This window comes from Methylobacterium sp. XJLW, from assembly GCF_003254375.1.
GTDB classification, from domain to species: Bacteria; Pseudomonadota; Alphaproteobacteria; order Rhizobiales; family Beijerinckiaceae; genus Methylobacterium; species Methylobacterium fujisawaense.
This window is the reverse complement of sequence record NZ_CP016429.1, coordinates 57672-288357: the sequence shown is the minus strand read 5'-3', so window position 1 is coordinate 288357 and position 230686 is coordinate 57672. Positions and strand designations below refer to the sequence as shown.

Below are 230686 nucleotides of genomic sequence, written 5' to 3'. Positions count from 1 at the left end.
CGATGCCGGCATCGAGAAGCTCCTCGACATCCTGGTACCGTTTCGGGTGGCGCGAGCCCGGGGCATTGGTGTGGGCCAGCTCGTCGACCAGCGCCAGCGCCGGCCGGCGGGCGAGGAGGGCGTCGAGGTCCATCTCCTGAAGGACGGTGCCGTGATACGGCACCGACCGGCGGGGGATCGTCTCGAAGCCGTCGAGCAGGGCCTCGGTCTCGGCCCGGCCGTGCGTCTCGACCACGCCGATCACGACGTCGATCCCAGCCTTCAGCCGGGCCCGGCCGATGGTCAGCATCTCGTAGGTCTTGCCGACCCCCGGGGCGGCCCCGAGAAACACCTTGAGCCGCCCGCGCGTCCGCTCCTCCCGGCGCGCCGCTTCGAGCAGGGCGTCGGGCGAGGGGCGGGTCGGGTCGCGGGTGGTCTCGGGCATGAACCTCGTCTCAGGAGCAGTCTGTCTCGGGCCATCCGGTCCTCGCCCTCAGCCGGTGGCCTCGCGGTGCTCCGGCCGGATGCGCGATCCCCGGCCATCCCCGTCGGGGCCGCTGACGCGGCTCTTCAGGATGCGGGCGGGGATCGGACGTGTCCATCACCGACGGGCGAGATCGTCGACGGCGAGGTTCAGCGCCAGGACGTTGACGCGCGGCTCACCCAGGATGCCCAGGGTGCGCCCCTCGATTCGGGCGGTCACGAGGTCGCGCAGCTTGTCCTCCGGGATGTTGCGCGCCTTTGCGACGCGGGGAACCTGGAAGTAGGCGGCCTCGGGCGAGATGTCCGGATCGAGGCCGGAGCCGCTTGTCGTCACGAGATCGACGGGCACCGGGACGCTCGGATTCTCGGCCTTCAGCGCGTCGACATCGGTCTTCACCCGCTCCGCCAGCGCCGCGCTGGTCGGGCCGAGATTCGAGCCCGAGGAATTGGCCGCGTTGTAGGGCGCCGGCACCGTCTTGGAGGCGTCGGCGGGGTCCGGCGCCGTCGTTGCGGAGGGCCGGCCGTGGAAGTAGCTGGCGCCGGTGAAGGTCTGGCCGATCAGGCTGGATCCGATGACGGTGCCGTCGCGCTCGATCAGGCTGCCGGCGGCCTTGGCGGGGAAGATGGCGCCGGCGAGGCCGGTCATCGCGAGGGGGTAGGCGAGGCCGGTGATCGCGGTCAGGGCGGTGAGCAGGACCAGGGCGGGGCGAAGCTGTTTCAGCATGGCGGGTCTCCGAAGGACCGGTTCAGACGAGGTGGAGGGCGCTGACGGCGAGGTCGATGGCCTTGATGCCGACGAAGGGCACGAGGACGCCGCCGAGCCCGTAGATCAGGAGGTTCCGGCGCAGCAGAGCGGCCGCGCCGACGGCCCGGTAGGTGACGCCGCGCAGGGCCAGCGGGATCAGCGCCACGATGATCAGCGCGTTGAAGATGATCGCCGACAGGATCGCGCTCTGCGGCGAGGCGAGGCCCATGATGTTGAGCGCCTGGAGCTGCGGATAGAGGCCCAGGAACATCGCCGGGATGATGGCGAAGTACTTGGCGACGTCGTTGGCGATCGAGAAGGTCGTCAGCGCGCCGCGGGTCATCAGCAATTGCTTGCCGATGCCGACGATCTCGATGAGCTTGGTCGGGTCGCTGTCGAGATCGACCATGTTGCCGGCCTCGCGGGCCGCCACGGTCCCGGTGTTCATCGCGACGCCGACATCGGCCTGGGCGAGGGCGGGGGCGTCGTTGGTGCCGTCGCCGCACATGGCGACGAGCTTGCCGTCCGCCTGCTCCTTGCGGATCAGCGCGAGTTTGTCCTCCGGGGTGGCTTGGGCGAGGAAATCGTCGACGCCGGCCTCCGCCGCGATGGCGGCCGCAGTCATCGGGTTGTCGCCGGTGATCATCACCGTGCGGATGCCCATCTGGCGCAGCTCCGCGAAGCGCTCGCGAATGCCGCCCTTCACAATGTCCTTCAGGTAGACGACGCCGAGCAGCCGCCCGTCCTGCGCGACCGCGAGGGGCGTGCCGCCGGCCTTGGCGATCTCCTCCGCGATGGCGCGGATCTCCTTGACGGCACCCGTCTCCGGAGCCGGCTGGAAGGCGAGGGCGGCGTTCGAGCCCCGGCTCGCCACGGGCTGGCCGGACAGGGACGCGATCACGGCGTCGACCGCGCCCTTGCGGATCGAGGCGCTCTCCAGATCGACGCCCGACATGCGCGACTGCGCGGTGAACGGCACGAAGGTGGCGTTGAGACCCGCCATGTCGCGGGCGCGGATACCGTACTTCTCCTTGGCCAGCACGACGATCGAGCGGCCCTCCGGCGTCTCGTCCGCCAGGGAGGCGAGCTGCGCCGCGTCGGCGAGCTCCTGCGCGCTCACGCCGGAGACCGGGCGGAACTCGGTGGCCTGCCGGTTGCCGAGCGTGATCGTGCCGGTCTTGTCGAGGAGCAGGGTGTCGACGTCGCCCGCCGCCTCGACGGCGCGGCCCGACATGGCGAGGACGTTGAAGCGCACCAGCCGGTCCATGCCGGCGATGCCGATCGCCGAGAGCAGCGCGCCGATCGTCGTGGGGATCAGCGTGACGAACAGGGCGACGAGGACGATCACGGGGATCGAACCGCCCGCGTAGCTCGCGAAGCTCGGGATCGAGGCCACCGCGAAGACGAACACGATGGTGAGCCCGGCGAGCAAGATGTTCAGGGCGATCTCGTTCGGCGTCTTCTGCCGCGAGGCGCCCTCCACCAGGGCGATCATCCGGTCGACGAAGGTCGAGCCGGCCGCCGCGGTGATGCGGACCTTGATCTCGTCCGAGAGAACCTGCGTGCCGCCGGTCACCGCCGAGCGGTCGCCGCCGGATTCGCGGATCACCGGGGCGGATTCGCCCGTGATGGCGGCCTCGTTCACGGAGGCGACGCCCTCGATCACCTCGCCGTCGGAGGGGATCAGGTCGCCTGCCTCGACCAGGACGACGTCGCCGACCTTGAGAGCGGTGCCCGGCACCGTCTCGTAGGCCCGGCCCGCCCCCTTGAGGCGCTTGGCCGTCATCTCGGTGCGGGTGCGCCGCAGGCTGTCGGCCTGGGCCTTGCCGCGCCCCTCCGCGAGGGCCTCGGCGAAGTTGGCGAAGATCAGGGTGAACCACAGCCAGAGGATGATCTGGCCGGAGAAGGCCAGGTCGTTGCCGCCGGTGACGAGGTCGCGGGCGAACAGGACCGTGGTGAGCGCCGCCACGACCTCGACCACGAACATGACCGGGTTGCGGATCATGGCGCGGGGATCGAGCTTCCTGACGGAGCCGATGAGGGCCGGCCCGATCAGGGCGGCACTGAACAGGGATGATGTCTGACGCGACATGGAAGATGTCCGGAAGGGGTGGGGAGCCCGGCGCGGCGCGCCGGGCGCTTTTGGGATCAGAGGGCCAGCCTGCCGGCCGTCAGTGCGTAGGCGGCCAGGAGGGCGAAGCCGCCGAGCAGGACGACGCCGAGGAGCGCCAGGACGAGGTCCGACGTCCGCAGGGGCGGGGCACCGGCGCGATCGCGCCGGTGGGGCTGCCGGTGCAGCACGAGGTGGTGGCGCGCGACGCGCCGGGCGGGGAGGGCGCGGGGCATCTCAGCCCCCCGTCGCGAAGGTCTGGCCGGCCGCGCCCGCGAGGTGCTCGACCACGGGGCCGAGGGCCAGCGAGGGGAAGAAGGTCAGGCCGCCGATGATCAGGATCACGCCGACCAGCAGCCCGACGAACAGGCCGCCATGGGTCGGGAACGTGCCCGCCGAGGCCGGGACCGTCTTCTTGGCGGCGAGCGAGCCCGCGATGGCCAGGACCGGGATCTTCACGAAGAACCGGCCGACCAGCATGCCGATGGCCAGGGTGCTGTTGTAGAACAGCGTGTTGGCCGTCAGCCCGCCGAAGGCCGAGCCGTTGTTGGCCGCCGCCGACGTGTAGGCGTAGAGGATCTCCGAGAAGCCGTGCGGACCGGCATTGGCCGGGCCGGCGAGGCCCGCCGGCACCACCGTCGCCAGGGCGGTGAAGCCCAGCATCATCAGCGGCAGGCAGAGGATGCCGAGCATGGCCATCTTCACCTCCTTCGCCTCGATCTTCTTGCCGAGGTATTCGGGGGTGCGGCCGACCATCAGGCCCGCCACGAAGATCGCCACGATCACGAAGATCAGCATGCCGTAGAGGCCGGCGCCGACGCCGCCGATGATGATCTCGCCGAGCTGCATGTTGAGCAGCGGGATCAGGCCGCCAAGCGCCGTGAACGAGTCGTGCATGGCGTTGACGGCGCCGCAGGAGGCCGCCGTGGTGATCACCGCGAACAGCGCCGAGGCGGCGATGCCGAAGCGGGTCTCCTTGCCCTCCATGTTGCCGCCGGTCAGCCCGAAGCTGTTCAGGACGGCGCTGCCGTGGGCCTCGGCCCAATAGGTGACGAGGACGCCCGCGAGGAACAGGATCCCCATGGCGCCGAGGATCGCCCAGCCCTGGCGCTCGTCGCCGACCATGCGGCCGAAGACGTTGGTCAGCGCGGCGCCGATCACGAAGATCGAGACCATCTGGACGAAGTTCGACAGGGCGGTGGGGTTCTCGAACGGGTGCGCGGCGTTGGCGTTGAAGAAGCCGCCGCCATTGGTCCCGAGCATCTTGATCGCCACCTGGCTCGCCACCGGTCCGAGCGCGAGGGTCTGGTGCGCGCCCTCCAGGGTCGTGGCGTCGACGTAGGCGCCGAGCGTCTGCGGCATGCCCTGCCAGACGAGGAACAGCGTGTAGGGCACGCAGATCGGCAGAAGCACGTAGAGGGTGGCGCGGGTCACATCGACCCAGAACGAGCCGATCGTGCCCGACGAGGCGCGGGCGAACCCGCGGATCAGCGCCACCGCCACCGCGATGCCGGTCGCCGCCGACAGGAAGTTCTGGTGCGTCAGCCCCAGCATCTGGGAGAGGTACGAGAGCGTGGTCTCGCCGCCGTAGGACTGCCAGTTGGTGTTGGTGATGAAGCTGGTCGACGTGTTGAACGCGAGATCCGGCGCCACCGCGGTCTGATCGGCCGGATTGAGCGGCAGCACCGCCTGCAGCCGCAGGATCGCGTACAGCACCGCAAAGCCCAGCACGTGGAACAGGATGACCGCGCCCGTATAGGCCAGCCAGTGCTGCTCCTGGCGGGCATCGATGCCGGACACGCGGTAGAGCCCGCGCTCGACGGGGCCGAGCACGGGTGAGAGGAGGGTGCGCTCTCCGGTGAAGACCCGGGTCATGTACGATCCGAGGGGCTTCACGAGCGCCAGAACGACCGCGCAGTAGAGCGCGATCTGGATCCAGCCGTTGAGGTTCATGGGGGGAGATCCGTCAGGGCCGCTCAGAACCGCTCGGGGCGGACGAGGGCGTAGGTGAGGTAGACGAGGAGGCCGGCGGTCACGCAGGCGCCGAGGGCGAGGTCGAGGGTCATGGCGGACTCTCTCAGAGCCGATCGCAGGCGGCCGCGTAGCCGGCGGCGGCGGCGAAGAAGGCGAGCGCTCCGGCGAGGAAGACGATGTCGAGCATGGGGGTCAGGTCCGGTTCGGCGGACCGGCCGCGGAGGTTCCGCACCCGGCCTTGGCCGACCATCAGTGTCGCCTCGAACCGCGTTAGGGTTCGAGCGAGGACCGGGGCGGAACTTATAAGGGTCGCGTTAGGATCGTGCGCGTCCGACGAAGCTCGCACGCAACGCGCCGCAGGCTGCCGGCATCGTCAGCCGCGCGGCGCCGGGGCAAAGCGCACGCCACAGCGCCCGATCCAGCCGGATCACGCCCGCGGCCTCGCCGCGAATGCCGCCATAGATCAACCCACAAGCGTGGCAGCGCCCGGCGACGGGCACGATGGGGCAGGCGCAGGGCGCGGCCAAGCCAATCTGCGGCGACCGCCCGGGTGCGGGACAGGACGGCGCTCCGGAGGGCCGGTCGTCCGAACCGAGCGCCGTAACCGAGGCGCTCATCGAGCGGTGAAGGGTTCGGGGATGTTCAGAGCCAGCAGCAGGACCGAGATGGCCGACCAAGCGCCGAGCGTGACGATCATCAGCGCGAAGACACGGTCGGCCCGACATTCGGCGAGGATATGGCGGAGGATCTGCATGGGGGGGCTCCATCCGGGCATGTGCCCGGTGGCGCGATCACGTCCCCGTCGGCCGTGAGGATCCAAGACGGCTGCAGAGCATCCGACGTAGGGATGTCATCAGGATCGCGAGCGACTGCGAGGTCAGGCGTCCCGTCGTCGGCGGCCGTGGTCTGCGGCTGTACCGCCGGCGCCGTGGCAAGACCGAGGAAGCTCGGATCGAATTCGTGCAGGAAGCAGGGCGGCGAGCTGTACGCGCCGACTTCCAGGTCGGCGCATGCGGAAGACGTAACCGTCGGCCCCTGTGGCCGGGATGCGTCTGAAGCCATGATTCGGCCCTTCCCGGTGCGGCTCGTCCGCGCCCGCGGCCGGACATCCGCATCGAAGCGGATGCCGACCTCTGCATCGTCCGTCTCGCGACCGGCCCTATGCCGGTTCGGTCTCGGGCTGCTCGGTCGAGCTGAACACGACGTCGCCGGTCCGCTCGCAGATCACGCTCACCGACGTCGCACCCTTCTCCCGATGCTGGATGGGCAGCTGCGCCAGCGCGTAGGCCGTCGCTGCCTCAAGGTCGCACGGCCAGAGCTTGGTAAAGCTCTCGCGCTTTCCCTTACGAAAAGTGATCTTGTAGGCCATTATTTCCTCCGTTTTCACGGAAGATACACTGTACCTGACGCGACGCGACGCCTCGCCCAGACATGGCACCGATGCGTCCGGGGCGGGCACGGATGATCGGCGGCCGTGACGGACCGGCTGAAATCGACGGTCTGTTTCGAGTTGCCACACCTGTGGGCACATCGTTCACCGCAACGCGACAGCAGTTCTGACGCCGCTTGATCCGACAATTGGACCATGTAACGGTGTCGAATAATGAATAGCCAGGCTTCGGACAACGCGTGTGTCCGGCCTCACGCGGCAAGCCGCGGCGCCCTCGAAGCGTCGTCGTCAGGGTGGTCCGAGCCATGTCTCACACGCCGGCCGGGTCCCCGTTCGAGACGTCTGCGGATGCGCTGGGGGCCGCGATCCGGACCGCCGGATCGCCCGAGGACGGCGTCGCCAGGCACAAGCTCATCGAGGCCATCGAGAGCAGCTCCGAGGGGTTCGCGCTGTTCGATTCGGACGACCGCCTCGTCTTCTGCAACCGGCACTTCCAGGATTTCCATCCCGGCCTGTCGGCGATCATCGTCCCGGGCGTGACGTTCGTGGCCATCGCCCGAGCCGTCGCCGAGACCTGCATCGTGCGCGCAGACGGCACGACGGTCGAGGCGTGGCTGGCGGAGCGGATCGCCCGTTATCGCGCACCGCGCGGGCCGCTCCTCCAGCAGCGCGTCGACGGCCGCTGGGTCCAGGTCAGCGAGCGCAAGATCAACGACGGCGGCGTCGTTGCCGTCTATACCGACGTGACCGAGATCAAGCGTGCCGAGCAGGTGCTCCGGGCGACCCAGGGCCGGCTGACCTACCTGCTGACCGCGTCCCCGTCGATGATCTGCAGTTTCGAGGTGGGCGGTCGCAACGCGCCGACCTTCATCAGCGAGAATGTACGCGATCTTCTCGGCTACGAGCCCGGCGATTATCTGGCCGGACCGGAATTCTGGCTGGAGCGGCTGCACCCCGAAGACCGGGAGCGCGTCCTCGGCGAATTCCCGCATCTGCTCGATCAGGGTCACAACGTCATCGAATACCGGTTCCTGCACGCGAACGGCACCTATCGCTGGGTCCGGGACGAGCAGCGCCTCCTGCGCGATCCGAACGGTCGGCCCGTCGAGGTGGTCGAGTCGTGGAGCGACATCACGGAGCGCAAGGAAGCCGAGCTGGCGCTTCAGAAGCAGACCGCCTTCGTCGAGCTGCTCCAGGCGGCGGCCGCAGCCGCCAACGAGGCGCCGACGGTGGCGGAGGCCCTGCGCTTCTGTCTGGAACGCGTCGCCCACCATGCCGGCTGGCCCCTCGGCCACGCCTACACCCGCGCCGATGACGGAAGCCGGGCCCTCCTGCCGACGGGGATCTGGCATTGCGACACGCCAGAAGGGTTCGCCCAGTTGCGCGCGGCGACGGCCGGGACGCCGCTCGGTCCGGGAACGGGCCTCGCCGGTCGCGTCTTGCTCTCCGGGGCTCCCGAATGGACCCTCGGCGATCCGACGCTGGCCGGAGATCCCCGCGCCCCGGCGGCCGCGCAGGACGGGGTCCGGGCGGGCTTCGGCTTTCCCGTGACGGTCGGGCGCGAGGTGGTGGCGGTGCTGGAATTCTTCGCCCGCGATGCATCGCCGCCGGACGCGTCGCTGCTGCGGGTGATGAGCAATATCGGCGCGCAGCTGGGGCGGGTGATCGAGCGCAAGCAGGCCGAGGAACGTCTGCGGCAGGCCAAGGAGGCGGCCGAGGAAGCCAGCCGCGCCAAGAGCAGCTTCCTGGCCAATATGAGCCACGAATTGCGCACGCCGCTCAATGCGATCATCGGCTTCACCCGGCTGGTGATGCGCCGGGCGAAGGACGCCCTGCCGGTGAAGCAGTTCGAGAATCTCGAGAAGATCCTGGCGAGTTCAGAGCACCTTCTCTCGCTGATCAACAGCATCCTCGATCTCGCCAAGGTCGAAGCGGGACGGATGGAGGTGAAACCGTCCGACTTCACGCTGGAGCCGGTCCTCGACCTCTGCCTCAGGACGGTCGAGCCCCTCGTCAAGAACGAGGGCGTGCAGCTCGTTCGGGATGTCCGGGATACGCCCGCGACCCTCCGGACCGACGAGGAGAAGCTGCGGCAGATCCTCATCAACCTGCTCAGCAACGCCATCAAGTTCACCGAGGCCGGATCGGTGACGCTGCGCGTCCGTCCGGTTGGCGAGAGTGTCGAATTCGCCGTGATCGACACCGGCATCGGCATTCCCGCCGACGCGCTGAATGCGATCTTCGAGGAGTTCCATCAGGTCGACAACAGCGCCACGCGCTCCCACAGCGGCACAGGCCTCGGTCTGGCGATCAGCCACCGGCTCGCCCGGCTGCTCGGCGGAAAGATCGGCGTCGAGAGCCGGGAAGGGGCGGGGTCGACCTTCACCCTCAGCATCCCGATGCGGATCGCCGGCGCCGCCGAGGGACCGCCGAGTCCGAGGCCGGCGCTCCCGGTAACGCCGGTGTCCCGGTCGGGCGCCAAGCTCGTGCTCGCGATCGACGACGATCCCAACGTCGTCTACCTGCTGCAGGAGAACCTCGCCGATGCCGGCTACACGGTCATCGGCGCGTCGAGCGGCCAGGACGGGTTGCTCAAGGCGCGGGAGCTGCAACCGCGCGCCATCACCCTCGACATCATGATGCCCGGCACCGACGGCTGGCAGGTGCTGCACGCGCTGAAGACCGATCCGCTGACGCGGGACATCCCGGTCGTGCTGATCTCGATCGTCGACCAGAAGGAGCTGGGCTTCCGCCTCGGAGCGACCGACTACATCGTGAAGCCGTTCGAGCGGGAAGCCCTGATCGGCGCCCTCGCGCGGATCGCCCCCGACAATGAGCGCATCCTCGTGATCGACGACGATCCCAACGTTCCCGACCTCGTGCGCCAGCTGCTCAACGCGGAGCAATGCACCGTCGATTGGGTAGCGGACGGGGCGGCCGGCCTGGAGCGTATCACTCAGGCCCGCCCGAGCGTCATCCTGCTCGACCTGCTGATGCCGCGGATGGACGGCCTCGCCTTCCTGGACGCCCTCCAGGCCGATCCGGTCGGCCGGACGATCCCCGTCGTGGTCCTGACGGCCGCATCCCTGGATACGGCCGAGCGCGACATGCTGCGGGAGCGGGTGCTCGGGCTGATCGACAAGAGCGGTCTCGACCGCGCCGCCCTGGTCCGCGAGGTGCGGCGCGTGCTGCCGGTCCTGGAGCTCGAGGCGGCCGACGGTGACCGATGAGCCGTCGGCTACGCCCTGCGCGCCGGTCCGCTCCCTCGGGGATCAACGCATGAAGCGAATACTTATCGTCGAGGATGTCGAACTCAATCGTGATCTGCTGACTCAGTTGCTCGAGGACACGTACGAGCTTGTCATCGCGGTCGACGGCGCTGCCGGGGTCGAGATGGCGATCGCCCACCGGCCCGACATCATCCTCATGGATCTGTCGCTGCCGCTCGTCGACGGCTGGGAGGCGACACGCCGCATCAAGGCCAACACGTCCACCGCCGCCATCCCCGTGGTGGCGATCACCGCCAACGCGATGACGGGCGACGAGGATCGGGCGCGAGCGGCCGGCTGCGACGACTTCATGACCAAGCCCGTCGACGAAGACCTGTTGTTCGCCAAGTTGCGGCACTGGCTCGATTGAGCCCGGCCGATCCGGCCGCAGTCTCGCGCCGGAGGGAGAAGAACCTGTGGAGCCAGCCCGCATCCTCATCGTCGACGATGAGCCCTTCAACCTCGACCTGCTGGAACAGGAACTGGAAATCCTGGGCCACACGAGCGTCCGTGCGGCCAACGGACGAGCCGCCCTCGACCGACTGAGCGAGGAGCCGTTCGACCTCGTCCTCCTCGACGTGATGATGCCGGCTCTCGACGGCTATGCCGTGCTCGAACGGATGAAGGCCCACGAGGCATGGCGCCACACGCCGGTGGTGATGATCTCCGCGCTGATGGAGATCGGCAGCATCGTCCGATGCATCGAACTCGGCGCCTTCGACTACCTCCCGAAGCCCTTCGAGCCGGTGATCCTGGAAGCTCGCATCCGCTCGTGCCTGGAGCGGAAGCGCGCCCATGATCGCGAGATTGCACACCTGCGAACGATCGAGCGTGAGCGCAAGCGGGCCGACGAACTGCTTCATGCCATCCTGCCGGTCTCGGCCGTGTCGGAACTGATGGAGACCGGACAGGTCAAGCCGCGCCTGTTCGGCGACGTCGCCGTCCTGTTCGTCGACCTCGTCGGTTTCACGACCTGGTGCCATGGTCAGACACCGGACGTCGTCGTCGCGGAGATCCAGCGCCTGGCCGAAGCGTTCGAGGTCGTCGCGCAGGCGCGGGGTCTCGAGAACATCAAGACCATCGGCGATGCCTTCATGGCAACGGCGAACCTGCTGCGGGAACATGCCGATCCGGTCACGGCCGCGATCCGATGTGCCGCCGACATGGTGGCGGTCGCGGCGGCCGGAGAGCCCGGCTGGCGGATCCGCGGTGGACTCCATATCGGGCCGGTGGTCGGTGGGATCGTGGGCCGGACGAAGTTCACGTTCGATCTCTGGGGCGACACGGTCAACGTCGCGGCGCGCCTGTCGGGCCTCGGCGAGGGAACCGCGCTGCATCTGTCGCACGCGGCGTTTCTGCGCCTGCCCGACCGGCGGAGCGTCCGGCCGATCGGCGCGGTGACGCTCAAGGGCAAGGGCGCGGTCGAAGTCTATCGCCACGCGCTCGACGCGGGCGATCCGGATCCCGCCTGAAGCGCGCGCGGATGCCCGCGTCGCCGTCTGGCACACGGGCCTTCACCGATCGTCCCCACGGGACCTGCTCGGCGGACCTGATTGCACAGCAAGAAGCGGGATGCGGCACCTCTGCGACGCGCCGTACGGCAGGTGGCGGAGGAAGAGAGATGACCAGGTTTCGATGTGTTCCGATCGAGACGGCGACGGCGGACCGCTTCCGTCGCACGGGCTTCGATGACCGGGGCAACCCGATCCGGCGGATCATGGCGACGGCGAGCGGTCAATTTCCCTGCCGACATTGTCTCAAACTTGCAAAAGCCGGTGAGAGCATGCTGCTGGGATCCTACGATCTCCTGCAGCCGCTCGGCATCTACTGGACCCCGAGCCCGATCTTCCTGCATGAGAGGGAGTGCCCGTATACGGAAACGGTCGACGCGGTCGCGCCCATCGTTCGTGCGAATCCGCTCGTCTCCGTTCGGGCCTACGACGCCGGTCACCTCTGTCTGTACGATCTCGGACAGGTCTGCCCAGGCGGCGATGTCGCGGAGCCGCTTCGACGCGCCCTCGACGACCCGCGGACACTCTTCGTCAACATCCACACCGCCCGGCCCGGCTGTCTGCTGTCGCGGGTGGAACGGGTGACGGACTGAGCCGGAGCGGGCCATATCGCCCCGTTGCGCGCGCGAACCGCCCGAGCGCTGAGGGCCGTCAGACACAGGGCGCCTTCAGGCCGCGGCGTTCAACGCGTTCTGCGTGTTGATGAAGTCGGGTACGTCGGCCGCCGGGATCGGCCGGCTCAGCAGATAGCCCTGAACCTCCGAGAATCCGCTCGCCCGCAGCCGGGCCAGCTGTTCCGGCGTCTCGACGCCCTCGGCCGTCGTGGTGATCTTCAGGCTGCGACCGAGTTCGGCAACGACGTGGACGATGGCAGCCGCCTCGTCCTTCTCCAAGAGATTCCGGACGAACGACTGATCCAGCTTGATCTTGTCGAAGCGGAAGGTGTTCAGCGAGCTCAGGGATGAGTAGCCGGTCCCGAAATCGTCCATCGAGAATCGCACGCCCAGGCGACGCAGGCGGGTCAGCATATCGAAGCTCGCCTGATCCTGGCTCAGGATCACGGATTCGGTGATCTCGAGTTCGAGCCGCTGGCTCGGCAGTCGGGTCGTGCGCAGAACCTCCTCGACGAACCGGTCGAGATTGCCTTCGCGGAACTGGATCGGCGAGATGTTGACGGCGACACGCTGCTTGCCCGGCCACCCCATCGCGTCCGCGCAGGCCTTTTGCAGGACGTAAGCGCCGAGGGCGTCGATCAGCCCGGTCGCCTCGGCGACCGGAATGAACTCCCCGGGCGAGATCATGCCCCGCTCCGGGTGATGCCAGCGGGCCAGAGCCTCGAAACTGGTCACCGCGTTCGTCGCCAGATCGAACAGCGGCTGATAATGCAGCGCGATCTGGTCGGTCCCGATCGCCAGCCGCAACTCCCGTTCGAGCCAGCGTCGCTGATTCTGGCGTTCCTCCATTTCCGGCTCGAAGACGCGGACGCGCCGGCCACCGTCGGCCTTGGCGGCATAGAGGGCAACGTCGGCGCGACGCAGGAGATCGTCGCCGTCGGCATCGTCCGCCGCGGAGACCGCGAGCCCGAGACTCGCATCGACGGACACGAACTGTCCGGCGAGGATGAACGGCCGCCTGAGCTGGGTGAGGACCTCATCCGCCAGCGCGAGAACGCCGGCCGGTAAATCCGCCTCCGAGAGGACCATGGCGAATTCGTCACCGCCGAGCCGCGCAACGGTGCCGCCGGGCGGGCAGAGCACGGTTAGGCGTCGACCGACCTGCCGGAGCAACTCGTCGCCTGCCGGGTGGCCCAGGGTGTCGTTGATCCCCTTGAAGTCGTCGAGGTCGAGGCAGATCACGGTCACCGCCCGGCCGTCATGCGCATGGCCTGCCAAGGCCGCGGCCAAGCGATCCGCAAGCAGGGCCCGGTTGGAGAGACCCGTCAGGGCGTCGTGGGTCGCGAGATGGGCGATCCGGGCTTGGGCCGTCACGCTCGCGGTGACGTCCTCATGCGTTTCCACCCAGCCGCCATCCGCCATGGGCTCGACGGTGATCTCGACGCATCGCTCGTCCGCGAGCGTCCTGGTCAGAGACCGCCGGTGCGGGCGGCTCTCCGGACCCGACCAATCCGCAAGACCGGCCAGCTGGCGGACATCCGCATGCGTCGGTTCGGCTTCGAGCGCATCCGGAGCGATATTGTAGATCCGGCAGAACTGCGCGTTGAACACTTTGAGGCGACCATGGGCGCCGAACATGCACAGGCCCTGGGACATGTTGTTCAGGGCCGCATCGAATCGCTCGTTCTGCTCCTGCAGCTGCCGCTCGCGCTCCGTCAGGATCGTGTTCTGCCGGAAGACGTCGTCGCGCAGCTGATCCCGCTCCGACAGGGAATGTTCGAGCACGACGACGGCGCGGGCGATGTCGCCGACCTCGTCCGCGCGGTCGATATCGGGCACGCTGACGTGCCAGTTCCCGCGCGCCACCTCGGACACCGTCTGCGTGATGCGCACCAGCGGACGGGTGATCCGGCTGGACAGGATGAGCAGGACCAGGGCGACAAGGCATAGGGTCAGGCCCGCGACGACGCTGAGCGTCCTGAGGAGCGAGCGGGAACTCTCCTCGCCGATGCCGACGACCTTTCCGGTGAGCTGCTGCAACTCACGCAGCGGCGCCGCGACGCAGAGACGGAGATCCGGAGGCTGAGGAAGGCAGCGCGCGACCTTCTCGGCCCCGACGACGGCGTGCAGATCCGCGCCCGAGATGTCGCCGAGCCGCGCGTCGGCGACGTCGGCACCGGCCGAGGAGAGGAGGCTTTGCCCCGACAGGATCAGCACGTCGCGTCCGCTCAGCGATGCGAAGGCGGTCAGGGTCGGCTCGTGCGGTCGCAGGACGCGATAACCGACCAGTCCGCCGATCACGTCGCCGAACTCGTCGAACAGCGGCTGGCCGAAGACATCGGCGACCGCACCGGACTCTTCGGCGGCGAGCGCCTTCGCGAGGCCCTCGTCCCAGCGCAGGGTCAGCACAAACCCATTTGCGTGCTCCCGGTCGTTCCCGGCGATCACGGCGCGCAACGCGGTGGCGACGGCCGTCGTCCCGAAGGCCGCATTGGCGGCGAGGAGATCCGCATCGACGCGGTCGGCGGTGAGGGCGCGCAGGTTGACGTCGAAGGCGATCGCCCCGTCGACATCCGCCAGGGCGAGGGCGGGCCGCATGAGCTCCGACGCCGCCACCGTGTTGCCGGAGAACACAGCCTTCACCACATCCCAGCGCTTTGCCATGGTGGCGAAGCGGCGCTCGACATCCTCGCGCTGCATCGCGAGCCGGGCCGCGGCGAGCTTGGCATCGCTCAGGAGGCGATCGGAGAGCTGGGTTTCGGACCAGGTCGTGACTTCCTGCGCCTGTTCGCGCAACGTCTGCTCGGAGCGGAGAACCACGAGGAAAACGAGAGCCGCGAGTGCGATCGCGGCCGTCGAGAGCGTCGCACCGACGAGGCGCGCGCGCAGGGATCGCGAGAAGACGGTGCCCGTCACGGCTTGAGCGGGGCGCCGCCCCGCTCCGCCATCAGCTGCCCGGCGCGATCCGACGTGGCGAAGGCGAGGAACGCCGACGCCTCCGCGTCTTTCGTGGCGGTCTTGTAGATGAGCGCCAAGGTCACCGCGCTGGGATAGCCCGGGTCACGCGGCGCCCTGCCGTCGATCGACAGAACCGTGAAATCGCTTGCCAGATTCGGAGAGAAAGGGCCGAATCCGATGGCGCCGGGCGTATCCCGAACGGTCGCGATCGCGTCCTGCGTGGTGGTCGCGGTCTTCGAGCGGCTGGTCAGGACGAGATCACGCCAGCCCGGCATGGTCGCCCGGAGCACCGACAGCGTGCTGTCGGTCTCCTCGCGGCGGACCACCCGGATCTTCAGATCGGGCCCGCCGAGGGCACTCCAGTTGTCGATCCCGCCCGAGAAGACCGCGGCCACCTGCGCGCTCGTCAACGTCGCCACGCCGACACCGCGATGAACGAAGATGGCCGACGGAATTCGGATGAGCGGCACCTCCACGAGGCCCTGCGCCTTCTCCGTCTCGGTGAGCGGACGCGCGACCCGCCCGAGCTTCTGGCGCTCACCGCCCACGCTCGCCACGGCCCCCCCGGAGCCAATGCTCGGGGGAACCGAGACGCGGGCTTGGCCATGCTCCGCATTGTAGGAATCGGCGACGGCCTGGAGCATCTCGATCCCGTCGCCCGTACCCACGATCGGGAGATCCTCCGCCCGGACGCCGGTCGACGCGGTCAGGAGGAGAATGGCGAGCGCGGTAGCGCTTCGAACGTTCGCGAATATGGGGCCCATTGCCGCAGAATGCGTCTCGAATGCTTAACCTCGAGTCACCAACTAGGTTGCTTTGAAGATGTGGTTGACGATCCGCTAGGCGACCGGATCCGTTTTAGCGGTCCGATTACCTGCCACGCGCTGGAGAAAACGCTGGAAGAAGTTCGTGTCGGACGGCGGGCTCCGGTCCGGCTTGTGTGTCGCGGCGTAGAACGGATCAGCGTAGCAGGTCGCACCGGTCGCGGCCGCCAGGAACTGCACCGCCGCGACCATCTCGGGGGCGCCGGCGGCCAGAACCGTGTCGTCCCGTGTGAGCCTCGGCAGATGGAGGGTCGGCCGCCCGGCTCGGGCGTCGGAGGGGGGGTTGCGACCGCTGCACGTCAAGATCGTCGCCGCCCCCCGGTCGCGCAGCCATTCCAGGGCCGGACGCATGTAGAGATTCTGCGGCTCGCGCGTGCCGGCCACGACGAGCAGGTCGCGCTCCGGCTCACGCAGGCGGCTCGCCCGGGCGACGGCCCAAGCGGGCGCAAAGCCGACGCCGGACGAAACGACGACGAGACGGCCGCGCCCCAACCTGTGAAACGCGGTTCCGAACGGACCCTCGACCTTCACGGCGGTTCCCCGTCCGATCCGTCCGCCGAGCTGCGGCGACACCACGCCGTCGGGCTGCCGGCGGATCTGGAAGATCAATTCGTTCAGTTCGCCGGATCCGTCCACGCGCAGGGTCGGGCTGTAGTCGCGGGCGGGCAGGCCGGCGAAGGAGACGCGAAGGTACTGTCCCGGGAGATAGATCAGCCGCTTGCGCAACGCGACCGTGACCTCGACGATCTCGGCAGTGAGCTCGACCACGCTGTCCACGATGCCGGCCCGCCGCACGACGTCGGGAACCTCGTCGAATTCGATGGCGATGTCCGCGGTCAGGCGCGCCCGGCATGCCAGGACGGTGTCGCCGATGCGGGTCCCGGCATCGTCCACCGAGCCGGAATGGATCCGGACCCGGCAGGTGTCGCACTGGCCGGTGGCGCAATCGTGCGGGATCGCTTGGCCGGATGCCAGACCCGCGTCGAGGAGGGTCTGTCCGGCGCCGGCACTGATGGGCCGGCCATTGACGACGAGGGAGACGCGATCGGTCATGCTGCGATCCCGCGTCAGCGCAGCAGGACTTCGACCGGCCGCATGTGCCGCGTGTGGCGGGTCTGCGTGTGATCGAAGGCCGAGACGTAGAGGAAGAACTTGCTGCCGGGCAGGAAATCGACATCGTACTTGCTGCCGGTCGCGATCTTGCGCGAGGCCACCAGGGTCCAATGGTCGTCAGCCCAGTCGGCCGCCGCCGAGATTCCGGCCCGATCGCCCGAATAGCCGTCGGTCATGAGTACACCCGGCATGACGGTCCCGACCGGTATCTCTGCGTCGCCGGCCGCCGAGTAGGCAACCGTCTCGGTCTTCTCGACCATCCACCACGCCGAGCCCGGCGCGGTACTGGCATCGAGGCCTAGATCGATCGTCCCGAGCCTGGCCACGGTGGCACGCCAGTCCTTGGGCAGCCGCAGCGGCTCGACGGCGCCTTCGTAGCCACCGGGGCCCTCGAAGCGGAAATTGTAGCGGTACGTGCTTGTGCCGGGATCGCCCCAGTAGCCCGCCTGGTAGCGGCCCTTCACAGCCCGCTCCGCGGCGGTCGGCTCGGTGGGCGGCCCGATATGCATGTCCTCGACGACGCCCAGCATGCCGCCCCGGGCCGCCTTCCACTGCCACATGTCGATGTAGCTGCCGTCGGTGGTGTAGTGGTAGCCGCGGCCGTTCAGAGGCGCGGGGGCGTCCGGCAGGGGGCGGGCACCGAGATGGGTCGAGCCGCCGCTGCCGAAGGCATCGGAGCGCGAGAAGATCACGGCGAGCTTGTCTTCGTAGTATCCGGTCACGTCCGCCTTGGCGGCGTCCGCGTCGAGGAGATGCCAGCCGTCGGCCTTCTTGATCATCGGGACGCGCTTCAGCGAGCGCGAGGGGTCCCACCACCGAAAAGCGAAGTAGACGTTCGCCCCGTCGCGCACCGCGCGGATCTCCACGGTGGTCTCGCCGGTGCCGCCGAAATTGGCGCCTTGCATCGTCCGGACCGAAACCGGTCGGGCGGTGCGCCAGACGGGATCGTCGAGGAGCTTCGACAGGTCGGGCCCGACCGAAACCTTGTCGACCACGAGGGTGGAGCGACCCGTCAGATCTGCCCAGGCCAGCAAACCCACCACGGGCAGGCCGACGATTGCGGCCGCCAGCAAGGGCCGACGGCGGCGGGTCGCCCCGTCCGCCAGGGGCGCGGGGCGGAAGAGCCGCAGGAGCTGCCACAGCCCGCCATACATGAAATGCGCGAGGGTGTGGATGGCGATGTAGGCCAGCGCGCCCAGGGCGCAGGTGGCGTGCAGCCAGACGACCCAGCCGCCATAGCCGAGATAGAGCGCGATGCCGGTGCCGGTCAGGACGAGGGTGACGGCATAGATCAGCCAGTGCAGGGCGACGTTGACGCCACCCCACCGCGCCTTCCGCGCCGCCTTGCTCCGGCCGCTGACGCGGAGCGCGCGGAGCCGGGACAGGCCATTGCGATCCGTGAGACGTCCGCGCACAAGGTAGACGAGATAGGCTGTGATCCCGAAGAACAGGGTGAGACCAGCCACGAAGTGCACGGTCCAGACTTCGCCCTGCGGCAGAAACGGGGCCAGGAATTTCGCGGTGCGCGCCACAGGAGCGTCGGCCGAGATGCGCAGGCCCGTGAGCAGGCTCGCAACCATCGCGCCGGCGACGATCCAATGGATGACGATCGTGCCGGTATCGGAGCGGGGATGCCGGTCGAGGCGCACGCCCGATTCGGACGGTGCCGCGGCGCCACGAGGCGGATGGGGCGCGAGGGTCAGCGGTTCCGACATTCGATCCTCCGCTCAATCGGCGCAATTTATCCGACCTGCGTTAGGACTTTGTAAATCATAGAACACACCCGGCGATATGGCCGAGCTTTCAAATCCCAGATTCCTCGCGGATATGCTTAACGGCGCCGTCCTGAGCGATCGACGGAATCGCCCGTGGCGAAACGGTCCAGCCATCGCGGTTCGGCGACCGATCGCATCGGCTGCGCCATCGTTTCCATTCGGGGTCCGCTGATGCCCGCGGGCAATGGCCGGCGGATCCATGTCGCATCCTGCCGGCCTGCTCCGTCCGGCTTGTAGGGCGGGCCGGCCATCGAGCGACATCGGCACGGCATTCGGTCCAATGCACGCTTAGGAGCGTCAGCGCCTCCCTCGAGAGCATGACCGCAGAGGCTTTCGGTCTCCCCGGACCGATGGGGCCGCCGGCGGGAACGCGGGGCGCGGACGGCGATCCGTTTCGATGGTTGCGCGTGACATCGCGACGACGGACAGGCGCCGTGGCGCCGCCGCTCACCCGGACGATCGGCGATCCCGTCCGCGGCTTCCCCCTGAGTAGGACCTTGCCTGGCCGCGGAAACCTCGCAACCGCAAAACCCCGCGCTTCGTCGTCGTTTCAAGATTCAGATACAAAAACAAATTTAAGGAACCGAATTGTAGTTGAAAAATACAAGTCTAATTTATTTGTAAAATCATTACTGGATAGATACGGTCAAGCTGCCGATCGATAGGCCGGCCAAATCTCCAAAACACCGCGACGTTGCATCGTGCCGGTCATCCCGCACGCGCGTGAACGCGGATCATTGGGTTGACGCTGGCACCTCCATGGCCACGGCGTCGGATGCGGGGACACCATGACCAAAATCAAGGCGCTGTTACTGGGCTCTTCAGCTCTGATGCTTCCGATTGCAGGCGCACAAGCCGCAGATTTGCCGACCCTGAAGTCAGCGCCAGTCGAATTCGTGCGCGTTTGCAACGCGTACGGAGCGGGCTTTTTCTATATTCCCGGCACTGATACCTGCCTCCGCATATCCGGCAGGGCGCGGTATGACTTCCTGTATCAGACCAGCAAAGTCCGCACCGGCGGTGGTGGCGACCTGACCGGATATCTGGGCCTGATGCGGATCAATCTCGATGCGCGGACCCAGACCGATTATGGAACCCTGAGAGCCTTCCTGCGGGTCGACGTCGCCAACCGCAGCGGCCCGTTCCTGACCTCCGGATCCCGGCAGCGCGAGAGCTTGGCGATCGCCGGACTCGGCGCCGACGCGTTCGGGCGCACGCAAACCTACATCAACGCCGACAAGGCGTTCATTCAGTTCGCCGGCCTGACCGCGGGCCGCGCCTCCTCGTTCTTCGACTTCTATGCCCACGACTTCGAGCTGATCGGCGGAACGGCCGGATCCGACACGTTCAGCACGAACCTGCTCGCCTATTCGGCGACGCTCGGGAACGGCGTCACCCTGACGGCCTCTATGGAAGACCCGGTCTATCGCCGCTTCCCGATCTTCGGCACTGGGGCCGCTGTCGGCGCCTTCACGGCGGGCGGCGGGTTCGCGGGCTACAGCAACGCCTTCAACCCGTTCACGCCCGCGACCTTCCTCGCGCCGATCGTGGTTGGTCCCGGCAACGTGGCTTTCGTCGATGTGACCCAGAAAAGCCGGATGCCCGACTTCATCGGCGTGGCACGCATCGATCAGGCCTGGGGATCCGCCCAGGTGTCGGCCGCCGTCCACGAGATCAATGCGGGCGATGCCGGAAGCACGGTGGGGGGCATCACCACGGCCACCACCGGTCTCGGCATATCGCCCACGGGACGCGCGTCGAACGCCTATGGATGGGCGGTTCAGGGCGGCCTGAAGGTCAATCTGCCGTTCATCGCGACGGGCGATACGCTGTACCTTCAGGGCGCCTACGGGCAGGGTGCCATCGCCTATACGGGCATCTCGAACTACACGGCTCCGTACGATGCCCTCGGCGCAGCGCCCGTGGGTGGCGGCTCGTTCGCCCAATACTACGCCGATGCGGTCCTCAACCCCACCACGGGCCGTCTCGAGCTGTCGACGTCATTTTCGGCCGTCGCGTCGATGCTTCACTACTGGTCACCGGCCTGGCGGTCGGCGTTCTTCGGAAGCTACGCTCAGATCGATTACAATTCGAAGGGCCGCAATGCCCTCGGCCTCCTGGGCTTCGGCTTCGCGCCGGCCGGCGCCAGCGCCTCCAATGCCCTGGCCTTCGCCACAAGCCCTGTCTTGAGAGGAAACAACCAGATCATCACCGGCGCGAGCCTGATCTGGACTCCGGTGAAGGACCTGGATATCGGGGTCGAGGGTGAGTACATCCGCACCGCCCTCAACAATGGTGTGACGCCCGACATCTCGAAGAACGCGCTGCGCTACGTGAGTTCTCAGGATGCGGCCCAGTTCCGCTTCCGTGTGCAGCGGGACTTCTGAGCGCCAGCGACGCGCGCAACCACTCACAACAAGAAATTTTGAGCCCAGCCATTCGGCTGGGCTTTTGTTTGACCGGAAGACGATTGGGAATTTTCGGTTTTGTTCGGCAAATAAAACTTCTTTTAATTGATACTGACGCGGAATGAGCTACAACTAATACAGCTCTTCGGCGGCTCGCTTCGCCTCCGGTCGAGCAGATGCTACGGTTTCAGATCGGCGGGCCCGGGTACCAGGGCAGGGCCGACCTGATCCAAAGCTTCAGACCCAAAGACTCTGCCGACCGGGTAACCGGTCGGCTTTTTCATGTTCGACGCCGGCCGGCATCCAGATGAGCGATCTCCTGCACCATCTCCCGGGTCAAAGACCGGGTTTTGCAGGCCGTCGAGCGCTACCCCGCACGGCCCTTCATTCCGTCCAGACCTGTTGCGCGACCGTCGGGGGGGGGGGCGGCCCGAACAGCCGTCGACTCGTCCACCGACCCACATGCCAGCGAAATCCGTGCATAGGGTCGCGTCCGCGATCCCGGCGCGGCGGGCTCGAACGCCGTTCGCGCTGCACTCCGCCTTCGCCAAGGTCAAAAATTCAAAAATCCTTTCAAGATTGAAGCCGAAACAAAGAGCGAAAGAATTATTCTGCAATAAAATATAGCATTTAAACCGTCTGTGCTGCATGTATTACTCACGTCGCCGGTTCGCGACAGACCAAAGACGGGAGATTATCATGAAGAGCATTGTCCTGGCCTGTTCCATGGGCGCCATGCTGATCGCGGCTCCGGCGTTCGCGCAGGATGGAGGTCCGTCGATCGATCCGAGCCTCATCATCCGGACAAACGGCAGCGGTCTCGACGCGTGGTCCGCCTCCGAGGGCAACGACAAAGCCGGCGGCATGTGGGAAGGCGCGACTGGCTACAGCGCGGCCGTTCAGCGGCCCGCCTCGATCGGGACGGTCCCGGCCAATCCTCAGTGGAGCCGCTACAACACCCGCGAGCGTCGACACGGGCGGTCGTCCTACTGAGACGCCGCATCGGAGGCTCCGCGCGCCCGGCGCTCCTCATGACGGGAGAGGCCGGGCGCGGCGGCGCTACAGGGCGGGGGCGGGGACAAGGTCGATGGACGGCGTGTTCGCGACCGTGCGGGCCCATCGGAAGGTGACGCAGCAGCCGGCGCCGTCGCTGGCGATGTCGAAGGTGGCACTGTGGAGCCGCGCGATGGAATCGACCAAGCTCAGGCCGATCCCGAAGCCGCTCTTGTCGGTCTTCAAGGCACCGCGACGGTACCGCGCCCGCACCGCGCTGAGTTCGTCCGCCGGGATGCCGCAGCCGGTATCGACGACGCGGATGCCCGCCGGATGCTGGAGCAGCGTGACCGCGACCTCTCCGCCGGCCGGGGTGAACTTCAAGGCGTTGTCGATCAAGTTGCTCGCCGCCTCGAAGATCAGGCTGCGATCACCCTCCACGAGGCAGGGCCCGTCCGGCCGCTCCCAGCGCATCCGGATGCCGCGCTCCACGGCCAGCGGCTCGTAATACTCGACGGCGTCCTCGAGCAAACGCCCGAGATCGACCTCGGTGAAGCCCGATCGGCGCAGCCGGTCCTCCATCTCCGAAATCCGCAGCAGCGCCGAGAAGCGCACGACGATCGACTTGACCTCGGCAAGCACGTCCTCGTTGCAGGCCCGGAAGGCCTCGACGCTGTCGGCCTTGCGCAGCGACCGTTCCAGCGTGCCGACCACCCGGGTCAGCGGAGTCCGCAGGTCGTGGGCGATGTTCTCGTTGACACCCTTGATCTCCAGCATCAGCCGCTGAAGCTGATCCAGCATGTCGTTGACCACACGCGTGAGGTGCGCGAGGTCGGCCGAGACGCCGCGCGTCGGCAGACGCTCGCTCAGATCGCCCCGCATGATGCGCTCCACCGCCTTGGTGATCGCATCGTTCTGCCGCAGGGAGCCGGCCCCGAAGACCACGGCGCCGATCAGACCGATGACGATGGTGGCGATCATGCCCCAGACGAAGGTCTCGACCAGCGCCTTTTCCAGGGTCTCCAGATCCTTGGCAGACCGGCTGACGAGGACATACTCGCCGCTCGGCAGCTCCGTGAGTTGGCTGAACAGCGCGCGGGTGCCGTGATCCGTCGGCTGTGACAGGATGAACGGCCGGCCAACCGGCGCCGTGACCGGGAAGGGGATCGGTGCGCCGGCCCGGCGCGTCTGATCGGGCCCGAACAGCACCAGCGGGCGGCCGCCTTCGGCGAAATCTTCGGAGGCGTCGATCCGTTCGCGCAGCGCGCGCGGGGACAGCCCCAGAAGATGCTTCGACTCCCATCCCACCCATTCGAACGCGGCCTTGCGGCCGTAGCTGCGCGTGTCGACGTACAGGAAGGCCGACAGCGCGAGCGACGCGGTTCCGAAGGTCGCGAAGAACAGGCAGGCGACCCGGAAGCCGCTCGTGCGCCGGACTTCAAGCAGGCGCACGGAGGATGAAGCCTGTGTTGCGCACGGTATGGATGCGGGGGTTGAGCCCGTCGGGATCGAGTTTCTTCCGGATCTTGCCGATATGGACGTCGATGACGCTCGACTGGTGATTGAAGCTGTAGCCCCAGACGGATTCGAAGATCATTTTCCGGCTGACGAGGGTGCCGGCGTTCTGCATCAGGAACTCGATGATCGCGAACTCCTTGGGCAGGAGTTCGATCTCGCGCTCGGCGCAGTAGAGGACGCGGTCGATCAGATCGAGGCGGAGGTCGCCGACGACGAGTTCGTTGACCGCCTCGGCGGCCATCTTGCGGCGGGCCAGCGCGTCGACGCGGGCGGTGAGTTCGATGAACTCGAACGGCTTGGCGAGGTAGTCGTCGCCGCCGGCGCGCAGGCCGTCGACGCGCTCGTTGACGGCCGAGAGGGCGCTGAGGATCAGGACCGGCGTCGACACCTTGGCGGCGCGCAGCTTGGTCAGCAGCGACAGGCCGTCAATCTCCGGAAGCATCCGGTCCAGAACGATCACGTCAAATTTACCGTCGAGGGCCTTGCGTAATCCGATACTGCCGCTTGGGGCCTCGTCAACCTGAAATCCGTATTCCGCGAGTGCCGATCCGATCTCGGCCGCGACCCGCCGGTCGTCCTCTACCACCAATACGCTGGCCATCCGTTTTTCCTTCTTATTTTGTATTCGTCGGCTCTGCTTGGTCTCCTGCAGCTCGGAGGAGGTGCCGGAAATATCCTCTTCGGTTCCGGAGTCAAATGGGGACGGCTCGGGGCTATCGCTCTGCATCATCGGTTCGGCAAAGCTTACAGGTGAGCGCGGGATCTGAACCATGCGCCTCACTCCGCGCTCGCCTGCTCGGAGAGCTTGGCTGTGGGGATGCGGGAAGCGGTGGGGCCTTTCGGAACGACCCGGCCGCCTTCCCGCAGGTCGGCAGGCGGATTGAGGACGACCATTTCACCGCTGCTGAGGCCGCTGCGCAGCTCGAGGCGGGTGCCGAGATCCCGCGCGATCGTGATCGGCCGGAGATGCACAATGTCGTCCGTGCCGACCACGGCGACCTGCGTTCCGCCTGCGTCGAAGATGAGCGCCTCGGACGGGATGACCACGCGCGGGTGCATGCGCGGGACCTCGAAGGTCACGGCGACGTAGAGGCCCGGTCGCAACGTTCCCTCCGGATTGGCGACGTCCACCTCGGTGTCGAGCGTCCGGACCGAAGATTGGAGGGCGACCGAGCTGCGCGACACCGTGCCCGCGAAGGTGCGATCCGGCATCTGCGCAACCTGAACGCGCGCCTTCACGCCATCATGGATGCCCACCGCCGCCGATTGCGGCACCTGCACGGTCACGCGCAGGACATCGATGCTGTCGATCGAAAAGAGCGGCGTCCCGCTGCCGGCATCGCCCTGGACGAGGTCGCCGACGTCGACCTTGCGGGCGACGATGATGCCGTCGAAGGGCGCGACCACGTTCTCGAAGGTCGTCAGGGTGCGGAGCCGTTCGACGGTGGCCTGCTGCGCGGTGATGTTGGCCTCCGCGACCTTCACCTTCGCCTGCGCGGCGGCAAGGGAGGCCGTGGCCGTCAGCATGCCGGCGCGGGTCTGGTCGGCATTCTGCTTGGACGCCCAGCCCTGACCGGCCAGGGTCGCGGTGCGCGCGTCGGTGACGTTGGCGAGCGTCACGTTGGCTTTGGCCTGCTCCACGTCCGCCTGCGCCACCGCCAGTTGGGCCTTGAACTGACCGAGCTGGGCTTCCGCCTGCCGGGCCTGCTGATCCAGGTCCGGTGCGGCGATGCGGACGAGCAGATCGCCCTTCTTCACCCGCGAGCCGATATCGACCTTGCGTTCGGCGATGTAGCCGGTGGCACGGGCGAAGATATCGGCATGGTCGAACGCCTCGGTCTGCCCCGGCAGTGTCAGCCGCATGGGCCCGTCATCCACGGTCGCTGGGCCGGTGCGGACCGTAGGCACGAAGTCCACGGCCTCGGCCTGGGTCTCCAGCGACGCCTGATAGACGTCCCAATGGTGCCACGCGCCGAGCCCGAGGGCGCTGCCGAGGGCGAGGAACGCCACCAGGAAGGGCCGCTTGCGCGGCGGCGGTGGCGCGGCCTGGGCCAGGGTCTCCCCGGCCTCGTCCCGCCGCAGCGGATCGACCTCGAGCGCGTGCTGGTGCGCCCGCGCGGCAGGCTCGGCGCCGGCTTCGGGAGGGTCGGTGAAAGCGGTCATCAATAATCCTCGAGGGGCTTGATCGGCTGACGCCGGAGCAGGGTGTAGAGGAGGGGGACGAACAGCAGCGTCGACACGGTTCCCATCCCGATCCCGCCCATCACCGCGCGGGCGAGGGCGGCGTTCTGCTCGGCGCCTTCGCCGGCGCCGATCGCCATGGGGATCAGGCCCAGGAACATGGCGGACGCTGTCATCAGCACAGGCCGCAGGCGGGTATGCCCGGCCATGAGGGCGGCCTCGCGGGCCGAGCAGCCGGTGGCTTCCCGATGCTCCTTGGCGAAGGTGACGAGCAGGATCGAGTTCGCGCTCGCGACGCCGACCGACATGATCGCCCCGAACAGGGCCGGGATCGAGAACGCCGTGCTGGTGATGAACAGGCTCATCACGATGCCGCAGAAGGCGAGCGGCAGCGCCGCGATGACCACAAAGGGATCGACCCAGGTCTGGTAGTTCAGGACGAGCAGCAGGTAGACCGCCACAAGGGCGATGCCGAGCCCGAGCTCGATCCGCGAGAACGCGCTCTCCATGCTCTCGATCTGGCCGCGGACCAGGATCCTGTCCGGCGCCGGGAGCTGAGCCTGTTCGTCAGCGACGATCCGGTCGACGGCGTTGCGCACGCTGCCGAGATCGGCGTTCTGGACGTTGGCGAGGATGTCGAGGGTCGGCTGCTGGTTGACGTGGTTGATGACCGTCTGCTCCGGTTGCCGCTGCATCGTGGCGATGTTCGACAGCAGGATCGGAATGCCCGGCTTGTCCTGCCCGTTCGCATGGACGGAGACCGGCGTATTCATCAGCTGATGAATATCGGCGTTGCGCCATTCCGGCGTCTGGACCCACAGCTGATAGGGCATCCCGGACTTCGGATCGGCCCAGAAGTTCGGGCTGACCTGGAATGAGCCGGAGAGCGAGACGTTCAGATTCTGAGCGATGGATTGTTCGCTGACGCCCATTTCGGAAGCGAGCCTCCGGTCGACATTCACGTACATCTGCGGCGCGTCGACGATCTGGTGCAGGTGGACATCGACCGCGCCTCGGACCGCCGCGATGCGGCGGACGAGATCCCGCGCCACGGCCAAGTCCTTGTCGTCGTGACGTCCGGACACTTGAACGTCGATCTGGGCGACGGTTCCGAAGTTCAGGATCTGCGTGATGATGTCGGAGGGCTGGAAGTAGAAGATGTCGTCCGGGAAGGCCTCGTGCAGAACCTTGCGCAGGCGCTTTTCATAGAAGGAAATCGGCTTGTGCTCGCCCTTCAAGTTGATCAGCATCTGCCCGTCGTTGTAGGCGACGAAGGAGGCGTCCATGAACGCGAAATTGTAGTTCGATGCCGGTAGGCCGATATTGTCGAGGATGAGTCCGAGTTCGTCCTTCGGGACGACCTGCCTGACGACGTCCTCGACCTGCGCGAAGGTCTTTTCCGCCTGCTCGATCCGCTCGCCGGGCCGCGTGCGGATGTGCAGCGTCATCTGGCTGGATTCGATCTGCGGGAAATAATCCTGCCCGACGAAGGGAAAGATCGCCGCGGTCACCGCGAAGACGGCCATCACGCCGACCAGGGAGCGGGCCGGGTGGCTGATCACGGCGGAGAGCAGTCCGACATAGCCGGCGTGGAACCGCGCGAAGCCCCGCTCGAAGGCCGCCCGGAAGGCGAGGGCGCCGCGCACCGGATACCGCAACGCCCAGACGAGCGGTCGCACCGCGAAGCCGAGCACGCGCCTGATGACCGAGCGGCGCCGGGGCGCCGCGAGCTCTTCGGTTCCCGGCTCCGACCCGCCGTGATGCTGCGCGTATTCCGGTGCGACGAGGACGTCGATCAGGATTGCCACCAGCGTCCGAGACAGCAGGTACGAGGTCAGCATCGCGAAGACCACCGCTTCGGCCTGCGGGACGAAGAGGTAGCGGGGCGCATCGGTGAGGAAGAAGACCGCCGAGAAGGCCGAGCAGATGGCCAGCGTAGAGATCAGGGCCGGCTTGGCGATGCCGGCGACGCCCTCGACCACGGAGCGCCTGAACGAGAAGCCCTCCTCGAACATCCGGTAGGTGTTCTCGATCGCCACGGTGGCATCGTCCACCAGGATGCCCACCGCCAGGGCGAGGCCGCCCAGGGTCATCACGTTGATGGTCTGGCCCAGGGCGACCAGGATCGACAGAGAGGTGAGGATGCAGAGGGGGATCGAGACGAGCACCACGATGGTCGAGCGCCACGACCCCAGGAACAGCAGGATCGCGAGGCCTGTGAGGCCGGCCGCGATCACCGCTTCGCGCACCACGTCGGAGATGGCGTCCGAGACGAAGACCGACTGATCGAACAGCGGCGTGATCGTCATGCCCTTCGGCGCGGCCGCGTGGATGTCGGGCAGGGCGCCCTTGACGGCATTCACGACGTCCAGGGTCGAGGCCGCGCCGTTCTTGAGGACCTGCAGCAGGACCGAATGGTGCCCATCCGCGCGGACGATGTTGATCTGCGGCGGCGAACCGTCCCGGACATGGGCGACATCGCGCAGCAGAACCGGCTGGTTGTTCTCGACCTTGATGGGAATACGGTTGAGCTGATCGACCAGCTGCGGACTCGAATTCAGGCGCACGGTGTATTGCTGCGTCCCGATCTTCGCGAGCCCGGAGGGCACCACAAGGTTCTGCTTGAGGACCGCGTTCAGGACATCGAGCGGCGTCATGCCGATCGCGCGCAGCTTGGCGGGATCGAGATCGACCATGACCTGACGCGGCGCGCCGCCATAGGGCGACGGCAGCGTGGAGCCCGGCACCTCGGCGAGCCGCCGGCGGGTCCGGTACTGCGCGTAGTCGAAGACCTTGGTGAGCGGCAGCTTGGATGACGACAGCGCCATCTGGATGACCGGCACCGAGGAGGCGGAGAAGCGCATGATGACCGGGGGCTGCACGCCCGGCGGCATGCGCGAGCGGATCGCGTTCATGGCCGAGTCGACCTGGGTCATTGCCAGATCGATGCTGACCGCCGAATCGAAGTAGATCCGCTCGGTCACGGTGCCCTGGATCGAGGTCGATTCGATCCGCCTGATGTTGTTCACGTTACTCGACAGCGAAAACTCGCTGTAATTCGTGATCCGCTGGACCATGTCGGTGGCATCGAGGCCGTTGTAGGTCCACACCACGACCACAACCGGTATGTCGACGGCGGGCAGGACGTCCTTGGGGGCCACGGCAATGGAGCCGACGCCGGCGAGGAACATCAGGACGGCAAGAACATAGAAGCTCTTGCGAAACTTCAGGGCGAACCGGACGAGTTCCATGTGACCTGTCGGATCTTCCATCACGATCCGGCTCGCGTCCCGGGCGGCCGGGCCGCGGGAACATCGAGCAGATCATGCCTCGTTTTCAGAGAGAACACAGGGCGAATGCCCGGCGCGGAAAAGATATAGCTATCGCCGAAACACTCTTCGAATGAATTCGACACGACAATCTAAAGCGGATTTCAAGAAATTAAAAACGCCCGAGCTCTCTTAAGGATCGCCGGGCTCCATACCGGCGATGTGCTGCGGCACCGGACGCCGATGGCGGCGCGCCGGTCGAAAATTAAAAGGTATTTTGGAAAAAAATTGAATTTTTACTGCCAGAAGACTTATTTAATTGCGTCTCTTGCACATCCTGCACGATCATTCTGGCGCCGCTCCGACCGATCCGGTGCCATTGCCGCGTATCGCGGGGCTGCCCGTGCCACGCGACCCGGGGTGCCGGGGTGGCTCCGATGTCTCGCGTGATCGAACCGCAGAACCTCGTTTCGGCCGGGTTGCGGCCTGTGCGCTCACCCCGTGCCATGGCGGCGAGCGAATCTCTCGGACACCTGAGCGGCCCCCGTCACCGCCGCTCCGGGGCGGGATGAAGACGCCGATCGATCGGCGTCTGTGCTGATGATGTCAGGCTCGACGAGGAGTTAAGCCGGTGGTCGGACGATACCTGGGGCTCCTCATCCTGGCCTTGACGCTGCTGCGCTTGGTCGGGTCCGCGCGTGCGGAGAGCGAGATGGCGGCAGGGGGCGCGTTCATGAGCAGCTACACGTCGGATCCCTATTTCGATCCGCGGTCGCGATATTCTCAAGTGCATTCAGCCGGAGACATCCGCGGTCAGCCGATGTTGGCGGAACCCGGCGATGCGCCGGCGCCGTGCAGGCTCTTCGACAAGGCCTGCGCGGATGCCTTCGAACGCGCACGCCGGCACGCCTATCCTTAGACCTCTGCGTGCGTGAGGTCGGCGGCGGGCCGCAGCCGTCATGGCAGGCCCATTCCGGCAATTCGAATGAATCCGTGAAGACCTTTTTGAGCCCTCGCCACTAGCTTGACCCTGTTTGGGGTCGAGCTGTCATGATCGAAGAGCGAAGCGCCCGGCGCGTATCAGTCAACTTGCACGGACGCATCGCGGTCGCGGGTCACCCGACGATACCCTGTGTGGTCCATGACATGTCCCGCTGGGGCGTGCGCCTTCGGCTGGTCGGCACGGAGCGGGTTCCCGCTGAATTCCAGCTGACGATCGACGCCACCGAGAAGGTGATCGGTTGCGAGACGGTCTGGAAGAATGCCGACGAGATCGGGGCCCTGACCGATCTGATGGAATGATCGTCGCGTCTCGGGAGCGCGGCGAGGCGGCGGACCGCGTCAGAGTGGTGGACGCCGTCTACCTCGCGGCACCCTGGTCGGGGACGCAGAGCGTATCCACCCGGCACTGATCGTCGAGCCCTATTCGAAGGGGCGCGCGACGTCGGCATCCGCCCCGAGAAAGGCCCCTCAGCCGCGGGCGAGCGCCGCCTCGAACTCCTCGGCCGGGAGATGCGCACCACCGGTCGTCCAGATGACGTGGGTTGCGGCGGCGCGCGTCTCCGCCGGGATGGTCTGTGCAAAACGTCCCGCCGCCGCGAAGCCGGCCGCCGCGGAAGGCTCCAGGCGGATACCCGCCTCCGTCCAGAGGATCTTGAGCCAACGATACAACGCATCGTCGGGGACCGTGACCACGGCCCGGACAAGCTTCTCGAGGGTGCGAGCGACCAGCATGGACGCGGAGGCGACCGCCAGCCCGTCGGCGGCGGTGCGATTGTCGAGACCGACATCGTAGACGCTCACCGGCCGTTCGAGGCCCGCCGCGAGCTGAACCAGCATGCAGGGCGACGCCACGGGCTCGACGAAGACCGGATGCACGGAATCACCGAACAGCAGCTTGAGGCCGAAGGCGACACCACCCGGCGCGCCTCCGACGCCACAGGGCAGATGGACGAACAGGGGATGGGCCGGTCCAACCGGGATCCCGGCTGCAGCGAGCTGGCGCTCCAGGTCGAGGGCCGCGGCCGCATAGCCCAGGAACAGCTCGACCGAATCCTCGTCGTCGACGAAATGCGCGTTGCCGCGTCCGGAATAGGCGTTGCGCGCCGCCGCGACCGCCGCACCGTAATCGCCGCGATGCTCGACCACGCGGGCGCCGAGTTCCCGCAGGCGTTCCTTCTTCCAGGCCTTGGCATCGTGCGACATATGGACTTCCACCGCGAATCCGAGCGCCCGTCCCATCAGTCCGACACTGAAGCCGAGATTGCCGGTGCTGCCGACCGCGATGATGTGACGGCCAAACAGGTCGCGAAATTCCGGGTCCGCGAAGGCCGCATAGGATCGGCCCTCGGCGAGAAGTCCGGCCTGCGCGGCCAGCGCCTCGGCGTAGGCCAGGACCTCGTAGACGCCGCCGCGTGCCTTGATGCAGCCCGTCACCGGCAATGCATGGTCCGCCTTGACCAGTACACGGCCCCCCGCTCCACACAGGATGGTGTCGGACAAGCCGGCCGCCAGCGGGATCAGCGGTGAATCGATCCGGCCTGACACCTCCTCCGGGAAGAGGCGCGTCAGCAACGGTGCGAAGCGCTGCCAGCGTGCCACCGCACCGTCGACGTCGGCTTTGCCCAGCGCCAGATCCGGGAGGACGGACGCACTGTCGGCCACCGCCGGGTTGATCCAGATCGTCGGACAGGCCTGCTTGACCGCGACGGGGATGCGGTCGACCCGGGGGCTGTTCTGCATCTCGACGATCCCTGCCATGGCGTTTTGGATCCCGCTCGCTTCGGGCCGGTCCGACCTGCGCGAGGGTCGGTGACGCGGCCGCGTGTCTCCGCCCGGACTGCTTATCAGAGCCACCTGCCGTTCGGCATGCCCATCGGGCGCATGGTGGGTCTGGCCGGCGATCCGTCCTTGCGCCCTCGTCGGGGCTGGCGCTGTCGCGGTGGCGGACATCCCGTGAAGGTCACCCAGACGCCGTCGCAGGGGGAGGCTTGTGTAAGAGGGAGACGATCTCGACGGACGGGAACGCCACGCCGGCCCTCTGAACCGTGCCGTCGATGCCGTCGGCGATCGTTCCGGCCCCGCGACGCTCCCGACGGGACTGCCGCTCCCCTGAGCCGCGCGACGGTCACGCGATCCGTTTTCAGGTGTGCGGGAGCACTTCGGCCCGCAAAGCTTGAGCTTACATCGGGATCACACCGCGAAGACAGTCGCGGATCCGATGGAGACTTCCAATGACCCTCACTGCGCGTCTCACCGTTGCCGCCGCCGCCGCCCTCGCCACCATCGCGGTCCTGGCCGGAACCTACGTCGAAGTCCTCGATCGTGCCCTGCCGATGCACTTCGTCTGAGCATGCAGATGCGAACCGAATGAGCGCCGCATCCCGGGTCGACGCCGGTGAGCGGCGTCGTCCCGGGATGCGGCGGGAGGAGACCGATGCGCCAGATCCTGTGGTCCGTATTCGACGGCGCGCTTTTGGCTGCCGATACGCTCGATGACATCCTCGTCCAAGCCGCCCTGAGCTTCGGCGCAGTCGCCCCTTTCGTGGCTGAGCCTTCCGGCGATCCTACCTTAACCACGGCCTCCGGCCCGGAGGGCTCCGCGGCCACATCGGACCGGGCATGACCGCAGATGTCTCGGACCGTCCATCGATCGGCCCCGTTACGATCGCGGGCTGCCGGCGCGCGTCCGCGCCGCCGCAATGAACGCCGGTTCGGCGCAAGAGGCGCCTTAGGACGAAGGCTTTGAGCCGCTCCTGATCGCGAGGCGATCGGGAACGGTTCTAGCGCTTCGGCGGGTTCGGTGCGGATTGATCGGTCTGCGGTTCCATCTTCGTGGTGTCGGGCTTCGTCGGTGTATTGTTCTGCGCCTGCTTGTCGTCGCAGGCCGCGAGGCCGATCAGCATGAATCCTACCAGCGAGAGACGACTGATCGACGGCATGGAACTTCCTTCTTGCAATTGGATGGAATGGGACCGACAGCGCTCGGCTTCAGTGCTGAGGACCGCTGGCCCGAAGCCTGCGTCGCTCGGAACTTTGCTCCCGCCGCTTTGCTACGGCGACGTCTTCCGCGGCCAAAGCGGGGGGTAGCATCCGCAGACGATGCAATCCGGGGGACGATCATCAGTTCCGAGTCGATCTCCCTCAGACGCCAGACGGTGCCGCCGGCAGCCCAGGTGGCGGGAAGGGCACCCTGACCGGCGAAGGCCAAGCCCGGCAGCCGGGACCTCACTCTTCAGCTTTCCGTCCACTCTGGGCGGCGGATCGCGGCGTTGCCGTTCAGCGGCACGGAGATGGCGGAAGCGGATCACAACGCGACCCGTTTGCCCCCGGCCTCAGCGCCCTGTGTATCCCACCACCGCCGCAGCCGACTTCAGACGTGCGAAGGCGTCGGCGTAGCGCTCGCGCAGGAAGGCGGCATCGGGCGGTATCCGGGAGGGACGAAGATTGTCCTCCGTATCGGACATCTTGATCAGCAGTGCCGCGAGATCACCCGATGCGATCAGGGCCGCAATCCGTTCCGAATAGGCGATCCGGCTGGCGGGCTTCGTGAGAAGCGTGACCGTTCTGATAATATCCGCCTCGAAACCGGCCGCCTGAAGATCTGTCGTCGTGCGTGACGTGTCCTCCAGCACATCGTGCAGGAGCGCCGCCTGCATCACTCGCATCGGGTCAATGTCGAGTCCGTCGCTGAGTCGGGCGTGACCGGCTCGGGCCAGGGCCGCGTTCGCAACGCGCTCCAGGTGCCGCATGCAGGGCTCGCCACACTTGTCGAGCTGACCGGCATGCGCGGTAAGGGCGAAGGTATGGGCATCGAAGATCGTCGGCACGCTGCCCTCTTGCGGCATCCACCGGACCGGATTGCCGTCGCTCCGGCTCCCAGCTCCGTGAAGTCCTCAACGCGCTGGGGTGTTCCCGACCGGCCCGGGTCAAAGAAGGCCGTGTCTTACCCGGGCCGTCGAAGCCGAGACGGTGCGGGTCCGGAAAATATCACGGATGCGCAGTCTTCGCGCGTCGGCCGAAAGTTATGACCGTTTGGACTATTGCCCAGCTCCTCGGAACTCGCCATCTCTTGTCTCTGTTCGGACAAGCGGCGAGTCGCACTTCAGGATTGAGCCCATGGCGTCCGTGACACTGGAGAAGCCGCTCGATGTCGGTGGGCCGCTCAGCCGGCGCGCCGCGGCCCTGGCCAACGTCCGATGGTTCCGTGCCCTGGCATGGCGGGCCCTTCGCGATGGAGGCCCGCGCGCCGAGTTGCGCGCCGCCAACGCACGGGCCGCCGCCCGGATCGTGCTTCGTCAGGCCAAACGCGACGCTTTGGTCGCCTGCTTGGCGCGTCAGGCTCTGGAAAGCCCCGGTGGACCGCTTCACCGAGCGCCTGATCGCCCCTCCCAGGGCGACACCGTCGCACCGTTGCGATAGCCTGTCATTCCGCCTCGTGCGGTCGGGACAGACAGCACTGTCGTCGATCGTGTCATGGCGGCCCGGCGCTGCGTTATGCCTCGGCCGCCACGACGGGTCCCGCGATCGTTCCACCGCGAGACCCGAATGGTCGGCCGGGCGCTCTGCCCGGCCTCGTCTGAGATCTGGTTCTCAGCGCTTGAACTTGCCGTCGTACTTGAATTCCGGCGCAGCCTTGAGCTGATCCTTGGAGGCTCCGATGACGGCCTTCCACTTCTTCGCGTCGGCGTCGTAGCCGATGGCGATCGAGCTCGGCGAAACCGCCACGTAGTGCTCGCCCATGCCGAGGAAGCCGCCCACCGAGACGATGTAGCCGACAAGCTTGTCGTGATTGATGGCCAGATCCTTGATCTCGCCCACCGTGTTGTTCTGCGCGTCGGTGACGTTGAGACCGATCAGATTGTAGCTGAGCACGGCGTCCTGCGGGACAGCCTCGAATTTCGGCGCCACCGTCGCGGGCGCCTCGTTGGCGGCGAAGGCGGGACCGGCGAGGGTGGCGGCGGCGAGGGCTGTAAGGACGAGGCGGCGCATGAATAACTCCAGTGTCCCGGTATGGGTGGCTGGAAATGGACGATGACGCCGCATCGTTCCGCCCCCGCACGGAAATGTTAATGCGCGGAACATGGAGCCCTCGCGAGGTGCCCGCGCGGTCCGCGGGCACCTGGTCATGAGTCGCCCGTCGAACCCCTTGCGCAACTGTACTGACGCGTGACCGGGACAGAATGCCCCGCGGCGGCGGGATCGTTCCTGGCCCACCGGTGCCCGTCGCGGCAAGCGAAGGCCAACGTGAGTTTGCGGGAGACATGCATGGCAGACGCCTCGCTCGATCGGGCGCGGAGGTCGGCACCAAGCGCCTGGATGGATGGTCTTGTCGGGATCACCATCTTCAGCGCCTCGCTGGTCGCGACCCGGCTCGCCCTGACCGGCATGGACGCCCTGTTCCTCAGTGCGGCACGGGCGGCGCTCGCCGGCCTCGCCGGTGCGGCGGCCCTTCTGGCCCTGCGCCAAGCGCGCCCGCGCCGGGCTGACGTTCCGGCGCTCGCCATCGTGGCCGCGGGGGTCGTGGTCGGGTTTCCGCTGCTTACCGCCCTGGCCTTGCAGACCGTCGGTGCCGCGCATGGAACGGTGTTCCTCGGCCTGCTGCCCCTGGTCACCGCGCTGTTCGGTGCGCTGCGCTCGGGCGAACGGCCATCGCCCGTCTTCTGGTTGTTTTCGCTCACCGGTGCGCTCGTCACGGTCGCCTTCGCCGCGCGCGGCCTCGATGGACCGCCCGGTCCCGGGGATGCCTTCATGCTCGCGGCGATCGTGCTCTGCGGGCTCGGCTACGCCGAAGGCGGCGTCCTGGCGCGCCGGCTCGGCGGATGGCAGGTGATCGCCTGGGCCACGGTCCTGTCCTTGCCGGTCAGCGTGCCGCTGGCCCTGGCGCTCTGTCCGGCCGAGCCCGGCACGATCCCGCTGCCAGCCTGGGCGGGCCTCGCCTACGTGGCGCTGTTCAGCATGCTGATCGGCTTCGTGTTCTGGTATCGGGCCCTGGCGCGCGGCGGCATCGCGGCGGTCGGCCAGCTCCAGTTGCTGCAGCCGTTCCTGGGCCTCGGCGTCGCCGCGCTGGTCCTCGGCGAGCGGATCGAGCCCGCCATGATCGGCGCCGCTCTGGCCGTGGCCGCCTGCGTAGCCCTGGCCCGGCGCTTCACCTGAAAGCCGATCCGGCGCTCTCAGCCCGACTTGGCCACGACCTCGATGTCGCGGTCGAGGCCGCTCTCGACCTTGAATTCCCGCGTGTAGACCTGCCCGTCATGGCGCGCGATCAGGACGTAATCGCCCTCGGCGAGGGTCACCTGCGGGAACGCCCCGATGGCCTCGCGGATCGTGTCGCCGCCGGGGGTGAGAACCGAGAAGGCGGTGCCCGCGAAGGCCTCGGCCCCGGGAGCGGCCACGAGTTTCAGCGTGACGGTGGCGGCGCGGTGGTTGAGGGTCGCCTCCGTCACCTTGCCGTTCTCGACCCGGAGGTCTGCGCGCTGAATCGCATTCGACTCCCCATAGGTCGAGACCACGTGATACGTGCCCTCGGGCAGGCGCAGCAATTCGCCGGTCTTGATCCCGGAGCGGACGAGGCGGCCCTCGGAATTGGTCCCCACCGGCACGAAGACCGAGAACATCACTTGGCCGGGCGGGATCTTCTGGTCACCCACGGCGCCCGCAAGCTTCAGGGCGCCGGCTGCCACCCGCAGCGTATCGGTGGTCGGCTGGCCACCCATCACGAGCCGCTTCGAGGCGCTGGCGAAACCGTAGGTCACGGTCGCCACATAGGTGCCCGGGGCGAGGTTGAAATGCGGCTCCGCCTCGTTGGAACGGGCGACGATCGCGGGGCGGGTGCCGTCGCCCCGGTCCTCGTAGATGCGCCATGCCAGCCCCTGGCGCAGGGGTGTGCCCGGCCCGGACAGAAGCGCCGACAGGGACAGCTGCGCCTCCGGCTCGGCGGCCGGCAGGGATGGCGGCAGGTTCGGCGTGGTGATCGACGGCGAGGGGAGGGCGCCGCCGAGCCGGTTCTGGAACGGGTCCTGCTGGGCGGATGCGGGCAGCAGGCCGGCAGCGAGAATCGCCAGCGCCGTCGCGGCAAGCCTCATGCGCATCGGTCGGCCTCTCTCAACCCTTTGCCCCAGCTCGGACGCCGGATCGTCCGGGGCTGCCTGTGCCTCCGGACCATGGCGGTGGCAAGGCCGCACTTCCACCGGAGGCCCGCGCATGCCACATCCCCCACGGGACGCGATACCGGGACGGAGCGCATGACCGCCACCCTCGATCTCCTGAAGACCCGACGTTCGGTGCCGCCGCCGCTGCTGGACGAGCCGGGCCCGGATCGCGCGCAGCTGGAGGCAATCCTGACCGCGGCCTCCCGCGTGCCCGACCACGGCAAGCTCGCGCCCTGGCGCTTCATCGTGATCGGCGGGGAGGCGCGGTCGCGGGCGGGCGAGATCATTGCGTCGACCTTCGCGGCGGACAATCCGGACGCCTCGCCGGAGCGGCTCGCGCAGGAGCGGGCGCGCCTGACCCACGCGCCGGTGGTCGTCGCGGTGGTCTCGCGAGCCGGGCCGCATGTGAAGATCCCGGAATGGGAGCAGGTGCTCTCCGCCGGTGCCGCCACCATGAACCTCGTGATCGCGGCGAATGCCGCCGGTTTCGCGACCTCCTGGCTGACGGAATGGTTCGCCTACGACCGTCGCGTCCTCGACGCACTGGGCTTGGCGCCGGCCGAGAAACTGGCGGGCTTCGTCCATATCGGCCGGGCGCGCGAGGTGCCCTCCGACCGGTTGCGGCCGGCGCTCGACGACATCGTCACCTATCTCTGAAGGGACCGGCCGTGCATTACGATCTCGCGCTGCCTCGGGAGGCGCGCGCCCTCCCGCACAATCCGCTGAAGGCGATCGTCGCGCCCCGCCCGATCGGCTGGATCAGCGCCATGAACCGTGCGGGCGCGGTGAACCTCGCGCCCTACTCGTTCTTCAACGCCGTGGCCGACAACATGGTCGCGTTCTCCTCCACGGGCCGCAAGGACGCGATGACCTTCGCCGAGGAGGGGCAGGAATTCGTCTGCAGTCTCGCGACCTGGGATCTGCGCGACGGGATGAACGATTCCTCGGCGCCGCTGCCGCGCGGAACGAGCGAGTTCGCCTTCGCCAAGCTGGAGACCGCGCCCTCGCATAAGGTTCACCCACCGCGGGTGGCCGCCTCGCCGGCGGCGTTGGAATGCCGCTGGTTGCAGACCGTGCCGCTGGTCCCCCTCGAGGGCGGCGAGGCCGAGAATTTCCTTGTGATCGGCCAAGTCGTGTCGATCTATATCGATCCACGCTACGTGGTCGACGGCATGGTCGATACGGCAGCGATGCATCCGATCATGCGTGGCGGATACTTCGACTACTTTCACGTCACGGCCGACACCCGGTTCCAGATGCGCCGGCCGAAGGGCGCCGGGGAGTTCACCGGGTCCTGAAACAGGATCGGGACGCGCACCGTCGATTGAGGACTTGTTTACCATAGCGGGCGCAGGTTCGGACGGTCCCCACTCCCGTGCGCGCCCGGATGTTCCTGTTCACCACGCCGTCGAGCCCACCGGAGAGCCCGCCGCCCCAGGCGCGGTCCCTGCCGGCCGCGCCCGCCTCGGGGCCGGTCGTCCAGGCGATCCGTGACGGAGCGACGGCGAGCGGCGTCGGCTTCGACTATCTCCTCGCCACGGCGCGGCGTGAATCGGCCCTCGACCCCGCCGCCAAGGCGGGGACCTCCTCCGCCACCGGGCTGTTCCAGTTCATCGAGCAGACCTGGCTCGGCGTGATGAAGAATGCCGGGCCGCGGCTCGGTCTGCAGGCCCAGGCCGAAGCCATCACCCGACAGTCGGACGGGACCTATACGGTCCCCGACGCGAGCCAGCGGCAGGCGATCCTCGACCTGCGCCGCGATCCCAAGATCTCCGCCACGCTGGCCGGCGCCCTGACTCAGCAGAATGCGGACGCCCTGACGAGCGCCCTCGGCCGGGAGCCGACCGCGGGCGACCTCTATGCGGCGCATGTGCTGGGCGCGAAGGGTGCCGCGGCCCTGATCTCGACGGCCCGCGCCTTCCCGGAGCGCGCCGCCGCCCTCGACCTGCCGGAGGCGGCCGCCGCGAACCGGGCTCTGTTCTACGACCGCGCCGGACGGCCGCGCAGCGCTGCCGAACTGTATGCCAGCCTCTCGGCGGCCGCACAGGGCGCGGCCGCCACCGACCTGACCGGCCTGCGCCAGGATAACGCCGGCGCGCCGCAGGCCGTGTCGGCCTATGCCAGTGCAGCGACCGCGTTCGGCGGGAGCTCGGATCTGCGCAGCCTGTTCCAGACGGACCAGCGCGGTGCGGCGTCGGATGCCGCGGCGCGGCTCTGGCAGTCCCGCAACACCGCCGCGCCGACGCAGCACCCGGCGCCGACCTACTTCCCGCGCTCCGATTCGGAGCTGCCGTCGCGCGTCGCCGACGCGGAGCCTGCCGTCACGGGCGCACTTCCCGAACCGGCGGCGACGCCCGCGGGCGCACCTCTTCTCAATCCGCCGCTGCCGCCCCGCCGACCCGCGGAACTTGCGGTCGCAGTGCCCATGCCCGGCGACAGGACCAGCCTGTTCGCCCCCCGGAGCGGTCGATGATCATCCGCGACTTCCTGGCCTGGACGCAGAATGCTTCGGCCGGAGGCCGGGCCGAGGCGACCGCGTCTCTGGCGCGGGCCTATCTGTACGGGGATCTCAACGCCGACGAGGCCTGGGAGGCCAAGACGGCGCTGCTCGCGCTCTTGGACGATCCATCGCCGCTGGTACGCCGGGCGCTCGCCGAGACCTGCGCGGCCTCGGCACGGGCCCCGCGTCCCCTCGTGGTCGCCCTCTCCTGCGATGTGCCGGAGGTGGCGCGGCTGGTCCTGGCCCGATCCCCGGTCCTCACCGATGCCGATCTCGTGGACGCCGCGGCCCTCGGCGATGAGGCGACCCGCGCGGTGATCGCCGCCCGGCACCACCTGTCGCACGCGGTCTCGGGCGCCCTGGCCGAGATCGGCGAGACGGACACGCTGGTCGTTCTGGCGGCCAATCCGACGGCGAAGATCACCGCCGGCCGGTTGCTGCGCATGATCGAGCGGCGGGGAGACGAGGCGTCCCTGCGCGAGGCACTGCTTGTCCGGGCCGACCTGCCCCCCGAGGTGCGCCATGCCCTCGGGATCGCGGTGGCACAGGCCCTCTCCGGGTTCGTCACGGACCGGGGCTGGCTCAGCGCCGAGCGTTGCGGCCGGATGAGCCGCGAGGCCGGCGAGCGCGTGGCCCTCGAAGCCTGCGAAGGACGGGGTGCGGCTGCGGTGTCGCGCCTCGTGACCCATCTGCGCACGACCCGGCAGCTGACGGCAGGGCTCGTTCTCCGAGCCGTGCTCTCCGGCCGGATCGACTTCGCCCTGGCCGCCCTGGCCGACCTCTCGGGTCAGGATCATGCCGCGATCGTCCGGGCCATGCGCGACCCGCGCCAGTTCGCGGACCTGCATGCCAGAGCCGGCCTTCCCGAACCGCTCCTGCCGGCGATGCAGGCGGCGCTCTCCGCCTGGCAGGACCTCGCCGGCCGGGCGCTCCCCGCCCGGGGAACCGGTCTGTCGCGGCGGATCATCGAATGCGCCATCGAGGCCTGCGGCGATCTCTCGGATCCGCACATGCATCCGGTCATCACCCTGCTGACCCGCTACGAGGCCGAGGCCGCCCGGGACGAGGCCCGCGAGGCGGCCCGCACCATTGCCGCACAGGCGCTCGCCCGGGAAACGGCCCGCCGGGAGACCGAAGCCGCCGACGCCGCGTGGCGTGCTGCCTTGGAAAGCCAGCGCCGGACCGCCTTCGTGGCCGAGGCCGGTCCTGACGAAACCGTCATCGTCACAGCCGTTGCCAACGTGCCGGCTGTGGCCGAGCCGCTCAATCCCGTGGGGGCGATCCTCGACGCGTTGCCGGAGCAGATCCTGGCTTGGTATCGCACCGAGGAACTGGACCCGGCCACGCAGGCCGCGACCGATCGGGTGCTCGACGGCCTCGGTGACAGCCTCCTCGACCATTTCCGCGCCAGCCAGGGTCGCGCCGAGCCGGATTCGGAGGAGGCGACCAGCGATCAGGCTGCGCGCATCGCCGCCTGATCGGACGACAGGGCCCGGCCTGGCCGTCGCCGCCTCGTCCTGGGCGAGCGCAGCGGCGGGCGGCACCGCTGCGCCTGGATCGCTCCGCACGGGAAGAGCTTCAGGACACGGCCGGGATCGCCGGCTTCCGGGGCCGGTCAGGCACGAGTCCGCAGTCAGGGCACGATCTCGGGCGGCATTCCGCCCGGGATGCCCAGCGGCTCGTTGGCCGGCGGCACGTCGTCCGGCTCCGAGTCGGGGATGCCCAGGGGCTCCGGCAGCGGGGTTTGCTGCGGCTCCGGTGTCCGCGCGGGAGATGGCGGCGGGAAGCCGGTGTCAGGATCGCCAGGGTTGCCCGGGTTCGCCATCGGCGCACCTCCCGTCAGTGGCTCATCAGGCTGCAGACCGACGCGTCGGCCAGGAGGTCACGGGTCACGCCGCCGAAGAACCATTCTCGCAGACGGCTGTAGCCGTAGGCCCCGGTCACGATCAGGTCCGCATCGGCCTCGACCGCTGCCCTCTGCAGTTCCTCGGCCGCCGTCCAGCCCGATGCCACGACTCGGCGCGGCACCGCCTTCACGTCGTGGAGGGCCAAGTACCGGGCGACATCCTCGATCTCTGACGCGTCCTCGCCATCGTTGACCCGCACCACCTCGACCGTCTCCGCACGCCTGAGCAACGGCATCGCGTCCCATACGGCCCTGCGGGTTTGCGGAGAGCTCTTCCACCCGACGACGATGCGCTTCGCCTCCATTCGCTCGACGCCGGGCGGTACGACCAGAACCGGACGGCCCAGCTCCATCAGAACGTCCCCGAGGTCGACCGCAGCCCCGAGGGACACTCCCTCGTTCTGCGCGTAGCGACCGACGACGACGAGGTCTGCGGCCCGCGCCTGTTGCTCCAGAAAGCGGACGGGATGGTCGAGATCCGAGCGCCACTCGACGCGGTCGCTGCGGCAGGCGGCCTCCCGGAAGATCTGTTCGAAGCCTGCGAGTCTCGTAAGGGCGGCTTGGCGGATGTCCTCGATGGCCGAGCCCATGGGCACGGCGGTCTCGCCATAGCCCCGCGGATAATCCGGCACGCATGCGGCCACGCCGACGAGGCGCGTGCCCAGGCGATGCGCGAGATCCGCAGCGAGTCGTATGCGTTGCGCGGCGTGCAGCCCGTCATCGACCGCGACCATGAGGCTAGCGTACGACATGCGGATATCCTGCGACCGGGAACGGAATACCCACCCACAATGCGGTCGCGGTTTCCGCAGAGCCTTGATCCATCTCAAGACCCGGACGACCCAGCATCTTGCGCTGGATCAAGGCGACCACGCGCCTTCTGGGCCACCCGTCGTGTCTCGCTTTCGGCACGGGAAGGGGCGCCATGGGCTACGCGAATATCCTCGTCGCCCTCGACCTCAGCGAGGACGCTCCGGACCGGGTCAGCCTCGCCGCCGGATTGGCGCGGCGCTTCGAAGCGATCCTCACGGGTGCAGCCGCGCAGACGGTGCCTGTTCCCATCCTGGTGCGGGACCTCTGCGAGGCGGCCGACGACGTCGAGCAGAATGCGACCCGGGTCCGCGGGATCCTGCAACGGGCGCGCGACGTGTTCGAACACAGCGCCGGCAGCGAGCTGCGCACGCTCTGGCACGCGGGCTTCGCGGATCCGCTGACGCATCTCGTCGAACAGGCGAGCACCGCCGACCTCGTCGTCGTGAGCCGGCAGGGGCCGGATGATCCGGACCCGGGTCCGCTCGGCGTGTCGCCGGGGCCCGTCCTGATGCAAGCCGGCCGGCCCGTCCTCATCGTGCCGCCGCGGATCGTCCATCTGAAGGCCGCCCGCATCGTCCTCGCCTGGAAGGACGGTCCTGAAGCGCGCCGAGCGATGTCGGCGGCGCTGCCCTTCTTCCGCGCGGCGGATCAGGTGCTCGTAGCGACCCGCGGCGAGGACGTGCGCGTCGGCAACGCCGAGGATCTGGCGGTTCACCTCGCCCGGCACGGCGTGAGCGCCACCGCCCACCACCTCCACGCCGCCGGCCCGGATGCCGACGCGATCATGCGGTTCGCCCTGGAGCAGGACGCCGATCTGGTCGTCATGGGGGCCTACGGCCATTCCCGCTTGCGGGAATGGATCTTCGGCGGCGTCACGCGCGATGTCCTCGACCGCGCACCCATCTGCAGCCTGATGTGTCACTGATGCGTTGGCGGCTGCTCTCCGTCGGTGTCGCCCTCGGCCTGGATCTGCTCTGCACCGGAGCGATCGGGGCGGAGGAATCCTCGGCGCCGCAGGGGCGGAAGTTTGCGCATGCGCATTGCGCAGGCTGCCACGCCATCGCCCTCGGGGGCGCGAGCCCGATGCGGGCGGCCCCGACCTTCCGCATGCTGGCCGAGCGCTTTCCCGTCGACGACCTCGCCGACGTCCTGATCGAGGGCGTCGAGCGGCGGCATCCGGCGATGCCGGACTTCCGGCTCGAACCGGATGATGCCGCCGACCTCACGGCTTACCTCAAGACGCTGAAACCGTGACGGCCGGTCGACGAATGCACGACCGTGCATCCCGGTCACTGCAGTGCGGATCGGATCGCGGCCGGGTTCAGAAGGCGTAATAGTCGGTGCAATGCGCCGGCGGAAGGAGACCGGCGTAACCCCAGATGCAATCGTCGTAGCGCCTCCAGCGCTGGAATCCGTCTGCCGTGCCCATCACCGGAACAGGGGCGCCCGTGTCGAATCGGCCGCCGGCCAAGGTCCGGCTTCGCACGCCGCCTTGGGAGGCCGCGCGATCGCGGTAGACCGACGCCCGGTCCCTGAAGCGGGGCGATCTTCGCACGGGGCCGCACGCGCAAGTCGATGTCCGACGCGCCTCGACATGCGCGAAGGGCAGGGCGCCGCTTCCGGGCCGCGCGAGCGCCGCGGTCGATCCGACCAGGGTGGCGATGACGAGGACAGAGCGGAACATGACGCCTTCTTCCGGTCATCGGATGACGGCGCGGATCATAGACCCGCACCCCGACCGCGCGTTTGACGCGTGTCAACGGACCCTCATCCGGTGAAGGTCTCGCTGCGTGCGCGATCCGAGGACGCGCCGCCTCGGCAGGCCAAGCTCGTCGGTTCACGTGCGAAGACAGCATTTCCCGTGGTCGATCGCTGCATAAGCCTATCCGATACGACGTTCCCGTGTTGATGAAGATCAAGACGCGGCGGCGGGACACGGCTTATCTGAATTGCGGATGCGGCTTGGAGCCCGGTCATTTTGCCGGCATCCCGGAGTCCTTCGTGGAGAACGTCGCGCGCCTGCCGAGCGAGCGGTTCGATCCGGTCGCGCAGCCCACCGGAGCCGCTGTCCTGGACATGGTCCGGTCGCTCCTGCTCGAACTGCACCCGGAGCGGGGGGCGACGATCGCGGTCGACCTCGACAGCGATCTCGAACGGGAGTTCGGCCTCGACAGCCTGGGGCGCGCGGAGCTGATCCTGAGGCTGTCGCGCAGCTTCCGGGTGTCGCTGCCGGAGAGGCTGATCGGCGAGGCAGCGACGCCGGCCGCGTTGCTGGCCGCGATCCAGGCTGCGGGCGCCGCGCGCGAGCCCTCGGCGGCGTCTCCGCCACCAGCCGCGCTGCCGACGGCGGCCGAGCCGCACCGGGCCACCACGTGGGCGGACGTGCTCGATTTCCACGTCCGCAATCACCCGGACCGCCCCCATCTTCGATTGCAACAGGAGGACGGGACCGAGACCGTTCTGACCTACGCGGCGCTCGACCGGCGTTCGCGTCATGTCGCGGCCGGCCTCCTGAAGCTCGATCTCGCCTTCGGCGACCGGGTCGCCCTCATGCTGCCCACCGGGCCCGACTTCTTCCCGGCCTTCCTCGGCACGATCCTGGCGGGTGGGGTCCCGGTCCCGCTCTACCCGCCGTTCCGGCGCGCCCAGATCCAGGATCACCTGCAGCGTCAAGTCGGTATCCTGGCGAACGCCGCGCCGCAGATCCTGATCACCGATGCGGCGATCAAACCCTTCGCCTGGCTGCTGCGCGACGGCGTCGAGAGTTTGCGGGTCCTGACGACCACCGCGGATCTCGTGACGGAAGACGCTCTGGCGGCGGCCGTCCCGGCCACGGGGGCGGACCTTGCGCTGATCCAATACACCTCCGGCAGCACAGGCGATCCGAAGGGCGTGATGCTGACCCACGCCAACCTGCTCGCCAATGTCCGCGCCATGGGCGAAGCGGTGGCGGCCTCGTCGGCGGACGTTGTCGTGAGCTGGCTCCCTCTCTACCACGATATGGGATTGATCGGCTGCTGGCTGGGCAGCCTCTATTACGGTGCGCCGGCGGCAATCCTTTCACCCCTGGCCTTCCTGGCCGATCCGGGGCGCTGGCTCAGGACAATCCATCGCCAGCGCGGCACGATCTCGGCCGCCCCGAACTTCGCCTACGAGCTGTGTCTCAAGACCCTGCGGGACGAGGATCTCGCGGGGCTCGATCTCAGCTCGCTGCGCGTCCTGACCAACGGGGCCGAACCGGTCAGCCCGGACACGCTGGCCCGGTTCACTGAGCGCTTCGCGGCCTTCGGCCTCCGGCCGTCGGCCGTCACACCCGTCTACGGGCTCGCCGAATGCGCGGTCGGCCTCACCTTTCCGCCCCTCGGCCGGGGCCCGCGCATCGACTGGATCGACCGCGCAACGCTGTCGCGGAGCGGCGAGGCCCTGCCGGCCGAGCCTGGCGCTCCGGGGGCCGTCGCCTTCGCCGCCTGCGGGCATCCGTTGCGCGGCCATCAGATCCGGATCGTGGACGAGGCCGGGCGCGAGGTGCCGGAGCGCCGGGAGGGGCGGCTGAAGTTCAACGGTCCCTCCGCGACGACCGGCTACTTCCGGCGTCCGGAGATCACGCGCGCCCTGTTCGACGGAGCTTGGCTCGAGAGCGGCGACCTCGCCTATTTGGCGAGCGGCGACGTCTTCGTGACGGGGCGTACCAAGGACATCATCATCCGGGCCGGTCGGAAGATCCATCCGCACGAGCTGGAAGAGGTGGCGGGTGCGGTCGACGGCGTCCGAAAGGGCTGTGTCGCGGCCTTCGCGAGCCCCGACCCGAGAACCGGGACGGAGCGGCTGATCCTCGCCGCCGAGACGCGCCTCACCGACGCCGCGGCCCTTGAGGAGCTGCGCCGCACCCTGGCCCGGGAAGCGATGGGCGTGATCGAGCAGCCGCCCGACGTGATCGTCCTGTGTCCGCCCCGCACATTGCCGAAGACGTCGAGCGGGAAGATCCGTCGCGCGGCGACGCGGTCGCTCTACGCGGCAGGCGAACTCGGCCGGCCGGAAGCCGCCCTGCGGACGCAGCTGGTCCGGCTCGCCGTCGCGGGGGCCGCGGCGCGGCTGCGCCGTATCGGGCGGCTCTGGTCGGAGGCAGCCTACGCGGCGTCCTGGTGGGGAGTCCTCGTCGTCATCGGTGCCATCCTATGGCCGCTGGTGCTCGTCCTGCCGAAGCGCGCTTGGCGCTTCGGCGCCCTCCGGACGGGCCTGCGGCTCTTCTTCTGGGTCACGCGGACGCCGTTGACCGTATCGGGCGAGCCCGTCAGCCGCGGCGCCGTCATCGTCGCCAACCATGCGAGCTATCTTGACGGCGCCGTGCTGGCGGCCGTGCTGCCCGGGGCGCCGGTCTTCCTCGCCAAGCAGGAGCTGGCCCGTCAGCGCATCGCCGGGCCGTTCCTGCGGCGGCTGGGAACCGCCTTCGTCCACCGGGGTACCGTGGCGGGTATCGCCGACGCGGCGGCGATCGTCGGGCGCATTCGCGATGGCGAGCAGGTGGTCGCGTTCCCGGAGGGCACCTTTACCCGGACCCCGGGCCTCCTCGGCTTCCATCCCGGTGCGTTTCTAGATGCCTGCCGCGCGGGTGCCCCGATCGTGCCGGTCGCGATCACGGGCACGCGGTCGGCGCTGCGGGCCGATCAGTGGTTCCCCCGGCGGAGCGGGATCCACGTCCATATCGGAGCGCCGATCGCCCCGGACGGCGAGGATTTCCACGCGGCGATCCGCCTGCGCAATCGGACGCGCGCGGCGATTCTCGCCGGCTGCAACGAGCCGGACCTCTCCCGGGAAGCGGTGCCGCCGCCCGTCGAGCCGGCTCCGGAATGATCATGTCGGGCCGCTCCGAGACACGGATCTGCGCAAAGCCGCCCGCGGACGCCTCGACGGGCACGATCCCCAGCCTTCTGCGAGCCCAGGCAACCCGCCGGCCGACGGCGGTGGCCTACGTGGCGCACGATCCTGCCGAGGGACGTTTTTCTGCGATCACATGGGCCGAGATGGCCGAGCGGGTCGCCGAACGGGCGGCCGCCCTGGCCAGCGAGGCGCTCGAACCGGGCGCACGGGTCGCGCTCTGGCTGCCGAACGGGATCGAGTGGGTGGCCTTCGATCATGCGGCGCTCTCGCTCGGCCTCGTGGTGGTGCCGCTGTTTCCCGATGACGCTCCCGCCAACGCCGTCGACATCCTGGTGGATTCCGGCGCCCGCATCGTCGTCGTCCGCACGGCGGCGCAATGGGACAGCCTCGGCGATCGCGCCCAGCTGCGCACAGGAGTTCAGCGCGTGATCGCGCTCGAGGAGCCGCGAGGAACCCGACCTTCCGATCCGCGCCTGCAGAGCCTGCGGTTCTGGCTCGCAGGGGCGCGTGGATCCGTGCTCAATCCTGCCGGGCGCGACCCCGATGCCCTCGCGACGATCGTCTACACGTCGGGGACCACCGGTCGCCCGAAGGGCGTGATGCTCTCGCACCGCAATCTGCTGGCGGTCGCGCAGGCTGTTCTCGACCGCAATCCCGGTTCGGATCGGGACGTGTTCCTGTCCTATCTGCCCCTCGCCCACATCTTCGAGCGTGTGGTCGGGTGCTATCTGCCGCTGATCCTCGGAGCGCCCGTCGTGTTCGCACGATCGGTGGCGCATCTCCAGGAGGACCTCCTGTTCGCACGCCCGACCATCCTGCTGGTGGTCCCAAGCGTGCTGGAACGTCTGCGCCACAGCGTGACGGAACGGGCGGAGCGGACGCCGCCGACGCGCTGGCTGCTGCGCGCAGCCCTGGCCCGAGGCTGGGCGCTCTTCGCGGCCCGGCGGGACGGACGGCGGCTCGGCCTTGCCCAGGCCGCCATCGGCCTCCTGCTGCGCAGCATCGTGGGGCGCCCCATCCGCCGCGCGTTCGGCGGTCGTTTGCGGCTCGCGGTCTCTGGAGGCGCCGTGCTTCCGGAGGATACCGCCCGGTTCTGCCTCAGCCTCGGTCTGCCCCTGGTCGAGGGATACGGCCTGACCGAGGCGGCCTCGGCGGTCACGGGATTCCGGCTCGGCGCCACGCGCCCGGGCCGGGTCGGCCCCGCACTCCCCGGAATGGAGATCCGCCTCGCGGCATCGGGGGAAATCTTCGTGCGCTCGCCAGGCGTGATGCTCGGGTACTGGCGCCGTCCGAACCTCACGGGCGAGGTCCTGCGTGACGGATGGCTGTATACGGGCGATCTCGGCACGCTGCAGGACGGCGATCTGTGCATCACCGGCCGGCTGAAGCAGATGATGGTCCTGTCGACCGGCGAGAAGATCTCGCCCGAGGCCGTGGAGGCCGCGATCTTGCGCGATCCCCTGTTCCGTCAGGCCATGGTCCTGGGCGAGGGCGAAGCGCGGCTGTCGGTCCTGGCGGTGGTCGATGCGGCGATGTGGACGCAGCTTGCGCAGGATCTGGGTCTCGATCCCGCGGCGGAGGACGCCCTCGATGACGCGCGCGCCCGACGGGCCGCGCTCGATCGGGTCGCCGCGGCGCTGCATGACGGACCCCGCGCTGCCAGGGTCCGGGCGGTGCGTCTGCTGCGGACGCCCTGGACTGTCGAGGACGGCCTCCTGACCCCCACGCTGAAGCTGCGCCGCGCCGTCCTCCTTGACCGGTTCGCCGGAACGGTGGCGGCCCTGCGCGGCGAGCCCGAACCGCCGCGCGCCTGAGCAAGTCTGGGTTCGCCGACACGGTCCACCCCTGATGCGGCTCCGGTCCGCCGCTCAGTACTTGTCCGTCAGAACCGCCTCGATCCCGTAACGCACCAGACGATCGCGCGATCTGACGCCCGATCGGATGCGGTGGGCAACTTCGAAGGCGATATGATTCTCGACAAGATATCGCGGAATCATAGGAAACTCGGACAAGAATCCGGTCAATGCGTCGAGGGCCTCTCTGTGGGCTTCGACAGCGAGTCGAATATCCGATGGCGACATCGCGATCCTCCTCCTGGCTTGAGAGTTTGATGCCGGAGGCGGATGCGGCAGCGTTGATCCTGATCAATGTGTGCCGCGGTCGACTGCTTCACCGCTTCGACAGACGAAGAGCGCTGCCAGCGCCACGATGGACAGGCTCTCGGTGTCGCGCGAACCGGAATGCTGAACACGATGGCAACGTTGAAAAAGGCCCGCGGAATCGATCAGCCCGAACGCCGGGCCACGGCGATCGCGAATGCCAACTGGTTCCGGGCCCGTGCCCGCCAGGCGCTCCGCGAGGGCCATCCGGACAGCAGGCTGCGCGCCGGCCGAGCCCGGGTGGCCGCACGGCTCGTGCTCGAGCGAGCGCGAGGCGAGGGCCTTCTGATGGATCAGGCGGCCGGCGCCGCCTGACCGGGAGCCGCGCGGCCCGCGCCGCCTCAGGAGGAACGCCATGACCGACAAGGATTTGCGCCGGGCGGTGCTCGACGAACTCGACTTCGACCCCAGCCTGGACGCCGGGGATATCGGCGTCGCCGTCTCCGAAGGGGTGGTGACGCTCACTGGCCATGTCGGCAGCTACGCCGAGAAGGTGGAGGCGGAGCGCGCCGTGCGCCGCGTCCGGGGTGTGCGCGCCATCGCGCAGGAGATCGCGGTCCGTTACGCCGACGCGAAGAAGGTGGCCGACGACCAGATCGCCGCCCGGGCGCTGGCGATCATCGACTGGTCTGTGCATCTCCCGAAGGACGCCATCCAGGTCACGGTGAGCGGCGGCTGGATCACCCTGACGGGCGCCGTGCCCTGGCGCTACCAGTCGAGATCCGCCGAGGCCGTCGTGCGGCAGCTCTCAGGGGTGCTTGGCGTCACCAACCGGATCGCGATCGAACCGCGCGTTCCACCTGGGGCGGTCAAGGACAAGATCCTGGAGGCGTTTCGGCGAAGCGCGCTGTTCGAAGCCGACGCGATCAAGGTCACCGTCTCGGGCGACCGGGTCATTCTGGAGGGTGCCGTGACGGCCCGGGCGGAGCGCGATGCGGCCGAGCGTGCCGCATGGTCGGTGCCGGGCGTGCGCGCCGTCGAGGACCGCATCGTAGCCATGGCCAGAGCGGACAAGATGAGATGCACCGCGGCGCGGATTCGAGATCGATCCTCGATCCCGGAGACGAACGCGCGCGGCACCGATCCGTCTGGCGGACGGAAAGACACGAAGTGTTCGGACCGGGGGGCCTGTCCCGTCGCGTGACAGATCGCGAGCCGCTGAGGCGCGGTTCCCGGTGTCCGATCAAGGATCGCGCCGGCCTTCGATTCGACTGGCGAAGGCCGGCGCAGGGAGGAACATCCCGGGTCGTCCGGCCAAGTCACGTTCGGCGCATCGCGATGACGCGCCGCGCGCAAAGATCGCCGTCGCGAAGAGAGACAGTGAATATAGATTTTCAGCAAAGTTCTTGAATGATCCCTCGGCGAGCGGTTCGTGCTCTCACTCTGCCGGGGCCGGGGGAGAGATGCCGGTCACCTGGACGGAGGGCTCCTCACTCAGCCAGCGATACAGAATCCCGCCGAGAACCCCACCGAAGATCGGGGCGACCCAAAAAAGCCAGAGCTGGGTCAGGGCCCATCCGCCGACGAAGACCGCCGGTCCCGTGCTGCGCGCCGGGTTCACCGAGAGATTCGTGACCGGGATGCCGACGAGGTGGACGAGGGTCAGGCACAGCCCGATGGCCAGCGGAGCAAAGCCGACCGGGGCCTTGCCGTGCGTCGCGCCCATGATGACGAAGACGAACATCATCGTGAGCACGACCTCGGTCAGGAGGCAGGCGGTCAGCGCGTATTGCCCCGGCGAATGCGCGCCATAGCCGTTGGCGGCGAAGCCCTTCTCGACGGAGAAGGCCGGCGCGCCGCTGGCGATGGTGTAGAGCACAGCCGCGGCGACGAGGCCGCCGACGACCTGGGCGATGACGTAGGCCGGGATGTCGTGGGCCGGAAACCGGCCTCCGGCCGCGAGTCCGCAGGTCACCGCCGGATTGAGGTGGCAGCCCGAAATGTGCCCAATGGCATAGGCCATGGTGACGACAGTCAGGCCGAAGGCGAGCGCGACGCCGAGGAGGCCGATTCCGACCTGCGGAAACGCGGCCGCGATGACGGCGCTCCCGCAGCCCGCGAAGGTGAGCCAGAACGTGCCAATGGCCTCGGCCGCGCACTTGCGGATATCCATGGAACCTCCTGCGGTCAGGCGAGGCGACATTTCCGTGGCCCGCCCGACCGAGCGGATCGGATTATCCAGGGCCGGACCGCATCCTGCCGCGAAGGGAGGGGCCTCGATTTGAGCTAGATCAATTCCGCATCGCGGGTCTGGTCGCCGGCACCGGTCTCTTCGGCGCGGCGCCTCGGTCGATCCGCCAGTCTCTCCCGTGCTGCGCAGGCCATGCCGAGCCGTCGATCGACGCCCGGGCCGTCGAGAACGGGGACCCGCGCCTTTGATTTGAATCAACGCCGTTCCGACCGAACGGGCGATTCAATCGGAAGTGATCGGACGGAATGGGGACAGCCTCCTCATCCACGGGTCCGACGGGAGGTGTCGTATGGGCGGAACGGTCACCTTTGGAACGCTGCAGACCGGAGCGGGGCGTGCCCGCGGATGGCTTCTCGCGGTCGGCAGCCTGCTGCTGATCCTCGGCATCGTGGGCCTCTTCATGGTGGTCAGCCTCACGATCGTCAGCACGCTCTGGTACGGCGTCCTCCTGATCGCGGCCGGGATCGCCGAGATCGCCGAGGCGCTCGCCAAGCCGTCGGAAGTCGAAGCGTGGCGATCCCGCGTCGTTCGGTTCTTCGCGGGCCTGCTCTACCTCGTCGGCGGTCTTTGGGCCGTCTTCCGCCCCCTCGAAGCGTCGCTCGCCCTCACGCTCGTCCTCGGGCTCACCCTGATCGCCTCCGGCGTGGCGCGCGCGCTCTGGGCCATCGTCCACACGACGCAGCTGTCGCGCGCCACGGTGATCCTGTTTGCCCTGCTCTCGATGCTCCTAGGCGCCGCCATCATCGCGCAATGGCCCTATTCGGGCCTGTGGGCGATCGGCCTCTTCGTGTCCTGCGACCTGATCGCCGCGGGACTGTCATGGGCGTGGATCGGCCTCTTCGGCCCGCCGCCGGTCGCGCCGGCGCTCGCATCGCCCGGAAGCGGGTCGGCGACCCGTTGAGCCGCATAGGCGAACGCCGATCTCCGTCGGCCGCGATGGGATCGGGTGGCGGAGCCAGGGACATCAGACCACGAGCCGGAGGATGGCAATGGAACCGATGCATCGTCGTGCCGTGCTGGGCAACCTGTCGTCCGCCGCCCTGGCGGCTGCGGGCCTGCTCATGGTGCCGGGTGCCGTCTACGCCGCGCCCCTGAGAATCGAGCCCCTCGACGATCCGAGCGGCGGCCCTGTCGAGAAAGCACAGGCCGTCGTCGTCGTCCCGCGGCGGCGGCGCCGCAGGGTCTGCTGGTGGCGACGCGGACGCCGGGTCTGCGCCTGGCGCTGACCGGTGCGCCGATGACCGGATCCGGCCGCCGCCGCCCGGCGACCCGGTCGTCCCACGGCAAGCCACCGCGTCCGGGATGGAGCAGACCGATGTCGACGCGCCGCGCCTTCATCAAGACTCTTCCCGCTGTCGGAGCCGCCTTCTCCGCAGCCGGATGCCTCCTGGCGGAAGCGCGTGCCGCGGGCGACGGGGAATCCCCGGCGGCATCCGCCGGTCCGGAGCACTTCCACCCGAAAGGCAAACCGCCGTCGTCGTTCACCCGCGCCGTGCTCCGGCAGGCCCGGACGCGCCTGCCGTTCGCGGACGACACGGATTTCGAGGAGCAGCGACGCGGGCTGATCGCCCCCATGGCCGACCGGATCATCCGGGCCGACGATGGTCACGTGGCCTGGGACATGCAGCAATTCCAGTTCTTGGAGCGGCAGGACGAATTTGACAGTATCCATCCGTCTCTGCTGCGCATCTCGCGTCTCAACAACAATTACGGGCTCTACGAGGTCGTCCCCGGCATCTATCAGGTCCGGGGGTTCGATCTCTCGGACCTCACCATCGTGCGGGGGCGGACGGGTTGGATCGTGTTCGACCCCCTCGTCAGCCAGGAGACCGCACGCGCCGCCTGGGCGCTGTTCCAGGCGCATGCGGGCGAGGGGCGGCCGATCTCGGCCGTGATCTACTCGCATACGCATGGCGATCATTGGGGCGGCGTGCGCGGGATCCTCAAGGAAGAAGACGTGCGGTCCGGCGCCGTGCCGGTGATCGCGCCGGCCGATTTCCTCGTCCATACGGTGGCGGAGAACGTCTACGCCGGCAACGCCATGAACCGGCGGCTGTTCTACCAGTACGGGCTGCTCCTGCCGGCGGCGCCGCACGGCTATGTCGGGCAGGGCCTGGGACAGCGCGTCTCGGCCGGCACCACAGGCCTGATCGCCCCGACGCGCTACGTGGAGAAGCTGATCGAGACCTTCGAGGTCGACGGCATCCCGATGGTCTTCCAGAATACGCCGAACACGGAAGCGCCGCGGGAGATGAACACCTACATCCCGGACCGGAAGGCGCTCTGGATGGCGGAGAACGTCATCGCGTCCCTGCACAACATCTACACCCTGCGCGGCGCCCCGGTGCGCGATCCGCTCAACTGGTCGAAATACATCAACGCGGCGCTGTACCGGTTCGGCCGGGAGGCCGAGGTAATGTTCGCCTCCCACCACTGGCCCCGCTGGGGCAATGCGCGGATCCAGGCGGTTCTGCGGGCGCAGCGCGACCTCTACGCCCACATGAACAATCAGGTGCTCCACCTCGCCAACCAGGGCGTGACGATCAACGAGATCCACAAGGTCTACGCGCTGCCGCAGAGCCTACAGCAGACGTGGCATTGTCGCGGCTATCACGGGTCGCCGGAGCACAACAGCCGGGGCGTGATCCAGCGCTATCTCGGATTCTGGGATTGCAACCCGGCGACGCTGATTCCGCTCGCCCCGTCGGAGAGCGCCCCCCTCTACGTCGACATGATGGGCGGTGCGGAGACGATCCTCGCCCGGGGAAAGCGGCTGCACGACGCGGGCCAGTATCTGCTGGCCCAGGAGATCGTGAACAAGCTCGTCCAGGCCGAGCCGCAGAACCAGGCCGCCAAGGACCTCCTCGCCGACATCTTCGAGCAGATCGGCTACCAGCAGGAGAATCCCGGCCTGCGCAACTGCTTCCTGGCTGGCGCCTACGAGCTGCGCTCCGGCATTCCGGAAGGCGCGACGGCCAGTTCGAGCAGCCCCGACGTGGTGCGGGCGATGCCGACCGAGCTCTTCCTGAACTTTCTCGGCATCCGCATGGACAGCCGCAAGGCGGAGGGGATGCGCTTCACCATCAACCTGATCACGCCGGACAACGGCGAGCGGTTCATCGTCGAATTGGAAAACGCGACGCTGACCAACATCGCGGGGTTCCAGGCCGAGAAGCCCGATCTCACCCTGACCATCAACCGGTCGGATCTCGAGCAGACGATGATCGGCGCCAAGACCCTGGAGGCGCAGATCGCCGACGGGACCGCGCAGGTCGAGGGCGACGCCGGCATCCTGAGCCGGCTGGCCGCCACGATGGTGACGTTCGACCCGCGATTCGAGATCTTGCCCGGCACCAAGGTGCGCGGTGCCGCCAATCGCGTGCAGTCCGACCCGTACCGGGCCGATTCCGGAGAGGTGGTCGCCGAGTAGCCGGCGAAAGCCGCTCTTGCTCCGCAGCCGATCGCGGTCCGGGATGGCGGCAGGACGACGGAAGAGGTGCTCACGGGATGAGGGTATCGGTCCCATGTCGGATGAGGCGATCACGGCGGGCAGGCGGGGGCGGGATCCGATCCTGATCGATCTGGCCCTGCAGGGCGGCGGCGCGCACGGCGCCTTCACATGGGGGGTCCTCGATCGCCTGCTCGAGGAGCCCTGGCTGAGCATCGACGGCATTTCCGGGACGTCGGCCGGTGCCATGAACGCGGCCGTCCTCATCGAGGGCTACGAGCGGGACGGGGCCACCGGTGCGCGCGCGGCACTCCAGACCTTCTGGGACGCCGTCTCGCGCGCGGCCCGGTTCAGCCCGCTGCAGCGCAGCCCGCTCGACGTGATACTGGGCCGCTGAACGCTCGATTCCGCGCCTCTGTATCTGGCCGCGGACCTGATGGCGCGGGTCTTCTCCCCGTATGACCTCAATCCGCACGACTTCAACCCGCTCAGACAGATCCTGGACTCGCGGCTGGATTTCGAGCGTATCGCACGGAGCCGGATCAAGCTCTTCGTCACCGCGACGGATGTTCATACGGGCCGGGGCCGGGTGTTCCGCAACGCCGAGGTCACTGCCGACGTGCTCCTCGCCTCGGCATGCCTGCCGACCCTGTTCCAGGCGGTGCGGATCGACGGTGCCTCTTACTGGGATGGAGGCTATTCCGGAAACCCGACGATCACCCCCCTGGTCCGCGAATGCGAGTCGCGCGATACGATCATCGTGCAGGTCAATCCGGTCGAGCGCAGACAAGCGCCGACCTCGGCCCGGGAGATCCTCAACCGGCTCAACGAGATCTCCTTCAACGCGGTCCTGCTCAAGGAACTGCGGATGATGGCCTTGCTGCGGCAGGTCGCGCCCACGGACAATTCCGAGTGCGCCCGATGGGCGGCCATGCGCATGCACCGCATCGCCAGCGACGTTGTCGCCGAGCTGGGCTCGTCCTCGAAGCTCAATGCGGAATGGGCATTCCTGACGATGCTTCGGGACGAGGGACGCCGGAGCGCCGCGACGTTCCTGACCGATCATGGGCCGGATCTGGGCCGGCGTCCGTCTTTCGACCTCGACCGACTGCTCGAAGGCGTCTGACGCAGCCGGAACGCCCCGTCGCGCATGACAGAGCTTGCTGAACTTGATAAAGATCAAGGTGCATATATTGATTTATGATTTATGTTTATTCGGTATAGATGCAGCATGTATTCCATTTATCAGTCTTGCGCGTCGCAGATCGACGATATCTTGTCAGACTAAATGGGTCTCTGCCCAAGCCTCTTCACACCGGTTCACGCGCATGATCGGCGCGGCACTTCGCAGTCGGACCGGCTCGATTCCGGGGGAGCACCTTCACACCGAAGACCGCTCGTCGCATCCGGCCGGCCCCGGAAACGGCCCGGCGCCCACAGACAGAGGAGTGAACGCTTATGCACACGATCCGGGCTCTTCGCGCGGCGCTGGCCGCCTTACCCCTGTTGACCTTCGCGACGTTCGCGGACGCGACGGCCGCTGGTCCCGCACTGGGCAAGGCGCTGGCCGGACCGACGGTGTCGGAAGCCAGGGTCACCATCGGCCGTCACAAGGCACTTCCGAAGAAGAAGCGTATCCATCGCGAGCGGAAGATGTAGGGGCGATCGAGCGACCGCAAATGCACGACTGACTTGACCGGCTGGCTTAGAACCGAACCGATCGAGAGCATCTGCCCGGTGCAAAGCCAGCCGGTCAGGGTATCGGGTTCGCGCCGAAGGAGAAGTTTTGGCACGGGGCCACCGCGACTACGGCGATGAGGCATGCCGCGATCCAAGGCTGGACGGCAAGGCCGGCCCTGAGATGGAGCGGGTCACCGAAGGACCGTATGCCGGGTCATGAGCTCGGGCCGCGCGTTCGGCAATCAGCAACACGATGCCAAGAGCGTTCCATCGGATTTCCATTCAGCTGAGACGCTCGGCGCCCAGCGGCGCATGAAACAAGGCGTCGATGACCGCTCGTCCGTTCGGTTCAGCATAGCGCATATCCAGCCGCCATCGGCCCGCCGATCTCATTCGGACCCGCGTCGTCCGAGCCCAATCCGGTCCATCACCGCAACGTGAGAGCGGTGCATTCCATCGGGGATCGGACTGTGTCCATAGCGCCACACGTAACGTAACACTGTTACAAAGTTTGTCAGGCCCGTTGACCGGATGCGCGCCGGTGGCGAATATCGTCCAGCCAAGGTTCTTCGGGTCCCGGCCCGGAGCTAAGACGGGAATTCGGTGCGCTTTTCGGAGCGAATCCGAAGCTGCCCCCGCAACTGTGAGCGGCGAGCGCCTGCCACCGATGACCACTGGTGCTTGCACTGGGAAGGTCCGGCGGGCGCTTTGACCCGTGAGCCAGGAGACCTGCCTTCGGCACGATGACGTCCCTCGGGCGGGGTGCCCCGGCGGAGCGCGCGGTGTCGCCGTCTCGTGGGCGACGCTGCCCGTATCCCCGTGGCCTCCACCCGGCAACAGCGAGTGTGTGGTGGCGACCTCCGAACGTCCGTCTCTCGGCGAGCCTGCGCGGTTTTCAGCGCCATCAGCGCGTCGTCCGCGGACTCCGCATCGCGGTCGGCGGCTGGCGCTCGCCGCTGTCCTCTCGGCCGGGCTTCCGATCGAGGACGTGCGGGCGCAGGAGAGCGTGACGTTGGAGGAACTCTCGGTCGAGCAGGTCGGGGAGGGTGCCGGCCGCACGACGGCCTCCGGGCGCGGCACCATCGGCCTGATCGGCCCGACGCCGGGATACGGAGCGGGCACGGCCGTCAGCGCCACGCGCACAGCCACTCCGCAGATCGACGTGCCGGTGGCCGTCTCCGTGGCGCCGCGGGAGACGATCACCGACCTCGCCGCCACCCGCGTAGACCGGGCGTTCAACTATCTGCCCGGCGTCGCCCAGCAGAACAATTTCGGGGGGCTTTCGATCTTCAGTTACGCCATCCGTGGTGTGACGACCTCGGAGATCTACAAGAACGGTTTCCCCCTCAATCGCGGGACCCCGCCTCCGCCCGACGCGCAGAACATCGAACGCATCGAGGTGCTCAAGGGACCGGGGGCGGCCCTGTTCGGACGCAGCGATCCCGGCGGGCTCGTCAACCTCATCACCAAGCAACCCACCGCCGAACGGTTCGTCGAGTTCGGCAATCAGGTCGATTCGTTCGGTCTGACCCGCGGTACCATCGATGCCGGCGGTGCCCTGAACGCGGACGGGACGGTCCTCTATCGCTTCAATCTCGCCGCACAGGGGGCCGGCAGCTTCCGCGACTTCGTGGACAGCGACCGGCTGCTCGTGGCTCCAGTGGTGAGTTGGCAGGTCACGCCGGACACACGCGTTACGGTCGAGACCGAGTTCGTGAAGAACCGCATCGTCTTCGACCGGGGCGTGATCGCGCTCAATCGCCAGCTCGGCTTCCTGCCGCTCTCGCGGTTCCTCGGCGAGCCCGGTCAGAGCACCTACCAGAACAACAATTCGCTGCAGGTCCGCGTCGATCATCGCTTCGATGAGAACTGGCAGATGCGGCTCGCCGCTTACTTCAACACCGGCGATCTGGAAGGGGAATCGGCGGAGATCCGCGGAATCGCCGCCAACAACCGCACCGTCTTTCGCGACCGCAACGTGCGCGACTATCGCTGGGACGTGGCGGTCGGTCAGGCCGACCTGATCGGGCGGTTCGATACGGGCGGCATCGGCCACACGCTCCTCCTCGGCATGGACCGGGAGAGCACCGACAGCCGGACGGTCTATCTGCGCTCGAACTTCCGCACGAGCCCCTTCGCCCTCGACATCTATTCGCCGGTCTACGGACAGGCGCTGCCGCCGATCACCATCCCACGCAACAATATCGAGCGCATCACCAATACCGGCCTCTATGCGCAGGACGAGATCGTCCTGAGCCCGGAATGGCGGGCGCTGATCGGCCTTCGGCTCGACATCTTCGAGCAGAGCTTCCGCGAGCGCGTGGTGCGCAGCCAAGTGGACCAGTCGCGGGTCGCGGCCTCGCCCCGGGCGGGCCTGGTCTACCGGCCGATCCCGGAACTCGCCTTCTACACCAATGTCGGCACGAGCTTCCGGCCGAATATCGGCACCGACGCCGCCGCCGTCACGCGCGGCACGGCGCTGCCGCCCGAGACCGGCCTCGGCTACGAGGTCGGCGCCAAGTCCGAATTATTCGGCGGCAATTTGCTCCTCACCGCCGCCGCCTTCCGCGTGGAGCGGGAGAACGTGCTCACGCCCGACCCGGCGAATACCGGCTTCTCCCTCGCGGCCGGCGCCGTGCGCAGCCAGGGCTTTGAGCTGACGGCTCAAGGACAGATCACGCCGGAACTGAAGCTCCTGGCCGGCTACGTCTATGCCGATGCCCGCGTTACCAAGGACAACGTGCTTCCGGTCGGCGCCCCCCTGGTCAACGTGCCCCGCCACTCCGGCAGCCTGCTCGCGGTCTACGAGCCAGCAGGCGCGTGGCGCGGCTTCGGGATCGGCGGCGGCGTGCGCGGCGTGGGCGAGCGGGCGGGCGACGCGGCGGGGTCCGGCTTCACCCTGCCGGGCTTCATCGCGGTCGATGCGCTGGCCTATTACAAATTCGGCAACGCCCGCGTGGCGCTCAACATCGAGAATATATTCGACACCGATTACTATGAGAGTTCACTGAACGTATTCCGCGTCTATCCGGGCTCGCCCCGTCGCATCACGGGCTCCGTGACGGTGCGGTTCTGATGGCGGTTGAGCCGGTGTTGGCGCTCGGCCGCGTCGTCAAGCAGTTCGGAGGCAGGACCGCCCTCAGCGGTCTCGACCTCACCCTGCGCGCGGGTGAGGTCTATGCCCTGCTCGGTCCCAACGGTGCCGGAAAGACCACCACGATCAACCTCATCCTCGGCTTCCTGAAGGCCGATGCGGGGGAGGTCCGGGTCTGCGGGATCGATGCAGGGACGGATCCCATCGCTGCCCGGGCGCGCACCGCCTACATCCCGGAGCAGGTGGCCCTTTATCCGGGGCAATCGGGATTGGAGAATCTCCGTTACTTCGCGACCCTCGCCGGTCTCGCGATCGATCGGGCGGAGGCCGAGACGCATCTCGCGGCGGCCGGCCTGGCGCCCGAGGCCTGGTCGCGGCCCGCCTCCGGCTATTCGAAGGGGATGCGCCAGAAGGTCGGCATCGCCATCGCGCTCGCGCGAAAGACCCGGCTGCTGCTGCTCGACGAGCCGACATCCGGCCTCGACCCATCGGCGGCGGCGGCCTTCTCCGGGACGGTGCGGGCGGCGGCGGAGCGCGGCACGGCGGTGCTGATGGCGACCCACGACCTCTACCGCGTGCGCGAGATGGCCGACCGGGTCGGCGTGCTGGCGGGCGGGCGCGTCGCCGAGGAGATCGATCCGAGGCGCTACGCGCACACCGATCTGGAACGCCTCTACATCGCGCGCCTGTCGGGGGCGGTCACGTGAGGCGCGTCCGCGCGGAGTTGGCGCTGCTGTGGCGGGACGCGCGCGTCCGCTGGATCGGCGGCCTGCTCGTCCTGCTCCTGATGGTCACGGGCCTCGGCGCCTGGCAATCCGCCCGCGATTACGGTGCCGAGGTCGCGCGGGTCACGGCCGCAGAGCGGGCCCGCTGGCTCGGGCAGGATGCCAAGAACCCGCATTCCGCCGATCATTACGGCCTGTGGGTGTTTCGCCCCTCGTCGCCCCTCTCAATCCTCGATCCCGGCACCGAGCCCTATACGGGCCGGATGGTGCGGATCGAGGCGCACCTGTTCAACGATGCGGTCTACCGCGCCGTGCAGGATGCCGGCCCCTTCGACCGGGCCGGCCTCTCCGATGTCTCCGATGTCGTCGGCCTCGTTGTTCCCCTGGTGGCGCTTCTCCTCGGCTTTGCCGCCTTCGCGGCGGATCGCGAGCGCGGTACCCTGCGCCTCGCCCTCGGCAACGGCGCGCCGCCCGGCCCACTCTTTGCCGCCCGCTTCGCCGCCCTGAACCTCGTCCTTGCGGTCCTGGTCTGCCTGCCCCTCCTCACGCTCGGCGGCGTGGCCATTGCGAGCCTCGGCACCGCGGGTTGGCAGGCTTGGCCGCGCCTCCTCGTCTGGGTCGCGGTGCAGGCCCTCTACGGTGCCGTCTTCCTGCTCATCGCGATGATCGCCTCGCTGCTGGCCCGCACGGCGCGAGGAGCCTTGACGATCTCCCTCGCGATCTGGATCGCGCTGTGCCTCGTCGCGCCACGGCTCGCGACTGCAGGCATGGAGATGGTCTCGCCCGCCCCGTCCTATCGCGAGACCCGGCTGCGGATCGACGGGGACCTGCGTCCCCATAAATCCGCCGAAGCCAGCGATGCGCGAGCGCAGGCGACGCTCGCCCGCTACGGCGTGAGCGATCAGCAGGAACTCCCTGTGGATCTGCGTGGCCTCATCATGGTGGAGAACGACCACCATGCCTTCGCGGTCTACGACCGGGAACTCGGGGCCTTCTTCGCGGCCCTGGCTGCGCGGGATGCCGCGTTCGGCTGGGCGGGCCTGCTCTCGCCGCGCGTCGCCCTCCAGCGTGTGTCGGAAGGCCTTGCGGGGACCGATTTCGTTCAGCACGCCCATTTCGTCTGGTCTGCCGAGGCTTACCGGCGGGCGATCTCGGAGCGCATGAATGCCGAGATCCGCGACAACCCACAGCGCGACGGGCGCGCCATGCTGGCGGGGCCGGAATTGTGGCGCGAAATTCCGCCCTTTGCCTTTGCGCCCCTGCCGCTGTCGCGGTCCCTCGCCGAGATCCGGGTCCCGGCCCTCCTGCTCGGTCTGTGGCTGGCGCTGCTCGCCGCCGGGAGCATCCCCCTGATCCGCAGGCTGGCCCCGTGAGCCAATCGCGCTTTCTCCCACTGCTGAGGACCGAACTGCGCCTGATTCTTCGCGAGCGGCTGACCTGGGCGATCCTCGCCGCGCTCCAGGTGGCCCTCTGCCTCGGGGGCCATACCGGTGCCCAGCGTGTGGCGGGCGAACGGGCCGCGATCGCGCAAGCCTCGGACGATGCCGCGCGCTCCCTTCGAGACGCTAAGGAGGCCGCCGCCCGCTACGCCGTGCCGCGTGCGATGACGGTCAATTACTGGCAGGATCCGACCCACGCCTTCGGCTACATGCACTACTTCCTCGCCGCCTACGCCGTGAAGCCGCCGACGCCCCTGGCCGTGCTCTCTGCGGGGCAGAGCGAGATCCAGCCCGCCGTCATGAAGACGAGCTTCGGCTTCAGCACCGTCTTCGAGGACACGGCCTACGAACTGGGATCCTCCGCCGCGCTGAGGCTCGGGCCCTTCGACCTCGCCTTCGTCCTCATCTACCTCGTTCCCCTGGCGGTGATCGCCATCGCGGGAACGCGCCTCGCCGCCGAGCAGGATGCCGGGATCCTCCGCCTCATCGCGGCCCAGCCCGTACACCCCCGGATCGTCGCGGGCGCGAAGTTCGGCGCGGCAGCGCTCATCCTCGTCGCCGCCGTGATCGGGGGGACGGCGTTGGCCCTGGCGCTGGCGGGATGGCGGGACCTCCCTCCGGGCTGGGCCACGACCCTCGCCCTGTTGGCCGCCGCGCTCTGCGCCTATGTCGTGCTCTGGGTCGCCGCCTGTGCCCTCGCCGCCAGCCTATGGCGCGGGGCTGTGGCGTCGCTGACGATCCTCGTGCTGACCTGGGCCTGCGTGACCGTTGTCCTGCCGGCCCTCCTCGGTCTCGCGGTGGACAAACTGGCGCCGCCCCCCTCGCGGATCGCCGCCATCGACGCCAGCCGCCAAGTTCAGGATGCCTTCTACCGGGGCGACGAGGCGGCGAAAGTCACGGCCGCATGGCTGACGGCGCGGTTGCCCGGCACCACGGACCGACCCGACTTGCGCGAGACGCCGCAAATCAAGCGGCTGGCCCGGGATGCGTTCTACGAGACGACGCTCGCCCCCTACCGCGCAGGGATGCAGGCCCGCGCCGAGGGCGCCGCGGCCTGGAGCGCACGCCTGGCTCTTCTGTCTCCGGCGACGACGCTCGCCCTCGCGCTCGACACGGCGGCGGGCACCGACGCCGCCCGCCACGCCGCCTTTCTCGCTGCAGCCTCCGAGTACCGCCGGAGCCTGCGCGCCTTCTTCGAACCGCGCATCCTGGCGCAGGAGCTGCGGCCGGCGGCCGTCTGCGCAGGCTGCCCGGCGCGCCTCGATTTCGACGCCTACGATGCCGTGCCGCGCTTTCCGACTGTGATCGCGGCAGACGCAGCGCGATGGCAGGCCGCGCTCAGTGCGCTCACCCTGTGGGGCGTGGCATTGGCTCTGGCCGGGCTGGCCTTCCGCCGCTTCGCGATATGGTCCGTATGAGCGCTGTCGCGACGTCGGCTGCCCGCCCGGATTTTGAGACGCGGCCCGGCGATGCAGAACGTCGAGCCGCGTCGCTCCGCGCGCATTGGTCCAGGCACGCGTCGAAGCGGCGACTGGCGGCTCTCGTGCGCGAGCGGCCGTACACCCCGGTGGGATTTGCCGGCGGATTGAGCCGTCGCGGCTTCTGCATGCTCCGCGGGGGCACCGTCTGGACCCCGGCCGCGCGCCCAAATCTGCTTTGCCGTCTTGAGGACCAGTCGTGACGACCACGGACGTGAAGCGCCCGCCGCGCATCCTCTCGATCGACGCCTTGCGCGGGCTGGTGATGCTCCTGATGCTCGTCGACCACGTGCGGGAGTTCTTCTACCTTCATGCGCAGGTCCGAGACCCCATGGATCTCGCCGCGACGCCGCCGGACCTGTTCCTGACGCGGGCGTCCTCGCACCTCTGCGCGCCGCTCTTCATCCTGCTCACCGGCCTTTCGGCCAGCCTCTATGGGCAGAAGCACGGTCCGCGAGCGACCGCCGCCTTCCTGCTCAAGCGCGGGCTGCTCCTGATCCTGCTGGAAGTGACGCTCGTCAATGTCGCCTGGGCCGGCAGCTTCTGGCCGCCGATCCTTTATCTGCAGGTGATCTGGGTGATCGGCCTGTGCATGGTGGCACTGGCCGCGTTGCTCTGGCTGCCGCGGGTTCTCCTCGTGACCGGAGCCCTGGCGCTCATGCTCGGTCATAACCTGCTCGACGGGCTTGTGCTTCAAGTGGGCGAGCCGGGCTACGTGCTCTGGTCCATCCTGCACCAGCGCGGGATGATCGCGTTGCCCTGGGGCGGCGTGGCCCGGACTTCGTACCCGCTCCTGCCCTGGATCGGCGTGATCGCGGCAGGCTACGCGCTCGGGCCGCTTTTCACGGGAGCGGTCAACGAAACGCGCCGTCGCGCCTGGCTCGCCGGGCTCGGGGCGGCCGCCCTCGTCGCCTTCCTCGTCCTGCGCGCGCTCAACGGTTACGGCGAACCGGTGCCGTGGCAGCCCGGCCGCACGCCCCTCGCCACCGCGCTGTCCTTCGTCAATCTGACCAAGTACCCGCCGTCCGCCGATTTCCTGCTGCTGACGCTCGGGCTGGGCCTCTGCCTGCTGACGCTGTTCGAGGTGGTTCCGGCGCGGCTCGTCGGCTGGCTGTGCGTCTTCGGCGGCGCGCCGCTGTTCTTCTACCTGCTCCACCTTGCGCTCCTGCGTCTCCTGTATGATGGAGCCGCGACGGTCGGTCTGGTTGGGGCTTCAGGACGGGTCGAGGCTGGCTCACCGGCGGCGCTCTGGCTCATCGCCGCCGCTGTCAGCATTCCCCTCTGGGTGGCCTGCCGTTCGATGGTACGGCTGAAACGATCCGGGAGATGGCCGGCTTTGAGCTATCTCTGAGAGCACGAAGATCGCCCCAGTTAGAGCAGAGAGCGGGACAACGGACGTCCCATTGGTGACGGATAACCCAACAGATGCGGGGGAGGGGCTTGACGGCATCGTCCGACGGCGCAGGGTCTGCACCGCGGGTCGCGATCCGGCGGCGGCCGCGTCTGCCAGTCCGGCCGAGGGTCGCAAGACGTGGGCAACCGCGACACCGAGCGCCTCGCCGAGACGGGGATCGGCCTGGTCGAGACCGAGGTGAACCATCGACGCGGGCCGTGGCGGATGCTGCTCTCGGCTGCCAGCGCGACAATCTCGGTCTTCACCACGCCCGACTTCGCGGATCGAACGCGATCCGTTACTTAATTGAGGAATGTTCTTAAGACAAGAATCCGGCCGAAGCTGCGCGGTGTCTTGTGCGGGAATCGTCGAAGCACTGGTAGAATCGATCCTCGTGCCCACGCCGAGCGCGGAGGAGCGCACATGAAGGACTTCGGTTCGACGCCACATCCAGTCCGGAAAGACGCGCCAAGGGAGATTCGGCTCGACGTGGTGGCAGGCCTTACGGCTGCGGCCGTCGTCCTGCCCAAGGCGATGGCTTTCGCCACCGTGGCTGGACTGCCGGTGGCGGTCGGTCTCTATACGGCTTTCGTTCCCGCGCTCATCTACGGTCTCCTGGGCTCGTCCCGCGTGCTCAGCGTCAGCTCGACGACGACACTGGCCATCTTGACCGCGGCAGAACTCGGCAGCGTGGTCCCTGACGGCGATCCGGCGAAGCTCGCCACCGCGACGGCGACGCTGACGGCCCTGGTCGGAATTCTGCTCCTCGCCGCCAGACTGCTGAAGCTGGGTTTCGTCGCCAGCTTCATCTCCCTGCCGGTGCTCACGGGCTTCAAGGCCGGCATCGGAGTCGTCATCCTGCTGGACCAAGCTCCCAAGCTCCTCGGGCTGCACGTTGCGAAACAGTCCTTCCTTGCGGACGTGGTGAGCCTCGTTCAGCACCTGCCCGCAACCTCCCTGCCGACCCTGGCCGTCGCAGGGACCACGTTGACCGTGCTGGTCGGGATGGAATGGCTCAAGCCGCACGCGCCAGCCCCTCTGGTCACGGTGGCGGCTGCCCTCATTGCCTCATGGCTGCTGGATCTCGGCGCCGCGGGCGTGTCGACCGTCGGGACAATCCCGCAGGGCCTGCCCTCTTTCAGCTTGCCCGACCCAGCGCTCGCTCAAGCACTCCTGCCGGGCGCGATGGGCATCGCCCTGATGAGCTTCACGGAGAGCATCGCCGCGGCACGGGCGTTCGTGAGGCCCGGCGATCCGCCGCTGGATGCCAATCGCGAACTGGTCGCCACGGGCTTGGCGAACCTGGGGGGAGCCCTGCTCGGGGGCATGCCGGCCGGCGGCGGAACGTCTCAGACCGGTGTCGTCCGAGCCGCTGGCGGCAGGACACAAGTGGCCTCGCTCGTGACGGCCGGGGCGGCTCTCGCCACGATGCTGTTCCTGGCTCCGATCCTCAGTCTCCTGCCGCAGGCGACCCTCGCGGCGATCGTCATCGTCTACTCAGCCAGCCTCATTCAGCCGGAGGAGTTCCGGGCCATCTACCACGTACGGCACATGGAATTCCGCTGGGCGATTGTGGCGGCACTCGGTGTGCTCGTCTTTGGAACACTCCAGGGCATTGTCGTGGCGATCGTGCTCTCGCTCCTCGGCCTTGCCCTCCAGACCGCCCATCCGCGGGTCTCGATCATTGCCCGCAAGCGGGGGGCCGATGTCCTGCGCCCCCTGTCTCCCGAGCACCCCGACGACGAGACGTTCGAGGGCCTTCTGATCCTGCGTCCCGAAGGCCGCCTCTATTTCGCCAACGCGCAGAACGTGGCCGATCGGATCCGGGCGCTGGTCGCCGACCGTGCGCCGCGCGTCGTCGCCCTCGACCTCAGCCGTGTGCCAGACATCGAGTATTCGGCGTTGAAGATGCTGCAGGAGGGCGTACGGCGGACTGACGTGACGGTCTGGCTCGTGGACCTCAATCCGAGCGTCCTCGACATGGTGCGGCGCGCTGGCCTGGATCAGGAACTCGGTCTGGATCGCCTGCTGTTCAACACGCGGGCAGCCATCGCGCGATACAGGGAGCTTCATCCGCGTTCGGCGCCGGACTAGCGCTTCATCGGATCTGACCGGATCGTCAGAGTCGGAGCCTGCTGCCGCGGGAAAGTTGCGGCACTCGGCCGTGGAGAAGCGCCCGAGGACGGGCGTGTGGTGGTGTCCCAGGAGGCGCTGATTCTGCGGGCTGCCTCGGCGCGTGGTCTGGCCGTGAGCGGGGCGAAGACGAGTCCGATCGGATTGAAGCCGAAAGAGTCGGCCGGTCGGTAGAGCAACCGTCCGCCGGCCGCCTCGATAGGCGCGCGGAGACCGCCGACCTTGCGCGCGGGCCGATTGCCGAGGACCACCGGATCACCATGCTTGAGCGCGTGGGCGGCGAACAGCAGACGCTCCGTCTCGACGGCCGCCTGCACGCCGTAGCCGACCATCCCCGTGCCCCTGCGAGTCGAGGTAAAGCTTCGGTAGCGTCGCGGGATGAATGTCGCGCAGGCCCGTCGCAGCCGGCGTCATGTCGGCGAGACCACGGACCGCGCGATCGCGCTCATCCGCGAACACATCCACGAGGCGAATTGGATTGGCCTCGGCCACTAGGCCCGGCTCGATCGCAGGCGTGCGACCTCGCGAGGCCCAATCTCAAGGTAGAAGCGGATCGCATCGTCGACCAGAGCGTCGGGCGTGACGCCCGCCGCCTTTGCGGCGCGCGTGATCTGGAGACCCAGCGCAAGATCGACGCGCAGGTCCGCACCCTGGCTCGGCGAAGCCGATGCGGGGGTCGCGGCAGGTATGGGCGCAGCATGGGTCCGCGATTCGAGTTTGCCGAGCTTCGCTTCGCGGCGGCCTCGGTGGACGAGAGCGTCGGCGCGCTCATTCAGACGGTCGCCGGCATGCCCCCGGACCCAGGTCCATTTCACGTCGCGCGCCGCGTTCAGTTCGTCGAGGCGCTTCATGAGGTCGACGTTCTTCACGTCACCCGTCGTCGTGCGCCAGCCTTTCGCCTTCCACCCGCGCATCCACTCGGTCACGGATTTGACGACGTACTGGCTGTCGCACCGCATCTCGATCGCGGCTCCGGCCGGGAAATGCTCGAGACCCTTGATCGCGGCCGTCAGCTCCATGCGGTTGTTGGTCGTCGTACCGGGTTCTCCGCCGCACAGCTCGACCGTGCCGTCCGGGGCCGCAACGACGACCCCCCAACCACCTGGCCCGGGGTTAGGGTCGCAACCGCCATCGGCATAAACGATCGTTCGCATCGTGGCGTCAGCCCTTCCGTTTGGTGTGGTCGATGGGAGGCCGCCATCCATGCCCGAAATCGGCTGACGGACGGTATACCACCCCAGGCCGGTCCCGCTGGAGAGCTGCGAGCCGGGCAGCACACCTGTCGCCCCGGCCACGCCGCAGGCCGGGCCTGCGTGGCGCCCGTCAGCACGATCGCGGGGCTCGCAAATCCGCTGCTCCTCACGGAGCGGCCACCCTGCAGCGCTTAGATCAAAACCCAATGGGTTGGGCAATGCGAGGAGCCGCCTGCGACCCGAGCACGACCTGGCGAACGACGCGCACCGCATCGAATGCGGTCACTCCGAGAGCCCTCCGCCCATCGGAGTCGATCGGTGGGCGCGGAGACGGTGAGGTCGTGGTCACCGGCATGCAGGACGGCTCTGCTTACCGAAGACGTCGCGGTCCACGGGGCGACCGCACCGGTCCCCCGATGGGTCTCCGACGGACGCCGCGACCTGCGATGCGAAGTCGCGATAGGAGCGGCTTTCCAATCAGGCCCTGCTGCCGGGCGGCGACGATGAGGCCGAACTTTTGGTAGCCGATCCGGAATTCCCTGGGCGCATTCTGGGCGCGGACGCCGGCGCCGAGGCAGAGGCCGGACTGCCCCCGCACCGAACCTCCGTCGTCCCGCAACCGTGGTCGGTCATGAATTCCGGACGGGGATCACGGAGCCGCGGTAGCGGCTGCGGATGAACGCCGCGACTTCGGCCGAGGTCAGCAGCGTTGCAAGACGCTGGATGCGCGGATCCTTCGCCAAACCCTCGGTCGTGACGAGGACGTTCGCATACGGATTGCCCTCGGCGCGTTCGAGGGCCAGCGCGTCCCGTGCGGGCTCCAGCCCCGCTTCCAGCGCGTAATTGCCGTTGATGACCGCGATCGCCACGTCATCGAGGGAGCGCGGCAATTGCGGCGGCGCGATCTCGACGAAACGGAAGTTTTTCGGATTCTCAAGGACGTCGTCCAAGGTCGCGTTCACGCCCGCGTCCTTCGCCCGCAGACGGATCAGGCCGTTGGCCTGAAGCAGCGACAAGCCTCGGCTGGTGTTGGACACGCTGTTCGACAGGGCGACGGTCCCGCCGGCCGGCACGTCCGCGAGCGACTTGGCCCGGCGGCTGTACAATCCCAGCGGCTCGATATGCACCGCCGCGACGACGGCGAAGCGCACCCCCATCGCGGCTTCCTCCGAACGGAGGAAGGGCACGTGCTGGAAGAAATTGGCGTCGGCGTCGCCGTCACGCAGCAGGGCGTTCGGGCGGAGATCGCCCGAGATCTCGATGGTCTTGAGCGGCAGGTCGGGGGCGAGCTTGTCGGCGACGAATTCGAGGATCTCCGCATGCGGTACGGACGAGGCCACGACACGCAGGGGAGCCGTCGCGGCGCGCGCCGGCGCCATGCTCAGGGCCAGCGCGCCGGACAGGAAAAGACGACGGGAGTATTGGGGCACGGCGCACGCTTCTCGAAGGAAATTCTTGAACGATAATGCTTATATTCTTATCGCTCGGTGCTCCGTGGCATCAAGAGTAACGACTGTCGAACTTTCGCATGTTGGTAGGTCTTGCTTCTCGTGTCGTCGGGAAGATCGAGAGCGGAATTCTCTCAGCCTGATGCTGCTGCACTTGATCATGCCGAAGCCGCGGCGTCCGTGGCGGCGAAGCGGCTCGCCGGCCGTGGCAGGCCGAGATGGTCGCGCAGGGTCGCGCCGGTATAGTCGCGGCGGAACAGCCCGCGCCGTTGGAGGATCGGCACGACCGCGTCTACGAAAGTCTCCAGACCATCCGGCAGCACGTCAGGCATCAGGTTGAAGCCGTCTGCCGCGCCCGCGCGGAACCAGGCCTCGATGTCGTCGGCGATCGCCTCCGGCGTGCCCACGACGATGCGGTGGCCGACGCCGCCGCCCAGCGCCCGCAGGAGTTGGCGGACCGTCAGCCGGTCCCGGCGGGCGAGGGCGAGCGTGCCGAGGAACATCGTGTGGTTGGCGTCGGGCGGCAGGGGAAGCGGTTCCGGCAGGGGCTTGTCGAGTTCGAGCCGCGACGGGTCGAGGCGCAACGTCCCGGCGAGGCGGGCGAGACTGTATTCCACCGGCACGAGGTCCCAGAGTTCGTCCTGGCGGCGGCGTGCCTCGGCCTCCGTCGCGCCGATCACCGTGGCGAGGCCCGGCAGGATAACGAGCGCGTCCGGTCGGCGTCCGTATCGCGCGGCCCGCGCCCGCAGGTCCCGGGCGTAGGCGGTGCCGTCCTCGATGGTCTGCGCCAGGGAGAACACCGCGTCCGCGGTGGCGGCGGCGAGTTCACGCCCGTCTTCCGATCCGCCGGCCTGAAAGGTCACCGGGCGCCCCTGCGCGCTCCGCGGCACCGTCAGCGGCCCGGCAACGGCGTAATGCGCGCCGCGGTGCTCGACGGCATGGACCTTCGCCGTGTCGATGAACCGGCCGCTCGCCTTGTCGCCGACGAACGCATCGTCCTCCCAGCTGTCCCACAGCGCGTGGACGAGATCGGTGAATTCCCGCGCCCGGGCGTAGCGTGCCCCGTGCTCCGAAGCGCCGGCGAAGCCGAAATTGCGGCCGGCGGCGGCATCGGCCGTCGTCACCACGTTCCAGCCCGCCCGGCCCCGGCTGACGAGGTCCAGGCTTGCGAAGCGGCGGGCAAGGTTGAACGGCTCGTTGTAGGTCGTCGAGGCGGTGGCCACGAGGCCGACATGGCGCGTCGCGGTGGCCAGCGCGGCGAGCAAGACGGTCGGCTCCAGGGCGTTGAAGGGCCGGTGGTCGATCCGGTCGTTGATGGCGGGCGTGTCCGCCAGGAAGACCGCGTCGAGCTTGCCCCGCTCCGCGACGCGGGCGACGCGCACGAAGTGGTCGAGGTCGAGGAAGGCATCCGGCTGGCTCTGCGGCAGCCGCCACGCGGAGGGGTAGACGCCCGCATGCAGCACATTGACGTTGAGGTGCAATTGACGGCCGCTCATCGACTCTCTCCGGATCAGCGGACGCGCGGCAGGATCTGTTCGGCGAAGCGGCGCATTTCGGCCTCGAAGGGCTGGAACTGCAGCATGAACAGGTCGATGCCGGCAGCGTGGAAGTCGCGGAGACGGCGGGCCACAGTCTCGTAGCTGCCCACCAGCCCGGCGGCGGTGCCGCCATTGGTGCCGACATGCCGGGAGGCGGCCGCATCGGTCTTGGCGAACATGACGCTCGCGGCATCGGTGCGGGCCCGGGTGTCGGCGCGCAGGGCCGCGTCGCGCTGGGCGAGGTCGAGGAGACGGTCCTGCTCGGCCTGCGCCTCCGCATCGGTCTCGCGGGCGATCACGAAGGCCGAGAGGCCGTAGCGCAGGGGGCCATTGGGGGCAGGGCGGCGGGCGACGTCTTCGATCAGCGCCGCGACCTCAGCGAGCGGCTGGCCGTTGATGAACCAGACATCGGCATGGTCGGCGGCGAGCGCCCGGGCGGGCTCGGATTCGCCGCCGAGATAGATCCTCGGCCGCGCCCGGAAGGTCCCGGCCGGGCGGAGCTGGTACTCCTCCACTTGGAAGTGCTGGCCCTGGAGGGTCACGCGCTCGCCGCGCATCAGCCGGTCCACGAGGCCGATCCACTCGCGGCCGTAGGCGTAGCGCTCGTCATGGGCCGGGAAGGGCAGCCCGGCTCGCTCGAACTCGGCCTTGTTCCAGGCATTCACGAGGTTCAGGGCGAAGCGGCCGCCGCTGATATGCTCGATCTGCAGCGCCATCTTGGCGAGCACCACGGGGTGGTAAAGCCCGGGCTTGATCGCCGCGATGATCTCGATGCGCCGGGTCAGGGCCGCCAGCGCCGCCGCTCCTGTCCAGGCCTCCAGCTGATCGCGCTGCGGATCGTAGGGGTTCATCGTGTGCTGCGCGACCAGCACCGCGTCGAAGCCCAGCGCCTCCGCCTCCAGCACCAAGGCCCGGTTGCGCTCCCAGCTGGCATCGTCCGGCTCGTCGGGATCATGGTGGGCGGCGCGGGAGCCGTGGACGGCGGCCCAGATGCCGAACCGGGGTGAACCCGTCATGGCGTCAGCCCCGGCCGGGAGGAATCGCGAAGATCGGCACGGCGGTGGCGTCGATCCGGCGGGGGATGAGTTTCGCCTCGTAGAACACGTCGGCGATGGCCTGCTGCTCGCCGAGCTGCGCCCGCTCCACCGGCTCGACGGCATAGGTGCGGCGGCTGTTGGCGGCGGCCACGACGGCGGGCGGCAGGTCGCCCCAGATCGGAGCCAGCAGCGCCACGGCCTCCACCGGGTTCGCCTTCATCCACGCTCCGGCCTCGGCGAGCGCGCGGTAGACGGTCGCCACCACCTCCGGCTGCGCGGCGGCGAAGGTATCGTTGACGAGGTAGTACCGGTGATAGCTCGTGAGCCCGCTGCCGTCGGCGATGACCCGCACCGGGCGCTTCGCCGCCGCGAAGGCCAGGAACGGATCCCAGATCGACCATGCATCGAGGCGGCCCTGCTCGAAGGCCACGGCCCCTTCCGGCGCCTGAAGATAGGCGGGCGTGATATCGCCGAGCGTGAGGCCGTCGCGCTTCAGCGCGGCGGCGAGCACGTAATGGCTGCCCGAGCCGCGCGAGACGCCGACCGTCTTGCCCTTCAGATCGGCGATGGTGCGGATCGGCGACTCATCCGGCACGATGATCGCCTCGGCCGAAGGCGCCCCCCGCTCCCGGGCGTAGAAGGTGAGGGGCGCCTTGGCCGATTGGGTGAAGATCGGCACCGCATCGGCCACGTCGGCATGGATATCGACCGCGCCGGCATTCATCGGCTCGATCACGCTGGTGAACAGGTGCCAGGTCGGCGTGAAGCCCAGCGGAGCGAGCCGCTCGGCCAGCGTGCCCTTCACCTTGAGCACGGTGAACAGCACCGACGAGCGCTGCATGCTGATCTTCACCTCGCGCGGCGCCGCGTGCACGGCAGGGGCACCGAGCGCGACGGCGGCCGCGCCGCCGAGTCCGGTGCGCAGGAGCGAGCGGCGGGAGGGCGCGATCCGCCAGAGGGTCTCGTCGGTCATCGAAGGCTCACAACGCGGCAGGGAAAGAAGAGGCCGGCCCCGTATTGAAAGACGCCTGGGGGCGCCGGATCAATGAAACGCGTTTTCGATTTGCCGTTGCAGCATGGCAGACCGTTCCTCGACGGGCGCTCGGAAAAGTATTCTTTCACTGTCGACGCCCGACAGTTCGGAATCCGGCGCCGACAGTCGATATTTGTCGGATCATCCACGAATCATGGACCCGAAGAGGCAGCCTTTTCTCTCTGGGACGTTGAAGAAAATGAAAATCTCCGAAGCGTCTTTCTTGCAAGACTGAGTTTCCAAAAACAGATAATGCCAGATCATTCGGCTTGAGATCCGGGAACAACTCACCGATTCCAGGGGCATCGCTGTCGGGCCGTCGGCCGGAATCGGGAAGTCGTGTTCATGTCTCAGACGGAAGCGGGCTGGGGTGCGGGGCCGAGCGGGCGCTACGAGGAACTCGCGGACCGGTTTCGGCCGGTCTTTGCCGAGATCCGCGCCACGGCGGTCGAGCGGGATCGGTCCCGCCGACTGCCCCATGCCGAGATCGGTTGGCTGCGGGAGGCCAACTTCACCACGCTGCGCCTCGCGCCGTCCGAGGGCGGCCATGGCGCCAGCCTGTCGGAACTGTTCGCTCTGCTGATCGAGCTGTCGAGCGCCGATTCCAACGTCACCAATGCGCTGCGGGCGCATTTCGGCTTCACCGAGGATGCGCTCTGCTCGTCCTCGCCCGAATGGCGCGCGGCCTGGATCGGCCGGATCGGCGCGGGCGAGACGATCGGCAGCGGCGTCTCGGAGACGAGCCCCGCCAAGGTCGGCGCATTCGACACGGTGGTGCGCCAGCGTGACGGTGCCCGCGTGGTCGACGGCCGGAAGTTCTACACGACCGGCTCGCTGTTCGCGGACTACATCCACCTCTCGGCGGATGACGAGGCGGGCGGCCCGGTGACGGCGGCGGTGCCGGTGCGCGCGCCGGGGGTGACCATCGTCGACGATTGGGACGGGTTCGGGCAGTCGCTCACAGCCAGCGGCACCGCGACCTTCGAAGGCGTGGTGCTCGCCCCCGACCTGATCAAACCCGATCCGGCCCGCTTTCCCTATGCGATGGCGTTCTTCCAGCTGGTTCATCTCGCGACGCTCGCCGGGATCGGCCGGGCGGCGGCTGACGACGTGGCACGGCTCGTGGCCGAGCGGACCCGCGTCTACAGCCACGGCAATGCCGGGCGGACGGCTGACGACCCGCAGATCCAGGCGGTGGTGGGGCGCGTGCGTGCCAGCGCCTATGCGGCGGGTGCGATCGTCCTGAAGGTGGCGGAGGCCCTCCAGAGGGTCCACGACGCGCACCGGGCCGGATCGCCGGACGTGGAGCGTCAGGCGACGCTCGCCGATGTCGAGGTCAACCAAGCGGTCAGCGTGGTGACCGACCTGATCTTGAGCGCGACGACGAGCCTGTTCGACGCGCTGGGCGCCTCGGCGGTGAAGGTCGGGAACGGGCTCGATCGCTACTGGCGCAACGCCCGCACCATCGCCTCCCACAACCCGCGGATCTACCGGGACCGCTCCGTCGGCGCCTTCGCGATCTCCGGGGAGGCGCCGCCCCGGCAATACCGGGTCGGCTCGGCGTGAGGGGGCGACGGGCATGGCACGCCGCGACCGCATGCGCCTGGGCGCGTTCCTGTATCCCGGCGGCCACCACGTCGCCGCGTGGCGGCATCCGTCGTCCCAGGCCGATGCCGGGATCAACGCCGCCCATTACCGGCAGATCGCCCGGACCGCGGAGGCCGCGAAGTTCGATCTGCTCTTCCTCGCGGACGGCGTCAGCATTCGCGGGGACGATCTCGACGCCCTGAGCCGCACGGCGATCCGCTATGTCGGCCAGTTCGAGCCCCTGACGCTGCTGTCCCACCTGTCGGCGGTCACCGAGCGCATCGGGCTCGTGGCGACCGCCTCCACGACCTACAACGAGCCGTTCCATGTCGCGCGGAAGTTTGCCTCGCTCGATCACCTGAGCGGCGGCCGGGCGGGCTGGAACCTCGTCACCTCCGCCGATCCGCGCGAGGCCTGGAACTTCAGCCGGGAGAGCCATCTCGCCCACGCCAACCGCTACGCCCGAGCGGAGGAATTCGTGGACGTCGTCCGCGGCCTCTGGGATTCCTACGCGGACGACGCCTTCGTGCGCGACCGCGAGACCGGCCGCTTCTTCGATCCGGACAAGCTCGGCCTGCTCGCGCACGTGGGCGCGCATTTCTCGGTGAGGGGGCCGCTCAACGTCCCCCGACCGCCGCAGGGGCATCCCGTGGTGGTTCAGGCCGGCTCTTCGGAGGCGGGCAAAGCCCTCGCCGCCCGCACCGCCGAAGTGATCTTCACCGCCCAGCAGACCTTGGAGGACGCGGTGGATTTCTACGGCGACGTGAAGCATCGGATGGCACGCCACGGCCGCAACCCCGACCACCTCAAGATCATGCCGGGCGCCTTCCCCGTCGTGGGCCGGACGGAGGCCGAGGCGCAGGACAAATTCGCGTCCCTGCAGGAGCTGATTCATCCGGTGGTCGGCCGCGCGCTCTTGCAGCAGCTCATCGGCGCCGATCTCTCCGCCTACCCGGACGATGCCCTCGTGCCGGATCTTCCGGAGACCGACGGCGGCAAGAGCCGTCAGGATCTCTTCCTCCGTCTCGCCCGCCGCGAAGGGCTGACGATCCGCGCATTGTACCTGCGGGCCGCCAGCGCCCGTGGACATTGGACGATCGTCGGTACGCCGACGCAGATCGCGGACGCCCTGCAGGAGCGCTTCGAGGCTTATGGCGCGGATGGCTTCAACATCATGCCGCCGACCCTGCCCGGAGGCCTCGACGATTTCGTTTCCCTGGTGATCCCCGAACTGCGCCGAAGAGGCCTATTCCGGGAGGCATACGAGGGGACGACCCTGCGGGAGAATCTCGGCCTGCCGCGTCCCGCCGACCGGTTCTCCACGCCGCACGCTGCGTCCGACCGGGGAGCGGCATGACTGTGCCCCGGCCGCAAGCGCCTTCGACTTCGGATCGCACGGCCATGACCGACGACGACACGGATATCCCCGCCCGGCGGCGCTTTCTGAAGGGCGGTGTCGCCGCCGTTGCCGGTTTGGTGGCCGGACACCCGATTGAGCAGGGCGACCGTTGGGTTCGCAACGACGAGGTCCCGAGATGTCCGGGCGCGCCGCCGGGATCCTGTCCTGACAGACGTCGCGCCAGTCGGTCGGCCTGGTTCCGGTCCGGTACGTGAAGCGGATCGATCTCGCCCCGGAACCGTGCCGGCTTCGGGGGACGTTTCTGCCCCTCGCCGTTCAGCCGAATGGAGCTCAAACCCGGATGCCCGGTCTTGCGGGCTTCGGCGATCCGGCGTGCGTTGGTCTGGCCGGAAGTCAAACGTCCGCCTTGCAGAGGGCGCGCTGCACAAGCGGACGAGCTCCAACCGATCCATGTCGGGCATGCGGAAAACCGCCTGGGTTTCCCGAAAGCGGGGGAATCGAGCCTCCGCGGGCGCCCAGGACGGCATCTTCCACCCGAGGTCGGGAAGCATCGCTTCCCGACTGCGCCGATGGTGCTAACAAACTTACTTCAGGCGCGCGGCAGCCCAGGCGATGTGGTCGGCCATGAAGGTCGAGATGAAGTAGTAGGAGTGGTCGTAGCCCTCGCGCATGTTGAGCGTCAGCGCGATGCCGGCCTTCTTGCAGGCCTCCTCAAGCAGCCAGGGGCGCAGACCGTCCTGAAGGAAGCTGTCGGCGGTGCCCTGATCCACCAGGATCTCGGGGAAGCGCTTGCCGTCCTCGATCAGCGCGGTGGCGTCGTGGGCGCGCCAGGCGGCCGGGTCGGACCCGAGGTACTTCTCGAAGGCAGGCTTCGACCAGCCGGCCGTGGACGGCTGTGCGATCGGCGCGAATGCGGAGCAGGACTTGAAGCGTTCCGGGTAGGTCAGCGCGATGGTGAGCGCCCCGTGGCCGCCCATGGAATGGCCGAAGATGCCCTGGCGCGACAGATCGGCGGGGAATTCCTGCGCGATCAGGGCCGGCAACTCCTCAGTCACGTAGCTCCACATCTTGTAGTTCTTCGCATAGGGCGCCTCGGTGGCGTCCAGATAGAAACCGGCACCGGAGCCGAACTGCCAGTTGCCCTCTTCGTCCGGGATCCCGGGACCGCGCGGGCTGGTATCCGGAGCCACGACGATCACACCATGATCGGCTGCCGCCTTGCGATACTCACCCTTGTCCATGACGTTGGCGTGCGTGCAGGTCAGCCCGGACAGGTACCACAGCACCGGGACTGGTCCCTTCTCGGCCTGGGGCGGCACGAACACCGCGAAGGTCATCGGGCATCCGGTGGTCTGCGCGTCGTGCTTGTAGACGCCCTGCGTGCCGCCGTGGGCGCGGGCCTTCGAGACGGTTTCCATCAGCTGTGATCTCCTGCTCGGGCGCCGAGAGCCCCGCTCAGGGGCCGGATCGCGGGCACCGGGGCTCCGGGAATGCGGGGGCGTGCGTGGGGCTCACCGACCTCGTAGGCGGGGGAGCCCCGGATCTGTCTTCCTTAGTAGACGACCACGGAGCGGATCGACTTGCCCTCGTGCATGAGGTCGAAGCCGTGGTTGATCTCCTCCAGCGGCATGGTGTGGGTGATCAGATCGTCGATGTTGATCTTACCCTCCATGTACCAGTCGACGATCTTCGGCACGTCCGTGCGTCCGCGCGCGCCGCCGAACGCCGAACCCTTCCAGACGCGGCCGGTGACGAGCTGGAACGGACGGGTCGAGATCTCGCGGCCGGCTTCCGCCACGCCGATGACGATCGACTCGCCCCAGCCGCGATGGCAGCACTCGAGGGCCTGGCGCATCACGTGGACGTTGCCGGTGCAGTCGAAGGAGAAATCGGCGCCGCCGCCGGTGAGATCGACGATGGCCTGAACCACCTTGTCGGTTCCGACCTCGTTCGGATTGATGAAGTCGGTCATGCCGAATTTGCGGGCCATGGCCTGCTTCTCCGGGTTGATGTCGACGCCGATGATCTTGTCGGCACCGACCATCCGGGCGGCCTGGAGCACGTTGAGGCCGATGCCGCCGAGACCGAACACCACCACGTTGGCGCCCGGCCAGACCTTGGCGGTGTAGATCACTGCTCCGATCCCGGTGGTCACGCCGCAGCCGATGTAGCAGATCTTGTCGAAGGGGGCGTCTTCGCGGATCTTGGCCAGCGCGATGGCGGGCAGGACCGTGAAGTTCGAGAAGGTCGAGCAGCCCATGTAGTGGAACACGGTGCTCGAACCGCCCGGGCTGCCGCCGGTGGAGACGCAGGAGAAGCGGCTCGTGCCGTCCGGCATCACGCCCTGGCCCTGGGTCGCCCGGATCGCGGTGCACAGGTTGGTGCGCTGGGACAGGCAGGACTTACAGTTGCGGCATTCCGGCGTGTAGAGCGGGATGACATGGTCGCCGGGCTTCAGCGTGGTGACGCCGGCGCCGACCTCGCGGACGATGCCCGCGCCCTCATGGCCGAGGATCGCCGGGAACTTGCCCTCGGAATCCAGGCCCGACAGCGTGTAGGCATCGGTGTGGCAGATCCCGGTGGCCATCAGCTCGACGAGAACCTCGCCGGCCTTGGGCCCCTCGATGTCGATGGTCTCGATCGTGAGAGGCTTCTTGGCCTCCCACGCGACAGCCGCGCGCGTCTTCATCACAAGTTCCTGTTGTCTGGACGATCACGGACGGCGCCGAACTGCCGACTCTTCGGTGCGCCTCGCTCATGGGCGGCGCACCGAACGGTCCGGAAATCTGGTGCGTGTGTGATGCTTCTGGCGCTCGGATGCAACGTCTGCGTCCGCATTTTGACCCTGGCGTCGCGGTTCCGGCAGATCCGGGGAATGGGTCCCATCCGCATCCTGCATGGCGCGCGCCGACTGCGACGGTTGCACCAGGTCCGACGCCGACGGGACCAGACGGCTTGGCCGAAATCGACCCGTGGCTGTCCCCGACTCCGCTCGGCCATGCCCACGGTGCTGACGGGATCCGGACGCGCGCTGATCGGCGATCCTGCCCTGGGACGATATGGGCACGACCGTCGCCCGGAGTCGCACGCGCCACGCGCTGCGTGAATCTTTCGTCCGCGTCGGTGCATGAGGGGTGCCCGTCACGGTCCGCCAGCGTGGGCGGGCCCAGCTACATGCGTGAGCCGACCCCGATCTCTCATCCCCGGAATGGGATTCGGGCTCGCGGGAGGCCTGAGCTGACCTCTTTACCGCGGTCGTCGCGCGACAATGCCACGCTATCGGCGTCCCGCGCGGGCGGATACCGAAGCCAAACGCATCGGTGAGTGGACACGCTCCGTCGCCGCCCGCAGATTCGTCCGTCCTCCCGAGCGCCCGACGCCCGACCTCTCCCTGATCGATCCTCGTATGATCCATACCGGCTACAGCCCGGCCCTTGTGGCGCTCTCCATCGTGATCGCGGTGTTCGCATCCTATGCGGCGCTCGACCTCGGAGCGCGCATCCGCCAGCCCGATTCCGGTCCGCGCTGGGCCTGGGCCGCAGCCGCCGCGTTCGCCATGGGCGGTGGCATCTGGGCCATGCATTTCGTCGGGATGCTTGCCTTCGAGATGGGCATGCCGGCGCGGTACGACCTCGGCACGACCGTCCTGTCGCTGTTGATCGCTGTGGGCAGCACGGCCGCGGCCTTTGCCTGGGTGGCGCGGGAAGGCATCGCCACCGCTCCGCTGCTCGTCGCGGGCTCGGCGATGGGCCTGGGCGTGGCGGCCATGCACTATACCGGCATGGCCGCGATGCGGGTCCCGGGGAACCTGGCCTACGACCCGCGCATCGTCGCGGCGTCGGTCGCCATCGCCGTCACCGCATCGACCGCCGCCCTGTGGCTCACCTTCCGGCGCAACCGCCCCTGGCAGAGGCTCATGGCCGCCGGCGTCATGGGGCTGGCGGTCGCCGGCATGCACTACACCGGCATGGCCGCCGCGACCTTCACAGCCGAGGAGGCGGGTGCTCACCCGGCCCACGCGGCCGTCCTGTCCACTGGCCAGCAGGATCTCGCCCTGGCGGTGGCCGGTATCACCTTCGTCGTCCTGTTCCTGGCGATGATGGCGGGTTCGTTCGACCAGCGGCGCACCCAGCGGCGCCTACACGTCAGCGAAGCGCGCTTCCGCTCCGCGGTCCGGGCCGTCGATGGCGTGATGTGGACGACGAACGCTGCAGGCGACTTCATCGAGGAGCAGCCGGGCTGGGAGCAGATCACGGGCCATACCTTCGCTGAGTATCGCGGTCGCGGCTGGGCGAAAGCGATCCACCCGGAGGATTTCCCCGAGACGAACCGGATCTGGCAGGAGGCGTCCCGGACGGGCGGCGCCTACGCCGTGGAACACCGCGTCCGCGCATCGAATGGCAGCTGGCGGCACTACGCGGTGCGCGCCGTGCCCGTGCGGGATGCGGACGGGGCGATCCGCGAATGGGTCGGCGTCCACGCGGATGTCAGCGCCCGTCACGCCCACGAGGCCGCCTTGCGGGATGCCCGGGATGCGGCCGAAGCCGCCAACCGCGCCAAGAGCGCGTTCCTCGCCAACATGAGCCACGAGCTGCGCACGCCGCTCTCGGCGGTCATCGGCTACGCCGAGATGCTTCAGGAGGAGGCGGAGGATCTCGGGCAGGACACGTTCCAGGCCGATCTCGGAAAGATCCGCTCGAACGCCCAGCACCTTCTCGGGCTGATCAACGACGTCCTCGACCTCTCGAAGGTCGAGGCCGAGAAGATGGACGTCCTGGCCGAGGACGTCGCCGTCGAGGCCTTCGTGCGAGACGCCGCCGCGACCGTCGAGGGTCTCGTGGCCAAGAAGGGCAACCGCCTCGTCCTCGACCTTGCTCCGGACCTCGGCCATGCACAGACCGACGCGGTGAAACTGCGCCAGTGCCTGTTCAATCTGCTCGGCAACGCCGCCAAGTTCACCGAGGGTGGGACCGTGACGTTGCGGGTCCGGCGCGAGCCCGGACCCCACGGTGACCGGCTGACCTTCGCCGTGTCGGATACCGGCATCGGCATGACGCCCGAGCAGCTCGCCGGGCTGTTCCAGAGGTTCGTGCAGGCCGACGAATCGACGACGCGCAAATACGGCGGCACGGGACTGGGCTTGGCCCTGACCAAGGCCTTCGCCAATCTGATGGGCGGCGACGTCTCCGCGGACAGCGCCGAAGGTCGGGGCACGACCTTCACCCTCACACTGCCGGCGACCATGCCCGGGCCCGAGATCGCGGATGGGCATCCTCCGGCCCTTCACGGTGGCACGGCGGACGGCACGCGCGGTCTGGTTCTGGTCGTCGACGACGAGTCCAGCCAGCGCGAGCTGATGATCCGCTTCCTGGCCCGCCAGGGCTTTTCGGCCCAGGCTGCGGTCGACGGACGGTCGGGTCTCGAACTCGCACGCCAGTTGCAGCCCGTCGCGGTGCTGCTCGACGTGATGATGCCGGAGATGGACGGCTGGGCCGTGCTCGCCGCGCTGAAGCGCGACGAGGCCACCCGGGACATCCCGGTGATCATGGTCAGCTTCGTGGCCGATGCCGCACTCGGGGCCGCGCTCGGGGCGGCCGGTTCGCTTCCGAAGCCGGTGGACTGGAGCCGCCTGAAGGGGGTGCTCGACCGGATCGGCGCCGGCGCGGGCGACGTGCTGGTGGTGGATGACGACGCCGAGATGCGGCGCCGGCTCCGCACCGTGCTGGGGCGCCAGGGGTTCGCGGTTCGGGAGGCCGGCGACGGGGCCGAGGCCCTGGCCAGCGTGCGCGCGGCGCGCCCGGGGCTCGTGCTCCTCGACCTGACCATGCCGGTGATGGACGGCTTCGCATTCCTGCGCGCCCTGCGGGCAATGCCAGGCGGCGACGAAGTTCCGGTGGTCGTCCTGAGTGCCCGCGACGTCTCGGAGGAAGAGCGTCATGATCTGTCTGCCGCCGACCGGATCTTGCGCAAGGGTGACGCCAGCTTGCAGGACGTTGCCGCGGAAGTCGGCCGGCTCGGCCGACTGAACCCGTCCATCCCGGTGCGTGCGACGGACGGCTGATCGACAGGCCGCGCGTCCATCCCTCGACAACCGGCGTCGCCCGGGTGACGTTCGCACGCACCGTCTTGGGGCACCGCTGGCCGTCTTACCGGGAACCCGAACGCCGGCAGCCCTGTGCCGATACGCGGGGACGGCGGATCTCCACAGATCCCGGGGATCTCTGCCGGGCAAAATCGCCGCGCCTGTCTGCGATCGGCACGCGTTCCGCTGTCGATTCTCTCGGGCGCGATCGAGAAAGCTTCACCCCCGCGCGTTGCCAAGCAGCTCCCGCAGGTTGTCAATCAAGTCGTCCGCACGGAATGGTTTCTGCAGCAAGGGGAAGTCATTGGCATCCTGACCTTCCCGAAGGTAACCGGAGGCCAGCAGGATCTGCATGTGTGGCCATTGCTGCCGGATGATGTGTCCGAGCTCGATGCCGTTCATCGTGCCGGGCATGTTCACGTCGCTGAAAACGAGGCAGATATTCGCCTCCCTCCGCAGAACGCGCAGAGCCTCGCTGGCATCATGCGCACTGAGCACCTCGAACGCGAGGGCCTCGAGGGTCGAGACAACGGTCGAGCGAACATCGGCGTCGTCCTCGACGACAAGCACGGCCCTACCCGCACCATTCATCGGATTCGGCGGCTCGTTCGTCGCACCCGCAGCGCATTCTTCCGATCTGGGACTTCCTTCAGCGAGCACGGGCATCGTGACGAGGAAACGGGTGCCTTGATGCGGCGTGCTGTCGACAACGATGGTCCCGCCGCTCTGCTGCACGAAGCCGTAGACCATGCTCAGACCGAGGCCCGTGCCTTTGCCGACCTCCTTCGTCGTGAAGAAGGGTTCGAAGACGCGCGCCAGAACATCAGGTGACATCCCCGTGCCCGAGTCGGCGACCGTGATCTCTATGAAACGCACGTCCTCGACCCCCTCCGGCCCAGTGGGGTCCCGGCGCCTGATGCGGATGTCCAATGTCCCTCCATTCGGCATCGCGTCCCGGGCATTCACCGCGAGGTTGATGAGAGCGGCCTCGAACTGAGCGTGATCGACACAGACTTCCGGCAGTCCCGCCTCCAGATCCGCGGAGATCGTGATCCGCTCGCCGAGCGTGCGCTCCAGAAGCTTGATCAGGCCAGGAATGAAGTTCGCGAAGGTCAGCGCCTTCGGCTGGAGAGGGGAGCGTCGTGAGAAGGCCAGCAGCCGGCTGGTGAGTTCGGCGCAGCGATGGGCCCCCTCGATGGCGCTCTCGATGCGGCGGTGCGCCTTCTCGTTGCCCAGCAACGCGCCCTTGACCAAGTCGAGATTGCCGATGACGATGCTCAACATGTTGTTGAAATCGTGCGCGATCCCGCCGGTTAGGCGGCCCACTGCCTCGAGCTTCGAAGCGTGCTGCAAATTGAGCTCAAGTTCCTTGCGCTCCGTCACGTCGAACCACATCCCGAAGAGTTCGACCGCCGTGCCGCTCTCATCACGGTTCACCGCGATCTGGTCGAGGATGTGCCGCTCCATGCCATCCGCGTTGCGCCAGCGATATTCCAGAGCCACCTCGCCGGTCTCGAGGACCGCGCAAAGCGCCGCCGACACCCGCTCACGGTCGTCTGCTTCGAGGCGGGAGCTCCAGAGGCCGGAGGTGGCGAAGGTCTCGCGCGAGAAGCCGGTGATGCGCGCGATGCTGTCGTTGGTGAAGTAGAGGCGTCGGTCGGCGACGCCGATCGGTGAGGTGTAGAGGGCGATGGGAAGGCCGCGCAGGACAGCGGCCTGATGCTCTTCCCGCCTGCGCAGCGCCTGCTCGGCTTCCAGTTTCTCACCGCGTACGCGAAGGTTCTCCAGGAGCAGACGCTTCTCGGCAGTCGCGTTGCGCTTGATCTCTTCGGTCTTGCGGTAAAGATCGACGAAGACATCGACCTTCGACTTCAGCACCAAAGGCTGGATCGGCTTGAACACATAATCGACCGCGCCGGCGGAGTAACCGCGGAAGATGTGGATATCGTCCTTGTTGTGGGCCGTGAGGAACAGGATCGGGACACGGGATGTGCGCGAGCGGCTGCGGATGAGGGCGGCCACCTCGTAGCCGTCCATGCGCGGCATCTGTACGTCGAGCAGAATGAGGGCGAAGTCCTCCCGGAGGGCCCGGCGTAGGGCTTCTTCCGGCGAGTTCGCCAGAATCAAGTCGGTCTCGGGATCGGCTAGAATCTCAGAGGCGGCAAGCAGATTACGCTGGTCGTCATCGACGATCAGGATCTTGGCTCGGACCGGGGCCAGCTCGGTGGGTAAGCCGAGCTGTCCCGCGGTATCGTCCGGACCAGCCGGATGGGGATCCAGTCGGCGGCTCATCGGGGTTGCCGCTCGAAGTCTCTCGCTCCCGCGCGCAGCGGCGTCACACCGTCGGCGATCTCGCCCCGTCGTGCCAACTGCACCCGCAGCACGGCCAGCAGCTCGTCCATGTCGATCGGCTTCGAGACATAATCCGACGCGCCCGCCTCGAGGCACTTCTCGCGGTCGCCCTTCATGGCCTTCGCGGTCACGGCGATCAGCGGCAGGCTTCGGAAGGCGCCCTGCACCCGGATCGCGCGCATCGTCTCGTAGCCGTCCATTCCTGGCATCATGATGTCGATCAACATCGCGTCGATGTTCGGATGGGATTCGAGCAGCGCGATGCCGTCATGCCCGTTCTCCGCGAACAGAACCTCAAGCCCGTGCTGCTCCAGGGCGCTCGTGAGCGAGAAGATGTTACGCAGGTCGTCGTCGATCAGGATGACCCGGCAGCCCTGGAGAGACACCCCGTCACTGCGATCGCCGAGACCCTGCTCGTCGGCCGGGGCGCTGGCGATGGCCCGATGCAGGAACAGGGCGGTCTCGTCGAGGAGTCGCTCGGACGAGCGCGTGTCCTTGATGATGATCGTCGAGGCGGTCTGCCTCAGCTGCTGCTCTTCGGCGGGCGTGAGCGCCCGACCGGTATAGACGATGATCGGCAGTTCCTCCCCGTCCTGCGAGGCGCGGATCTGCTCGATCAGCTCGGAACCACCGATATCGGGCAAGCCGAGATCGATGATCGCACAGTCGAACCGGCCGCCGGTCAGGGCTTCCAGTGCGGCCGACGCCGTGCCGACCCCGAAAATCTTGACGTCCTCCTCGCTCAGGAGCGCCGTGATGCTGGCGCGCTGGTTCTCGTCGTCCTCGACGAGCAGAAGGTTGCGGACGGGCCGCGTGATGAAATCCTTCGAGAGCTCCAGGGCCCGCAGCAGGCCCTCGCGCTCCACGGGCTTCTCCAGAAAGCCGAACGCGCCGGCGCGCAGGCCGCGCTTCTTCTCGTCGTTGACGGAGATGACGTGGATCGGGATGTGGCGGGTGCGGGAGTTGTTCTTCAGGAGGTCGAGCAGGGCCCAGCCGTCCATGTCGGGCAGGCCGATATCGAGGGTGATGGCGTGCGGCTTGAAGCGGTGGGCGAGGCTCAGCGCGCCGGCACCGTCTTGCGCGATCAAGCCTTTGAAGCCGCGTTCGCGCGCAAGTTCCAGCAGCACCGAGGCGAACATCGCGTCGTCCTCGACGATGAGCACGATATGATCCCCCGGGTGGATGGCATGGCGGTCGTCCGCGGCGGCCGAAAGGGCCATCGCGGCGTTCGGCTGGCGGCCGGTCAGCGCGGCATTTCCGGTCCCCGCGGCCGTCTCCCATGCGCGGCCCGTGACTGCCTGAACGGGCGGTTCGAAGGGCAGGAACAGGGTGAAGGTGCTGCCCGAACCGATGCGGCTCTCGACCACGATCTCGCCGCCCAGCAGGCGGGCGATCTCGCGGCTGATGGCGAGGCCGAGGCCGGTGCCGCCATACTTGCGGCTCGTGGTCCCGTCGGCCTGCTGAAACGCCTCGAAGATGATCCGCTGCTTATCCTCAGCGATGCCGATACCGGTATCGGTTACGGAAAGGGCCATCCACTGGCTCCCGGCGCGCAGCGGCGACCCCTCGGCCGAGCCGATCTTGAGCGAAACGCTGCCCGTCTCGGTGAATTTGAAGGCGTTGGAGAGAAGGTTGCGGAGAACCTGCTGCAGGCGCTTGGAATCCGTGCGTACCGACCGCGGCAGGCCGGGCTCGACATCGATCACGAAGGCAAGGTGGCGGTCCTCGGCCAGCTGGCGGAAGGTCCTTTCGAGGTTCTCGACGAGATCTTGCAGCGCGACATCGCCGACTTCGAGCGACACCGTCCCGGACTCGATCTTGGAGAGATCGAGGATGTCGTTGATGAGCGACAGGAGGTCGGTCCCGGCTGCGTTGATCGTCTTGGCAAACTCCCGCTGCTTGTCCGTAAGGTTCCCGTCGCGGTTCTCGGAGAGAAGCTTCGAGAGGATCAACAGGCTGTTGAGCGGCGTGCGCAGCTCGTGGCTCATGTTGGCCAGGAACTGCGACTTGTAGCGCGAGGTCAGGCTCAGCTGCTCGGCCTTCTCCTCCAGCGCCGTCTTGGCAACGGAGACCTCGCGGTTCTTGCCTTCGACCTCGCGCTTCTGGATTTCGAGCAGCCGCGCCTTCTCCTCCAGCTCCTCGTTGGTCTGCTGCAGGCGCTCGCGCTGGCTCTTCAGCAGATCCTCGGATTGCTGCAGGGAGGCCGCCTGAAGTTCAAGGCGGTCGTTCGTCTTCTTCAGCTCCTCTTGCCGGCTCTGTAATTCGCCGGTCAGGAGCTGCGACTGCTTGAGGAGACCTTCGGTCCGCATGTTGGCGGCAATCGTGTTGAGCACGATCCCGATGGATTCGGTCAGTTGGTCAAGGAAGGACTGATGGGTCTCACTGAAACGGTTGAACGACGCCAGCTCGATGACTGCCCGAACTTCCTGCTCGAACAGGACTGGCAGGACGATGATGTTGAGGGGTGGTGCCTCGCCGAGAGCCGAGCCGATGGTGATGTAGTCGCCGGGCACGTTGGTGAGGGTGATGCGCTTTTTCTCGAAGGCGCATTGGCCCACGAGACCCTGACGGAGGCGATACCGGTTCGACAGGTTCTTGCGCTCCGTGAAGGCATAGCTCGCCATCAGATCCAGAACCGGCTCTCCGCCATCGTCCTCCACCATGAAGAACACGCCGCGCTGGGCATTCACGAGCGACGCGATCTCGGACAGGATCAGATTTGAGACGGTGGCGAGGTCGCGCTCGCCCTGCAGCATGCGCGTGAACTTGGCGAGGTTCGTCTTCAGCCAGTCCTGCTCGGCGTTCTTGAGGGTCGTGTCCCGCAGATTGCGGATCATCTCGTTGATGTTGTCCTTCAACGAGGCGACTTCGCCGGAAGCCTCGACCGAGATCGAGCGTGCGAGGTCGCCCTTCGTCACCGCCGTCGCCACTTCGGCGATGGCGCGCACCTGGGTCGTCAGGTTTGCCGCGAGCTGGTTCACGTTGTCGGTGAGATCGCGCCACAGCCCGGCGGCACCCGGCACCCGGGCCTGACCGCCGAGCTTCCCTTCGACGCCCACCTCGCGGGCCACGTTGGTGACTTGGTCGGCAAAGGTGGCGAGCGTCTCGATCATCTCGTTGACGGTGTCGGCCAGGGCGGCGATCTCGCCCTTGGCATCGACCGAGAGTTTCCGCGTGAGGTCGCCCTGGGCCACCGCCGTGACGACATCCGCGATGCCGCGGACCTGACCGGTCAGGTTGGCCGCCATCATGTTCACGTTGTCGGTGAGGTCCTTCCAGGTTCCGCCGACGCCGCGGACCTGTGCCTGTCCGCCGAGCTTGCCCTCCGAGCCGACCTCACGGGCAACGCGGGTCACCTCCGAGGCGAAGGAGTTGAGCTGATCCACCATCGTGTTGATGGTCGATTTCAGCTCCAGGATCTCACCCTTCACGTCGACGGTGATCTTCTTGGACAGATCGCCGTTGGCCACCGCAGTCGTGACGTCGGCGATGTTGCGCACCTGACCGGTGAGGTTCGCGGCCATCATGTTGACGTTGTCGGTGAGATCCTTCCAGGTTCCGCCGACGCCGCGGACCTGTGCCTGTCCGCCGAGCTTGCCCTCGATGCCAACCTCGCGGGCGACGCGGACCACCTCCGAGGCGAAGGAGTTGAGCTGATCCACCATCGTGTTGATGGTCGACTTCAATTCCAGGATCTCGCCTTCGACGGCCACGGTGATCTTCTTGGAGAGATCGCCGTTGGCCACCGCGGTTGTGACCTCGGCGATGTTGCGCACCTGGCCCGTCAGATTGGCCGCCATCATGTTCACGTTGTCGGTCAAGCCTTTCCATACGCCGCCGACGCCCTTGACCTGCGCCTGCCCGCCGAGCTTGCCTTCCGTGCCGACTTCGCGGGCGACGCGGGTCACCTCCGAGGCGAAGGAGTTGAGTTGATCCACCATCGTGTTGATGGTCGATTTCAGCTCCAGGATCTCGCCCTTCACGTCGACGGTGATCTTCTTGGACAGGTCGCCATTGGCCACCGCGGTGGTCACGTCGGCGATGTTGCGCACCTGACCGGTCAGGTTGGCGGCCATGAGGTTCACGTTGTCGGTGAGATCGGCCCAGGTTCCTGCCACGCCTTCGACGCGGGCCTGCCCGCCGAGTTTCCCCTCCGAGCCGACCTCCTTGGCGACGCGGGTTACCTCCGAGGCGAAGGAATTGAGCTGATCCACCATCGTGTTGATGGTGTTCTTCAGCTCCAGAATTTCGCCGCGCACGTCCACGGTGATCTTCTTGGACAGATCGCCGTTGGCCACCGCGGTGGTCACGTCGGCGATGTTGCGCACCTGGCCGGTGAGGTTGGCGGCCATCAGGTTCACGTTGTCGGTGAGATCGGCCCAGGTACCGGCGACCCCAGGAACTTGGGCCTGCCCGCCGAGCTTCCCCTCCGAGCCGACCTCGCGCGCGACGCGGGTCACCTCTGAGGCGAAGGAATTAAGCTGATCCACCATCGTGTTGATGGTGTTCTTCAGCTCTAGGATCTCACCGCGCACGTCCACGGTGATCTTCTTGGACAGGTCGCCATTGGCCACCGCAGTCGTGACGTCGGCGATGTTGCGCACCTGGCCGGTGAGGTTGGCCGCCATCATGTTCACGTTGTCGGTGAGGTCCTTCCAGGTCCCACCGACGCCTTCCACCTGGGCCTGACCGCCGAGCTTGCCCTCCGTGCCGACCTCGCGGGCGACACGTGTCACCTCGGAGGCGAAGGAGTTGAGCTGGTCCACCATCGTGTTGATGGTCAGCTTCAGCGCCAGGATCTCGCCTTTGACGTCGACGGTGATCTTCTTGGAGAGGTCGCCACGCGCGACCGCGGTCGTGACTTCGGCGATGTTACGTACTTGGCCCGTCAGATTCTCGGCCATCATGTTGACGTTGTCGGTCAAGTCCTTCCAGACACCACCGACGCCCTTGACCTGAGCCTGGCCTCCAAGCTTGCCTTCCGAACCCACCTCCTTGGCAACGCGCGTGACCTCCGAGGCGAAGGAATTGAGCTGATCGACCATTGTGTTGATGGTCGATTTCAGGTCGAGGATCTCACCTTTCACATCGACAGTGATCTTCTTGGACAGATCGCCATTGGCCACGGCAGTGGTGACCTCCGCGATATTGCGGACTTGGCCTGTCAGATTGGCCGCCATCAGGTTCACGTTGTCGGTGAGGTCCTTCCAGGTTCCGCCGACGCCCTTGACCTTGGCCTGTCCGCCGAGCTTGCCCTCCGAGCCAACCTCCCGGGCCACGCGGGTCACCTCCGAGGCAAAGGAGTTCAGCTGGTCGACCATCGTGTTGACCACTTTGCCGATGCGGAGGAACTCGCCCCTCAACGGGCGGCCCTCGATCTCGATCTGCATGGTCTGACCGAGGTCGCCTTTCGCGACCGCCCCGATGACGCGGGCCACTTCGGTGGTCGGTTGAACGAGATCTCCGATCATCGTGTTGACCGAGTCGACACAGTCGTTCCATCCGCCGGTCGCGGCCGGAAGCTTGCCACGCTCGCCGATGCGCCCGTCCTTGCCCACGGCACGAGCAACCCGGTCGAGTTCCCGGGCGAGACCCTGATTGAGTTCGAGAATGTCGTTGAACGCGTCCGCGATCTCGCCATCGATGCCCGTGAGATCCAGCGGCAGCCGGATCGAGAAGTCACCTTTCCGAAAGGCGCGGAGGCTCTTCAGGAGGAGCTTCGGCTCCAACTGCGACGTAGTCGGCGTCATGCGGAAACAACCTCAGGGTAGATCCGCATGGCTAAGCGTGTCAGCCATCCGAATCGTCAGCGACTACGAGTGACCACCACCGAAGTGGCACGGCAATTGAGCTCAGCCCAGCGGGTTGCTCAATCGTTTGGAACTCGGGATTAAGCCGAATCGCGAGCCTCGTCCTGTGTAAAACTAGTTTCGGAGCAGATCTGACAGAAACGAATACGCTCACACTGGCATGGCCGTGTCAGGCCGGTTCGGTGCCTCCGGACAGGTCAGCATGGATGCCCGCGCAAGTTGAGGTGCTCCTCGCCGGCAGGATTCGCAACGCCCCAGGCCCGGGCGCGGCGCGCCCGGCTTTTCACAGGACCGGTTTGACAGCCCATCACTTCGGCGGCCGCCTCATAGGTTAAGTCTCGCGCGCTCACGAGCAGCAGACCCCCGCGCCACATCTCAGGCAGCTGACCGATGGGCGACCGGACGGTCGGCAGATCGGAGCGGTGCTCGTGGGCCGCGGGCGCGGCGCGCTGAGTCGTAACGGAGCCGTCCACATTTCCGATCACGCGCCTGCGCTCGCGGCACGCCGCATGAAACGGATTGTGGCTGATGGTGCAGAGCCGCGCCTCCAAGTTCGAGCTTGGCGTGACGTCATCCTGGCGCGTCCAGGCCCGCTGCACCGTCTCCAGCACCCCGTCGTCGGCGCACGCGTCGTCGGCCATGAGCGAAAAGGCGTTTACGCGCCGTCCAGCGGGTTTTGCTCAGGAAGACGCGTCTCCAAACGCTTACTTCTGATAGGCCCAGCTCCTCACCAGCATAGCGGTGCTGGCCAGCGGCTTTGACGTCACCCGGACCCTGCCATCTGTTCAGCATTGGATGCCACCGTGAAGCCCTCGCGGTCGAACACGTTGTAGAGGACACAGGAAGGATCGAGCCCGAGCCCCGCTATGTGGGTGACAGCGGCTTCCTTGGCTTCGGCCAGCGTGCTGAAGGGGTCGGGCAACTGGTACAGCCTTGCTGGCCGTTCCTCGCCGTCGACCTGCGCCGCGAGCGTTGTGATCTCGACTGTGTAGGGCATGATGCTGGCCCACCGGCGCTCAGTGGAGCACGCCTAAGAACCACAACAGCAGGATAATTGGCAGCGGGATCCCCAGCAACCACAGCATTCCACCGCGCAGCATTCGCGCCTCCTTCATGTCAGAAATCGTACCGGAATACCGGTTCGCTTGTTAATAGAACGCGGCAACATGGGAAAGCGATGCAAAATATCTGCGTCGGTGTTCACGGAGCGGAAGCATAATTACTTCAAGTAGCGCCCGCATCGCGTTCCGCCTGTAAGGACGACGTCGGCGAAACCTCAGTGGCCCTGGAGCCGGCAAGCGGATTGGGGATCGGCGCGGCCGAGTTTTTCAGCTGGAATACGGTGAGGACGCCGCAGAATCGCGCCGGGATCAGAAGCAATCCGACCGATTTGGCTGCCTATGGAGTGTGTCCGTTGACCAAATCGCGATGACTTGGCGAGCCTGTGCGCCGTCCGTAAATTAGCCTGTAGCCGGTTCGACAGATAACATCTTAAGCAAATCGAGCATGGTACTGGAATTCGACAGGTTCGAGACAGCCCAAGGTCGAGAGCCGCCTTGTCGGGCTATAGAAGCGCTCGATGTCATCGAACACATCCGCGGGCGCCTCGTGCCGCGTGCAGTCGGTCCTCGGGGCCGTGCGCGCGATCGTCAGCGACGAGAAACGGCCTTCCTTGGTCGCGCGGTCCCACGCATCGCCCGACCGGCGCATGAAGCAGTCCATGCCGCGCTCGGCCATCAGGTGCCGGAAGGATTCACTCGCGCATTGCGGTCCCTGATCCGAACAGGCACCAATAGATCTGGTTTTCCCTTGCCCCAGAATGACGTTCTGCTCGCCGTCCAGCCTCCGTCCAAGAACGTATGGTCAATGCAGCGGACCTATCGCCTCGATGGCGCTGAGCAGGTCCTCGACGAAGGCCTTTTCGACCAGCGGCAAGCCAGCCTGCCGCACCTTCTCGCGGATCGCGGCGCTCGGATGGCCTGTGATGATGATCACCGGAGCGGTCCCGCCCGAAGACCGCACGCGTTCATAGGCATCCAGCCCCGTCATGTCCGGCAGCACGTAGTCGATCACGATGCAGCACGGTTTCGCCTGCGGAAATGCGGCGATCAGCTTGCTGCCCGACTCGAACGTGGCGACCGTGTAACCTTCGCCCTCCAGCATGAACCGTGCTGAACTTAAAATGGCGGCATCGTCGTCCACGATGAAGATCGGCATGACGCTATCCTGGAAGACAGGGTCCGTTCGCCTACCAACTCGACTGGCACCATAGAGCGGGAAATGACGCTGCCACTTCCGCGGTTCCGTCGAATTGCGGAGGATCAAACCCACCGGAGACCGCTCAGCATCCACCAACGCACCAGCTTCTGTCGGTGGGCCGCCTGCGTTTTGGTGATGCGCTTCGCCCGATCAATCCCGACCAGGCGCGGGCTGAAGTCGAGCACGCGACCGATTTCCTGGTTGGTGTCCCCGCCGACCAAGTGGTCCAGAACGTGTCGCTCGCACTCGGCGATCCGGCGGATGTGCACTCGCCGCGTGTTCGACCCCGTCTCGGTCACGCAGCCGCGTTCCAGGGTGGCGCGCAAAAGTCGTATAAGGGCTCTCTCGTCGAACGGTTTCTCGCTGAAGTCGCAGGCCCCGAGCTTCATCGCCTCGACCGCGCGCGACGGATCTTCCTGCCCCGTCACCATGACGACAGGCCGCATAGGATCGGTCGCGATCCGGCTCCGGCAGCACCAGACTGATCTTCCGACCCACGATCTCGGCCGACCGGTAGCCGAAGATGCGCTCGGCAGCAGGGTTGAACGAAGGGATGATGCCGCGTTCGTCGACGACGATCATGCCTTCAGTCATCGTGTCGGGGATGGCGTACAGGCGCGCCTCGCGCGTCCGCACTTGCGCCTCGACCGTCTTCTGCTCCTCTTCGGCGCGCTTGTACGCGTCGATGTCGAAAACCACGCCGCGGTGCCGGACCGGCTGGCCCTCCTCGTCTACCTGCACGCGCCCGCGCGAGCGCAACCGGCGGATCTGCCCGCCGGGATGAACGATCCTGTAATCCACGCCGTAGATCCCGCCGGAGCAGCGAACACGCGCGATGGTGTCGGCCCGAGCAAGTCGGTTGTTAGAATACAGCAGAGCTTCGAACGCGGCGAGATCGGTCGAATGCGCGCGCCGAACCCCGAACATGACAGGCTCAGAGTCTGATGCCTATACTCCCGGCGCAGAGTGTATCTCCCTCGCGCTCTTCATTGTGCAAAGCCTCTAACAAACCAGATCGTCCTCGGTGTCGCGTCAACGTCCCTCTCCCCCCAGGACCAGGCGCAGCGAGCGGGCGAGCTCGTCGCGGCGGTAGGGCTTGTTCAGGACCGGCATCTCGCCTCGACCGATGACCTGACCCTCGTCGAGGTTTGCGACGTAGCCTGATGTGAGCAGGACCTTGACACTTGGCCGAAGCTTCTGTGCCTCGACCGCCAGCTGTGATCCGTTCATCCCGCCCGGCATCACGACGTCGGAAAACAGAATGTCGATCCGCTCCACGCCGCGAAGGTGCTCAAGAGCCTCGACGGCGTTTCGAGCGATGATGACCCGGTAGCGCAGCTCCTCCAGGCTCTCGACAGCCATCCCGAGCACCTGCTCGTCGTCCTCGACCAACAGAACCGTCTCGCCCTCGCCGGCGCGGCGCAGCGGGATCGAGCTCGCCGAAGCGGCGCCCGTCTCATCGCCGGCCGGGTCGGTCGAACGCGGAAAGTACAGGTTGACCGTTGTGCCCGAGCCGATCTCGGACTCGATCTGAGCAAAGCCCTTGGCGCTGCGCGTGAAGCCGTAGACCTGGGACAGGCCGAGCCCCGTTCCCTTGCCGACCTCCTTGGTGGTGAAGAACGGCTCGAATACACGCTGGAGCGCGTCGGGTGGAATGCCGCTGCCGGTGTCGCTGACCGATACGACCACGTAGGGCCCTGGGGGCACCCCCTGGTCGGCGACGGCCGCGGTGCCAAGGTGGACGTTGCGGCTCACGACCGCGATGCGGGCGTGGCCGTCGCGGCCCTCAATGGCGTCGCGGGCGTTCACGATCAGGTTCAGCACCGCCGCCTCGAATTGTGCCGGATCGATGCGGATCGGATCGAGCGCCGGGTCGAGGTTGAACACCAGCTCGACGGCACCCGTGGCCGCCCGTTCGGCCAGCGGTCTGAAGTCGAGCAGCAGGCGGTTCGGGTTGAGCGTCTGTGGCCGCAGCATCTGCCGGCGGGAGAAGGCCAGGAGCTGCTGCGTGAGCTGCTCGCCGCGCCGGGCTGCGCTCATCGCCGCCTCGGCCAGCCGCTTCACGCGGTCGGTCTGCTCGGGCCGGCGAAGCATCATGTCGAGGCCGCCGACGATGACGGTGAGGAGGTTGTTGAAGTCGTGGGCCACGCCGCCGGTCAGCTGACCGATGGCTTCCATCTTCTGTGCCTGGCGCAGCGCGTCCTCGGTGATGCGCTGGTCGGTTCGATCCACCAAGATCCCGGCAATGCGGGTCGGTACGCCGGACGCGTCGTATGTGACCTGCCCTTTCGCCGCGACCCAGCGCCCGGCGCCGTCCTGGCGCGTGATGCGGCATTCCAGGTCGATCCGGCCGGTCTCCGGGATGGCCGAGAACGCCTGCTCGACCGCGGGACGGTCCTCCTCGACGACATGGGCGAGAAACGTGCCTCGGGTCCACGATGGACACGGGTCAGAATACCCGAAGATGGCATCGAAGCGCGGGGAATGACGGGAGGTTCCGTTCGCGAGATCGAGGTCCCACGAGCCCATGCCGGCCGCTTCGAGGGCGAAGGCCAGGGTCTCCCGGGCGGCCTCGACCTCGCGGGTCCGCTCGGCAACCCGCCGTTCGAGACCCTCGTTGAGGAGGCGCAAGTGCTCCTGCGTCCGTTCACGACCGGCCAGGAGGCTGCGCACCTGATACTGGCGCCGGCGCGCCCGCAGCGCCGATTCGGCGGCACTGATCAGGGTCTCGGCATTAATCGGGCGTTCCAGCAGGACGACGTTTCCGATCCGCGCGAGGATGCCGGCGGCGGATTCCGACCGGCGGCCTGTCTGCCGCGTCGCCAGGACGATGAACGGGAAGTCGGACCAAGCGGGCTGCGCGTCGAGCCAGGCGAATAAGGCTCCCGTATCCGCCCCGGCGAGCACCTCCTCGGTGACCAAAGCGGCTCCGGCCCCCGCCTTCAGGCCCGTCACGCAATCCGACACGTCGGCACAGACCTCGGTCGGCGTGCCGACGCGGTCGAGCACCTGCGCGATCACCGCCGCGTCACGCCCGCGCGGCGCCAGGACGAGGACGCGCCCTTCGTGATCCGGCGGCTGAGGCATCAAGCTTGGCTTCCGAGGGGAGCGTCGTCCGGCAACAGCGCGACTCTCCCTCGGTAAGAGGGCAGCCCCGTGAGCACACCTTGGAAGTCGTCCAGGGCCGAGCCGACCCGCAGCCCCTGACTCGTGAGCTTCAACTCACGGATCGTGCGCTCATGCGCATTCACCCGGCTCTTCACCACAGAAACGGCGGTGCGGACCTCTCCCTTCGCCTCGAAGAACCGGAACAGCAGGATGCCGTCACTGAGATAGCTGAGGTCGACGTCGGTCTGGACATCACCGATGATGCCGTGCTGTCCGAGAACCAGCAGCGTCGTGACGCCCTGCTGATTCAGGTAGTTCAGAAGCTCGTGCATCTGCAGGATGAGGAATTCCTCGCCCGGCATCGCGTGCAGGTAGGCGTTCAGACTGTCGATGACGACGAACCTGGAGCGGCGCTTCTCCACCGCATGCCGAACATGGGTGGCGAACTCACCCGGAGCGAGTTCCGCCGGGTCAATTTGGGTGATCGTCAGCCGGCCCGCCTCTATGTGCGGGGACAGGTTCATGTTGAGCATCGCGGAACGGGCGAGCAGGGTGGCGAGCCCCTCGTCGAACAGGAAGTAGGTCGCCGACTCACCCCGCTCCAAGGCGGCCAGCATGCACCCGAGCGCCGTCGTGGTCTTCCCGACTCCCGACGGGCCGATCAGCAGGGTATTGGTGCCGGGCACCAAGCCGCCGCCGAGCAGCAGATCGAGCTCGTTGGACCCGGTCGAGGCGGCGGTCGGATCGAACGTCGCGTGGTGCTCGGCGGCGACGAGGCGAGGAAAGACCGTCAGACCGCCGGTGTCGAGGGCGAAGTCATGATAGCCGCCGCGGAACTTGATGCCGCGCATCTTGACGATGCGCAGCCGACGGCGCTCGGAGCCGAACTCGCGCGGTGCCTGCTCCAGCGAGATCACCCCGTGGGCGATGCTGTGAAGTTGCTGGTCACCCGGCTCCGACGTGCGGTCGTCGAGCATGAGAACGGTGCAGCTGCGTCGGGCGAAATATTGTTTGAGGGCCAGGATCTGACGACGATAGCGCAGCGGATTCTGGGCCAGCAGGCGCAGCTCGGACAGGCTGTCGAAGACGACCCGCGCCGGCTTCAAATCGTCGACGCGAGCAATGACGTCCCTGACGGTCTCGCCCAGCTCGATCTCCGACGGGTGCAGGATCGACTGCTCGCTGTCGGGATCGAGGCCGAACTCGTTGACGAGTTCGTAGATCTCGATGCCGTCGAGCGACCAGCCGTGCGAGGCGGCTGCAGCACACAGCTCATCTTTGTTCTCGGATAGTGTGACGTAGAGGCCGCGCTCACCACGCGCGGCGCCGTCGAGCAGGAACTGCAGTGAGAGTGTAGTCTTGCCGGTGCCCGGTGTGCCCTCGAGCAAGTATAGTCGATCCTGCGTGAGGCCACCGCACAGGACCTCGTCGAGGCCGGGAACGCCGGTGGATATGCGCCCGTGAACGCCGCGCGGTGTGGCGGAGCCGGAACTGTCTTCTGCCATGATACTGATGCGTCGCGCCTATCCAGATTATTGCTTCAACGTTTTCCCACGCAGAACGCTCCTGGTCGCGCAACGGCTCCCGGCGCGCCGCCTCTGCGCACCCTGTCGGGGGTCGTTCAAGCGGCTCGGGACCGCTCGGCGGACTCGACGAGACAGCGCTCGATAACCGCGCGGAGATGGGTTCGGTCGAAGGGCTTTCCGACGTGATCGTTTGCGCCCGCCGTAAGGAGCGCGCGAACCTGCTCCGGCAGGACATGCGCCGTCATCGCGATGATTGGCACGGCGCGCACCACACCCTCGAGCCCCCGTATGAGCCGCATCGCCGTGATGCCGTCCATGACCGGCATCTCCACATCCATCAGCACGAGATCGTAGGCCTGCTCCTGCACCCGTTTCACGGCTTCCGAGCCGTCGCAGGCGATGGACACGCGATAGCCCATGGCCTCCAGAACCATCTGGGCGATCTCGCGGTTGATCGCGCCGTCCTCGACGAGGAGCAGATGCGCCTGCCGCGACGTGTCGTCTTCGACCGGTCTGGGCAGAGCCGCGGCAACCGGTCGTTCGGGCGACCGCTCGCCAGTCGGCACACGCGGAAGCACGAGTCTGAACCAGAAGGTCGAGCCGACGCCGTCGCGGCTCTCAAGGCCGATGGCGCCGCCCATCGCTTCGATCAGCCCTTTCGATATGGCCAGCCCTAATCCTGTACCTCCGAACCGTCGCGTGGTGCTGCTGTCGGCCTGCACGAAGCGGGTGAAGAGCCGCGCCTGCGCCTCGGCGGGAATGCCGATGCCCGTATCGCAGACGGCGACGCGCAGAGCGATGCCATCCGGCGTTGCCGCTTGTTCCAAAGAGACGGTCACAGAGCCCTGCGGCGTGAACTTGACCGCGTTATTGACGAGATTGAGCAGCACCTGTCTCAAGCGGGTCTTGTCGCCGATGAGGAAATGCTCGTCGCCTGCGCCGACGTCCAACCGAAGGTCGAGACCCTGGCGCTCGGCGGTGCCGGCGACGAGGGCGACGGTCTCCTCCATCAGCCCTCGCGGCGAGAACGGGGCAGCTTCGAGTACGACGCCATGGGCTTCGATGCGTGCGTAGTCGAGGATGTCGTTGACGACCGTCGTCAGGACTTCGCAACCGACGCGCATCTGATCGATGCAGCGCATCTGGTGCGGGGTGAGGTTGATTTCATCACGGAGTAGGTCACCGAAGCCCACGATAGCGTTCAGGGGCGTGCGGACCTCATGGCTCATCGTCGCCAGGAAGTCGCCCTTGGCACGTTCGCCGGCTTCGGCGCGCGCTTGCGCCCTCTCGGCGCGATGGCACGCTTCGGCCAGTTCCACAGTCCGCTCTGCGACCCGGCCTTCCAGATCGGTGTTGGCCTGCGCCAGGGCTCGATCACGCTCGCCGAGCCGGGCCAGCAATTTTGTCAGGGCATCCGTCAGTTCTGCGATCTCCCGGTAGCCGTGCGGCTTGGGTAGCTGCGCGTTCGTCGAGGAATGGCCGATGCCGCCAGCGGCGCCCGCCAAGGCGCGAAGCGGCTCGGCCAAGCGCTCGGCCGCCCACCAGCCGAGCAGCGCGAACAGAAGCGTGAAAGCCGCGCCGCCGAGTACCAGTTGATTGACGATGGGATCGGAGATCGCCTTCGCGACCTCGACCGGCTGGCGGACCAGGACTGTCCAGGGCAGCGTCGGCCTGTCAGCCACGGGTCGGGCGCGGCTCGCGCCGGTGAAGTAATCGCCCCCATCGGGCCATGTCCCGCGGGCGCTCGCGAGCTCGGCACCGGCCGTCAGCGCCGGAAGCGCGGGCAGATCGACATCGATCCGTCGACCGGCCTGATCGCCGGGACCGAGGATCACGGTTCCGTCCCCAGCGAGGATCAGCACCTCGACGCTCGGCTCACGCTTCAGGGCGGTGGCGATGGCCGCTCGGCTCATCTCACGCATCCAACTGACACTGAGATGGCCGCCGACGACGCCGACGACGGCGCCGGAAGGGTCGCGGAAGGGCATCGCCACGTCGACGAACCGCCGCGGCTCGCCGTAGGGCAGCGACGGCAAGCGTTTGGCCAGCAGCTTCGCTTCGTGGATGTCGATGACGGCCAAGGCCTCGATGCCGCGCTTGAACCACGGACGCGCCGCAACGCTCTCGCCCTCCAGCATGCCGTCGGTGCTGGCGAGGACGATACCGGTCCGGTCCGCGAAGCCGATCCAGGCATAGGCGGGAAAGCTCTCGCGCAAGGCGTCGACCCAAGCACGCCGCGCTTCCGGCGTGGTGGCGTTCGTCCGGGCGACCGAGGACAGCACGGCCATGTCGCCGAGCCGCTCGCTGATGTTGGCGTCGATGATCTGGCGCAGATGCTCCGCCAGGTCAGCCGTGTGGGCCTCCGCGCGGATCTGCACCCGCGCCGCGATGAATTGGGAGACGACGATCGTGGCGGCGAAGGTGAGGAGCAGCGCCCCGGCCGCGAAAGTGAGGGCGAGGAGCGTGCGCAACCGCATGATGACGTCCGACACTGAGACGTCCCATCATGGCCCCGAGCGGTTAATTTCGAAGCCCGCTCGGTCCTGACGATTCGGCGAGCGGATCGACGTTCGGCCTTCTCGGTCCAGCGCGACAACTCAGGGATCCAGAGCCGTCTCGCACACGTAAAGCGCTCTATTCGGTCGGCCCATGATTGTCGCAAGAGGCCATATATTCATGTTTTGTTCTGCTTAATGTTCCAGGCCGCCGAAAGGCGGCCTGGAAGGAGATCGAGCGATTCGGATTTTGAGTGCTGCCGTCGTCGTTAAACAAAGGCAAACGCTGCCGTCACCCAAATCTCCACTGTGCCGACGCAGGTAGTTTGTCGGCGCGAATCCCGCTAAGTCGTTGCCCCGACATAACCACCACCGGTGGCTTGGCACCAGCTTTGTCGGCCTGGAACCGCGAAGTTTGTCGGCTGTTGCGACGCTCGCTCGCCACGGGCATCGAACGTCCGACACCGGTGCTGGCGTGGGGCCGCGGGATGCACAGGCGGCAATGAAACCCGGACTTACCTCACGGGCTGGGCCGGGAGGGGTATGGGTTGGGCGTCAGGCCCGTACATCCTCAGGACACGATCCACCATCCCGTCGGCGTCGATGGCACCGGAGACGTAGTCCTCGAATACGGCCAGGGTCTCCTGGCTCGGGATCACCCCGGCCAGGTGAGCCGAGGCGACGGCCGAACGGACGGCCTCGGCTCGGGCCCCGCGGAGCCCGACATCACGGCGTGGGATCCGCTCGTCGTCTCCGCGGGGCGGGAAGGGTTCGGGCGACCTCACCACTTGGGGGAACCGATATGGCTCACGTCATGCGCGTCAGACGTCCACTCCCGCACGTGGACGGAACCGTCGGCCAACACCTCGACGACATGGTTGACGAGGTCGCCTTCCAGTTCACCCACCTTATCGAGGGCGACATTGAACAGGCGGATCTGCTCGTCTCTCGGTGCATCGGGCACGACGATGATCAACCCGTTATGGACGTCGTACTTCATGTACTCCTTGAGAAAATCCTTTCGGTTCTTCGTGACGACGACGTAGTCATTCTCAAGGGCGTAGGGGACGATATTCCAATCTTTTTTGGACAACAGGCCGATGAATGGCCCGTAGTCCGCGACGTAGCCGCGAGCCTTGGCCGCGGCTACGAGCCGGCTGCTGAGGCACTCATCGATCAAGAGACGGTCACTCACCGGCCCGCCGCCGGGCTCTGGATCGGATCGAGCCAGCCTGTTCCATACTCGCGCTCCGCCCAACGCCTGACAGCATCGATCGCCCCAGGCTGGAGGGTCGGATAGTCCTCGTAGATATCCTGATCGGTGTGGCCAGCGCGCAGGTAGGCGACGATCGTCTCGGCGGGGACCCGCGTTCCCGAGACCACCGGGTCACCGCTCATCACCTCGGGATCGCTCACGACCTCAACATCCAGATCCACCTTTCGGAGGGCCGAACCCATGACCTAGCTCCTAGCGTTTCCTGGCATATCCTGGGTCGTAGACGATACCACACCGTCTAAGATCGCTGAACCGGTATCTAGGCATACCTCCGACCGTCTGTAGAACGTAGCCACCTTCCCCTCTCCGGGTAAGGCGGGCACGACGCCCCGACGGTCGAGGTTGGCCTTCAGAGCCACGTGATGCAGCCCTGTCTCCTCCGCCAAGTCGAACAGCTTGACGTAGGTCGCCTGGAACCGTGCGAACGCCTCCCACAAGACGACCTGGATCGGGTAGCGTTTCACCGGGTGGATGCGGCTCACGGTCGGCAGCAACCCGGCCGCGATGAGGGCGTTCACGGCATCGTTGGTGACCCCGAGCATCTTCTGCACCTCGGAGGGAACGTACCCGTCGAGGTCCGCCCCCCGGCACAGGGCCTTGGCGTCGGCGAGATCGACGAAGATCCCCTGGAGGCCGGGGGCCGTCCTCGACCAGCCCGCACAGGGGAGGCGGCCTTCCAGGATGTGGCGGAGGAGGTCGCCAATCGGTGTGTTGGCTTGCCGCGAGGCCTTCACGGTGGGTACGCATCCAGGCGGGGGCGAATTGATCTCGGACGCGCCCCCCCGGAGCCGGCGGAGCAGGTCCTCGGCGTCCTCCCGCGCGTAGCGCGGCCGCCCGGCCGTGGCCTTCGGCCCCGCCAGCAGGGGCGCGATGAGGCCGGCGTCGAGGAAGGCCGCCGTCTGGCCGCGGCCGAGGCCGAGGAAGGCGATCAGGTCGCGCTGGACGAGGGACCCCTGGAGCTTCCGCAGGAAGCCTTCCGCCGGGGCCGCCGCGACCTTCAACTTGGCGGGTGATCCGACGGGTTCTGCGGCCATGAGGCCGGCGCCGGTCAGCACCCGCCTGACGGTGGCGGTATGCAGGCCGGTGTCCTTGTGCACGGTCCGGACGGATCGGAGGGCGGGCCGCTCGACCTCCTGCCCAAGGACGCGCTCGCCCCGGCGCATCGGCCTGGCGCCGGCCACAGCGCGCACGACGACGTGTCGGACAGGTGCGAGCTCATCATCGAGCAGCGTGTCGCGCAGCCAGTCGTGCAAGTCGCCGAACCAGGTCTTGGGCCCGTCGTCGCGGCCGGTCGCGGACCTGCGTAGGTCCGAGAGAAACACCTCGAAAGCGTCCGGCCCGCCGCGCAGCACATCGAATCCGGCCGCGCCGGCACGATGGCGCTCGACCTCCCCGAGGGACCTTCTGCCGGACCGGCGGCCGAAGGCAGAGACACTACCGACCATCTCACAGGCCCGGGCGGCGACGTGGAAGGGCATCGCGTCGAGCCACGGGGACGCGGTCGGCGCCCCGTCGAGCCGCGCGATAAGGTACGCCTCGTAGGGTGACGGTACGAGGATGGCCGCGGTTTCTACCAGAGCGTCAAGGCGATCCAGGTGACCCTGCAGAAGGACGGAGAAGTCGCGGGCAGCGCGTGCGACGCCGGCCCGCGGGAGCTCGACCAGGCCGACTGCGTGGACGGGGCATGCCCGGACGTGGGCGATGTGCCAGAGCGTCCGAAAGTACGGTGATAGGGTGGGCGGGAGCGCCGAGGTCTGCTGGTCCTCCTGGAGGCATGCGGGACACACGCGGCGCGCCTCCCGGAAAAGGCTGGAGGCGGCGAGGGACTGGCCCCGGAGGGTCCATCGGTCCCCGTCGCGGATGCATGCCTGGCGGTGGAGGGGGGCGGGGTCCATGCCGACGAGTTCGGCCACGCGGGCGAGCGCTTCCGGCCTGCCGCCGAGGACGCCGTTGTAGCTGACGCCGAGGTCGGAGCAGAGGCGCGCCGCGCCGGCGATGCGGTTGAGGCGCGCGAGGCGCGAGACGAACCCGTCCGGCGTCTCGCCCGGCATGAACGGGACGACCGGGTCGAGCCTCACGCCACCTCCCTGGCGATCCGCACGGCCTCGGCCTCGTCCCGATTCTGCTTCAGGACCAGACGGCAATCGATCTTGAGCCAGTCCGCGGCGTGGAAGGGGTTCATCTCGTCCCCGCACGCGGTCCGCATCCTGTAGGCGAGCTTGAACTGCTTCGCCGTAAGCAGCTTCGCCCGGGGGGACGCCTCGTGGCCGAGGGCGATGGCCTCCTGGGCGATCTGTAGCGACGTGCCCAGCTCGTAGAGACTGGCGTGGATGAGGCGGGGGATGAGTGCGTGCACGGCGTCGGCTTGCAACGACATGCCGGCGACGCCAGCCATGTCGGCGACGGCCACGGTCACCATCTCGGGGTCGCTGGCCTTCTTGGCCGCGGGGCCGTTCCCGGCTTCGGTCACCCTCCTGGCGTCCTTCGGCAGAGTGAGGGAGGGCAGGTGCACGAACAGGCACCGGCGGCGGAGCTCGCCCTTCGTATCCGGCTTCGGCCTGTCGTCGTCGTCGAGTTCGGTGGGCCCTTCGAGGAAGGGGATGACCTCGGTGAGGCCCGACAGCAGCAAGGCTACCGGCCAGTCCGGCGAGGCCAGGAAGGTCTTCAGCATCATGCGGAGCTGGGTGAGCTCCTTCTCGTTGGCGGTGGCCAGGACGCTGTGGATCTCGTCGAGGTGGAGGACGGCGATGCCGTGCAGTTCCATGCGGTCCCGCGCCGTCGCCCAGACGTAGGGGAGGGACCGTTCGGCGGTAAGCGGGTAACCGAGCCGGCGGCAGAGCTCCAGGCCGAGGGCCTTCGGGTTGCAGGGGGCCGGGGTGAGCACGCTGATCGCCGGGCAGCCCGATTTCGGCACGCCGAACCCCTCGAAGCCGGGAACGGCGGATATCGTCCGGCTCAAGAGCGAGCTCTTTCCGGCACCCGTATTGCCGGTCAGGACGAGGGCCCGCACCTCGGATCTGTTGCCCGGGCCGAGCGGGCGCGCGAGGTCGATCCTGGTGACGAGCTCGCGGCGCTGCGTGGCGAACGCGGCCTCGACCGCGCCATCGCGAGCCTTGGTCCGCATCACGCGCGCCTTGACGCGTTCCACGACGTCGAGGGTCTCACGCTCGGTCGGGGACATGGCGGCGAGGAGGCCGCGCAGGACGTCGCCGCTCCGGGAGTTCGCATCGCTCATGACTTGCCCTCGTTGCGGTCGCCCATGCGCCAGTCCTCGGCCGGCTCATCGTTCGGAAGGTCCTCGGGGATCGGCACGTGCTCAGAGACCGCCCCGACCGGGATGACCCCGTCGAGGAGGTCACCTCCGGCGTCTTCCTCGTCCCACTCCGGCAGGCGGAAGCCGAGGCCGAGCCGCTCACGGGCGGCCCTGAGCGCCTCCGGGGTGTCGAGGGCATCGACGATGCCCGCCTTCCGCTTGTACTCCGCGGCGACGTCGTCGATAGCCCTGAGGGTCCCCAGGACGATGGGCCGGGATAGGGCGGCCCGTTCCTTGAAGCGGGCGTTGAGCTCGTCCGCGGTCTCGATCCAGGTCCTTAGCGGCACCCCGCGAAACTCGCGCTGCCGGCACGGGACGGTCACCCAGTCCTCGCCCAGCTTGACGGAGGCGAACCCGACGTCCTCGGGGTCGACGCGGACGAGCACGTCGCACACGCCCTTGCGGGTGAAGAACTCGAACAGCTCCTTGTTCTGGTACTTCAACCCCAGCATCTCGACGCCCGAGTTGTCGAGGGCGCAGGTCTCTTCGATGCCGAAGACGGCGCGAAGGGTGTTCGTGTCGTGGATGGGGATACGGCCCGTCCGCTTCATGATCTGGCAGTAGGCGTCGTACGGGGTCGCGCCGCCGAGCCCCTGGTGGGGCCGCCGGTGATAGTCATCGACGACGTGACGGACGAGGAGCCTCGCGAGCACGTCGAGCGGCAGGTCCGCGTTCGCCTGGGCGTCGTAGTCGCCCTTCTGCACGACGTTCGAGAAGGTCCGGCCGACGAAGTGCGGCATGAACCTGGTTTCGAGCGTGCCGAACATGCGCTCGACGGTCCCGCGCATCCCCGGATTGCCGGCAGCCGGGTGCGTGTAGGTGCCCCCCAGGGAGCGCACGACCCGCCGCGTCTCCTCCGCCCGGAAAGCGGACCCCCAGTCCGTCACCACCGTGCCCAGGCCGGTGTGCATGAACCATCCCGAGATGGCACCTGCCGCATCGGCGAGGGCGGACTTGTCCTGCAGGATCATGCGGATGGTGGCCACGGCCTCGGCCGCGCACGGCCGCTCGACCAGGCGCATCGCGAGGATGACGCGGCTGGCCCGGTCGATGGCGGCGTACAACCACCAACGCGCCCGCTTCACCGCCTTGCGGGTCTCGGGCGAGAGATGGTCCCAGGCACCGGAACGGATCAGCAGCTTCTGCAGGCTGACCTGCCACTCGTCCATCTCGATGCGCTCGCCGATCCGGGTCGCCATCGGGCCATCGTCGACCCCGGCGAACTTGCGGGCGGCCGCTTCCGGCGTGTGCCGGCGCGCGTACACCCAGAAGGCGTCCAGGTTGCCGATCTCGGCGTAGAACCGGCGCTTGCTCGGGAGCGTGAGCGCCTCCAGGCCGGTCAGGGCGCGCTGGTCATTGAGTTCCTTAATCGCGTTTTCCAGCCGGTCATACTGCTTCTCCTTCGAGGGGCGCTCCTGGGCGGCGTAGCCGCGCGCCTTCTCGACCATGACCACGTGGGCCTCCGGCTCGATCTGCGGGGTGCGGTCACCACAATGACGGTAGCCGTCGCGCAGCGCCTCGATGCACCAGTTGGAATCTTCGAGGATGGCGAGCCAGCGCTGAAGGGTTCGATAGGATGGCGGCTCGCGAAGCTGGATCACGGTGCCGGACCGGACCTTTCGCGGCTTGCCGTCCTTGTTCAGTGGTACCGGCTTGCCCTTCTTGCGCTTCTCGTCGATGCGCCGGGCGATCTTGGCGCAATCGAGCGCGTTCACCTTCGGGGCGATTTTGGCGATAGCGCGTTCCATGCCCGAGTTGGACCGTTCGGCCTCACCCTTGGTAGCCATCAACTCGAAGCGTTCACAATACTCCCACTTCCAAAGGACCTTGGGCTGCTCCCGCAAGGGGATGTCGGCGAAGTGCTCGACCCCGCTGCGCATACGCGCCTTGACCTTGCCCTCCTGGAACCAGTCCCGGTCGTAGCGGTATGGCTTGTCGCCCTCGCCCTTCTCGTACGCCGCCATCGCGGCGTGGGAGACCGTCTCGAACATCTCTGGGTCGTCGACGCGGCGCAGCCGATGGCCAACCTCCGTCGTCTCGACGCAGGTGTACGCGACCGCCCCGATGCAGATGCGATCGAGCGGGCCGAACGAGATGCGGTCAGGAGGGGTCTGGGTCACCGCGCCTCCTTGTTCCGGACGCGGGCGACGAGCGTGTCGGGGGTGATAAGCTCCTTCTTGACCGGCGCGATGGTCCCTCGGCCGATGGCGCGCGCGACGGCGTAGAAGGCCTGGTCATGCCCATCGAGGCCGGCTGCCCGGACGATACTGATGATCGTGGTCGCGCCGTTGAGGGTTGCGACCATCTCGCGGACGGCATGGTCGAGCCGAGGGTCGGGCAACCGCTTGGCATCGTGGATGAGGCGCGCGTTCGCGACGGTCGCCCGCGACATCATCAGGTCGGTCATCAGGAGGATGCCGTTTGCGAAGCGCGGGTCCATCTGCGTCGCCATAAGGCGGACCAGGGTGCTCAGCGCGCGCCGCTCGGCGATGAGGATCGGCTTGACGACGATTGCGAGCCGGACACCGGACCACAGCACCATCAGGAAGTCGAAGGTGTGCCGACGCTCGATGCCCTCGTGGTCGAGGTAGCGGATCGGCGCGGGCTGCTCGCGCAGGTGCTTGCAGTCGGGCCGCGCCATGAGGATGAGCGCAGCCTTGGCCTCAAGCTCGCTCTCGCAGAGGATCTCGCGCTGGTCGTCGGGCGAGACGAGGATCGGCCGGGCGGCGGCGTTCGGCTTCTCGGACGGCCGACGGGTCGCGGCCGAGCGCGAGGGCTCGCGCCAGCGGTGGGCCGGCTCGTCGTCCATGTGCGTTTCGGGGAAGATCGACACGTCAGGTACGCCCTTCTGTGGCGAACCCGGCATCGAGGCGATTTAGCCGTCGCACCCACTTGCGCGCTGTGAATCGCGCGTGCAGGATCGGCCCGCCGATGCAAGATTCGATGACCGATGCAGGGATTCGATCTGTGGTGGTGATGATGGGCCGCCCGGTAGCTTCGTGGGCATGGCGGACGGCCTACGGATCAGGGGCGCTTCGAGCCGGCCAGCTCGGGGCGCCTCTCCCGTTTCAGGATGGGGCTAGGTCATCGGGTCCCTCCGAATTCGCGAATTCGCGCACAACCGAGCAAATTCGCTCGATGGCGGCAAGCGGATTTGCCCAGCAAATCGAATCGCTTGCGGCCGAGCGCTGCTTGCGCCCAGGAAGTGAAACGATTCCAGGAGCTTGGGTGTCTGGGTAATGCCCGGGCGAAAGGCCCGCGCCATTCGTTACGCGAGAAAAAAATCACCCTGCGCAACGATGGCGAGGGCGAGAACGCGTACACCTGTGTCTGAGAAACCACATAACTTACCCCGGGTGAGCACGAAGTAGCTACCCTGGTCGATGCGGATTGACGGCGCTGTCACCGCTACGCCCGCTCTTCACAGGCGTCCGAAGCCCCGCGGGGCAACGTCGGTCGGGTCAGCGACCCGTATCCTACCCAGCGACCAGGCGTTCAGAGCCACCGGAGCAGTCGTGGCGTTTTAGATTCAACAATGTGGCGGACGCTGCCGCCGTGGCATTTCCCTAGGCACCGGCGTCGCGATTGCGTGCGACCTTACTGGCCAAGGAGAGACCACCGCCAAAAGCAGTCCCTCCGCAGACACTGGTATTTGCCGCCTGTAGGCCGGGGAAAAAGTTGTCGGCCGGAGCGTTTCCGCCCCGGCCGACAAACTTCGCAGTTCCTGGCCGACACACCCGGCTAGTCTAACGACAAACTACCTGCGTCGTCACATCCACCCCAGGACGTCGGGATTACGAGCAGCCCGTCGTGGACCCGCAGGTGTCGCACTTCAGGCAGGTGCCGTTGCGGACCAGCGTGAAGTTCGCGCATTCCGGGCAGGCCTCGCCGACATAGCCTTTCATCTTAGCCTCGGCGCGGCGGTCCGCGACGCTCCGCTCCACCTTTGCGAAGGGCAGGGCGTCCGCGATGGTCTCGGCCTGACCGGGCGCCACCGGCTCCGCCTTCAGCGCGGTGCTGCCGCGGATCGCGTGGACCGTTCCGCCGGCCGGGGCCGACTGACCGGCGCTCGCCGCGCCCACACCGACCGTCCCGCCCGCCGGGCCGCCCTGGATCAGGGTGAGCCGGTCGGCCGAGCCGCGCAGGAGGCCGCGGGAGACGACCGAGGAGGCTGGGGCGGGCTTCGGGCCCTCGCGGGTCGTGTCGCCGCTCTCGCCGCCGCCGATCACCGTGCCGCCGATCTCGGCGGGGCTGACATGGGCGAGGTCGGCGCGGCCGAGATACGAGACCGCCAGCTCGCGGAAGACGTAGTCGAGGAGCGAGGTCGCGTTCTTGATCGCGTCGTTGCCCTGCACGAAGCCCGCCGGCTCGAACCGCGTGAAGGTGAAAGCCTCCACGTATTCCTCCAGCGGCACGCCGTACTGGAGGCCGAGCGAGATCGCGATGGCGAAGTTGTTCATCAAGCTCCGGAAGGTCGCGCCCTCCTTGTGCATGTCGATGAAGATCTCGCCCAGCCGCCCGTCGTCGTACTCGCCGGTGCGCAGGTAGACCTTGTGGCCGCCCACGACTGCCTTCTGGGTGTACCCCTTGCGCCGGGCCGGCAGCTTCTCGCGGGAGCGGATGCGCTCCACCCGCTCGATCACCCGCTCGACGATCTTCTCCGCCACCGCGGCAGCCTTGGCGGCGGCCGGGGCCTGGATCAGCGCCTCGATACCTTCATCCGCCTCGTCGTCCTCATCCGAGATGAGGGCCGAGTTGAGCGGCTGCGACAGCTTCGAGCCGTCGCGGTAGAGGGCGTTCGCCTTGAGGGCGAGACGCCAGGACAGCAGGTAGGCCGCCTTGCAATCCTCCACCGTGGCGTCGTTCGGCATGTTGATGGTCTTGGAGATCGCCCCCGAGATGAAGGGCTGGGCCGCCGCCATCATGCGGATGTGGCTCTCGACCGAGAGGTAGCGCTTGCCGATCCGCCCGCACGGGTTGGCGCAGTCGAAGACCGCGTAGTGCTCGAGCTTGAGGAAGGGCGCGCCCTCCAGCGTCATCGCCCCGCAGATATGGGTGTTGGCGGCCTCGATCTCCTTCTTGGAGAAGCCGAGGAACGGCAGCAGCTCGAAGGTCGGGTCCGCGAGCTTCTCGGCCGGGACCTTCAGGGTCTGGATCAGGAAGTCGTCGCCGAGCGTCCAGCGATTGAACACGAACTTGATGTCGAAGGCCGACTTCAGCCCCTTCTCCACCGCGGCGATCTTCTCGTCCGAAAAGCCCTTGGCGCGGAGCGTCGTCGGGTTGATCCCCGGCGCCTGGCCCATGGAGCCGTGGCCGACCGCGTAGGCCTCGATCTCGGCGATCTCGGATTCGCGGTAGCCCAGCGCCCGCAGGGCGTCCGGCGCGGCCTGGTTGATGATCTTGAAGTAGCCGCCACCGGCGAGCTTCTTGAACTTCACCAGGGCGAAGTCGGGCTCGATCCCCGTGGTGTCGCAATCCATCACGAGGCCGATCGTGCCGGTGGGCGCGATCACGGTGGCCTGCGCGTTCCGGTAGCCGTGCTCCTCGCCGAGCTTCAGCGCCCGGTCCCAGGCGGCGCGGGCATGGTCGCCCAGGTCGGCCTGCGGGATGTTGGCATGGTCGAGGGCGACCGGCGCGACATTTAGGAACTCGTAGCCTGCGGTCTCGCCATGCGCGGCCCTACGGTGGTTGCGGATCACCCGCAGCATCGCGTCGGCGTTCTCGTCATAGGCCTGGAAGGTGCCGAGTTCGGCAGCCATCTCGGCGGAGGTGGCGTAGGCGACACCGGTCATGATCGCGGTAAGCGCCCCGGCCAGTGCCCGGCCCGCATCGGAATCGTAGGGCAGGCCCATGGTCATCAGCAGGCCGCCGATATTGGCGTAGCCGAGACCCAGCGTCCGGTACCGGAAGGAGAGTTCCGCGATCTCCTTGGATGGGAACTGCGCCATCATCACGGAGATTTCGAGCACCACCGTCCAGAGGCGGTTGAGGTGCTCGAACGCCTCCACGTCGAAGCGCTTGGTCTCCCGGTCGTACATCGTCAGCAGGTTCGCCGAGGCGAGATTGCAGGCGGTGTCGTCGAGGAACATGTACTCGGAGCACGGGTTCGAGGCCCGGATCCGCCCACCCGCCGGGCAGGTGTGCCAGTCGTTCATCGTGGTGTTGAAGTGCAGGCCCGGATCCGCCGACGCCCAGGCGGCCTCGCCGATCCGCTCCCACAGCTCACGCGCCTTCAGGGTCTTGGTGACCTTGCCGGTGGTGCGGGCCGTGAGGTTCCAGTCCGCGTCCGCCACGACGGCGCGCAGGAAGCCGTCGGTCAGGGAGACCGAGTTATTGGAGTTCTGGCCGGCCACCGTCAGGTAGGCCTCGGAATCCCAGTCGGTGTCGTAGACGGGGAAGTCGATCTTGGTGAAGCCCTGACGGGCGAACTGCACCACGCGTTTGATGTAGGCGTCCGGCACGGACGCCCGCCGGGCAGCCTTGATCTCGCGCTTGAGGGCCGGGTTGCGCTCGGCATCGAAGCAAGCGTCGCCTTCAGCCTCGCACTGGGTGCAGGCCTTCATCACCAGGGTCAGGTGCTTGGAGACGACCTTCGAGCCGGTCACCAGGGCGGCGACCTTCTGCTCCTCCTTCACCTTCCAGTCGATGAAGGCCTCGATATCCGGGTGGTCGATATCGACGATCACCATCTTAGCGGCGCGCCGGGTGGTGCCGCCCGACTTGATCGCGCCCGCCGCCCGGTCGCCAATCTTGAGGAAGCTCATCAGGCCCGACGACTTGCCGCCGCCACCGAGCTTCTCGTTCTCGGCGCGCAGCTGCGAGAAGTTCGAGCCGGTGCCCGAACCGTACTTGAACAGGCGCGCCTCACGCACCCACAGATCCATGATGCCGCCCTCGTTGACGAGGTCGTCCTGGACCGACTGGATGAAGCAGGCATGCGGCTGCGGGTGCTCGTAGGCCGTGGCCGACTTGGTCAGCGCGCCGGTCTGCGGGTCGCAGTAATAGTGTCCCTGGCTCGGGCCATCGATGCCGTAGGCCCAATGCAGGCCGGTGTTGAACCATTGCGGCGAGTTCGGCGCCACCATCTGGCGGGCGAGCATGAAGCGCAACTCGTCCATGAAGGCGGACGCGTCCGCCTCCGACGAGAAATAGCCGCCCTTCCAGCCCCAGTAGGTCCAGCAGCCGGCGAGCCGGTCGAAGACCTGCGTGGCGGAGGATTCCGAAACGAAGCGCTCGTCCTCCGGCAGATCCGCCAGCGCCGCCTCGTCGGGCACCGAGCGCCACAGGAACGAGGGAACCGCGTTCTCCTCGACCTTGCGGAGGCGAGCCGGCACCCCCGCCTTGCGGAAATACTTCTGCGCGAGGACGTCGCTCGCCACCTGGCTCCAGCTCTCTGGCACGTCGATGCCGTCGAGGCGGAACACAATCGACCCGTCCGGATTGCGGATCTCGCTCAGGGCCTTGCGGAAGGGGATCCCGGCGTAGGGCGATTGTCCGGCCGTTGTGTAGCGACGCTCGAACCGCATGAAACACACCTCTTCCGACGGGACACGACGGCCCCGGCCCCGCGCGACGCGGGGTCTATGCCCGATATTGGGATTCGCGGCCGAACACGCCCGGCGAAGGGTCGTCACCCGGTGTCGCGAACGAAATCTAGGAACGGTCGCCCCTGCTCAACGCGCCACTCCAAGGTCGCGACCGATGCCGGGAGAATACCGCCGCCTTCCTTCTCACGTCAACAAGTGGTGTTCGGCGGCCTTGTTCCCCGCTAGATGTTGTGCCGGCTCGCAAAAGCCTGTGGATATCGTCCCGGGCCCGGATAAGTGTCCTTCCCGCTTTCCGGAATCGGATCGGGAAAATTTTAGATTCACAACCGTCGAGAGAGCGGTGGGCGCCCGGCCGAAACGGGGAGCGGAAAGCCCGCCTTGAGCGTTGCCGCACAGCGACACTTCCGTCTCGCGGCTGGACTCGCGGGCGCGCGGTCACCATAACGACGCCGAGAAGCGCCCCCGCGGCGCGGCACGATCTCGGGACCGGCGATGGCGCTGAAGGACACTTTGCTGCGCGTCTTCACATGGTGGAACGGCCAGACCGTCTCCCTGGCGCTCCAGACCGCCCGCACCGGCATTTTCGTCGGCGAGGACGAGTTCGGGAACAAGTACTACAAGGCGGAAGGCGCGCTGATCGACCGCTCGGTCGGTTCGGAGCGCCGCTGGGTCGTCTACAACGGCTATGCCGACGCCTCGAAGGTCCCCCCCGGCTGGCGTGGCTGGCTCTGCCACAATGTCGATCTCGCCCCGAGCGAGGAGAACTACGAGCCGAAGGCTTGGCAGAAGCCGCATATCGAGAACCAGACCGGCACGGCCAACGCGTACCGGCCGGCGGGTTCGCAGCTCTCCTGGGGCCAGCGGCCGGCGGCCACCGGCGACTACGTCTCCTGGTCGCCGGGCGAGTAGATCCCCGGTCTCCCGCGGACCCGGCGCCCTTTTGCCGCCACCGTTCCGGTGTTCATGACGGGCCAATCCCGATCGTCCGCCGCGCAATCGTTGGCGCGGCCGGCCACCCTCGTCTAGGGGTCCGAGCCTTGAGCCGCATCACCGCCTTCGCACGCCGCGCGCTCGCCCCGAGCCTGGCGCTCGCCATCTGCGCCAGCCCCGCCGCCGCCGACAAGATCAAGAACCCGACCGCGGTCTTCTCCGGCCTCGACAAGATCACCGGCCGGATCGTCAACTTCGAGGTGGCGGTCGACGAGACCGTGCAGTTCGGCGCGCTGCAGCTCACCCCGCGGGTCTGCTACACGCGTCCGCCCACCGAGAGCGCCAAGACCACGGCCTTCCTCGAGGTCGACGAGGTGACCCTCGACAACAAGTACCGCCGCATCTTCACCGGCTGGATGTTCGCGTCGAGCCCCGGACTGCACGCGATCGAGCATCCGATCTACGACGTGTGGCTGGTCGACTGCAAAGGCGGCAGCGATGTGATCGCCGAAGCCAAGGAGCAGGAAGACGTCCCGGCCGTCGCGGCCAAGCCCGAGAAGGCGAAGCGCCCGGGCAAGGACCCCACGAAGACCGCGCAGCAGCTCAATGCGGCCGGGCAGGTGGACGTGGAGGCGCCGCGCGGCGTGCCCGTCCAGCCGCGCCAGAAGCCCTCGCGCAAGTTCTTCCCGTCGAACGAGGGTCCGGCACCGGCTCCGCCGCCACCGCATCAGCCGCAGAACCTGTTCGACGCTCTATTCCGCTGACTGCGTCCGCGATCCGGTCCCCGCACCCGCCTCGATGAACTCGTCCGGCGTCGTCAGGGGCCGGTTCGAACCGCGACGCCGCTTCAGGCGACGTTGACGCGCCGCCCGCGATTCCACGCCAGGAACGGAACACCGGAGAGGAGTCCGGCGAGCGCCGCACCCGTCTGGTGGCAGCCGTTCACCGAGACCCGGGGCAGGGCCTGAAGGTGCGCGGCATGCTCGGCGAACAGGTGACCGGGCCGCGTGGTCACTGCCGTCGCAAAGCCCATCTCCCGCGCCAGAGCGAATTCCCGCGGTCCGGCGGAGGTCGGGTCTCCCACCGGATAGGACAGGTGCCGCACCTGCCGTCCGAGTTCCGCCTCGATCCGCGCGCGTCCCTCGGCGATCTCGCGGGCGGCGAAGGCGGCGTCGTGCTTGGCCAGCATCGGGTGGCTCACCGTATGCGCGCCGATGGTGACGGCCGGGTCGGCCGCGAGATCGCGCAGCTCCGCCCAGGACAGGCACAGTTCGGAGGCGATCCGTCCGGGCGGGAAGCCGGCCTGTCGGCAGAGCTCGGCGATCCGGTCGAGAAGGTCGGCCTCGCGGCCGCGGCGCAGGTCCCGGTAAACGACTTCGAAGGCCAGAGCCTTCTCCTGCGGGCTGCGGGCCGGCAAGTCCACGCTGCGGGACCCGATGTCGATCCGCACGCGATCGAGGCGCGCGATCGCGCGCTCCAGCTCGATCCACCAGAGCCGGCCGCCCTGATCGGCGAAGCCGCTGGTGACGAACAACGTCCACGGCGCGCCGTGGCGGGCCAGCACGGGACGCGCATGCACGACATTGTCCCGGTAGCCGTCATCGAATGTCAGGACCGCGAAGGGCGGCCCGTAATCGGGTTCGGCCAGGCGCTCCGGCAGGTGATCCAGGCCGATGACCTCGAAGCCCCGGGCATCGAGTTCCCGCAGGGTCAGGTCGAGGAATTCCGGCGTGATGCCCAGCAGGCGATTCGGCGCGAAGGCGGGACTCGGCGCGGGGCTGACGTGGTGGAATGTGAGGATCACACCGAGGCCGCGGGCGGCGGGGCCGAGCCACCGATCCGCCCCGAGCGCCTGTATCGCGCGAAAGCCGGACGCGAAGACCCGATGCTTGGCGCGCGACGACAGCATGATTCTGAACCGATCGGGCCGCAGCGCCCGTACCACGGAGCCTTGGCGCGACGCGGTAAACAAATCCGAAAGCCGTCGCACCGAGGGGCAACCGGAAGAAAGGAGCTGTTAGGCACGCATCCCTTTTGCCGCGCCGTGCCGCGCCGCGGGCCCAGGATCCCGCGTTGAGGTGACGGGCCATTCAGGCCCTGGAACCCAGTATTCGGGTGGCACGGGATCGTCGGTGGTCCCTGGGAGATCGGGTCATGGCGACCGGCGTCCAGATGGCGGGAACGGACATGGTCGAATCGCGCCTGGCCCACGGGCTCATCGCGGAGATCATCCCGGATCTGAATGCCGCCGAGGCACTCTGGCGCCGGCTCGAAACCGACCCGGCCGCCCTCGGGACGCCCTATCAGCGGTTCGACTGGGTGAGCGCCTATCTGCATGCGACCGGGCAGGTCGAGCATGCCCGCATCGTGATCGTCCGGAATGCAGATGGGCGTCCACGCCTTCTCATGCCGTTGACGCTGCAGCGGGAACACGGCCTCCGCATCGCGCGCACCGTCGGTGACACGCACGCCAACTATCATATGCCGCTCTTCGCCACCCGCGATGCGGCAGCCCTCCCGCCCAGCAGCATCGTCACGGCCCTGATCCAGGCGGGCCGGGCCAACGGCATCGACGCCTACACCCTCAAGCATCAACCCAGGATGTGGGACGGGGCGGCGAATCCGCTCGCCGCGACTGGCGAGCCCGAGGCCAGCGATGCCTACGGTCTCATGCTCGGGCCGGACCCGGAGGCGACCGTGCGCCGGGTCTTCAGCGCCGACGCCCGCAAGAAGCTGCGCTCGAAGGAGAAGCGCCTCATCGAGGCGCACGGCGCCATCGCCTACCGCCGCGCCGGGACGCCCGAGGAGGCGCAGCGTCTGCTGGCCGCCTTCTACGCGCAGAAATCGGCGCGCTTCGCCGTCATGGGCATCTCCGACCCCTATGCCGATCCCGCGATCCGCGCCTTCCTCGCGGCGGCGTCGACCGGCGCGGAGCCGGCGATGGAGGTGCATGCCCTCTGCCTCTTCGAGAGCGGCCGGGTCCTGGCAACGTTCGGCGGCGCCGTGAGCGACCGGCGCTTCAGCGGCATGATGACGGCATTCGACGCCGACCCGGAGATCGCCCGGTACAGCCCCGGAGACCTGTTGCTGCAACATCTGGTGCGCGATCAGACGGACCGGGGCCGGCAGGGCTTCGACCTCGGCGTCGGCGAGGCGCGCTACAAGGCCAGCATCTGCGACGAGACGATCAGCCTCGTCGAGACGGTCATACCGGTGAGCTTGCGCGGCCGGACCTACGGGGCCGTGCGCGGAAGCCTGACGCGCACGAAGCGGCGCATCAAGCGAGACCCGCGTCTCTACGCCGTCCTCAAGCGGCTCCGGGCTTTGCGCCGCCGGCCCTGACCGTCGCCGTCCTGGGCCGGACCCGCGCCCGGCGGCACCCGTCTCAAGCGGCGCTGAGGCGCAGCTCGGCCGCCGGATCCTGAAAATCCGCATTCGCCGGACGGTCCTGAGCGACCAGGATCTGCCCCGCACCCGCATCCTCGGCCAGGGCGTAGAGATCGGCCAGCGCCGGATCCTCCGCATCGGCATTCGACGCGATCACCACGCAGTCCATGAAGCCCGCGACGAGTTCGAGCAGGTCGACGGCGCCCGGCGCGGCGGCGAGCCGGAAGAGCACGCACTCGTAGGCCTCCGCCATGGCTTCGAAGGTCAACACCAGAGCGTCCGGCGCGTCGAACAGGACCGTCGAATCGTGGAGCCCGGCCGCGATCCGATGATGGCCGCCGGCGCGACCGGCCTGAATCACATCGAGGAAGGCAGCCTCGCCGGCGATGAGGTCGGAGAAGCCCAAGCCCCGGGGCCCGCTGCTCGGCGCGTTCAGATCCACGGCGACGAGGCTCCCCTCGCGGCCGAGGGCACGGGTCAGGGCCTCTGAGAGCGTCGCCGGACCGCGCCGGTCCTCGGTCTCGACGATCAGGATCCGGCGGCCGGACTGGGCCCCCGGGTCGCGGGGCGCTGCGGCGATGCGCGCGACGAGGGGCGCAAGGTCGAAGGTCTCGCCGGTGCCGGCTGACGCTTTCGCCACGGGTGCCGTCGTCGCGGAGGCGGCTGCGGCCTCCGACGGCTGGGACCAGCGCTCGGACGGCATCGGCTCCGGAAACGCGAAGGTCGGCCGGTCCATCACCGGCTCGCGGCGGCGGCGATCGTCCGTCGGATCGCCGTCGCGCTGTCCGGCAGCGCGGCCGGATTCGGCGAGCAGCGCGCTGGCGATGACGCCGCCGGCCGAGAGCATGAGGGTCAGCAGCGTCGCGAACGCGACGATCGGCAACTTCTTCGGGAAGGACGGCACCTCGGGCGTCACCGCGCGGGATACGATCCGGGCATCGGCCGGCGTCGCCGCCTCGCCGTCGCGCGCCGCCGCCTCGCGGTAGCGGCCGAGATAGGATTCGAGCTGCTCACGCTGCGCCTTGGCCTCGCGCTCCAGCGCGCGGAGCTGGATCTCGCTGGCGTTTCCTTGGGCGACGACGTCCTGCTGGCCGTCCACGGCGCTCCGGAGGCTCTCGACCCGTGCGCCGGCGATCTTGGCGTCGTTGTCCATCGTCCGCACGATGCGCTCGGCGGAAGCCTTGATCTGCGCGTCGAGATCCTCGAGCTGGGCGTTGAGTTCCTTGATCCGCGGATGGGCCGGCAGCAGCGTGCGCGATTCGAGGGCGAGCTGGGCGCGCACCGAGATCCGGTTCTCGACGATCCGCCGGATCACCTCGTTGTTGGCGACATCCGGGATCTCGAAGGCGCGCCCGTCCTTGATCAGGTCCTTGATGGCCTTCACCTTGCCGTCGAGATCGGCTTTCAGGCTCCGCGCCGCCGAGAGCTGGCTCGACAATTCGCCGAGCTGCTGCGCGTTGAGGGGCCGGCCGGTGGCGCCGGCGCTGCCCACGAGGCCGTTCTTGACGCGGAACGCCTCGACCTTCGCCTCGGCTTCGGCGACGCGCTTGCGGAGCCCATCGATGTTGCCGCCGAGCCACGTGGAGGCATAGCGGGCGGTATCGACCTTATCGGCCTCCAGCGATCCGATGTAGAGCTTCGCGATGGTGTTGGCGGCTTCGGCCGCGAGCTTCGGATCCTTCGCGCGGAACTCGATCGTCAGGATGCGCGACTTTCCGGCGGGAAAGACCAGCAGGTGATCGAAATAGGCATCGAGCACGCGGTCCTCGGCCGGGCGGTCCAGAGGATTGGCGCCGATGCCGAGCATCATCAGCACGCGCTGCACCGGGCCGATGCTGCCGGCGCCGGGATCGAATTCGGCATTGCCCACGAGCTTGAGCCGGCGGATCGCCTCGCGGGCGAGATCCCGGGACATGACCACCTGCACCTGGCTCGCCACAGCCTGCTCGTCGATGGGCGCGAGCTGGTCGGCGCGTTCCTGCGCGGTGCGGGCGAAGGCCGGGTCGCGGCTCTCCAGGAGAACCTTCGCCTCGCCGGTGTAGCGGGGGCTGACCACGTTGACGAAGACGCTCGCCCCCAGGGCGACCACCAGGGTCGGTCCGACGATCCATCCGATCGAGCGCCGCAGGATCCGCGGCAGCTGCGCGAGACCGAGGCCCTCCTCGGCGCGCGGCTGCGGGCTGGGCAGGGCGTTGGTCGAGCGTTGACGTATAGAGGACATGCGGACGCTCTGGACGCGGCGGAAAACCGGGCCGGCATTACTGCCCGCCCGCCGCCATTAGTGGATGTTAAGGTTGCTCAAGAGTTAAGGCGCGCGCGGACCGGCGGCGCCGGCCGGCCCGTCCGGCGGTGATCAAGTTTCATTAACCTTAACGGCCTAGATGATCCGGCAACTGCATCCTTGACGGCGATGGTGATGAACCGGCGCGCTCTGCTCCTCGCACTCGGCTCGACTCTGGCACTCGGCGGCTGCCTGCGGCCGAGCTTCCGCACCGACGAACTCGACGCGACCGGCACCGGGTCGATCGCTGCCCGCTACACGCTGGCGGCGGGCGACAAGCTCCGGGTGATCGTCTTCGGCCAGGACAACCTGTCGAACATTTACGCGGTGGATGGTGCCGGTCGCATCGCCATGCCGCTGATCGGCACCGTGCAGGTCGGCGGTCAGACGACCGCCCAGGCGGCCAAGGCGGTCGAAGCCAAGCTGGCGGCCGGGTTCGTCCGCGAGCCGCACGTCACCGTGGAGGTGGACGCCTACCGGCCCTTCTACATTCTCGGAGAGGTGACCACCTCGGGCCAGTATCCGTTCGTCAACGGCATGACCGTCGAGACGGCGGTGGCCATCGCCGCCGGCTTCGGCCCCCGGGCGGCGCGGGATTATGCCGTTCTGACCCGCGACACCAACGGCACGCTGGTCTCAGGAATCGTGCCGATGACCTACGCGGTCCGTCCGGGCGACACGATCGTCATCAAAGAGCGCTTCTTCTGAGCGACGGCCGGGCCAATCACTGCGCCTCATGCCACGGGTTGATCACCCGCATCGCGGTCTTCTGCGCGGGGATCGGCGTCGCGATCTCGGGGGCCGGCTGTTTCGCCCGCGCCATCATCTGCCGTGCGGCCTGTGCGGGCAGGGTGCCCACCGGCGTGAACAGGCCGGCCAGGACCTTGCGGGTGCCCTTGCTGACCAAGCGCGAGTTCTGGACCGGTTCGAAATCCCGGATGGCGTGACGCTTGTCGGGATTCCCGGTGAACACCCGGGCGCCGGCATTCAGGACCACGATGTCGCCGGGGCGCAGCGTCTCGTCCTTCAACAGAGCCGCCGTGGCGCCGCCCTTCATGTCGATGGGGGTCTGGCGCTCGCTGATCTCCCGCTCCTTGACGCGGATCTTCAGCGGCAGCGCCGCGTAGCGGGTCTGAAAGCGCCGGCGCGCGGCGCCGAGCCGCGGGCTCGCTTGGCGGCCATACGAACGGCCCTCGAAGGCCGGAGCCTGGGTCTGCGCGGGCTGAGCTTGTTGAACCGCCGGCCGAGCCCCGAACAGCATCTCGAGGAAGCCCAGTTCGGCCGCGTGGGCGTGCATCGTCGTCCCGGCGAGAAGGCCGCCGGACGTCATGACGGCCAGCAAACTGCTCGTGCGAAGCCTCATGACATCCTCCGGAACCGACGCCCGACGTGAGCATCCGACCCTCAACCGCAAGGCGTACTGGAGGGTTCCGGATGATTTACGATCTGCTTAGCAACACCCGTCGACTTCGCGACGGTGCAGTATTCGACGCCCCCGTCTGAGGGCGATGACGCGATCGGGATGCGGTGGGGGTGAAGCGCCGATCAGCCCGGAGCGGATTGTTCGCCCTCGCCGATGCAGTCGAGGGCGCGCTCGACCGCACTCACGGCATCGAGCAGGTGCTGGACCGTCCGCTCGACCTCGAGCGCGGGGCGACCCATCGCGGCGGCGCGGGCGCTCACATCCTCGAGCTGCTCCAGGAGGGCGAGAAGATCACCGGCCACGGTCACGACTTCGCAGCGGGCGAGGCGCGTGACGGTGGGACGCGGGCGGAAGGGCAAGACGTTGCTCATTGCCGAGGGTTGTCGCCCGAAACGGTCTGGATTCGCCAGGGGGCGCGGGCCGCGCTCAACACGATTGCCCGTCGGTATCCGCCCCAAACCGGGGGTGTGGTGGATTTTCCGTGGCCGCTGCGCATCGGAGGCCACAGAACGGATTTACACGTTGCGCGCGACCTTGACGGGCGCGCTCTCGGGCTGACCATGCCGCGAGACGTTTCGTCGAGGCCTCGTCCGGGAGATGCCGGAGGGAGGCTCGACTCCGGCAGGCTTCAGGATTTGCGATGCGCTTGACCCTTCTCGCCCTCTCCGCACTCACCATCGGTGGCCTGTGCGCCTGCAGCACCAGCGACGGGCCGGACTCGCGCAGCGGGCTGGCCGAGACCTTCAACCTCGACAATTACCGCGCCTCCGGCAACACGAACGGCACCCAGAGCCGCCGGGACGTGAACCGCGCCTACACCCAGCCCACGCTGCCGACGATCGGCAACCGCGGGATGTGACACCCGCGGTCGCGACGCGTCAGCGCTTGGTGAGCGCGTCCGCGAAGGCGGCGATCCGGTTGCGGGCGTAGACCGGCAGGCCGGCGCTGATCGAGTTGCCGGTGTTGAAGCTCGAATTGCCCATCAGCACCTGCGCCGGCAGCAGGTTCTTGAGGACCGGCACACGGGCGTACTCGGCCTTGCGGTCGAGGACGTCCCCCTTGATCGCCAAGGCCATGTAGGTGGTGACCACCGTCTTGGTCGGGTCGTTCGGCATCGGCTGGAACACGGCGAGGAACTTGCCGAAGCGCAGGATCTGGTTGACCCAGAAGATCGTCTGCTCCAGCCCGCCGGTGACGGACGTGTCGATCTTGGTCAGTGCCTTGAGCGCGGCGCCCTGGTCCGGCCCGAGGACCCGCAACTCGCTCTGGAACGAGACGAACTCGGCGATCTTCTTGGCCGACCCTTCCTCCAGCTTGTTGGCGAGCTTCACCCCGAGCGGCAGCTTGCCCTCGAGATCGTAGCGCGACTCGATGCAGGCGCCCGCCCCCTCGCACCAGGGCCGGTCGGGTCGCTTGGCGAAGGCGGCGGCCGGATCCTTGTTGGGGGTCACGTCGGCGGCCGAGATGGCGCGGTGCTTGATCGCCGGATCCATCTTCTGGACGAAGGCGAGATTGGCGAAGGCCTGCAGGTCGATCGCCTCGGCCGGCCGCGGGACGACGAAGCGCCCCTCGGCCACATAGACCTTCAGCGTCTCGTGCCGGGGCTTGGTCACGCCGTTCACCGTGACCGTGTAATCCGGCTCCTTGTAGCCGGGATAGGGGGCGAGCGCCGCCGCCTCGGCCGGCCGCACCTTCAACCAGTCGAGATACGGGATCAGGCCGTTCTCCGGCGCCGACGGATTCTCGCGGTGATCGGTGAACAGGATCTGGCCCGGCTTGATCGCGGCGGGGTCGACGGCCGTGACCGAGGGCACATCCTTGACCCGCTCCGGTGCCGGCGCCGTGTTGGCGGCGGGCGTCTGAGCGCGGACCGGGATGGCCGGGAGAGCGACCGTGAGGGCGGCCGCCAGGGCGGCAGGAAGCTGCTGACGCAACGGGATTCTCATCTCTCGGGGAGGGCAGTCAGTAACCGGGATCTTCGCCGAACAGGTAATCCGGATCGCGGCGGCGCGGCCGGCGCGCGTCGTCATCCCCGCCGAACGGCGAGCGGTTTGTCTGGCCGGGCCAGGGCTTGTACGGATCCTGCCCGTAGAGATCCACATCGCCCTGCGCACGGCGGCTGCGCGGCGCCGGACGCTCGCCGAACGGGTCCAGGAAGTCGGCCCGCGGCCGCTCGCCCGTCATGTTGCCGTAATAGTCGCCCGCCACGTTCGCGCCATCGTCGGCGCCGGCGAGATCGCCGTCCTGGGCATCGGGCCGCATGGCGTAGAGCGTCTCCCGCGGAACGAGGCGGTACTGCGTGTCCGCCATCCGTCCGTCGCCGCTTGTGCGGAAATGCTCGAGAAAGCCGCCGCCCGCGACCCGCACGCCGCTGCGCGGATCGACCGCCAGGTCGGCGATGAAGGGGCGCGCCTCGGGGGAGGGGCCCCGCAGCGGCGTCTTGGCGATTCCGTTCGCCCAGGCCGCCTGCAGGATCGCCGAGGCGATCGGCACCGAGACATGGCCGCCGGTCTGGCCGCGGCCGAGGGTCTTGCGGGTGCCGTCGGCGTTGTCGTAGCCGACCCAGACCACCACGCTGATCTCGTTGGTCAGGCCCGCGAACCACGCGTCGTTCTCGTTCTCGGAGGTTCCGGTCTTGCCGGCGACGTAGGCCGAGACCTTCGACAGCGCCGCCGCGGTGCCGTGCTGTGTCACCCCCTGCAGCATGGTCTTGAGCTGGTAGAAGGCGACCCGGTCCGCAGAGGCGATCCGCGCCGGCTCCTTGGCGGGGTGCGTGTAGAGCGGCTTGCCGTCCCGCTCGACGGATTCGAGCGCGTAGGGGGCCGGACGCGCGCCCTCGTTGGCCACTGCCGCGTAGAAGCCCGCGAGGTCCAGCATCCGCACCGGCTGCGCGCCGAGGACGAAGGGATAGTAGGGCTCGCACTCGGCGTAGATCTGTGCCTCCAGGGCGATGTCGCAGACCCGTTTCAGGCTCGCCGGCGCCTTGGGTTCGATTCCACCCTGGAGCAGACGGGCGGTGACGAGGTTCTTGGAGAATTCGAGGCCGCGCCGCAGGGTGGTGGGGCCCGAACCGCCCCCCTCGTAGTTCTTCGGCGACCAGGAATCGCCGGTCCCGCCGATCGGCGGCAGGGTGACGGCGGAATCCATCACCAGGGTGTTGGGCTGCAAGCCGGCATTGAGCGCGGCGAGATAGGTCAGCGGCTTCAGGGTCGAGCCGGGCTGGCGCACCGTCTGGGTGACGCGGTTGAGCTGGCTCAGCGGGTAGGAGAAGCCGCCGGCCATCGCGAGGATCCGGCCGGTCTGGTTCTCCATCACCAGGGCCGCGCCCTGGACCGTGGGCCGGACGCGGATCTGCGCGCGCAGGCCGCCCTTGCCCGAACCGACCTTCACGCGGATCACGTCGTAGACCTGCAGCTTGCCCCGGGCGATGCCGGGGTCGAGGACGGCGGTCCGGCCATCGGCGAGGCCGACCTTCATGCCGCCGCGCCCGGTCTCCAGCACCACCGCCATCGGCCAATGCACGTCGTAGAGCACCGGGCGGGCGCTCTCGAGCGCCAGAAGCCAGGCCGGCTTCTTCTGCGGGACCGCCGCGACCTTCTCGCCACGACGCGCCTTGGCGTCCGCTTTGGCGTCCATCTTGGCATCCGCCTTGGGCGCATCCGTTCGCGCTCCCGTCACCGCGGGCGCCGCCTGTGTCGCCCCCTCCGGTGCAGGAGTCGCGGCCTGGATCCGGCGGACGCTGTCGGCGAGGTTGAGTTCGGGCCCCGCGAAGACCTGACGGCCCGTGGAGCGCTCGTAATTGGCGAGCCCGTCCTGGAGAGCCTCCTCGACGGAGCGCTGCAGGCCCGCATTGATCGTCGAGCGGACGGTCAGCGACCCGGAGGTCAAAGAATCCACTCCCGCGAAGGTGCGGGCCTCCCGATTGAGGAAATCCACCACGTAGAAGCCGGAATCGCGCCGCGCGGTCTCGATCGGCTTCAGCCCGAGATCGGACTTGATCGCCGCGCTCATCTCGGCCTCGGTAATCGCGCCCTCTTCCTTGAGGCGGGCGAGCACGTAGGCGCGCCGCTCCCGCGCCCGGTCCGGATACTTGTCGGGGCTGTAGAAATTCGGCCCCTTGGGCATGCCGGCGAGGAGCGCGGCCTCCGGCAGGGTGAGCTGCCCCACCGGCTTCCCGAAATAGCTCTGCGCCGCCATCTCGATGCCGTAGGCGCCGCGGCCGAGATAGATGCCGTTGAGATAGAGCCCGAGAATCTGCGGCTTCGAGAGGATCCGCTCCAGCCGCGACGCGACGATCATCTCGCGGATCTTGCGCTCGTAGGTGACGTCGTCGCCGACCGAGAGGTTCTTGACCACCTGCTGGGTGATGGTCGAACCACCCGCCGGACGTCCCGGCGAAGCGAGATTGGCGATGAAGGCGCGGATCACGCCGCGCTCGTCGATGCCGTGATGGGTCTCGAAGCGCTTGTCCTCGGCGGCGATGAAGGCCTTCTGCACCAGCGTCGGAACCGCCGTGATCGGCACGACGATGCGGCGCCCGTTCGGCTCGGAGGCCTCGGCGAAGGGCTTGCCGGCGCCGTCGAGGATCCGGGTCATGCCGGGCAGCGCCTTGTCGCGCAGGGCCTCGGCGCTGGGCAGGTCCTTGGTGGCGTTGTCGTAGAACTCGATCACCGCCTTGGCGTCGAAGGGCGAGTTCGCCGGGTTCTCGCCTTTGCAGAACTGCTTGTAGCTCGTGTTCAGCTCGTTCAGGTCGAGCCCGTGCAGGATCTTCGGGGCGGCCGGCCCGGCGACGGTGGACGGATCCTCCATCGCGGTGGTGATCAGCTCGTCGAGGTTGATGTCCTCGATGTCGAAGGCCTTGCGCATGTGGGCGCAGCCGTCGCGCAGCAGGCGCACAACCTCGGGCCCATCGGTGGCTGGATCGAACTGCGTCCGGACCGCCTCCGGCCGGGTCGTGACCTGGCTCAGGGTCAGGGCGGTCGCGAACAGCTTGATCAGGATGGCGTTCATACGGGCCGAGTTCGGGGGACGCGACGGGGCGGGCGCGGACCTTTCGGGAGCGCGCCTGAACAGGGCGTGCACAACGCGGCTGATTTAAGGAGACGCCGCACGGCAACGCTTTGATGGGGTCCCACGTTCGTGAGGCGCGACGACGCCGGGGGGGCCATGATCAACGACCTGTGGTACAAGAACGCCATCATCTATTGCCTGTCGGTCGGCACCTTCATGGATGCCAACGGCGACGGGATCGGCGACTTCGCTGGGCTCGAGCGCCGGCTCGACTACATCCAGGGCCTGGGCGCCACCGCGGTCTGGCTGATGCCCTTCCAGCCGTCGCCCAAGAAGGATGGCGGCTACGACATCGCCGACTATTACGGCGTCGACCCCGATTACGGCTCGCTCGGTGACTTCGTCGCCTTCACCCACGCCGCCAAGCAGCGGGGGCTGCGGGTGCTGATCGACCTCGTGGTCAACCACACCTCGGACCAGCACCCATGGTTCCAGTCGGCCCGCTCCGACCCGGACTCGCCCTATCGCGACTGGTACGTCTGGTCGAAAGAGCGCCCCGCGAGCGCCGACGAGGGCATGGTCTTCCCGGGCGTGCAGGAGACCACCTGGACCTACGATGCGAAGGCCAAGGCGTGGTATTTCCACCGCTTCTTCAACTTCCAGCCGGATCTCAACACAGCCAATCCCGAGGTGCTGGCCGAGATCCTCAAGATCATGGGTTTCTGGATCCAGCTGGGCGTCTCCGGCTTCCGCATGGATGCCGTGCCGTTCGTCATCGCCGAGAAGGGGGCCGATGTCGGCGGCAAGCCCCGCGAGCAGTTCGAGATGCTGCGCGACCTGCGCGAGTTCCTGCAATGGCGCCAGGGCGACGCCATCATCCTGGCCGAGGCCAACATCCTGCCGAACCAGGACATGGATTATTTCGGCGACGACGCCGACCGCATGCACATGATGTTCAACTTCCAGGTCAATCAGGCGACCTTCTACGCCCTTGCGGCCCATGATGCGCGCCCGCTGGTCAAGGCGATCGAGCGGACGAAGCCGCGCCCGCTCTCCTGCCAATGGGGCATCTTCCTGCGGAACCACGACGAGCTGGACCTGGGACGCCTGACGGGCAAGCAGCGTCAGAGCGTGTTCGACGCCTTCGGGCCCGAGAAGGGGATGCAGCTCTACGACCGCGGCATCCGCCGCCGCTTCGCACCGATGCTGGCCGGCGATCCCCGCCGTATCCGGCTGGCCTATTCGCTGATGTTCACCCTGCCGGGGACGCCGGTGCTGCGTTACGGCGACGAGATCGGCATGGGCGACGAGCTCGCGCTCAAGGAGCGGGACTGCGCCCGCACGCCGATGCAGTGGACCAGCGAGTATCAGGGCGGCTTCTCCACGGCCGACCGCACGGTGATTCCGCTGATCGACCACGGGCCCTACGGCTACGCGCACGTGAACGTCGCCGACCAGCGCCACGAGGCCGACTCGCTGCTCAACTGGATGCAGAGCATGATCCGGCAGCGCAAGGAGGCGCCGGAGATCGGCTGGGGCGACGTGGTCCCGATGGAGACCGGGCGTCCCTCGGTGCTGGCGCTCCGCTACGACTGGCGCGGCAACGCCATCCTGTGTGTCCACAATCTGGCGCCGGAGCCTGTCGAGGTCGCCATGGCATCCGGCGTGGAGGATTCCGAGCACGACATCCTCGTCGATGTGCTGACCGGCAGCCGCAGCGAGGTCGGCGAGGACGGCCGGCACTGCCTGTTCCTGGAAGGCTACGGGTACCACTGGTTCCGGGTCGGGGGCCTCGACGCGCTGTTGAAGCGGCGGCCGGCGTGAGGAAAACCGGCGCCCGGCTCGCCCTCGGCCGGCGAAGACGGTAGGACACGCCTGAGCAAGGTGTAGCATGGCCCGGACGAAGCATTATCCCTCGGACGCGACGATCGCCGACATCCTGCCGGATCTCGCCGACGCTGAAGACTACCTGCGCGAGGTGCTGGTCACCATGAGGCTGTGCCAGAAGCATTACGGCGACGCCTCGGTGCGGATCGGCGTGACCGGCCGGTCGCCGACGCCGTCCTACCGGATCGACCGGCCGGACGAGACGGCGCGGGACGACGGTGCCGTCGAGGCGGGCAGGACCCTGTTCGGAGCCTATGGCGGCCGGTCCCACGACCGGTTCACGCAGGTCAACACCGCGGAGACGCGCTGGAGCTCGCGGGCGCTCGGCATGGCCGAAATGCTGGCGCTTCACGACGGCCTGCGCCGCCCCAGGGGCAACGCGGCCTGAGCGTGCCGCACAGGGTGCCGCCCACCAGTGTTCTGCGCTAGACTGCGGCCGAGGGCGTCCGGAGCGGCGCTGCCTACACGCGGGACGACATGCCAGGTACGCCACGCGCCGGGATCATCCCGGTCACACCCTTCCAGCAGAACTGCACCCTGATCTGGGACGACACGACCAAGGTCGGCGCCGTGGTGGATCCCGGCGGCGATCTCGATCGGATCGAGGCGGCCATCCGCGAGCAGGGCGTCACCGTCGAGAAGATCCTGCTGACCCACGGTCATGTCGACCACGCCGCCGGCGCCGACGAGCTGCGCGAGCGCCTCGGCGTTCCGATCGAGGGGCCGCACCAGGCGGACAAGTTCCTGCTGGATTCCCTGCCCGAGACCGCCGCCAATTACGGCCTCGGCGCGGCCCGGCCCGTCACGCCCGACCGCTGGCTCGACGAGGGCGATGCCGTGACGGTCGGCGGTCTCGGCTTCGATATCCTTCACTGCCCCGGGCACTCGCCCGGCAGCGTCGTGTTCGTGAGCCGGGACGCGCGGTTCGCCCTGGTCGGCGACGTGGTGTTCAAGGGCTCGGTCGGCCGCACCGACCTGCCGGGCGGCAACCACGAGCAGCTGATCCGGGCCATCAAGGACAAGGTCCTGCCGCTGGGCGACGACATCGCTTTCATCCCGGGCCATGGTCCGACGAGCACGCTCGGCGAGGAGCGTGTCTCAAATCCCTTCCTGCAGGACTGACCGACATCATGGACAAGCGCCGCATCGGCCGCTCCGACCTGACGGTCGCGCCGTTCTGCCTGGGCGGCAACGTCTTCGGCTGGACCGCCGACGAGGCGAGCGCCTTCGCGATCCTCGACCGGTTCGTGGAGAGCGGCTTCGATTTCATCGACACCGCCGACGTCTATTCGCGCTGGGCCCCCGGCCATGTCGGCGGGGAATCCGAGACGGTGATCGGACGATGGCTGGCCAGCCGTCCGGGCGTCCGGGACAGGATCGTGCTGGCGACCAAGGTCGGGATGGACATGGGCGAGGCCGGCAAGGGTCTCTCGGCGGCCCATATCGAGCGGGCCTGCGAGGCCTCGCTGCGGCGGCTGCGGATCGACCGGATCGACCTCTACCAGTCCCATGTCGACGATAACGACGTGGCCCTGGACGAGACCCTGCGGGCTCATGAGCGCCTGATCGCGGCGGGCAAGGTCCGCGCGATCGGCGCCTCGAACTACAGCGCGGCGCGGCTCAAGGAGGCACTGACGATAGCCGCCTCCGCGGGGCTGCCACGCTACGAATGCCTCCAGCCGGATTACAGCCTCGCCCAGCGCGGTTACGAGGCCGAGCTGGAGCCGCTCTGCCGGGCCGAACAGATCGGCGTCATCGGCTACTTCTCGCTGGCCGCGGGCTTCCTCACCGGCAAGTACCGCAGCGCCCAGGACGCGACGGGACGGGCCCGTGAGAACCGCGTCGCCAAGTACCTCAACCCGCGCGGTCTCGCGCTGCTGAACGTGCTCGATTCGGTCGCGCAGACGCACGGTGCCAGCCCGGCCCAGGTGGCGCTTGCCTGGATCATCGCCCGCCCCGGCATCACGGCGCCCATCGCCAGCGCGACCTCGGTGGCGCAACTCGACGAGCTCCTCGGCGCCGTCCGGCTGACCCTTTCGCCGGAGGCGATCGGCCGCCTCGACACGGCGAGCGCGGGCGGCATTGAGGGCTAACGCGGCGTTAAGCGGCGAGCGTCACAAAAGCTTCGGGACGGGCCCGCCGCGGGCCCGTAAAATCGTGCAATCTCAACGCGGAACCCCTATATCAGGCGGATCAAGCGAGAGTTCAGGCGCGGGCACCCGACGGCGCATCTGCCACCGACGCGATTAGGCCCGCCTGCCCGAGGAAGTTCATGGCCGACACCCCCCAGACCGAGCCTGCCGATTACGGCGCGGAATCCATCCGCGTGCTGAAGGGCCTCGACGCCGTCCGCAAGCGGCCCGGCATGTATATCGGCGATACCGATGACGGCTCCGGCCTCCACCACATGGTCTACGAGGTCGTGGACAACGCCATCGACGAGGCGCTGGCGGGCCATGCCGATCTCGTCACCGTCACCCTCAACGCCGACGGATCCTGCACCGTCTCCGATAACGGGCGCGGCATCCCGGTGGACATCCACAAGGAGGAGGGTGTCTCGGCGGCCGAGGTCATCATGACCCAGCTGCACGCCGGCGGTAAGTTCGACCAGAACTCCTACAAGGTTTCCGGCGGCCTGCACGGCGTCGGCGTGTCGGTGGTGAATGCCCTGTCGTCGTGGCTTCGCCTGCGCATCTGGCGCAACGACAAGGAGCACGCGATGGAGTTCCGCCACGGCGACGCCGTGGCGCCCCTGGAGGTCGTCGGGCCCGGCAACGGTCGGCGCGGGACGGAAGTCAGCTTCCTGCCCTCCACCGAAACCTTCACGATGATCGAGTTCGATTACGGGACGCTGGAGAAGCGCCTGCGTGAACTCGCCTTCCTCAATTCCGGCGTACGCATCGTCCTGACCGATGCCCGCCATGCCGAGAAGAAGCGCGAGGAGCTGTACTACGAAGGCGGCATCGAGGCCTTCGTCCGGTATCTCGACCGCTCCCGCAAGCCGATCGACGGCATGACCAGCCCGGTGGTCGTCAGTTCCGAGCGCGACGGGATCCGCGTCGAGGTCGCGTTCTGGTGGAACGACTCGTTCAACGAGACCGTGCTGCCCTTCACCAACAACATCCCGCAGCGGGACGGCGGCACCCATATGGCCGGCTTCCGGGCGGCCCTGACCCGGCAGGTCACCGGCTATGCCGAATCCAGCGGCATCGCCAAGAAGGAGAAGGTGTCGCTCACCGGCGAGGATTGCCGCGAGGGCCTCACCGCCGTCATCTCCGTGCAGGTGCCGGACCCGAAATTCTCGTCGCAGACCAAGGACAAGCTCGTCTCGTCCGAGGTCCGGCCCGCGGTCGAGAACGTCCTCAACGAAGGCCTGTCGACCTGGCTCGAGGAGAATCCGAGCCAGGCGCGGTCGGTCATGGCCAAGGTGGTCCTGGCGGCCTCGGCGCGCGAGGCCGCCCGCAAGGCCCGCGAGACCGTGACCCGCAAGGGCGCTCTCGACATCGCCTCGCTGCCCGGCAAGCTCGCCGATTGCCAGGAGCGCGACCCGACGAAGTGCGAGATCCTTCTGGTTGAGGGTGATTCCGCCGGCGGCTCGGCCAAGCAGGGCCGCGACCGGACCTTCCAGGCGGTGCTGCCGCTGCGCGGCAAGATCCTGAACGTCGAGCGCGTCCGCGCCGACCGGATGCTGTCCTCGGCCGAGATCGGCACGCTGATCACGGCGCTCGGCGCCGGGATCGGGCGCTCCTCGACCGACCGCGAGGGCTTCAACCCGGAGAAGCTGCGCTACCACCGCATCATCATCATGACCGATGCGGACGTGGACGGCTCGCACATCCGGACGCTGCTTCTGACCTTCTTCTTCCGGCAGATGCCGGAATTGATCGACCGCGGCCATCTCTACATCGCGCAACCACCGCTTTACAAAGCGGAGCGCGGCCGGAAGGCGATCTACCTGAAGGATGAGCGCGCCCTTGAGGATTACCTGATCGACCAGGGGACCGACGGGGCGATCCTGCGCCTCTCCACCGGTGCGGAGTTCGCCGGGCCTCAGCTCAAGAGCCTCGTCGAGGAGGCGCGGACCTTCCGCAACATCCTGCAGGGGCTGCACACGCGCTACGACCGCGCCGTGGTCGAGCAGGCGGTGCTGGCCGGCGCCTTCGACCCCGAGGCGGCCTCGCGGACCGGCGAGGCCGAGGTGCTGGCCGACCTGACCGCCCGCCGGCTCGACGCCATCGCGGACGAGATCGAGCGCGGCTGGCAGGGCGAATCCTTCGAGGGCGGCTATCGCCTCAGCCGGACGCTGCGCGGCGTCCGGCAGGTGGCGACCCTGGATCTCGGCCTGATCACCTCGCAGGAAGCCCGGCGTCTGTCCGAGCGGGCCGACGCCTTCCGGGAAATCTATGGCGAACCCGCCACCCTGATGCGTAAGTCCGACGAGACCGTGCTGCACGGGCCCGTCGCCCTGTTCGAGGCGGTGATGGCCTTTGGCCGGAAGGGCCTGCAGCTCCAGCGCTACAAGGGCCTCGGTGAGATGACCGCCCAGCAGCTCTGGGAGACCACCCTGGATCGCGACGTGCGCTCCTTGCTGCAGGTCAAGGTGAAGGACGTGACAGACGCCGACGACCTGTTCGTGAAGCTGATGGGCGATGTGGTGGAGCCGCGGCGCGAGTTCATTCAGGAAAACGCCCTCAGCGTCGCCAATCTGGACGTCTAGGGCTCAGCCTGTAATTTCTCAGTAAAATATGTCCCGGGAAGCGAATTATGTGGACCGATTTACTGAGAAGCCTGACCTCGCCGGCGTATCGGCAGGTTTTCAGGTTGGGAGAGCATTGATTCAGAGATGCTCTCCGCTGTCAACATCAAGCTTTCGTCAGTGCCCTTTGGTGACCGAGATCCAACGCTTTGAGGTCGGTTACCTGCTGAGCGCCATGGCCGCCCTAGCCGTCGGGGTACGGACCGCTTAGGTTCGGAGTGGGTAATGAAGACGGGGTTCCATCCGGCGTTGGTCGTCGCGGCGGGTGCCAGAGCGGGCAAACACCCCCGCAACGTCGACCGGGCGTTGGAGGACGCCCAAGCCCTCATGGGGCCGCCCCCCTTCGGTTATGATTAAGCCGCCCGGCTCCTGAAAGGACTGCCTAATAGTAAGTGCTGGCGCTCAGAACAGCATCCAGCCGGTTCTGCAGCCGCTCCGGCAGTACGGACTTCCAATCCACCATCGCGGGCGTACCGACCAAGCCGACGATGGCAGCTACGGCCGCCTCACACTCGCCGGCGTCCATCTCCGTAACCATGGCGTAGATGTCCGGCGAGCGTGGAAGACCCTTCATCCCCGCAATGCCCGATACCTGAACGGTGGCAAACGTGGCTTGGGTAGCGAGGTCGCCGCCCTCCGTGGCTAGCAGCGGGATGGACGAGTAGAAATCGTCGAGCCTCAACTCGACCCCGATGGCCGCTAGCCGAAGGACGGCGTCCGGTCCTTGTAGGAGTTCGTAGTGCCATCCGTCTCCCTGACGGTGGAAGAATCCGACCCGGCGTTGGTCCTGCGCGACATGGACGAAATGCATGAGGTCGTGCAGCGTCTGGTATTCGAGCCATTTCCCGCCGCGGTCGTACCGTTCGGTCGCGGGGGGCAGAACCTCCACGATGACGGTCGCCGAACGGACGCTGTTGGTCTCCGGATCCGGTTCGACGGTATCCCCGCAGGCGACGAAGACATCCGGGTAGACGCGTGCCGTTCCCGCTTGGAGCCGCATCGTCTGACGTAATGACGCGCACGGCCCGCCGGGGGGAGGCGGTCGGCAATCAGGTTATCGAGGCACCGGGTCAAGGCATGGTGGGCGATGGAGCCGCCGACCAGCATGCGGACAACCTGCCCGTCGATGTACTCCAGCCGCTCCCCTTCCTCCGCCGCTTCGCAGAGGCGTTCGTACTCATCCAGCCCGATGAAGTCGTCGCGTAATGCAGCGGGCATGCTTTGGCACTATAGGTTCCCCCTCATCATACGCTTGGACGTGGCGATCCGGAAGCTTTGGGCAAGGCACGGTGGCCGTTCGGCGCTCGCACGGGAACGTCCGGGTCAGCGCGACGCCTGTGCTCCCTCTGTCGGATGCTGACCGGCCCTTTGCGGGAGGAGGACGATGAGCGCGACGATGAAGGCCGCGATCACGGCGGAGGCGAGCGGCCGGCTCAGGTTCAACCCGCCGTCGGCGACCGGCTTGTCGAGGAAATCGCCCACCGTGGCCCCGAGCGGGCGGGTCAGGATGAACGCCGCCCAGAAGAGCGTGACGCGCGAAACCGAGGTCCGGTAGTAAAGGGCGACGACGACCGCGAGCGCCGCCGCGAAGACGAGGGCGCCGACCTCGTAGCCGAGGCCGCCGGTGTCCGCGAGCCAGTCGCCGAGCGCGGTGCCCAACGTCTGCGAGAAGGTGATCGCCCCCCAATAGAACGCTTCGACCCGGGGGGTCGAAACCGTGTTCACCGACACGGTGCCCTCGGTCGCGTACCAGAGCCCGAGCACGGCCGCGAGGCAAACGAGGAGCAGGGTCGACCCGCCGGTGTACCCGATGCCGAGCGAGCGGTCGGCGAAGTCCGCCATCGTCGTACCGAAGGTGGTCGAGGCGACGATCGTGGACCAGTACAGGACCGGGTGGAACCGCTTCGACATGACCTGGGCGACCACGAGCGCGACCAGCAGCACGGCGAACAGGGCGGTACCGGCGAGGTAGCCCCAATTGAGGGTCATGGTGACGGTATCGCCGCCGGTCTCCCCGAGCGTCGTGGCCAGGATCTTGATGATCCAAAAGCCCAGCGTGACCTCCGGCACCTTGCTCAGAGCGCGTTCGTAACGGTCGTCCATCGGACCTGCTCCTTCTTCGAGGGGAAACCTCACGGCGCGTCGGCGCAGGCCGCCCGGCGACCGGCACGCTGCGGGATGAGGAGGACGAGCCCGGCCATGACGAGCGCGAGCACGCCGGAGATCGTGATGTCGTCGATGCCCAGGCCGCCGGAAGCGACTGGCTTGTCGAGCGAGTTGGCGAGGGTGGCGCCGAGCGGCCGCGTCAGGACGAACGCCGTCCAGAACAGCATCGGCCTGGAAACGCGCGTTCGCAGTTGGAGGGCCGTGACCACGACCAGCGCGACGAGGATGAGGAGCGCGCTCCCGTTGTACCCGAGTCCGCTGCTGTCGGCCATCCAGTCGCCCAACGCGGTGCCGAGCGTCTGGGAGAACATGACCGTGGCCCAATAGAAACCTTCGGCCCGCGGGGACCGTACCGTCTCCACGGCGACCGTGCCGAGCGTGCGCTTCCACAGGATCAGGGTCGCGACGACCAATCCGAGCAACACCAGGGACCCGCCCGCGTAGCCGATGCCGAGGGACCGGTCGCAGAAGTCGGCGAGGGTCGTGCCTGCGAGCGTCGTCGCGGTGACCACGGCCCAGTACAGGAGCGGCTGGAAGCGGTCCGCCCGGACCTGTGCGGCGAGCAGCACCGCCAGGGCGGCCCCGAAGATCGCCGTGCCGGCGAGATAGCCGAGACCGAGCGTCAACGTGACCGCGTTGCCGCCGACCTCGCCCAACGTCGTGGCCACGATCTTGATGGCCCAGAACCCGGCGGTGGCTTCTGGCACTTTGGCGGGTTCGACGTGTCCGGGTCGCTCGGTCGGTTGCATCGGGCTGCCGTGGGAAAGCGAGGGCTGGCTCACGCGGTGTGGGTCTGGTCGATGATGGCGAGCAGGTCGTCGACCGCGCGACGGCAGGCGGCCGGATCGGGGTTCGAAGCCCGCAACGCGTCGAGGGTGCGGTCGATGGCCTTGTCCACGACGTGCCAGTCGGCGGCGGCTCGCGGCTTCAGGCCGGCCTCGGACGCGTCCCAGGACAATTCCAGGTCCTTGATGCGCGTCTTGGCGGCGGCGAGGTCGCCCCGGTCGGTCATCGCCTTTACGTCGACGACGATGGTCCGGAACTTGGAGAGGTCGCCGAGCTTCGAGGCCGCCATCGCCTTGGGCGTCGCTCCGACGGCGGCGTCCTGCATCGCCTGCAGGCCCAGGGGGGCGGCCGTGGCGCCGATGACCGTCGCGGCGATGGCGGCGAGGAGGATGTTTCGCATGGTCATTCGCTCCGTGTCGTGCGGCGTTGGAAGGACTGGAGGATGGGGATGCGGGAGGCGGCGGACGGTCAGGCCCGCCGCTGTCCGGCCGGCTCGCCAGGGCGTCCGGAGACGAGGCTCAGGGACGTCACCAGGGCGACGATGACGGCGAAGAAGGCGAGGCTGGTGGAGGCCGTGCCGAAGCCGAGGCCGCCGTATTCCCGTGCCTGCGACAGCAGATCGCCCAGCGATGCGCCGAGGGGGCGCGTGACGATGTAGGCGAGCCAGAAGATCGTCACCGGGTTCGTGCCGAGGCGCCAGGCGAGGGCGAGGGCGGCCAGCATCGTGCCGAAGATGACGACGCCGAGATTGAAGCCGAGCCCCAGCGCCTCGGTAGCCAGGTCGCCCGCGGCCGTGCCGAGCGCGAAGGTCAGGAGGATGGCGAGCCAGTAGAACGCCTCGCGGCGCCGGGTCACGATGGCGTGGATCGAGAGCGTCCGCTCGGTCGCGTACCAAAGGGCGAACACGGTGGCGAGGGCGGCCGCGAACACGCCGGTGCTGACGAAGAGGCTCACGCCGAGCTTGTCGGTCAGGATGTCGGTAACCTGCGTGCCGACCACGCTGACGAGGACGACGGTCGACCAATAGGTCCAGGGCAAGTAGCGCCACTCGCGCACCTGCAGGGCGAGGACGGCCGCGAGGAGGCCGGCCGTGAGGGTGGCGGTGACGGCGGCACCCAGGCCGACGTTCACCGCGAGGTAGTCCGCGCCGGTCTCGCCGACGGTCGTGGACAGTATCTTGATGACCCAGAAGACCGCGGTGACCTCCGGTACCTTGTTCAAGATCTGGCGCTGGATCTCGCTCATCCCCGTCTCCCGTCCGTCATGGTCGGGCACCGTGATAGCGAGCCATAATGAGGGCAGAATGAGCTTCGTCCAAAGGAGCCGCAGGCTCGGCCTCAGGCCGGCAGTCTGACGGTTGCGAGGGTCCCCTGCCCGTCACGTCGGTTTTCGACCGTCAGGCCGAGGTCGTTGCGCTCCGCGATGCGGCGGGCGATGGCGAGCCCGAGCCCTGTGCCTTCGACTTCCGGTGGCGCGGCCCGGAAGAAGCGGTCGAACAGGCGGCCCTCGCTTCCCGGCGGCAGCCCGCAGCCGGTGTCCCGAACCGTGACGACGCACGCACCGTCCCGGTTCAGCAGACGGACGTCGACCTGGCCTCCGGACGGCGTGTAGCGCAGGGCGTTGTCGACGAGGTTGGCGAACAGGACGCGGACCTCGTCCTCCGACGCGTGAAGCGTCGCGGGTGTCTCGATATGCACGCCCAGGTCGATGTCCTTGCGCTCGGCGAGCACGACGTGGTCGGCGACGCAGTCGAGCAGGAGCTGGCCGAGGTCGACGGATGCAGGACGCGCCTCGGCACCGTCGTCGAGCCGGGCGAGACGGAGCAGTTGATCCACCAGCCGGTTCGCCCTCCGGAGGCCGTCCGCCAGCGCCGTACGCCGCGCGTCGCTCCCGCCACCGGCAGGCCCGCCGAGGGAGTCGAGTTGGATCTGCATCGCGGCGAGCGGCGTACGCAGTTCGTGCGCCGCGTCGGCGACGAACCGCTTCTGGGCGGCCAGAGCGGCCTGCAGGCGAAGGATGAGCCCGTTCATGGCCTCGACGAGGGGCGCCACCTCCGTCGGCACGCCGCGCGTCGGCAAGGGGCCTTGGGCGGCGGCGCCGCGCCCGGCGAGGTCATGCACCAAGCCGTCGAGCCGCCCGAGCGCCCGGTTCATCGCCCAGCCGACGACGATCCACGACAGCGGGACGAGGAGCAGCAGGGGGGCCACGGCACCGAGCGCCGCATTGCGTGCGAACTCCGCCCTCACGACGTCGCGCTGGGCGACCCGGACCGTCGTTGTGCCGTTGGCGGTCGTGTATGTGCGCCAGAGCTCGCCGCCCATGACGACGTTCGCATATCCCGTGCGGCCGGGGTGGCGGACGTCGACGCCGCGGTCGTCGCGCAGGACCTGCCCGTCCTTCCAGATGGTGACGGCGAGTTGGTCCTCCGGGTCCTGGTCGGCGGCGGGCGGCGCGTCCGCGTCCGTTAGCCCGGGACCGGCGTTGAGGGCGACTTGCCGCAACTGCCCGTCGAGGAAATCGGCCGCCTCGATCCGCGCGAGGGCATAGGCCGCGACCATCGCGGCCAAGCCGATTCCGGCGAGCAGGGCGGTCATCCAGACGAGCGTCGTGCGGCGCAGGGAGGCGGCCCTCATGGCTTGGGTACCATCCAACCTGCGCCGCGGACATTCAGGATCACGCCCTTGCCGACCTTTCGACGGACCGTGAGGATCAGGGCGTCCACCGCGTTGCTCTCGACCTCCTCGCCCCACCCGTAGATGCGTTCCTCGATCTGCGCACGAGAGAGGATGCGCCCCGGTCGCTCCATCAGGGCGTGCATGAGGGCGTATTCGCGCGCCGACAGGACCGCGACGGTCCCGGCGTGGGACAGGACGTGGCTTTCCGTGTCGAGTTCGGTCTCGGCGGCCACGAGCCGCGCGCTCGCCCGCCCGGCCCGACGGCGCAGGATGGCCCGCATCCTGGCGAGCAGCTCGCGCATCTCGAACGGCTTGACCAGGTAATCGTCCGCCCCGAGGTCGAGGCCTGCGACGCGGCTTTCGAGGCCGTCCCGCGCCGTGATGATGAGCACCGACGTGTCGATCCCGGCCGCCCGGGCGGATCGAAGCACCCGAAGTCCGTCCCCGCCCGGCAGGCCGAGGTCGAGCAGCGCGAGCGCGTGGCCGCCGTTGAGCAGGGCCGTCTCGGCCTCGCCGCCGTCGCGGACCCAATCGACGGAATAGCCCTCGGCCGAGAGGCCGTTCGACAGCCCTTCGCCGATCATCCGGTCGTCCTCGATCAACAGCACGCGCATCGGTCGGTCCGTCCGGTTTCGAGCCCTCGCCCTGGACTGCGCCGCGACGCATCCCTTCCCGCCGGCTTCATCCTCGATAGGCGACGAGCACGGCCCCGGCGGCGATGAGGGCGACGCCGAGCCAATTCGGTGGAGATAGACGTTCGCCGAGGAAGACGACCCCGAAGACGGCCACCAGCACGACGCTGAGCTTGTCGACCGGGGCCACGCGGCTGGCCTCGCCGAGCTTGAGGGCGCGGAAGTAGCAGATCCATGAGCCGCCCGTGGCGAGGCCCGAGAGCACCAGGAACACGTAGGTCCTGGCCGAGACCGACCCGACCGGTACCCACTGGACCGTGCCGACCAGGATGGCGCCGAGGGCGCAGAGTATGACGACCGTGCGGATGAAGGTGGCGAAGTCGGAATTGACGTTCTCGATGCCGACCTTGGCGAAGATCGCGGTCAACGCCGCGAAGGCGGCAGAAAGCAGCGCCCACAGCTGCCAGGATCCGAGCAACGTCCTCATGCCGTGTTCCCCTCGATGCGGACCTGCCGCGACGCAATCCTCACGGCCCCCGACAGACCATCGGATGAGGGATGTCCGGCACCCGACGCCCCCCCCTGAGCGTCGCCGTTCCAACGCTCGCCGTGTGGTTCCTAATTCGCCCTGGACGGCCATTGCCGATGCAGGTCGTCGATGACGAAAGCATGCTCGTGCCGGCCCTGACCGATCCCCCGCACGTGGGGGTGGGACGGGTCGAGGTCCGCGTGGGCATGTGCGACGACGTCCGGGTCGGATGCAGGCCAAAGCATGGCCGCCGCCGCGACGCCCGCGACGGTCAGGGCGCCGAGTGCCGCCAGGGTCGCGGGCATCCCGACGGCAGCGCCGAGGCAGCCCGCCAGCGGGTAAGTGAGGAGCCACGACGCGTGCGAGAGCGCGAACTGGGCGGCGGAGTAGCCGATCCCAAGGACGAGCCAGGTCCCGAGCAGTACGGGCCAGCCGATGGCCCCGCACCAGGTCAGGGCAGCGACCCCGACGAGGACGACTCCGAGGAAGGCGGCGGACGGCAGCATCACACCCCTGTCGGACAGGCGGTCCAGGACCCGCGGTAGGACCAGGGCGGCGGCCATCGAGCCCGCGCCGAAGGGTCCAAGGGCAAGGGCGACGTCGTGCTGGGGGCGTCCGAGCAGGGCCTGGACGATTACCACGGTATTGACGATGACCATGGCGCCGGCCGCCGCGACGGCGAAATTCAGGGCGAGCAACCCGCGCAGGCGCGGTGTCGCCAGGAAGATCCGCCATGCCCAGTTGGCACTCGATACGGAGACGCCTAAGCCTCAGTGACGGGCCGGGCACCGAGCACAGAAAAGGCGACAGGCGCGTCAGGTCCGCGGGACCTCTGCTCTCCGTCACCAACACTCGATAACTGATAAATGGTCTCATCGGATTTCAACCAAGAGATCTACGCAAATCTTGGACGAATGCCTTCGCGAGCGCCGGCGCCTCGGCCACCACCTCTTCGTAGAACTTGGTCCCCACGGGGCCTGCCTGGGAATAATCCGGGGGCAACTCACCGATTGTCGCCGCGATCTCTGCGAAAACCTCTTCCCGTTCAGGTGCTGAAAGTTTTTGCATGAGAAGGGTCATCATGGCGATGGTCGATGTTCTCAGAACCGCAAGCATCGCCGTTGTCGTCACGGCAAAATGGTGCGTTTGTAGATCATTCATTGAAAACACCTTGCATAGTCAAGCATCATTACTCAGGCATCACTTCATGAGGTGCTTGAAGTATTGGAGAAACAATACGGCCAGAGGCAATCCGATACAGATCGCTATCATCATTCGATCCGCGGCTTTGCGGACGTATGGCCTGACCCGTCGCTTGCGCCGAGGATTTGGCGCCCACTCGCTCTGCAGCCGCGCCGATTTCTTGCTCATGCCGGATGCTCGCCGTCACACGGGCAGGCGCGCGGCCTCGGCCGAAAGCGCCTCGTCCTCGACCTGGACGGTGACGTGCTCGATGCCGTGTCGCTCCTTCACCAGACGCCGGACCGCGCGGATGAGGTCGGGTCCGGCGGCGACGTCGTCCATGACCACGTGGCCGCTCATCGCGTCGAAGCCGGAGGTCAGCGTCCAGGCATGAAGGTCGTAGGCGCGCCGCACGCCAGGCATCGCCTCGATCTCCGTTCGTAGCGCGGCAAGATCGACACCCAGAGGCGTTCCCTCCAGCAGGATGTGAAGCGCCTCGCTCAACAGGCGCCAGGTGCGCGGCACGATGAACAGGCCGATGCCGGCGCCGACCAGCGGATCGACCCATCGCCAGCCCGTCGCCATCACCACGAGGGCCGCGGCGATGACGCCGACCGAACCCAGCATGTCGGAGAAGACCTCGAAGTAGGCGCCCTTGACGTTGAGGCTTTCCGACGATCCGCCCGCGAGGAGTCTCATGCTGGCGAGGTTCACCCCGAGGCCGACGAACGCGACCAGCATCATCGGCCAGCCGAGGATCTCGGTCGGCTCGAAGAAGCGCCGGTAGGCCTCGTACAGGATGTAGGCCGTCACCCCGAGCAGCACGACGGCGTTGGCGAGGGCCGCCAGGATCTCGAAGCGCATGTAGCCGAAGCTCTTGCCCGGCGACGGCGCCTTGGCCGCGTAGTGGATGGCGAGCAGCGACAGCGCGAGGCCGCCGGCATCCGTGACCATGTGGGCGGCATCGGCCAGCAGCGCGAGGCTGCCGGTGAGCAGGCCGCCGACGACCTCCGCGGCCATGTAGGTCAGCGTCAGGGCGAGCGCCCAGGCTAGGCGCCCCTTGTTCCTGCCCGCCGCCGAGCCCGCGGGTATGCCGCCGCCGTGCGAATGCCCGTGGCCGCCGCCGTGCGCGTGTCCGTGTCCCATGTCGCTCCCAGTCTTTCGTTGCCGTCCCGGACCGGCCGCCTCAGGGGCCGGAGGAGCCGATGAGCTCGGCCACGTGCGCGCCGGCGGGGTGTCCGGTCGCGGCGAGGTGGGCGGCCGAGCAGGCCGCGTAGCCGGGACCGAACGCCGCCATGACGAGCTCGTGCCGCCCGTCCGGAGCCTCGCGGCTGGCCAGGAGAGCCCGACCGCCGGGCCAGAGCTCGGAATCGGCCGATGGCCCCGGTGTCGGCTCGCCGTAGCGGCGCACCCCTTCGTCGTGGATGGCGCGGCGCACGCGCGCGAGTTCCTCGCCCGCCAGGGGGAGCCCCACCCAGACGACCTCCTGCAGACCCTCCTCGCGGCAGACCACCAGCACGACCTCGGCCGTTGCCGACCCGACGGCCGGCCGCCAGCCACGCGGGTAGTACAGCGCGGTCAGGTTGGCCTCGCGGTCGGCCTTGAGCGGGCGCGGCACGTCGGCGACGGGCCCCCACGCGAGGCCGAACGGAGCCTCGCCGACGCCTCCGTCCGCGCCCGGAGCCGCACCCGTCAGCGCGAGGAAGGCGAAAGGAGCCGCCAACCAGGTTGGGACGCGTCGCATCTCGTCTACTCCGCCGCCTTGAGGTGTCGTGGCCCCGGCTCCCGCGGCCGCTCCGCGACCTTCGGGACGACAACCTTGCCGAACCGGGCGTACAGGGCCGGCAGCACGATCAGGGTCAGCAGGGTGGCGCTGATCAGGCCACCGATGACCACGGTGGCGAGCGGCCGCTGGATCTCGGCGCCGGTCTCGGTGGCGATGGCCATGGGCACGAAGCCGAGCGAGGCGACCAGCGCCGTCATCGCCACCGGCCGCAACCGGGTCATGGCGCCCTCCAGGATGGCCTCGCGCTTCGGCCGGCCCTCCGCCACGAGCTGCTTGATGAAGGTCAGCATGACGAGGCCGTTGAGGACCGCAACGCCCGAGAGCGCGATGAACCCGACCGCCGCCGGTACCGAGACCGGCATGCCGCGCAGCCAAAGCGCGAAGATGCCCCCGGTGAGGGCAAGCGGCACCGCGCTGAACACCAGCAGCGCGTCCCGCGGCGAGCCCAGGGCCGAGTACAGCAACAGGAAGATCAGGAAGAAGCAGACCGGTACCACCACCATCAGCCGCCGCTTGGCCGAGGCGAGGTTCTCGAACTGCCCGCCCCAGGTGAGGTAGGAACCTGGCGGCAGCTGCACCTGGCTTCCAACCTTCGCCTGCGCCTCCGCGACGAGCGAGCCGATGTCCCGCCCGCGCACGTTGGCCGTGACCACGACCCGCCGCTTGCCGTTCTCGCGCGAGATCTGGTTCGGTCCCTCGGTGACCGAAAAGCTCGCCACCTGCTTGAGCAGGACCGAGCTCGCCCGGCCGTTCGGGCCCGCCGGCAGCGGCACCGGGATGTTCTCCAGGGCCTCCCGGTCCTCGCGGACCTTGTCGGTCAGGCGCACGACGATGGGGAAGCGACGGTCGCCCTCGAACACGACGCCGGCGTCCCGTCCCCCGATGGCCGCGCCGATGACCTCCTGGATCGCCCCGGTGCTCAGGCCGTAGCGCGCCGCCTCGGCCTTGTTGATCTTGATCTCCAGGAACGGCAGGCCCGCCGTCTGCTCGACCTTGACGTCCTCGGCGCCGTCGATGCCCTTCAGGACCGCCGCGACCTGGTTGGCCGCCTTCAGCATCGGCTCGAACTCGTCGCCGAACACCTTCACGGCGAGGTCGCCCCGGGTGCCGGCGAGCAGCTCGTTGAAGCGCAGCTGGATCGGCTGGGAGAACTCGTAGACGTTGCCGGCGAGCGCCCCGACCGCCTTCTCGATCTGCTCCTGCAACTCGGCCTTGGACAGGCTCGGCTCGGGCCACTCCTCCTGGGGTTTCAGGATGACGAAGGTGTCTGAGGAGTTCGGCGGCATCGGGTCGGAGGCGACCTCGGCGGTGCCGGTCTTCGAGAAGACGTAGGCCACCTGCGGGAATTTCGAGACCACCTTCTCGACCTTGAGCTGCATCGCCTGCGACTGGGTGAGGGAGGTCGATGGGATTCGGGTGGCGTTGAGGGCGATGCTCTTCTCGTCGAGCTGCGGGATGAACTCGGTCCCGAGGCGGGTGAACAGGATGCCCGCCCCGACGAGCAGCAGGAGCGCCGCGCCGACGAAGACGAACGGCGCCCGGACCGCCGCGCCGAGCACCGGGCGGTAAGCGGCCTTGAGCGCCCGGATGATGAGGTTGTCCTTCTCCGTGACCTTGCCGGTGATGACGATGGCGATGAGCGCCGGCACGAAGGTCAGCGACAGCACGAAGGCCGCCACGAGCGCGATGATCACGGTCAGCGCCATCGGCTCGAACATCTTGCCCTCGACCCCCGTGAAGGTCAGGAGCGGGACGTAGACCAAGATGATGATCGCCTGCCCGTAGAGCGACGGCTTGATCATCTCCTCGGCTGAGGCGCGGACCGTCTGGAGGCGCTCCTCGGTGTCGAGCCCCCTGCCCAGCTCCTGCTGCTTCTCTGCGAGGTGGCGCAGGGCGTTCTCGGTGATGATCACCGCCCCGTCGACGATCAGCCCGAAATCGAGGGCGCCGAGGCTCATCAAGTTGGCCGAGATCTTCGCCTCGACCATGCCGGTCATGGTCATCAGCATGGCGACCGGGATGACCAGGGCCGTGATGATGGCGGCCCGGATGTTGCCGAGCAGCAGGAACAGGATGACGATGACGAGAGCCGCGCCCTCGGACAGGTTCTTCACCACCGTCTTCACGGTCGCCTCGACGAGCCGGGTCCGGTCGAGGACGGTCTGGACCTCGACGCCGGGCGGCAGGCTCTTGCGGATCTGTTCCATGCGCGCGTCGACCGCGGCAGCCACCGTGCGGCTGTTCTCGCCGATCAGCATCAGGGCGGTGCCGACGACGACCTCCTGGCCGTCCTCGCTGCCCGAGCCCGTGCGCAGGTCGCGCCCGATGCGGACCTCGGCGATGTCCTTGATCCGCACCGGCACGCCGCCCCGGGTGGCGACGACCACGTCGCCGATCTCGTCCATGCTCTCCAGGCGGCCGGCGGCGCGCACGACGTAGCCCTCGCCGTTGTCCTCCAGGTAGCGGGCGCCCTGGTTGGCGTTGTTGGCCTCCAGCGCCCGGGCGACGTCCGAGAAGGACAGGTCGAGGGACGCGAGCCGCGTCGGGTCGGGCTGGACGTGGTACTGCTTCTCGAAGCCGCCGATGCCGTCGACCCCGGCCACGCCGGACACGGTCTTGACTAGGGGGCGGATGATCCAGTCCTGGACGGTGCGCAGGTAGGCGGTCTGCTCCAGCTCGGTCTTCAGGCGCTGGCCCTCGGGGGTCAGGTAGCTGCCATCGGGCTGCCAGCCGGGCTTGCCCGCCTTCGAGACCGTGCGCTCGCCGGGCTTCGCGTAATGGATCGACCACATGTAGATCTCGCCCAGCCCGGTCGAGATCGGCCCCATGCTGGGCTCGGTGCCGGGCGGCAGGTCCCGCCTCACCTGCGCGAGGCGCTCGGCGACCTGCTGGCGGGCGAAGTAGATGTCGAGCTTCTCCGCGAAGACCGCGGTGACCTGCGAGAAGCCGTTGCGCGAGAGCGAGCGGGTGTATTCGAGCCCCTTGATGCCCGCGAGCGCGGTCTCGACCGGGTAGGTGACCTGCTTCTCGATGTCGACGGGCGAGAGCGACGGCGCCGTCGTGTTGATCTGCACCTGGTTGTTGGTGATGTCGGGCACCGCGTCTATCGGCAGCTTGGTGACCGAGTAGCCGCCGAAGCCGGCGGCCAGCAGCGACAGGAGCAGAACCAGCCAGCGCTGGTGCACGGAGAAGTCGAGGATGCGGCTGATCATGTCGGGCTTCCTCAATGGTCGTGGTCGGCTTCGCTCTTCCCGAGCTCGGCCTTGAGGAGGAAGGTGTTGGCCACCGCGATGGTCTCGCCGGGCTTGAGGCCCGAGACGACCTCGAAGCCGTCGTCGTCGGAGCGCCCGAGCTCGACCTCGCGCTTTTCGAAGCCCTCGTCCGTGCGCACGAAGACGACGCGCTTGCCCTCGACGGTCTGGAGCGCCGACTTGGCGACCCGCACCGGCACTTGGTCCGTCGCGGTCTCGACCTCGGCGGTGACGTAGGTGCCGGGCCTCCAGGCCATGTCCTTGTTGGGCAGCGAGACCACGACCCGGGCGGACCGGGTGTCGGCGTTCAGCAGCGGGCTGACGAACACCACCTTGCCCTGCTCGCTGCGGCCGCCGCGGTTCACGGTGACCCGCGCGCCCTCCCGGACCTCGGCGAGGTCGGAGGTGGGGACCGCGAGCTCGATCCAGACGGTCGAGAGGTCGGCGACGGTGTAGACGTCGGCAGGGTCGCCCTCCTTGCCCACCGCCGTGCCGACATCGACCTTGCGCTCCACGATGCGGCCGGCGATGGGCGCCCGCAGCTCGTACTGGCGCAGCGTCGAGGCGTTCGGCGTCGCCTCGTCGCGTTTCTGCGCGGCGGCGACCTCGGCGGCGTTCAGGCCCAGCGCCGAGAGCTTCTGGCGGGCGAGGTCGACGCGCAGCTGGTTCTCCTGGAACACGGCCTTGGCGTTGTCGAACGCCGCCTGGGATGCCGCCGCCGACGCCAAGAGTTTCTGCTGGCGCTCGAAGTTGATCTTCTGGAGGTCGGACTGGACCATCGCGGTGAGGTACTCGCTCTTGGCGTCGGCGACTTCCCGGCTGTCGAGGAGGGCGACCACCTCGCCCTTCCTGACGTCGTCGCCCAGGCGCTTGCGCATCTCGGACACCGTGCCGACGACGCGGGCGGGGACGCGGGCGATCCGGTCGGTATCGGGCGTGATGGTGCCGGGCACCAGGACGTGTCGCGAGAGCGTCCCGCCCTCGGCCTTGGCGACGCCGATGTCCTGCCCCTCGACCTGCTCGGCCGTCATCTTGACGTGGCCTTCCTCGCCCTCCGCCTCGGAATGCTCGTGCTCGCCGTGAGCGTGGGCTCCCTCGGCCTTCGGCGCGGCGGCCTTGCCGTGGTCGTGGCCGTCGCCTTCGGCATGGTCGGCCTCATCCTTCGGCGCCTTCCCGCCAGGGGGCGGGCCGGCGGCGAAGGTGAGGATGGCCGGCGGCAGCCCGGCCGATGTCAGGAGGCCGCGGACGAACGCGGATATGGCGGGGACGGCGGCGCCGACGACGATGCCGGCGGCCACGAGGACCGCGGTGATGAGGATGCGCATGAGACCTGCTCGGCCGGGATCGGGCGCCGTTCGGACGGACGCGGCAGTCCCGCTTCTGTGGCGTGAGGAGTGGCCCGGAGCGCGGGCTCCGGGTTCGGGACGCGCCTCTGCGGCGTCACCTCAGGCGCGGGGGGGCCTCGGCAGGCGGTCCGGCGAGACGGAGGAAACCGTCTGGCTCAAATGCGCATAGGCCAGCCGGGCGACCCCGAAGACCGGCTCCGAGAAGTCCGCCACGGCGGGTGCCGCCTGGTGGCAGCCACAATGGAGGTGGCAGGCCATGCCGGGGTCGGTCGCGCCGGTGTCGGGCGCGGCCTCAATGCTCGCGATCTCCGTGACGTGCCTGCCGCCGCCATCGTGGTACGCGACGTCGGCGGCGAGGCCGGCGGCGGGCGCGACGAGGGACAGGGCGAGGGCGAGCGCGAGCAGGCGTGCGGCGAACGCCCACCATCCCCGTGCCGCCCACCTGCGGCTATGCCCGCGTCCTGAACCCATCTCCGGCCTTATGCGCGATTTATCCCGGATCGGACAAGGCATCGTCCTGGCCTCTTGAACCCGGTCTGAACAGATTTTGTGGCCGCCATGCAAGGTCAGCCGCGGTCACGACGCGAAAGCGGCCAAGCCGTTTCTCGCTCGGCCGAGACGAATACCGGGCGAGGAAAATCCGGGAACGGTTTCGCGGGGGGCCGCATTCCCGGCCGACCGCGAAACATGGAGATCCTTGGATGAAGATCATGTTCGCCGCCGCCGCCGCGGCCGCCCTGGCCCTCGCGCCGGTCGGTGCGCTCGCCCAGCACGTGGACGTCGGCCCCGGCGGAGTCGGGGTTCACGGCGACGGCCACCGCCGCGATGTCGACCATACGCACACCACCGTCGAGGAGAACCATCGCGACCGGCCGGTCGTGCACGAACATCATGACGACCATCACGAGAAGACCGTCGTGGAAGAGCACCGCCACTGAGCGGCTGACATCGCGACGGGGCCGGGCCGGGGGCAGCGACGTCCGGCCCGGCCCCTCGCATTTCGAGGACGTCGGCGAACCTGGGGTGACGGCTTCCTGAACGACGGTCTCAGAACCTGTTCAACGGCCGCCGCGCAAACCGCCGCAATAGGAATCCCCGGAGGAGACAGCGATGCGACGGCACCTAGCAGGCTTGATGGCGGCGGCCATCCTCCTCGCGCCGGCCGCGGCCTCGGCCCAGTATTACGAGCGCGGCTACGGCTACGGCGAGCGGCGGCCGCACGACCATGTCGATGTCTACCGCCACGGCAACCATGACGACGTCGTGGTCCGGCACCATCACCCGCGCCGCGAGGATTACGGGCCGGGCCGGTTCGAGCGGCACCATCACCATCACGACTTCGACGACTGAGGTCGCCGCCTGGCGTCGAGAAGAGGTCGCCCGCACCGGCTCGCGCCGGTGCGGGCGCATCACGACGCGCGAGGGGTCGGCGCATCGTGAACGACGTGCCGAGCAGGCTCGGCGAGCGCGTAGCCGATCACCGCGGCCAGGAGCGCGAAGACGACGAGCAGGGGCAGCATCCGCATGTCCGCGCCTCCCGCCCCCGCGGCCTGCCCGGCGAGCTCACTTCTTGCCGGGCTTGTCGTGGCTGTGCCCGTGGGCATGCCCGTCGTTGTCCGAATGCGCCGGCTTGCCGTCGGGCCGCTTCTCACGGGCCTCGCTGACGCGCGGGTCGTCGCGATGGGCCGGGCCGCCCGACACGCCACCGGTGTTCGGGACGGCGCGCTCGGGGTTCGAGGCATTGCCGTGGCTGTCCACGGCGAAGGCGGACCCCGTGGCCGCGGCCAGCATCCCGGCGGCGAGGACGGCGGCGAGCGTGCGCTTCATCTGTCGGTCTCCTGTTCGGCGCCGACCGCGTCGGCCGCTTCGAAGTTCGAGATAGCCAAGCCGTTTGTCTCCGGGACGCCGCGTTCGTGACGAAGTGTGTCAGCCGCCGCGCCCAGCCCGGGGCACGCGGATCTCGGCCCGCAATCCGCCCTCCGGCCTCGTGGTCAGGATGAGCGTGCCTCCCTCCGCTTCCACGGCCCGCCGCGCGATGGTCAGGCCGAGTCCGGTCCCGCCGGTGTTTCGGTTGCGCGACCCCTCCAGGCGGGTGAAGGGCTCGAAGGCGCAGGCGACGTCGCATGCCGGGATGCCGGGCCCGTCGTCGTCGATGCGCAAGACCAGCGCTGTCTCTTCGGCCGCCAGGGCGATGCGCACCCGCGCGCCGTAGCGCACGCCGTTGTCCACGAGGTTCTCCAGCGCCCGCCGGAAGGCGACTGGGCGCACCGTCGCCAGGGCCCGGCCGGGTCCTCCGTATGCGACCGCCCGGCCGGCATCCGCGGAGGCGTCGGCGACCCCCATCAAAATGCTCGCGACGTTGGTGACCTGCCGCGGCTCCGGGTCGGCGTCGCCCCCCAGGTAGGCCAGCGTCGCGTCGACCATCGCCTGCATGTCGTCGAGGTCGGAGGCCATGGCGCGGCGCCCGGCCGGGTCCTCGACGTGGTCGAGGCGCAGGCGGAGCCGGGTGATGGGCGTTCGCAGGTCGTGGGACACGGCGGCGAGCGCCTGCGTCCGCTCGCCGACCAGCCGGTGGATGCGCTCCTGCATCGCGTTGAGGGCACGGCCGATCCCTCGGGTCTCGTCGGGACCAATCTCGGGAACCCGGACGGGGGCGCCGTGGCCGATCCGTCCGGTGGCCCGGGTCAGCTCCCGCAAGGGGCCGGCGATCCGATGCATCAGGACGACCGCGGCCACCCCGACGAGGATGGCCATGGCGGTGGCGAGCGAGGCCCAGGGCGCGACGGGGACGAGGCTCGGGGCGTGCGCGGACCGGAAGGTCAGCGCGCTCCCGTCCGGAAGCGGGATGATCCCGCGCAGGTCCTGCCGGTGGAGCGGCTCGTCCGGCGCCTCCAGGTTCAGGGCGAGCCCCGCCCCGAGGACCGGTTCGAGGGCGAGGAGGCGGTCGCGCAGGTCCCGGAGCGCGGGATCGGTCGCCCCCGGGGGGCGAGCCGGCGCTGGGGCGTCCCAGCCGATCTCGAAATGGTTCGACGAGAGGGCCTCGGCCTCGTCAGCCCGCTCCTCCGGCGGGCGCCGCGACACGGCCTCGCGCGCGATGACGAGTTGGCGGGCGACCTCGGTGGCGAAGGCCTCGTCGGCGGCGGCCGCCGCCGAGAGGCGGTAGATCGCCAGCGCGCCGCCATGGACGAGGAGCACGGCCAGGAGCAGGACGACGACGGTGCGCCCCTCCAGGCTGCGGGCGAGGCCGAGGACGCCCCTCATGCCCGCTCGACCTTGGCGGCCAGCATGTAGCCGGTGCCCCGCACCGTCTTGATGACGGCGGCCGTCCCCGCGGGCGGTTCGAGCTTGCGCCGCAGCCGGCTGACCAGGGTGTCGACGCTGCGGTCCGACGGCGCGGAGAGGCGCCCGCGGCCCATCTCCAGGATCTGCTCGCGGCCGAGCACCCGGCCCGGGTGTTCCAGGAACACCAGCAGCAGGTCGTGCTCGGCGCCCGACAGGTCGACGGCGGCGCCTTCGGGATCGGTCAGGGCGCGGCTGCGCAGGTCGAGCCGCCAGCCGGCGAAGGCGAGGGATTCCGGCCGCGACGCCGCGCTCGGCACCGGCGCGAGCGCCGACCGGCGGAGCACCGCCCGGATCCGGGCGAGGAGTTCTGGGCGCCCGAACGGCTTGGCGACGTAGTCGTCGGCGCCCAGTTCCAGGCCGAGCACCCGGTCCGCCTCCTCGTTGCGGGCGCTCAGCATGATGACCGGGACGGTGCCCTTCGCCCGCAGGGCCCTGAGCAGGTCGAACCCGGACGCGCCCGGCAGCATGACGTCGAGGAGGACGAGGTCAACCGGCGTGTCGGGCAGGAGCGACCACATCTCGGCGCCGCCGCGGCAGCCCGTGACCCGGAAGCCGCTCTCCCGCAGGATGCGGCCGACGAGCACGCGCATGCCGTCGTCGTCCTCGACGAGCAGGATGTGGGCCTCGTCCGGGAGGGACCTGGTTTCGCCCGCGGCAAGCATTCCGGATACAGCCTAGCCGATCATCCCGTCGAGCAGGAGCAGCAGCAGGAAGCCCGCGAAGAACATCGCCGTCACCCAGGGGCGGTCCTCGGTCTCGTGCGCCTCGATGAGGAGTTCCTCGGTCACGAGGTACAGCAAGGCGATCAGGCCGAAGGAGAGGAAGCCGGCCTGGACGGCGGCGGGCAGCGAGCCGACGGGCCCGCCGAGCAGGGCTCCGAGCGGGAGCAGCAGCACGAGGGCGGCCGTCAGGCCGACCACCTTGCCCTTCGACGCGCCGCCCTCGCCGAGTTCGTTCGCCACGGTTAGTCCCAGGAACAGCACCTCGATGGTCAGCGCGACGGTGAGCAGGATGCCGGCCTTCGCCCCGGCCGCGAAGGCGATGCCGAGGACGAGGCCGTCCACCAGGATGTCGATGCCGGTGACCGACATCAGCCCGGCCGGCCCCTTCACCCGCTTCTCCAGGATACGGACGAGGAGCATCGCGGCGACGCCGAGCGCGCCCCCGACCAGCATGGCCCAGGGCGATCCGGCATGCTTGACGTCGGGCAGGATCTCGCCCGCGGCCGCCGCGAAGACGACGCCCGCGGCGAAGTGCTGGATGGCGCTGACCAGGACGGGGCCCGGCCGCAGGTTGACCGCCACCGCCGCGCCGACGACGGCGGCCGCGGCGGGGATCAGGGTATAGGACCAGGCTTGCATGCCGCGCTCAGACCACGTGGTCCGGAGCCAGGGCGCAGGCGGTGGCCTCGCTCGTCTCCACCTGGAGGGTCGTGTGGCTGATGCCGAACCGCTCCCTGATGCCGGTGGCCGCCGCCATCAGGAAGGCGTCGTCGGGACGGCCGCCGGGCATGAGGAGGTGCGCCGTGAGGCAGGTGTCCGTGGTGCTCATCGCCCAGATGTGCAGGTCGTGCAGGGCCGCGACGCCGGGCAGCCCTTCGAGGTGGCGGCGTACGGCGACCGGGTCGATGCCCGGCGGGACGGCGGCGAGGGACAGCGTAAGACTGTCTCGCAGGAGCCCCCACGTGCTCCAGACGATGACGGCCACGATGGCGAGGCTCACCACCGGATCGAGCCACGTCCATCCGGTGTAGAGGATGACGAGGCCGGCGATGACCACCCCGGCCGAGACGGCGGCGTCGGCCGCCATGTGCAGGAACGCCCCGCGGATGTTGATGTCGCCCTTGGCCCCGGAGGCGAACAGCCACGCGGTGATGCCGTTCACCAGGATGCCGATTGCGGCCACGACCATCACGGTCTTGCCTGCGACCGGGACGGGCTCACCGAACCTCTGGATCGCCTCCCACGCGATGGCGCCGACGGCGACCAGCAGGAACACGGCGTTGAAAAGGGCCGCCAGGATCGACGAGGCCTTCATCCCATAGTAAACCGCGCGCTCGGGGCCCGCCTGGCCAGCACCGTCGCGATCCAGGCCACGATGAGGCCGAGCACGTCCGAGAGGTTGTGGCCGGCATCGGCGAGCAGGGCCACCGAGTTCGCCAGGACCCCGTAGGTCGCCTCGACGGCCACGAAGCCGACGTTGAGCGCGATGCCGATGGCGAATGCCGTCCCGAAGCTTGCGGGGGCATGGCTGTGCCCTGGCCCATGGGAATGCCCGGCATGGTCGTGACCCGCCTCGCCGTCGTGGTCATGCGATCCGTGATCATGTCCTGCGCGTGCGTCGTGTGATGTCATGGTCGTCCCTGTATCCGTCTTGGTCTGTACGCGGATCGGTGCGCGCCTTATCCGGACGCCGCGGTTCGCGTCGTGACGGCGCCTTCGCGATACTCCGCCCAGGCCTGCCGCAGGATCTGCACCGACGAGGTCAGGAAGATGCCGGCCATCACCGCCGCGACGGCGAGGTCGGGCCAGGCCGACGCGGAACCCCAGACACCGAGCGCAGCCACCATCACCACGACGTTGCCGATGGCGTCGTTGCGCGAGCACAGCCAGACCGAGCGCACGTTGGCGTCGCCGTCCTTGTAGGGGCGCAGCAGCAGTACCGAGCCGAGGTTGGCTGCCAGGGCCATCAGCCCGATGACGCCCATGACCTCGGCCTTGGGCACCCCGAGCACCAGGACGTGGTAGGCAGTCGAGCCAAAGACCCAGACTGCCATCACGCTGAGGGACAGCCCCTTGGCGAGCGCCGCCGTGGCCCGAGCCCTGAGGGACGCTCCGATGACCGCGAGGCTCAGGCCGTAGGTGACCGTGTCGCCCAGGAAGTCGAGGGCGTCGGCCTGGAGCGCCTGCGAGCCGGCAAGGTGCCCGGCGGCCATCTCGGTCAGGAACATGGCGCCGTTGACGGCGATGACCGTCCACAGCACGCGCTTGTAGCGCGGGTCGACCCCGTCGAAGACGGGCACGCCCCCAGAGCAGCCGCAGGCATCCCCCGTGCCGCAATCGCCCCCCGCGACGACCTGCGGCGGCGCCGCCGGATGCGCACGTTCCGCCCTCGATGCCTGACAGCCAACGGTCGAGCCGCAGCACTCCTTGGCCATGACGCCTCCTTTCCAAGTCGTGGACGACTGCCTACTTCCTCCAGCGACTAGAGGAGCAAGCGGAAAAATGGAGCTGTCGATAGGCGAGCTGTCGCGGCGTACCGGCGTGCTCGCCACGACCATCCGCTACTACGAGACGGCCGACTTGATGCCGCCGCCGCCGCGGACGGAAGGCGGCCGCCGCCGCTATGGGCGGGCTGACATCGAGCGCCTGGCCTTCATCCGCCACGCGCGCGAGCTCGGCTTCGAGGTGGACGCCATCCGTGAGTTACTGGCGCTGGCCGCCCAGCCCGACCGCTCCTGCGCCGAGGTCGACAAGATCGCCCGGCGTCACATGGCCGAGGTCGAGCGCCGCATCGAGCGGCTCATGGCCCTGAAGGGCGAGCTCGCCCGCATGACCGACGCGTGCGGCCAAGGCCGGGTCGGCGAGTGCCGTGTCATCGAGGTCCTCTCGGACCATGCCTGCTGCGAGGATGAGGGCCACCGCGCTACCCGGAGCCGGCGTCCCACAAGGCCGGAAGCGAAGCAGGGAGCCCGGCCCCGGAGCGCATCGTCGTCGACATTCGATCAGGAAGACGACATGATATTTCGGGAGGGCCGGGCTCAGCCGTGATTGGGACTTCCGAACATTCGAGGTTTGAAGCAACCGAATGCCAGGACCGCTTCCTGTAACCGCTCTGGTTCGCGGCCGGAGCGGACCGACGGTGGGGGCCTCTGGGTCTACCGAGGATGCAGGCGTCGGATGGGTGCTCCGAAGCTCACTCGGCGGGGTCGATCATATCGAGCACCGGGCATCCAGGAGCCGCCCCACCGGGGCACTGCTCGATGGTTTCGGCCAGGAGACGTTCGAGCCTTGACAGGTCCGCGATCTTCGCACGCACCCGGTCAAGGTGGTGCCTCGCGATCCCCTGTCCCTCGCGGCAGGTTGCCTTACCAGGCCGACGCAGTTCGAGCAGCGCCCGAACCTCGTTCGGCGTGAAGCCAAGTTCGCGTCCGCGACGGATGAAGGCCAGGGTGCGCTCGTGCTCGACGCCGTAGGACCGATGGCCACCCTCGGTGCGCGGGGGCGAAGGGAGTAGGCCGACCTTCTCGAAGTACCGGATGTTCTCGATGTTGACGCCGGTCCGCAGCGACAATTGACCGATGGTCAGGGCCCCGCTTCGCGCCCCCTTAGCCGTACCCATGAAGATCGCCCTTGATCCTGTAGTGGCTACAGGATGCAGGGTAGCCGAGGATCACGATGGATACGAGACATGACCCTCGATCAGACACCGCCTGCCGAACGACCCGTCCACGAACCGGCCGCGGTCAGCGTTGGCAGCATCGCTGCGCTCGGCGCCATCACGGGGCTCGGTGCCCTGGCGGCCTCGTCGTGCTGCGTGCTGCCCATAGTCTTGGGCGGCCTCGGGATCGGTGCTGGGGTCTTCACGGTCCTCGGCGTGCTCGCCTCTCTTCGCACGCCGCTGATGCTCGTCAGCGTCCTGGCGGTCATCGCCGGCTGGTTCTTCTACGCGCGGCGGCGACGGGCTGCTTGCGGGCCGGATGGATCATGCCCAGCTCCGCGTCGGTCATCCGCCCCCCTGGTGCTTCTCAGCCTCGCCACGCTGTTCATCGCCGCCGCTGCGGCCGGGAGCTACTTTGAGCCCGCCCTGATCAAGATGCTGCGGACAGCCTGATGAAGCTGATCTCGATCCTGACCTGTCCGCATTGTGGGCACCGGGCTTCGGAAACGATGCCGACCGACGCCTGCCAGTTCTTCTACGAATGCCCTGGCTGCGGCACTCTGCTCCGCCCGAAGAAGGGCGATTGCTGTGTATTCTGCTCGTACGGCGATGTCCCGTGCCCGCCGATCCAGGAAGCTCAGGAACGAAATGAACCGGCGAGCTGCTGCAAGGGCTGAGCAGCCATACTGTTTAGCTCCATCACGCCCACCCGGTGAGTGGCGCTGCGCCAAAACCGAGGTCGGCTTGCGCAAACCCATCCGAACGCCGTGCGGGTCGCCTGATGCAAAGCGTCCCAGTCTGGCGCGCTAAGGACAAAAACACTGCCGGCGCAGCAGCCAGAAACCTGCCCAGAATCGTAGGATTGTGAACGTGGCGCACGCGCGCCCCATGGCAGCCAGCGGCGGCGCGACTATCGACGGATGCCGCGCGTGCACGAACCGCAGCCTGCGCACCTCGTCCTCGGCGTAAACCCGAAGGCCCGACACCGACCGGGTCGGTGTCGGGATCAGGCCCGTCCGCACGTAGTAGCGGATCATCTTGGGCGAGATCCCGCAGGCGCGTGCCACCTCCCCGATCCTCATCGCCCCACTCCTAGTTCCGTCGAGGCACGTCGGCGCACCCGGATGAGTCTGGACGCCGCGACCGACCCGGCCCCGCGACCGCTTCGCTCGGCTCGAACGCCGGTGTGATCCGGAGCGTGCTCGCATCGCCGCCGGCCGAGCCGCGCCGGACGGCCTTAGGGCACGCGACGTCGCCGTGGCCGGAAGCACCGACGGTGGAGCCCCGAGGGCCGCGGTCGCCTTCGCTACCGGGGGCGGCCGCGCCAGGACCTCGTATGGTGCGGGCCCCGGGAGGCGGAGCGGGGGGAGGCCGCGGTCGGGGAACGGCACAGGTTGGGCGCCCGTCGGCTAGGCCGCCTCCCGTGCCGAAACCGACCTCGTGATGCCTGGCTGAACGGCAGCCGGAAGGTCGACGGCCCGCGTGACCTCGGCGAAGCGCGCCGCCGCGTCCGACCAATCCTGGGCGAAATCGAACAGCTCCCTGAGGGCGGGCGCGATCTCCTTGTAGGCCGCGAGCGCCGCCACCAGGGCGCCGAGCGTGAGGCGGCCTTGCACGACGAGATAGCCGCCGATCAGGAAGAAGAAGAACGGCGTGAGGTTGGACGTGTAATTGTACAGGCTCTTGATGCCGCCCTTCATGTCGTTGATGGCGACGCGGAGCCGCTCAAGCTCCTCGACGTGCGCCATGTGGCGCCGCAACGACGAGGCGGATGCATCGCGCTCCGCCGCGGAAGGGGCGAGGCCCGGACGCCCGGCGACCTCGGGCGTGGTGACGAGGGCGCCCAGCGTCCGCGTGGCGAGGACGCGCTGCCGGACCTTCGCGTTCAGACGCCTTTGGAGGCGCGGCAGGACCGTAAGCTGCACCGGCAGCATGATCAGCGCGGCGAAGGCAAGGGCGACGTCCTGGAGCAGGAGGAAGGCGACGCTCGTGACCAGCACGCCCCCCTGCACGATGGGGACCGCGACGAGGCTGCCGCCGAAGTAGCCGATGGGCTCGACTTCCTGGACCGCCACGGCGGAGAGCGTCGTGCGGCGTTCGACCGAGCGCTCCGTCCGCACGCGCCGCAGGACGGCCAGGCGCAGGCGTCGCACGACCCGCTCGTTGACGCGTCCGCGGACCCGGTTCGCCGCGTACTTCAGGAGGCCGTTCACGGTGAGGACGGCGAGGTAGCCGGCGCACAGCGCGAACAGGAGTTCCGTGCGGCCGAGGGGGAGTCCCAGGAACGTCATGCCGGGATGCCCGTCGCCCCGCGCGTCGTCGAGCGTGTGGTTGACGATGTGCTTGGGTATCTCAAGGGTCAGCCAGGCGGCCGGCAGCGTGGCGAGAGACAGGAAGACCAAGCGGACCTGGATGCCCGCCGTGGCACCCAGGACGTATGCCTCCAGGCGCCGTCCCGGCCGGAGCGCGAAGCCGCGATGCCGACGGCCACGGGACGGGGCGTCCCGCAGGGCATCGGTGGCTCCCGCCGCGGCGACAGCATCCGCCGTCCGCCGACGGCGGCGCAGCGCGGCGCGGCCGACGAGCCACGCGGTCCACACAGGCGCCACGACGAAGACGAGGAGGGCATCGGCGACGATCCACCAGTGGCCGTGTGGGTAGTCGAGGCCCGTGAGCCTGTGGGCGAGGGCGTGGATGGCTTCGATTGCCGTCACGGGGCGGATCGGTCCGAATGTCCGGGAGGGGAGGGCGCGCTTCGCGGCCCGGCGTGATTGATGGGCTCAGTCGGCATCCGGCGGCTCCGCCTCTCGTGCGTCCACCTCCGACTGGATGCCGTCCCCTGGGTGAGCGCCGTAGCCCTCGTCCCGCGGCGTGGCGCGCGCGCCGCGACCCACGGCCCCCGCCCGCGGTTCGAATCGGACGGTTCGGAACGTCCCGAAGGCGAACTGGCGTCTCGTGCGGATCGAACAGGGTCTGAAGCCCGCCCGTTCGACCGCCTTGAGGGAGGCGGCGTTGTCGGCGTCGACGAAGGCCACCAAGTGTCCCTTGCCCAGTGACCGGGCGCGTTCGGCGATCAGGTACACGGCGGCGGCCATGGCGCCCAGGCCGCGGAAGCCCTTCGGCGTGAAGGCGTTCTCCAGCATGGCCTCGTCGGCTGCCAGAACCGGCAGGGCCCCGGACCGACGGACCGCGTCGCCGTAACCCGGGTCGGTGAGCCACTGGACGTGGCACGGGCGGCCCGACCTGACCTCTTCGAGCACGTAGCAGCGGCTCGGCAGGACGCCGTGCGCGGCGGCACGCAATCGCCACTCGACGTCATCGCGTTCGCGTTTCGCCGCCTCGTCGCCGCCGGAGGGGAAGAGGGCCGCGAGGTCGTCCGGCCGGAAGTCGCGCAATCGCACCGGGATTTTGGCGACCGGCGGTTCGATGGCGACCGACAGGTTCCGCCCAAAACCTATCGAGACCCGCCTGGAGTAGGGGCCCAGGGCGATGCGCCGGGCCACCCTGGCGCGCAGCATCGCCAAGCCATCGCCGAGGGAGCCGTCGCCGCGCGCGTGCGGGTAAGGCTTGAACGTCATGCCGAGCCTCCCTCCATTCGCCGCCGGCGCACCAGGGCGGCCATGCGTCGACGCGCACGGGTGACCGGCGCCTTCCGGCGCACCCAGGGGAGCGGCGGGAGCGCCGCCCATTCGGGCCGCATCAGCCGCCCTCCATGATCCGGGCGGTCCGGATCTCGACGGCCCGGACGCGCGCGACGTGCGCGGCCCAGAACCGGTTCGCGAGGAACATGACGGCCGTCGGCGCCGCGCGGGTTTTCGATGCGGATGTCCGCGGGATGCCGGGACCGGCCGTCGCCGCGACCGCCGCGAGCGGCGACCCCATGGCGGCCAGCCGGTCGTGGGCGCGCCGGCAGTGATCGACGGAGTGCGGCGTCATGCGCTCCTCGCCGTGGCCGGCACGATACTTGGCCAGGGCACGGCAGACATCGCCGCCCGCGAGGCTCCAGGCCCGTGCGAGGTAGGCGACGCCGAAGCGGATGTTCGTGGCAGGGTCGAGAAGTTCCGCGGCCGGCCCGCGATGACCGAGCATCGCCGCCGTGGCCGGCCGGACCTGCATCAACCCGAGTTCGCCGACCGTTCCGACCGCCCCGGCGTCGTAGCCGCTCTCGACGAACGCGACCGCCTCGGCGAGCGCGGGCGGGACCCCGCGTGCCGTCGCCTCCCGCATGAGGAGTTCGCCATAGGCGGTGCGACCGCGGGCCTTGGCGTTCCCGGGGGCCGTGGCCGTCGCGGATGGTCCCGCGGTGCCCTCCGCCGCGGCCGCCCCGGCGCCGGCAACGGCGGCGAGGCCGAGGAGGACGCCCAGGGCGCGAGGTGCCGCCGGGCGTGGGACGTTCCGGCCGTATCCCACTACTTGGCTTTCTGGATGCGGGTGACGGCGATCGAACCGTTCACGCGGTCGGCCGAGAACCGCACCCGCTCGCCGGGCCTCAGGCCCTTGAGCATGGCCGGGTCCTGGACCTTGTAGGCCATCGTCATCGCGTCCATCCCGATGTTCGGGATGGTCTCGTGGTCGAGGGTCACCTTGCCCGCGGCGTCGTCGACCTTCTTGACGGTTCCGGCGACGAGCGGGGCGTTCGACGGCGTCGCCTGCGGAGCCGGCTGCGGGGCCGCCTTCTCCGCGGGGGGCGTTTCCGGCTGACCCTGGGCCGGGTCGCCCTTCGCTCGACGGTCCAACGGTCCCTCGCCCGACGGCGTCTGGTTCGGCTGCGGCCGGTAGCCGGCCTCGCGGCTGCGGACCTGCCACTGCTTCAGGGCGTCGATCTTGGCCTGCTGCTCGTCCTGGATCTTCTGCGCGAGCTCGCGCAGCTGCCGGTCACCGCCGTAGTCGAGCTGCGTCTTGGCCAGGAACAACGTCTCCTCGTAGCTGGCGATCAGCAGCTCCGCGAAGTCCCGGTCCGGGTCGCCGGTCAGCTTCGTGTCCCGGAAACGGTTCGACATCGTTTCGCGCGCCCGCTCCAGGGCTGCGGGCGCGCCCTTGGCGGGCTGCGCGCCGGCGTGCTGCGGGATCGGGGCGACGAGCGCGGCCGCGAGCGCGGTGGACAGGATCAGGCGTCGCATGGTTGCTCCATCTCAGGGCTCCGAAGCCCTCGCGCGGGACCGGGCGGAAGCCGCACGGGGCTTCCCTCCAGGGCGCTACTTCGTCTTCTGGATCTTCGTGACGGTGTACGCGCCGCCGGCCTCCGCGACGTCGAAATCGACCTTGTCGCCGGCCTTCAGATCCTTGAGCATCGCGGGATCCTTGACGGGGTACGCCATCGTCATCGCATCCATGTCGAGCTTCGGGATCGCCGCGTGGTCGAGCGTGACCTTGCCCGCGGCCGGGTCTACCTTCGTCACCGTCCCCTTCACGGACTGCGCCCATGCAGGCGCCGCGACCGCCAGGAAGGCCGCCGAAAGGACGGCGAGCGGGAACTTGCTTCTCATGGTTTCTTCTCCTCAGGTCGATTGAACCGCCACGCCGGCGCCGTTGAGGGGATCGGCGACCGGCGCGGCGGACTTCGGACGGGATCGCTCCCGTTCCGAACGGGTTCGCCTGCCTCGCTCGTGGCGATTCCGGCAGGCCGTCTGGCGCGTTGTGGGCGTCCGCCTAGTGCTCGTGGCCGCCCGCGTTCGAGGCCGTGCGGCGCGTCCGCGGATCGACGACCCGCAGGTCGGTCTGCCGGGCGCGCCGGGCCTTCGGGGTGTCCGGGGCGCGGGCCGGCTCCGGCATCGGCTCGCCGGTCCACTCGTATGCGAGGGTGCCTTCCGGATGCCTGTACCAACCGGGGTCGCGGTAATCGCCGGCCGCCAGTCCCGGACGGACCTTCAGGACCGTGAACATCCCGCCCATCTCGACCGACCCGAACGGGCCCGCGCCGGTCATCATGGGCAGCGTGTTCTCGGGCAGCGGCATCTCCATCTCGGACATCATGCCACCGCCCGTCGAACCCATCGGCATGTAACCTGGGGCGATCTTCTGGATCTGCTTGGCCGTGCTCTTCAGGTTCACGCCGATGTAGGTCCGCACGTTGTGGCCCATGGCGTTCATGGTGTGGTGCGACTTGTGGCAGTGGATCGCCCAGTCGCCCGGGTTGTCGGCGTTGAACTCGATGGCCCGCATCTGCCCGACCGCGACGTCGACCGACACCTCCGGCAACTGATAGTTTTCGTTGATCCAGCCGCCGTCCGTGCCGGTGACCTTGAAGTCGACGCCGTGGACGTGGATCGGGTGGTTGGTCATGGTCAGGTTGCCGAAGCGCATCCGGACCTTGTCGCCCTGGCGCGCGACCATCGGATCGATGCCCGGCCACACCCGGCTGTTGAAGCACCACATGTTCATGTTGAGCATCGTGTTGACCTTGGGCACATAGGACCCGGCCTCGATGTCGTAGGCGTTCAGCAGCCAGACGAAGTCGCGGTCGACCCGCCGCTCGGCCGGATCGCGCGGATGCACGACGAAGAAGCCCATCATGCCCATCGCCATCTGGACCATCTCGTCCGAGTGCGGGTGGTACATGAAGGTGCCGGAGCGCCGGAGGATGAACTCGTAGACGAACGTCTTGCCCGGCGGGATGCCGGGTTGGGTCAGGCCGGCGACCCCGTCCATGCCGTTGGGCAGCGTCTGCCCGTGCCAGTGCACGGCGGTCGCCTCCGGCAGGCGGTTGGTGACGAAGATGCGGACCTTGTCGCCCTCGACCGCCTCGATGGTCGGTCCCGGCGACTGGCCGTTGTAGCCCCAGAGCCGCGCGTCCATGCCGGGCGCCATCTCGCGCACGACCGGCTCGGCGATGAGGTGGAACTCCTTCCAGTCGCCGCGCATGCGCCACGGCAGCGTCCAGCCGTTGAGCGTCACCACCGGCTGGTAGTCCGGCCCGCTCGTCGGATAGAGCGGGGGCTGCATGGTCGCCTTGTCCATGATCGGGGCTTCCGGAAGCCCGGCGGCCTGGACGCGCCCGCTGATCATGGAGGTGCCGGCGAGCACGAGGCCGCCCGCACCCAGGATCCCCCTGCGCGAAATGTCTGTCATGGTTTCCCTCCGAATGTCATGGGCGGTCCGGGGTCCGGATCTCAGCCGCCGGGCGTCGCGACGGCGAGGCTCGTCCCCGGGGTGCCCCCGGCGGCCTCGCCGCCGAAGTTGCCCCCCGAGAAACCGCCGCCGACAGTCGCCGCCTTGAGGTCGGTCGCCGCGATCCAGAAGTCGCGCTGCGCCTCGATCGCCTGGATGTTGCTGAGGATCCTGGCCCGGGCGTCGACGATCAGCGTCGTGACGTCCAGCAGCATGCCGCTGTACTGGAGCAGCGCCTGGTCCTGGATCGTCCGCCGCAGGGGCAGGACGCTCGTCTGGTAATGCCGGGTGATGTCGTACTGGCCGCGATAGCGCTGGTACGCCTCGCGCACCTCGGAGCGGGCGTTGACCGCGCGCTCCGCCAGGCGGTTGGCGCTGGCGATGTAGCTTTCCTGCGCCCCCCGGACAGCGGTGGCCCCGAAGTCGTAGATCGGGATGACGAGATCCGCCGAGAACCCGTTCAGGCTGGCCTTGTCGACCTTCGGGGCACCGCCCTCGCCCCCCGCGGTCCTCGACCGCGAGAACCGGTTCGCGAAGCCCGCATCGAAGACGCTGACGAAGCCGCTGGCCTGGTTCAGCCCGAACTGCCCCACGAGCGATTGCAGCTCGAAGCGGGCGGCCTGCACGTCGGCCCGCTTGCTCATCGCCTCGGCCTCGATGGCGTGCCCGTCGACGAGCCTCCCAGGCAGGGGCGGCAGGCCGTTAGGCAGGCGGAAATCGATGTCCCGCCCCCAGAGACCGAGCAGTCGGGTGAGCCGCTCCCGTTCGGCGCGTTGCTGCACCCGCGCCTTGGCGAGCTGCGCGCCCAACTCGCTGTAGAAGGCGTGCTCGCGCGCCTGCTCCAGCTTGTTCAGCGCGCCCGTCTCGCCCAGCTGCTTGGCCAGCGTCGAGGCGGATTCCGCGCCGGCCAGCGCCTGTTCGAGGAAGGCGGTCGCCTGGTTGGCCGCCACGGTCCGGTAGAATTGCCGGCGCGCCTCGCCCCCGAGCCGCAGGACCTGCTCCGCCGCGTTGTACTGGTCGGCCGTGAACCGCTGCCGCGCGATCTCGGCGCGCACCGGGAGCGTCGCCAACTCCAGCACGCTGGCGGCGACGGCGCGCTCGATCTCCGTGTTGAACCCCAATCCCCACTGCGTGATCGAGAGGCGCGGCGAGGGCGGCAGCGTGGCCTGCACGTACTGCGCCTCGGAGACGCCGAGGTCGTTGAAGGCGGCCTGCAAGCCCCGGTTCCTCAGGAGTGCGACCTGCACCGCGCCGTCGGCGGTCAGGGGACGGCGCAGCAACGCGTCCACGCGCGCGTCCGCGCTCGGCGCGACGCCCTGGTCGTCCGCCTTCACGATGTCCTTGCGCAGTTCCAACGCTGCGTAGCCGCCTGCGACGGAGAGGCCCGCGTCCGGCGAGAAGCTCGCGCAGCCCCCCAAGGCGAGGCCGAGGCCGGTAACGCTCGCGGCCACGCGCACGAACCGCCCCCGGACGGCCTCGTCCGGCGGTCGCGCGGTCGTACCGGCGTGTCCCGGCGCGGTCGTCGTGCCACTCATGTCCGGTAGTCCGGCGCCGCCGCCCGTTTGGTTACAGCGACGGGCCATCACCGCCCCCCCGAATCGCGCTTGCCGCCCATGCCGGGCATCCCGTCCATGCCCGGCATGCCCCCCATCCCGCCGGACCCGGCCTTCGGCGCGACCTGACGATTGAGCTCGCGCCAATCCTTAGGGTCGACGACGCCGAAATCCTTCACGCCCTGCGTCACCTTGGCGTAGCGGGGCGGCCGGACCGGGATGTCCGGCTCCGAGGGCAGGACGAGCCCGGCGGGAACGGCGGCGGGCAAGCAGCCGGCGAGCGGCAGGACCGCCGCGAGCGCGGCCGGTCTCGGCAGCTTGAACATCTTGGATTTCCCGAATTGAGGCGGACGGCCGAAGGCAGTCCCAGGCGTTGCACGGGCCGCGGGCCGAGCGGCGACGGCGTCGCGCCCAGCGAAGGCGTCGGCTCGTTGTGGGTGTGCGAGGCCGTCCCTTCGGAGCGGCCGGGGGCGGGCGCTAGATCCGCCCGCGCGTCACGCTTGGCGCCTCGGCGGCCGCTCGATCCGTAGCGGATGCGCGTCGACGGCCCCGTCCACCTGGACGATCAGGACCCGCTCGGACGGATGAAATTCCAGGGTGATGCTCGCCCATGGCAGGGTGGGAAGCGCGGCTTGGCACGCGAGCGGGCAGCAGGTCGCCGGGCAGGGAGGATGCTTGGGGCGATGCCGATGGCCGGGGCATCCTTCGTCGGCGGCCGCCGCCGGCACGGCGAGGGAAGTCCCCCGTATCCCAGCCTCGTCCGGCTCGTTCTGGCCGCCCAAGGCGCCGGCGGCGTGCGCGAGAGGCGTCGCCGCGGCGGCTGCTATGTGGCGGTGAGCCATCGACTGCCGGCCCATGGTGCACGGCGCTGCCGGCGCGATGGCCAAGGCCAAGGCGAGTACGGCAAGCAGCAATGCGCGCACGACATTCACTGATCAGGGCCCCTGCCTAATCTTCGCGGACATTCTCACGCCGGGGTGGAAGCTGCAATCCGTGGTGCTCGACCGATGTCCCACAAACTCAGCGTGTTGGAAGTTCGCCACATGCCGGTGTCGACGGCGAAGCCGCACTCGGCGGATTGACCGCCACACCGGTGCCAGGACCCCCGCCGCGTTCATGCGACGGGCGCTTGGGGGTACCCGGGACGGGTATCACCGCGGCCCGTCCGTCAATGAGCGTGTTCGTGCGGTGTGGAGGGGGCGTCCGGCGCCGGGCGCGTCACTACCTTGCCCGCGGCGGCATCGGGCGTCTTTGGGGCGTCCGCGGTCTCGTGGTCGTGGCCGTGCTCATGGGGATGGCCGCCGCTTGCGGGGTGGACGTGGTCGCCCGATCTCGGGAGCGCCATGACGCCCAGGCCGTAACGGTAGACGTTCTCGCCGCCGAGCCAGCCCGTGACCACGAGGGCCCCGGAACCTCCGGCGAGGAGCACCAGCAGCAGGACGCCCGCGCCTGCGACCTTCCGGCGCTCCAGCCAGGCGACGCCGGCGGCGGCGAGGAACACGAGCGCGGTGGCGACGGCCCAGCGAAGGTGGACGGTCATGTTCGCGTGCGAGGGCGCGTCGTGATCGACCGTGTTGTACGCCGACCAACCCGTGGCGAGGGTCGCGACCGTGACTGCCGCGCCGATCGCGAGGTTCCATCGGGCGGCGGCCGTGAGCGCGCCTCCCGATGCCGCTTTCCTGAACAGGGTCCCCGCGGCGAAGAGGACGCTGGCCGTGATGAGGAGGGCGACCGTGAAATGGACCGCGACCGGATGCCAGTTCGGGATCACCTCGATCATGATCGTACTCCTAGGAAAACGTCGATGGCGGGACGGGCCGGCTTCTTGCCCGGACCGCCCGCGGTGAGGGGAAAAGCGATGGCGCCGAACGCCGGCCCCGGGCCGAGCCCGCCGTCTTCCCCGGATCGGAGACCGCCCTCTCCGCGGCGCTCTCGGCAAGCCTGTCCATGCGAAGGGAGAGCGCCGGCGGCGAGGCTCCGGAGGCTTCCCGCCCGGCCCGTGGCGTCGGGTACGGCTGGGTCTAAGATCGGGGCATAGGCTTGGCAATTATGCGCGGCACATGCCTACGCTCCCGGGCATGCCGCGAGCGCTGTAACGTTTCGGCGGCCGCTTGCGGATTGTTCTCCGAGCGGCGCGGCCGATCATACGTCGCTTTCGGCCGACGAGCCTCAGGGCGCAGATCGCCGTACGACACGCTCCTACAGGATGGTGCTGCGGTCGTGAGGACACGGTGGGGTGGCGGAACATGCGACGTATCTCTGACATCCGCTCAGCGGCTACGAACCGGCCCGCCTAGTCCCGGTGCTGCAGGTGGAAGAGGAACTGCGCGCGCTGCTCATCGCCAGCCTTGCGGGCAGCGCGGCCGACTACCGGCGCTTCCTGGGGCGGCTCGGGTCGCACCTACGCGCGTATTACAAAGGCAAGCTGGCTCGCTCCGGCCGTACCGACACCGAGGCGGAGGATCTCGTCCAGGAGACGCTGATGGTGATCCATGTGCGGCGGCACACCTATGACGTCACGCAACCGGTGACGCCGTGGATCCACGCCATCGCCCGCTACAAGCTCATCGACCATTTTCGGCGTACGCGTACGGCCGCGGCCGACGTCCCGGTCGAGGATGCCGGCGTGCTGGTGGCTCGCGACGATCATGTCGCGGCGGAGAGCTCGCTCGACGTCGAGCGCCTCCTGGCGCACCTACCGCCCAAGATGAGGAACGCGATCCTCTCGACGAAGGTCGAGGGCCTGAGCGCCGCCGAGGCGGCCGAACGTGCCGGGATGTCCGAGACCGCGATCAAGGTGAGCGTCCACCGCGGCCTGAAGACCCTGGCCAATCTCGTGGGAGGCAAGGCGAGATGAAGACCGACGAACTCATCGGCCTGCTGGGCGCCAGCTTCGAGCGCGAACCGGTCGGGGCCCCCTGGATGACCCGCCGGCTCGCGCTGGCGGTCGCGGTCGGCGCGACGGCCGCGCTGTGCCTGGCGCTGGCGTTTCTGGGCCTGCGTCCCGGCCTGACCGAGGTCCGGCCGCTCCTGTTCCTCGCGTTCAAGTTCTCGTTCGCGGCCGCGGTCGGGAGTCTCGCGCTCCGGTATCTCGTCAGGGCGGTCAGGCCCGGCGGCGAGAGCCGCGTCCATCTCGGGGTCGCCGCCTTGCCGTTCCTCGTGGTCGCGGCGCTGGCGTGCGTGAGCCTTTTGATGGCGCCGACCGAACATTGGCACGGCATGGTATCCGGTCACACCTGGCTCGAATGCCTCATCTCGATCCCCGTGATCGCCGTCGTGCCGTTCGCCGTCGTCACCTGGGCGGTTCGACGGTTCGGAGCGCCGACGGATCTCGTGCGGGCGGGTGCCCTGGTCGGCCTCTCCGCGGGAGCCGTGAGCGCGCTCGGCTATTCACTGCACTGCATGGACGATACCGTACCGTTCGTCGCCGTCTGGTACGGGGGGACGATCGCGATGTGCACGCTCGTCGGAGCGCTCCTGGGACCGCGCCTCCTTCGCTGGTAGCGAGCCGGTTCGGAACATCCTCCGGATCGCCTGCCGGGGTTCAAGGGGCGACGCGACGGTTTGGGGGCCTGTCGCCGGCCGACGCTTCATGTCACGGGCCTCGCTGCGGTATCGCCGCGGATGGGATCCGGCACGACGACGGGCATGACCCTCCCACCCGCCCGGCCGCGCGAGGCAATGCGGCCGCCGCGCATCCCACAATCGCTTGCAGGATCATCCCCCCGGTGAGCGAGGCGCCGCGCCGGGCGACCCCGGCCCAACCCCACAAAGGTTCGCAGCGCGCTGTAACGGTACGTCCAAGACATCCGGACTTAAAGACAAGGAGCGGCAAGCTTCTCGTCAGATCAACGGGTTCCGCCATGAAAAGCAAGATCATCCCCGCCTTTGCAGGAATCGCCATGCTCGCCGGACTGCCGGGTTACGCGCTCGCGGGATGGATGGACAACGTCCCACCCCGTTTTCTGCCCCAGACGCATCAATCGCAACGGACCGAAACGCCTCAGGTCGAAGCTCCGGACGTCGGCCTGACGACCGGATCGATCAGCGCGGTGCCCCGTCGCCCTGCCGCCGCCCGGTCGGCACCCCCCGCCCAGCACTTCTGAACCTCCCGCGGGGTCCGAACCGCCGGACCGGCCGATTGGGGTTGTACGGGGTGAGGTTTGGCGCGCCGCCCTGCACCGCCTACCGCGCGGAGGGCCAAGTGTGCGGTAGGTTTCCCAGATGCCCGGACAGCACGCGCGCGGATGCCGGGAGCCCGGAACCTGCGCCCTTGCGATGGGCGGCCAGCGCAACAGCCCGAGGGCGACGACCGGCTCACGCCTGCGATGCACGCGACCATTCCCCTGTTGACCGCCTTCCAGATTGCGCGCCCGGCAGACGGCCACCCCATGTCCGCGGGCTTGCCAGGGGACCGACGGTGTCGATGCGGCTTCCATGGGTAGCGGCCTCGATCCGGCCTCTGCCTGCCGTTCGGGGACGGCCATGGCACGGCAGGCCGGACGCGCCATGGCGCGGTCCGGCGGGCTCACGAGAAACGGGTCGCCGAGACGCCCGCCCGGCGAGGTCGGTCGGCGGATCGACCGCCCGACGGAACGAAACCTTGACCCTCAAGACTTGAGACGCGCCGTCTCCCGTGACACTGGCCTTCCGCCCGGATCGAAAAGCTGGCATCGTACCTGCGTGACGTTCTTGATCGCCCTTCGGCGACTGTTGCCGCTCCTGGCGGTACTCAGCCTCGCCCTGACGCCGGTGGCCGCGCCCGCGGCCGCCGCGGGGATGCGCGCGTTCATCATGGCGCAAGCCGCGCCTGAGGCGACCTCGGCCATTGCCCATGCCGAGATGGAGGGGATGGACGTGGGCGACGCGGACATGGCCGACATGCCGTGCTGCCCGCCCGGGAAGGTGGCGAAGCCCGACTGCGCCAAGGCCGGCTGTCCGCTTTTGGCGCTCTGCCTCGCCAGCGTCGCCTCCCTCCTGCCGACCGCGGCGTCCGTCCCGGCCCCGGTGGCGACGCGGACGAGCCGGGTGTGGCCCGATGCGGCGTCCTTCGCCAGCCTGTCCGGCCGCCCCCTACCTGAGCCCCCCCGAGCCTGAGCCCGATGCCGCCGGCGTGAACGCCGGCACGACGCCGCGCGTCCGCGCGTGGCCATCCATCGCGTTCAGGAGACGAAATCCGTGACCACGTACCCCTTCGCGCGCGCCCTCGGTGCCGCGCTGCTCGGCGCCGCGCTGTCGGTCCCGGCCCTGCCGGCGCTCGCCGGCATCAAGGACTACGCCTTCGAGCCGACCCGGACGGAGGCGAAGGTCGGCGAGACCATCCTCTCGGTGCGCCTCATGGACAAGCGCACCGGCAAGCCCGTTCCGGACGCGGTGATCTTCGCCAAGCGCATCGACATGGCGCCCGACAGCATGGACGAGATGACCTCGACGATCGAGCAGGTCCCGTCGACGGAGCCTGGCATCTACCGCTTCAAGGCGAAGCTCACGATGGCCGGGGGCTGGCGGCTCTCGCTGGGGGCGAAGGTCCAGGGCGAAACCGGCACCGTCGAGGACAGGCTCGTCTTCCAGGCGGTCAAGTGAGCCGCTCGGCATGGCTCGCCGGGATCCTCGCCGCGTTGGCGGCGGGGGGCACCGGGTACTGGGCGGGGCGCGATGGCAGCCCCGTTCCGGTCCTCGTCGAGCGCGCACGGACCGAGTTCGCCCACTGGCTGCCGACCGGCATGCCGGGTCCGCAGGCACCGGCGCCGCCGAAGGTCACGGGTCCGGTGGTCTACTACCAGGATCCGGATGGGAAGCCGGTCTACTCCGCGTCGCCGAGAACGACTGCGGAGGGGCACGACTTCCGGGCGGTTCGGGCCAGCGAGGACGTGCGCTTCGACCAGGCACAAGGGAGCGAGACGACATCCCCCGACATGGCCGGCCACGACGTGACCGGGCACGGCATGGCGGCGCCTGGAACGGCGGCGGCCGGAAAGCCCGACCGGGGCACGCGCAAGGTGCTCTACTACCGCAACCCGATGGGCCTGCCGGACACCTCGGCGACCCCGAAAAAGGATTCGATGGGGATGGACTACATCCCCGTCTACGCGGGCGAGGACGAGGGCGGCAACGTCGTGACGGTCTCCCCCGGCAAGGTCCAGCGGACCGGCGTCCGAACCGAAACCGTGGAGCGGCGGGTGGTGGCGCAGCCGGTGCGCGTGCCCGGTACCGTCGCCCTCGACGAGCGGCGCGTGACGGTCATCGCGACCCGGTCGGACGCGTACGTCGACCATGTCGAGGACGTCACCACCGGCGACCGCGTCCGCAAGGGCCAGCCGCTGGTCCACGTCTACTCCCCCGACATCAATTCCGCCGCCGCGCAGCTCATCGCCAACCCCGGCTTCGACGGAGCTCGGCGACGCCTGCAGAACCTCAACGTCTCCGAGGCCGTCATCGACGACATGGAGCGCACCCGGAAGGTGCCGATGGCCATCACTTGGTCGTCGGCCCGGGACGGCTTGGTGCTGCAGCGCTCGGCCGTCGAGGGCATGAAGGCCGCGGCCGGCGACACCCTGTTCCGGATCGGCGACATCTCGGTCATGTGGGTGCTGGCCGACGTGCCCGAGCGCGACCTGGCCGGGGTTCGCGCCGGACAGGCCGTGACCGTGCGCCTGCGTTCGGCCCCGGGCCGGACCTTCTCCGGCAAGGTCGGGGTGATCTATCCGCAGGTAAACCCGGACACCCGGGCCACGCGGGTGCGCATCGAGCTGCCGAACCCGGACGGCGCGCTCCTGCCGGACATGTACGCCGAGGTCGAGATCGCCACGGGGGCGGGCAAGCCCGTCGTGGCGGTGCCCGACGACGCGGTCATCGACACAGGTGCACGGCAGGTGGTGCTGCTCGACAGGGGCGGGGGGCGCTTCGAGCCCCGCGAGGTCAAGGTCGGGGTTCGCGGCACGGGCTACGTCGAGGTCCGCGAGGGCGTCGACGCCGGCGACCGGGTCGTCACGGCGGCGAACTTCCTGATCGACGCCGAGAGCAACCTGAAGGCGGCGCTTCAGTCCATGTCCGCCCCGAAGGCGAGCGACCGGCAGGCCTCGAACCTTGAGGGCAAGCCATGATCGCGCGCCTCATCGGCTGGTCGGCCCGCAACCTCGTCCTGGTGCTGGTCGGCACCGTGTTCGCCGTGGCCGCTGGCGTCATGGCGCTGCGAACGCTGCCGCTCGACGCCATCCCCGACCTCTCGGACGTGCAGGCCATCGTCTACACCGAGTACCCGGGCCAGGCCCCGCAGGTGGTCGAGGATCAGGTCACCTATCCTCTCACGACCGCCATGCTGACGGTCCCGAAGGCGAAGGTGGTGCGCGGCTTCTCGTTCTTCGGGGTCAGCTTCGTCTACGTGATCTTCGAGGACGGCACCGATCCCTACTGGGGCCGTAGTCGAGTGCTGGAGTACCTCAACGCGGCCGCCAGCCGCTTGCCGGCGGGCGTGACCCCGACCCTCGGTCCGGACGCCACCGGCGTCGGCTGGGTCTACCAGTACGTGGTCGTGGCCAAGGAGCGCACGCTCGCGGAATTGCGCTCCCTCCAGGACTGGGTGGTCCGTTTCGGGGCGTCGCGGGCCGAGGGCGTGGCCGAGGTCGCGGGCGTCGGCGGCTTCGTCAAGCAGTACAACGTCGTGGTCGACCCGAACCGCCTACGGGCGCAGGGGATCTCGCTCAACAAGCTCCGGGACGCGATCCGGGCGAGCAACGCCGACGTCGGCGGCCGCACGGTCGAGCTCTCCGAGTTCGAGTTCATAGTGCGCGGACGCGGCTACCTGCGGAGCGTGGCCGACATCGACAACATCGTCCTGAAGACCACCGGTGGTGCTCCCCTGCGGGTGCGGGACGTCGCCCGGGTCGAACTCGGGCCTGACGAGCGGCGGGGCATCACCGAGATGAATGGTGACGGCGAGGTCGCCGGCGGCATCGTCCTGCAGCGGTTCGGCGCGAACGCCCTGACCGTCATCGAGAACGCGAAGGCGAAGCTCGCGGAGGTGGCGAAAAGCCTGCCGGCCGGCACCGAGATCCTGCCGGTCTACGACCGCTCGCAACTCATCGACGCGGCCATCGAGACGCTGCGGCACACGCTTGTCGAGGAGAGCGTCGTCGTCTCCCTCGTATGCATCGTGTTCCTCCTACACGTCCGAAGCGCGCTGGTCGCCATCCTGATGCTGCCCGTCGGCATCCTGATGGCGTTCGCCGGGATGAAGGCGCTGGGGCTGGGCGCCAACATCATGTCGCTCGGCGGCATCGCCATCGCGGTCGGCGCCATGATCGACGCGGCCATCGTGATGATCGAGAACGCCCACAAGCACCTGGAGCGGGCGCCGCCGGACAAGCCGCGGGTCGAGATCTTGGTCGAGGCGGCGGGCGAGGTCGGCCCCTCGCTGTTCTTCTCACTCCTCATCATCACCGTGAGCTTCCTGCCCATCTTCACCCTGGAGGGCGAGGAGGGGCGCCTGTTCGGGCCGCTCGCGCTCACCAAGACCTTCGCCATGGCGGCGGCGGCGCTCCTGTCGGTGACCCTGGTGCCGGCGCTGATGGTGTTGTTCGTGCGCGGACGGATCGTCCCGGAGCATCGCAACCCGGTGAACCGGCTCCTGATCTGGCTCTATCGCCCGGTCATCGCGGGCGTACTGCGGGCGCGGTTGCCCACGATCCTGCTCGCCCTCGGCGTCCTGGCGGTCACCGTCTGGCCGGCGCGCCAGCTCGGCTCGGAGTTCATGCCGGAACTCGACGAGGGGACGCTGATGTACATGCCGACGACCCTGCCCGGCATCTCGGTGACGAAGGCGGGCGAGTTGCTGGCGACCCAGGACCGGATCATCAAGTCCTTCGCGGAGGTCGCCTCGGTCTACGGCAAGGCCGGGCGCGCCAGCACCGCGACCGACCCGGCGCCGATGGAGATGGCCGAGACCATCATCAGCCTCAAGCCGAAGGCCGAGTGGCGCCCGGGCGTGACGCTCGCGAGCCTCAAGGCGGAGATGGACCGGGCGCTGCAGTTCCCGGGCGTCTCGAATGCTTGGACGCAGCCGATCCGCGCCCGCATCGACATGCTTTCGACCGGCATCCGGACCCCGGTCGGCATCAAGGTGCTCGGCACCGACCTCGGCGCCATGGAGAAGGTCGCCCGTCAGGTCGAGGCGGTGGTGCGCGACGTGCCGGGCACGTCGAGTGCCTACGCGGAGCGGGTCATCGGCGGGTACTTCCTCGACATCACGCCCGACCGGGAGGCGCTCGGCCGCTACGGGCTCATGGTGGGCGACGTCCAGGACGTGGTCGCCTCGGCTCTCGGCGGGCAGAGCGTCACCAACACGGTCGAGGGCCGCGAGCGCTACACCGTCAACGTGCGCTACCCGCGCGCCTTCCGCTCCGACCCGCGGGCCATCGCCGACGAGGTGCAGGTGCCGCTGCCGGCCGGCGGGACGGTGCCGCTCGGTGAGGTCGCGAAGGTCGAGCTCACCCGGGGGCCGACCTCGATCCGGACCGAGAACGGCCAGCTCGCGGTCTACATCTTCGTCGACCTCACGGGGCGCGACCTCGGCGGCTACGTGGCCGACGCGCGGGCCGCGGTCGACAGGGAGGTCAGGTTGCCCCAGGGCACGACCCTGCAGTGGAGCGGGCAGTACGAGTACCTGGAGCGCGCCGAAGCCCGCCTCAGGATCGTTGTGCCGCTGACGCTGCTCGTCGTGTTCCTGCTCCTCTACCTGAACTTCCGCCGTCTGACCGAGACCCTCATCGTCATGCTCTCGCTGCCGTTCGCGCTCGTCGGCGGCGTCTGGCTGATGTGGTGGATGGGCTTCAACATGTCGGTGGCGGTGGCGGTCGGCTTCATCGCGCTCGCCGGCGTCGCAGCCGAGACCGGCGTGATCATGCTGGTCTACCTCGACCACGCCCTCGACGAGGTCCGGGCAGGGTGCCGGCGTGAGGGACGCCCCCTCACGCGCGAGGACCTGCGGCAGGCCATCATGGTCGGCGCCGTCGAGCGGGTGCGGCCCAAGATGATGACGGTGGTCGCCATCATGGCGGGTCTCCTGCCCATCCTCTGGAGCACCGGTTCGGGCTCCGAGGTCATGCAGCGCATCGCCGTGCCGATGATCGGCGGGATGGTGTCCTCGACCGTGCTGACCCTCGTCGTGATTCCGGCCGTCTACGCGTTGGTGAAAGGTCGCGGGTTGCCGGAGGCCGCCGCGGAGGGTGCACGGATGCCTCTGGCGGCCGAATGAGGAATCAACAGGAGCGAATGATGAAGTCAGACATGATGCCGTCCCGGCGTGCCGTGCTCGCGGGCTTGGCGGCGGGAGTGTCGCTCGGACGACCCGTGATGGGGGAGAGCCTGCCGACCGTCGCCGTGACGAAGGACCCGAGTTGCGGCTGCTGCGCGAAGTGGGTGGACCACCTGCGACAGGCCGGCTTCACGGTGACGGTGACCGAGGGTCCCGTGAACCCGGTCAAGGCGCGTCTCGGCGTGCCGAGGGACCTCGCCTCCTGCCACACCGCTCTCGTGGACGGCTACGTGGTCGAGGGACACGTTCCGGCGGACGCCATCAGGCGGCTGCTGGCGGAGCGGCCGAAGGTGACGGGACTGGCCGTTCCGGGCATGCCGGCAGGGTCGCCCGGCATGGAGGTCGAGGGCAGGGAGCCCGACATCTACGAGGTGGTCCTGTTCGGGCCGGAGGGGCGCGGCGCCTTCGCCCGTTATCGTGGAGGCGCGCCGGCTTGAGCGCAGCCGTCGCGCGGGCGCTCGCCGTCACCGTACTCGTTCGGGGCGGTGAACCGACGTTGAGGCATCCCCCCAGGAGCCGATGCCCGGCTTCTCGCGGAGCTTGGTCGGCCGGCCGGTCCGCCCACCCTGGCCGAAGCGGACGGACGGCGTGGGGGGCGATTGTCCCGGGGACTGGGAAGTCGAAGCCAAGGATGCTGAAGCGCGACCGAGTTCCCATAGCTGCCGAAGCGGTGGAGCGATTACCGTGTCCGCCACAACCCGCCGACAAGTCCGAGGTTGGCGAGGCCGAGGATGAGCAGGAGCCACCAAAGGGCATCCGGGCTGGCGTAGGTCAGCACGAAAGCGCCGGCCGGCGGCGCTAGCGCCTGCGCGATCAGCCCCGGCCGTGCCAAGCGGCCGACGACCAGCGGATAGCGAACGGGGCCGAACAGGGCCAAGGGCACCGTGCCCCGCGCAATCGAATAGATGCCGTTGCCGCCGCCGTAGAGGACCAGCCAGACCCCGACGCCGGGCAGGCCGCCGGCGAGCAGCACCAGGCCGAGGGCGACGAGGATAAGGGCTGCGGTCGGGGTCCACAGGGGATGGTGCCGGCCCTTGAACGACATTTCCGCGACGCGGGCGCCGACCTGAGCCGGGCCGATCAGCGCCCCGTAGGAGACGGCCGAAGCGAGCGCCACGCCCCGCGCCTGCAGGAGCGTCAGCAGGTGCACCGAAACAAGCGACATGATCGCGCCGCCGATTATCAGCACGCCGGCGAACAGCCGGAACGCCCGCCGTTCCTTCGCGGACAGCGGGCCGGTTCGGTCCTGGTGATGCCCCGCCGACGGCGGTGCCGGGGCCTTGGGGATCAGAAGGAGGACAAGCGGTAGCGTCACCGCGAGGTGCAGGCCGGCATAGGCCAGGCAGGCACCGCGCCATCCGAAATGCGCGACCAGGAAGGCGGAAAGTGGCCAGCAAACGGTGCTGGCGAACCCGCCCCACAGGGTCAGGGTGGTGATCGCCGGCCGCGCCGCCGCGCCGTAGAGCCGGCCGAGGGTCGCGAATGCCGGATCGTACAGGCCGCAACCCATGCCGAGGCCGAGCAGCAGCCAGCCGGCGAGGTAGACCGGCAGGATCGGAGCCAGCGCCAGCATGGTCAGCCCGGCAGCCAGCAGCAGCGCGGCCAGCGCCAGGATGGGCCGGCCGCCGTGGCGGTGGATCGCCGTCCCGATATGCGGCGAGGCGAACGCGGCGACCAGCAGGCCGAGTGACAGTCCGCCGACGACCCAGGCGAGCGGCCAGCCGGTGCTTTCGGCGACCGGGCCGGCAAGCACCGCCGGCAGGTAGAACGACGAGCCCCAGGTGAGGATCTGCACGACGCCGAGGGCGGAGATCACCGGCCAGCGGCGGGCCTCGGACACGGGCTGCCTACCGGGTGCCGAGAAGCGGCAGCCAAGCCGCCAGCGCCACGAGCGTGACCAGCAGCACGGGCGGGGTGATGACAAGCCCGACCTTCATATACTGGCCCCAGGTGATTTTCTGGCCCTTGCTGTCAAGGACGTGCAGCCAGAGCAGCGTGGCGAGGCTGCCGATTGGCGTGAACTTCGGGCCGAGGTCGCAACCGATCACGTTGGCATAGACCATTAGCTCGCGCGTCAGCGGGGACAGGTCCGGCGCCTGCTGGATCGAGAGCGCCCCGATCAGCACAGATGGCATGTTGTTCATCACGGACGACAGGATCGCCGCCGCGAAGCCGGTGCCGACCGTGGCGACCCACGGGCCATGGCCGGCGAGCCAGACCAAGCCCGTGGCCAGCTCGTCGGTCAGGCCGGCGTTCCGCAGGCCGTAGACCACGAGGTACATGCCGAGGCTGAACAGCACGATCTGCCAGGGGGCGCCGGTCAGCACCTTGCGGATCGGGATGACCCTGCCCCGGTCGGCAAGCAGTAGAAGAACGGCCGCACCGGCACAGGTGACGGCCGCCACCGGCACGCCGAACGGCGCGGTGACGAAGTAGGCGAGCAGGAGCACGCCAAGCAGCGGGAACGCCGCCCGGAACACCAGCGGATCGCGGATGGCCCCGACCGGGCGCTCCAAGGCGGCCGCCGGGTAGGCCGCCGGCACGTCGCGCCGGAAGAAAGCCCAAAGCACCACCAGGGTCGCCGCCAGGGACACCAGGTTCACCGGCACCATGACGGCCGCATACCTGCCGAAGGTCACGTCGAAGAAGTTGGCGGAGACGATGTTGACCAGGTTGGAGATCACCAGCGGCAGGGAGGTGCTGTCGGCCACGAACCCGCAGGCGACGATGAATGCCAGCGCCGCCGCCGGCTTGAAGTCGAGCCGGAGCAGGATCGCCAGCACAATCGGCGTCAGCAGCAGCGCCGCGCCGTCGTTGGCGAACACCGCAGCGATGGCCGCGCCGAGCAACACGACAAGCGGAAAGAGCCGCCGGCCGGACCCACTGCCCCAGCGGGCGACGTGCAGCGCCGCCCAATGGAAGAAACCGGCCTCATCGAGCAGCAGCGAGATGATGATGAGCGCCACGAAGGTGAAGGTGGCGTCCCAGACGATATGCCAGACCACCGGAATATCGCCCGGATGGATCACCCCCGTGGCGAGCGCGACCGCCGCGCCTGCCAGCGCGCTCCATCCGATCCCGAGGCCCCTTGGCTGCCAGATGACGAAGACGAGGGTGACGAGGAAGATGGCGAGCGCGAGCATCCGGGCGTTTTCTTCTTATGGGTCGGGGTTGGGGTTCAGGCAGTGCCGACGCGGCGGCCGTGCTCGTCCACGACCCGCTCGCCATCCTCTTTGACGAACTCGCCTTGCTGCCCCGGCAGGAGGTCCAGCACGGCTTCGGACGGCCGGCACAGCCGCACGCCCTTGGGGCTGACCACCAGCGGGCGGTTGAGAAGGATCGGATGCGCCTCGATGGCATCGAGCAGCTGCGCATCGGTCAATGCCGGATCGCCAAGGCCCAGCTCGGCGAACGGCGCGCCCTTCTCCCGCAGTGCGTCGCGGACGGGCAGGCCGGCCCGGGCGAGGAGCTGCACCAGCAGCGCCCGGGCGGGCGGCGTCTTCAGATACTCGATCACATGAGGCTCGATTCCGGCGTTGCGGATCATCGCCAGGGTGTTGCGGGACGTGCCGCAGTCCGGGTTGTGGTAGATGATGACGTCCATCAAGCGACCTCCGGCCGGAGCGCGGTGGCACCGGCTTGTTGGCCGATCTCTCTGACTTTGGCCGACAGGGCCGCCTGGTCGAGGCTGCCGAGCGGCAGGGCGATAAAGGCCGCGATGCGGTTCTTCAGGTAGCGCTGCGCTGTCACGAAGGCGCGCTTGCGCTCGATCTCCGAGCCTTCCGCAGCGGCAGGGTCCTCGATGCCCCAATGAGCGGTCACGGGCTGACCAGTCCAGAAGGGGCAGGGTTCGCCGGCTGCGTTGTCACAGACCGTGAACACGAAATCCATCACCGGAGCACCGGGCGCGGCGAACTCGTCCCAGGACTTCGAGCGCAGCCCGTGCACGGGGTAGTCGCTCTCCCGTAGCGTCTGCAACGCCAGCGGATGCGGCTCGCCCTTGGGCTGGCTACCGGCGGAGTAGGACCGGAAGCGGCCTTGCCCATCCTGGTTCAGCATCGCTTCCGCCAGGATCGAGCGGGCCGAGTTGCCGGTGCAGAGAAACAGGACGTTGTAGACGCGATCAGGCATAGAGGGTGTCTCCGGGTGGGCAGTTGCAGGCGGCGAGGGCGGCGACGGCCGGGGTGCAGACCTCCGGGTGGCCCTGACAGCAGTCGCGCATCAGGAACTGGATCAGGTCGGACAGGGCCGGATAGGCAGCACTGTAGATGATCGAACGGCCCTCGCGCCGCGAGGCGACCAAGCCCGCATGGCTCAGCTCCTTGAGATGGTGGGATACGGTCGCGGCAGAGACGCCGACCGCCTCGGCCAGAACGCCGGAGGCGAGGCCGCCTGGTCCGGCGGTCACGAGCGACCGCACCAGACGCAGGCGGTGTTCCTGCGCCAGGGCCGCAAAGGCGGCGAGGGCTTGCGGTTCATCCATTTTCGTTACAATCTTCAAACGATATTTTGAACGTACAAGAAAGACGTCCCTTGGACAAGCTCAGCCAGCCCTTCAAAGATGGCCTGCCGAACCTCAGCCAAGCGCATTTCGAGGTGCCGACCCGCGACAGCCTAGACGCGGCGGCGCCGTTCACCCATGCGCCCCGCTTCCTGATCCTCTACGGCTCGCTGCGGGAGCGCTCGTTCAGCCGCTGCCTCGCGTACGAGGCCGCCCGGCTCCTCGAAGCCATGGGCGGCGAGGTGCGGATCTTCCACGCGGACGGCCTGCCCCTGCCGGACGATGCGACCGCCGACCACTTAAAGGTGCAGGAGCTGCGCAATCTCTCGATCTGGTCCGAGGGCCAGGTGTGGGTCTCACCGGAGCGGCACGGTACCCTGACCGGCGTGATGAAAAGTCAGATCGACTGGCTGCCCTTGAGCGAGGGCAGCGTGCGGCCGACCCAGGGGCGCACCCTTGCCGTGATGCAGGTCTCCGGCGGCTCGCAGAGCTTCAACGCCGTGAACGCCTTGCGCGTGCTCGGCCGCTGGATGCGGATGATCACCATCCCGAATCAATCGTCCGTGCCGATGGCCTACAAGGAGTTTGACGACGCGGGCCGGATGAAGCCGGGGCCGCTCTACGAGCGGGTCGTGGACGTGTGCGAGGAGCTGGTGAAGTTCACGCTCCTGACCCGAGAGCGGGCCGACTACCTGGTGGACCGCTACAGCGAGCGGAAGGAGCGCGCGCCGGAGCGGCTGAGCGCGGTGGCCGCCGACATTGGCTTTGTGAAGCGCTGAGACCAGTCCCGGGAAACAACCCGAGGAGCATGCCGATGCTGACCCTTGAACGCCCGCACACGATGGCACCGGCCGCCGCCAGCGACATACCGCTGGGTGCCCTGCGCGCTGCCTGCGATACGCAGCCGGAGACGCCCATGGGTGTTCAGTCACGCCAGGCGGACGATCCAACGCGGCTGCCACGTCGCCGAGGTGAAGGCCGAACGGTTCGCCGCCCTCGAACGCGGCGCAAGCCCGGAAGCTTGATCGGATACCCTCATCCTCTCCGGGACGTGACCGAGGGCGACCGCACGCAAATGACCGTCGGCAAGTTCGCCGCGATCATCCGCACGGTGTCCTAACACGTCGGCCCCGACCTGGGCGCCCGCCCGAATCGACGCCATTCCCACCTGGCGGGAGGCATTCCGCGACCCTTGACCTTCCCACCATGGGAAGCCCCATCTGTGCGGGACGCCACCACAGGGAGAGCGTCATGTACCGCTACAAGGTCGACAGGATGGGTTGCGGAGGCTGCGCCAAGTCCGTGACCCGGGCCATCGCCGGCATCGAGCCGGGCGCCCTGGTCGAGGTGGACCTCGGGGCCAAGCTCGTGACCGTGTCCGGCGCGACCGGCCCTGCGGACCGCATTGCCGAGACCATAGTCGCCGCAGGCTTCCCCGCCGAGCCGCTGAGCCCGACGGCGTGAGTCGGGGGGACGAGCCGCAACCAAACCCGAATGCGCGCATTCACGTCCCAGGGACGACGCCGTCCCTACGTTTGGGCCGAGGTTGGCGACCGGCATGGGTTTCGACCGGCATATCGTGCGTCTGATGGCGGCGATGATCCTCGCGATCATCGCCCATGTCGCGCCGTCCGCCGTCCAGGCTCACGAGGGGCACGTCCACTGCGGCCACCGCGGTCGCATGGTCTCGGATGCCGCCACGGCGTCCCTTCCCGCGGCGAACCCGGGTCTCGACAAGGCGTCGGGCATCGCCGAGTTGGCGGTGACGCTGTTGACCGCGCCTCGCCTACGCGTGACCACCGGCAAGTCGACGGCATCCGTTCGGGCGGTCGATGCCGACCGATGCTGCTGCCCCGGCCCCTGCAAGCGACGCTGCTGTGGGACGACGGTGGGCGGCACATTCGGTGTTTTTGCCGGACCCGCATCACCCGCCATGCCCATGTTTCGGGCGGCCATGTTAATCCCGGATAATGTCGCCGGACGCGCGGGTATCGCTCCCGAGGCGCTGCGCAAGCCCCCACGAACCCTCGCGTGAGATGAGGCGCGCCCGAGGCGCGCGACGCCCGAGGTGCGACCGCAGTCGTGGCGTGCACCGACTATCCCGTGGCGAGGCCCATCTCTCATCTCGCGTTGATCCGGCGCCGCTGACGTAGGGTCCCTCTGCCGCTGTCTCAGCGGGATGCTCGCCCACGCTCAGCACAAGGTCGGCGACGCCTCGACGAGCCTCGCCGCCGCGTGCCCTCATTGCAGACCCGCGCCTAGACATACAGAAATATTATAGACAATAAATTGAACGTAATCCGACGAATATGGTTATGGATCTGATCGCAATTCAGCAAAAACGCAAATTACGTCTATGTATTTGCTGAACTTATGGCAGCACCCATCAACTTAAGGAGAACAAGGATGCACAAAATGTCTGGCGAGATGCAATCTTGCATCGACGAGTGCCTGCGCTGCTATCAAAGCTGCCTTGGCATGGCCTCCAACCACTGTCTCCCCGCCGGCGGCAAGCACGTCGAGCCGGAGCATTTTCGCCTGATGATGGCCTGCGCGGAAATATGCCGAACCTCGGCGCACTTCATGCTGATCGGCCTGCCCGAGCACACGCACACCTGTCGAGCCTGCGCCGAGGTCTGCGAGGCCTGCGCGCGGAGCTGTGAGGCGGTCGGCGACATGCAGGACTGCGTCGCGCAGTGCCGCCGGTGTGCCGAGACCTGCCGGAAAATGACCGCTTGAACCCTGACGGGGCGGCCGAGCCGGCCGTCCCGATTGATCAATTGGAGGAGATGATCATGAACGTTCGTACCCTGACACTCGCGATGACCCTGGCGCTGACCGGCATCGGCGCGGCCCTCGCCGCGGATAACGACCATGGCTCCAACGACCACGGCTCCATGCAGGCCCCGTCGTTCGAGCTGCCCGCAACCTGCAAGGCGGCGTCGGCCGGCAAGGAGTCCTCGATGAAGGACATGCAGGGCCACATGTCGATGGCGATGCAGGGCATGTCCGGTCAGGCGACCGACACCCAGAAGGGCCTGCAGCACGCCATGATGCAGATGAACGGCCCGATGATGGAAGGCATGATGGCCGGCGACCCCGACGTCGCCTGGATCTGCGCGATGATCCCGCATCACATGGGCGCCATCGCCATGGCCCAGGTCGGCCTGAGGAACGGCGACAATCCCGAGGCTAAGAAGATCGCCGAGAAGAGCATCCAGGAACAGGAGAAGAGCATCAAGGAGCTCACTGCCTGGCTCGACAAGAACGCCCGTAAGGAAGGCAAGCAGTAAGCCTGAGAGAACCACTTGTCCGCGGCCCAAATCGCGTCCGCTCTCGCGGGCCGCGGAGATCGAAGTCGCGCGGAGGGACCGGTCATGAGCAATTCGTCGAAAACGCATCTCGCCCCGGCGGCCCGCGCCTGCTCCGAAGGACACGGGCATGACCACTCCGTCGCTTCCCATGCGCACGACCATGCCGGCATGGCCGCGGATGACGCGGGTGCGTCCCGCGTGAAGGACCCGGTCTGCGGGATGATGGTCGACCCGCACGCGACCGAGCACCGGGCCGAGCACGACGGGCATCCCTACTACTTCTGCTCGAACGGCTGCCGGACGAAGTTCGTGGCCGAGCCGGTCCGCTACCTCGACCCCGGCCAGTCCGCAGCCAAGTCCGACCCGGTGCCGGAAGGCTCGATCTACACCTGTCCGATGCACCCGGAGATCAGGCAGGTCGGCCCCGGGGCATGCCCGATCTGCGGCATGGGGCTTGAGCCGGCGATGGTCGGCGCCGACGACGGCCCCAGCGAGGAGCTCGTCGATATGACCCGCCGGTTCCGGGTCGGGCTGGTCCTGACCCTGCCGGTGTTCGTGCTGGAGATGGGCGGGCACCTCTTCGGCCTGACCGAACGGCTCGGGCAGCAGACCTCGAATTGGATCCAGTTCGCGCTCGCCACCCCGGTGGTGCTCTGGGCCGGCTGGCCCTTCTTCGTTCGGGCCTGGCACTCCGTCCTGTCTCGGAACCTGAACATGTTCACCCTGGTCGCCCTCGGGACGGGCACGGCCTACCTCTACAGCGTGGTGGCGACCCTTGCCCCGGGGCTGTTCCCGGAAGCGCTACGCGGGCACGGCGGGGCGGTGCCGGCCTACTTCGAGGCGGCGGCGGTGATCACCGTGCTCGTGCTGCTCGGACAGGTCCTGGAGCTTCGCGCCCGCGAGAGCACCGGCGGCGCGCTGCGGGCGCTCCTCGACCTCGCGCCGAAAACCGCCCGCCGCATCCGGCCCGACGGCGAGGACGAGGAGGTGCAGCTCGATGCCATCGCCATCGGCGACCGGCTGCGCGTGCGCCCCGGCGAGAAGGTCCCGGTCGACGGCGCGGTGGTGGAGGGCCGCAGCGCCGTCGACGAGAGCCTCGTGACGGGGGAATCGATGCCCGTCACCAAGGAGGTCGGCGGCGCGGTGATCGGCGGCAGCCTCAACCAGTCCGGCTCGCTCGTGGTCGAGGCGACCAGGGTCGGGCGCGACACCATGCTGGCGCGCATCGTCCAGATGGTGGCCGAGGCGCAGCGTTCGCGGGCCCCGATCCAGCGCCTCGCCGATCAAGTCGCGGGCTGGTTCGTGCCGGCGGTCATTGGCGTGGCGGCGCTGGCCTTCGCCGCCTGGATGGCGTTCGGGCCGGAGCCGCGCTTCACCTTCGCGCTCCTCGCCGCGGTGGCGGTGCTGATCATCGCCTGCCCGTGCGCGCTCGGTCTCGCGACGCCGATGTCGATCATGGTCGGCGTCGGTCGCGGCGCCGGGGCCGGGGTGCTCGTCAAGAATGCGGAGGCACTGGAGCGGATGGAGCGGGTCACGACTCTTGTGGTCGACAAGACCGGCACCCTGACCGAAGGCAAGCCGGCCGTGACGCGGGTCGTGGCGGCGGCCGGGTTCGACGAGGACACGCTCCTGCGCCTCGCGGCGAGCGTCGAGCGGGCGAGCGAGCACCCGCTCGCCCTGGCCATCGTGGCGGCCGCCGGGAAGCGCGGGATCGCGACCGGCCCCGTCGCGGATTTCGACAGCCCGACCGGGAAGGGCGCGCTCGGCACCGTTGAGGGCCGCCGCGTGGCGCTGGGCAACGCCGCCTTCCTGCAGGAGCAAGGGGTCGACGTATCGACCCATGCGACCGAAGCCGACGAACTCCGGCGTGACGGCGCGACGGCGATCTTCGCCGGCGTCGATGGCCGGGTGGCCGGCGTCATCGCCATCGCCGACCCGGTCAAGGCCACGACGGCCGAGGCGCTGGCGGCGCTTCGGGCCGAGGGCATCCGGGTGGTGATGCTGACCGGTGACAACCGCACCACCGCCGAGGCGGTGGCACGCCGGCTCGGCATCGAAGAGGTCGAGGCGGAGGTGTTGCCCGACCAGAAGGCTGCGGTGGTCGAGCGCCACAAGGCGGCCGGGCAGGTGGTCGCGATGGCCGGCGACGGCGTGAACGACGCCCCGGCGCTCGCGGCGGCGGATGTCGGCATCGCCATGGGCACCGGGACGGACGTCGCCATCGAGAGCGCCGGGTTGACCCTGCTGAAGGGCGATCTCCTCGGCATCGTGCGGGCACGGCGGCTGTCGCGGGCGGTGATGGGCAACATCCGCCAGAACCTGTTCTTCGCCTTCATCTACAACGCCGCGGGCGTGCCCGTGGCGGCGGGCATCCTCTACCCGTTCCTCGGCATCCTGCTCTCGCCGGTCATCGCCGCGGCCGCCATGGCGCTCTCCTCGGTGAGCGTCATTGGCAATGCCCTGCGCCTGCGGGCGGCCAACCTCGACCCTTCCTCGGCCCGCTAGGAGCGCGCATGTTCCCGACCTGGCTCCATGCCATCTCGATCGCCGCGCTGCTGCTCGGGGCGGCCTGCTCGCTGCTGCTGTCGGCGCAGGTGATCCGTCACCCGCAGCACATGACCGTGATGAACGTGGTCTGGCCGATCAGCGCCCTGTTCGGGACGGTGGTCGTGGTCTGGGCCTATTTCAGTTACGGCCGGCTCGCGACCATGGAGGCGCACCACGACGCGAAGGAGCGGGGCGAGAAGCCGCCGAACACGACGGGGATGCCCTTCCCGGTGATGGTCGGCAAGGGTGCGCTCCACTGCGGCAGCGGCTGCCTGCTGGGCGATGTCGCCGCCGAGTGGCTCGCCTTCGTGGTGCCGGCCGTCGCCGTCTGGTTCGGCTGGCACTCCCTCTTCGATGAGAAGATGTACGCGGTCTGGGTCCTGGATTTCGTGTTCGCGTACGCGCTCGGGATCGCGTTCCAGTATTACGCCATCGTGCCGATGCGCGGGCTATCCCCCGGCGAGGGTCTGGTGGCGGCCGTGAAGGCGGACACCGTCTCGCTGATCGCCTGGCAGGTCGGCATGTACGGCTTCATGGCGTTCGCCCAATTCTTCCTGTTCCCGCACTGGGCCGGCCAGCGCGCCCCGGTGAACTCGGTCGAGTTCTGGTTCGCCATGCAGGTCGCGATGGTGGCGGGATTCCTGACCAGCTACCCGGTGAACTGGTGGCTCGTCGGCTCCGGCATCAAGGAGCGGATGTAGGCCGGTCCGCGCCTATCGGCGGATCACGAGGAGCCAGAAGAGGACGGCGCACGCGTCCGCGAGCATGCAGATCCGGTATGCCGCCTCGTTCGGGGAAGGGCGCATGCCCGCCCCGGTTGCGGCGCGACAGCTCGGGCACCTCGTCGCGTCGGTGCGAACCGTCCGCCCGCAGCAACCGCACTTGGATAAGAGCATGGGCGCCCCTGCCGTCCCGTGCCGAGATCTCGCGGGCCGCCGCACCTCGGTGAGGCCCCTGCGTACGGGCCGACAGGATCACCTTCTGGTCGGCCGCGACGGTCCTGAATGGCTTCGTAGTGCGGCGAGGCAGGCCGACGAAGTACGTCTTCGGTGGTAGCGAGGTTTCCGGCGGCTCAAGGCGGGATGGCGGCTGCTGCCGCCGGCGGTTGGCACGCGACTCCGAGGCGTACGCATAACGGGTAACGTTATGCGTACGCGTTACACGATGGGGGCGTTCGCCGACCGGGCGTTCCTCAATCCGAAGGCCTCCCGCGGCCTATCTGTCCGGTCGCCTTCGGGTCCGGCTCGCGCTCGCGCCCACACCGAGCCTCCACGCGGACCGCGACCGTTTCTTCACCGCTCGCGGCGATGATACCGGTAACGGCTTGGGATGGCGGGCATGGTGACGGAGAACGGGGTCTGGACAGCCGCGGATCGGATACGGGCCAGGCCGGCACCGCCCGGTGGCACCAAGGAGCGGGTCTCGGTCCGCACGGTCCGGAGGGAGCTCGGCGGCGGGTCGTTCGGCGACATCGCTCGCGAGCTCAGGAAGTGGAAGGACAGGGAGGACTACCGGCCGGCCATCGAACGGGCGGACCTGCCGGAGGCGTTCGAGAGGCGGCTTACGGTGATCGGGCGGGAGCTGCTTGAGTTGGCCCGGGTCGAAGCGGCCCGGGCGGGTCTGGCGGACTTCGTCGGAGCCGAGGATTGCAGGGCCGCGGCGAGGGATCTGCTCGACGAGGCGCTGGACCGGGTCGATCTCTTGGAGGAGCGGGTCGCGGCGTTGCAGGTCGAGCTCGACCGGGTGCGGGCCGTCGGCACTCAGGCCGGCGGGGCCGCGCCGCCCGTTTCCGCCGCGGGAGAGGCGGACTCCCTCGCGCAGGGTCGCGCCGGGCCCGGGTTTGTCGATACCGCGCACGGGCTCAAGCTGGCGCGAGAGGCGAACGACTTCTGGGGGCAGGTGCGGGACGCGGTCGAAGCGGCGGTGCGCCAACGCGGCCCCATGGCGGTCCACCCGCTCCTGAGAGCGCTCCCGACCCGGCTCAAGCAGGAGGGCGAACGGGCGGGTTTCCCGCTCACCGAGGCGTGGCTGCGCTATCACCTCCTGCGCCTGGTGCAGGACGGCAACGGGCTGACCCTCGTCGGCCATCGGTTCGGGCTGGCCGAGCCCGAGCCGGACGTCGCGGCGACGCCCGAGCCGCCACTCGCCGAGGCGGTCGCGGCGATGGGAAAGCGGCCGTTCTGGCGCTTGTTCATGCGGGAGGTCCACGCCCTTCTCGCCAGAGGCGGGGCACAGACGGCGGAAGGCATCCTCGGCGGCCTGGATCCTGAGTTGGTCGCGGCGACGGGGCGCTTCCAGAGGATCACGCCCCGGCTGCTCCGGTGGAAGCTGCGCCAGCGCATAGCGGAGCGGAGGCCGTTCGAGGAACTCCCGGACGAGCGCTTCGCCGCCCTCGTGGGCGAGGCTCCCTGGGACGGTGAGAGCCCGGCCGAGGCCCCGGCGGCGAGGGCCGGATGACGCCCGCGGCCGAGGCCCGCGGCGAGCGGGGCCACCGCGACGCGACAGCCGACTTATCCGACGCCCGCTCGAAGGCTACGCCGCGGGGTCCGGCCGCACCGGCGGAGTTCGTTGTCGTGGGGCCACCGGCATCCCGGCCGACGGCGGAACATCGGCCGCGCCGCGAACGTCTTCGGTGACCGTCGGGATCCGCGCGTGCGGTCCGGCGCCCTCGGAACCCGCGCCCGCGGCTGGACGCCCGATGACGACGGCGGCCACCCGTGACACGGTGCTCGCCCATCGCGCGATGGTCGGACGGCACCAGCGGATCGGGTCCAGGGCGTCGGCGTGGTGGTTGGTCGGTCCCTCGTCGAGGACGGCGCGATAGTGGCCGATGCGGTTGCGCGACCTCCGGACGCTCTCGGCCAGCCGCTGGAATGACGACCGAATCCCTCCGGCCGGCTTCGTCGCGCCGGTCACCGGGGTCAGCGCGGACGCCCGACGGGCTTAGCGATGGCGAGCACGCCCTTCAGGCCGCTCCCGAAGCGGGCGATCGTCTCCCGGTGCCCGCGCAGCTCGCTGTAGGGCAGGTAGCGCAGGTCGAGCTCGGCCACCCGCGAGAAGGCGGGCCGGGCGAACTGCGCGCGCACGTCCTCCTCGCGGTTGTCGGGCGCCACCAGGAAGAAGTTGCGCGCGGCCCCGCCCTCGACCCCGAGCGCCAGGTCGAGCATCCGCACGATGCCCGAGTAGATGCTCGTCGTGTGCTCGACCTCGAAGGCGGCCGCGACGTCGCCGTCCGCCTTGTCCAGCCAGATCACGTCGATGAGCCGGACCATCTCGGCCGACCCATTCGCCGTCAGCCGCCCGGGCAGGCGGTCGAGGCAGCCGTCGGACAGGCGGCCGGAGGCATAGGGGCGGTTGCCGTCGTTCGACGCGATCCAGACGTCGAAGCCGAGGGCGAGGCCGAGGTCGCGCAGCCAGCCCTGGACCTCGGTGTGGGTGTGGTCCGCCTCACGCGCGGCGAGCGCCGCCTTGGAGGCCGTGGCCGCGGCCTCCGCCCGCACTCGGTCGAGATCCTCGCGCCAGCGCGCCAGCGCGGCGGCCCCGTCGCGCTCCGGCAGCGGGTATCGCCCGGACCCGACGTCGAACAGGAAGCCCGCGATGGCGCCGTAATCGTTGGAGAGCAGGCCGCGATGGGCGGCGTTGAGGGCGACGATGCCCCGGCGCATGGCGAGGTACTCGTCCCACTTGCCGAGCTTCACATTGGCGCCGGCGATGGCGTTGTAGCCCTTCACGATGGCCGTGTTGAACGGGGGCACAAGTGTGGGGTGCAGGAAGTACAGCAGGTTCGCCGCGGCCGGACCCAGCCCCTTGATGCGTTGCCGGTCGAGGCCGTGGATGGCGGCCAGCACCCCGTCCTCTGCACTGCAGCACAGGCAGGCGTCGAGGAACCGGCCGAACGCAACCTGGTTGGCGCGGTCTTCGTAGATGTCGGGGATGCGCAGCTTAGGCTTCCAGAGGAATGCGTGGTCGGCGCCCTTGAAGACCTGGCGCTGCTCCGCGATGGAGTGGACCACCGTTTCCAAGGACGAGCCGCGATAGGCGTTGCCGAACGCGTCGGCCCGGATCTCGTCTATCACCGCCTGGAGGCCGCGCCGGATCGAGCGGAAGTTCTTGATGCGCTCCTCCCACAGGAACCAGGTCCGATAGGAGGCGCCGGGGTCCTCGCGCCAATGCCGGATCAGGTTGCCGATCCAGGCCTCGTCCGAGGGGCGGTGATCCGTCCCGGTCTCTTCCGTCAGGCGCATCGGCGCGGCATTCCCAAAATCCGGATTCGGGCCGGAGCATACCATCGCCGCCCCGATCGGCGCTGTCGTCGGCAAGTCTCAGCGGCGCGCCTCCGCCGGGCAAGGCCGCGCGGGCCCGGACGGGTCGCGGCGGTCGGAACGGCGCCGGTCGAGCGAAGGTTGCATGCCCGGTCGCGGACAACGGTCGATCAGGCCGACATCGACGCGGGACCGGCCGACCGCTCCCGATGCCCACCCTCATCGAGGAAGCCGATCAGGGCGTTCATCGCCGGATCGACCGCCCGGCAGACCAGTGTCGTGGCTTGGCGTTCCTGGGCGACCAGACCGGTCTGGATCAGACGGTGGAGATGATGGGAGAGCGTCGAGGCCGGGACATCGACGCGCCGCTGGAGGGCACCGACCGGCAGGCCGTCTCGGCCCGCCCGCGCGAGCGTACGGTACACCCTCAGGCGGGTCAGATTGCCGAGGGCCTCCAACTGTCGTGCCGCGAGTTCGAGCTCCATGGAAGCACCATGGAGACGCGGCACGGGGTGCGCAACCCTTATTTCTGTATATCTAGAACTATGGCCGCGGCATGGGCGTCCGACCGCGCGCGCCGACGCACGGAGGTTCCGCTCCCTCGTGACCGGCCGCTGCGTCCCTGCACGCTCGCCAGTCCCGCCCCATCAGCGCGGCGCGGTGCCGTGGGGCAGCGGATGCATCGGCACCGGCGCCGAGACCGGTCGCGAGGCGCGTGACAACGGTGACCGGCTCCATCCTCCGGCACGCCCGGCGGACCCGAACCACCTCCGGTGCCTCCGCCTGCCGGGGCGTCCGGCCGCGGCGCGGCATCCTCGATGCGGCGTCGCCTCGTCCCTCCCGGAGACAACCTGGGCGGCTCGACCGACCGCTCCCCGACCATGCCACAACCCCGTGTCCCGGCTTCCCGATCAAGCCGAAGGGTCGACGCCCGTAACGCGTCACGCATAACGATACCCGCTACGCGTTCGCCGAGACGCCGCGTCCGAGACGATTTCTGAGGCTCCGAAAGCCGGTCCTTCGCCGTGCGCCGGCTCCCGCTGCGACGCGGAAGCCGGTCCGTGCCGGCTCGCATCCCCCGGGCGCCCTCGCCGTGGGGCCCCGGGAAGCGGTCACGCGTCGTCCGGCTCGTCGCCGCGGTACGGCGACAGCCCGACGAGGACGCACGGGTCCAAGTCCCAGTCGTCGAAACCGGGGTCGAGCAGGCCGACACCGTCCGCCGACAAGGCGTAGAACGCCTCGTAGGGGTTCGCGTCCCGGTGCGGGGGCGCCGTCGGCGCCCGGTCGCGGGAGAGGTCGCCCTGTCCGATCCGGGCGCGGGAGAAGCCCGCCCCGGCGCGCGCCCGGCGGGCGCTTCCGGAGCGACCGGGACGAGCGGTCCCGGGCGAGGCGACGCGCGGCCGGGGCGCTGGCGAGAGGCGGTTCGGTTTCGTGCGGTTGATCATCGCTCTGGTCCTTTCCGTCAGGCGCGAAGGCGGGCGGGTTGCGTTGCGCGGAGGCGAGCGGTCGCCACCGGCGTCGGGCGGGCTTTGCGGATTCGGTCGCCCGCGGCCTCGGCGGTGCCGACGGGGGCGTCTCGGAGAACCGGGTCGGCCAGGGCGGCAGCGCAGTCGAGGAGCCGCTCGTGCAGGGCACGGTCCCGGGCCGGGGAAAGCGGCGACATGAGCGCGGCCAGGTCACCCGCCTCGAAGCGCTCGGCGTCCGGATCCGCCGAGACGGCGAGGAGGGTGGCGGCGAGCGCGACCGCCGCGTACCGCATGCCGCCGCCGAGATCTCCCGCGAGCAGCCGCATCTGTTCCAGCGGCGAGAGCCTCGGCAGCCGGAGGGGCAGGACGCGCGGGGCGATCCGCCAGGCCGGCTGGCCGAGCCCGCTGTCGCAGCGAAGGTGCCACGCCCCCGACGCGGTCGCGTGCAGGGCCTGGGCCGCGGTCAGCCGGCACGCCGTGGCCACGACGCGAAGGTGCCCGGGTTCGCCCGGACCGCCCTCGCGAAGCAGGTCCGTCGGCAGGACGGCGATCACGTCGCCTTCCGACCGTGCCGCCAGTCCCGACAGGACGGCCGCCGCGTCGCCGGGATCGGGGCGGAGCAGGTCGAACGAACCCGAGAGGCGTGCCAGGCCACAGGCCTGGGCGCCGTTGGCGCCGACGGCGACGACGGTGGGACGGGAGCCGGCGGCGGTCAGGCCGCCGGCCACCAACGCTGCGGCCAGGAGGCCGGTGCGGTCGTTGGAATGGATGGTCGCGATCACGGCGTCCTCCTTTGGGCCGATGCATCGAGGGAATCTTGCCATCTGTATTTCTATAAGTCTAGAAATACAGAAATTACTGGTTATCGGATCCCTGGTCGCTCCCGGCGCACTGTCTATCGCGCGTCGCGCGGTCCCGCGCTCGTGCCGACCGCCGTCGGCGTCCCGCCCTCCTCGGGGCCGGGCCGCGGGCACGGCCCCTTGTCGCGTCCGTCAGCGCCCGCGAGATCCGCACCCGTCAATTCCTGAACTGCCTGAGGCGTGGTCCCCCCTTGCGACCCGGCCGCCGGCTCGTCCCGGCATCGGTGCTGACCGGGCGACCGTCGCGCCGAACCGGCGGTCACGGCGGTCGGTCAAGCCCGGCTCTCAGGGGCGCAGCGGGTCATCTGCGCGACGACGGCATGGGGCGTGGGGATCCAAGCACCGGCCGGCTTCGACCGCAGGTCGCCGCTCGGGTCGCCGGGCGCGGTCCGGACGTGTCACACGGGGCCCCGTGCCGGTCGCAGGAAGCGTACCTCCGGCACCGTCACGCCGGTCCACCTCGCGCGTATGCGTAAGTAATCCGAAGCGCCCAAGACTATATGCCACGACGCCGTTAACCATCCCGAAAATATGGCTCTTGATAATAGTCAGATTATGCTGTTCATTTCCGCTCTTTTGCCTTAAGATTCACGGATCAATCACAACGTGTCCGACGTCGCGCGCCCGGTGGCCATTCCACCGGGCGCGCCGGCGTCCGGATTCCGTCATGGAGATTGCCCTTGATCTCTGCCTTCTTCGGTTCCGCTGGCCGGACCCATGCCGCCTACGCCGCGCTCCTCCTCGCCGACGCCTATGGCGTTCTCGGCCGCCCCGTCACGCTCCTGCGCGTCAGGTTCCCCGAGGAGGCCCCGTTGCCGGGCCGGACGGTCACGGAGGAGGGCCTCACCGTCAGCGAGCGCGAGGCGCGCGACGCACGGGAGGCGGGAGAGATCGCGGCCGAGGCCGTGGGGCGGGACGACGATCTCGTCCTCGACCTGCCGGCGGCGTGCCTGGGGAACCTCGGGCTGAGGGCGCGCATCGACGCGCCGGTGCTGCCGGTGGGCCCGACCCCCTTCGAGGAGCATGCCGCGGCGTCGGCGCTCGCGGGCATGAACCCGTCGGAGGATTTCGGTCTGGACGTGGTCTCGCCGCCCTGGCTCCTCGGGTGCGGGCGCAGCGGCGGAGCCGCCGCTGCCGACGCGTTCGGCCGCGTCATGCGTGGGCACGAGGCGCTCGTGCCGGGTCGAGGCCGTGTCCGGACCCTGCCGACGGTCGTGCCGGCGTTCGGCCGCGGGGAGGCACAGCGCATCGCCGAAGGGGATCGCACGAGCCGCAGCCTCGGGGCCTCCGTCACGCTGCTCGCCGCCCTGCGCGCCGCCGCCGCGAACCCGCACGCCGCCGAGGTCGACCCCGCCGCGTTCGCCGCGAACCTCGGTGTCGACGTCGAACAGGCTCGGGCGCCGGACGAGCGCGAGGCCGGCGACCGGCTGCGCGACCTCGCCGACGAGCTCCAGGGGATCCGCGACCAGGTCAAGCCGACGCGGGAGGACCTGCACGGCGCCCCGCGCCTTGAGCGGTGGCGGGCCTCCACCCGGTCCGTGAGGGTGCTCACCGGCGAGGTCCACGGGCATCCGAACTTCCCCGACGGCCGCCGCATCACCACCAGCGATCTGTACGCCTCCGATGGCCGGCGCTGGGCGCGCACCCTGTCGAGGTACTTCGTCCTGGGCCAACCCGACACGGGCGCCGAGCGCCTCGACCGGCACTAGCCACCGCCATCCCGTCCGAACGAACCCCGCCCGCGCGCCTCGGCGCGCGGGAGCGGGTCCGTCTTGCCCGTCACGAGCCCGGAGGACGCATGCGCGCGAGCGACGATTCCCATCCCCGCGACCGGACCCTCCCGCGCCGCGAGCCGCCCGCGGGAAGCCATCCGCTCGCGCTCTGGCGCACGGCACGGCTTCCGGACATCGAGGCCTCCGCGATCCGGGAGGTCCGCCGAGCCCTCGCCGGCGGCGTCTGCCTGCATCATCGGTCCTGGCCCGCGGCCCGGAGGGGTGAGGCCGCGGCCGCCATCGCCGTCACGCTCGACCTCACGCGGCGCGCCGAACCGGACCCCGCCGTCGTGGACCTCGCGCTCTCGACGGTGCTCGTCGCCGCCTGGCGGGGCGATGCGGCGGCCCGCACCGTCCTCGCCCACGTCCTCGCCGGCCTACCGCCGGACGTGCGCGGCGGGCGTCCGGGCCGACCCGGAAGGCGGCGGGCCGGGCGCCGCCCCCCGCCTCGGCGGTGACCGCCGCCGCATCCCGAAGAGCGAGAAGTTCCCGAGAACCCCGGAGTCGATCACGTGCGGATCTGGATCTTCAGCGACTTGCATCGCGACCTGTCGGGGGCGCCGTGGACGCCCGGGCACATCCCCGAAGCCGACGTCGCCGTCGTCGCGGGCGACGTCGGCCAGGGTCTGGCGGACACCATCCTCTGGCTGGGCCAGGCCATCCGACCGATCATGCCGGTCGTAGTCGTGCCGGGAAACCATGAATTCTACGGCTCGGCCGTTGACGAGGAGCGCGCGCTCGGACGCCGGGCCGCGGAACGGCACGGCGTAACCCTGCTCGACGACGACACCGTCGAGATCGGCGGCGTCGCCTTCTCCGGCGGCACGCTCTGGACCGACTACGGCATCGACGGCGCGGGCAACCGCCGGCGGGCCATGGCGGCCGCGCAGGCCGGCCTCAACGATCACCGTTGCATCGCGACGACCCGCAACCCGGGCTGGCGCACATTCCGGCCGGGGGACGCGGCGGCCCTGCACGCCGCCAGCCGCGCCTTCCTGGAGCGCGCGCTGCTGGAGGTCGACCCGCCGGGCACGCGGGCGCGACCGCACGTCGTGGTCACGCACCACGCCCCCGCCCGTGCCTCGCTCGACCCGGGCTTCGCCGGCAGCGTGCTGAACCCGGCCTTCGCGAGCGACCTCGGCAGCCTCATCGCCGCCGGCCGCCCGGACCTCTGGCTTCACGGCCACGTCCACGCCCGCCGCGACCACCGGATCGGTCCGACCCGGATCCTGTGCAACCCCCTCGGCTACGACGGCGAGAACCCCGCCTTCGACCCGGCCTGCGTCGTCGAGGTGCCGTCGTAGGCCGTCGCCGGCGGATGCGTGCCGCGACCCGGTCCCGCCGTAACCCGGCCCCGGACCTCGACCCACCCTCGGAGCAAGGCGACCATGCCCCACCTGACATTCCTGCGCGACGACCTGAACGAGGCGGAGACCGGGGACGTCGCCGCCGACGAGCGCCGTCCCGCGACCGAGACGCTCGCGGCCTTCGCGCTCGAAGCGGCGCTCTCGCCCGCCCAGCGCCGCCGCATCGCCGCCGACCCCGCCTTCGCCCTCGTCGTCCAGGTTCCGGCCGCAGACTGGGTCGAGCCGGTCCGCGAGGCGTGCGGGCGCCTGGCGGCGTGGGGTTACGTGGCGGCGCGCACCGGCGCTTCGAGAAGCGAGGACCGTGCGGACCGCGGAAACGACCGGGTGGCGGACCGGCTCGCCCGCGGCGACCGGGTGCTCGGCGTCTCGCAATCGCCCGCGCGCTACCTGCCTTCGGCCCTCGTCGCCGCGGCGGACCTGCACGTGCGGCTCCCGGGCGCGACCGACGCCGTGATCGCGCGGGTCGTCCGGGCCGCCACGGGGCGGCGTCCGACCCTGCCGCCCGGGATCGCGCGCGGGCTGGACTTCTTCGAGATCGCCGCCGCGGTGCGCGGGACGACGGCGCGGGCCTGCGTCGCGCGCCTCGCCGCGGCGGCGCGCTCGAAGGCCACCGCGGATCCCGCCGTCGGGTCGGCGCCCGATTTCGCGACCCTGGTCGGCTTCGGCGATGCCCACGCCTGGGGCACGCGCCTCATCGACGAGATCGCGACCTGGCGCGCCTCCGGCGGCGCGCCCGCGTTCCAGCGGCTCGACAGGCACGTCGCCCTCAGCTCCGCCCCGGGACTAGGAAAATCATCTTTCGTCCGCTCGCTCGCGAAGGCCGCGGGCCTGCCGCTGGTCGCGACCTCGGTCGGCGCCTGGTTCACCGGATCCGACGGACATCTGGGTGGCGTGCTCCGCGCATGGGATGCCGCGTACACGCACGCGTGCGCTCTGGCGCCGAGTATTTTATTCCTAGATGAAGCTGACAGTATTCCTAATAGGGCCACGATGGACAACCACGCACGCGAGTGGTGGACCCCCTTGTGCACGAGCATTTTGCTCGGTTTCGATGCGCTCAACGCGCCCGGCGCCCCCGAGGTGTGCATCATCGCGGCGACGAACCACGGCGATAGGCTCGATCCCGCCTTGATCAGGCCCGGACGGCTGGGCCGGGTGATCGAGATCAAGCCGCCCTCGGCCGCCGACCTGGCGGTCATCTTCCGGCAACACCTCGACGACGGCGAGGTGCCCGACATGGACCTCGCGCCGCTCGGCGCGCTTGCGCTCGGCGCCAGCGGCGCCCAGGTCGCCGGGTGGGTGTCCGAGGCCCGTGCCGCCGCGCGCGCCGCCGGACGGCCGATGCGCCCGGAGGACCTGCTCGGCCGCGTCGCGCCGCCGGATCAAGGGAGCCCGGCGGACCGACGTCGGAGCGCGTACCACGAGGCGGGGCACGCCGTGGCGTTCGAGCGGATCGGCGCCCGCGTCGCCCAGGTCGACCTGGTCCCGCGCCGGGATTCGCTCGGCGCGACCTCCGTGGCGACCCGCCTCGGCCAGTCCCCGACCCGCGCGGAGATCGAGGGCCTCGCGGTCGCGCTCCTGTGCGGACGGGCCGCCGAGATCCTGTTCCTCGGGGAGCCGAGCGCCGGGGCGGGCGGCGATAGCCGCTCGGACCTCGCGCGCGTGACGACCCTGCTCGCCGGCAACCACGCCTCGCTCGGCCTCGGCGACCGGTTGGCGTATCGCGGCGCCCCCCACGAAGTGGCGGTCGCGCTGTCGCTCGACCCCACCCTTCTCGGGGCGGTCGAGCGCGACCTCGACCGGCTGAGCGGCGAGGCCTTGGCCGTCATGGAGGCGAACCGCACCGCCGTGGCGGCCGTCGCCGAGCTGCTGATCGCGCGGCGCCTGGTCTCGGGCGACGCGCTCCGGGCGCTGATCGCCGAGGCGGACCAACACCGCGCCGCGCAGGACGGAGGACAGCCGTGACGCTCCACGTTCCCGATCCGGTGGCCCGGGCCGAGGTGCATGCACCGGCACCGACGGAAGGCCCGTCCGCCGTGCCGGCCGCCCCCGGGGCGCGGTCCGCCCCGCCGAAGCCCGTCCCGTTCCGTCTATGGACCCTGTCCGACCTGAGGATTGACCGGGCGCCGCACGTGCTGCCGGACCCGCTGCCGGACTTCGACGCCTTGCTCGTCCCGGGCGGGATCGCGCCCGGCCTGTGCCGGTCCGTGCGCTGGCTTGCGGACGCGCTCGGCGGCCGCCAGGGTCGGCGGCCGGTCGTCCTCGTCCCGGGACCGGCGGAGTACCTCGACGGCGAACCCGTGGGCGAGGCGCTCGCCGAGGCCGTGCCGCTTGGGGCGGCGCTGGGCATCACCGTGCTCCACGACGGCGCCGTTCGCCTCGGCGATCCGCTCCGGCCCGGCCTGATCATCCTGGGGGCGACGCTCTGGACCGACTTCGCCCTGGACGGCGTCGAGAACGCCCGGACCGCCCGCGCGCACGCCCGCAGCCGCTGGACGGTGTCTGACAAGGCGGCGAGCGCACCCGGGGTGCCCTTCTTCCCGCACGACGCGGCCGGCGCGCATGCACGCTCGCGGGCGTTCATCGAGGATGGGCTCAACGCCGTCGCCGTCGGTGCCGGCCTGTATGGCCATATGCCGAACCCGGTCCTGCGTGACATCGGCCCGGGCGACCGCGCCGCGGTCGTCACCGCCTTCGCCCCGTCCCGGTCCTGCCTGCCGCCAGCCCTGGCGAGGCCCGTGCTCGACCCGTGGCGGGTCTGCTGGCACGCCTCCGCCCTGGACCCCGTGATGGAGGGGTGGGGCGCCCCGGCCGTCTGGATCCACGGGAACGTGCCGCAGGCCTGCGACCTGCGGCTCGGGCGCACGCGCGTCGTGAGCAACCCCTACGACCCGGACGACCCGACGAACGGGTTCGACGCCAGCCGCACGATCCTGGTCTGACAGCCGCCCCGGAGAACCGCCCCATGCACCAGACCCGCTCCCCGTCGCCCCGGCTTCGGCTCCCCTCCATGTCCGACGCGAGCGCACCCGCGGCCGGCGCGCGCTCCGCCGTCCGCCACGACCGTCGGCCGGCGGCGGAAACCGGCGTCGATGCGGACGCGCTCCTCGTCGTCGATATCGAGACCGTGCCGGACGAAACCCTGATGCCGCCGCCCGAGGTGTGGGCCAGGGACAGGTTTCCGAAATGCGCGTGGCACGCCGTGGTCGCCGTCAGCTTCGTGCAGGCGGAGATCCTGCGCGACGGCGATACGGGACTGGAGGAATATCGGGTCACCGCCTGCAGGAGCGGCGGCGAGGCGGGCTGGGACGAGGCCCGCATCCTGCGCGGCTTCTGGCGGCATTTCGCCTCCGGCAGGTTCCGGCTCGTCACCTGGAACGGCCGCGGCTTCGACATGCCGACGCTGCTCCACCGCACGATGCTCCACGGCATCTCGGCGGAAGCCTGGTTCCGGCGCGGCACGCGCTGGTCAAGCTACGGCAACCGGTACGGCGGCGCCCACGTCGACGTCATGGACGAGATGTCCGGGTTCGGGTGCGCCAGCCGGCTCACCCTGGAGGAGGCCGCCGCGCTGGTCGGCATGCCGGGCAAACTCGGCGAGCACGGGTCGCTGGTGGCCGACATGGTCGCAGCCGGACAGATCGAGCGCGTCCGGGCGTATTGCGAGACCGACACGATGACGACCTTCGGCATCTACGTCCGCCATGCGTATCTCGCCGGGCGGACCGACGCCGCGGCCCACGACAGGGCGATCGCGGGCCTCCAGGATTACCTGGAGCTGGAGCGGACCCGCAGACCGCATCTCGGCGCCTACCTCGACGCCTGGCGACGCCTGTCCGACACGCGGCCGGCGTTCGTCGTCGACAGGGACCGCCGGGGCGGATGACCCTCGCCCTCGGGTCCCGGCCCCGTCTCCCGAGGGCGCGGGGCGCGGCACCCGGATCGGGCTCGGGGCCCCGGTCCGAATCGCCGCGTCTCGGGCCCGGGCCGCGCGGCGTCGCCGGCACAACGGACCGGCCGGCGGCGCCCGCGCCCGGACCGGTGACGCCCACCGCGAGCGCCGTCGTGCGACGGATGCCGAAGCGGCGCGCCGCGGTCCGGCGCCCCGTGCATTCGCGCCGGGCCGCCTGAGGCGGCCCGGTCCCCGAGAACCCCTGGATGTCGAGGCGGGACATGGCGGAACGCGCGAGCGGAACTTCACCGGGCTTGCCGTCGGGAACGTCGCGGCCGACGGCGGCGCGGCGGCACGTCCCGGCAGGGTCGGGGAGGGCGTTTGTGCCTTGCCGCGCGCCTCGCACAATGGGCTGTGCGCCCGATTCCCGGGCGCCGTCCAAGGACAGGACCGACCCGGCCCGGCCTCCGCGCACAATCCCGGTGCGAGGCCGTGCCGTGCGCCTCGACCGGACGCCCGCGCGCCTGGGGCACCGTCCGGCCATGCATCCCGACCCCGACTTCCCGCTTTCCCCCGCCGACGTCCGCCCGATGCGGGCGGACGTGCACGAACTCGCGCGGGCGCGGCAGGCCATCTCCGCCCTTGCCCATCCCGACACGCGGCCCATCGTCGACACGGCCATGGGCACCCTGCATGCGGCGCTTTCCGGGGGCGGTCTCCAGGTCTCCAAGATCCCCGGGCTGCAGAGCGCCATCCGCAAACACGTCAGGCAGGCCTGGATGGACGGCATCGTCGCCCCCCTAGCCCGGTCGCGCCATCCGGCCGACCGCGCCGTGCTCGACGCGATCCCGAAGGATTTCGCCCTGAGGGCCCACGCCGAGGTGCTGGCCGCCCTGGAACGGATCGCCCGTTGGGTCCCCGAGGATGCCGACGGCACGCGGGCGCACCTCGGGCGGGCCTTCGAGTACCTGCGGATGCTGCCGCTCATCCTACAGGCCCTCGCCGATCTCGAAGGCCTCGCGCCGGGCGCCACACGAACGGGCCGCCCCGCATCCGGACCCGGTTCGTCGGCCCTCGCCGACGCCGCCGCACTGGTCCAGCGCCGGCTCAAGGCGGCGCTGTCGCCGGGCCTTCCATCCTTGATCGGCGACCTGGCCGACCTGGTTCACCGCGGCCCCGCGGCCGCGGCCGACGTCCCCGCGCTGCGCTGGACGGCCGCCGCGCTCCTCGCGCCGCCCGCGCGCGGCACACGGACATCGGACTGGGGCGGTCCGCAATGGCGCCGGAGCCTCGCCGGCGCGCTCTCCCGCGACCTGATCGACGAGGCGCTCGCGCCGGCCGCAGTACGACTGCTGCGCCGGCATGCCGGCCTGGAGATCGGGGACGCCCGCTATGCCCGGGGCGAGAGACACGGAGGCCGGCTGGACCTCGCCCTGTCCCGCGCCGGCGTCAGGCTGCTCCTGGCGGTCCGCTTCGACGTCGCCGCCGGGCGGTTCGAGCAATCATCCGCGGTCGTCTCGTCGGACGGCGCGCCGACGACGCTCGCGCCCGAAGACGCCGATGCGCTCCTCGATGCGTCCATCCCCGACGAGCTCAACACGCCCGCACATCGCGCGATGCGTCGCCTCTCGCGGCTGGACGGCGCATCACTCCTCCCCATGCATGTCAACGGGACCGGCGAGCTCCAGGTCGCTCCTGAGGCGGTTCGGACGCAGGATGCCGGGTTGCTGGAGGAGCTTGTCCGCACCGCCGACGAGGAGGGAAGCGCCGTGAGGTTCGACCCGGTCCGCGACCTCGTGCTGGCGTCCGGCCTGGTCGAGATCGGCTTCGAGTGGCACGACGGGCCGGCCGGTCGGTGCCTGATCCGCGCCCCGGCCCAACCCACCGGTCGGCCAGGCCCGTGACGACCAGGTCCGGGACGGCCGGGTCGCCGGCCGGATCGGGGGCCCTGTCGACGGCAATGCCGCTCGGCCAATGCGAGGGTCGCGCTACCCGCCGACCCGCGGGGGCCAGCTCGATGAAATGCGGCATACGCCTTCGTCTCGGCGCCGATGCTGATCAGAATACGGAGACCGACATTTGTTACGGCGGCCTGTGCTCGAATGAATGCTTCGTCGATTTGAAGATCCACGAACGCGGACGTCGCGTTTGCGGGTGTCCTAGGGTACGTCGACGGCCGCCCGCCGTTGGAGACAAGCGACACTCGGCCGGAGGATGACCCGGGGACGGGACGGACAAGGTTGGCCGGGGGCGCGACCCGGTTTTATTCAGCCACTCAACCGGGTCGACCGGGTCAGCTTCCGTTTACCACGTCCGGTGGACCTGGGCGAAAGAACTTGCGGCTGGGCGGGCACCCGGTCTATGGTCCGATCATCAGGTCGCGGAGCTCCTCCGGACCTGGATGCGGACCTGGACCTGGTCGGGGGTGCCGAATGGATGTGATCACCCAGATGTGCCAGGAGCGCGACCGGGCCCGGCAAGCCGCCGCGGACAGGACGCGGCAGCTTCAGGAGCTCATGTTGGAACACGTGAGCGCCATCGCGGCGGAGACCGCCAAGGCGGCCCGCCTCGACCAGATGATCGCGACCCTGCAGCAAGGGGCGGCATACGCCCCGGAACCGGCCCAGGCGGCCGACCAGGCCGAGACGAAAGCGGAGGCCCGGCCGGCGCCGGACGACGAGCCGGTACCGGACGAGGCCGAACGGATGCCGGCGCCGAAAGTCTCCGGCCTGGTCGCCCAGGTCATCGTCGACGCTCTCGCGAAGGCTGGCGCCAAGGGGTTGTCGGGGACTGAAGTCAACGACGCGGTCCGGGACGCCGGCTACACGCTCGATGCCTCGGAGAAAAATAAGACCCGTCTTAAGAATAAAAACCTCGTTTACCATGATCGGAAGGCACAACATTGGTATCTGAAAGATCCAACGAAGGCCTGAGCGTCATAAGATCAGTCTAGATCCAACAACTCATCAATTATCGAGGAGAATTTCGATGCGCAACCGATATCGCGCAGCCCTCCGCGCGCGCTCCCGCGACCCTCCGGGCCAGGCAGTGATCGTCGAGGCAAAATAAAAGCGCACGGCCCGATCCGGGCCGCACGCTTTGAGCTTGCCCGCTACGCAGCCGAAAGGCTGTAGCGGGTAAGGTCCGGCACGCCGGACGAGAGCTTGAGCCCTCTCGACCACGTCACCGCCGGACCTCGTGATCACGACCGCCGCATACCAAACCGGCCAACCACCGGGACAAGGCCGACATTCGAGACCGATGACGTATGCCAGCTCTCGCCTGCGAAAGCAAGCGGGCTGCGCTCCGCCTCCTCGGGATCCGCCGGCCCAAGCCGGCCGCGCCCGGACCGTCCCCGCGACGGATCCGGACCGGCCCCGCGCGACCCCATCCGAGGAGAGCACCATGAACGAGCCGTACCGCGTCGAGACCCTCACGGCCGACTTCCAGCCGCCCCTCGCCCCCCTGATCGACCGGGCCTTCGATGCCTGGGACGGGGACGTCGCCGCGCTGCTCGGCGTCCCGCGGGGGACGTTCGAGCCGGAGACCGAGGCCAGCGAGCCCACCGAGTTCTGAGCCGCCGCCGAAGCCCCGGCCTCCGGGCCGGGGTCACCGCCCATCCCACCACCAAGGCTGGCTCCGTCCGCCTTTCGAGGACCCGCGCGATCATGAAGCAGCTAGAACTCTTTCCCGCGACGACCGCCGACACCGACCGGCTCCGGGCCGAGATCCAGGCCCTCAACGAGATGACGGAGCGCGAGCGCGCCGCCGCGCTGCGCCGCCACCGTTACGTGCGGGCGGTCGAGGACCTCCCGCCAGGACGGCGGGGCGACCGCCACCTGCGGGTCGCGATCCGCGCCGTCTGCGAGCTGAGCGACGACGTCGATCCGCCCACGCCGCGCCAGGTCAGGGCATGGGAAGCGCGGCTCCGGGAGGCCGACGGCAACCCGGCCGGCCTCGCCCACCGGCGGATGGCGCGGTCGCCCCGGCAGCAGACCCACTGGGCCCCGTGGATCGGCGAGCTTGTCGACCAGGTCGTGGCCGAGGCCGACCCGCGCCGGGGCGTCACTCTGACGGCCATGGCCCGCCTCGCACAGGCGAGGTGCCTGGAAGCGTCGCATGCGCGGGGAGGCGCGGCCGCTGACGTTCCCGCTTTCCGCACCCTCGTGCGGATGGTGGGCGACCGTCTGCGTCCCCTGCAGCAGGCGTACCGGTTCCGGCACCTCTCGTGCGGGCGTCCTCTCGCCGAGGTCGTCGTCGCCCGGGAAGCCCTGCGGGTCGCCGTCCCGGAACTCGGCGCCGACCGCGTTCACCTGGTCACCGCACGCGACAGCTACAGCGGCGTGATCGTGGCGGCGGCGCTCGGCACCGCGCCGCCGGACGGGGAGGACCTGCTCGGCCTGTTCGGGGCGCAAACCGCGACGGCGGCCCCGGAGCCGCTCGGCGCCGCCCGCCTGTGCATGGGGCTGCCGGAGGTGATCGTGCTGGACCGGGATCCCGCCTTCCTCGGCGCCACGTTCCGGCATTCCGCGGCGGCGCTCGGCATCCGGCTGCACTTCGCCGCGGTCGACGATCCGGGCGCTCCCTGCCGGGTGGCGGGCCTGCAGCGCTGGCTGACGGCCCGGGGGGAGGTGGTCGAGGACGCAGGAGGCTTGATGGCGGCCGCGCACGCCTGGCTCGCCGATCTCGACGTCCGCCGCTCCGGACCGGACCGGTCGACCCCGCTGGACCGCTGGCAGGAGGGGGTCGCGCGCTATCCGATCCGGCTGTCGCCCGGGGCCACCCCCGCGATCCCGACCGGCGAGGAATCGGGTGGCGCCGACGCGGCCGAGGGACCTGACGGCCCTGACGCCCGGCGGAGGTCCTGATGCCGGCGACCCTGCGAAGCCGCCATGTCGGCAAGCCGAGCCCGTCGCGCCCGATCGTCACCGGCCGACGGGACTGCATCACGGGCGAGGTCCCATCCGGCAAGGCGGGGATGGGCTACCGCATGGTGGCCTACGAGGGCCTCCTCGCGCGGGACTTCATCCTGATCCTGGAGCAGGACGATGCCGTCCTGCGCTACCAGGAGGAGCCCGCACCCTTCCGTTGGCACGACGGCGTCCGGTGGCGCAGCTACACGGCCGACTTCGGCGTCGAGATCGACGACGGGCGGCGCCTCGCCGTCGAGGTCAAGCCGCGGAAGAGGGTGATCAGGCTGGGCTGGGACGGGATCCGGCACCGCATCGAGGCCGGCGCCAGGGCCGCCGGCTACGACGGCTTCGAGCTCTGGACCGAGGTCGAGATCGACGCGCTCCGCGTCGCGAACGCCGCGCTCGTCGCGAGCGAGCGCACCTTCATGGTCGACGAGGCGGAGCAGCACACCATGCGCGTGGTCCTCGACCGCTTCGGCGGCCGGGGTCTCGTCCGGGAACTCCGGGCGGCGTCGGGGCTCCAGGCCCGCGCCTTCCGGGCCGTCGTGGCCCTGGTCGCGCGCGGCGAGGCCGAGCTGGCCGACCCCGGCCGACCCTTCGACGACCACGCCATGATCCGCCGCCCCGCGAACCTCAGGAGTGCACCTTGAACAGGCTCGACCAGCAGTTCCGCCTTCCCATCGGCGCGGTCGTCGTCGTCGACGGCGTCCCCTACGCCTCCGTCGCCCGCGAGCGGGCGGGCCTCGCCCTGCGCAGGCTCGCGGGCGGTTCCGAGACCGTCTTGCTGAGCGACGCCGTCCTGGTGGACCTCCACCGCGGCGGGAGGGTGCGCATGGCGGGACCCGGCGCATGCGGGGGGCTGCGCTGACCATGGGCGCGTGCCAGATCCGTCTCCAAGCGGACGCGCTCGTCATCGTCGAGGGCGTCTACCACAAGGTGCTCTCGCGCGACGAGGCCGGCGTCACGCTGCGCACGCTCGGGGCGAGGCCGGTCACGGTCACGAAGACCCATGCCGAGTTGGCCGACCTCTACTTCGGCGAGCCCAGGCGGCTCCAACTGGTGGAGGACACCGCCGCCGGGCTCCCCCAAGGCGTCAGGGACAACCTCCTTCGCAACATCGACACCTTCGACGTTCGCCAGCAGGACGCGGCGCTGATGCGCCTCGACTACGTGCAGGCCTGCGACCGGTGCTTCGCCGAGCGGACCCATAGGAAGGTCCCGAAGGGCTACGCCGATATCGCGAGGCTCGTCGCGGCCGAGCGCCGGCAGCGGGCCATCGAGAACGAGGGCTCCCATCCCGACGACGTGCCGCTCGAACGGGTGAGCGGCTCCTCGCTGAAGGGTTGGTACGGGCGTTGGCGCAAGGGCGGCAAGTCCATCGTGGCGCTGATCCCGCTGGACGACCTGAAGGGACGGGCGGGTTTCCGCCTCGATCCCGAGGTCGAGATGATCATCGCGGAGCGCGTGCGCGAGGACTGGCTCACCCGGAACGGACCGCCGCTGAGCCATGTCATCGTCTTCATCCAGGGCAGGATCGAGCGCGAGAACAAGACGCGCACCGTGCCCTTCGACGTGCCCGATGGCATGACGATCCGGCGTTGGGTGAAGGCGAACGTCAGCCAGTTCGACGTGATCTACCATCGCGAGGGCCCCGCGGCGGCGGAGCAGGCCTTCCGGCACGTCAAGAAGGCCCCCCAGGCGACGCGGCCGCTCGAAATCGTCGAGGTCGACCACACGCCGCTCGACGTGCTGGTCCTGGAGGGCGACGGCACGCCGGCGCGGGACCGGCGCCGCAAGGACAAGCGCACGAGGCGGGTCTGGCTCACGGTCGCGATCTGCGCCGCGACCCGCATGATCGTGGGATTCCACCTCAGTGACGAGCGTCCCTCCTGGACTTCGGTGATGCACTGCCTGCGCATGGCGGTGCTGCCGAAGGACCTGACCGGCATCCGGGTCGACACGGCGTGGCCCGTGTTCGGCGTGCCGGAGGTCGTCAAGCTCGATAACGGGAAGGAATTCCACTCCCGGTCGATGAAGGCGGCCGCCGGACAGCTGCGGTTCGAGCTCCGCTACATGCCCCGGCGCAAGCCCCACCTGAAGGGCAAGGTCGAGCGCGCCCTCGGCACCATCGCGCGCGACTTCTGCGCCTACCTTCCCGGCCGGACCTTCCGCGACGTGCGCGAGCGCGGCGACTACGACAGCGTCGGGCAGGCCGCCCTGACCCTGGCCCAACTCGTCGAGTTCTTCACGATCTGGGTCGTCGACATCTACCACAACCGCAAGCATGGCGGGCTGCTCGGACGAACGCCCCTGCTGCGCTGGCAGGACCTGGCGGGCTACGGCACGCGCCTGCCGCCGTCGGCCGACGACCTCGACCCGCTCATCGCCCTGGTGGTCCCGCGGACCATTCAGCGGAACGGGATCACCTTCCTCGGCCTCACCTACCAGTCCGACGAACTGAAGGGCGTCCGTCGCAGGAAGGGCTTCCACTTCGGCGACGAATTCCTCGTCAAGGCCGACGCGTCCGATCTCGGCCACCTCCTCGTCCTGGTGGACGAGGAGGCCGGTTGGATCAAGGTCCCTTGCGAGGACGGGTTGGCCGACGGGACCTCCCTGGCGGAGTGGCGAGACGTGGTCCGCACGGCGCGTCGGATGACGCAGGAAGGCCAGCGCGTCGCTCGCGCGACGCTCGTCCGCGCGATGGAGCTGTTGCGCGCCGAATGCCGCAAGGCCGGCGTCAAGCCGAAGCGCCTGGCGAGCGCCGACGTCGACTGGTTCCGCGACCACGCCGACGACCCGATGTTCGAGGTCGCCTGGGACGTCGCGGACGAGGGCGCCCACGAGGAAGAGCGGCTGCGGACCCGGCGCCCGCGGAAGGCCGCGCCGCCGGCCGCGGCCGACGCGGCACCCGCGCCCCGGGTCGGGCAGGGTGGCCGCAAGACCGCGCCGCGCCCGGCCAGCGCCCCGCAGGACGCCCCGCAGGACGCCGCGCCGGCGGCCCGGCCGGCCGGTCCGAGGCCCGTCGCCGCCGAGGCCGATCCGCGGAGCGTGACGGCGGACGTCGGCGCCGAGTTCGACCCCGACGATCCCGACAACTGGACTGCCGAGTGAGGGCCATCGCATGCCGCAAAGCCAGGACGGGGAGACCTTCCGCCCCGACGTCACCATCCTTCCCGGCCCCCAGGCCGCCCCGGTCCGCCGTGAGCGGTTCGCGATCCGCTTGAGCCCGCAGGACCTCGAACGGCGGGCCTGGAAGCGACGCGTCGACACCATCCACGTCAACACCGACGTGGTGATCAAGACCGTCGCGCGCTTCGACGAGATGCTCAAGGACCTCGGCGACGATGTCGAGGGTCAGTGCCTCGTCATCCCGGCCGCTTCCGGGGCCGGGAAGTCGCATCTGCTCGCCCGGTTGCAGCTCCGCCCGGCGCTCGTGCCGTTCCGCGACGAGTTCGGCCCCGTGCGGCCGCTGGTCTACATCAAGGCGCCGAGCCCCTGCACGCTGAAGACGCTGGGTCTCGCGCTGTACCTCGCCATGACGGAGAAGGAGCTCAGCGCCAACCTGAAGGAGCACGATATCTGGACCCGGGTGCGCCACCAGATGCACGCCCAACTCGTCTCCATCATCATGATCGACGAATTCCACCATGCCTTCCGCGGACGCACCGGTGACGAGCGGCGCACCCTGGTCGAGACGCTGAAGAACCTCGTCATCCCGGATCCGGACGATCCGCTTCGGCCGCCCGGTGCGGAGTTGCGCCCCGTCTCCCTCGTGCTCTCGGGCATGCCCTGGCTCAAGAAGGTGCTGAAGGAGGATTTCCAGCTCCTCCGGCGCTGCGTCTTCAAGCCGATCAAGCCGCTGGGTCACTCGGAAGCCTGCGTGAAGAAGGCCACGAAATTCCTGTCGCTGGTCGAGGCAAGGCTCGGCTTCCCGGCCGCGTGCGGCCTGTCGGAGCACGACATGGTTCAGCGCATGCTCAAGGCTTCGAACGGCTACACCGGTCGCATGATGCACCTCGTCAAGAAGGCGGCCTTCCGCGCCATCCAGTCGGGCAAGCCGAGCATCGGGCAGGTCGACCACCTCGGCTTCGTCTTCGAGGAGATCTTCGAGCTCGGTCCGCGCAGGAACCCGTTCCTGGTGGTCGACATCTCGACCCTGCCGAAGATGAAGGAGATCGAGTTCGAGAGGCTCACGCGCCTGACGGGGACCGCCGAGGCCGGGGTCGAGACGCAAGCCGACGACGCGTAGGGGGAAACCGATGCGGCTGACCATCATCCCGCCCGTCATCGACGGGGAATCCGCCGCGGCGCACCTGCTGCGCGCCTTCGACGTCAACGGCGAGCCGTGGAGCCGCGAACGCCTCAGGACCGCGGGCCATTCCATGAGCGACATCCTGCAGGGCCGCGCCGCCGGCCCCCTCGCGGATCGGCTCGGCCGTGGCGAGGACGCGTTCCGGGGTTGGACGCCCACCGAGATCACCAAGAAAAAGGTCGTGATCGCGGACGAGGTGGTCCACCGGGACGATTGGACGACGAACGTGCGGCGGTGGTGCCCCTGCTGTTGGCAGGACGACCTTCGCAGGACGCCGTCGGGACGACACGCGCACTGGAACATCCACCGGCGCTTCTGGTGGGACGTGGCCGCCGTCGGCACCTGTCCCCTCCATCATGTCCGCCTGGAGGGGTCCTGCCCGATTTGCCGGACGGGCGTCACCTGGGAAGCCGGCTCACTGACCCGTTGCAGGAACGGCCATTCCCTTCTCGCCTGCGACGGCGCCAGGGTCCCGCCCGCGACGACGCTGGCGGACGCCTACGTGGTCGGCCGCCTCGGCGGCATGGCCCGGACCAGCGTGCCCCTCCTCGACGGCCTGACGCTCGCCGAGGCCTGCGACGCCATGGAGCGGTTCGGCGTCGCCCTGCTCGGGGGCGCCGACGGGGCCCTCTCGAAGTTTCCGGCGGAGCGCCATCCGGAGGTGTTCTCGGCCGGTCTCGCCGCCGCCCGGGACTGGCCGCACGCCTTCGACGCCCTGCTCGACGGGATGGCCAGAGCCGACCATGTCGGCCTCGGCGCCTGGGGGGCCGAACAGGTCTATGGCTACCTGTATCTCTGGGCGAAGCGGCTGCCGGCGGGAGCGAGCGGGGATGCGGTTCGGGCGGCCCTATACGCGCATCACGCCGGTCGGGGCCCGGTTCACAAGACCTCGGTGGTGATCCGGCATGCCGACGTCCCGTTGGTCAGCCTCGCCGACATCGCCGCGGAATGCGGCCGAAGGCCGGAGTTCATCGCCGGCTACGTCAAGGCCCTGGGCGCCTGGCCGCAACGGACGAGGAGGGGTACGCCCATCGGCATCGCCCGCGAGACCGCCGCCCAGATCCGGGCGATCCTCGACCGCGCGCTCCGCGCGGAGGATCTGCCGGCGGCGCTCGGGCTGGCGAAGCGCCAGACGCGGATGTTGGTCGCGGCGCGGATCGTTCCGCCCGCCGAGATCCACGCGCGCGCCGGCATCAAGGCCGACGTCTTCGACCGGGATGCCGTGGCCGCCGTGCTATCCCGGATCCGTGGTTCGGCGCCGACCGTCGGGGCCATGCCCGCCGGCCTCCTTCCGCTCGCGCGAGCCAGCCAGCACGGCAAGGTCGACGGCGTGCGCGGCACCTGCGACATGATCCTGGCCGGCCAGCTTCGGGTCAGGGCGGTCCTGCGGGACGTACCCGGCCTCGCGGGCTTCCTGGTCGACCCGGAGGACATCAGGGTCGCGCGGCGTTCGCGCGAAGGTGGGGGTCTCACCCTCGAAGAGGTCGGCCGGCGGCTCACGGTCCCGACGGACAGCGTCGGCCTGATCGTCCGGGCAGGCCTCATGGCGGGGACAGCAATGCCGTGCGGGGAGATCCTGGTGCGGGACGATGCGCTCGCGGCTTACGAGGCCGAGTACGCCACCACGGGTGCGCTCGCCAGGGAGATGGGATCCGGCGCGCGGTGGGTGCGGGAAGCCTTGGATCGGGCCGGCGTCAGGCCAGCCTTCGCGATCACGGGCCGAAAGACCACGACGGTATGGCGCCGGATGGATGTCCCGACGGACCTTCGGCGCCGCATCGCAAGGACCCACACGCCGCGACCCTAGGAGCACGCCGGGACCGCCGTGCCGCGCGAGCGCCGTCGGCGCAAAGCCATGAGCGGGGCGATGAGGATCTGCGCGGGGCGTCGACCGAGGAAGGATGTGACGTCGTCTTGGTTCGGGGACCCCGTCGCCTTCCAGGGGACGTGAACAGATCGGATCATCGCCGCGACCGTGATCGCGGCGGCGGCCCACCGGTTCGGCTGGCGCGGCCTCGCGCTCGGATCCGTCCTCGGTGCGACCGGCGTCGCGGTGCTGGCGGCGCTGGCGGCGCTGCAGGCGGCGACCTGCCGGATCGCCCGGCATTGGCTGGATCGGATCTCCGTCCTGCCGCCGCTCGGGTTCGGCCTCCAACGCGCTTATGAGATCACCGCCGGCCTGCGAGGCCGAGACGGTGCCGACGTCCACCCTCGCGGTCAGGCTTTCACCTGCCCATCGACGCCGGCGGGCTCGGTTCGCGCCTCGGGCATCGGCAGCGGCGGGGCTGGTCAGCCTCGTGGTCTGGCCCGGCGTGTCCCGGCGCAAAAAGACGGCGACCGCGACCGCCGGAAACGGATCGGGGCTCGCCGTCCTCGTCCGCCGGGCTTGCTGCTGCGGGATGGAGCGCATCGTCCGACGCATGCCGCCCGACGTGCCGGACGCAATCGCGGCGGTGACGGTCACCGGTCACGACGCCTTTCGATTCCGGCTCGGCTACACTGGGGTGGCTTGACGGGGCGTCCGGCTGGACGAAACCCATGTCGGGGACGATCTGACCGGGGCCGCCGTTCCGCCCGGCAGATCCTGCGATCTAGGAGCGGCTCGGGGTCCTGCCGGGCTCGGCTTCGACCTGCGCGACGGCGACCTGCCGAACGCGCCGCGGCAGTTCGCGAGCGAGGGCGGCCTTCCTGTACGGCGTCATCTTCCGCCACGCGCGTATTTCCGGGACCGTGCGGCCGCAACCGAGGCACCAGCCGGTCCGCCCATCCCACTGGCAAACCCCGATGCAGGGGTCGTCCTTCCTCATGCTAGGGCCTCCCCGCCACGCGACGCATCGGTCGCTGGACACAGATAGGGTACCCCCCTATGTATTGCGAGGACGAGGACGCCATTCATGGCTCACACGATCAAGGACAGGACCAAGCTGCTGGCGCGGGTGCGCCGGATCAAGGGACAGGCGGAGGCGGTCGAGCGGGCCCTGGAGGCCGAGCACGGCTGCGCCGACGTGCTGATGCTGGTCGCCTCGATGCGCGGGGCCATCAACGGGCTGACCGCCGAGCTGATGGAAGACCACATCCGCCACCACGTCGTGAACCCGGACGCCGAGCCGGACGCCGAGCGCGCCCGGGGCGCCGCCGAGCTGATCGAGGTGGTGCGGACCTACCTCAAATGACGAGAGCCGCCCCATGACCCCGTTCGCCGACCTGCTGCAGCAGGGGACCGCGCATGCCTGGCTGTTCGTGCCGAGCGCCATCCTGCTCGGCGCCCTGCACGGCCTGGAGCCCGGCCATTCGAAGACGATGATGGCCGCCTTCATCATCGCGGTCCGGGGCACGGTCACGCAGGCGGTCCTGCTCGGGCTGGCGGCGACGCTCTCGCACACCGCGGTCGTCTGGGTGATCGCGCTGGGCGGACAGTATCTCGGCCAGGAATGGGGTGGCGACACGGCCGAGCCGTATTTCCAGCTGGCGTCGGCGGTGCTCATCGTCGGCATCGCGCTCTGGATGGCGTGGCGGACCTGGCGCGAGCAGCACCACGGTCACCATCATCACCATGGCGAGCACCGGCACGTCGTGACCGGCGACGGCCGGTTGACGCTGGAGGTGTACGAGGACGGCGTGCCGCCGCGCTGGCGCCTCCGGGCCGGGACGGGTCCGCTGCCCGCGCCGGGTGCGGTCACCGTCGAGACGGTCCGTCCGGACGGCGGGCGGCAGACGTTCGCCTTCGCCGATGGGGGCGACTTCCTGGAGAGCCTGGAGGAGATCCCCGAGCCGCACGCCTTCACGGCGCGACTGCGCCTTGACGGGCCCGCGGGTGCGGAAACCCACGAGGTCGCGTTCGAGGAGCAGGATCACGACCACGGTCACATGAACCTGGGCGACGAGGACGACGCCCATGCCCGAGCGCATGCGGAGGACATCCGGCGGCGCTTCGCCGGGCGTCAGGTGACGACGGGACAGATCGTGCTGTTCGGGCTGACCGGCGGCCTGATCCCGTGCCCGGCCGCCATCACGGTCCTGCTCCTGTGCATCCAGCTCAAGCAGTTCAGCCTCGGCTTCGCGCTGGTCGTCTGCTTCAGCATCGGCCTCGCGGTCACGATGGTCTCGGCCGGGGTGCTGGCCGCCCTCAGCGTCAAGCACGTCGCGTCGCGGTGGTCCGGGTTCGGTGCCTTCGCCCGTCGGGCGCCCTACGCCTCGGCAGCCCTGATCGTGCTCGTCGGCCTCTACACCGGCTGGCTTGGCTGGCAGGGCATCCATCCCGACCCCGCGGCGCACGCGGTCGGGATCGACCCATCGATCAGCCCATCGTAAGCGCGGTCCCGGCGGGCTTGGTCGCCCCGCCGGTCCTCGCCGCGAAAGCCCACAGCCGTCGAAGCGCCGGTGCATCGGCGGATGTGGCCGAGATGGACGCGGCTGCCCGCTCGGAGCGAACCGGTCGAGCCTCCTGACGCGTGGGGCAAGTCGACGGACTGACCGGGCTGCCACTGCGAAGACCCGCATGGCGGGGTTCCGGCGGCGCATAGCCCCGCACCTTCGCCATTCGGTTAGAGCCGCGGCGCGTGGCATCCACGGCCTCGGGACCGAAGCGCCCGACGAACATCCGGGTCGGTTCATCCCGGCCGGGCCGCGGGCCAGCGTTGGTGCAGGTCGTCGATGACGAAGGCGTGGGCATGCCGGCGCGTCCCGACGCCGTCCAGGTGCGGATGGCCAAATTCGAGGCCGGGGTGCGCGTGCTCGACGACGTCCGGGTCCGAGGCCGGCCAGAGCGCCGCCGCCGCGGCGACGGCGACCAAGGTCAGCGCGCCCAGCACCGCCAGCGTGACCGGCATGCCCGCCTTCGCGCCGAGCCAGCCGGCAAGTGGATAGGTCAAGAGCCAGGCGACGTGCGAGAGCGCGAACTGGGCGGCGAACACGGCCGGGCGGTCGCCGGGCGTCGCGGAGCGCCGGAGCAGCCGTCCGGTCGGGGTCTGCGCGGCGGAGTACCCGATCCCGAGCGCCAGCCAGGCGGCCAGCAGCATAGGCCAGCCGATGACGCCGCCCCAGGTCGTAGCGGCAAAGCCGAGCAGCACGACGCCGAGGAACGCCGCCGCCGGGAGCATGACCGTGCGGTCGGGCAGCCGGTCGAGCACCCGCGGCAGCAGCAGAGCCGCCAGCATCGAGCCGCCCCCGAACAGCCCGAGCGCCACCGCGACGTCGTTCTGGGGCCGTTGCAGGAGGGCCTGCACGATCACCACCGTGTTGACGATGACCATGGAGCCGGCCGCCGCCACCGCGAGGTTCAGGGCGAGAAGCCCGCGCAGCCGCGGCGTGGCGAGGTAGATCCGCAGCCCCCGCATGGTGCGCTCGTACACCCCCGCTTGGCGCTCGGGCGGCGTCGGGGACGGGAGCGCCACCGAGACGACCAGGGCGGCCGAACACAGGAATCCGACGACCGTGCCGCCGAACAGCCAGTGGAAGTCGATGACCGTCAGCAGCAAGGCGGCCAGTGTCGGACTGAGCAGGTTCTCCAGGTCGTAGGCGAGGCGCGAGAGCGACAGCGCCCGGGTGTAGTCACGCTCGTCCGGGAGGATGTCCGGGATGGTCGCCTGGAAGGTCGGCGTGAAGGCCGCCGAGCAGGCTTGCAGCACGAACACCAGTAGGTAGACCTGCCAGACCTGGTCGACGAAGGGCAGGATCAGGGCGACGCCGGCCCGGACGAGGTCGGTCGCAACCAGGAAAGCGCGGCGGGGCAACTGCCCGGTGAAGGCGTTCGCGATGGGCGCCACCAGCACGTAGGCCACCATCTTGATGGCGAGCGCCGTGCCCAGCACCGCCCCGGCCTCTGCCCCGGCCAACCGGTAGGCGAGCAGGCCGAGGGCCACCGTCAGCAGGCCGGTGCCGACCAGGGCGATGACCTGCGCGGCGAACAGGTGCCGGTAGGTGCGGTTCGCGAGGACGCTCAGCAACGGGGCCTTCACAGGTACTTGGCCAGCGCCTTGAACTCGGCCAGCGCCGCTTTGGCGGACTTGCCGCCGTCCGCGACGCCGTCGCCGATGCAGTGCTCCATGTGGTCCTCGATCAGCGTGCGCTTCGCGTTGGCGATGGCGCTCTCGACCGCCTGCAACTGCTGGGCGAGGTCCACGCAGGGGCGGCCCTCCTCGATCATCGCGATGACGCCGGCGAGATGGCCGTGGGCGCGCCTCAGCCGCTTGATGATCTCCGGGTGGGAGGCGTGAACGTGATCCATGTTGACATGCTATCCCCCCGGAGGGGATAAGGGAAGGGTGTTCGACGCGCCGGGATGGACGGCGCTCGCCGGGAAGAGGGTGTCGGGTGTCATTTGGACGGCGTCTCATGACGGTGGCCGTCGCGTTGCTCCTGGCGGGCGTGACGGTGATGCCGTTGCTCGCCGAGGCCCGGCACGCGGCCTCCGGTCCCGTCGCGCTCGCCATGCCGCCGGTGGCGGGACAGGACCACGCCAAGGCCCACCAGGATGCCGATGACCTGGTCCACCACGCGCAATCGCACGCGCAGGGCGTGATGCCCGTCGCCGCCAAGGCTCCCGCGAGCGTGGCCACGTCGGCGGCGCGGTCGTTCGCCCGCCTGGACGACGTCTTCCGAGCCGGGGGCGGGGCGCAGGGACCGTTCGAGCCTCCGAGGGCCTGAGGCTTTCCGCCACTTCCCATCCTCGAACGACGGCGCCGTGCGCGTGCGGCCGCCCGTCCATGGCACCGACATGTCCAGACGTCTCATCCCCGTTCTGCTGGCCCTCGCTGGCGGCGTCCTGATCGCGACCTGGTGGCCCGGCGCTCCCGATGCGGTCCGCACCATGCTGGCGGGCGCCAGGGGGGCCGCCGCGCCTGCCAAGCCCGAACCGCACGCGGCGGCCGGTCCGGAGCCGGAGAGATCCGGCCTCGTCAAGCTGACGGACGACCAAGTCGGCAAAGCCGGCATCCGCACGGACGGGGTCGGTGGCGGGAACCTCTCGCGCCACCTGCACGTGCCGGGCACCATCGTCCCGAACGCCAACCTGACCGCCCGCATCGCGGTGAAGACCACCGGCACGGTGGTGGAGCTGCGCAAGGGGCTCGGCGACAAGGTCGCCAAGGGCGAGGTCGTGGCGCTCCTCGACAGCCGCGAGATCGCCGACGCCAAGGGAGAATACTTGGCGGCACGCGTGTCGGCCGCCCTGCAGAAGACGCTCTACGAGCGCGACAAGGAGCTCTGGGACAGGCGCATCTCGTCCGAGCAGCAGTACCTGCGCTCGCAGGCGAGCTACCAGGACCTGAAGGTCAAGGAGGACGCGGCCCGCCGCAAGCTGACCTTCCTCGGCCTCAGCCAAGCCGAGATCCAGGCGTTGCCGAACCAGCCGGAGGCGCAGTTCGAGCGCCAGGAGATCCGCTCGCCGCTCGGTGGCAAGGTCGTGGAGCGGCGCGTCGACCTCGGGGCGGCCGTCGGCCGGGACAACCTGGAGACCGAGCTCTACAGCGTCGTAGACCTGTCGACGGTCTGGGTCGATCTCGCGGTGAGCCCCGGCGACCTGCCGCTGGTCCGCGAGGGCCAGGCGGTGGCCGTGCGGGCCGAGGCGACCGGCGAGGCCGCGCGCGGTCGCATCGTCATCATCGTGCCCGTCCTCGACCAGGCCACGCGCGCGGCGCGGGTCGTCGCGGAACTGGCCAACCCGGACGAGACCTGGCGGCCCGGGTCTTTCGTGGGTGCCGAGATCGTGATCTCCGACAAGCCGGTGCGGGTGCTCATCCCGGCCTCGGCCATCCAGACCTTGGAGGGCAGACCGAACGTCTTCGTGCGGGTGGCCGCGGGCTTCGAGGCTAGGCCGGTGAAGCTCGGGCGGTCGGACGACGCCGCCGTGGAGGTGACGGAGGGGCTGGAGCCCGGCGAGGCCGTGGCGGTGGCCAACACCTTCACGCTGAAGTCCGAGCTCGGCAAGGCCGCGGCGGAGGACTGAACCGTGATCCGCCCGATCCTCGCCTTCTCCGTCGCCAACCGCTACGCGGTCATCCTGGTGACGCTCATCGCCACCGCCTTCGGGGCCTGGTCGCTCGCGCGGCTGCCAATCGACGCGGTGCCGGACGTCACCAACAACCAGGTCCAGGTCAACGCCATCGCGCCGGCGCTGACGCCGGTCGAGATCGAGAAGCAGGTCACGGTCCTGGTCGAGCGGGCGCTCGCCGGCACGCCGGGCCTGGAGAGCTTGCGCTCCTTCTCGCGCAACGGCTTCGCCCAGCTCACGGCCGTGTTCAGCGACAAGGTCGACGTCTACTTCGCCAGGCAACAGGTGAACGAGCGCCTGGGCGAGGTGCGCAACACCCTGCCACCCGGGGTCGAGGTCAGGCTCGGGCCGATCTCGACCGGCCTCGGCGAGATTTACTGGTGGGCGGTCGAGTACCAGGCCGCCGGCGACGGCGCCCCGGTCCGCGATGGCCTGCCGGGCTGGCAGTCGGACGGCAGCTACCTGACGCCCGAGGGCGAGCGGCTGAGGTCCGACTTCGAGCGCACGGTCTACCTGCGCACGGTCCAGGATTGGATCATCCGGCCACAGATGAAGAGCGTGCCGGGCGTGGCCGGTGCCGATGCCATCGGCGGCTTCGTCAAGGAGTACCAGGTCAAGCCCGACCCGATGAAGCTCGTCGGCTACGGCCTGGGCTTCGCCGACCTGACCCGGGCCATCGGAGCCAACAACGTGACCCGAGGCGCCAACTACGTCGAGCGCAACGGCGAGGGCTATGTCGTCCGGGCCGGAGGGCTGATCGAGAACGTCGACCAGATCCGCGATGTCGTCGTGGCGACCCGGGCCGGGATACCGATCCTGGTGAGGGACGTCGCCGAGGTCGGGATCGGCCGCGAGCTCCGGACCGGCTCGGCCAGCGAGAACGGCCGCGAGGTCGTGCTGGGCACCGCCCTCATGCTCATCGGCGAGAACAGCCGAACCGTCTCGGCGGCCGCGGACGCCAAGATCAAGGAGATCAACAAGCTTCTCCCGCCGGGCATCCAGGCCCGGACGCTGCTCAGCCGGACCGACCTCGTCGACGCCACGATCCGGACGGTGTCCAGGAACCTGGCCGAGGGTGCGCTGCTGGTCGTCGCGGTGCTGTTCCTGGCGCTCGGCAACATCCGGGCGGCGATCATCACGGCCCTGGTCATCCCCGTCGCCATGATGCTGACGGCGACCGGCATGCTTGCGGGCCGCATCAGCGCCAACCTGATGAGCCTCGGCGCGCTCGACTTCGGGCTCATCGTCGACGGCGCGGTCATCATCGCCGAGAACAGCCTGCGCCACCTGGCCGAGCGCCAGCACGCGCTGGGACGGACGCTGAGCCTCGACGAGCGGCTGGAGACCGTGCGCGTCTCGGCCGAGGAGATGATCAAGCCGAGCGTCTACGGGCAGGCCATCATCATCCTGGTCTACGTGCCGCTGCTGACGTTCACCGGCGTGGAGGGCAAGACCTTCGCACCCATGGCGCTGACGGTGCTGATCGCGCTCGTGGCGGCCTTCGTGCTGTCCCTGACCTTCGTCCCGGCGATGGTCGCGACCTTCATCACCGGGCGGGTCGGCGAGGGCGACAACCTGCTGATCCGAGGACTGAAGGCGGCCTATCGACCGGTGCTGGGCGGGGCGGTCCGGACGCCCTTGGCTTTCATAGGCGGCGCGGTGGTCGTCCTCGGGCTGGCCGGGGCCCTGGCGACGCGGCTCGGCCAGGAGTTCACCCCGACGCTCGACGAGAAGAACATCGTCATGGAGGCGCGGCGCATCCCCTCGACGGCTATCTCGCAGTCGCAGGCCATGCAGCTCGGCGTCGAGGACGCCATGAGCAAGTTCCCGGAGGTGGCCTTCGTCTACTCGCGCTGCGGCACGCCCGACATCGCCGCCGACCCGATGCCGCCGAACGCCTGTGACACCTACCTGATCCTGAGGCCCCAAGCGGAGTGGCCGGACCCGTCCGAGGCGAAGGAATCGTTGATCGCCCGCATGGACGCCGAGGCGAAGCTGATCCCGGGCACGCTGCTCGGGTTCTCGCAGCCCATCCAGATGCGCTTCAACGAGCTGATCGCGGGCGTTCGCGACGACCTCGCGGTGAAGGTGTTCGGCGAGGAGTTCGGCCCGATGGTCGACGGCGCCCGCAAGATCGCCGGCATCCTGCGCAGCCTGGAGGGCGCCGCCGACGTGAAGGTCGAGGAGGCGGTCGGGCTGCCGTTCCTGGAGATCAAGGTCGACCGGCGCGAGATCGCCCGGCGCGGCTTGAGCATGGCGGACGTGCAGGACGTCATCGGCACGGCGGTCGGCGGCAAGGACGCCGGGCTGGTGTTCGAGGGCGACCGTCGCTTCGCCATCGTGGTCCGGTTGGCCGACGACGCCCGGGGCGACGTCGAGGCGTTGAGGAACCTGCCGGTGCCGCTACCGCCCTCGCAGGCCGCGCCCGCGCGGACGGGCACCGGGGTCCCGACCGCTCCCGGGCCGGCCGGCGGTACGAGCGTGCCGCTGCGGCAGCTCGCCTCGTTCGCCTTGGGCGAGGGGCCGAACCAGGTGAGCCGCGAGAACGGCCGCCGCCGCGTCGTGGTCACCGCGAACGTGCGCGGGCGCGACATCGGCTCGCTGGTGGCCGAGGCGCAGGCGCGCATCGCCGCCGAGGTGCGGCTGCCGCCCGGTTACGAGGTGAAGTGGGGCGGGCAGTTCGAGAACCTGACGGCCGCTCGCCAGCGCTTGGCGGCGGTCGTGCCGGCCTGCTTCGCGCTGATCTTCCTCCTGCTCCTCGGGGCGCTAGGGTCCGGGCGCGACGCGCTGATCGTGTTCAGCGCCGTGCCGATGGCCCTGACCGGCGGCGTTGCGGCCCTGTGGCTGCGCGACATGCCCTTCTCGGTCTCGGCCGCGGTCGGGTTCATCGCGCTCTCGGGCGTCGCGGTCCTGAACGGCTTGGTGCTGCTGAACCACATCCGCGCGCTCGTGGCGGAGGGGACGGCGATTCCGGATGCCGTCCGCGAGGGCGCCCTGACCCGGCTGCGGCCGGTGGCTATGACGGCCTTGGTCGCCGCCCTGGGCTTCGTGCCGATGGCTTTGGCGACGGGCACAGGTGCGGAGGTGCAGCGGCCGCTGGCGACCGTCGTCATCGGCGGCTTGGCCAGCGCGACCGTCCTGACGCTGCTGGTCCTTCCGGCGCTCTACGTCCGGTTCGGCAAGGCCAAGGCGTCCCTCCCGTCCGCTCCACGAGGCCATGTCGTGGCGTGGGCCGACCCACGAACACCTTAGCCGGACGGCCCCGCGAGCGGTCGGATCGGGGCGTCCGCATCGCGGCGGGACAAGGTTCCGGGCAAATCGGGACAAGCTGTGTTGAGAGCGCCGCTGTCGCGGTGCTGCAAACGGGACAAGCTTTCTTGAGAGCGTGTCCTGCGCAGCCGCGCGCAAGGATCGGCATCACCGAGGTTGCCACGGACCGAGTGAGACGGCGCGCACGCGGCGGGACGACGTAACCCGATGTGTGCCGCCGCCATTCAACGCCTTTGGGAACGCCTGGTCTCGGCTCGCGTCCCGCCACCGTGGCTCGACGGATCGAGGCCAGATCCATGGCCACGAGCGGCTGTCCGCCCGGACTTCCGACCGGCTCGGATGAAAGGTCGCCGCCCGTCACCCCTACTCGAAAGCCCCTTGGCATCGCACGGGACAAGTCGGCGGTAGAGGCTTCTGAGCCAGGCTCATTCCGGCAAGCGCCGCCTTCCTAGCCGCCCGTCGGGGGCAGCCGGCGCGCGGCGTCGATGTCGCCGAAGGACCGGGGCGAGGCCACCTCGTAGCGGGTCACGCCCATGGCCTCGTGGCCGGGTTCGCCGGCGGTGGGGCCGCCGGGGCGCTCGGCTCTCAGGCTGGCCAGTTCGCCGGCCGACCCAGCAAGCCGCGGCCCGGCATGCCGCGGAGCCATGTCACGAAGGCGCTCACCCGCTCGGGCGTGAACTGGTTTCGATGGCCCTGCGTGCTGTGCACGAGATCGCTCAGTTCCTGGGGGACCAGCGGGCCCGAACCGCCCCAGTAGGCGTATTCGCGCCCGAGAAGCACCCGGTCCGTCCGACCGGTGTCGCGCACCAGGTTCGGCAGGCTGGTGACGCCCCCGGGCTCGCTATGGAAGGAATCGGCCTGGACGAAGGTGCCGTCGGCCGAGCGGCGATAGATGTTGTCGCCGTAGATCTGCATGCGGCTGCCGGACATCACCGGTCGCTTGGCGCCGAAGCGAGCGTCGTCCCAGTACCGGTCGAAGGTGAGGATCTCGTCGACCCGCATCCAGTAGACGACACGGTCCTTGATCCCGTTCGGGATCGAGCCGGTCCCGACCACGAAGTCCCCGACGCTCGCGTGCTGCCGGATCAGCGGTTTGCACGCGCTCAGCGTGCACACCCGGTGGAACGGATTGGGCGCGAACCCGAGGTCGTGGTCGATCACGTAGGAGTGGACGCGCACGCCGGCCTCAGCACTTGTTCCGCTTGGTCTGGCGCTCCGCCCGCGGCTGGGCGTCGGGCTTCAACCACTCGGGCTTCGCGTTCCTCCGCGGTAGGGCGCCCCGCAGGCTGCCCGCATCCCAGGGGACGGTATCCCCGCCGTAATCCTCGAACGCGCGCGGCAGCGTCTCGTCCTGGGTTCCAGGAGGCCAGATCCCGATCACGCGACGACCCTGGGCGGCGGCCCGCTGCATCACGCGCCCCAGCTCCTCGTCCGCGAGGCAATCGGGAGACAGCACGATCACCCCCAAGTCCTCGTCCGGCGTCTCGGCGTGACCGGCGGGGGCCTCGTCATCCGCGGGTGCGGGCTCGTCGTCTTCCGGCGCAACGGGATCCTCGACGTGCTCGCCGTCTTCCCCCTCGTCGTCCTCCCCTTCGCCGGGCTCGACGGCGGCGACCTCCTCGTCCACGACATCGCAGCCCGCCTCGGCCAAGAGCTTGAGCAGGGCCGTGCGTTCCTCGTCGTCGACAGGACCGAGCACGCAAACCTTCGGCATGTGCGGCTTCTCCCCGGTGCCCAGGTCCTTCCGTCGCGCATTACGCCCGGGAGCCTGGCTCAGTAAAGCTTAGGTGGTCAGCCGCGGTCGGTATGGCAAGGGTCCGTCCGCGGCGGCGCGGGTGGGCACCGGCACCCTGGACTGAGCGCCGGAAAGGTCCGACGATGGCAACCTGAGGATAGGCCAACCTGGAGCGGGGAGGGGACATGGATACGGCGCCGCTTAGCCTAAACGGTTATCAAGCCGGGGCGGTCCGGACGGACCGGACGCGAGGGAAGGGCACCGGCCTCGACCTGGCCGTGCTCGGCCTCTTCGGCGAGACGGGCAGCCTGCTGAGCGAGACCAAGAAGAAGCAGCGCGACGCGCGGTCCTATCTCGGCTACGAGGCGAGCGTCGTCGAGGAGATGGGCGACGCGCTCTGGTACCTGGCGGTGATCGCCGATCACGCCGGGCTGCGCTTGGGGGATCTCGCCGGCCGGGACCTCGCCGGGGGACCCGAGCCGACCTTCGCGGACGTGCAGCCGCAGCGTGCCTTGCCTTTGCACGTCCCGACCGTCGCCTTCGAGCACACCCTGCTACAGCTGGCCGGGGCCGTCGGCCGGCTGGCCGCGCTGGGGGCGCGGGGCGACCTCGCGGGAAGCCCGGACCTCCTGGAGCGTCTCTCCGCAGTGTTCGGCCTTCTCGTCGCGGCCGCGAACGAGGCCGGCGTCACCCTGGAGCAGGCCGCCATGCGCAACCTCGCGAAGGCCGAGGACCGTTGGCCGGCGACGCGCGTCGCCCCGCCGCTGTTCGACGAGGCGTTCCCGGACGAAGAGCGCCTACCCCGCGCGTTGACCATCGACATCTTCGAGCGCACCGGCGGGAACGACAGGCGGTACGTCGTGCAGCGATGCAACGGCATCTTCATCGGCGACCGCCTGACCGACAACATCATGAAGCCGGACGATTACCGGTTCCACGACGCCTTCCACTATGCCTACGCCGCCGTCCTCGGCTGGTCGCCGGTGACGCGCGCGCTGTTCCGCCTGAAGAGGAAAAGCGAGGCCCGCGTCGACGAGGGGCAGGACGGAGCGCGCGCGATCCTGATCGAGGAGGGCGTGGCGACGTTCGTCTTCGGTGAGGCGAAGCAGCTCGGCTTCTTCGAAGGACAGCGCCCGGGCGACCTGGGCTTCGCCTTCCTGAAATCGGTGAGGCAATTCGTGCGCGGCTACGAGGTCGAGGCCTGCCCGCTCTGGCTTTGGGAAGAGGCCATCCTCGCCGGTAACGAAGCGTTTCGTTTCTTGCGGGAGAAGCGCCGCGGGCGCCTTCGGCTCGATCTGGTCGGGCGGAAGATGCTGGTCGAGGACCTGCCGACATGACACCTGGCGCCTTCATCGAGGCCCTCGCGGCGCTTCGCTTCAGCGACACCTTCAACCCCTACGCCGAGGCCTGCCCGGACCACGACGGCGTCGGTGCGCCCCAGGTCCGGCGTGAGAACCTGCGCCTCGTGCTGGAGGCGGCCCTCGCCGGAGGCGTCGACTCGATCTGGATCGCGCGCGACCTCGGGTACCGTGGCGGGCGGCGCACGGGCCTGGCGCTCACGGACGAGGCCCACCTCTCCGCCCATGCCGGCCTCTACGGTCAATTGCCGCTGGCGCGGGCAACCCGCGGCCCCGCGATGACCGAGCGCACGGCGACGGTGATCTGGCAGGTTCTCCGGGACCTGCGACGTCCGATCTTCCTCTGGAACGTCTTCCCGCTCCATCCGCACGCGTCGGGCGACCCGCTGTCCAATCGCTGCCACACCCGTCGGGAACGGCAGGCGTCCCGCCACCTCCTCGAATGGCTGGTGTCGGAATTGCGGCCCCGGGTCCTGGTCGCCATCGGGAGGGATGCCGAGGCGGCGTTGGCGGACTTGGGTATGGCGGCCGAGCGGGTCCGGCATCCCAGCTACGGAGGTCAGACCGAGTTCGTCGCTCGGATGGGCGAGTTGTACGGCCTACCCGCCAAAGCTCCGCACGCGGTGCAACTCACGCTGCCGTAAGGAAACCGCAGCCGGATCTTCCCGACGTTGGTCTGGCGGGCCTCCAAGTCAGGCATGACGCACCAGCACGTGTTCGTATGCTGGCCCGGGATGAGACGCCTCGAACCTTCCCATCGCCCCGGCGGCCACGCGCACCTATGCCGGCGAGACTTCCAGGGTGCGACGCACCGGTGAACCCTCGGGGCGGGCAACGGGAAGCCGGATCACCTTGCTTTACCTTAGGCGTGCCTCCGGTCTATCGCCTTGGCGAAGATCCGGCGGACGAAGGGGGGCGGTTTGGACGCGGCGGTTCGTGCGCGATTGCTCGCCTCCATGGAAGCCGGGCGCCTCGTCCTCCTCTGCGGCGCCGGCCTGTCGATGGCGCCGCCGAGTTCCCTGCCGTCGGCCTGGACCGTGGCCGCCAGGTGCTACGACCGCTATGTCATGAGCATCGATCCGGAGTGCCCGCAGGAACTGCGCGGCGACCTGGAGTCCCTGGCGGAGATCTTCGCCAAGGAGGACATGCTCGGGTCGGTCTTCATCGACGCTCTCGTGCCCTGGGAGGATTTCGTCCGGCCGCCCAACGTCGGGCACGCCGCGGTGGCGGACTTCCTGATCACGCGCTTGGCCGCCGGTGTCGTGTCGGCGAATTACGACACCCTGATCGAGCGCCGCGCGCAGGAATACGGGTTCGATCTCCTCGCCTCCCTCGACGGCGACGAGGCAAAGGTCCAGGCCCGCAAGCACGCGCCCCTGCTCAAGTTTCATGGCTGCTCCGTCCGCGAGCGGCGCGCCACGGTCTGGACGGCCTCACAGCTCACCGAGGACCGGGTGATCGCCGCGCGCATCGAGAAGACGAAGACGTGGATGGCCCACCACCTCCGCGAGAGCGACCTGCTCGTCGTCGGCTTCTGGTCGGATTGGTCCTATCTCAACACCGTTCTCGCCGAGGCATTGACGGGCGTCGCGCCGCTGTCGGTGACGCTGGTCGATTTGGCGCCCGAGGACGTCCTGCAGGCCAAGGCGCCCGAACTCTGGACCCTGGCCAATTCGGAGAACGTCCGGTTCACGCATGTTCAGCGTTCGGGGGCCGAAGTCCTAGACGAACTCCGGAGGGCGTTTTCCCAGGCGTACCTACGCAAGGTCCTGCACGCCGGGCGCGCCGCGTTGGAGAGCGAGCTCGGAGCGGAGTGTGAGGCGGGCTGGCTCGATCCGCCCGACCTGGGCAGCGAGGAACTCTACGACCTTCGACGGGACGCCGAGGGCGTGCCGGCCACCGCCGCGGCGACCTTGCGGAACCCGGGGCCGTCCGAGGTCCTGGGCTACGCGCACCTGTTGCTGCGGCGTGCCGGTGCCAGCCAGACCCCCGTCGGCTATGATCTCGCGGGCCGCCGGATCAGGGTCGTGAACGGTTCGGGCATGCTGCTCCAGACGGTGCAGGACCGGTTCAGGGAGACGCCGTTCGAGGTCGCCGACATCGTGGTCTGCGCCGGAGCCACCGACGTCGGCCTGCCGTTGAACGTCGTTCGGGAAGGGCGACCGGGCGACATAATCCGGCCGAGCGCCTCCGCGGCATGGCTCGACCTTCCCGCCGCCCGCAGGGAGCTCGACGTGTGATGGACATAGCGACTCAATCCGAGGTGCTCCTCCGGTCGGCAGGCTATGAGACTTGGACCTGGCCGGGCGGCAGCGTGCCGGTCGTCTGCTTCGAGAACGCGGCGGTCGTCGGATTCCTGCACGTCTTCGCGAGCGGCGAGAGCCTGCTCGCCGATTGGCAGCAAATCCAGCAGGCCACGCTCGGCCGGCATGCGGCCTCGTTGCGCTCTGCAGGCACAAAGGCCTGGAACGTTTACGCCTTGTTCCTGGCTTGCGGCTCCGAACCGGCCCTCGCGCGGCGGATCGAGCGGATCGAGGAGGACTTCTCCATGACCCGCAAGATCGCGCGCGGCGACTTGCGCACGGTGGCCGATTTGCGAAGAACGTTGTTGCCCCTCCTGCCGGTCCTCAGCGCACCCGAGATCGGCGGGGCCGATTACCGGGCCCGTCTGCGGGCGCGCTTGAGCGACCTGCCGGACGACGCTGTGGCCGCGTTCCTGGGCGCGGCGAGCGCTTCCGAGGTGGCGCGCATCCTGGTGGATGCGCCATGAGGCTCGACTACCTCGAACTGTGCGGCTTCCGGGGCTTCCTGGAGCGCCAGCGGGTCGATTTCGGCACTGGCTTCACCGTGATCTGCGGACGCAACGGCGTCGGGAAGAGCACGCTGTGCGACGCGGTCGAGTTCGCCCTCACCGGCCAAATCGACAAGTACCTCGTCGACAAGGCGGCGAAGGAAAGCCTCGACGACTACGTCTGGTGGCGCGGCGAAGGCCACCCGGAGGCGCACTTCGTCACCGTGGGATTCCGCGCCGATGACGGGAGCGGCTTCGCAGTGACGCGCTCGCGCGAGACCGGCGCCGACCGGGACGCGGCACGCATCGAGGCGATGCTCTGCGTTCCGGGCGCGCAGCCCGAGCGGGCCCTCCAGCAGGTCTGCAGGACATCCATCATTCGCGACGAATGGATCGCTGCGCTCAGCCTCGACCTGACGGAAACGCAACGGTTCGAGTTCGTGCGCGCGGCGCTGGGCGCCATCGAGGGTCCGGATTACGCCGCCAAGGCTCGCGAGGCCCTGTCCTCCGCCGAGGCCGTACACAATGCCGCCGCGCAGGCCTATGAGGAGGCGCGCGCACGTCTGACCGCGGCGCTGACCGACTTGGAGCAGATCCGGGACGTCGCCCTGCAGGCCGGGGACGTCGCGGCCGTCCTTGCCACCCTGGACGAGCTTACGCCTGGGGCCGGCCCCGACCTGGGAGCTCGGGTCGCGGCAGCTCGGAAGACGCTGGCCAGGCGCCGTTCGAACCTCGGCGAGATGGGATGGGTCGCCGACGAGGCTCGCGCGGTGGCCGCATTGCGCGACACGGTCGCGCGACACGGCGACAGCGCAGGCCGGGACGCGGTGGCGGTGGCCGAAGCCGAGGTCGCGGTCCAGGAAGCCCGCCGCCAGCTGCAGGCCGCCGAGGCGCGCCTGGACCGTGAACAGGAAAGCGACGGCCTCGCCGCGTCGCTCGCGATCCTGGTCGATCACGGCAGCCGGATCGGCCTGCATGACGACCGTTGCCCGCTATGCCGCGCGCCGCAGGGCGCCCCCGAGTTCGAGACGGGGCTCGCATCCGCGCGCCAGCGCCTCGCCGCCCGGCGGTCGGCAGTGCCGGAGGCGCGAGGCGAGGTCGCGGCGGCCCGAACCCGGGTCGAGGATGCCGGCGAGATCCTGAAGCAGGCCGAGACGGTCGTCCATCGCCTCGCGTCCGCCCAAGCCGAGCTGGAAGCCCGGGAAGAGGCGCTTTCGGCCGAGCTCGTGCGACGTTCCCTGGATGGAGAGCTGGCCTACGACCCAGAGGCCCTGGAGGAGGTGGTGGAGGCCGAAAGGAGTCGGTTGATCGACCTGGAACGGAGCATCCTCACCTTGGAAGCTTCGCAGGCGGTGGAACGCGTAACGGAGCTCGAAGCGCGCCTCGAAGCGCTTCGGGCAGAGGCCGACGACGCGAGCGACCGGCTCGCGCGCGCCCACGCTGCGGTGACGACCGCCCGGACGCTGGATCGTACGGTCCGCAGGACGAATGCCGAGATCATCGACGAGCGCCTGGCGGTTATCAGCCCGCTGCTGAACGAGCTGTACCAGCGGCTTCGCCCGCATTCCGAGTGGCGGACCATCGATTACGGCATACGCGGCGACGTCAGGCGTTTCCTGAGCCTGCGGGTCGGCAACGGCTTGAACCCGCAATTCGTGTTCAGCAGCGGGCAGAGGCGTGCGGCCGGGCTGGCCTTCCTCCTCTCCGTTCACCTGTCCCGGCCATGGTGCAATTGGCGGACGCTCATGCTCGACGACCCGGTCCAGCACATCGATGATTTCCGGGCCTTGCACTTGGTCGAGGTCCTGTCGGCCCTGCAGCGGTCGGGCCGGCAGATCGTCTGTGCCGTCGAGGATCCGTCGTTGGCGGAATTGCTGTGCCGGCGCCTCATGAGCGAGCCCACGGCGCTCGGTCGCCGCCACGACCTGGATCTTGTTCCCGGCGGGGGTGCCTCGGTCACTCGCTCGACGGACATCGAACCAGCCATGGTCGGCGTGCTCAGGAGGGCAAGGGACCTGAGCGCGGCGAGCTGAGACGGCCTCGATGACCGACGGCGTCGGGGCTGTGCCCGCCCAGGACCGGTGTTTCGACCCGCGGTCCCCGATTTCGTGACCTCGACGAAGGAAGAGGGCAGGGAGCTCGACGACCGCCTCGCAAACGCTCCCCGCTCTCCGCAGACCCCGTCCGACGTGGGTGTCGCCCTGCCCGTCGAAAGCGGAGAGCATTCCTGCGCGCGGCAATTCCGGGGAGTGGATGCCCGATCAGGCCGCGAAACCGAAAAGGTTTCGTCCCGGCCAGCGGTCCTGGCTCAGGCCCAACACGGGAATCATCATGTCCGCAGAGGGGCGGCGCGGTCACGGGCGCCCCTCTGCGGAGGCCACCCCCTCTGCGGAGGCCACCGGCTTCAAGCACATCCCGGGCGTGAGGACAGGCTTCCCTGACAATCGGGATAAGCTCTCTTGAGTGCGTACCATTGGCAGGGCCGTAAATCGGGACACGCTTTCATGATAGTCTGCCTCGGCTGTCCCAGCCGTCCGGCTCGCCTCGTCCCGAGGCGGCTTCCTCGTGCATGCCGGGCCGCCGTCCAGATCATCGTGGAGCGGCCGATCCGAACACGTGAGGACCGCAGCGACGGTATCGGCGAAGCCAGCCGAGCCGACCGCCAGGGCGCCTCCTCGGACCTGAACGATCAGGGCGCTCGACCGGATGCCCCCCGGCGTTGGGGGCCGGTGGTGTCCTCGCGGCCATTCCGAAAAGAAAGTACGGCAACCCGAAGGGCATGGTCCGGTCCGCAGATCACGCTAAGGACGCGGTCTGGACCCATCGGCCCTATGATCGAGCCGGCATCGGGTTTGATGCCGGCCTCTGTTTCCAAGGGTTGGACCAGGCATCCGCGCCTGGGCATGTCGGGTCTAGGGAGCGAGGCGGATCACGTTCCCTACAAATCGGGATAAACTTAAATGAGACCGCCCCTCCAGAGGTAACAGAAATCAAGACAAATTCTCATGTTAGCGTGCACCAAGGCGGGTTGTCGGATCTGCTGCGGACTGTGCTGCGCAGATTCTTTTCCGGAACCAGGCTGTGGTACTGCCGCCTCAATCCGAAAAACCGTGACGGTGAGACGGTGAGACGGTGAGACGGTGAGACGGTGAGACGAGGGCAATTTGTTATCCTCCGAGCCATCGCGGAAGCCGCAGTCGGTCGAGAACACGGAAACGCGAAGCTGAGCGGACGTGAGGGGCCGTTCGCGAACAAGGTCAAACTTCTCTGTAAGCACGGATCTGTATGGACAGAGTTCCGTGTGCTTTAGGCCAAGCTCATTTGAGAGCACTCCCTGTGGGGATTCCTCAAATCAGGACAAGCTTTGCCGAGAAATGACAGCCTGTGTGATGGCGCGGTAAAGCACGGTCCGGCCTCTGCCGGGCCGAGAGGCGCGCGCACGTGGCGGGCAGCGCCGGCGCATCCTGCCCGTCGCGTGCTGATCGGGGCCGTGTCAGTCTCCTGTGAGTCCTCAAGGACGCGCGCATCGCAGACCGCGCCGGGTCGGCAAGGCGCGGCTTCGCCAGCCCTACGCGTAAGGTGCGGGCGAGGGCGTCGCAGATCGTCAGCGGATGGGCGGCTCCGGAAGGCGCATGAGGGGCTCGCCGACGCGCAGACGCGACCCCACGGAGAGTCCCGGACAGAACGTGAAGCCCGGCGCTGCCAGCACCACGATGGTGGAGCCGTGCTCGAACCAGCCCATCTCCGCGCCCTTCGCCAGATGCGTGCCGCTGGGCAAGGTCCGCCCCCCGGTCTCGCGCAGGGCAAGCCCTTCAGGCAAGAAGCCGAGGCGCAAGCCCGCCACGAGGATGGCCGCCACGGGCACCAGGGTCACGGCATGGCCGCCTTCCGCGAGGCGCAGGCGCAGGATCGCGCGCTCGTTCCGGCAGAACAGCGCCTCGACACGCTTCAACGCGATCGGATTCACGTTCCAGGTATCCCCCCAGATGTGCCGGACCGACTCGACGCGCAGATCGTGCGGCGCGTGAAACCGATGGTACATCCCGGCCGTCAGCCGCAGGGTGGCGTAACAGCCGCCTTCATGGGCGCGCGCCAGCGTGACATCGCCGCCGAGCAAATCGGCGAGCGGATAGGACAGGCCCTTGATCTGAAACAGGCGTCCCGCTTCGATGCGGCCATGGGCGCCCAGGATCGCGTCGCTGGGGCTGGTGAGCACTGCGGGATCGGGGGCAACCGGCCGGGCGTCGGGGCGTAGGGCGCGCACGAAGGCGGCGTGAAGGCTGGGAAAGCGCGTCTTCTCGGCGTCGCGGAGATCGACGTCGCAGAACAACCGCCACGTCGCGATCGAGAGGTCGCGCACCAGGGGCTGTTCGATCCGGCTGAACCGGCCCATGAACCGGGTGGCGAACCGGCGCGGAAGGCGGTTCGTCAAAAGGAAATTGAGATCCTCCTGCGCGCCGACCCGCGCCAGGACCGCCCGCAACCGGGATCGGGCAACCGTCATCATGCCGTGAACCGTCTCCGATAGGGCGCGGGGCGATGTCCGCGCTCCTCATCACCCTGTCCGCCACCGCCGCCACCGCGGTTCTCGCCCTGCCGCGCGCGGCAGAGCGCCTGCAATTGTCGCGGGCGAAGCACCGTTCGCTCACCGGCCATGCCCGCATGGCCCGGCGCGTCGCCGGGCTGATCCCGCACTACGCCTATTCGGAGCGCGCCTTCTTCCGGTCGGACGAACCGGACGAAGCAGTGGCTCTGCGCCGCGAGGCGGGTTTCGCCAGGCTCTCCGGCCGGTTCCGGACACGCTTCGCCCGGACGCGGGCCGAGACCGAGGCGGTGCGCGACGGTCTCTCGGACCTGCAGTTCACCGGGCTGTACCGGGTGCCGTTCCAGTATGCCCGCCACGTGCGCGCGCAGCTGGGAACCGGCGCCTTCGCGGCGTCCGCCGAGGGCGTGACTGTCACGGATCTCGACGGCAACGTGTTCTACGACCTCGCCGGCTCCTACGGCGTGAATCTGTTCGGCGTCGATTTCTACCGCGCCTGTCTGGAGGAGGGCGCCACCCGCGTCGCGGCGCTCGGCCCCGTGCTCGGGCCGCTGCACCCGGTCGTCTCCGGCAACGTCGCGCGGCTGAAGGCGATCTCGGGCCTCGACGAGGTCTCGTTCCACATGTCGGGCACCGAGGCGGTGATGCAGGCGGTCCGACTCGCCCGCTACCACACCGGCCGGCGCCGGATCGTCCGGCTCTGCGGCGCCTATCACGGCTGGTGGGGCGAGGTGCAGCCCGGCATCGGCAACCCGGTCCCGACCCGCGACACGCTCACCCTGGCCGACATGTCGGAGCGGACGCTGCGGGTGCTCGCCACCCGCCGCGACGTCGCCTGCGTCCTGGTCAACCCGCTCCAGGCCCTGCATCCGAATGCCGGCGCGCCGGCCGATTCCGCGCTGGTGGACAGCGGTCGCAGGGCGTCCTTCGACCGCGCCGCCTACACCAAGTGGCTCCACGACCTGCGGGCGGTGTGCAGCGCCCGGGGGATCGTGCTGATCCTCGACGAGGTCTTCCTCGGCTTCCGCCTCGCCCGCGGCGGCGCGCAGGAGTATTTCGGCGTGCGTGCCGACATGGTCACCTACGGCAAGACGCTCGGTGGCGGGCTGCCCGTCGGCGTCCTGTGCGGGCGCGCCGACCTGATGCGCCGCTACCGGGACGATCGTCCGGTCGACATCTGCTTCGCCCGCGGGACCTTCAATGCCCATCCCTACGTGATGGGCGCCATGGGCGCGTTCCTCGAGCGGCTGGACACCCCAGCGGTCGCTGCCCTCTATGCCGACCTCGACGCGACCTGGGACGGGCGCGCGCGGCGCCTCAACGCCCTGTTGGCGGACGCCGACCTGCCGGTGCGGGTCGCCAACATGTCGACGGTGTGGACGGTCCTGTACACCAAGCCGTCGCGCTACAACTGGATGCTGCAATTCTACCTGCGCGCGGAGGGATTGGCCCTGTCGTGGGTCGGGACCGGCCGGTTGATCTTCAGCCTCGCCTACGACGACGCGGCCTTCGACGCCGTGGCGACGCGCTTCGTGGCGGCGGCGCAGGCGATGCGGTCGGATGGGTGGTGGGAGGGTGGCGCCCCCAGCGACAAGGCGATCCGCCGGTCGATCCTGCGGGAGGTCGCGGCGGTGCGCCTGGGCAGGCTCGGCACCCGGCTGGGCCTGCGCGCCCCGGATCACGACTGATCCGGGGCGCCGAGCCGCGCGCTCGGCGCGGGATCCAGCCTCAGGCCCCGCGCTCGTGCGGCTCCTGCTCCTCGACCAGTTCGCCGTGCAGCAGCGCGAGCGGCGCCTTATGGTAGAGCTTGATGTCGTGAAACGGGTCCGTAAGGATCTTGGCGACCCAGACGAGACCGGTCTGCACGTCGCGCTGGACGAAGAGTTGCACCATCCGGAACAGCAGCCCGGCCAGCGCCAGCCACAGCCAGATCCAGCCCACGTTGCGGATCAGGTCCGCGGTGGTCTGGTGCGGTGAGATCAATCCGAACAGGCTCGGGTCGAAATAGAGCGGCAGAGGCGACAGGGCCCAGATCGCCAGGAGTACGACCTTGCGTTGCAGGTTGTAGCCGACCTTGATCTCTTCCTTGTGCTCGTGCGTCGCGTCGTTGATGTGGTCGTAGCCCTTCGGCTCGAAGAAGAGGTGGCCGGCCTGCCGGGAGGTCATCGCCACGAGCCAACCGATCAACGCCGCCGTGGCCGGATCCTTGAACGCCAGGGCATAGGCGAACAGAAAACTGATCGCGCTGACGACGTGCAGGCTCTGGTTGATGCGGTTGTGGTGGTAGTATCGATGATCGTCCCAGCGCTGCACGCGCAGCGCGTCCAGAAAACTCGCCATGGTGTTCGTCCCCGCTCGGATTTGGGTGGGCTGGTCGGAGGTGAGGCGCCCTCAGGCGTCGCGCTTGCGCAGGCGGAGGAGGGAGAAGTGGCCGAGGGGCGGGAGCGCCCGGCGCTCGACGATTTCCACGGGTGCAGTCACGGCCCAGGCGGCATAGCGCTCCCAGGCGAACTCGGTCCGCCAGCCGAGGCGGCTGGTCACCGGCGCGAGGGCGTGCTCGACGATGCGCCGAAGGCCGGACTCGGCACCGATCCGGGTGGTGATCACGATCTCGCCGCCGGGGCGGAGCACCCGGGCGAACTCGTCCAGCGCCGCCTCGGGATTGGGCACCGCGGTGACGACGTACTGTGCCACCACCACGTCGAAGGACGCGTCGGCGAAGTCGAGATGCTCCGCGTCCATCACGGCGAGACGTTCGACATTGCGCAGGCGCAGCCGCGCCACCCGTTGGCGCGCCTTCTCGAGCATGGGCGCCGAGATATCGATCCCGACGATGCTGCGGGCGTGCCGGTAGGCGGGCAGGGACAGACCCGTTCCGACCCCGACCTCCAGGATCCGGCCGCCGATCCGTTCCGCGGCCGCGGCCGCCAGGGTCCGGCCCTGTGCGAAGACGGGCCCGAAGACCAGATCGTAGACCGGCGCCCAACGGCCATAGGCCTTGGCAACT

At 69.1% G+C, this 230686-nt stretch carries 198 protein-coding genes, 5 pseudogenes and 1 riboswitch (2 of these 204 only partly in view); of the genes and pseudogenes, 95 read left to right on the top strand and 108 right to left on the bottom strand.

Translation table 11 applies throughout. The features are described 5' to 3' along the window. From A3862_RS01265 to A3862_RS01235, 9 genes are all read right to left on the bottom strand, one after another. Positions 1-424 carry the start of a sensor histidine kinase gene (locus tag A3862_RS01265; RefSeq protein WP_043755114.1) on the bottom strand. 2294 nt of this gene lie to the left of the window's left edge, so only the first 424 of its 2718 coding nucleotides appear in the window; it begins with the start codon at positions 422-424; its stop codon lies beyond the left edge, outside the window. 156 nt (positions 425-580) lie between these two features. Next, positions 581-1186, bottom strand: a complete 606-nt coding sequence (locus A3862_RS01260; RefSeq protein ID WP_043755115.1) for a K(+)-transporting ATPase subunit C — start codon at positions 1184-1186, stop codon at positions 581-583. Positions 1187-1208: 22 nt separating this feature from the next. Further along, positions 1209-3299: a potassium-transporting ATPase subunit KdpB gene (kdpB, locus tag A3862_RS01255; protein ID WP_043755116.1), complete on the bottom strand. Its 2091-nt coding sequence runs from the start codon at positions 3297-3299 to the stop codon at positions 1209-1211. Positions 3300-3355: 56 nt separating this feature from the next. After that, positions 3356-3553 carry a hypothetical protein gene (locus A3862_RS01250; protein ID WP_043354148.1) on the bottom strand — a complete coding sequence of 66 codons (198 nt, stop codon included), beginning with the start codon at positions 3551-3553 and terminating at the stop codon, positions 3356-3358. A gap of 1 nt (position 3554) precedes the next feature. Continuing rightward, complete coding sequence (gene kdpA / locus A3862_RS01245) at positions 3555-5270, bottom strand: potassium-transporting ATPase subunit KdpA (protein ID WP_043354149.1); 1716 nt, start codon at positions 5268-5270, stop codon at positions 3555-3557. 23 nt (positions 5271-5293) lie between these two features. After that, positions 5294-5383 carry a K(+)-transporting ATPase subunit F gene (locus tag A3862_RS01240; RefSeq protein ID WP_020091582.1) on the bottom strand — a complete coding sequence of 30 codons (90 nt, stop codon included), beginning with the start codon at positions 5381-5383 and terminating at the stop codon, positions 5294-5296. Between the two features lie 11 nt (positions 5384-5394). Beyond that, positions 5395-5541 carry a hypothetical protein gene (locus A3862_RS31340; RefSeq protein WP_158498429.1) on the bottom strand — a complete coding sequence of 49 codons (147 nt, stop codon included), beginning with the start codon at positions 5539-5541 and terminating at the stop codon, positions 5395-5397. Positions 5542-5904: 363 nt separating this feature from the next. Beyond that, positions 5905-6045: a hypothetical protein gene (locus A3862_RS31335; RefSeq protein ID WP_164706328.1), complete on the bottom strand. Its 141-nt coding sequence runs from the start codon at positions 6043-6045 to the stop codon at positions 5905-5907. Positions 6046-6450: 405 nt separating this feature from the next. Further along, a complete protein-coding gene (locus A3862_RS01235; protein ID WP_043755118.1) occupies positions 6451-6660 on the bottom strand; it encodes a hypothetical protein in 210 nt (69 codons plus the stop codon). A 326-nt stretch (positions 6661-6986) separates the two neighbouring features. Between A3862_RS01235 and A3862_RS01230 the strand changes: the two genes are divergently transcribed. From A3862_RS01230 to A3862_RS01215, 4 genes are all read left to right on the top strand, one after another. Next, positions 6987-9911 carry a response regulator gene (locus A3862_RS01230; protein ID WP_111473150.1) on the top strand — a complete coding sequence of 975 codons (2925 nt, stop codon included), beginning with the start codon at positions 6987-6989 and terminating at the stop codon, positions 9909-9911. Between the two features lie 49 nt (positions 9912-9960). After that, positions 9961-10320, top strand: a complete 360-nt coding sequence (locus A3862_RS01225; RefSeq protein WP_053608966.1) for a response regulator — start codon at positions 9961-9963, stop codon at positions 10318-10320. Positions 10321-10366: 46 nt separating this feature from the next. Further along, positions 10367-11422: an adenylate/guanylate cyclase domain-containing protein gene (locus A3862_RS01220; RefSeq protein WP_043755123.1), complete on the top strand. Its 1056-nt coding sequence runs from the start codon at positions 10367-10369 to the stop codon at positions 11420-11422. A 245-nt stretch (positions 11423-11667) separates the two neighbouring features. Continuing rightward, on the top strand, positions 11668-12054 hold the full coding sequence (locus A3862_RS01215; protein WP_236961654.1) for a DUF1203 domain-containing protein: 387 nt from the start codon (positions 11668-11670) through the stop codon (positions 12052-12054). A 75-nt stretch (positions 12055-12129) separates the two neighbouring features. Here A3862_RS01215 and A3862_RS01210 read toward each other — a convergent pair whose 3' ends face one another. The 4 genes from A3862_RS01210 to A3862_RS01195 all read right to left on the bottom strand — a co-directional run bounded on the left by A3862_RS01210 (position 12130) and on the right by A3862_RS01195 (position 18685). After that, the gene (locus tag A3862_RS01210) at positions 12130-14991 is read right to left on the bottom strand and encodes a putative bifunctional diguanylate cyclase/phosphodiesterase (RefSeq protein WP_111473149.1); all 2862 of its coding nucleotides are present in this window, start codon (positions 14989-14991) and stop codon (positions 12130-12132) included. Then, the gene (locus A3862_RS01205) at positions 14988-15701 is read right to left on the bottom strand and encodes a PstS family phosphate ABC transporter substrate-binding protein (protein WP_236961653.1); all 714 of its coding nucleotides are present in this window, start codon (positions 15699-15701) and stop codon (positions 14988-14990) included. The genes A3862_RS01210 and A3862_RS01205 overlap by 4 nt, the downstream gene beginning before the upstream one ends. 171 nt (positions 15702-15872) lie before the next feature. Further along, positions 15873-16910 (bottom strand): 2Fe-2S iron-sulfur cluster-binding protein, encoded by a 1038-nt coding sequence (locus A3862_RS01200; RefSeq protein ID WP_111473148.1) that lies wholly within the window; start codon positions 16908-16910, stop codon positions 15873-15875. A gap of 14 nt (positions 16911-16924) precedes the next feature. Then, positions 16925-18685: an ethylbenzene dehydrogenase-related protein gene (locus tag A3862_RS01195; protein WP_111473147.1), complete on the bottom strand. Its 1761-nt coding sequence runs from the start codon at positions 18683-18685 to the stop codon at positions 16925-16927. Positions 18686-19533: 848 nt separating this feature from the next. Between A3862_RS01195 and A3862_RS01190 the strand changes: the two genes are divergently transcribed. Together A3862_RS01190 and A3862_RS01185 are read left to right on the top strand one after the other, a co-directional pair. Then, complete coding sequence (locus A3862_RS01190) at positions 19534-21132, top strand: porin (RefSeq protein ID WP_043347634.1); 1599 nt, start codon at positions 19534-19536, stop codon at positions 21130-21132. A gap of 720 nt (positions 21133-21852) precedes the next feature. After that, positions 21853-22146 (top strand): hypothetical protein, encoded by a 294-nt coding sequence (locus A3862_RS01185; RefSeq protein WP_043755137.1) that lies wholly within the window; start codon positions 21853-21855, stop codon positions 22144-22146. Between the two features lie 66 nt (positions 22147-22212). Here the strand turns inward: A3862_RS01185 and A3862_RS01180 are convergent, their stop codons facing one another. The 4 genes from A3862_RS01180 to A3862_RS01165 form a co-directional block, all read right to left on the bottom strand. Next, positions 22213-23598 carry a sensor histidine kinase gene (locus A3862_RS01180; protein ID WP_043382161.1) on the bottom strand — a complete coding sequence of 462 codons (1386 nt, stop codon included), beginning with the start codon at positions 23596-23598 and terminating at the stop codon, positions 22213-22215. Beyond that, positions 23585-24265: a response regulator transcription factor gene (locus A3862_RS01175; RefSeq protein ID WP_043347627.1), complete on the bottom strand. Its 681-nt coding sequence runs from the start codon at positions 24263-24265 to the stop codon at positions 23585-23587. The genes A3862_RS01180 and A3862_RS01175 overlap by 14 nt, the downstream gene beginning before the upstream one ends. Before the next feature lie 176 nt (positions 24266-24441). Further along, positions 24442-25827 carry an efflux RND transporter periplasmic adaptor subunit gene (locus A3862_RS01170; protein ID WP_100793879.1) on the bottom strand — a complete coding sequence of 462 codons (1386 nt, stop codon included), beginning with the start codon at positions 25825-25827 and terminating at the stop codon, positions 24442-24444. Beyond that, entirely contained in the window at positions 25827-29096 is a 3270-nt protein-coding gene (locus A3862_RS01165; protein ID WP_043755141.1) for an efflux RND transporter permease subunit, read from the bottom strand. The genes A3862_RS01170 and A3862_RS01165 overlap by 1 nt, the downstream gene beginning before the upstream one ends. Positions 29097-29745: 649 nt before the next feature. Between A3862_RS01165 and A3862_RS01160 the strand changes: the two genes are divergently transcribed. Further along, positions 29746-30033 (top strand): hypothetical protein, encoded by a 288-nt coding sequence (locus A3862_RS01160; protein ID WP_043347621.1) that lies wholly within the window; start codon positions 29746-29748, stop codon positions 30031-30033. A 131-nt stretch (positions 30034-30164) separates the two neighbouring features. Further along, positions 30165-30416 (top strand): PilZ domain-containing protein, encoded by a 252-nt coding sequence (locus tag A3862_RS01155; protein WP_043347619.1) that lies wholly within the window; start codon positions 30165-30167, stop codon positions 30414-30416. Positions 30417-30584: 168 nt separating this feature from the next. Here A3862_RS01155 and A3862_RS01150 read toward each other — a convergent pair whose 3' ends face one another. After that, positions 30585-31874, bottom strand: coding sequence for a D-serine ammonia-lyase (locus A3862_RS01150; RefSeq protein WP_111473146.1), 1290 nt, complete (start codon positions 31872-31874; stop codon positions 30585-30587). A gap of 676 nt (positions 31875-32550) precedes the next feature. On the opposite strand from A3862_RS01150, the gene A3862_RS01140 reads away from it, so the two are divergent. Then, on the top strand, positions 32551-32739 hold the full coding sequence (locus A3862_RS01140) for a hypothetical protein (protein WP_043755149.1): 189 nt from the start codon (positions 32551-32553) through the stop codon (positions 32737-32739). A 157-nt stretch (positions 32740-32896) separates the two neighbouring features. Here the strand turns inward: A3862_RS01140 and A3862_RS31330 are convergent, their stop codons facing one another. The 3 genes from A3862_RS31330 to A3862_RS01125 form a co-directional block, all read right to left on the bottom strand. After that, positions 32897-33055 carry a hypothetical protein gene (locus A3862_RS31330; protein WP_164706327.1) on the bottom strand — a complete coding sequence of 53 codons (159 nt, stop codon included), beginning with the start codon at positions 33053-33055 and terminating at the stop codon, positions 32897-32899. 393 nt (positions 33056-33448) lie between these two features. Next, positions 33449-33943: an HD domain-containing protein gene (locus A3862_RS01135; protein ID WP_043382283.1), complete on the bottom strand. Its 495-nt coding sequence runs from the start codon at positions 33941-33943 to the stop codon at positions 33449-33451. 763 nt (positions 33944-34706) lie between these two features. Beyond that, positions 34707-35105 carry a PRC-barrel domain-containing protein gene (locus A3862_RS01125; RefSeq protein ID WP_043382150.1) on the bottom strand — a complete coding sequence of 133 codons (399 nt, stop codon included), beginning with the start codon at positions 35103-35105 and terminating at the stop codon, positions 34707-34709. Between the two features lie 276 nt (positions 35106-35381). Between A3862_RS01125 and A3862_RS01120 the strand changes: the two genes are divergently transcribed. After that, a complete protein-coding gene (locus tag A3862_RS01120; RefSeq protein ID WP_111473145.1) occupies positions 35382-36269 on the top strand; it encodes a DMT family transporter in 888 nt (295 codons plus the stop codon). A 17-nt stretch (positions 36270-36286) separates the two neighbouring features. On the opposite strand, the gene A3862_RS01115 is transcribed toward A3862_RS01120, so the two are convergent. Continuing rightward, positions 36287-37204 carry a hypothetical protein gene (locus tag A3862_RS01115; protein ID WP_043755151.1) on the bottom strand — a complete coding sequence of 306 codons (918 nt, stop codon included), beginning with the start codon at positions 37202-37204 and terminating at the stop codon, positions 36287-36289. 153 nt (positions 37205-37357) lie between these two features. Between A3862_RS01115 and A3862_RS01110 the strand changes: the two genes are divergently transcribed. The 4 genes from A3862_RS01110 (at position 37358) to A3862_RS01095 (ending at position 41242) form a co-directional block, all read left to right on the top strand. After that, entirely contained in the window at positions 37358-37921 is a 564-nt protein-coding gene (locus A3862_RS01110) for a nitroreductase family protein (RefSeq protein ID WP_043755153.1), read from the top strand. 11 nt (positions 37922-37932) lie between these two features. Further along, positions 37933-38562 carry a flavin reductase family protein gene (locus tag A3862_RS01105; protein ID WP_043755155.1) on the top strand — a complete coding sequence of 210 codons (630 nt, stop codon included), beginning with the start codon at positions 37933-37935 and terminating at the stop codon, positions 38560-38562. Positions 38563-38651: 89 nt separating this feature from the next. Next, a complete protein-coding gene (locus A3862_RS01100; RefSeq protein ID WP_043755156.1) occupies positions 38652-39737 on the top strand; it encodes a lytic transglycosylase in 1086 nt (361 codons plus the stop codon). Further along, on the top strand, positions 39734-41242 hold the full coding sequence (locus A3862_RS01095; RefSeq protein WP_043755159.1) for a DUF2336 domain-containing protein: 1509 nt from the start codon (positions 39734-39736) through the stop codon (positions 41240-41242). The genes A3862_RS01100 and A3862_RS01095 overlap by 4 nt, the downstream gene beginning before the upstream one ends. 155 nt (positions 41243-41397) lie before the next feature. Here the strand turns inward: A3862_RS01095 and A3862_RS01090 are convergent, their stop codons facing one another. After that, on the bottom strand, positions 41398-41589 hold the full coding sequence (locus tag A3862_RS01090) for a hypothetical protein (RefSeq protein ID WP_043382136.1): 192 nt from the start codon (positions 41587-41589) through the stop codon (positions 41398-41400). A 14-nt stretch (positions 41590-41603) separates the two neighbouring features. Further along, positions 41604-42422 carry a universal stress protein gene (locus A3862_RS01085; RefSeq protein ID WP_043755163.1) on the bottom strand — a complete coding sequence of 273 codons (819 nt, stop codon included), beginning with the start codon at positions 42420-42422 and terminating at the stop codon, positions 41604-41606. A 173-nt stretch (positions 42423-42595) separates the two neighbouring features. Here A3862_RS01085 and A3862_RS01080 point away from each other — a divergent pair, with 173 nt between their 5' ends. Both A3862_RS01080 and A3862_RS01075 read left to right on the top strand, forming a co-directional pair. After that, entirely contained in the window at positions 42596-43408 is an 813-nt protein-coding gene (locus A3862_RS01080; RefSeq protein ID WP_043755166.1) for a universal stress protein, read from the top strand. Next, entirely contained in the window at positions 43408-43737 is a 330-nt protein-coding gene (locus A3862_RS01075; RefSeq protein ID WP_043755168.1) for a c-type cytochrome, read from the top strand. Before A3862_RS01080 ends, A3862_RS01075 begins: the two co-directional genes overlap by 1 nt. Before the next feature lie 67 nt (positions 43738-43804). On the opposite strand, the gene A3862_RS01070 is transcribed toward A3862_RS01075, so the two are convergent. Further along, on the bottom strand, positions 43805-44167 hold the full coding sequence (locus A3862_RS01070) for a hypothetical protein (RefSeq protein ID WP_043755170.1): 363 nt from the start codon (positions 44165-44167) through the stop codon (positions 43805-43807). Between the two features lie 278 nt (positions 44168-44445). Between A3862_RS01070 and A3862_RS01065 the strand changes: the two genes are divergently transcribed. From A3862_RS01065 to A3862_RS01050, 4 genes and pseudogenes are all read left to right on the top strand, one after another. After that, positions 44446-47334 carry an AMP-binding protein gene (locus A3862_RS01065; RefSeq protein WP_236961652.1) on the top strand — a complete coding sequence of 963 codons (2889 nt, stop codon included), beginning with the start codon at positions 44446-44448 and terminating at the stop codon, positions 47332-47334. A 2-nt stretch (positions 47335-47336) separates the two neighbouring features. Beyond that, positions 47337-49175, top strand: a complete 1839-nt coding sequence (locus A3862_RS01060; protein WP_111474287.1) for an AMP-dependent synthetase/ligase — start codon at positions 47337-47339, stop codon at positions 49173-49175. A 426-nt stretch (positions 49176-49601) separates the two neighbouring features. Next, positions 49602-49835 (top strand): hypothetical protein, encoded by a 234-nt coding sequence (locus tag A3862_RS01055; protein ID WP_236961651.1) that lies wholly within the window; start codon positions 49602-49604, stop codon positions 49833-49835. 40 nt (positions 49836-49875) lie between these two features. Then, a pseudogene (locus A3862_RS01050) lies at positions 49876-50523 on the top strand (BON domain-containing protein); the annotation flags it as partial. 375 nt (positions 50524-50898) lie between these two features. Here A3862_RS01050 and aqpZ read toward each other — a convergent pair. Next, complete coding sequence (gene aqpZ / locus A3862_RS01045) at positions 50899-51633, bottom strand: aquaporin Z (RefSeq protein ID WP_043755171.1); 735 nt, start codon at positions 51631-51633, stop codon at positions 50899-50901. A 367-nt stretch (positions 51634-52000) separates the two neighbouring features. Here aqpZ and A3862_RS01040 point away from each other — a divergent pair, with 367 nt between their 5' ends. The 12 genes and pseudogenes from A3862_RS01040 (at position 52001) to A3862_RS00985 (ending at position 67062) form a co-directional block, all read left to right on the top strand. Continuing rightward, a complete protein-coding gene (locus tag A3862_RS01040; protein WP_043350331.1) occupies positions 52001-52612 on the top strand; it encodes an HdeD family acid-resistance protein in 612 nt (203 codons plus the stop codon). A 97-nt stretch (positions 52613-52709) separates the two neighbouring features. After that, positions 52710-52937 carry a hypothetical protein gene (locus A3862_RS01035; protein ID WP_236952825.1) on the top strand — a complete coding sequence of 76 codons (228 nt, stop codon included), beginning with the start codon at positions 52710-52712 and terminating at the stop codon, positions 52935-52937. Between the two features lie 89 nt (positions 52938-53026). After that, positions 53027-55141 (top strand): alkyl/aryl-sulfatase, encoded by a 2115-nt coding sequence (locus A3862_RS01030; protein WP_043755176.1) that lies wholly within the window; start codon positions 53027-53029, stop codon positions 55139-55141. A 94-nt stretch (positions 55142-55235) separates the two neighbouring features. Further along, positions 55236-56285: pseudogene (locus A3862_RS01025) on the top strand (patatin-like phospholipase family protein). Between the two features lie 332 nt (positions 56286-56617). Continuing rightward, positions 56618-56818, top strand: a complete 201-nt coding sequence (locus tag A3862_RS01020) for a hypothetical protein (RefSeq protein WP_043755183.1) — start codon at positions 56618-56620, stop codon at positions 56816-56818. A gap of 566 nt (positions 56819-57384) precedes the next feature. Next, positions 57385-57591: riboswitch (cobalamin riboswitch) on the top strand. Between the two features lie 236 nt (positions 57592-57827). Next, on the top strand, positions 57828-59915 hold the full coding sequence (locus A3862_RS01010; RefSeq protein WP_236961649.1) for a TonB-dependent siderophore receptor: 2088 nt from the start codon (positions 57828-57830) through the stop codon (positions 59913-59915). After that, entirely contained in the window at positions 59915-60640 is a 726-nt protein-coding gene (locus A3862_RS01005) for an ABC transporter ATP-binding protein (RefSeq protein WP_043755185.1), read from the top strand. Before A3862_RS01010 ends, A3862_RS01005 begins: the two co-directional genes overlap by 1 nt. Next, the gene (locus A3862_RS01000) at positions 60637-62031 is read left to right on the top strand and encodes a DUF3526 domain-containing protein (protein WP_043755187.1); all 1395 of its coding nucleotides are present in this window, start codon (positions 60637-60639) and stop codon (positions 62029-62031) included. Before A3862_RS01005 ends, A3862_RS01000 begins: the two co-directional genes overlap by 4 nt. Next, positions 62028-63515, top strand: coding sequence for a DUF3526 domain-containing protein (locus A3862_RS00995; RefSeq protein ID WP_043755190.1), 1488 nt, complete (start codon positions 62028-62030; stop codon positions 63513-63515). The genes A3862_RS01000 and A3862_RS00995 overlap by 4 nt, the downstream gene beginning before the upstream one ends. Positions 63516-63840: 325 nt before the next feature. Next, positions 63841-64926, top strand: coding sequence for a DUF1624 domain-containing protein (locus A3862_RS00990; RefSeq protein WP_100794063.1), 1086 nt, complete (start codon positions 63841-63843; stop codon positions 64924-64926). A gap of 180 nt (positions 64927-65106) precedes the next feature. Then, positions 65107-65274, top strand: a complete 168-nt coding sequence (locus tag A3862_RS31325) for a hypothetical protein (RefSeq protein WP_164706326.1) — start codon at positions 65107-65109, stop codon at positions 65272-65274. 117 nt (positions 65275-65391) lie between these two features. Next, positions 65392-67062 carry a SulP family inorganic anion transporter gene (locus A3862_RS00985; protein ID WP_043755197.1) on the top strand — a complete coding sequence of 557 codons (1671 nt, stop codon included), beginning with the start codon at positions 65392-65394 and terminating at the stop codon, positions 67060-67062. An 18-nt stretch (positions 67063-67080) separates the two neighbouring features. Here the strand turns inward: A3862_RS00985 and A3862_RS00980 are convergent. The 6 genes and pseudogenes from A3862_RS00980 to A3862_RS00950 all read right to left on the bottom strand — a co-directional run. Next, positions 67081-67373, bottom strand: a pseudogene (locus A3862_RS00980) (IS630 family transposase); the annotation flags it as partial. A gap of 219 nt (positions 67374-67592) precedes the next feature. Beyond that, positions 67593-68255 (bottom strand): ribonuclease HI, encoded by a 663-nt coding sequence (gene rnhA / locus A3862_RS00975; RefSeq protein WP_043755200.1) that lies wholly within the window; start codon positions 68253-68255, stop codon positions 67593-67595. 668 nt (positions 68256-68923) lie between these two features. Beyond that, the gene (locus A3862_RS00965) at positions 68924-69724 is read right to left on the bottom strand and encodes a MetQ/NlpA family ABC transporter substrate-binding protein (RefSeq protein ID WP_236952827.1); all 801 of its coding nucleotides are present in this window, start codon (positions 69722-69724) and stop codon (positions 68924-68926) included. A gap of 176 nt (positions 69725-69900) precedes the next feature. Beyond that, complete coding sequence (locus A3862_RS00960) at positions 69901-71238, bottom strand: LLM class flavin-dependent oxidoreductase (RefSeq protein WP_053608938.1); 1338 nt, start codon at positions 71236-71238, stop codon at positions 69901-69903. Positions 71239-71252: 14 nt separating this feature from the next. Beyond that, complete coding sequence (locus A3862_RS00955; RefSeq protein ID WP_075381588.1) at positions 71253-72296, bottom strand: LLM class flavin-dependent oxidoreductase; 1044 nt, start codon at positions 72294-72296, stop codon at positions 71253-71255. A gap of 4 nt (positions 72297-72300) precedes the next feature. Next, complete coding sequence (locus tag A3862_RS00950; RefSeq protein WP_111473143.1) at positions 72301-73290, bottom strand: ABC transporter substrate-binding protein; 990 nt, start codon at positions 73288-73290, stop codon at positions 72301-72303. Between the two features lie 405 nt (positions 73291-73695). On the opposite strand from A3862_RS00950, the gene A3862_RS00945 reads away from it, so the two are divergent. Genes A3862_RS00945 through A3862_RS30955 form a run of 3 tightly spaced genes read left to right on the top strand, consistent with a single transcriptional unit; the run spans position 73696 to position 76551 of the window. After that, positions 73696-74916, top strand: coding sequence for a monooxygenase (locus A3862_RS00945; protein ID WP_111474286.1), 1221 nt, complete (start codon positions 73696-73698; stop codon positions 74914-74916). 13 nt (positions 74917-74929) lie between these two features. Then, positions 74930-76294, top strand: a complete 1365-nt coding sequence (locus tag A3862_RS00940; protein WP_111473142.1) for an LLM class flavin-dependent oxidoreductase — start codon at positions 74930-74932, stop codon at positions 76292-76294. 44 nt (positions 76295-76338) lie between these two features. Next, positions 76339-76551: a hypothetical protein gene (locus tag A3862_RS30955; protein WP_124262912.1), complete on the top strand. Its 213-nt coding sequence runs from the start codon at positions 76339-76341 to the stop codon at positions 76549-76551. A gap of 330 nt (positions 76552-76881) precedes the next feature. Here the strand turns inward: A3862_RS30955 and fghA are convergent, their stop codons facing one another. After that, positions 76882-77715 carry an S-formylglutathione hydrolase gene (gene fghA, locus A3862_RS00935; RefSeq protein ID WP_043755210.1) on the bottom strand — a complete coding sequence of 278 codons (834 nt, stop codon included), beginning with the start codon at positions 77713-77715 and terminating at the stop codon, positions 76882-76884. Positions 77716-77849: 134 nt separating this feature from the next. Next, the gene (locus A3862_RS00930; RefSeq protein WP_043382090.1) at positions 77850-78986 is read right to left on the bottom strand and encodes an S-(hydroxymethyl)glutathione dehydrogenase/class III alcohol dehydrogenase; all 1137 of its coding nucleotides are present in this window, start codon (positions 78984-78986) and stop codon (positions 77850-77852) included. 717 nt (positions 78987-79703) lie between these two features. Here A3862_RS00930 and A3862_RS00925 point away from each other — a divergent pair. Further along, positions 79704-82358: an MHYT domain-containing protein gene (locus A3862_RS00925; protein ID WP_111473141.1), complete on the top strand. Its 2655-nt coding sequence runs from the start codon at positions 79704-79706 to the stop codon at positions 82356-82358. 240 nt (positions 82359-82598) lie between these two features. Here the strand turns inward: A3862_RS00925 and A3862_RS00920 are convergent, their stop codons facing one another. The 19 genes and pseudogenes from A3862_RS00920 to A3862_RS00835 form a co-directional block, all read right to left on the bottom strand. Next, a complete protein-coding gene (locus tag A3862_RS00920; RefSeq protein ID WP_111473140.1) occupies positions 82599-84671 on the bottom strand; it encodes a response regulator in 2073 nt (690 codons plus the stop codon). After that, positions 84668-90481 carry a HAMP domain-containing protein gene (locus A3862_RS00915; protein ID WP_111473139.1) on the bottom strand — a complete coding sequence of 1938 codons (5814 nt, stop codon included), beginning with the start codon at positions 90479-90481 and terminating at the stop codon, positions 84668-84670. The genes A3862_RS00920 and A3862_RS00915 overlap by 4 nt, the downstream gene beginning before the upstream one ends. 257 nt (positions 90482-90738) lie before the next feature. Next, positions 90739-91182, bottom strand: coding sequence for a hypothetical protein (locus tag A3862_RS00910; RefSeq protein WP_052083515.1), 444 nt, complete (start codon positions 91180-91182; stop codon positions 90739-90741). A 122-nt stretch (positions 91183-91304) separates the two neighbouring features. Then, positions 91305-91538, bottom strand: a complete 234-nt coding sequence (locus A3862_RS00905; RefSeq protein ID WP_043382083.1) for a hypothetical protein — start codon at positions 91536-91538, stop codon at positions 91305-91307. A 494-nt stretch (positions 91539-92032) separates the two neighbouring features. After that, entirely contained in the window at positions 92033-92263 is a 231-nt protein-coding gene (locus A3862_RS00900; RefSeq protein WP_124262911.1) for a hypothetical protein, read from the bottom strand. A gap of 141 nt (positions 92264-92404) precedes the next feature. Next, the gene (locus tag A3862_RS00895; RefSeq protein WP_043755216.1) at positions 92405-92758 is read right to left on the bottom strand and encodes a response regulator transcription factor; all 354 of its coding nucleotides are present in this window, start codon (positions 92756-92758) and stop codon (positions 92405-92407) included. Between the two features lie 104 nt (positions 92759-92862). Further along, the gene (locus tag A3862_RS31890) at positions 92863-93231 is read right to left on the bottom strand and encodes a hypothetical protein (RefSeq protein ID WP_236961648.1); all 369 of its coding nucleotides are present in this window, start codon (positions 93229-93231) and stop codon (positions 92863-92865) included. 52 nt (positions 93232-93283) lie between these two features. Continuing rightward, a pseudogene (locus tag A3862_RS32550) lies at positions 93284-93727 on the bottom strand (PAS domain S-box protein); the annotation flags it as partial. A 105-nt stretch (positions 93728-93832) separates the two neighbouring features. After that, the gene (locus A3862_RS00885; protein WP_043755219.1) at positions 93833-95887 is read right to left on the bottom strand and encodes an ATP-binding protein; all 2055 of its coding nucleotides are present in this window, start codon (positions 95885-95887) and stop codon (positions 93833-93835) included. Then, complete coding sequence (locus A3862_RS00880) at positions 95887-97413, bottom strand: ATPase domain-containing protein (RefSeq protein WP_043755223.1); 1527 nt, start codon at positions 97411-97413, stop codon at positions 95887-95889. Before A3862_RS00880 ends, A3862_RS00885 begins: the two co-directional genes overlap by 1 nt. 116 nt (positions 97414-97529) lie before the next feature. Beyond that, a complete protein-coding gene (locus tag A3862_RS00875; RefSeq protein ID WP_236961644.1) occupies positions 97530-99926 on the bottom strand; it encodes a hybrid sensor histidine kinase/response regulator in 2397 nt (798 codons plus the stop codon). Between the two features lie 518 nt (positions 99927-100444). Then, a complete protein-coding gene (locus A3862_RS32545; RefSeq protein WP_442919068.1) occupies positions 100445-100588 on the bottom strand; it encodes a hypothetical protein in 144 nt (47 codons plus the stop codon). Positions 100589-100710: 122 nt separating this feature from the next. Continuing rightward, complete coding sequence (locus A3862_RS00865) at positions 100711-101124, bottom strand: DUF5615 family PIN-like protein (RefSeq protein ID WP_164706324.1); 414 nt, start codon at positions 101122-101124, stop codon at positions 100711-100713. After that, the gene (locus A3862_RS00860; protein ID WP_111473137.1) at positions 101121-101387 is read right to left on the bottom strand and encodes a DUF433 domain-containing protein; all 267 of its coding nucleotides are present in this window, start codon (positions 101385-101387) and stop codon (positions 101121-101123) included. Before A3862_RS00860 ends, A3862_RS00865 begins: the two co-directional genes overlap by 4 nt. Before the next feature lie 3 nt (positions 101388-101390). Then, positions 101391-103283: a TniQ family protein gene (locus A3862_RS00855; RefSeq protein ID WP_111473136.1), complete on the bottom strand. Its 1893-nt coding sequence runs from the start codon at positions 103281-103283 to the stop codon at positions 101391-101393. Further along, positions 103280-104440, bottom strand: coding sequence for an ATP-binding protein (locus A3862_RS00850; RefSeq protein WP_111473135.1), 1161 nt, complete (start codon positions 104438-104440; stop codon positions 103280-103282). Before A3862_RS00850 ends, A3862_RS00855 begins: the two co-directional genes overlap by 4 nt. After that, a complete protein-coding gene (locus A3862_RS00845) occupies positions 104437-106638 on the bottom strand; it encodes a DDE-type integrase/transposase/recombinase (protein WP_111473134.1) in 2202 nt (733 codons plus the stop codon). Before A3862_RS00845 ends, A3862_RS00850 begins: the two co-directional genes overlap by 4 nt. Further along, the gene (locus A3862_RS00840; protein ID WP_111473133.1) at positions 106635-107327 is read right to left on the bottom strand and encodes a hypothetical protein; all 693 of its coding nucleotides are present in this window, start codon (positions 107325-107327) and stop codon (positions 106635-106637) included. The genes A3862_RS00845 and A3862_RS00840 overlap by 4 nt, the downstream gene beginning before the upstream one ends. Before the next feature lie 985 nt (positions 107328-108312). After that, positions 108313-112044, bottom strand: a complete 3732-nt coding sequence (locus tag A3862_RS00835) for a vitamin B12-dependent ribonucleotide reductase (protein WP_043755229.1) — start codon at positions 112042-112044, stop codon at positions 108313-108315. A 513-nt stretch (positions 112045-112557) separates the two neighbouring features. On the opposite strand from A3862_RS00835, the gene A3862_RS00830 reads away from it, so the two are divergent. Beyond that, positions 112558-112974, top strand: a complete 417-nt coding sequence (locus A3862_RS00830) for an NADH:ubiquinone oxidoreductase subunit NDUFA12 (RefSeq protein WP_078947231.1) — start codon at positions 112558-112560, stop codon at positions 112972-112974. Positions 112975-113102: 128 nt separating this feature from the next. Then, positions 113103-113759 carry a DUF2155 domain-containing protein gene (locus A3862_RS00825; protein WP_043380931.1) on the top strand — a complete coding sequence of 219 codons (657 nt, stop codon included), beginning with the start codon at positions 113103-113105 and terminating at the stop codon, positions 113757-113759. 83 nt (positions 113760-113842) lie between these two features. On the opposite strand, the gene A3862_RS00820 is transcribed toward A3862_RS00825, so the two are convergent. Beyond that, entirely contained in the window at positions 113843-114904 is a 1062-nt protein-coding gene (locus A3862_RS00820) for a polysaccharide deacetylase family protein (RefSeq protein WP_043755233.1), read from the bottom strand. 245 nt (positions 114905-115149) lie between these two features. On the opposite strand from A3862_RS00820, the gene A3862_RS00815 reads away from it, so the two are divergent. Beyond that, positions 115150-116337, top strand: coding sequence for a GNAT family N-acetyltransferase (locus A3862_RS00815; protein ID WP_052083517.1), 1188 nt, complete (start codon positions 115150-115152; stop codon positions 116335-116337). Between the two features lie 43 nt (positions 116338-116380). Here A3862_RS00815 and A3862_RS00810 read toward each other — a convergent pair whose 3' ends face one another. Further along, positions 116381-118603, bottom strand: coding sequence for a GumC family protein (locus tag A3862_RS00810; protein WP_043755237.1), 2223 nt, complete (start codon positions 118601-118603; stop codon positions 116381-116383). Between the two features lie 189 nt (positions 118604-118792). On the opposite strand from A3862_RS00810, the gene A3862_RS00805 reads away from it, so the two are divergent. Then, entirely contained in the window at positions 118793-119371 is a 579-nt protein-coding gene (locus A3862_RS00805; RefSeq protein WP_043345320.1) for a polysaccharide biosynthesis/export family protein, read from the top strand. 16 nt (positions 119372-119387) lie between these two features. On the opposite strand, the gene A3862_RS00800 is transcribed toward A3862_RS00805, so the two are convergent. Further along, positions 119388-120026, bottom strand: coding sequence for a hypothetical protein (locus A3862_RS00800; protein ID WP_043755239.1), 639 nt, complete (start codon positions 120024-120026; stop codon positions 119388-119390). Positions 120027-120208: 182 nt separating this feature from the next. Continuing rightward, positions 120209-120457 carry a hypothetical protein gene (locus tag A3862_RS00795; protein ID WP_043345326.1) on the bottom strand — a complete coding sequence of 83 codons (249 nt, stop codon included), beginning with the start codon at positions 120455-120457 and terminating at the stop codon, positions 120209-120211. 269 nt (positions 120458-120726) lie between these two features. Between A3862_RS00795 and A3862_RS00790 the strand changes: the two genes are divergently transcribed. Then, positions 120727-120945, top strand: a complete 219-nt coding sequence (locus tag A3862_RS00790) for a hypothetical protein (protein WP_043380921.1) — start codon at positions 120727-120729, stop codon at positions 120943-120945. A gap of 19 nt (positions 120946-120964) precedes the next feature. On the opposite strand, the gene A3862_RS00785 is transcribed toward A3862_RS00790, so the two are convergent. Both A3862_RS00785 and A3862_RS00780 read right to left on the bottom strand, forming a co-directional pair. Then, entirely contained in the window at positions 120965-122020 is a 1056-nt protein-coding gene (locus tag A3862_RS00785) for a hypothetical protein (RefSeq protein WP_043380918.1), read from the bottom strand. A gap of 28 nt (positions 122021-122048) precedes the next feature. After that, positions 122049-125096, bottom strand: coding sequence for a penicillin-binding protein 1A (locus A3862_RS00780; protein ID WP_043755245.1), 3048 nt, complete (start codon positions 125094-125096; stop codon positions 122049-122051). Positions 125097-125252: 156 nt separating this feature from the next. Here A3862_RS00780 and A3862_RS00775 point away from each other — a divergent pair, with 156 nt between their 5' ends. From A3862_RS00775 to gyrB, 5 genes are all read left to right on the top strand, one after another. Further along, positions 125253-126920: an alpha-amylase family protein gene (locus tag A3862_RS00775; protein WP_043345339.1), complete on the top strand. Its 1668-nt coding sequence runs from the start codon at positions 125253-125255 to the stop codon at positions 126918-126920. A 67-nt stretch (positions 126921-126987) separates the two neighbouring features. Continuing rightward, positions 126988-127371: a hypothetical protein gene (locus A3862_RS00770; protein ID WP_111473132.1), complete on the top strand. Its 384-nt coding sequence runs from the start codon at positions 126988-126990 to the stop codon at positions 127369-127371. Between the two features lie 89 nt (positions 127372-127460). Beyond that, positions 127461-128105, top strand: coding sequence for an MBL fold metallo-hydrolase (locus tag A3862_RS00765; RefSeq protein WP_043380910.1), 645 nt, complete (start codon positions 127461-127463; stop codon positions 128103-128105). 8 nt (positions 128106-128113) lie between these two features. After that, the gene (locus tag A3862_RS00760; protein WP_111473131.1) at positions 128114-129076 is read left to right on the top strand and encodes an aldo/keto reductase; all 963 of its coding nucleotides are present in this window, start codon (positions 128114-128116) and stop codon (positions 129074-129076) included. Between the two features lie 179 nt (positions 129077-129255). Beyond that, a complete protein-coding gene (gene gyrB / locus A3862_RS00755) occupies positions 129256-131700 on the top strand; it encodes a DNA topoisomerase (ATP-hydrolyzing) subunit B (protein WP_043380905.1) in 2445 nt (814 codons plus the stop codon). A 421-nt stretch (positions 131701-132121) separates the two neighbouring features. On the opposite strand, the gene A3862_RS31880 is transcribed toward gyrB, so the two are convergent. Beyond that, positions 132122-132739 (bottom strand): Uma2 family endonuclease, encoded by a 618-nt coding sequence (locus A3862_RS31880; RefSeq protein WP_050733495.1) that lies wholly within the window; start codon positions 132737-132739, stop codon positions 132122-132124. Between the two features lie 11 nt (positions 132740-132750). Here A3862_RS31880 and A3862_RS32480 point away from each other — a divergent pair, with 11 nt between their 5' ends. Beyond that, the gene (locus tag A3862_RS32480) at positions 132751-132945 is read left to right on the top strand and encodes a hypothetical protein (protein ID WP_050733496.1); all 195 of its coding nucleotides are present in this window, start codon (positions 132751-132753) and stop codon (positions 132943-132945) included. A 117-nt stretch (positions 132946-133062) separates the two neighbouring features. Here the strand turns inward: A3862_RS32480 and A3862_RS00740 are convergent, their stop codons facing one another. The 14 genes from A3862_RS00740 to A3862_RS00675 form a co-directional block, all read right to left on the bottom strand. Then, positions 133063-133842: a COG4705 family protein gene (locus A3862_RS00740; protein ID WP_111473128.1), complete on the bottom strand. Its 780-nt coding sequence runs from the start codon at positions 133840-133842 to the stop codon at positions 133063-133065. A 29-nt stretch (positions 133843-133871) separates the two neighbouring features. Further along, the gene (locus A3862_RS00735) at positions 133872-134654 is read right to left on the bottom strand and encodes a COG4705 family protein (RefSeq protein WP_050733498.1); all 783 of its coding nucleotides are present in this window, start codon (positions 134652-134654) and stop codon (positions 133872-133874) included. Positions 134655-134683: 29 nt separating this feature from the next. After that, entirely contained in the window at positions 134684-135091 is a 408-nt protein-coding gene (locus A3862_RS00730) for a hypothetical protein (protein WP_050733520.1), read from the bottom strand. 68 nt (positions 135092-135159) lie between these two features. Beyond that, complete coding sequence (locus A3862_RS00725) at positions 135160-135936, bottom strand: COG4705 family protein (protein WP_050733499.1); 777 nt, start codon at positions 135934-135936, stop codon at positions 135160-135162. Positions 135937-136028: 92 nt separating this feature from the next. After that, a complete protein-coding gene (locus A3862_RS00720; protein WP_007563921.1) occupies positions 136029-137324 on the bottom strand; it encodes a sensor histidine kinase in 1296 nt (431 codons plus the stop codon). Beyond that, complete coding sequence (locus A3862_RS00715; RefSeq protein ID WP_050733500.1) at positions 137321-137980, bottom strand: response regulator transcription factor; 660 nt, start codon at positions 137978-137980, stop codon at positions 137321-137323. Before A3862_RS00715 ends, A3862_RS00720 begins: the two co-directional genes overlap by 4 nt. A gap of 67 nt (positions 137981-138047) precedes the next feature. Continuing rightward, complete coding sequence (locus A3862_RS00710; protein ID WP_050733501.1) at positions 138048-138485, bottom strand: EamA family transporter; 438 nt, start codon at positions 138483-138485, stop codon at positions 138048-138050. 131 nt (positions 138486-138616) lie between these two features. Further along, on the bottom strand, positions 138617-139225 hold the full coding sequence (locus A3862_RS00705) for a permease of the major facilitator superfamily (protein ID WP_007563927.1): 609 nt from the start codon (positions 139223-139225) through the stop codon (positions 138617-138619). 184 nt (positions 139226-139409) lie between these two features. Then, complete coding sequence (locus tag A3862_RS00700) at positions 139410-139688, bottom strand: hypothetical protein (RefSeq protein WP_124262910.1); 279 nt, start codon at positions 139686-139688, stop codon at positions 139410-139412. Between the two features lie 225 nt (positions 139689-139913). Continuing rightward, positions 139914-140855 carry a cation diffusion facilitator family transporter gene (locus A3862_RS00695; protein ID WP_007563931.1) on the bottom strand — a complete coding sequence of 314 codons (942 nt, stop codon included), beginning with the start codon at positions 140853-140855 and terminating at the stop codon, positions 139914-139916. Positions 140856-140895: 40 nt separating this feature from the next. Then, positions 140896-141453 (bottom strand): hypothetical protein, encoded by a 558-nt coding sequence (locus A3862_RS00690; protein ID WP_007563933.1) that lies wholly within the window; start codon positions 141451-141453, stop codon positions 140896-140898. Between the two features lie 5 nt (positions 141454-141458). Further along, positions 141459-144707: an efflux RND transporter permease subunit gene (locus tag A3862_RS00685; protein WP_007563935.1), complete on the bottom strand. Its 3249-nt coding sequence runs from the start codon at positions 144705-144707 to the stop codon at positions 141459-141461. 11 nt (positions 144708-144718) lie between these two features. Continuing rightward, positions 144719-146071 (bottom strand): efflux RND transporter periplasmic adaptor subunit, encoded by a 1353-nt coding sequence (locus tag A3862_RS00680; RefSeq protein WP_007563937.1) that lies wholly within the window; start codon positions 146069-146071, stop codon positions 144719-144721. 120 nt (positions 146072-146191) lie between these two features. Next, a complete protein-coding gene (locus A3862_RS00675; protein ID WP_039902985.1) occupies positions 146192-146563 on the bottom strand; it encodes a hypothetical protein in 372 nt (123 codons plus the stop codon). 230 nt (positions 146564-146793) lie between these two features. Between A3862_RS00675 and A3862_RS00670 the strand changes: the two genes are divergently transcribed. Beyond that, complete coding sequence (locus A3862_RS00670; RefSeq protein WP_007563940.1) at positions 146794-147030, top strand: hypothetical protein; 237 nt, start codon at positions 146794-146796, stop codon at positions 147028-147030. 172 nt (positions 147031-147202) lie between these two features. Next, a complete protein-coding gene (locus A3862_RS00665; protein WP_007563942.1) occupies positions 147203-147442 on the top strand; it encodes a hypothetical protein in 240 nt (79 codons plus the stop codon). 213 nt (positions 147443-147655) lie between these two features. On the opposite strand, the gene A3862_RS00660 is transcribed toward A3862_RS00665, so the two are convergent. The 6 genes and pseudogenes from A3862_RS00660 to A3862_RS00635 form a co-directional block, all read right to left on the bottom strand. Next, positions 147656-147919: a hypothetical protein gene (locus tag A3862_RS00660; protein ID WP_007563945.1), complete on the bottom strand. Its 264-nt coding sequence runs from the start codon at positions 147917-147919 to the stop codon at positions 147656-147658. A gap of 99 nt (positions 147920-148018) precedes the next feature. Continuing rightward, the gene (locus A3862_RS00655) at positions 148019-149353 is read right to left on the bottom strand and encodes an ATP-binding protein (RefSeq protein WP_007563947.1); all 1335 of its coding nucleotides are present in this window, start codon (positions 149351-149353) and stop codon (positions 148019-148021) included. After that, entirely contained in the window at positions 149350-150096 is a 747-nt protein-coding gene (locus tag A3862_RS00650) for a response regulator transcription factor (RefSeq protein ID WP_007563949.1), read from the bottom strand. Before A3862_RS00650 ends, A3862_RS00655 begins: the two co-directional genes overlap by 4 nt. Before the next feature lie 12 nt (positions 150097-150108). Further along, positions 150109-150795 carry a hypothetical protein gene (locus A3862_RS00645; RefSeq protein WP_007563950.1) on the bottom strand — a complete coding sequence of 229 codons (687 nt, stop codon included), beginning with the start codon at positions 150793-150795 and terminating at the stop codon, positions 150109-150111. A 7-nt stretch (positions 150796-150802) separates the two neighbouring features. After that, a pseudogene (locus tag A3862_RS00640) lies at positions 150803-151788 on the bottom strand (cation diffusion facilitator family transporter). A gap of 47 nt (positions 151789-151835) precedes the next feature. Next, positions 151836-152591, bottom strand: coding sequence for a cation transporter (locus A3862_RS00635; protein WP_050735098.1), 756 nt, complete (start codon positions 152589-152591; stop codon positions 151836-151838). Positions 152592-152697: 106 nt separating this feature from the next. On the opposite strand from A3862_RS00635, the gene A3862_RS00630 reads away from it, so the two are divergent. Continuing rightward, on the top strand, positions 152698-153204 hold the full coding sequence (locus A3862_RS00630; RefSeq protein WP_306308044.1) for a MerR family transcriptional regulator: 507 nt from the start codon (positions 152698-152700) through the stop codon (positions 153202-153204). Positions 153205-153349: 145 nt separating this feature from the next. Here the strand turns inward: A3862_RS00630 and A3862_RS00625 are convergent, their stop codons facing one another. Then, positions 153350-153775 (bottom strand): MerR family transcriptional regulator, encoded by a 426-nt coding sequence (locus A3862_RS00625; RefSeq protein ID WP_007563956.1) that lies wholly within the window; start codon positions 153773-153775, stop codon positions 153350-153352. A gap of 69 nt (positions 153776-153844) precedes the next feature. Between A3862_RS00625 and A3862_RS00620 the strand changes: the two genes are divergently transcribed. After that, positions 153845-154267, top strand: a complete 423-nt coding sequence (locus A3862_RS00620) for a hypothetical protein (RefSeq protein WP_007563959.1) — start codon at positions 153845-153847, stop codon at positions 154265-154267. Next, a complete protein-coding gene (locus A3862_RS00615) occupies positions 154267-154491 on the top strand; it encodes a GDCCVxC domain-containing (seleno)protein (RefSeq protein ID WP_007563961.1) in 225 nt (74 codons plus the stop codon). The genes A3862_RS00620 and A3862_RS00615 overlap by 1 nt, the downstream gene beginning before the upstream one ends. Before the next feature lie 129 nt (positions 154492-154620). On the opposite strand, the gene A3862_RS00610 is transcribed toward A3862_RS00615, so the two are convergent. From A3862_RS00610 to A3862_RS00560, 10 genes are all read right to left on the bottom strand, one after another. Beyond that, positions 154621-154851 carry a MerR family transcriptional regulator gene (locus tag A3862_RS00610; protein WP_230364969.1) on the bottom strand — a complete coding sequence of 77 codons (231 nt, stop codon included), beginning with the start codon at positions 154849-154851 and terminating at the stop codon, positions 154621-154623. Positions 154852-155223: 372 nt separating this feature from the next. Then, positions 155224-156528, bottom strand: coding sequence for a hypothetical protein (locus A3862_RS00605; protein WP_007563965.1), 1305 nt, complete (start codon positions 156526-156528; stop codon positions 155224-155226). 66 nt (positions 156529-156594) lie between these two features. Next, positions 156595-157392: a GNAT family N-acetyltransferase gene (locus A3862_RS00600; RefSeq protein ID WP_050735099.1), complete on the bottom strand. Its 798-nt coding sequence runs from the start codon at positions 157390-157392 to the stop codon at positions 156595-156597. Between the two features lie 121 nt (positions 157393-157513). Beyond that, a complete protein-coding gene (locus A3862_RS00595; RefSeq protein WP_050735100.1) occupies positions 157514-158224 on the bottom strand; it encodes a transglycosylase SLT domain-containing protein in 711 nt (236 codons plus the stop codon). Beyond that, positions 158224-158934, bottom strand: coding sequence for a copper-binding protein (locus A3862_RS00590; RefSeq protein ID WP_050735101.1), 711 nt, complete (start codon positions 158932-158934; stop codon positions 158224-158226). Before A3862_RS00590 ends, A3862_RS00595 begins: the two co-directional genes overlap by 1 nt. Positions 158935-159009: 75 nt before the next feature. Further along, complete coding sequence (locus tag A3862_RS00585; protein ID WP_050735102.1) at positions 159010-159300, bottom strand: copper-binding protein; 291 nt, start codon at positions 159298-159300, stop codon at positions 159010-159012. A 163-nt stretch (positions 159301-159463) separates the two neighbouring features. Then, positions 159464-160882 (bottom strand): multicopper oxidase family protein, encoded by a 1419-nt coding sequence (locus tag A3862_RS00580; RefSeq protein WP_043380886.1) that lies wholly within the window; start codon positions 160880-160882, stop codon positions 159464-159466. Positions 160883-160923: 41 nt separating this feature from the next. Continuing rightward, entirely contained in the window at positions 160924-162456 is a 1533-nt protein-coding gene (locus tag A3862_RS00575) for a TolC family protein (protein WP_050735103.1), read from the bottom strand. A 47-nt stretch (positions 162457-162503) separates the two neighbouring features. Next, complete coding sequence (locus A3862_RS00570; RefSeq protein ID WP_050735104.1) at positions 162504-162800, bottom strand: hypothetical protein; 297 nt, start codon at positions 162798-162800, stop codon at positions 162504-162506. An 842-nt stretch (positions 162801-163642) separates the two neighbouring features. Further along, on the bottom strand, positions 163643-164254 hold the full coding sequence (locus A3862_RS00560; RefSeq protein ID WP_050735106.1) for a DUF2231 domain-containing protein: 612 nt from the start codon (positions 164252-164254) through the stop codon (positions 163643-163645). Between the two features lie 522 nt (positions 164255-164776). Here A3862_RS00560 and A3862_RS00555 point away from each other — a divergent pair. The 8 genes from A3862_RS00555 to A3862_RS00520 all read left to right on the top strand — a co-directional run bounded on the left by A3862_RS00555 (position 164777) and on the right by A3862_RS00520 (position 173223). Beyond that, a complete protein-coding gene (locus A3862_RS00555; RefSeq protein WP_039903061.1) occupies positions 164777-165331 on the top strand; it encodes a sigma-70 family RNA polymerase sigma factor in 555 nt (184 codons plus the stop codon). Continuing rightward, positions 165328-165978: an NrsF family protein gene (locus tag A3862_RS00550; protein ID WP_050735107.1), complete on the top strand. Its 651-nt coding sequence runs from the start codon at positions 165328-165330 to the stop codon at positions 165976-165978. The genes A3862_RS00555 and A3862_RS00550 overlap by 4 nt, the downstream gene beginning before the upstream one ends. Before the next feature lie 359 nt (positions 165979-166337). Continuing rightward, positions 166338-166580, top strand: coding sequence for a hypothetical protein (locus tag A3862_RS00545; protein ID WP_039903393.1), 243 nt, complete (start codon positions 166338-166340; stop codon positions 166578-166580). Positions 166581-167157: 577 nt separating this feature from the next. After that, complete coding sequence (locus tag A3862_RS00540) at positions 167158-167571, top strand: hypothetical protein (RefSeq protein ID WP_050735108.1); 414 nt, start codon at positions 167158-167160, stop codon at positions 167569-167571. An 81-nt stretch (positions 167572-167652) separates the two neighbouring features. Then, complete coding sequence (locus A3862_RS00535; protein WP_050735155.1) at positions 167653-168057, top strand: FixH family protein; 405 nt, start codon at positions 167653-167655, stop codon at positions 168055-168057. Then, the gene (locus A3862_RS00530; RefSeq protein ID WP_050735109.1) at positions 168054-169577 is read left to right on the top strand and encodes an efflux RND transporter periplasmic adaptor subunit; all 1524 of its coding nucleotides are present in this window, start codon (positions 168054-168056) and stop codon (positions 169575-169577) included. The genes A3862_RS00535 and A3862_RS00530 overlap by 4 nt, the downstream gene beginning before the upstream one ends. After that, positions 169574-172726, top strand: coding sequence for an efflux RND transporter permease subunit (locus A3862_RS00525; protein ID WP_050735110.1), 3153 nt, complete (start codon positions 169574-169576; stop codon positions 172724-172726). Before A3862_RS00530 ends, A3862_RS00525 begins: the two co-directional genes overlap by 4 nt. Before the next feature lie 20 nt (positions 172727-172746). Then, a complete protein-coding gene (locus A3862_RS00520) occupies positions 172747-173223 on the top strand; it encodes a DUF411 domain-containing protein (RefSeq protein ID WP_050735156.1) in 477 nt (158 codons plus the stop codon). 242 nt (positions 173224-173465) lie between these two features. Here the strand turns inward: A3862_RS00520 and A3862_RS00515 are convergent, their stop codons facing one another. From A3862_RS00515 to A3862_RS00495, 5 genes are read right to left on the bottom strand one after another with little or no spacing between them, the layout of a single operon-like run. After that, a complete protein-coding gene (locus A3862_RS00515; RefSeq protein ID WP_111473127.1) occupies positions 173466-174626 on the bottom strand; it encodes an MFS transporter in 1161 nt (386 codons plus the stop codon). 7 nt (positions 174627-174633) lie between these two features. Continuing rightward, positions 174634-175929 (bottom strand): arsenic transporter, encoded by a 1296-nt coding sequence (locus tag A3862_RS00510; RefSeq protein ID WP_050735112.1) that lies wholly within the window; start codon positions 175927-175929, stop codon positions 174634-174636. A 35-nt stretch (positions 175930-175964) separates the two neighbouring features. Next, a complete protein-coding gene (gene arsC / locus A3862_RS00505; protein WP_050735113.1) occupies positions 175965-176390 on the bottom strand; it encodes an arsenate reductase (glutaredoxin) in 426 nt (141 codons plus the stop codon). Further along, positions 176390-176917, bottom strand: coding sequence for an arsenate reductase ArsC (locus A3862_RS00500; protein ID WP_050735114.1), 528 nt, complete (start codon positions 176915-176917; stop codon positions 176390-176392). The genes arsC and A3862_RS00500 overlap by 1 nt, the downstream gene beginning before the upstream one ends. Next, on the bottom strand, positions 176910-177269 hold the full coding sequence (locus tag A3862_RS00495) for an ArsR/SmtB family transcription factor (RefSeq protein ID WP_050735115.1): 360 nt from the start codon (positions 177267-177269) through the stop codon (positions 176910-176912). The genes A3862_RS00500 and A3862_RS00495 overlap by 8 nt, the downstream gene beginning before the upstream one ends. Before the next feature lie 50 nt (positions 177270-177319). On the opposite strand from A3862_RS00495, the gene arsH reads away from it, so the two are divergent. From arsH to A3862_RS00455, 9 genes are all read left to right on the top strand, one after another. Beyond that, positions 177320-178066: an arsenical resistance protein ArsH gene (gene arsH, locus A3862_RS00490; RefSeq protein ID WP_050735116.1), complete on the top strand. Its 747-nt coding sequence runs from the start codon at positions 177320-177322 to the stop codon at positions 178064-178066. Positions 178067-178101: 35 nt separating this feature from the next. After that, positions 178102-178407 carry a hypothetical protein gene (locus A3862_RS30950; protein ID WP_124262909.1) on the top strand — a complete coding sequence of 102 codons (306 nt, stop codon included), beginning with the start codon at positions 178102-178104 and terminating at the stop codon, positions 178405-178407. Between the two features lie 131 nt (positions 178408-178538). Further along, on the top strand, positions 178539-178751 hold the full coding sequence (locus tag A3862_RS00485) for a heavy-metal-associated domain-containing protein (protein ID WP_050735117.1): 213 nt from the start codon (positions 178539-178541) through the stop codon (positions 178749-178751). Between the two features lie 94 nt (positions 178752-178845). Next, positions 178846-179322 carry a hypothetical protein gene (locus A3862_RS00480; RefSeq protein ID WP_050735118.1) on the top strand — a complete coding sequence of 159 codons (477 nt, stop codon included), beginning with the start codon at positions 178846-178848 and terminating at the stop codon, positions 179320-179322. Between the two features lie 371 nt (positions 179323-179693). Further along, positions 179694-180026, top strand: a complete 333-nt coding sequence (locus tag A3862_RS00475) for a four-helix bundle copper-binding protein (protein ID WP_050735119.1) — start codon at positions 179694-179696, stop codon at positions 180024-180026. Next, a complete protein-coding gene (locus A3862_RS00470) occupies positions 179984-180580 on the top strand; it encodes a DUF305 domain-containing protein (RefSeq protein ID WP_236961632.1) in 597 nt (198 codons plus the stop codon). Before A3862_RS00475 ends, A3862_RS00470 begins: the two co-directional genes overlap by 43 nt. A gap of 84 nt (positions 180581-180664) precedes the next feature. Further along, on the top strand, positions 180665-183106 hold the full coding sequence (locus tag A3862_RS00465; protein ID WP_050735120.1) for a heavy metal translocating P-type ATPase: 2442 nt from the start codon (positions 180665-180667) through the stop codon (positions 183104-183106). Positions 183107-183114: 8 nt separating this feature from the next. Beyond that, positions 183115-183849, top strand: coding sequence for a DUF4396 domain-containing protein (locus A3862_RS00460; RefSeq protein WP_050735121.1), 735 nt, complete (start codon positions 183115-183117; stop codon positions 183847-183849). A 637-nt stretch (positions 183850-184486) separates the two neighbouring features. After that, on the top strand, positions 184487-185605 hold the full coding sequence (locus tag A3862_RS00455) for a DNA-binding protein (RefSeq protein ID WP_050735158.1): 1119 nt from the start codon (positions 184487-184489) through the stop codon (positions 185603-185605). A 464-nt stretch (positions 185606-186069) separates the two neighbouring features. On the opposite strand, the gene A3862_RS00445 is transcribed toward A3862_RS00455, so the two are convergent. The 4 genes from A3862_RS00445 to A3862_RS00430 form a co-directional block, all read right to left on the bottom strand. Further along, the gene (locus A3862_RS00445; protein ID WP_050735159.1) at positions 186070-187392 is read right to left on the bottom strand and encodes a hypothetical protein; all 1323 of its coding nucleotides are present in this window, start codon (positions 187390-187392) and stop codon (positions 186070-186072) included. Between the two features lie 188 nt (positions 187393-187580). After that, positions 187581-187895 carry an ArsR/SmtB family transcription factor gene (locus A3862_RS00440; RefSeq protein WP_050735123.1) on the bottom strand — a complete coding sequence of 105 codons (315 nt, stop codon included), beginning with the start codon at positions 187893-187895 and terminating at the stop codon, positions 187581-187583. Between the two features lie 627 nt (positions 187896-188522). Continuing rightward, positions 188523-188855 (bottom strand): hypothetical protein, encoded by a 333-nt coding sequence (locus A3862_RS30945; protein WP_050735124.1) that lies wholly within the window; start codon positions 188853-188855, stop codon positions 188523-188525. Positions 188856-188872: 17 nt separating this feature from the next. Next, complete coding sequence (locus A3862_RS00430; protein ID WP_050735125.1) at positions 188873-189658, bottom strand: hypothetical protein; 786 nt, start codon at positions 189656-189658, stop codon at positions 188873-188875. A 758-nt stretch (positions 189659-190416) separates the two neighbouring features. Here A3862_RS00430 and A3862_RS00425 point away from each other — a divergent pair. From A3862_RS00425 to A3862_RS00360, 15 genes are all read left to right on the top strand, one after another. Then, complete coding sequence (locus tag A3862_RS00425; protein WP_007565570.1) at positions 190417-191445, top strand: hypothetical protein; 1029 nt, start codon at positions 190417-190419, stop codon at positions 191443-191445. 89 nt (positions 191446-191534) lie between these two features. Continuing rightward, entirely contained in the window at positions 191535-191966 is a 432-nt protein-coding gene (locus A3862_RS00420) for a hypothetical protein (protein ID WP_050735126.1), read from the top strand. Positions 191967-192020: 54 nt separating this feature from the next. Further along, positions 192021-192812, top strand: coding sequence for a metallophosphoesterase (locus tag A3862_RS00415; protein WP_050735127.1), 792 nt, complete (start codon positions 192021-192023; stop codon positions 192810-192812). Between the two features lie 84 nt (positions 192813-192896). Then, positions 192897-194840, top strand: a complete 1944-nt coding sequence (locus A3862_RS00410; RefSeq protein WP_050735128.1) for an AAA family ATPase — start codon at positions 192897-192899, stop codon at positions 194838-194840. Continuing rightward, on the top strand, positions 194837-195817 hold the full coding sequence (locus A3862_RS00405) for a hypothetical protein (RefSeq protein ID WP_050735129.1): 981 nt from the start codon (positions 194837-194839) through the stop codon (positions 195815-195817). Before A3862_RS00410 ends, A3862_RS00405 begins: the two co-directional genes overlap by 4 nt. Positions 195818-195885: 68 nt before the next feature. Next, entirely contained in the window at positions 195886-196761 is an 876-nt protein-coding gene (locus tag A3862_RS00400) for a 3'-5' exonuclease (RefSeq protein ID WP_236961630.1), read from the top strand. A gap of 503 nt (positions 196762-197264) precedes the next feature. After that, positions 197265-198671: a hypothetical protein gene (locus A3862_RS00395; protein ID WP_111473126.1), complete on the top strand. Its 1407-nt coding sequence runs from the start codon at positions 197265-197267 to the stop codon at positions 198669-198671. A gap of 528 nt (positions 198672-199199) precedes the next feature. Beyond that, a complete protein-coding gene (locus tag A3862_RS00390; protein WP_050735132.1) occupies positions 199200-199700 on the top strand; it encodes a hypothetical protein in 501 nt (166 codons plus the stop codon). Positions 199701-200172: 472 nt separating this feature from the next. Next, entirely contained in the window at positions 200173-200343 is a 171-nt protein-coding gene (locus A3862_RS31315) for a hypothetical protein (RefSeq protein WP_160320619.1), read from the top strand. A 92-nt stretch (positions 200344-200435) separates the two neighbouring features. Further along, entirely contained in the window at positions 200436-201635 is a 1200-nt protein-coding gene (locus tag A3862_RS00385; protein WP_050735133.1) for a hypothetical protein, read from the top strand. Continuing rightward, the gene (locus A3862_RS00380) at positions 201635-202330 is read left to right on the top strand and encodes a TnsA endonuclease N-terminal domain-containing protein (protein WP_050735134.1); all 696 of its coding nucleotides are present in this window, start codon (positions 201635-201637) and stop codon (positions 202328-202330) included. Before A3862_RS00385 ends, A3862_RS00380 begins: the two co-directional genes overlap by 1 nt. After that, positions 202327-202548 (top strand): hypothetical protein, encoded by a 222-nt coding sequence (locus A3862_RS00375; protein ID WP_050735135.1) that lies wholly within the window; start codon positions 202327-202329, stop codon positions 202546-202548. The genes A3862_RS00380 and A3862_RS00375 overlap by 4 nt, the downstream gene beginning before the upstream one ends. Next, positions 202530-204791, top strand: coding sequence for a DDE-type integrase/transposase/recombinase (locus A3862_RS00370; RefSeq protein ID WP_050735136.1), 2262 nt, complete (start codon positions 202530-202532; stop codon positions 204789-204791). The genes A3862_RS00375 and A3862_RS00370 overlap by 19 nt, the downstream gene beginning before the upstream one ends. Before the next feature lie 10 nt (positions 204792-204801). Beyond that, positions 204802-205929, top strand: coding sequence for an ATP-binding protein (locus A3862_RS00365; RefSeq protein ID WP_050735137.1), 1128 nt, complete (start codon positions 204802-204804; stop codon positions 205927-205929). A 10-nt stretch (positions 205930-205939) separates the two neighbouring features. Next, entirely contained in the window at positions 205940-207799 is a 1860-nt protein-coding gene (locus A3862_RS00360) for a TniQ family protein (protein ID WP_050735138.1), read from the top strand. Positions 207800-208583: 784 nt separating this feature from the next. Here the strand turns inward: A3862_RS00360 and A3862_RS00355 are convergent. Further along, positions 208584-208799, bottom strand: a complete 216-nt coding sequence (locus A3862_RS00355; RefSeq protein ID WP_050735139.1) for a DUF1289 domain-containing protein — start codon at positions 208797-208799, stop codon at positions 208584-208586. Positions 208800-208886: 87 nt separating this feature from the next. On the opposite strand from A3862_RS00355, the gene A3862_RS00350 reads away from it, so the two are divergent. Together A3862_RS00350 and A3862_RS00345 are read left to right on the top strand one after the other, a co-directional pair. After that, on the top strand, positions 208887-209165 hold the full coding sequence (locus A3862_RS00350) for a metal/formaldehyde-sensitive transcriptional repressor (RefSeq protein WP_050735140.1): 279 nt from the start codon (positions 208887-208889) through the stop codon (positions 209163-209165). 13 nt (positions 209166-209178) lie between these two features. Beyond that, positions 209179-210303 (top strand): nickel/cobalt efflux transporter, encoded by a 1125-nt coding sequence (locus A3862_RS00345; RefSeq protein ID WP_050735141.1) that lies wholly within the window; start codon positions 209179-209181, stop codon positions 210301-210303. 299 nt (positions 210304-210602) lie between these two features. Here A3862_RS00345 and A3862_RS00340 read toward each other — a convergent pair whose 3' ends face one another. After that, positions 210603-211937: an MFS transporter gene (locus A3862_RS00340; protein ID WP_050735160.1), complete on the bottom strand. Its 1335-nt coding sequence runs from the start codon at positions 211935-211937 to the stop codon at positions 210603-210605. An 8-nt stretch (positions 211938-211945) separates the two neighbouring features. Further along, positions 211946-212218, bottom strand: a complete 273-nt coding sequence (locus A3862_RS00335; RefSeq protein ID WP_050735142.1) for a metal-sensing transcriptional repressor — start codon at positions 212216-212218, stop codon at positions 211946-211948. Between the two features lie 107 nt (positions 212219-212325). Between A3862_RS00335 and A3862_RS00330 the strand changes: the two genes are divergently transcribed. From A3862_RS00330 to A3862_RS00320, 3 genes are all read left to right on the top strand, one after another. After that, the gene (locus A3862_RS00330) at positions 212326-212637 is read left to right on the top strand and encodes a hypothetical protein (protein WP_050735143.1); all 312 of its coding nucleotides are present in this window, start codon (positions 212326-212328) and stop codon (positions 212635-212637) included. A 70-nt stretch (positions 212638-212707) separates the two neighbouring features. Next, positions 212708-213937, top strand: coding sequence for an efflux RND transporter periplasmic adaptor subunit (locus tag A3862_RS00325; protein WP_050735161.1), 1230 nt, complete (start codon positions 212708-212710; stop codon positions 213935-213937). Between the two features lie 3 nt (positions 213938-213940). Next, on the top strand, positions 213941-217234 hold the full coding sequence (locus A3862_RS00320) for an efflux RND transporter permease subunit (protein WP_111473125.1): 3294 nt from the start codon (positions 213941-213943) through the stop codon (positions 217232-217234). Positions 217235-217837: 603 nt separating this feature from the next. On the opposite strand, the gene A3862_RS00315 is transcribed toward A3862_RS00320, so the two are convergent. Then, positions 217838-218431 (bottom strand): hypothetical protein, encoded by a 594-nt coding sequence (locus A3862_RS00315; RefSeq protein ID WP_050735145.1) that lies wholly within the window; start codon positions 218429-218431, stop codon positions 217838-217840. Between the two features lie 7 nt (positions 218432-218438). After that, positions 218439-218966: a hypothetical protein gene (locus tag A3862_RS00310; RefSeq protein WP_050735146.1), complete on the bottom strand. Its 528-nt coding sequence runs from the start codon at positions 218964-218966 to the stop codon at positions 218439-218441. A gap of 299 nt (positions 218967-219265) precedes the next feature. On the opposite strand from A3862_RS00310, the gene A3862_RS00305 reads away from it, so the two are divergent. From A3862_RS00305 to A3862_RS00285, 5 genes are all read left to right on the top strand, one after another. Further along, the gene (locus A3862_RS00305) at positions 219266-220324 is read left to right on the top strand and encodes a pyrophosphatase (protein ID WP_236961628.1); all 1059 of its coding nucleotides are present in this window, start codon (positions 219266-219268) and stop codon (positions 220322-220324) included. Beyond that, complete coding sequence (locus A3862_RS00300; RefSeq protein WP_050735148.1) at positions 220321-220989, top strand: uracil-DNA glycosylase; 669 nt, start codon at positions 220321-220323, stop codon at positions 220987-220989. The genes A3862_RS00305 and A3862_RS00300 overlap by 4 nt, the downstream gene beginning before the upstream one ends. 312 nt (positions 220990-221301) lie before the next feature. Then, positions 221302-222585, top strand: coding sequence for an SIR2 family protein (locus A3862_RS00295; RefSeq protein ID WP_050735162.1), 1284 nt, complete (start codon positions 221302-221304; stop codon positions 222583-222585). Positions 222586-222659: 74 nt separating this feature from the next. Further along, positions 222660-223115, top strand: a complete 456-nt coding sequence (locus A3862_RS00290; RefSeq protein WP_236961626.1) for a hypothetical protein — start codon at positions 222660-222662, stop codon at positions 223113-223115. Further along, the gene (locus A3862_RS00285) at positions 223112-225169 is read left to right on the top strand and encodes an ATP-binding protein (protein ID WP_050735150.1); all 2058 of its coding nucleotides are present in this window, start codon (positions 223112-223114) and stop codon (positions 225167-225169) included. Before A3862_RS00290 ends, A3862_RS00285 begins: the two co-directional genes overlap by 4 nt. Positions 225170-226740: 1571 nt before the next feature. Here the strand turns inward: A3862_RS00285 and asd are convergent. After that, positions 226741-227643: an archaetidylserine decarboxylase gene (gene asd / locus A3862_RS00280; protein WP_111473124.1), complete on the bottom strand. Its 903-nt coding sequence runs from the start codon at positions 227641-227643 to the stop codon at positions 226741-226743. Positions 227644-227675: 32 nt separating this feature from the next. On the opposite strand from asd, the gene A3862_RS00275 reads away from it, so the two are divergent. Beyond that, positions 227676-229367 carry an aminotransferase class III-fold pyridoxal phosphate-dependent enzyme gene (locus tag A3862_RS00275; protein WP_043755255.1) on the top strand — a complete coding sequence of 564 codons (1692 nt, stop codon included), beginning with the start codon at positions 227676-227678 and terminating at the stop codon, positions 229365-229367. Positions 229368-229407: 40 nt separating this feature from the next. Here the strand turns inward: A3862_RS00275 and A3862_RS00270 are convergent, their stop codons facing one another. Next, positions 229408-230019 (bottom strand): hypothetical protein, encoded by a 612-nt coding sequence (locus A3862_RS00270; RefSeq protein ID WP_043755259.1) that lies wholly within the window; start codon positions 230017-230019, stop codon positions 229408-229410. A 51-nt stretch (positions 230020-230070) separates the two neighbouring features. Next, positions 230071-230686, bottom strand: partial view of a class I SAM-dependent methyltransferase gene (locus tag A3862_RS00265; RefSeq protein WP_043760640.1) — the 3' portion only. The gene runs 71 nt beyond the window's last position; only the last 616 of its 687 coding nucleotides appear in the window; its start codon lies off the right edge, out of view — the gene reads right to left on this strand; it ends in the stop codon at positions 230071-230073.

What these genes read in the sequence shown, in the direction of transcription:
- A3862_RS00520 (WP_050735156.1), top strand. Translation starts at nt 172,747, where the DNA reads ATGAAGTCAGACATGATGCCGTCCCGGCGTGCCGTGCTCGCGGGCTTG.
- A3862_RS01170 (WP_100793879.1), bottom strand. Translation starts at nt 25,827, where the DNA reads ATGACCGCTTTCACCGACCCTCCCGAAGCCGGCGCCGAGCCTGCCGCG.
- A3862_RS00720 (WP_007563921.1), bottom strand. Translation starts at nt 137,324, where the DNA reads ATGAGGGCCGCCTCCCTGCGCCGCACGACGCTCGTCTGGATGACCGCC.
- A3862_RS00270 (WP_043755259.1), bottom strand. Translation starts at nt 230,019, where the DNA reads ATGGCGAGTTTTCTGGACGCGCTGCGCGTGCAGCGCTGGGACGATCAT.
- A3862_RS01005 (WP_043755185.1), top strand. Translation starts at nt 59,915, where the DNA reads ATGGCGGTTGAGCCGGTGTTGGCGCTCGGCCGCGTCGTCAAGCAGTTC.
- A3862_RS00380 (WP_050735134.1), top strand. Translation starts at nt 201,635, where the DNA reads ATGCCGGCGACCCTGCGAAGCCGCCATGTCGGCAAGCCGAGCCCGTCG.
- A3862_RS30950 (WP_124262909.1), top strand. Translation starts at nt 178,102, where the DNA reads ATGCTGACCCTTGAACGCCCGCACACGATGGCACCGGCCGCCGCCAGC.
- A3862_RS00300 (WP_050735148.1), top strand. Translation starts at nt 220,321, where the DNA reads ATGACACCTGGCGCCTTCATCGAGGCCCTCGCGGCGCTTCGCTTCAGC.
- A3862_RS00700 (WP_124262910.1), bottom strand. Translation starts at nt 139,688, where the DNA reads ATGAATGATCTACAAACGCACCATTTTGCCGTGACGACAACGGCGATG.
- A3862_RS32480 (WP_050733496.1), top strand. Translation starts at nt 132,751, where the DNA reads ATGACGCGCACGGCCCGCCGGGGGGAGGCGGTCGGCAATCAGGTTATC.
- A3862_RS00710 (WP_050733501.1), bottom strand. Translation starts at nt 138,485, where the DNA reads ATGAGGACGTTGCTCGGATCCTGGCAGCTGTGGGCGCTGCTTTCTGCC.
- A3862_RS01165 (WP_043755141.1), bottom strand. Translation starts at nt 29,096, where the DNA reads ATGGAACTCGTCCGGTTCGCCCTGAAGTTTCGCAAGAGCTTCTATGTT.
- A3862_RS01240 (WP_020091582.1), bottom strand. Translation starts at nt 5,383, where the DNA reads ATGACCCTCGACCTCGCCCTCGGCGCCTGCGTGACCGCCGGCCTCCTC.
- A3862_RS00645 (WP_007563950.1), bottom strand. Translation starts at nt 150,795, where the DNA reads ATGCAAGCCTGGTCCTATACCCTGATCCCCGCCGCGGCCGCCGTCGTC.
- A3862_RS30955 (WP_124262912.1), top strand. Translation starts at nt 76,339, where the DNA reads ATGACCGACGACGACACGGATATCCCCGCCCGGCGGCGCTTTCTGAAG.
- A3862_RS01125 (WP_043382150.1), bottom strand. Translation starts at nt 35,105, where the DNA reads ATGCGCCGCCTCGTCCTTACAGCCCTCGCCGCCGCCACCCTCGCCGGT.
- A3862_RS00545 (WP_039903393.1), top strand. Translation starts at nt 166,338, where the DNA reads ATGAAAAGCAAGATCATCCCCGCCTTTGCAGGAATCGCCATGCTCGCC.
- asd (WP_111473124.1), bottom strand. Translation starts at nt 227,643, where the DNA reads ATGATGACGGTTGCCCGATCCCGGTTGCGGGCGGTCCTGGCGCGGGTC.
- A3862_RS00990 (WP_100794063.1), top strand. Translation starts at nt 63,841, where the DNA reads ATGCTCCTGATGCTCGTCGACCACGTGCGGGAGTTCTTCTACCTTCAT.
- A3862_RS31330 (WP_164706327.1), bottom strand. Translation starts at nt 33,055, where the DNA reads ATGCCGTCGATCAGTCGTCTCTCGCTGGTAGGATTCATGCTGATCGGC.
- A3862_RS00850 (WP_111473135.1), bottom strand. Translation starts at nt 104,440, where the DNA reads ATGAGCGATGCGAACTCCCGGAGCGGCGACGTCCTGCGCGGCCTCCTC.
- kdpA (WP_043354149.1), bottom strand. Translation starts at nt 5,270, where the DNA reads ATGAACCTCAACGGCTGGATCCAGATCGCGCTCTACTGCGCGGTCGTT.
- A3862_RS01040 (WP_043350331.1), top strand. Translation starts at nt 52,001, where the DNA reads ATGGGCGGAACGGTCACCTTTGGAACGCTGCAGACCGGAGCGGGGCGT.
- A3862_RS00275 (WP_043755255.1), top strand. Translation starts at nt 227,676, where the DNA reads ATGTCCGCGCTCCTCATCACCCTGTCCGCCACCGCCGCCACCGCGGTT.
- A3862_RS00525 (WP_050735110.1), top strand. Translation starts at nt 169,574, where the DNA reads ATGATCGCGCGCCTCATCGGCTGGTCGGCCCGCAACCTCGTCCTGGTG.
- A3862_RS00420 (WP_050735126.1), top strand. Translation starts at nt 191,535, where the DNA reads ATGCGCGCGAGCGACGATTCCCATCCCCGCGACCGGACCCTCCCGCGC.
- A3862_RS00560 (WP_050735106.1), bottom strand. Translation starts at nt 164,254, where the DNA reads ATGATCGAGGTGATCCCGAACTGGCATCCGGTCGCGGTCCATTTCACG.
- A3862_RS00680 (WP_007563937.1), bottom strand. Translation starts at nt 146,071, where the DNA reads ATGCGCATCCTCATCACCGCGGTCCTCGTGGCCGCCGGCATCGTCGTC.
- A3862_RS00635 (WP_050735098.1), bottom strand. Translation starts at nt 152,591, where the DNA reads ATGGCCAAGGAGTGCTGCGGCTCGACCGTTGGCTGTCAGGCATCGAGG.
- A3862_RS00485 (WP_050735117.1), top strand. Translation starts at nt 178,539, where the DNA reads ATGTACCGCTACAAGGTCGACAGGATGGGTTGCGGAGGCTGCGCCAAG.
- A3862_RS00460 (WP_050735121.1), top strand. Translation starts at nt 183,115, where the DNA reads ATGTTCCCGACCTGGCTCCATGCCATCTCGATCGCCGCGCTGCTGCTC.
- A3862_RS00660 (WP_007563945.1), bottom strand. Translation starts at nt 147,919, where the DNA reads ATGAAGCGCACGCTCGCCGCCGTCCTCGCCGCCGGGATGCTGGCCGCG.
- A3862_RS30945 (WP_050735124.1), bottom strand. Translation starts at nt 188,855, where the DNA reads ATGATCAACCGCACGAAACCGAACCGCCTCTCGCCAGCGCCCCGGCCG.
- A3862_RS01035 (WP_236952825.1), top strand. Translation starts at nt 52,710, where the DNA reads ATGCATCGTCGTGCCGTGCTGGGCAACCTGTCGTCCGCCGCCCTGGCG.
- A3862_RS00295 (WP_050735162.1), top strand. Translation starts at nt 221,302, where the DNA reads ATGGAAGCCGGGCGCCTCGTCCTCCTCTGCGGCGCCGGCCTGTCGATG.
- A3862_RS01100 (WP_043755156.1), top strand. Translation starts at nt 38,652, where the DNA reads ATGTTCCTGTTCACCACGCCGTCGAGCCCACCGGAGAGCCCGCCGCCC.
- A3862_RS00805 (WP_043345320.1), top strand. Translation starts at nt 118,793, where the DNA reads ATGGTGATGAACCGGCGCGCTCTGCTCCTCGCACTCGGCTCGACTCTG.
- A3862_RS00310 (WP_050735146.1), bottom strand. Translation starts at nt 218,966, where the DNA reads ATGCCGAAGGTTTGCGTGCTCGGTCCTGTCGACGACGAGGAACGCACG.
- A3862_RS00880 (WP_043755223.1), bottom strand. Translation starts at nt 97,413, where the DNA reads ATGGCAGAAGACAGTTCCGGCTCCGCCACACCGCGCGGCGTTCACGGG.
- A3862_RS00885 (WP_043755219.1), bottom strand. Translation starts at nt 95,887, where the DNA reads ATGCCTCAGCCGCCGGATCACGAAGGGCGCGTCCTCGTCCTGGCGCCG.
- A3862_RS00570 (WP_050735104.1), bottom strand. Translation starts at nt 162,800, where the DNA reads ATGTTCAAGCTGCCGAGACCGGCCGCGCTCGCGGCGGTCCTGCCGCTC.
- A3862_RS00355 (WP_050735139.1), bottom strand. Translation starts at nt 208,799, where the DNA reads ATGAGGAAGGACGACCCCTGCATCGGGGTTTGCCAGTGGGATGGGCGG.
- A3862_RS00675 (WP_039902985.1), bottom strand. Translation starts at nt 146,563, where the DNA reads ATGGGTTCAGGACGCGGGCATAGCCGCAGGTGGGCGGCACGGGGATGG.
- rnhA (WP_043755200.1), bottom strand. Translation starts at nt 68,255, where the DNA reads ATGCGAACGATCGTTTATGCCGATGGCGGTTGCGACCCTAACCCCGGG.
- A3862_RS00590 (WP_050735101.1), bottom strand. Translation starts at nt 158,934, where the DNA reads ATGCGACGCCTGATCCTGTCCACCGCGCTCGCGGCCGCGCTCGTCGCC.
- A3862_RS00960 (WP_053608938.1), bottom strand. Translation starts at nt 71,238, where the DNA reads ATGAGCGGCCGTCAATTGCACCTCAACGTCAATGTGCTGCATGCGGGC.
- A3862_RS01200 (WP_111473148.1), bottom strand. Translation starts at nt 16,910, where the DNA reads ATGACCGATCGCGTCTCCCTCGTCGTCAATGGCCGGCCCATCAGTGCC.
- A3862_RS00510 (WP_050735112.1), bottom strand. Translation starts at nt 175,929, where the DNA reads ATGCTCGCGCTCGCCATCTTCCTCGTCACCCTCGTCTTCGTCATCTGG.
- A3862_RS01230 (WP_111473150.1), top strand. Translation starts at nt 6,987, where the DNA reads ATGTCTCACACGCCGGCCGGGTCCCCGTTCGAGACGTCTGCGGATGCG.
- A3862_RS00930 (WP_043382090.1), bottom strand. Translation starts at nt 78,986, where the DNA reads ATGAAGACGCGCGCGGCTGTCGCGTGGGAGGCCAAGAAGCCTCTCACG.
- A3862_RS00835 (WP_043755229.1), bottom strand. Translation starts at nt 112,044, where the DNA reads ATGCGGTTCGAGCGTCGCTACACAACGGCCGGACAATCGCCCTACGCC.
- A3862_RS00350 (WP_050735140.1), top strand. Translation starts at nt 208,887, where the DNA reads ATGGCTCACACGATCAAGGACAGGACCAAGCTGCTGGCGCGGGTGCGC.
- A3862_RS00365 (WP_050735137.1), top strand. Translation starts at nt 204,802, where the DNA reads ATGCCGCAAAGCCAGGACGGGGAGACCTTCCGCCCCGACGTCACCATC.
- A3862_RS00285 (WP_050735150.1), top strand. Translation starts at nt 223,112, where the DNA reads ATGAGGCTCGACTACCTCGAACTGTGCGGCTTCCGGGGCTTCCTGGAG.
- A3862_RS00815 (WP_052083517.1), top strand. Translation starts at nt 115,150, where the DNA reads ATGGCGACCGGCGTCCAGATGGCGGGAACGGACATGGTCGAATCGCGC.
- A3862_RS01085 (WP_043755163.1), bottom strand. Translation starts at nt 42,422, where the DNA reads ATGTCGTACGCTAGCCTCATGGTCGCGGTCGATGACGGGCTGCACGCC.
- A3862_RS01020 (WP_043755183.1), top strand. Translation starts at nt 56,618, where the DNA reads ATGCACACGATCCGGGCTCTTCGCGCGGCGCTGGCCGCCTTACCCCTG.
- fghA (WP_043755210.1), bottom strand. Translation starts at nt 77,715, where the DNA reads ATGGAAACCGTCTCGAAGGCCCGCGCCCACGGCGGCACGCAGGGCGTC.
- A3862_RS00830 (WP_078947231.1), top strand. Translation starts at nt 112,558, where the DNA reads ATGGCGCTGAAGGACACTTTGCTGCGCGTCTTCACATGGTGGAACGGC.
- A3862_RS00585 (WP_050735102.1), bottom strand. Translation starts at nt 159,300, where the DNA reads ATGAGAAGCAAGTTCCCGCTCGCCGTCCTTTCGGCGGCCTTCCTGGCG.
- A3862_RS00390 (WP_050735132.1), top strand. Translation starts at nt 199,200, where the DNA reads ATGGATGTGATCACCCAGATGTGCCAGGAGCGCGACCGGGCCCGGCAA.
- A3862_RS00330 (WP_050735143.1), top strand. Translation starts at nt 212,326, where the DNA reads ATGACGGTGGCCGTCGCGTTGCTCCTGGCGGGCGTGACGGTGATGCCG.
- A3862_RS01075 (WP_043755168.1), top strand. Translation starts at nt 43,408, where the DNA reads ATGCGTTGGCGGCTGCTCTCCGTCGGTGTCGCCCTCGGCCTGGATCTG.
- A3862_RS00465 (WP_050735120.1), top strand. Translation starts at nt 180,665, where the DNA reads ATGAGCAATTCGTCGAAAACGCATCTCGCCCCGGCGGCCCGCGCCTGC.
- A3862_RS00725 (WP_050733499.1), bottom strand. Translation starts at nt 135,936, where the DNA reads ATGAGCGAGATCCAGCGCCAGATCTTGAACAAGGTACCGGAGGTCACC.
- A3862_RS00730 (WP_050733520.1), bottom strand. Translation starts at nt 135,091, where the DNA reads ATGCGAAACATCCTCCTCGCCGCCATCGCCGCGACGGTCATCGGCGCC.
- A3862_RS00455 (WP_050735158.1), top strand. Translation starts at nt 184,487, where the DNA reads ATGGTGACGGAGAACGGGGTCTGGACAGCCGCGGATCGGATACGGGCC.
- A3862_RS00955 (WP_075381588.1), bottom strand. Translation starts at nt 72,296, where the DNA reads ATGACGGGTTCACCCCGGTTCGGCATCTGGGCCGCCGTCCACGGCTCC.
- A3862_RS00610 (WP_230364969.1), bottom strand. Translation starts at nt 154,851, where the DNA reads ATGATCCGCTACTACGTGCGGACGGGCCTGATCCCGACACCGACCCGG.
- A3862_RS31335 (WP_164706328.1), bottom strand. Translation starts at nt 6,045, where the DNA reads ATGCAGATCCTCCGCCATATCCTCGCCGAATGTCGGGCCGACCGTGTC.
- A3862_RS00740 (WP_111473128.1), bottom strand. Translation starts at nt 133,842, where the DNA reads ATGGACGACCGTTACGAACGCGCTCTGAGCAAGGTGCCGGAGGTCACG.
- A3862_RS31890 (WP_236961648.1), bottom strand. Translation starts at nt 93,231, where the DNA reads ATGGTGACGGGGCAGGAAGATCCGTCGCGCGCGGTCGAGGCGATGAAG.
- A3862_RS00690 (WP_007563933.1), bottom strand. Translation starts at nt 141,453, where the DNA reads ATGCGACGCGTCCCAACCTGGTTGGCGGCTCCTTTCGCCTTCCTCGCG.
- A3862_RS00905 (WP_043382083.1), bottom strand. Translation starts at nt 91,538, where the DNA reads ATGCCCTACACAGTCGAGATCACAACGCTCGCGGCGCAGGTCGACGGC.
- A3862_RS00860 (WP_111473137.1), bottom strand. Translation starts at nt 101,387, where the DNA reads ATGGGTTCGGCCCTCCGAAAGGTGGATCTGGATGTTGAGGTCGTGAGC.
- A3862_RS00650 (WP_007563949.1), bottom strand. Translation starts at nt 150,096, where the DNA reads ATGCTTGCCGCGGGCGAAACCAGGTCCCTCCCGGACGAGGCCCACATC.
- A3862_RS00625 (WP_007563956.1), bottom strand. Translation starts at nt 153,775, where the DNA reads ATGGGTACGGCTAAGGGGGCGCGAAGCGGGGCCCTGACCATCGGTCAA.
- A3862_RS00775 (WP_043345339.1), top strand. Translation starts at nt 125,253, where the DNA reads ATGATCAACGACCTGTGGTACAAGAACGCCATCATCTATTGCCTGTCG.
- A3862_RS00800 (WP_043755239.1), bottom strand. Translation starts at nt 120,026, where the DNA reads ATGAGGCTTCGCACGAGCAGTTTGCTGGCCGTCATGACGTCCGGCGGC.
- A3862_RS01120 (WP_111473145.1), top strand. Translation starts at nt 35,382, where the DNA reads ATGGCAGACGCCTCGCTCGATCGGGCGCGGAGGTCGGCACCAAGCGCC.
- A3862_RS01030 (WP_043755176.1), top strand. Translation starts at nt 53,027, where the DNA reads ATGTCGACGCGCCGCGCCTTCATCAAGACTCTTCCCGCTGTCGGAGCC.
- A3862_RS01140 (WP_043755149.1), top strand. Translation starts at nt 32,551, where the DNA reads ATGCGCCAGATCCTGTGGTCCGTATTCGACGGCGCGCTTTTGGCTGCC.
- A3862_RS00695 (WP_007563931.1), bottom strand. Translation starts at nt 140,855, where the DNA reads ATGGGACACGGACACGCGCACGGCGGCGGCCACGGGCATTCGCACGGC.
- A3862_RS01260 (WP_043755115.1), bottom strand. Translation starts at nt 1,186, where the DNA reads ATGCTGAAACAGCTTCGCCCCGCCCTGGTCCTGCTCACCGCCCTGACC.
- A3862_RS00445 (WP_050735159.1), bottom strand. Translation starts at nt 187,392, where the DNA reads ATGCGCCTGACGGAAGAGACCGGGACGGATCACCGCCCCTCGGACGAG.
- A3862_RS00810 (WP_043755237.1), bottom strand. Translation starts at nt 118,603, where the DNA reads ATGTCCTCTATACGTCAACGCTCGACCAACGCCCTGCCCAGCCCGCAG.
- A3862_RS00910 (WP_052083515.1), bottom strand. Translation starts at nt 91,182, where the DNA reads ATGGCCGACGACGCGTGCGCCGACGACGGGGTGCTGGAGACGGTGCAG.
- A3862_RS01250 (WP_043354148.1), bottom strand. Translation starts at nt 3,553, where the DNA reads ATGCCCCGCGCCCTCCCCGCCCGGCGCGTCGCGCGCCACCACCTCGTG.
- A3862_RS00480 (WP_050735118.1), top strand. Translation starts at nt 178,846, where the DNA reads ATGGGTTTCGACCGGCATATCGTGCGTCTGATGGCGGCGATGATCCTC.
- A3862_RS00715 (WP_050733500.1), bottom strand. Translation starts at nt 137,980, where the DNA reads ATGCGCGTGCTGTTGATCGAGGACGACCGGATGATCGGCGAAGGGCTG.
- A3862_RS01175 (WP_043347627.1), bottom strand. Translation starts at nt 24,265, where the DNA reads ATGGCCAGCGTATTGGTGGTAGAGGACGACCGGCGGGTCGCGGCCGAG.
- A3862_RS00900 (WP_124262911.1), bottom strand. Translation starts at nt 92,263, where the DNA reads ATGGACTGCTTCATGCGCCGGTCGGGCGATGCGTGGGACCGCGCGACC.
- A3862_RS00335 (WP_050735142.1), bottom strand. Translation starts at nt 212,218, where the DNA reads ATGGATCACGTTCACGCCTCCCACCCGGAGATCATCAAGCGGCTGAGG.
- A3862_RS31880 (WP_050733495.1), bottom strand. Translation starts at nt 132,739, where the DNA reads ATGCGGCTCCAAGCGGGAACGGCACGCGTCTACCCGGATGTCTTCGTC.
- A3862_RS01095 (WP_043755159.1), top strand. Translation starts at nt 39,734, where the DNA reads ATGATCATCCGCGACTTCCTGGCCTGGACGCAGAATGCTTCGGCCGGA.
- A3862_RS00895 (WP_043755216.1), bottom strand. Translation starts at nt 92,758, where the DNA reads ATGCCGATCTTCATCGTGGACGACGATGCCGCCATTTTAAGTTCAGCA.
- gyrB (WP_043380905.1), top strand. Translation starts at nt 129,256, where the DNA reads ATGGCCGACACCCCCCAGACCGAGCCTGCCGATTACGGCGCGGAATCC.
- A3862_RS00820 (WP_043755233.1), bottom strand. Translation starts at nt 114,904, where the DNA reads ATGCTGTCGTCGCGCGCCAAGCATCGGGTCTTCGCGTCCGGCTTTCGC.
- A3862_RS00950 (WP_111473143.1), bottom strand. Translation starts at nt 73,290, where the DNA reads ATGACCGACGAGACCCTCTGGCGGATCGCGCCCTCCCGCCGCTCGCTC.
- A3862_RS00795 (WP_043345326.1), bottom strand. Translation starts at nt 120,457, where the DNA reads ATGAGCAACGTCTTGCCCTTCCGCCCGCGTCCCACCGTCACGCGCCTC.
- A3862_RS01215 (WP_236961654.1), top strand. Translation starts at nt 11,668, where the DNA reads ATGGCGACGGCGAGCGGTCAATTTCCCTGCCGACATTGTCTCAAACTT.
- A3862_RS31340 (WP_158498429.1), bottom strand. Translation starts at nt 5,541, where the DNA reads ATGGTCGGCCAAGGCCGGGTGCGGAACCTCCGCGGCCGGTCCGCCGAA.
- A3862_RS00615 (WP_007563961.1), top strand. Translation starts at nt 154,267, where the DNA reads ATGAAGCTGATCTCGATCCTGACCTGTCCGCATTGTGGGCACCGGGCT.
- A3862_RS00765 (WP_043380910.1), top strand. Translation starts at nt 127,461, where the DNA reads ATGCCAGGTACGCCACGCGCCGGGATCATCCCGGTCACACCCTTCCAG.
- A3862_RS00400 (WP_236961630.1), top strand. Translation starts at nt 195,886, where the DNA reads ATGTCCGACGCGAGCGCACCCGCGGCCGGCGCGCGCTCCGCCGTCCGC.
- A3862_RS31315 (WP_160320619.1), top strand. Translation starts at nt 200,173, where the DNA reads ATGAACGAGCCGTACCGCGTCGAGACCCTCACGGCCGACTTCCAGCCG.
- kdpB (WP_043755116.1), bottom strand. Translation starts at nt 3,299, where the DNA reads ATGTCGCGTCAGACATCATCCCTGTTCAGTGCCGCCCTGATCGGGCCG.
- A3862_RS00385 (WP_050735133.1), top strand. Translation starts at nt 200,436, where the DNA reads ATGAAGCAGCTAGAACTCTTTCCCGCGACGACCGCCGACACCGACCGG.
- A3862_RS00685 (WP_007563935.1), bottom strand. Translation starts at nt 144,707, where the DNA reads ATGATCAGCCGCATCCTCGACTTCTCCGTGCACCAGCGCTGGCTGGTT.
- A3862_RS00620 (WP_007563959.1), top strand. Translation starts at nt 153,845, where the DNA reads ATGACCCTCGATCAGACACCGCCTGCCGAACGACCCGTCCACGAACCG.
- A3862_RS01190 (WP_043347634.1), top strand. Translation starts at nt 19,534, where the DNA reads ATGACCAAAATCAAGGCGCTGTTACTGGGCTCTTCAGCTCTGATGCTT.
- A3862_RS01155 (WP_043347619.1), top strand. Translation starts at nt 30,165, where the DNA reads ATGATCGAAGAGCGAAGCGCCCGGCGCGTATCAGTCAACTTGCACGGA.
- A3862_RS00780 (WP_043755245.1), bottom strand. Translation starts at nt 125,096, where the DNA reads ATGAACGCCATCCTGATCAAGCTGTTCGCGACCGCCCTGACCCTGAGC.
- A3862_RS00370 (WP_050735136.1), top strand. Translation starts at nt 202,530, where the DNA reads ATGCGGGGGGCTGCGCTGACCATGGGCGCGTGCCAGATCCGTCTCCAA.
- A3862_RS00760 (WP_111473131.1), top strand. Translation starts at nt 128,114, where the DNA reads ATGGACAAGCGCCGCATCGGCCGCTCCGACCTGACGGTCGCGCCGTTC.
- A3862_RS00655 (WP_007563947.1), bottom strand. Translation starts at nt 149,353, where the DNA reads ATGAGGGGCGTCCTCGGCCTCGCCCGCAGCCTGGAGGGGCGCACCGTC.
- A3862_RS00945 (WP_111474286.1), top strand. Translation starts at nt 73,696, where the DNA reads ATGTCTCAGACGGAAGCGGGCTGGGGTGCGGGGCCGAGCGGGCGCTAC.
- A3862_RS00735 (WP_050733498.1), bottom strand. Translation starts at nt 134,654, where the DNA reads ATGCAACCGACCGAGCGACCCGGACACGTCGAACCCGCCAAAGTGCCA.
- arsC (WP_050735113.1), bottom strand. Translation starts at nt 176,390, where the DNA reads ATGGACGTCATCATCTACCACAACCCGGACTGCGGCACGTCCCGCAAC.
- A3862_RS01060 (WP_111474287.1), top strand. Translation starts at nt 47,337, where the DNA reads ATGTCGGGCCGCTCCGAGACACGGATCTGCGCAAAGCCGCCCGCGGAC.
- A3862_RS00550 (WP_050735107.1), top strand. Translation starts at nt 165,328, where the DNA reads ATGAAGACCGACGAACTCATCGGCCTGCTGGGCGCCAGCTTCGAGCGC.
- A3862_RS00495 (WP_050735115.1), bottom strand. Translation starts at nt 177,269, where the DNA reads ATGGATGAACCGCAAGCCCTCGCCGCCTTTGCGGCCCTGGCGCAGGAA.
- A3862_RS01110 (WP_043755153.1), top strand. Translation starts at nt 37,358, where the DNA reads ATGACCGCCACCCTCGATCTCCTGAAGACCCGACGTTCGGTGCCGCCG.
- A3862_RS01055 (WP_236961651.1), top strand. Translation starts at nt 49,602, where the DNA reads ATGCTGAACACGATGGCAACGTTGAAAAAGGCCCGCGGAATCGATCAG.
- A3862_RS01235 (WP_043755118.1), bottom strand. Translation starts at nt 6,660, where the DNA reads ATGGCCTACAAGATCACTTTTCGTAAGGGAAAGCGCGAGAGCTTTACC.
- A3862_RS01225 (WP_053608966.1), top strand. Translation starts at nt 9,961, where the DNA reads ATGAAGCGAATACTTATCGTCGAGGATGTCGAACTCAATCGTGATCTG.
- A3862_RS01150 (WP_111473146.1), bottom strand. Translation starts at nt 31,874, where the DNA reads ATGGCAGGGATCGTCGAGATGCAGAACAGCCCCCGGGTCGACCGCATC.
- A3862_RS00840 (WP_111473133.1), bottom strand. Translation starts at nt 107,327, where the DNA reads ATGGACGACGAGCCGGCCCACCGCTGGCGCGAGCCCTCGCGCTCGGCC.
- A3862_RS00925 (WP_111473141.1), top strand. Translation starts at nt 79,704, where the DNA reads ATGATCCATACCGGCTACAGCCCGGCCCTTGTGGCGCTCTCCATCGTG.
- A3862_RS01185 (WP_043755137.1), top strand. Translation starts at nt 21,853, where the DNA reads ATGAAGAGCATTGTCCTGGCCTGTTCCATGGGCGCCATGCTGATCGCG.
- A3862_RS00915 (WP_111473139.1), bottom strand. Translation starts at nt 90,481, where the DNA reads ATGACGCCGACTACGTCGCAGTTGGAGCCGAAGCTCCTCCTGAAGAGC.
- A3862_RS00580 (WP_043380886.1), bottom strand. Translation starts at nt 160,882, where the DNA reads ATGACAGACATTTCGCGCAGGGGGATCCTGGGTGCGGGCGGCCTCGTG.
- A3862_RS00985 (WP_043755197.1), top strand. Translation starts at nt 65,392, where the DNA reads ATGAAGGACTTCGGTTCGACGCCACATCCAGTCCGGAAAGACGCGCCA.
- A3862_RS00670 (WP_007563940.1), top strand. Translation starts at nt 146,794, where the DNA reads ATGAAGATCATGTTCGCCGCCGCCGCCGCGGCCGCCCTGGCCCTCGCG.
- A3862_RS00360 (WP_050735138.1), top strand. Translation starts at nt 205,940, where the DNA reads ATGCGGCTGACCATCATCCCGCCCGTCATCGACGGGGAATCCGCCGCG.
- A3862_RS00920 (WP_111473140.1), bottom strand. Translation starts at nt 84,671, where the DNA reads ATGAGCCGCCGACTGGATCCCCATCCGGCTGGTCCGGACGATACCGCG.
- A3862_RS00500 (WP_050735114.1), bottom strand. Translation starts at nt 176,917, where the DNA reads ATGCCTGATCGCGTCTACAACGTCCTGTTTCTCTGCACCGGCAACTCG.
- A3862_RS00940 (WP_111473142.1), top strand. Translation starts at nt 74,930, where the DNA reads ATGGCACGCCGCGACCGCATGCGCCTGGGCGCGTTCCTGTATCCCGGC.
- A3862_RS01080 (WP_043755166.1), top strand. Translation starts at nt 42,596, where the DNA reads ATGGGCTACGCGAATATCCTCGTCGCCCTCGACCTCAGCGAGGACGCT.
- A3862_RS01070 (WP_043755170.1), bottom strand. Translation starts at nt 44,167, where the DNA reads ATGTTCCGCTCTGTCCTCGTCATCGCCACCCTGGTCGGATCGACCGCG.
- A3862_RS01090 (WP_043382136.1), bottom strand. Translation starts at nt 41,589, where the DNA reads ATGGCGAACCCGGGCAACCCTGGCGATCCTGACACCGGCTTCCCGCCG.
- A3862_RS01195 (WP_111473147.1), bottom strand. Translation starts at nt 18,685, where the DNA reads ATGTCGGAACCGCTGACCCTCGCGCCCCATCCGCCTCGTGGCGCCGCG.
- A3862_RS00325 (WP_050735161.1), top strand. Translation starts at nt 212,708, where the DNA reads ATGTCCAGACGTCTCATCCCCGTTCTGCTGGCCCTCGCTGGCGGCGTC.
- A3862_RS00600 (WP_050735099.1), bottom strand. Translation starts at nt 157,392, where the DNA reads ATGACGTTCAAGCCTTACCCGCACGCGCGCGGCGACGGCTCCCTCGGC.
- A3862_RS00410 (WP_050735128.1), top strand. Translation starts at nt 192,897, where the DNA reads ATGCCCCACCTGACATTCCTGCGCGACGACCTGAACGAGGCGGAGACC.
- A3862_RS00440 (WP_050735123.1), bottom strand. Translation starts at nt 187,895, where the DNA reads ATGGAGCTCGAACTCGCGGCACGACAGTTGGAGGCCCTCGGCAATCTG.
- A3862_RS00475 (WP_050735119.1), top strand. Translation starts at nt 179,694, where the DNA reads ATGCACAAAATGTCTGGCGAGATGCAATCTTGCATCGACGAGTGCCTG.
- A3862_RS00575 (WP_050735103.1), bottom strand. Translation starts at nt 162,456, where the DNA reads ATGAGTGGCACGACGACCGCGCCGGGACACGCCGGTACGACCGCGCGA.
- A3862_RS00345 (WP_050735141.1), top strand. Translation starts at nt 209,179, where the DNA reads ATGACCCCGTTCGCCGACCTGCTGCAGCAGGGGACCGCGCATGCCTGG.
- A3862_RS00665 (WP_007563942.1), top strand. Translation starts at nt 147,203, where the DNA reads ATGCGACGGCACCTAGCAGGCTTGATGGCGGCGGCCATCCTCCTCGCG.
- A3862_RS00770 (WP_111473132.1), top strand. Translation starts at nt 126,988, where the DNA reads ATGGCCCGGACGAAGCATTATCCCTCGGACGCGACGATCGCCGACATC.
- A3862_RS00790 (WP_043380921.1), top strand. Translation starts at nt 120,727, where the DNA reads ATGCGCTTGACCCTTCTCGCCCTCTCCGCACTCACCATCGGTGGCCTG.
- aqpZ (WP_043755171.1), bottom strand. Translation starts at nt 51,633, where the DNA reads ATGGATATCCGCAAGTGCGCGGCCGAGGCCATTGGCACGTTCTGGCTC.
- A3862_RS01115 (WP_043755151.1), bottom strand. Translation starts at nt 37,204, where the DNA reads ATGCGCATGAGGCTTGCCGCGACGGCGCTGGCGATTCTCGCTGCCGGC.